The following is a 230,686-nucleotide window of genomic DNA, read 5'->3' as shown; positions in this document are numbered from 1 at the left end:
TTGTGAAGTCCTAGAATACTCTTTTTATCCAAATTTTCGCCGGTAGCAGGATCAAATACAAAAAGGTTGGCGCTGTTATCAGAAAAATACAACAAACCGTCTTTGGTGTTAAAATCCAATCTAGGACCTCCCATACCAAGATTCGCTACCGTTTCCCAACTATTATCCACTATCGAATACTTCATTAATGGGTAAGGTTTAGATTTACCAATCGAATACAGCACCTTATTTTCTTGGTCTATGGCACAGGTGTAACTTCCCATAGGCATAGTTGACAAATCTGTTAAATCACCTGTTAAAGGGTCAACTTGAAACAACTGTCCATTTCCATTGACACAGTATAAATAATCGGTAACATCCCCTTCCGCCAAAGTTCTTTCATTTGGATTTGAATTGTTAAATGAAAAATTTACTTTTTGGTCCACAATCTCCTCTATAGTTGAAGAGTAATTTAAATTCTCATTTCTGCGGATATATACTTTATCATAAAATTTAGGCAAATTAATTGTTTGCTCCAACACACCATCATTAGGGACACCGGTAAAAAGTAGCTTTTCCATAACTTCAGATTTGTAGATGGTTTCTGTGACAGTTTCACCAAACTCATCTTCAAATGTTTCAGTGCCTGCATCATATAAATCTTCTGTATAAGCAAAAATTTCATATTTCGCATAGTTGCCATCGTCTTCTATATTGATGGTCACATCATGATATGTACTGAAATCAAACCCTGATGGAATGCTCAAGGATAACAAATCGCCATCTGTATCTACCTTGTCTTCGGGAGAGAAAAGATTACAACCATTTAATAGCGATAAAACTATAATCGTTAATAAATTTAATTTAATTTTTTCATAATATTAGGGCTGTTATAATTAAATGATATAAAAAAATTATTCTTTATTTTTCTATGTATTAATTTATATAAATTAGGATGTGCAATAAAATAGTTTATTTATAATAATAAAAATCAACTACTAGAGCATTACCTAAATGGGAGAAAGCATTCCTTTCTTTATCTGCAGAAAAAAGCAGCACCGTACTAGTTTAACCACCTAAAAAACCATTTATTTGGATATTTAACCATTCACGTACAAAAAACATCATTCCAAGAAAGCTGATAGATTTCCTAGAATTTCACTCAATTGTATATGCAAAATTAACAATTTTACTATATATAATATATGATCAATGTTAATTTCCCAAACTTTATTTAGAAAAAATATTCAAAGAACAAAAAATAATATCTAAAACACAAAAAAGAAGATACAGTCTATATATTTATTTTTTGAAAAAATTATTCAAATAATAATTTTACTACATATTTCAATAAAATCTTATGAATACTGAAGCAAAACCCATAAAAAACTTCGCTTTAAGGAGTTAAGAAAATGGCTTTTATCAACTTAAAACTCACTGTAAATTCACATTAATTTTCCGTTTTTTCTGATTACGAATAATCGTTAAATCTAAAACACCACGCCATAAATTTTCCTGGTACTTTAGAAGTAAACCCGAAATGTTTTCTATTTCTTCCCCTCCTACTTCCACAATAACATCAGCATCTTCAATGCCTGCCATTTCCAATTTACTTTCTTTAGCCACACTTAAAACAATTACTCCAGCCTTTTTATGTAAACCCGAGGCAGATTGTTCAGCTAGTGTTTCTACATTCTTAAGTTTAGCTCCCAACCAGTTTTTTAAATTTGTATCATCATATTGAGCATACAAAGCATTTAATTCAGGAATATTGGGTTGTTTAGCTATCTCTTTTAAATTAGCTTTTTGAACACCAAAATTATCCATTGGGATATTTTTAAACCCCAACTGAAGTGCCGGAGAATTTTTTGCTACCGTAAAATCACCTGTTTCAGGAGAAAGAAATTTTGGATTTCCATAGGTACTATTAAAATCTGTTCCATTTTTTCTTGCTAATGCTAGTGAAATTGAATCAGGTAACAAATTATAATCTACTTCTTCACCCCATCCTTCAAGGCGAATAGGGAAATGTTTGGTCATGCTTATATTCTTTCTAAACACATCTTTACTGTCTTCAAACCAAACATGAGGGTGGAAACCATTGTTTAGCATAATATTATTTTCCACCTTTCTATTAAAACCTTCGCGTAATTTTATTCCTCCATTTAGACATAAATTATTGAAAATATGATAGTTGGAAGATCCATCATCCAAATCAATGTCCCATCCATGGTCGCAACGAAAACGATTATTTCTGATCACCGTTGTATGTATGGCATCCCAATAAGGCATTTGAGGGTTTACTTTTACAAGACTATCCATTATCTTCCTTTGGGGATGCCAGAATCTATCTCTACCCCAAGAGTTAAAAGCCCCATGATCCCCGGTTTCCAAAACAGTATTGAACACGTCATTATTTTCAATTAAATGACCTCCCCATGTTCCTTCACTCACATTAATTCCTGCCCTAGGTACATCATAAATACTATTATTTTGAACATGAATATTCATTGACATAGATAACTGTATACCGGCTACTTGCTTCTCCACACGGCCAATTCTATAAATTAGATTGTTTACAACTTTAGCATTGGCAGGATAAAGATCATTGGCCGGGCCTGAAATAGTATCCATGGCTTGCAAAGAAACGAACTCCTCGTATTGAAAAGCACCCGAACGAACTGCAGAAGGATCACCAACAAAAGCGATGGCTGTTGCACCGCAATCATGGATATGGTTACCCATAATCGCTGTATTACGGTTATATCCGTTGATGAAAATTACATTTCCTCCCAAATTGGTGAATTCACAATCCAAAATAGAAACTGAATCAGTTCCTTTTAATAAAATGGCTCCTCCCCTGTAAATGGTCCAATCGCTTCTTAGCAATTTATCATACTCTTCCAAAAAGGTTGTCCGGGTATGGGTAAAGCGTATTCCTTCTATTTTGACATTATTAACCGGGTTTTCTCTATTTCCGCTAATTTCTATCAGGTGTTTAAGCCATGAAACTTCGGTGGTTGCATTGCTTAAATCAGTACCTTCTTCTACCCATAGGTAAAGTTTTTTTCCTTGCTTATCAAAATACCACTCTCCTTCACTGTCTAGCTCTTCAAATATATTTTCAACCATTCTGAGTTCCGGGTGCATGCTTGAAGGTCGATTATTCTGATGTCCTCCGCTTAGCATAAGTTCTCCTTTAGCATCAATTCCATTAATTAAATAATGGAAACCTCCCCACCTTCCTCGATGCATGGCATGAACAAAACCACCTTTAGGATTATTCCAAGTACTTACTCTTTCTTTAGAGATTGCATCCGCAGCATGTCCTTGCCAAGCCCCTCCATTTTCATTATAATTTGGATATCTGGCAAGAATTTGTTTTTTGCCATTGATATATACTTGGCTAAAATCAATATCTTCTTTAATCTCAGTATAGTAAATATTTTCATCAAAAGCCTTCCAATTGGTTTGAAGCACTTTTGACCCTTTTACGCTAACTTTTTCTGTCCCTTCACCAATAATCGCTAAATCACTTAATGCATTTGAGATAACTAAAGGATTAGATAAATAATAATCCCCTTCCTCCAATAAGATGCTTATTTGCCCCTTTTCATTCTTTCTTAATTCCATTGCCTTTTCCAAAGCTTTCTCAAGGGTTTGCAGAGGAAATTCTTCGGTGCCTTCCAGACTGTTGTCGCCTTCCGGACTAACATATATCACATGTTCCCCTTCACGACAACTAATAAAGAAAAATAAGACTGTTATTAAAAATAGGATGGATCTAATTAATTTCATATTTGATCAGGTCTCTTTATTACAAAGAAATAAATATAAGCGATAGAATCATTTATTAGTTGAAACAATTTGGAAAAAGTGAAAAGCAGAAAATTCAAGATCTTCTATGTGGTCCAAAAATGAAGCCCCACCTTGAAAGTACTGGGTTAGTAATTATCAGACCAGATTTTTTCAAATCAATTTCCTAATTTTACTGAATGAAATTTTCGATTTGCCGGCTTCGGCTCCACTCATTCCCCCATGGGATGACAGAAAGCAGTAATAACCCGAAATCAATGAAATTTCAAAGCATAATCTTCATTTTTTTATTTTAAGTTAACGAAATCCCTAGCCCAACAGAACTACCACCCACTTCTCACTCCATCATAAAATCCCCCATCACCCGATCACCAAATCAATACATCACTTTTCCCACCTCTGACTAGCCAAAACTTCCGATACCATCAAAGCCCGATCAAAAAACCTTATATAATTTAGTTCTCCTTTTATCCTTGAACCTAGTAGTAAAGTCTTTGAGCCTTCTGGCGATTTGAAGTAGGGACTGAACCTGCCCCAGCCAAATTGCCTGTGCGCTCCCCCATCATTGAAGCGCTCATCTGTTACAAATGAAATAATATTTGGACCTCCGTCTATAATAATACTTACTTGATGCTGGGTATTCGCGTGAATTGTTCCTGGATCAGCACTCCAAGCAACTTGGGTTTGTCCATCGTTCATCTGAAAAATTATGTTGTTTTTATCGGAAATGCTTATCCACCAACCCTTACCTGAAGCATCTCTAGTATCCGCCAAAACCTGACCTTCTTTGATCTCATTAAGCAAAAAACCCAGTTCTATGGTAAAGCCTGCATTGCTGCTTTTCCCTCTGTAATCAGCCGTATTGCTGTCCCTAACCCAAAAGGTTGGCACAGCCGGAGCAGGGAGTTTTTGGGGTAAACTTTCGTTTTGTCCTGACCAATTGAGCAACAAACCATCCCGAACCCGTACAGGTTCCTCAAATTGGCCCCAAAGGCGTTCTAGAAAGGCATTGTCAATTTGATGCACACGGGCAATGTCCTTTTGGGTCTCCGTAATATAATAATTGCCATTTTCCTCAATCAGGTCTGGGTAACTCATTCGAACCAAAGGGTCCTCATCATAAAGTAAGACCTCAGGTTGGCTCCATTGAATCACTTTTCCGTCATCACTATCCACTTCTACGCCTCCCACCATCCAAACCGGATTGCGGTCATTGTAACCTATAGCCGCAGGATTGGGATGTTCTCTGATAAACTTTCCACCGTGATTGTGAAACCAATAGAGGTATTTACCATTGTCACATTTCCAGGCAAAATTGGCTGCCCTTGGGTTTTTCATCAAGCGCCCATCTGCAAATCGCATATATTGTGGTTTATCCCAGGTTCTCCCCTTATCCCGGCTATAACTGTAGACCGGATGCCCATCCAATGAACGGTAAACCGCAAAGAAAGAGCCATCACTTAGTATAGAATAGCTATGTTCAGCAGCTATTGAACCGCCATTCTCCGGGGTTTGCAAGCCTATGTCTCCATCAGGCAATGTAATCCAATTAGCATCAGCCGGATCCGCCACATCCAAGAGATTGTCACTTTTTAGTAAAACACCTTCATTTGAGGTAAAAAAACCATTGCCAAATCCACCCACTTTGGTCAAAGGAACAAAAGCACTCCCGTCGTGAGAAAAGGGTTTGCCTACATTCCAGAAAAATCTAATCTCTCCCTTATACGGGTTGTTTTTATCAATTTCAAATTGCCTGACCGGAATAGTATGCCTTTCCTCTGACCATGATTGGCCATGGTCATCCGAATATTTAAACACATAATAGCCCTGACTATCCACTCTTTTAACAATCCCGTTATTATAAGGTGGATCGTCTCCTTTCACTTCTCGTAAGTTGTCTGTGTTATGATTGTAAAACACAAAAATACGACCTGAAGGAGCTTTCAATAGGACAGCATAGGAAGCTTCAGGCCCATCAGAGGGCTCTATTTCAATCATATCTTGCCAGGAAAGCCCTTCGTCAAAACTTCTTTGGCTGATGATATGTTGTCCACTGGCTCCCTCATGGCCGGATCCTGTGGTCATCACACACAACCAAGCTCCGTCATCCGTTTTTACGATATAAGGCTGATCACTATAGCTTTTGTCAGGAATAACCCGGCCATTTTCAATATTTCTCCAATCTACTTGCTGTGCGTTTACCCAGGTAAAGCAAGCCATAAACAATGCCGATAAATACAGACATTTTCCACTAAAGCCCCAGCATTTAATGCTAAAAACACCATGTAGATGGTAAAAATAAGTATAAAAAACATGCATGATTTTAAGTTATAAATTAGGGTTTATTGGTGTTTGATTTTAATAACCTAAAAACAATAAAAAAATCCATAATTCATCGCCTAACACAAACTTTGTTTCTAAAGATCTTATCAAAAGGTTTATAATACCAGCTATTCCTATAAAATTAAAGGTTTAAATTACCGAGAATCAAACTATAATGACTTCTTTGCCATAAAATTAATTTTTAAATAAAATTCAATGACTTTCATTTACATCAGATTAAATTCCAACCTAAATTACATGAATTTTGCTATTTAGTTAGGTTAGAAGTATATTTTTAACCCAAATTTTTTATAATTATTAGGTATTTGTCATTTTTAGGTTTTAATTTATTAACGACTATCATACCAAAGTTTCAGTATTTAAATAAAATTCACTTCTTTATCCCCTTACATAATTTCGTTTGGCAATACCTGAATGAAAATATACCAATTCGTTAAGGAGTTGAATGGTATTACATGAATAAATCACCCATTATTAGGCTAAAAACTCCTTATTGGGTGGATATAAACCGACTATTGAACCATATTATTCCTTTTATTATGAAAAAAGTATACCATGTTCTTGCGATACTAACGGTAATAATTTTCTTTCCTAAGCAAAGTCATGCCCAATTTGATTTAGATGGTCAAATGCTTGTGAGAAGTGAATACCGCAATGGTTATCAAAAATTAATGAATAAAAATGTCGATCATGCCGGCTTTATAGCTCACAGGGCAAGATTACAAGCTAGTTATAAGGTTGATCGCCTTACTTTCTTTATGAGTATACAAGATGTGCGTACTTGGGGAAGTAGTTCTACCGCCAATATTTCCGATAACTATTTGTCTGTTCATGAGGCTTGGGCAGAAGTTGACTTTGGGGAATATTGGAAACTAAAATTAGGAAGACAAGAGTTAAATTATGACAATGCACGATTTTTAGGAAATCTAGACTGGGCACTTCAAGGTAGGTCCCATGAATTTGCTTTGATGAAGTATGAAAAAGAAAATGCAAAACTTCATTTTGGGTTTGGTTTTAACCAAGACGGTCAAAAAATACAGGACCATGTCTATTCTTCCTTTAATAATTATAAGGCCGCTCAACTAATACGCTTTGAAAACAAAGCCGGTAAATTAAATTACGCCTTTCTTTTTGGAATGATGGCAGGCAATTTCAGGAAATCGACCAAGTTACCAACACCACTAACTCTGGAATTCGTTACTTACAAACTTTAGCCCTTCCAACTTTAAAATATACCATGCCTCAAACCCAGCTTTCAGGCTATTTTTATTACCAACTTGGGAAAGATATATTTGATAGATCTACCTCAGCTTATGATATAAGTGCGCACATAACCCATAAATTAATGGAAAACAAAGAGAAGGGAACCAAGTATACCGCAACAGCAGGCTTTGAACTGATTAGTGGGACACCGACAAATGACCAACAAAAGAACAAGTCATTTTCTCCTTTATACGGAACCAATCATGCATTTAATGGTTTCATGGATTTATTCTATGTTGGAAATCATTTTAATTCAGTGGGCTTAAGAGATATTTACCTAAGAACAAGATATAATTTTAATTCCGGTTTTTGGATCCAAGGTGATTACCATAATTTTGCAGCAAATGCTACCCTTCTTAGGGATGAATACAGTGGTCCAGAATTAGACAAAGGGTTTGGATCAGAAATAGACCTAAGCCTTGGGAAAGTAATTAGTGAATCTGTATCCATTCAAGCAGGCTATAGTCAATTTTTTGCCTATGATACTTTTAAACAAATTCAATCCAATGGTGAACTTAAGGAAAGTCAAAATTGGGCCTATATTATGTTTGTTTTCAGACCAAATAATAAAGCAAAATTTATAGGCGTTCCATTATAGTATAATCGTTAATTGACTTTATAATATTTGCCTATGCTTAAATTTTGTGAATTCTGAGCTATTTTTGATTTTGACCTTTCTTCTGAAAAAATCGATTACATCAAAACCTATGAGCATTGTGATAGTGAAGAACAAATAAACAAAAAAGAAGAAGAAGGATTTTTTTATATGAACCTAAAAATCAACCTTTCCAATAGAAATTTACGAGAAACAAAAATCATCACCCCAAAATACCGACATGAATTATTTTTATAAGTTTTAAGCCGACGCTACTTTTGATGCTAAAATTTAATTACGAAAGAAATAAAAGGCAGTATTAAAAATCAATTAATGATTCTTAAAACTGCCTTCTATTATTTAGGTTCTAAGTTTGTTTTCTATTTAGGACTGTTCACCTAAGACTGCCTTCATAAATGTAACCTCACCGGTATCAACATCATAATACCCGCCTGTCATTCCTATCTCTCCATTTTCATACAATTCTTTCAAAACCGGACTTTCTTGTAAAATCAAATCCATGGTGGTAATAACGTTTCTTTTTTCCACAGCTCGGATAAATTCAGGGTCCGAATGGTCTACATCCGGCATTTCTGAAGCTACATCTCCAATGGCAGGATCAATTTTTTCCAATAAACCTGATAAATTACCAATTTTCACACCAGCACAGGCTCCTTTAATCGCCCCACACTTACTGTGTCCCAAAACTACAATTTGCTTTGAACCGGCAAGTTTACAGGCAAATTCCATACTTCCTAATATGTCCTTATTCAACACATTCCCTGCTATTCTAACACTGAAAATATCTCCCAAACCTTGGTCAAAAATCAATTCTGCTGAAGTTCTACTGTCTATACAGCTCAATACAATTGCAAAAGGAAACTGGCCATCTTTGGTAGCATTTACTTGTTCAAGAAGATTTCTGTTTACTTTTAAATTACTTACAAATCGTTGGTTTCCTTCCTGTAATATTTCCAAGGCCTTGGCAGGTGTCATTGTGGCCTGAGTTTCTGCAGTATGTGCTTTCATTCTTTTTTTAGAGTTTTTTAAATATTGGGTTGAATTATTCAATCAAAGACAATAATTATTCCATAAGCCTCATTCCGGTTCATATTTATCAATAAACAGCCATTTTAATAACCATCAAAGATTTTGTAAATGTAATGACTTAAAAAATGAACCTAAAATTAAACCAAGCAGGATTATTGCCTTTCTTGCGATTACAATTACATTAATTATTGAATAGTTGACTGATTTTTTCTTCAGACAGAAGGTTTTTGTCAATGTATACCTTATTGTTGGTTTCTATGTCATTATCTAATCGATAAGCATCTTTAAAACCTACTAATACTACTTTTATTCCTTTTTCTTTGGCATTAACCATTTTAAATTCATGTATTAAATCCAACACATCTTGTGCGATATATACAGTATCAGAAGCATTGATTATCACTTTAGAATTCTCTGGAAGTTTATTGAGTGTAAGTTTAATTGCCGCTTTATTTAAGAAAGATACCTCCTGGGCCAAATCCACATGAATCACATCACCACTGCTGTATTCTTCTTTCCTGAAGAAATAAGCTTTTTTAATGTTTCCTCTTAATATAAATATAACACTTAAAATCATTCCAAGAGCTACGCCATTTAGTAAACCTAGGAAAACTACTGCCAACATGGTTACAATGAACGGGATAAACTGGTATTTACCACGATCCCAAAAATGCTTTATGGTAGAAGGGTTTGCAAGTTTATAACCAATTGTCAACAGTATGGCTGCAAGAGTAGCCATAGGAATCAAGTTAAGCACCATTGGAATACTCAATACGCAGATTAGTAAAAGAAAACCATGGATTATTGCTGACATTTTAGTCTTAGCACCTGAATTAGCATTTGCCGAGGACCTAACAACTACAGAAGTCATTGGAAGTCCACCTAAAACACCACTTATCATGTTTCCTACTCCTTGTGCCTTCAATTCCACATTGGTATTAACAAACCTTTTTAAAGGATCTAACCTTTCGGTTGCCTCTATACATAACAAAGTTTCTATGGATGCAACGATAGTAATCGTAACAGCAACAATCCAAACACCGGGATTAAACACTGCTTCATAAGAAGGGGTGACAAATATTCCTTTAAATTCTTCTATACTTTTTGGAACCGGTAAATTAACCAAGTAGTCAGCATCTACAGCAAAGGAACTGTTGGTTGCAATAAACAAACCATTTATAAAGATACCCAAAAGTACTGCTACCAAAGCACCCGGAACCAATTTCAATTTCTTTAATGCCGGAGTTTTTTGCCAAGTGATTAATACAGCTAATGAAGCAACTGTGATAATAAGAATTCCCGGCTGGATGTCTTGAAAGGCGGCAAAAATATCTAAAAATATGCCTAATCCAGAGCTAATTTCAACATCAGCACCTAATGCATGTGGAATCTGCTGAATAAAGATAATTATACCAATTCCCGCTAGCATCCCTTCAATTACGTTTGAAGGAAAATAATTGGAAATTGTACCTGCCTTCACGAAGCCAAGTATCAACTGCATGGCTCCTGCCAAAATCACGGCTACCAAAAATGATTCATAGCCAAGATCAGCAATGGCTACAAAAACAATGGCTGTAAGGCCTGCCGCAGGTCCTGAAACACTAATGTGGGATTGACTCAAGAATCCTACGACTATTCCACCTATAATTCCTGCAATAATTCCTGCAAACAAGGGGGCACCGGAAGCCAATGCGATTCCCAAACATAAAGGCAATGCTACCAGAAATACCACCAAACCTGATGCAACATCTGATTTCAGATGCGCAAATAGATTGTTACTTTTCATTTAATTTAATTATGAGTTTAAAATTTCTTTCCCCTAGAAATTTGAAATAGGATAAATCCAAGGGTTAATAAAAAACCAATGACAACTAACAGTCGTCATGGACCAAAAGAAAAATTAATTAAACTCTGGAGGAGGAACGATTATGCCGGGATCAAAAAGGCTATTGAGGATATTATTTATATTGAATTTACAAGAAACAATATCATCAAATGATTTGGCCAATAAGAAATGATTGGTAGGAAAAAATCATCGACGTCCAAGGCACATTTCACTTCATGTTCTTTGGTTTCTTCCTCTGTGAAAGAAAAATACATAGAAATATTAACCTCATCATCAATTGCTGCCACCAATATACTTGGCATAAACAACAACGATAAAAAGAGGGTTAAGAACCCAAAAGCTATACTTCGATATGTCGATTTTTTAAAATTCAACCTAATTCATTTACTTCTGCAATATAACGAATAACTCAAAATTTAACGTCTTACAGTTTAAAATGTTTAGATTAATTGTCAAAATGATACTTATAAGGGGCAATTCTACATCTAAATTGAAAAAATATTAATGGTTACAAAATATTTTTTTCTCTGTATGAATTATAAATTCTAAATCAAATCTAGGCTTTTTCTCTATAAAAAATCAGAATTTTTCCATCCTTCCATCCAATAAATGAATGATTTTCTTTCCATAAGCTGCATTTTTTCTGAATGGGTAACTTGAATAATGGTGACACCTTCACTGTTTAATTGTTTAAAAAGCTCCATAATTTCTTCTCCTTGCTTAGAATTCAGGTTGCCTGTAGGTTCGTCTGCAAGAATTAATTTTGGCTTACCAATTAAAGCGCGAGCAATACCAACCAGTTGTTGTTGACCGCCACTCAATTGAGAGGGAAACAAATCTTTTTTACCTACAATATTAAACCGGTCAAGCATATCTGCAACAAGTGCCTTTCTTTCAGCACGCGGATGTTTTTTATAGAGTAATGGCATTTCAAGATTTTCATAGACAGTCAACTCATCGATCAAATGATAAGCCTGAAAAACAAAACCAATGTATTGTTTGTAGAGCTCAGCACGCTGTTTTTCTTTCAATTGGTGAACAGGTTCATCCATAAAATTGTATTTACCTTCATCAAAGACATCCAACATACCAATTACATTGAGCAAAGTAGACTTTCCTGAACCGGAAGGTCCCATAATGGAAATAAAAGCGCCTTCCTCAACTTCAAGGTTGATGTCTTTAAGCAAAAAAACCCTTCTTCCGCCCTGCTGGACCCATTTAAAAATATTACTTAATTGTATGAGCATGGTATAATATTAGTGTTAAATATTTTAATTTTCAGTGCTATTCTTCCTTTAAAGCATCCACAGGATTGGCCATGGCAGCATTGAGACTATGCCAACTAACAGTCAAAAGGGCAATGCCAATGGCAAGTACTCCCGCCAAACCAAATACCCACCAACTGATCGTTGTTTTATAAGCAAAGCCCTCCAACCAATGGTGCATACCATACCAAGCTATAGGCACGGCAATGATAAAAGACATCAATACCCATTTTAGAAAGTCTTTGTTAAGTAAAATTATAATTTCGGAAACTTTGGCACCATTTACTTTTCTAATCCCAATTTCTTTGGTCATTTTTGCCATAGAATAGGAAGCCAAGGCAAACAAACCCATGCAGGAAAGTAAAACAGCAAGTATAGAAAACCAAGCCACCAAGGTGTTGATTTTTATGTACTCTTTGTACTGTTCGTTAAGTTTTTCATCTGCAAAATAAAACTTGGGTGCTATTCCTGAAAAAGCAGCACTCCATTTTTCTTTCAATTGATCAAGCACCTGAAGGCTTGCTCCTTTCTTCGCTTTGATGGAAAAAAATCCCCAATTGGTAAAATCCTCCTGATCAGCAAAAATATGGACCAATGGTTGGGCTTTGTATTGAACTCCTTGATAGCTAAAATCATCCACAATACCCACCAACTTCCGAATGTCCCCACTTGTTGAGCTTTCATTAAGAATCTGCCCATTTGCCTCCCTATAACCCAACAATTGTGTAGCGGCCTTATTGAGAACAATCGCATTTTCAAAATCTACGCTTCCTTTTTCAAAGCCATGACCTGACAATATTTTTATTCCAAAGGTTTTAAAATAGTTTTCTCCAACATAGGCTTTTCGAAGGTGTATCGATTCTGGCAAGTTTTCTCCCTGAGGGTAAAAAATATTGTAATTTTCACCATAGTAACCAGGGAAACACTGAGAGAAGCTGAGGGCCTCGACCAATGGACTTTCTTCCATCTCCGCAGCTATTCGTTTGTATTGACTGCTTGTCTTTTCCAAGTCAGGAAATTGCCAGGGTTGCAATTCTGTAATGATTACATTTTCCGTGTCAAAAAGAGGGTCTTTCTCCATCATGGCCTTGACTTGTTTTCTGACCAAAACTGTACCTGAAATCAATACAATAGCTATGGCAAACTGAATGACGATAAGGGAGTGTCTTGCACCTGAAGACCTGCTTCCTGAAAAGGCATTTCCTTTTAGACTTTCAGTCAATTTACCCCTTGCCCAGAAAAAGGAAGGTATTAAACCTGATAATGCTCCTACTACCGCCCAAATGAGAAATGGTATCCAAATAAAAACGGGCTTTTCAAGGGGTGAATAATGTAAGTTGGTTTCAAACAGTGAATTGAAGCTTGGAAGAAATACAACCATTAAGCCTAACCCTAAAAACAGGGCAACAAAGCTAACTGCAAAGGATTCTGTCAATATTTGCCCAAAAAGCTCACTCCTACTGGCACCATGTACTTTCTTAATGCCTATTTCCTTAATGCGAGAAAGCACACTGGTAATGGTTAGATTTATAAAATTAACAATAGCGATACTTATAATGCCAAAAGCAATTATGCTGAGGATTACAATTAGCGTTTGGTTGGATTCTTCAGCAGCATGGTATTCACTTAAAGACAATAGGTTAAGGTCTGTTTCATTTTGACCTACCGGTAAGTAATTTTCTTTAACAATTTGCTTAAGTTTTTCATCAAGTGCTTCGGGGTTTATTCCATCTTTTAGTTGAATATAAGTAATTGAAAAGGTGTTGTACCAGTCATGTATACCCTTCATCCAAGGGGAAATCTCCTCCCCTGTATCATAGGAGGAAACAATATCAAATTTTATGGAAGAATTTGAAGGAATGGCTACCACCCCTTTAACTTCTAGGAATACATCCTCAAATTTTATTTGCAGTTTTTTACCTACAGCAGGTTCATCACCAAAATACTTTTTAGCAAGGTTTGTACTTATCACCACACCATATTTGTCCTGAATGGCATTTTTTGCCGATCCTTCGGTAAATGGAAAACTAAAGACAGAGAAAAAACCTTCATCTACGTATATTATATTTTCCTGGAAGGCAACATCTTCATAACTTATGCGAAAACCTTCCCAATCAAAAATTCGCGTACCATTTTCAATTTCAGGTATCTCTTCCAATAACTTTGGCAATAAAGGTCCTTTGGTCTGCACTGATTCACCATCCCTGACCCTGTAGATATTTTCATAATTATCATGAAATTGATTGTAGGTCAGGTCGTTGTGGACATAAAGTGCCAAAAGCAAAAAGAAGCAATCCCAATGCCTAAACCAAAGGTATTGATCAGGAAGGTCCCCTTGTTGTTCTTTATATTTCTAAAGAAAAGTTTTAAGTTATGTCGTAGCATTGTTTTTTACATTATAAATGTCCATTTCCTGCAATCATTTTTACGATCTTTATGCCACAAATATAATCTTCTTATAATCAGTGCATTGTATTGCGTTCAATCTGGATCAGAAGACGAAATGTAAAATATTTTGACAAATTATGTCAAATAAATTTACACTTTGAAGTCGCTTATTCCGTACTTAAACTTTTCACAGGGTTGGTATTGGCTGTTGCAAATATTCGGATACTGATGACAGCCAATGCAATTATTGAAATACCTAAGCCACCAAGTAGGAAAACCCACCAACTCATGGCCGTATGGTTGGCGAATTCCTGCAACCAGCTACTTATTCCCCACCAGGCAATAGGAACAGCAATAACAAAAGCAATGCCCACCAGCGCCATAAACTCTTTACCCAGTAAGAGGTTAAGTTGCATGATAGAGGCCCCCAGGACTTTTCTAATACCGATTTCTTTGGTGCGTCTTTCGGTGGTATGGATTACCAAACCAAGAAGGCCAAGGCAACTGATGAGTATAGCCAATCCGGTTGACCATTTTAAAAGCGTGGCCGTACTTTGCTCCTCGCTGTAAAATTTCTTGACATCCTCATCCACAAAATTAATTTTAAACGTTTCGTCAGGAAAGAACTCCTTCCACTGCGATTCTATTTTATTTATTGCCAAAGGCCAATTTTCTATATCGTTAGCCTCAAAGGAAAAGTGTAGGGTTCTATTTTGACTATCCTGAAGAAATGCCATAGGCTCTATTTCCTCCCTTAAGGAACTTTGGTTAAAGTCTTCCATAACCCCTACAATAGGTATATTTTTATTGTTTACTTTGAATTGCTGGCCAATGACCTCTTCCGGTTTTTGAAATCCAATTTGGCGCATCAATGTTTCATTGATTACATATTCCGAAATAGAATCCTTGAGAGGTAAACGACCCGTCAAAAGGTCTATTCCATATAAATCGAGGTAATTTTCATCTCCATAGAGCAATTGTATTTGAACATGGGTTTCCTCTCCCTCAGAAAAATAGCTCACTCCTCTTCCTGAATAGCTTTGGGATGCGGGAGGATCTCCAGCAATACTTAAATTTTTTACCTCAGGGACTGCTTCAAGTTCCTCCCTAAACGCTTCATATTTTTCAAGCGAAGCATTACCTCTCGGAGCTTTAATATAGGCGATGAACTCCGTCTTAAATCCCATATCCTTATTTATCAGGTAGTTTATCTGTTTGCCTACCAATAGCGTGGCTATAATAAAGACCTGGGCAATAACAAATTGGAAAACAGTTAGGAATTTTCTTAAACTCCCCTTGTCCCCATCCAAAACCGATTGATTTTTGAGTACGGATACTGGTTTAAAATGAGACAACACAAGGCCTGGATAAAATCCCGCCAAAAAGGTAATGAGGATTAGTAACAGCAATAAAAAAAAATAAGTACCGGGTTTTGCATTAAATCCAAGCTAAGCCCTGATGGTATAAAATCGGCAAAAACACGAAGCAGTAAAGAAGCCAAGAATAGGGACAAAATAGCTGCCGCAAGGGTCAAAATGAAAGTTTCGCCTAGGTATTGAATCACCAACTGCTTTTTGGAACTTCCCAAAGTTTTCCGAATGCCAATTTCTTTTGCCCGCTTGGCAGATTGAGCTGTATTAAGATTGATAAAATTAATGCACCCTAAAAGCAATAGAAAAAGGGCAATAAAACCCAAACCAAATAAAATATCAGCGCTTGCCCGGTAACTGCTGTTGTCAAATACACCGTAATTATCGTTAAGGTGTAGGGCTTTCAAAGGTTGCAAATTGAAGGACCTGAAATAGCCCAAAGCAGCCATTTCTTCATTCTTGTACTCTTCAGCCAATGCATTCAGTTGGGCTTGCACGGCTTCTTTATTATTAAATTTATCTGTTTTAATAAACAATTGGGTTGATGAACTGATACTTCCCCAACTAGTATCATAGATATAACCATACTTCTCTGAATTTTGAACCGAGCTTCGGGATAAAAACTCCTTGAATGTAAAGTCACTACGGTCTTCAAATTCAGCCACAATTCCTGTCACTTTTACGATTAAAGAATCCTCATAAACCAAGGTATTGCCAATGACTTCTTCTGGTAATTTGCCAGGAAAGTATTTTTCCGCCCTACTTTTGCTCAATACTACTTCATACGGATTTTCGAGTGCTGCATTGGATGATCCTGCAAGCCATTGGTAATTGAAAATCTTAAAGTATGCCTGGTCAGCAATCACTATATCTCCAGGCCAGTCAAATTCCTCTTGACTAGAAGCTACAGTTACTTTATCAAAACCAAAAAGGAAAAATGGACTGACATGGTCAATTCCTGTACTATTGGCTTTCAAAGCATCTATTAGTGGTACAGGAACACCTCTAGAATGGCCTTCTCGGTCAGGTCCTTGGGTATCTACTACTACACGGTAAATCCTATCCCTATCCTCATGAAATTTATCAAAAGTAAGGTCATAATAAATCATAATTCCAATCACAAAAGCAGCACTCAAACCTATGGATAGACCAATTACATTGATCAATGAAAAGGTTTTGTTTTTCCAGATACTTCGAAAAGCGATTTTTAGATAATTTCTGTACATGGCTTTCTGGTTTATTCAGTTCTTAAACTCTTCACAGGATTTACATTTGCGGCCTTAAGGGCTTGGAAGCTTACCGTCAATAGGGTAATGAGCAATGCACCAGCAGTGGCATAGCCAAAAGTCCATGCAGATATTTCCATACGGTAATCGTAATTCTGTAACCACTGACTCATAAAGTAATAGACAATAGGAATCGCAATCATGCAGGAAATCAGCACAAGAATCACAAAATCTTTGGAAAGCATTTGCCATAAATTTAAAACTGATGCCCCCAACACTTTTCGAACCCCTATTTCCTTGGTTCGTTGCTCCGCGACAAAGGAAGCCAAACCAAAAAGGCCCAAGCAACTAATAAGAATGGCCAAAAGGGTGAAAACTCCTGCCAAATTCCCCAGGCGCTCTTCAGATTCAAACTTTTGACCAAAAGCCTCATCTACAAAACCATAATCAAATTGGGCTGAAGGAACAACTTTGGCAAATACCTCTTCAATCCGGGCAATGGCATCACTGGCAATTGCATCGGGCTTAATTTTAATGTTTATATAGTCTACCCTATCGTAATCTATATAGAAAAAGGCCTGTTTAACAGGTTGATAAGGTGACTGCATTACCATGTCTTTTGTAACACCGATGATCTCTGCCCGGTCGTCATTCCCAAATGTAATGAAGCTCCCTACCGGATTTTCCAACCCCATGTATTTGACAGCCGTTTCATTTAAAATAACCGTCGCGGAGTCCGAAGCATAGTCCCTGGAAAAGTCCCTGCCATCCACAAACTGCCAACCAACGGTATTCCCATAATCATGCGTTACCCGCAAAATACCAAAGTCAGGTGACATCTCAGGATCTTTGCCTTCCCAACTGATACCCCCACCTCCATTGCTATAAACGCCCATTAATGGAGAAGAAGACTGGGTCATGTCTTCCACAACTCCTGTGTTTATCAATTCATTCCTCAATAGGTTGTACTTTCCATTGTACTCGGGATTATTCATTTGTATCGAAATAAGATTGCTTCGGTCATAGCCAATCGGCCGGTCCTTGGTGAACTCTATTTGGTTAAAAACGATCACTGTTCCCACTGCCAACATTATCGATACAGCAAACTGAAAGACTACCAATACCTTTCTGGGAACTGCGGAATAGGGTCCAGCCTTAAATGTTCCTTTCAATACCATGATCGGACTAAAGGAGGAAAGGTACAAGGCCGGATAACTACCAGCCAACATCCCAGTTAGCAAGGTGACCCCCAATATAGATGCCCAGAAGGTCAGGTTGGCCCAGGGTATCTGCATATTTTTGCCCGCCAATTCATTGAACCATGGAATGGTGAGCAATACCATTGCCAATGCGAAAAGTAGGGCAATACCTGAAATCAATATGGATTCACTTAGGAACTGGAAGACCAATTGCTGCTTATTGGAGCCCACGGTTTTTCTAATGCCTACTTCTTTGGAACGCTTTTCAGAGCGAGCTGTACTGAGGTTCATAAAGTTAATACAGGCCAGAATCAATACAAATAAACCTATGGCTATAAATAACCACACAAAAGTGATCCTACCTTCTGTAGGCTCCCCTTGAGCATCAAATTGGGAATACAAATGCCATTTGTCCATGGGATAAGCAAAAGGATGTAGACCACGTTTCTCGAAACCCTCCAATGATTCCGCGGGTCCATATTGAAAATACAAATCCTTCAAAGCAGCATTGGCTGTTTCAAAATCAATTTCCGGCCTTAATTGTACATAAAATTGGAAAGACCAATCGTCCCATACTGTTTTTATTCGTTCGAATCTTTCGGGCTCATTGGCCTCTGTCAATTTCCAATTGGCAAAAAATTTCACATTAGCAAAACTGTTGTTTTTGGGGAGTTCCTTGTAAACGCCATTTACGACGGCATCCATCTCATTATTGATCTTTATAGATTTACCTATAGGGTTTTCTTCTCCAAAAATGGCTGCAGCAGCAGTCTCTGACAAAACCACAGCATTGACCTCTTCTAAACTAGAATAAGCCCCTTGTATCATTTCCAAAGAGAGCATTTCCAGCCCCTCACTTTCAATAAACTGCCCTGTTTGGGTGTGATTTTCTCCCGCATTCGTCAATACATAATTCCCTACCCAGGTAGCACGTATTGCATGAATAAAATAATCTGAATAATTGTCTTTTATCACGCTACCCATGGTGTACAGCGTAGAGGGAAAAGACTCAATTTCACTTGTATCCAGATTTTTAGTTCTATTGTAAATCTGAGCAATTTTATCATGGTTTTTATGGTAGGTATTAAAAGTAAATTCATCCAGAACCCATAAACCAATCATGATAACAACAGCCATTCCCAGTGCCAATCCTCCGATATTTATTGCAGAGTAGCCCCTGTTGCGGGTAAGGTTTCGCCAGGCAATTTTTAGATAATTTTTATACATGATTTTATGATTTATTCGGTTCTTAAACTTTTTACTGGGTTAATATTCGCTGCTTTTATTGCATGAAAACCTACTGTCAACAGTGCGATAATCAAAACCATAGCACCTGCCATGACAAAAACCCACCATTGAATTTCTATTTGATAAGCAAAATCCTCCAGCCAATAATTCATAACAAGCCAGGCCAAAGGAGACGCCACTATAATTGCGAGTCCTACTAGTTTTAAAAATTCTTTGGACAAAAGTTTTACGATGCCCATTACGGATGCGCCGATCACTTTCCGTATGCCTATTTCCCTCCGTCGCTGCACAGTACTATAAGCTACCAGGCCAAATAAGCCCAGACAGGAAATAATAATGGCCAGCATAGAGAAATTAAAAATAAGGTATCCGAATCGCTCGTCAGCTCGGTATTGACGGTCAAAGAATTCATCAAGAAAATAATAATCGAAGGGTTCGTTTGGTAGAACGGCCTTCCATTTTTCCTCAATGGTGGATACTGTATTTGTTAAATCATTTGAGGATAATTTAACCGTCAGAAGCCCTTTTCTACCTCTGTCCACCCGCATGGTAAGGGGATCAATGTTTTCTTTTAAGGACTTAAAATGAAAATCTTGTACTACCCCGACAACCCTGCCTGAACGCCCCCATTGCTCAAATTTTGCCTCCAGAGCATCCTTCGGAGAAGCAAAGCCCAGCAATTTCGCAGCACTTTCGTTAATTACCATGGCTTCTAAAGTGTCTGTTGGAAACTGGCTGGAAAAACCTCTTCCTGCAACTACCTTCATATCAAATTGAGTAATGGCATCAAAATCCACAAAATAGGCATCAACATCTACTATTTGTTGGTCATTGTTTACATTTTGAATCCTTGAATAGGCCAAAGGATTGTCTCCTCCTGGAATGCTTGATACCAAACTCGTTGAGACTACTCCAGGTAAAGCCTCAAGTCCATCTTTTAGCTCAGTATTACTGGAGTTCAATATTACCATCCGATCTTTATCAAACCCCAAATCCTGGTTCCGCATAAAACTCATCTGGTGATAAATGACAATGGTACCAATGATTAATGCTATGGAAATTGAGAATTGGGTAACGACCAGCCCTTTTCGCAATAGAATCCCTTTCGTTCCATTGGAAAAACTGCCTTTCAATACATTTACAGGCTTAAATGAAGACAAAATGAATGCAGGATAGCTACCTGCTAATATTCCTATAAGTATTGCGATTCCTAATATAGACAAGACATGAGAGGGATTAGACAAAATACCCTCAGCTATGGTTTTACCCGCCATATCGTTAAAAGCAGGTAGAATCAGCGAAGTAATGGCAAGGGTTAAGGAAAATGCCAGTAAACAAATGAGGGTAGATTCACCGATAAACTGGAGGCCCAGTTGTCTTTTTCAGCACCAATTACCTTGCGTATTCCCACTTCCCTGGCCCTTTCCGTGGACCTTGCAGTAGTAAGGTTGATGAAATTAATACTGGCAATCAACAAAATAAAGAGGGCAACAATTGATAGGGTATACACATTGTTAATGTTTCCACTTATCGTTCTGTATCGGTCTGATCGCAGATAAACCTCCTTAAAAGGTTCCAGGTACAATGTGACGTAGGCCTGGAGTTTTTTCATCCCTTCCCCATCATTTCTTTCTAAGAATTCTGGGAATTTAGATTCCAATACCTTGGCATTTACCTTTGGCATGAGCAATATATAGGCATCCGGCTCATACCCTTCCCAATTGTCATTCAAATTGGGACTATAATTTTCAGTAAAAAAGTGGTTAAAGAGATCAAAATATCTGCCCTTAAATGGGAATTTACAGGCATATCTTCCATCACAGCTGTTACATTGCCTACAAAACCATAATCCTCAATATCCAAAGACTCGCCAATGGGGTCCAGATCTCCAAAATACTTTTTTGCCATTGATTCAGAGAGTACAATGCTGAAAGGAGCTACAAGTGCATTTTCCTTATTTCCAGATAAAAGTTTAAAGTCAAACATTTTGAAAAATCCGGATCAACTGCCAAACCATTGTTTTCGTTGTATCTTTTACCATCGCGATGAACCAACAGACGGGTTTCCTGAATTCTTACTGCTGATTCAACTTCTTCAAATGCTGTATGCAAGTGAGGTGGCACAGCCCAGGCAGGTTCACTATTTTTTATGGTACTTGTTGGTGTTTCAATATCCGATACCACCCGATAAATCCTGTCTGCCTTGCTGTGAAACTGATCATAGCTGAGTTCAAAGCTCACATAAAGAAGAATCAGGAAACCAGCACTAAGCCCAATTGCCAGCCCTGCAATATTCAAGAACGAAAAGCCCCGATGTCTCCAAAGATTTCGAAAAGCGATTTTTAGATAGTTTTTGTACATGGTTTTTCTTCTTTAATTGATGCGGAATTTTACTCCGTACCTAAACTTTTAACTGGGTTCACTATTGCTGCTTTGATGGCGTGAAAACTCACTGTTAGCAGTGCAATTATTATTGCTGAAGCCCCTGCGAGAGCAAACATCCACCATTGAAGGGTAATGCGGTAAGCGAAATCCTCTAACCAGAAATACATAAAGAACCAGGCTATAGGGGCAGCAATAAAGAAGGAGATAATTACTAATTTTACAAATTCCCTGGACAAGAGATTTAATATTCCTCCTACCGAAGAGCCCAACACTTTTCTAATTCCTATTTCTCGTTTGCGCTGTAAGGTGCTGTAAGCTGCAAGACCTAATAATCCCAGACATGAAATAAATATGGCTAGCGCTGCAAAGTTCAAGAAGAGATTTCCAAAGCGTTCTTCGGTCTGGTATTGTTTATTAAAAGATTGATCTAAGAAATAATAATCAAAAGGGGCGTTTGGAATTATAGCCTCCCATTTGGATGCAATAGCAGCTACAGTTTGTTGAATATCTTTTGGGTTTACTTTCACAACCAGTAAATCAGTACCTTTTGGTTCAAGCCGCATTGTCAAAGGCTCGATAGGTTGTCGAAGAGATTTAAAATGAAAATCTTTAATTACCCCAATAATTTTACCTTCACGTCTCCATTGTTTAAAATTGGCACCAATGGCTTCCTCAGGAGAACTGTATCCTAACAACTTCACTGTCTCTTCATTCACCACCATGGCCTCGGTAGAATCAGTTGCAAATGCTTTTGAAAAGGATCTTCCGGCAACAAGCGGTATATCGAATTGAGGAATAAATTCTTCATCTATAAAATAGAGTGCGAGGTTGGCGATCTGCAAATCACCATTTATATTCTCCACTTCAGAATAAGCAGAACTATTGCTTTTTCCAGGCACACTTGAGGAAAGCGAAGTTGAAAGTACATTGGGTAAATCATCAATGGCATGTCTCAATGCTTTTTGAGAAGGCGAAACACCTGTACCCAGGACAATGGTTTGTTCTTTGTTGAAACCTAGTTCCTGGTTGCGCATATAATTCATCTGATTATAGATGACAATGGTTCCAATAATCAATGCGATTGAGATGGTAAATTGAGCAATTACCAATCCTTTTCTCAGAAGAATCCCTCTGGTACCAGAAGAAAAACTTCCTTTTAAAACACTAATAGGCTTAAAAGAGGACAATACAAAAGCTGGGTAGATACCTGCCAAAACGCCAATACCCAAGGACATTAATAGAAGTATAGGCAATTGATTAGCACTAGAAATAATACCTGGGCTTATTATTTTACCGGCCATGTCATTAAAAAAGGGAATGGCTATAGCGGTAAGAACTAGGGCGATTATAAATGCCATAAATGAAATAACAATGGACTCCCCTAAAAATTGAATGCCCAATTGTCGTTTGCCTGCACCAATAACTTTTCGGATTCCAACTTCTTTGGCTCTTTCGACTGACCTGGCAGTAGTTAAGTTTATAAAATTGATGCAGGCTATTAATAAAATGAAAATAGCCACAATAGAAAAAATGTATACATTACTAATATTACCACCCCCAGCACCTCCCCTGGTGGACCGTAAATAAACATCTGTTAATGGTTCAAGAAAAAGATTGACATACATCTGCGACTTCTTCATTTCCTCTCCATTATTTCGCTCTAAAAATTCTGGAAATTTGGCAACAAGTTGATCAATATTGGCATGTTCCGCTACGAGAATATAGCCAGCCGCACCGTAATTGTTCCAAAAACTATCCACATCCCTATCCATTCCTTTGGTATAGGTGGCCATAGATACCACCATGTTGGTCTTGATGTGTGAGTTTTCGGGAAAGTCTTCCATCAAGCCAGTAACAGTAGCTAAATGGCCTTCCTCCATGATTTTGACTGTTTTGCCAACAGGATTCTCATTTCCGAAGTACTTCTTTGCAGCCTTTTCTGAAAGCACCAGGCTGAAGGGGTCTTTTAAAACATTGTCTGCATCTCCTTGTAGCAGCATAAAATCGAATACATAGAAAAAATCGGCATCAACAATTATGGCCTCTGTTTCCTGGAATTTGATGTCCTCTTTGCGGACCAACATATCCAGCCCTGAAATCCTAACCGCAGCTTCAATTTCAGGGAATTGTTCTTCTAAATGCGGCGGTACAGCCCAGGCAGGGATATCTGCTTCGATATTGTCTGTAGGTGTTTTTATATCTGCAACAACCCGGTAAATACGGTCTGCTTTAGAATGGAAATTGTCATAACTTATCTCAAAACCTACATAAAGTAAAATAAGAAAACCGGCGGTTAGCCCAATGGCCAAGCCGCTTATATTTAAGAACGAAAAGCCCCGATGTCTCCAAAGATTTCGAAAAGCGATTTTTAGATAGTTTTTGTACATAATTTTCATCTTTTGAAGACAGCCCAAGAAGTAAGTACTTGTGAAATCATCGGTATATTATTCTGACCGTAAACTATTTACGGGGTTTGTTAAGGCAGCTTTAAATGCCTGAAAGCTTACTGTTGTCATGGCAATTGCAACTGCAATGGCCCCTGATATCAAAAACATCCACCATTTAATTTCAATGTGATAGGCAAAGTCCTGTAACCATCTATCCATACCAAACCAGGCAATGGGAAAGGCGATTAAAGAGGCAATGGCGACTAGTTTTCCGAAATCTTTGCTCAACATCAGGGTAACAGAGATAATGGAAGCCCCAAGGACTTTTCTTAAACCAATTTCCTTTCTACGCTGAGCAGTTACAAAAATCACCAATCCCAACAGACCAAGACCTGAAATGATAAAAGCCAGGATCGTAAAGACGAGTGATAATTTTCCCTGTTTTTGCTGGGACAGGTATTGCTGGTTAAAGTTTTCATTGAGAAAATGGACATTTGCTTGATTTTCGGAATCGAATTGTTCCATTGTACTTTTTACAAATGCAATCCCTGCAACCGCTTTACCTTTTGAGATTTTTATATAAAGATTGTCTCTTTCCCTATCATTTGGTGGCATCAACAGTACCATAGGTTCGATTTTATGCTGTAAAGAAGTTGAATGAAAATCTTTAATAACCCCGATAACCTGCCGATTTACCAGGCTGTCATTTCCGGATTTATAATTGATTTTCTTTCCAATGGCATCTGTATAGCCAAGGGAATTCATCAATGTTTCGTTAATGATTACGGTGCCTTCTTTATCTGTTGGCATATCAGGTGAGAAATTTCTACCCTGTAATAACGCCATTCCATTGGTTGGCAGAAAATCCTCATCGATGTAGAGAAAATTTGCCATAGTGGCAGTGGTTTGCATTTTTCCATTTACCTCAAAAAAGAAACTAAATTTGCCAAGGTAATTGGTACCTAATGGATTACCGGCTGTTGCCACGCTTTCTACCATAGGGCTTTGCAAGAGTGTAGCTTTCAATGCTGGTATTTTGCTACGTACTTTTACATCATCGATATGGCTTATCAGCACCTGAGTTTTGTCAAATCCAAGGTCTTTTTGAGAGACAAATTGCATCTGTCTGTAAATAATGTAGGAGCCACTAATCAGGCAAACTGTAATGACAAACTGGACTACTACCAGTGATTTCCGTAAGAAAATGCTAGTACCCATATTGCTAATTTGCCCTTTGAGTGAAGGAATCATTTTAAGCCTTGACAAAAACAAGGCAGGATAACTCCCACATAAAACCCCTGTCAAAACCGTAAAAAGAACAATTGCCCCAATGGTTTTAAAAGCTCCGAAATGCAGGAGTGTCAAATCTTTTTCTGCAAATTGATTAAATACAGGAAGCGTTAATTGAACGATAAAACAGGCTAAAAGTGAAGCAATAAAGGTGACCAAAATTGCCTCACTTAAAAACAACCCTACGAGGTGTTTTATTTCAGATCCTACTACTTTCCGGATACCGATTTCCTTCACCCGCATGGTGGCCCGTGCTGTAGATAGGTTCATGTAATTGATTACCGCAATCAACAATACTAGTAGCCCAATTACAATAAATAAGTAGACCAATCCGGCATTTCCATTGGCACTTAATTCATAATCCAGATGAGAATGCAGATGAATAGCTGTCAATGCTTGTAATTCTATCTTAAAATCAGAAAAATTCATTCGGTTGGCCAGGTCCTTTTCAAATGGAAGCAACTTGTTTGCAAATGAATCTGGGTCAGTCCCTTTCTTTAAAAGAAGGTATGTATAGAGAAACGCAGCATTCCAATTTTCACTTCTCAGATCTTCTAATGCAAATGAACGGATTGCACTGAATTTCAAGTGGGAGTTTTGAGGAAGATCCTTTATTACCCCCGTTATTTTGATAGGCTGTTTTTGGTTGCCCAGGGCAATTGTTTCATTGATTGCTTTTGAGGCATCCCCAAAAATTTTAATCGCAAGGCTTTCAGTAATGACGATGGTTCCAGGATTTATCAAGGCAGTTGCGCCATTTCCATAAAGAAACGGGTAATTAAAAAGCGCAAAGAAAGTATTTTCTGCAAACCAAATGCCCTCCTGGTTGATACTTTTATTGCCGTAATTGATTAGGTCACCACCTTCAATATTGATTCTTACTGCCTCTTCCACTTCAGGGAATTCATTTTTAAAGCGACTGCAAATGGTGGGGAGGTAAGAGCAATGTCCATTTTTCCATTGTCCCAATTCGCATGCTGAGCAACCCTAAAGATTTGCTCCGAATTGGTGAAGGATCGATCATAGCTAAGTTCATCGGCTACATACAATGCTATCAACCAAAATGCTGCGAGACCTATGGCAATACCGCTAACATTCAGAAAGCTGTAGCCTTTGTTTCGTTTTATATTTCGCCAGGCGATTTTAAGGTTGTTCTTAAGCATAAATCCTTATTTAAAGCCTTCACCAGCTTTTAGGGCCAGTGATGACTATTCTAATTTATTCTGACCGTAAACTATTTACGGGGTTTGTTATAGCAGCTTTTATGACATGAAAGCTTACCGTGAGTACGGCAACCAATGCCACCATCAGCCCAACCCCAACAAATGTAAATGGGCTAATCACAATGCGGTGCTCATATCCTTCAATCCAGCTTTGCATGGCATACCAGGCCAAAGGGGCTGCTATTAGTAAGCTGATAAATACCAGCTTTAGAAAATGGAATGAAATCATTTTTACGATTCCATTGACTGAGGCACCCATTACTTTTCGAATGCCTATTTCTTTGGTACGAATTTCTATGACCAAAAGGGAAATGGCAAAAAGCCCCAGACAAGACAGGAAAATAGCGATGCCCGATGCGATACCAAATGTTGTGGTTAAAACACTTTCTCCTTCATACCAGGCTTGCAGGTTTTCATCTAAAAAGGATCCTTTGAAAGCTACATTTGGAATTACTTCTTCCCAGGTCGTAGCAAGTTTATCCATTGTGGCACTTGGATTATCTGATCGAACTTTTAAGAGAATATAGTTGAAAGGTTCATGGGCAGAAAGGTGCATCACAATTGGCAAAGACCTGTCCGATGGTGAATACGCGTAAAAATCTGGCACAACCCCTATAATTTGATTGCCCGACTGCTCTCCCTCTCCCCCAAAGTATTTTCCTATAGGATCAGTTTCTCCCATGGCTTTGACAAAACTTTGGGTGACCACCACTGCATTAATGGTGTCTGTCGCGAAGTCAGAATCGAAGTCTCTTCCTTTAATAATTGGGATTTGCAAGGTTTTTAGGTAGTCGAAATCCACCAATATCCAGTCTGTGTCTATCTTGTTTTCATTGTAAACAAAATCTATATTCACCCTTGATGTAACCCGGTCTAGTCCCCTACCCAAATTACCTCCTGCTCCGGATACGGAAACAACCTCAGGATCGCTTGCCAGTTCGTTTTGAAGTCTTGACAGTACTTTTCTACCATCTTCTTGATTTCCTACAGGAATGCTAATCACTTGTTCTTTTTCAAAACCTATGGGTTTTTCCTTTAAGAAATTCAATTGCTGACCTGCGATTACACTTACAAAGATCAACAAGCTGGAAATGGCAAATTGACTCACCAATAAAGAATTACGCAAGACTCCAGGTCTATTTTTGGAGACATTTCCCTTTAAAATGGCCACCAATCCGAAATTGGCCATTTTTAGAGCAGGATACCCTCCGGCAATCAAAGTGACGAGCATGAAAACACCAAACAGGATGGCCAGGAAACCAGGCTGCAATAAGGTGTCTATTTGAATGCCTCCTCCAAATTGGGCATTAAAAACAGGCACCAATTGAAAGGCAATCGCAATCCCCAATATAAATCCTATGCTATAAAGTAAAAATGCCTCACCCCATAATTGTAAAATAAGCTGCCCTTTGAAAGCGCCTAAACTTTTTCGGACACCTAATTCCTTACTCCTTTTAAAGGAATGTGCCATGTTTAAGTTTACAAAGTTGAAACAGGCAATCAGCAGTATAAATGAACCTAAAACTGCGATGGCGTAGATCAATGTTTTGGGGGAACTTCGTTCCCCGGAGAAATGGACCTGGTCGATAGCTGTAAGATTAAGGCTTAACAGTTCTCTGGTACCCATGGCCTCCGGATTTTCGATTTTGAGCGAAGCCAATTCCTCAGGGTAATATTTTTCCACCATTGCCACCAACTTCTCTTCAATAATTGTCTGGTTGCTGTTTTTTGAAATTTTCACGTACAAATTGGGAGCATTAATGTCCCATTTGTTTTTATTGCTACCATAATTAGCAAGTGACTCAATGCGTGCCACAGCATCGAAACGAATACTGGAATTCTTTGGGGCATCTTCTATTACAGCGGATACAATAAACGACTGCTGTTCTCCGATTTTTCCAATTTTTAATTCTTTTCCAATAGGGTTAATGTCTCCAAAAATGGCGAGAGCAGTGCTTTCGCTCAAGGCGATGTTATTGATATTTGAGAGGGCTGTTTGCTTGTCTCCAATAAGGATTGGGAAATTAAAAACGTCAAAAAATTCAGCATCAGTCCTGGAAATAATCTTCTCAATGCCTTTATCGCCATAGGTTATGTTTTCAGGAATGCCTCTTTGAAGGTTTATCGCAGTCTCAATACCTAGTATCTCCTCTTCCAGAACTGGGCCCAGTGGTAATGGCATACTGGAACTAATATTCATTCCCTGTGAAGCATTGGTAAAACGCGAAACCTTGAATAATTGGTCTGAATCCTTATGAAACGAATCAAAGCTAAAATGAAAATAGGCAACTAAAAACAGCATTATGCTTATAGAGAAGGCAACCGCCAAACCTATAATATTAATAAAGGAATGGAGTTTATACCTTCGGATATTTCGCCAGGCAATTTTTAAATAGTTATTGAACATGATATTTTTGGTTTTTAGCGGCCATTATTTCTACTCATTAGAAACTTGAGTTTCATTATTCCGTGCTTAAACTTTGAATAGGATTTTTTATCGCTGCCTTAATACTTTGATAGCTCACAGTTAGAATGGCTATGCCTATCGCCAGAAAGGCAGCATAAGCAAATATGCTCCAACCGATTTCTATTCGGTAGGTAAAATCCTCAAGCCATTTGTTCATGGCATACCATCCTATGGGTATGGCTATCAAAATGGAAATACCTACCATTTTTAGAAAATCCGTCGTTAAACGCAGGGTGATTTGCCCCACACTTGCTCCTAAAACTTTTCGGATACCAATTTCCTTCGTACGCTTTTGGGCGTTGAAAGCAGCCAGACCGAATAGGCCTAGACAAGCAATCATTATGGATAAAACAGTAAATACCATAAAGATCTGTCCTAGTTTTTGTTCGGATTCGTAGACCCTATTGAATGAATCCTCCATAAACCTGTAGTTGAAAGGTTGGCCGGGCGCCATTTTGGTCCAAATTGACGCTATGCCTTCAATGGCATTGGGGAAATCACCAGATTTTATCCTTACAGCCATTGTACTTGAGGAACTGCCTAATGAAAGACTCAATGCGCCAATATCTTCCCTTAAAGATTCAAAATGGAAATTTTTAACTACCCCAATAACTTTATAGAAATCTGGGTTTTCTTCCCCTAAATCCTGAGACAGTCTCAAGCCCAGGGCCTCTTCAGGTTTTAGCCCTAAAATTGCCAAGGCGGATTCATTTATTATCATCCCCGTAGAATCTGAAGGGTAACGTTTGTCAAAATCACGACCGGCTATTAATTCCATATTCAAGGTGGATATATAATCATGATCTACCTGCCAATTTTGCATCTGCAAAGCATTTTCCTGTTCGGTAGATCCTTCCTTAAAGAAACCGTTGTCCTGTCGGAAGGATGGCGTAGGCAAATACCCACTCAAAGAAACATTTGCCACCTGACCCAATTGCTGAACTTCCTCTTTAAAGGCTTCAATTTGATTACCAGTTGCATATACATCATCAATCACCAGGATTTGATCTTTGGTATAGCCCAGGTCTTTACCCTGAATAAAATTAAGTTGCTGAAAAACAACCAAAGTAGCCACGATCAATATAACCGAAATGGCAAACTGGAAAACGACAAGTGAGTTTCGAACCCCTCCTCCCCCAATACTGCTTTGTCCACTCCCTTTAAGGACTTTTGCGGCCACAAATTTCGACATAAAGAAGGCAGGATAGCTACCTGAAAAAAGGCTTAACAGTATGGTAGCCGACAACAAAATGATCCAGAAATAAGGGGCTGCAAAAGGTAGGGTCATTGATTTCCCCGAAAGTTCATTGAAAAAGGGCAGTGCTAAGACTGCAATCCCTACAGCCATCAGCAAAGAAATAAAAGAGATCAAACCTGCTTCTGTCAGGAATTGCCAAACCAGTTGGGACCTGTCAGAACCCAAGGTTTTGCGAATGCCAACTTCTTTGGCTCTTTTTAGTGAATAAGCCGTTGACAAGTTCATGAAATTAACGCTTGCCAATACAATTAAGAACAAACCTATAAATGAAAGAATGTATACATTTTGAATACTACTATTTGCGCTGAGCTCATGGTGGCGATTGGAATGCAGGTGAATATCAGTCAAAGGAATGGTACTGTACCTTAAATAATTACCGGATGCAGCAAAAGATTCCGCTGTTATTCCGGGATAGAACTGCTGAACATATGGAAAGATGTATTTTTCCAACATTGAATGCAGAGGCGCTTTAAAATCTTCAATAGTTGCACCTGGTATCAGTTTGATAAATGTAAAATAATTGTGGCTGGTCCATAACATTTGCTGTGCATCATCGTACCCAGCCAATGCCATAAACAGAGAATGATCCCTCAAAAAACTATTCTTCGGCAGGTCGTCCATCACGCCGGTTACCGTATAAGTATCCTCATTGTTTACCAATAAAGTTTGGCCCAAAGCATTGTTAATTGAGAAGTGTTTTTCTGCGGCTGTTTTGGTCAGCACCATCGTGTTTGGCTCAGTGAGCGCGGTTCTTGAATCCCCTACCAACAAGTTTATTCCAAAAAAATCAAAAAGTGTAGAATCTGCAAAAGCTACCTGGTCTTCCTTTGTGTTTTCTTCAGTACCACTTTTTCTGAGCAGTAAACTCCCCCGATTCCTGATCCGGGTAACATTTTCAACCTGGGAAAAATCATTTAGAATTGTACCAGCCATTGGAGCTCCGGTTTCAGCTATGTTCATGACCGCGCCACCAAATTTAATGTCCGCATTGATGCGGTAAATACGGTCAGAATCAATGAACATTTTGTCAAAACTCAGTTCGTCGTAAACGTACAGAGATATGAGCATGCCCCCCGCAATACCTATGGTAAGACTGAAGGTATTTAGAAAGGTAAAGAAAGGCTGTTTCTTCAAACTTCTCCAAGCAATTTTAAGGTAATTTCTAAACATGATACTGGTTTTTAAATTGCATCAAAATTATTCCGTCCCTAAACTATTTATCGGATTAGCTATCGCCGCTTTTATGCTTTGATAGCTAACCGTAAGAATGGCAATGGCTACAGCCAGAAAAGCTGCAAGTGCCATAACCCACCAACCCACTTCTATTTTATAGGAAAATTCTTCAAGCCACTTGTTCATGGCATACCAGCCCAAAGGCAATGATATTAGCACCGCAACTCCTACTAACTTTAAAAATCAACTGATAACCTAAAGGATATTTGACCTACACTGGCTCCTAATACCTTTCTGATTCCAATTTCCTTGGTCCGTTTTTCCGCATTAAAAGCAGCCAGCCCAAATAGTCCCAGACAAGCCACCAGAATAGAAAGGACCGTGAAAATGACAAACAGCTTACCCAACCGTTGATCTGATTGGTAGGTGTTGTCAAATGAGGCATCCATAAAGTAATAATTAAAAGGAAGTTCAGGGGCCAACTGGGTCCAGATGGTTTCAATCTGGGTGATGGCTTGTGAAAAATCACCTGCATTCAGTTTTATGGCCATAAGGCCTGGGTTTTCGCCTATTACCAAACTTAAGGGATTAATGGTTTCCCTAAGGGATTCATAATGGAAATCATTGATGATTCCGATTACTTTATAGAATTCCTGGTCGGTATCCACCATATTGGAATAAAACCTTTTTCCCAAAGCTTCCTCAGCTGTTATACCCAGCACTTTCAAGGTGCTTTCGTTGATGAGCATGGCGCTGGAATCTGCAGGCCTTTCTCTGTCAAAGTCTCTTCCAGCAAGGATTTTAAGGTCCAAGGTAGCCACATATTCATGATCCACCGCCCATGTTTGCATGCTCAAGGCTTTCTCCTGATCGGAAACGCCTTCCTCAAAATACGAATTACTACTTCTATTTGAAGGGGTTGGTAAATACCCACTTAGAGTTGCTTCTTCAACTAGGGCCAATTCCCGAATTTCTTCCTTTAATGTGCTTGTCTTCGAACCCAGCGCATACACATCATTAATGATTAATACCTGGTTTTTTTCATACCCAAGATCCTTTTGCTGTATGAATTGCAATTGTCCATAAACAACCAAGGTTGCCACTATTAGAAATACAGATATTGCAAATTGAAAGACGACCAATGCATTGCGCAATTTCCCGCCCCCAACAGCACTCCCGCCATTTCCAGAAAGTACCTTAATCGGTGAAAATCGTGAAAGAAAGAAAGCAGGATAACTTCCAGAAAACAAACCCAAAAGGATTGTGGCCGAAAGAAGCATCAACCAAAAACCAGGAGACATAAATGGCAGAGACAATTGCTTGTCAGATAGGTCATTGAAGTACGGCAGGATTAGTAAGGTTAAACCTATTGCCAAAAGCAAGGAGGCAAAACTGATAAGGCCTGATTCGGTCAGAAATTGCTGGATCAAGGTGTATCGATTGGATCCTAAAGTTTTTCGTATGCCCACCTCTTTGGCCCTTTTTAAAGAGCTAGCAGTGCTCAAATTCATAAAATTGACGCTTGCCAAAACAATCAAAAACAGCGCAATAAAGGAGAGAATATAGATATTTTGAATACTATTGTTGGCACTCATTTCTCCTGTTCGCTGAGAATGAAGGTGAATGTCGGTCAATGGAATGGTACTGTAGCGAATATAATTGCCTGATGCAGCGAACTGTTCCTCAGTGATACCAGGGAAGACCGTTTGGGCCCAGGCCATCACATAGGTTTTCACAATAGTAGGTAGGGCAGCATCAAAATCAGCGATCCTGGTATTTGGCTTTAATTTTACAAAAGTATTGTAATTGTGGCTACCCCAATGGGCTATTTTAGCATCAGCATAGCCTTCCATAGCTATAAAAAGGGAATATTCACTCAAAAATGAATTTCTAGGCAAGTCGTCAATTACGGCGGTTACAGTATAGATGTCTCCCCCATCAAAAACAAGTGTTTGCCCCAATGCTTCATCTACTGGAAAAAACTTTTCAGCAGCAGTTTTGGTTAGGACCACTGTGTTTGGTTCCGAAAGAACCGTTTCGCTGTCTCCCACGAGTAAATCAATACCGAACAATTCCAAAAATGAAGGGTCTGCATAGGTAGTTCTTGATAACTTCACCTTTTGTAAGGTGCCACTTTTGGTAACAAATGTACTGCCCAAAGTTCTAAACCTGGTGGCAATTTCCACTTGAGGGAAATCACTTTCCAAAACCCCAGCCATAGGTGCAGGCAAAACAGCCGTGTTGTTTTCCGATCCTCCGAACTTTATGTCTGCATCTAAGCGGTAAATTTGTTCTGCATCAGTGAACATCTGATCATAACTCAACTCATCATAAATGTACAATGCGATAAGAAGTCCCCCTGCCATGCCCACAGTAAGTCCGAAAATGTTGAGAAAAATGAAAAAGGGTTGCTTTTTCAAGCTTCTCCATGCGATGATAAGATGAGTTTTAAACATGACAAATATTTTAATATAATAATAACCTTCTATTGTCCTCACTAACTATCCTATATGGTTTAGTCAGATTTGTAATTCAACTGTATTTCTAAATTTTAATCTTCCTTAATTGCTTTTACTGGATCTAAATTTGCCGCCATAAGGCTCTTGTAGCTTATTGTGGAAAAGGCAATAAATAGCGTAATCAAGGCAGCCAAGCCATATATCCACCAATAAATCTCTATTCGGAAGGCAAATGCCTGTAACCAATTCTCCATCAGGTAGTAGCCGATAGGAAAGGCGAAGAAGAAAGAGATCCCTACCAAAAGAAGAAAATCTTTGGTAAGCATGGACACTATCTGAAAAACGGTAGCACCCAATACTTTTCTAATCCCAATTTCCCTAAAGCGTTGTTCGGCGGTAAAAGTGACCAGCCCAAATAGTCCCAAACACGCAACAGCAATGGTCAATAGCGCAAATCCATTTAAAACTTTTCCCATATTTTGTTCGGTCTGATAAGCCCTTTGGTAGGAATCATCCATAAGGGAAAAGCCAAAAGGTTCTGCAGTACCGAAAGAATTCCACAACGATTGCGTCTCATCAATGAGAGCAGTCATGTTCAATGGTTTGGCTTTCACGATCAAGCCACCATAAGGCCTGAAATACATCAATAAAGGTTCTATAGGTTGATGCAAAGATTTAAAGTGAAAGTCTTTTACCACGCCTATTACCCTACTTGTATGGGTCCCATCAGAGATGGTTTTTCCTATAGGATCATCATCAAAGCCAAAAATTTTAGCTGCCGTTTGGTTAAGGATCACATTTGATGAATCAGCGCCAAAATCTCTTGAAAAATTTCTTCCTGCAACCATTTCCATTTCCATTGTAGGAATATAGTTTTCGTCAATATTGAACACTGGCATCCGCCGATTGAATTGACCATTGATATAAATCTGTGTCACATTATTGTCCGAAGGGCCTGCTGGTACAAAGGAAGACTGAGTGACAGCACTTACTTTAGGATTTTTTATCAACTCATTTTTAAAGGCCTCCTGATTATTTTCCAACAGATAAGCATCCCTAATGACCAGAATTTGGTCCCTATCGTAGCCCAGGTCTTTGTTTTGAATATAGTTCATTTGCTGATTGACCACCAAGGTCGCCAATATTAGCCCTGCCGAAATCACAAATTGAAACACCACCAATGCACTTCGAAAACTTTTATTTGATCCCCCTGAAACACTATTGGTTAAACCCTGAATGGCCCGAAAGGAAGACAAATAAATGGCTGGATAGCTTCCTGCCAAAAGACTTATCAATAAAGTAAATACGGGCAGAGTCAATAGCAGCTGTGGCTGCAAAAAGTAGGATAACTCAAGTGCTTTCCCAGAAAAGTCCACATAAAAAGGATGGATAACAATTACGAAAACAACCGCCAGAAGCATGGCTGCAGTACTTGCTATAAAGGATTCGGAGATAAACTGGTAGAAAAGCATTTTCTTATCGGCACCCAATACTTTGCGAATGCCGACCTCTTTTGCCCTCTTGGCAGCAGTTGCTGTTGCCAGGTTAATAAAATTGGCACAAGCAATCAAAAGCATAAACAAGGCTATTGCACTGAATATGTAAACGTATTTAATGTCCCCACCTTCTTCTAATTCGCTGTAGGAGGCATTGTCGGAGTGCAAATGAATGTCAGTCAAGGGTTGTAAGATAAAACCAAGTTGGTTGTCTTTGGTAAATTCCTCAAAGGACAGGCCCATTTCTTCCTGCATGGAAGGTCCCATGTATTTCCCAATCAAATCCGGCAGTTTCCCTTCCAATCGTTGGTGATCAAATCCCTTTTCCAGCAAGAGATAGGTGAAAAAATCACCTTTGAACCAAGAATTACTGTTGGCTTCAGGAAATCCTTTCATTGAGGCAAAAAGGTCAAAATGAAAATGGGCATTTTCAGGCATCTCCTCAATAACTCCCGTAATGGTATAGGGTTGTTCCTGACTTTCCAGATAAAACAATTTCCCTGTTGCATCTTTGGTTCCAAAATACTTTAATGCCATTGTTGTAGTTATAACGGCAGTGTTTGGCTGGTCCAGCGGATTTACAGCATTTCCCTTTATTATTGGCAGGCTAAAGATGTCGAAGAAATTTGGATCTACGTAAGCAAATCTCCCATCTCTGTGAGACTGGTTGTCAATAGTAATTTTCGGTGTCCCAACCCTTCGAATCCTAGTTGCATCAAGCACTTCGGGGTATTCCTCCTTAAGCGTCTGTGCAACAGGGGCCATCACCACTCCTTCTTTTATTTCCTCACCATTTACCTTGGCTCTAAAAACAATCCTTGAAATTTGATCGGCCTTCACATTGAACTGGTCATAACTCAATTCATCCAGGACAAAATGAGATATGATGACGCAAGAAGCTATGCCCAATGCCAAACCTAGGGTATTGATGGAAAACAGCACCTTGTTTTTAAGTAGGCTTCTCCAAGCTATTTTTAGGTAGGTTTTGATCATTATTGCCAGTATCTAAAATGTTGCGAGTATTTTGGAACGTTTATAATTCGGCTCCTATGGCTCTATTTTGACTTTCTGTTACAATTTGACCATCGAACAAGTTAACTACACGGTGTGCGAAATGAGAGTCATGCTCAGAGTGGGTTACCATCACGATGGTCGTTCCTTCTTGATTTAGTTCGGTCAACAGGTTCATTACTTGCATTCCATTTTTCGAATCCAAGTTACCTGTAGGTTCATCAGCCAGGATCAACTTGGGCTTGGTGACTACTGCCCTAGCTATGGCTACACGCTGCTGTTGTCCTCCGGACAATTGATGCGGAAAATGTTTTTCACGGTGGGCAATTTTCATCCGCTCCAAAACCTGCATTACCTTTTCTCTTCGTTCTGCTTTGCCCATTTTCAAATAAATAAGAGGCAGCTCCACATTTTCAAAAACGGTCAATTCATCTATTAAATTAAAGCTTTGGAAAACAAAGCCCAGGTTTCCTTTTCGGAGCTGTGTTCTCTGATTCTCACGGAGTCCTGCTACCTCATTTGATGCAAAATTGTAACTGCCTTCAGTTGGATTATCCAACATGCCTATAATGTTGAGCAAGGTGGATTTTCCGCAGCCTGATGGGCCCATAATGGCTACAAACTCTCCTGCTTCAACTTTGAGATTTACTTTATTTAGCGCGAGGGTTTCTACCTCTTCTGTACGAAAGCTTTTTACTAAATCTTTGATGGTTATCATATCTTATCTAATTTTTTCTATTGCTTAGTTATGCTATCTTTTTTGATGTATTTGCTTTAGGAGTAGATCAGTTCAAAACTATTCTATCGGCCTCACCAAAATTGTCATAGTTACTTGTGATTACTTTTTCTCCAGGCTGCAAGCCATCCAGAATTTCATAATACCTGGCATTTTGCTTTCCTATTCTAATGTTTCTCTTTATGGCTTCGTCCCCATCCTGGTTAACGACAAAGACCCATTGACCTCCCGTACTCTGGAAAAAACTTCCTTTTGGCAATAACATGGCATCAGAGGACTCTCCTAGTTGCAATTTGATATTATAACTTTGCCCGGTTCTTATGTTTTCAGGTTTGTCCTCTGTGAAAACAAGGTCAACCCTAAATTTTCCACTTCTAACCTCCGGATATACTTTCCTAAGGCGCAAGCTGAAATCCTTGCCATTTCGCTCCAATACAGCCATCAAATCTCTTTGTACCCTGTCGATATAATGCTCGTCAATGTCCGCTTCGATTTTGTAATCAGTCAATACATTGATCTGACCTATGCGTTCTCCCTGAGCGATGCTCTGCCCAATTTCCGCATCCAAAAATCCCAATTGCCCGTCTGCCGGTGCACGCACATTTAAATGATCCAGTCGCTCATATACCATAGACAAGGTCTTTTCCATCCGCTCTAGATCGGTATCTAGGCCAGTCAGTGAAGTTTCACGCAATTCTTTGTCCTGTTCGGTCTGAAGTTTTACGATTTCATATTGCTTTTCAGAAAGTTCATAATTCTCTTTAGCGATCAGGTATTCTTCTCTGGAAATTAATTCTTCTTCATACAGCGCTTTGTTTTGCTCATAATTTCTTTTAAACCTTTGAAGGTTGGTACTTGCTGTTGCCAGAGATTTCCTTCCTTCCACCTGCCTTGAATCAAACGTTAGTTTTGTAGAACGCAAATCATTTTGCTTAAGGGCCAGGTTACTTTCGCTGGCGAGTATTTGTTCATATAGGTTTCTGTTTTCTAACACCAGAATAATGTCCCCTTTTTTAACAATAGCCCCTTCTTCAATTAATTTCTCCGTAACTCTACCTCCCTCATAGGCATCCATATAAATGGTGGCAATGGGGGCGACATTTCCGTTGATGGTGATATAGTCATCGAATTTCCCCTCAACTACCTCGGCTATGGATAATTTGCCCTTTTCCGTACGGAAAGTAGAGACAGAACTGGTAAACCAAAGCTGATAGCCTGCATAGATCAACAGTGCTGCCACAGCAGTGTATCCGTAATGTTTTGGCCTTAGCCCTTTTTTCTTTTCAAGTATAATATCCATAAGTTATTGAATGTTAAAAAGGGATACTCCCCTATAAAAATCGATGGTACTGTTATTCACTTCAAGGCGCAAGCCTACTTCCAAGTTCTCATTTTGGGCAGCAGAAAATAGATTTTTTGCACTTGTAAGCTCTAAAATACTAATAAGCCCTTTTTCATATCGTCTTTGAGCAATAAGAAATGTAAGTTCTTGAGCTTTTACTTTCTGCAGGCTTTGAGCATATTCATTCTGCAGGGCTTTGTTTTCTACTACCAATTGCTGAATATCATTATAGACCGTCTGTTTTTGAATTTCAAAATTATTTTCTACCCTAAGCAGATCAATTTTACTTTGTTTAATTCGGGATCTTGTGGACCATCCCCTGCTAATTGGAATATTTAAACTCAAACCGACCGCTCTGTAGGTATTGTCCCTGATCTGATTCCTGAATTCTATTGTATTCCCTAAAGTATCTCTTGTTGTTTGAAAATACCCCGTTCCAATATTGGCATAAAGTGAAAGTGACGGATACAGGTAAGCCCTGTTTACATCGATCTGTTTTCTGGCAGCATTTACGCGAAATTCCTGCGCTTTAAGCAAGGGAAGAAAGTTTTCTGCCTGTTGGTAGATGGAATCAGTATGAATGGCTTGAAAAACCTGCTGAAAGCCATCCTCTTGCTTTTTCCTTGCGACGTAGAAATTATCTCTATCCTCTAAGTTCATCTCTTGCATCAATTGAAGCTTTGCTAGTTCCAACTTGTTTTCACTTTGGGTAAGGTTAAGCTTGTCTGACAGTAAAAGTGATTCTGATTCATAAAGGTCAGCACCTGCTTTTAAACCTAACTCAATTTGTCTTTTTACCAAATTATAATTTGCCTGAGAAACCTCTGTTTGTCCTTTGGCAACTTCTACCAATTCCTCATAAAAGCGAACGTCATAAAATGCACGCATCACCCTAAAGGCAAGTAAATATTTTTGTTGTAAGGTTTCCTGTAGATTTGCCTCATATATAAATCGAGAGGTTTTAATGGCATTCATTTTAAGAAATCCCTGAAACAAATCAATTGAGGAACTTAGAGAATATCCATTGGAAAAGAATTCATTGGTAACCACATCATTGGTGAATGGATCAGTACTTCTACCATAATTTATGTTGTATCCCGTAGACGCATCTATTCGGGGAAGTAGGTTTCTAATAGATTGCCTATAGTTCTCCTTGCCTGATTGGGAGACATATTCAAAATCCTTTACTTCCAGGTTATGTGCCATTGCATAGGCCACACATTCTTCCAAAGACCAGGATGATTGTGCTTGTACCTTTAAGGTAAAAAAACTTAGTAGAAGTAGAAATGCTTTTAATTTTAGTGCCATACGTTAATAATTCTGTGAAACACTTATACCAGCCTCATGCCAGAATTATTATTGTGCTGATATACAGTTGTATACAACTATTTATCTATTATATTCAAGGGGAGTTGTAAAATAATTGTACGTGATTTGTCAAAAATTTTGACACTTTTTAGCAGGTTATCTAGAGGAATAGTAGTTTTAACCCGGTACTAATTGAATACAAAAATGATCGATGCTAAAATTCTGGTGATTGATGATAACAAAAGCATGTTGAGTGCCTTGGAGATTTTATTACAGTTTGAATACAAACATGTAGCAACACTAAACAATCCCAAGCAGATACCATCTTATCCAGGATTTTCTGATATAGACATTGTTTTATTGGACATGAATTTTTCCGCGGGAGTCAATTCTGGCAATGAAGGGCTTTTTGGCTCAATCAGATCAAAGAAAAAGCTCCTTACATCTCAGTAATAATGATGACTGCCTATGGCTCCATAGACCTTGCCGTCAAAGCAATTAAAAATGGTGCTGTAGATTTTATTTTAAAACCCTGGAGCAATGAACGCATGCTGGCAACTGTCAGATCAGCATACCAACTCAGAAAGTCCCAAAAGCAAGTCATCCAACTTCAAAAAAAAGAACACAACCTCAAACAAGTCATAAACCAACATAACCATGCTATAATAGGGCAATCCGAAGCCATTAAAAACGCTTTAAAACTGACTCGGAAAGTAGCTCAGACAGATGTCAATGTTTTGGTAACCGGAGAAAATGGTACGGGTAAAGAGTTAATAGCAAGAGAAATTCACAGGTGTTCGCAAAGAAGTAATGAAATATTTATAGGAGTAGATATGGGGTCCATTTCAGAGACTCTGTTTGAAAGTGAGCTGTTTGGTCACTCAAAAGGAGCCTTTACAGATGCCAAAGAAGAACGTATAGGTAAATTTGAGGCGGCTGATGGTGGTACCTTATTTCTAGATGAGATTGGAAATCTTTCTTTGAAAATGCAAACCAAATTACTTTCCGCAATTCAAAACAGAACCATAGTAAGAGTAGGCTCAAATAAGCCAGTGCCAGTGGATATAAGGCTTATATGTGCGACCAATTGTGATCTTGAAAAAATGGTTAGTGATGGGCTTTTCAGGGAGGATTTAATGTATAGAATCAATACCATTCATGTAGATGTCCCTCCTTTAAGAAAAAGAGGTGAAGACATTCTGGTATTGTGTCAATATTTCTTGGAAAAATTCATGCACAAATACGGGAAACCGGGTTTGCGCATCAATCAATCTTCGGAGGAAAAATTGCTGAAATACAAATGGCCAGGAAATGTTAGGGAATTGCAACATACCATGGAAAGAGCCGTGATCCTAAGTGAAGGAAATGTGTTAAAACCATCCGACTTTTTCCTAAATTCAGCAGCCATCTCTTCATTTGACTCTTTCCCCGGTTCATTAGAAGAAATGGAAGCCTTGATGATAGAAAACACACTCAAAAAATGTGATGGAAATTATACGCTAGCAGCTGAACGATTGGGTATATCCAGACAAACTTTATACAATAAAATAAAAAAAATCAGAGACTGATGGCCAGCCGGAATTTCTATTTTCAATTGATCATCAGGGTACTTTTGATCACAGTATCAGCTTTAGGTTCGGCCTATTTTATTGTGATTCAATGGTACAGTTTGGGTGCTGCATTGTTATTAAGCATAGGTTTTCAAACTTTCGTCCTAATCACTACTATAAATAAGACCAATAGAAAAATAGCCTATTTTTTCGATGCTATTAGAAATGAAGATTTCACCCTTCGTTTTCCAGAAAAAGTTTCCATTCAATCCTTTAAAGAATTAAACAGCAGTTTAAACCGGGTAAACCAACTGATTCAGGATGTACAATTACAACTTCAGGCAAGGGAAAGGTATTACCAGGAAATTTTAAAGCAGATAGACATAGGCATTATGACCATTGATGAAAAAGGTCATATTCTTTTTCAAATCCCTTTTTGGAAAAACTTCTCAACTTCAGACCACTTTTGCATGTCAAACAACTGCAACAAATTGATCAAAAATTATTTGAGTTAATTGAAAACCTTGGTCCTTTTGAACAAAAGTATTACCAATTGGTAAATGAGCGGGAAAAAAACCAATTGTTTTTCAAGGCTGTTCCCATTAAAATGGAAGGCAAAGCCTTGCTCCTAGTGACCGTACAGGATCTTCACAAAGAATTGGACGAAAAAGAAACCGATTCATGGGTACGCCTGATTAGGGTGCTTACCCATGAAATCATGAATACCATTACTCCTATTACCTCTATTTCAGAATCTTTATCAAATTACTATAAGATTGATGAAACCGGAGAGTTGAGATGGGAAAATTTAAATGAAGATCAAATAAAAAACACCGTTAAAGGTTTAAATGTAATTCGTATTCAGGGAGAAGATTTAATGGACTTTGTTAAGTCTTATAGAAGCTTTCTTGATCTCCCAAGTCCGGACAAATCATTGGTCCCAATAAAATCATTACTAGACCGATTGAAAGTATTGATGCGAATGGAAAATAGTAAGCAAAAGGTCTTAATTAATCTTTTGGTAGAACCTGAGGATTTAGAGTTTTTCTTGGATGAAAAACAAATTGCACAGGTATTGATCAACCTTTTCAAAAATGCCATTCAATCAATGCAGGCCAAAGAAGATGGTATACTGACAATAAAAGCAGCCGTCAATGCCCAAGGCAGAAAATACATAGAAGTTAAAGACAATGGACCAGGTATTCAAGCGGATCAAATTGATGAAATATTTGTCCCCTTTTTACTACCAAGCAAGGTGGAACAGGAATTGGCCTAAGTTTGTCCAAGCAGATAATGCATTTGCATGGAGGGAGCATTAGGGTACATTCCACTCCCGGTAAAGAAACTTCCTTTATACTGACCTTCTAAACCAAAATAGACAAGAATACCTCTATTTTGAACATAAAAATTAGTCCATTAACCACTAAAAACAACCATCTTCGCTCATTTATTTACTTGACCTCTTTCCAAAGTCTTCGAGCATAAGAAGAAGCCATAAGTAAATCGCTTCCATGTATTCTTATTGATTGATATAGATTTACCAGCAATTAATTGCCTTATTCGGTGATATCATGTATAATTGCATCTCAAATTAGGTCGTTAGCTCAGTTGGTTCAGAGCGCTGCCTTGACAGGGCTGAGGTCACCAGTTCGAGCCTGGTACGACCTACTTTTTTGACTTTATTAATGTCTGTCTAGTTTTCTAGATAAGGACCTTACTTCTTCCTTTAGACTTTCGATTTTTTCTTGTAGATGAGCGATAGCATATAAACCTTCCATGTTTATTTCCATATCATAATGTAGCCTAGAAAGTCTTTCTAACAGTGCTAAATCCTCCTGTAAAACATAGGTTTTTTCTTCGATAATAATGATTTCACACAAGTCTTGCTCTGCTAAAGAATAGACAAAGGTCGTTTCTATATTGCAGGATCGGCAAAACTGTTCCAATGAAACATGTTCTTCACTTAAATTATTCATGGTTTCTAAGATTAGCCAATTGTTCAAATAGTTTTTTCTCCTCGGAGGTAAGCGTACTAGGTATTTTGACCAAATAGGTCAAATACAAATCCCCAAAAGCTCCCTCCTTATTATAAACGGGAAAACCTTTACCTTTGAGCTTCACCTTAGTACCATTCTGAGTTCCTGGAACCACTTTCAATTTCACCTTTCCAGTTAATGTGGAAACGATGATATCCCCTCCTAATATGGCTTTGTATAAGTCAACTGGTACTTCTTTGTGTAAATCTGAACCCTCTCTTTTAAATTCTGGGTCTGGGGCTATTTTAAAAGTGATGTACAAATCTCCCCTTGGCCCCCCATTTACACCATCACCCCCATGATTTTTAATTTTTATGGTTTGTTCATCTTCAACACCTGCCTTGATGGTTAACCTGATTTTTTTTCCATTGATCTCTAAAGTACGTTTATGGGATTCAAGCACATCCCTTAGGTGAAGCTCCAAAGTAGCGTGAAGGTCTTGACCTTTAAATTTAATGTTTGAACTGGAAGACCTTCTTGCTCCGGCCCCAAACAAGGAATCAAAAAGTCTGAAAATCCTCCCTCTCTAAAGGCCTGTTCAAAATCAGCATTACTGTATTGATTTTGCCTTCTTCCTCCCCCACCATTACCGGTATTTTGATAAGCCTCTTGGTTTTTCCAATTTTCACCATATAAATCGTATTTTTTACGTTTTTCAGGATCGCTAAGTACTTCATTTGCCTCATTTACGGCTTGAAACTTCTTTTCAGCTTCTTTGTCGTCAGGGTTGAGATCAGGATGGTATTTTCTGGCCATTTTCCTATAGGCTTTTTTAATTTCATCAGGAGTAGCCGATTTATTTATCCCCAATAGTTTATAGTAATCAATAAATTCCATGGTGTATAAATAGCGTTATTTTTGATTAAAGAAGCTTGATACAATAATGCATGAATATACAAAAATTGTGATTTATTAGTATATTTGCTAAGCCTTAACTTCAATTGAAATCGTAATGAAAAAATTAATTGGTCCGGCAGTCATTTTGCTGCTCATAATACTTGTAGGAGTTTTTTGGTGGAGGTATTATTTTGTATTTGCAGAAGGAGTTAAAGCAGGAAATCTGAATTATTTCGAGAAGAAGGGCTTTATTTTTAAAACATGGGAAGGAAGACTCGTACAGGATGGTTTTCAAAGCCCAAACCCAGGAGCACTTCAAAGTAATGAGTTTAGATTTAGCGCGGAAGGGGATTCCGTTGCTTTAATTTTAGAGCGCTCCGGAGGTAAATTTGTGGAACTTCGATATAAAGAATATTTAAATCCAATCCCTTGGAGGGGAGCTAGTGAATATGTGGTAACAGAAATTATCCAAGTTGGGGATTCAAGATCCGATAATTTTCCGATTAAATAAATACATTTTTTTGGCTAGTTTTGCTGCAACTATATTTCACAAAAATAGCTATGAGGCTTTTTAAGGTTCTAATTTAACAAGAAAATCATCAACCACATTAGTATTATCAAGTAAAGATTTTAAGGTAGATCCAAGCTTAAGATCGGCAATGTCACCCAAGACAATGACCCAAATATCCTAATAAGATTCGATTCTTTACAATCGGCTTATCACCCATTTATTGCTTATTAAACTATTTTTACAAATGAGTAAATCGTGTTGTAAATCTGATTTAAAATCATTTATTATTCAGATTAAAATGCCTTATTCTAAATTTCTTTGATGATTATTTAACAATTATAATCGAATTGAACATTAATAGAAAACCTACCTACCTTGTATTAGATTCATATATGGATCAATTATTGCAGTATCCTGTATAAAAACTATGGTGAAAAATTAAAACTTTATTAATACAATTGAGTTTATAATATAGGTTCTTATTGTCTTTTTGAATCTTCATTTTCAATTAAATTCTTTTGATTTTTTTTGAATATTTAATTCAATAAGTAATGAAATAATCATTCAAGACAATCTAGCTAAGTGTTTTCAAGTAAATGATTTATCTAAATATTAAGACGAGAAGTCTTAAAAACATTAACTGTAAAGATGTACAATCTCTTTACAATTATTATTACTTGACAAAATGAAAAATTTAAAATTTCAAAATATTTTATTGATATCAGATGATACAAAACATTATTTGTTATTGAATGAATTATTTAAAGAGATCGAAGGAAGTGAACACCAACTTTTTAGAAGTAAAAATATTCAAGAAATACCTCAAAATAAATTTGACATTATATTTTTTGCTTTAGAAAACGTTAAGGATTTTAATCCTGAAGTTGTAGGTGAATTTCACAATTTACTAGGAGGAATTCCAATTATAGTTTTGACCTCCAACGCAGATTTAACAGGAATTGATGATATATTGGAACAGGGTGTGCAAGATGTATTGACAATAGAGCATTTGGATAAATTCCAATTGTATAAAACTTTGTCAATTGCTTACCGAAACAAAAATTTCAAAAATAAATCTTCAAAAAGAAAGAAACCTCCAATGGCCCAATAAATACTTCACCTCATAAGCTATACAATTTACTTTTCAACGAAAGTACATTACCCAAATTTCTATGCAGAGCTGACGATTTATCTATCATTCAATGTTCTAAAAAGGCAACCGAACTATTGGCACTGTCTGGTAAACAGGTTGAATATATATACGAACTTTTTTCAGATGTAGAGGATAGTTTAATTAAAAATTTCACTGGTACTCGACCTTCCAAAAGCAATGGATCTTTACAAACAATATTTTATCCTAAAGATAAAGATTCAGAACCCCTATCTCTACATCTTACCGTACAATTTATTCAAAATGACGAATACCCCATGCTCCTTTTGACTTGTCTTGATATTACTGAACTTGAAAGAACAAAAGAATCACTAAATAAAGGTGAAAACCGTTATCAAATGGTGTTGCAAGCCACCAATAATGTTACTTGGGAGTATGAAATAAAAGAAGATAGACTAGAATGGAGTAGCAATTTCACATCCTTATTTGGTTATAAATCGGAACAACTTAGTAATATCACTAGCTGGGCAGAAAAAATACATCCTGTAGACCTGCAGTCAACCTTGGATGATTTTAATAAGGCTTTAAGCAGTATGAATAACCAATGGCAAGCCAATTATAGGTTTCAGAAAGCGGATGGAAATTATGCCTATGTGTTCGAACAATGTGTATTTATTAGAAACTCGGAAGGCAAGGCAGTTAAGGCATTTGGAGCCATGCAAGATGTTACCAAGAAAAAGGAAAGGCAGCATCAATTGAGTTTAATGGAAAAAGTGGTCAAAAGTGCCAATGATCCTATTTTAATCACAGAAGTTGATGAAATCAATCCTGCAGGACCTCGAATAATTTTTGCAAATGATGCTTTTTTAAATCAGACTGGGTATACAAAGGAAGAAATAATAGGTAAATCACCACGTATTTTACAAGGCGAAAAAAGTAACAATAAAGAATTAAAAAGATTAAAGAAAGCATTGACCAGTGGATATCCTTGTCGAATTGAGACAATTAATTATAAAAAAGATGGAACAGAATTTTGGGTTGAATTTTCAGTTGTGCCCATTTCGGATGAAAATGGCTTGATAACAAACTGGATAAGTATTCAACGTCAAGTAACAGACTTGGTGAAGAAAAGGCAACTTGAAGGGGTTTTCAAAAAATAAACCATGCTGTTGCTCAACCAAAAAATATCGAGGATAAATTTTCTGCATTACTAAAAGTAATTTTAAACTATACAGATTTAGAAGTAGCTGAAGGCTGGATAATGAACATTGACAACAGTAAGCTCAACAAGGTCAGCACTAGCACCACTAAAGCTAAATATGAAAATTTTTCAAAAATTCGTTCAAATTTTAAGGAGGCAAAATATGGTGCTAGGTTACCAGGCATCGCATGGAAAAAAGGGCAAATTATTCTTTGGGAAGAAATTAAAAAGAATGCTGACATTGTTGGTATCGAAGAAATGAGAATTTTCGGAATAAATTCGGCAGTCGGAATTCCAATTTTAAATAATAAAAATTTGGTGGGAGTAATCACAATTTTTACTAGTAAGAAACAGATCCAATTGGAAGAACATTTCCCATTTTTTGAAAGCCTAAGTAACCGACTTGGAATGGAAATAATGCGCTTAAAAAGTGAAAATGAGCTGCTAACAATATTTGAATTAATACCCAATCTTTTATTTGTAACCGATGCCAAAGGCATAATTGTCAAAGGCATAATTGTCAAAGGTAATATTCAAGCTTCAAAAATCTTTGAATGCGCTGAAAATGAATTAAAAGGCATTTCCTTCCGTGACATGATTCCTTTAGCTGAAAGAATAAAATTTGATGATTTTCTCTTCAAAATTGAACAATCTAGAAAGGTAGATGAAATAGATATTCCAATTTTGATTAACAACCAAATAAAATGGATCAACTTGACAGCAACTTTTCTTCCCTCTGAATCATTTATTTACTGTGTAGGAAAAGACATAAGCCATCAAAAATACCTAGAAGATTTAATAAAAAGGACCAATGAAATAGTTAAGATAGGTACTTGGGAAGTTAATCTCTCTCAAAACAAATTGTATTGGTCTCCAATGACAAAATTCATCCATGATTTAGATGAAGATTATATCCCCAATTTGGGAGGTGCTATTAACTTTTATACAGAAGGTCAATCACGTGATTTGATACAAAAAAGTTAATTTAGCCATCAAAGGTGAGATAAGTCATTTTGAATTGGATGCTCAATTGGATACAGCAAAAGGCAGAACAATATGGGTTAGAGTGCAGGCTGAAACAGAGTGGATTAATGGAAAGCTTCACCGTATTTATGGTAGTATTCAAGATATTGATGAAAGGAAAAAAACTGAACAAGAAATCATGGAAGCCAAAATACGTTATGAATTGGCTTCCAAAGCTTCTACGATTGGAATTTGGGAATGGAATATGGAGAAAAACACCATTGTATGGGATGAGACCATGCAAAAATTATATCAAAGAAATATTTGCCAATCAGTAGATCAATATGCCGAATGGAAATTAAGTTTGCATCCTGATGATCGTGAGTACCAAGATTCTCTGATTCAAGAAACCCTACTAGGAAACAAAGACTATAATACAAAATTCAGAATCACATTACCTAATACAGGCAAGATACGATTTATAAAAGCCATTGCTCAAATTATCCGTAATAAATCAGGAAAACCAGTGAGAATGGTTGGAATCAATTATGACGTCACCGAAGAAGAAATATACAAGAAGGAGTTGGAAAGGGTTAACCATGAAAGAGAAGAAATTTTGGGGAGTATTACTGATGGTTTTTTCTCTGTGGAAAAAGACTGGAAAGTAACCTATTGGAACAAGGCTGCCGAAACAACATTAAAAATGCCAAGAGAAGATATCGAAGGTAAAGTTTTATGGGATATATATCATGATGCCATTGACCTGAAATTCTTTTCTGAATTTTCTATTTCAATGGATAAAGGAGAAGAAAGGCGTTTTGTTGAATATTACCCAACAATAGACATCTGGCTTGAGTGTTCTTCATTTCCAAAGGAAAATGGGATTGTGGTCTATATGAAAGACATTACAGATAGAATAAAACAACAACAGAAACTTGCCGAAATAAGGTTGCTTCAAGAACACGTAATCAACAGTACGGATGACCTTATATGGGCTATAGATCGTCAATATAATTTAATTTTAGCAAACAATGCTTTCTTGGATGAAATGGAAAGAATATCGGGGCATAAATTTAAATTGGGTGAAAGAGTTGCAAATTTTGTTGGAGAAGATGCTTCTTTTTATGATGATGCCAATAATTTTTGGAACGAAAAGTATAAAAATGTATTGAAAGGCGAACAACAAAACTTAACCTTTGAGTCTAAAATTCCACATAAAGAATCAAAAATTTATCAAGTCGGATTTTATCCAATTTTAGAAAAATCAGGAGAAAACCAAATAATAGGTGCTGCCTGTTTTTCTAAAGACATCACTGATAAAATCAATCATATAAAAGCCATTGAAGAGCAAAATAAAAAATTAAGCGATATAGCTTGGAAACAATCCCACGAAGTAAGAGCACCTGTTGCAAGGATTATGGGACTTTTAAACCTTCAAAAAGAAATGAATTACCAAGGAGAAGATTTAGACGAAATATTAACCTATATAATGATTTCTTCTTTAGAATTGGATCAAATTATTAGAGATATCTCAAAAAACATCAATAACAAATAATTTAAAACTTTAGTTAATCATTATATTAAAACTAAAGGTAAACAAGATGAAAAATTCATAAAAAAGGTGGTTTTGCATATTATAAAATTAAATTCAGATTGTAGACTAACATTTAAGAGTGTTAAAAAAACCTCCTTTAAGTTAATAAAGGAGGTTTTTTAAATTACCAGTTTCTATCTTCTAAGTAAGCATCTAACTCTGCTTTGCTCATTGGAAGGTCTTTTTCTTATTTAACCAATCCATGAAATCAGCTTTAATTGCTTCACTCCATCTACTATCAATTTCACCTGCAGTATATTTCTTTTCCTTCAATCGCATGTGACCAAATTGATCTCTAAGAGCGGTAAATTCGGCATTGATTACCAACTCAGGCACCAAATGAGCAGGGATAAAAACCACACCCCATTTATTAGCCAACACAGCATCTCCAGGTAATACGGTGGCCCTACCAATCCTTATCGGATAATTTATAGTAGTAAGCATCATATCTTGAATATAAGAAGGATCATGACCTTTGATCCAAAGATTAAATCCTTCTATTTTAGATAATCCATCCATATCTCTTACAGAACCATTGAAAATAACACCTCTTTTGGAGTTAGAGTAAATGGCAGTACCAAGATTATCACCGATCAAAGTACCATTGGCAATCTTACCGTAACTATCCGCGATATATACATCACCTTCTACCAAACCATCGATTGGCCAGGAATTGGTTCCTCCGGACTGTGCACGACCTTCCTCTTTTCCAATCTTTTTTACTAGATTGTCAACATCTTCTCTAAACGGCATATATTGGGCAGTAACAGCCCTACCCGTCATCACTTCATTATCGTCTAAAATAACCCAGTCATTTTCAAACTGATTGTTATAGCCTTTGTTTCTCAATATACCCCAGGCTTCTTCCACAGAAATGGCCTTTAACCGCTCCAAGTGCTCATCAGAAACTTTAGGTCTACCATCAGGGAACCTTTCCCCTTTCCACTCAGCAGTAAGTGCGATTATTTGTTCCGGACTAGGTGAAATCTGCTGGGAAAAACTTTCCAAATTAAATGCAGACAAGCATACCAAGCATACAAGCAAAATCTTCTTCATCATTTTCTATTTTTTTACTAATTAAACGTGAATTTCCTTAAAAGTATGTAATAAAACAACCTCCCTTTCATCTAAATTAATTACCATCAATTTAGTATAGGATTTTATTAACTCCACCACCTGTCATTTGAACGATCAGTATTCCATTCTTCTGTAGGTGCAAAGTACTCAGTACCATCCTGTAAGTGCTCTTTTATCACATCCTCATTTAAATCAATTCCCAAACCGGGACCTTCCGGCACTTTAGCAAAGCCATTTGTGACGAGTGGTTTGGGTATATCTTTCACCAGATCCTCCCACCATGGAATATCTACAGAATGGTGTTCCAGAGAAATGAAGTTTTCAGTGGCTGCAGCACAATGAATATTGGCCATAAAGGAAACGGGAGTTCCGGCAAAATGCATGGCCATCGGAATACCTTTTTCTTCTGCATAATCTCCAATTTTTTTGGTTTCCAAAATTCCTCCGGAAGAGGCCAAATCAGGTTGGATCATATCTATGGCTCGTGCATCAATCAACTTAATAAACTCTTCTTTAAGAAAAATATCTTCCCCTGTCAAAGTTGGCGTTTTAATGGCATCCGTTATCTGTTTCCATTTTTCAGTATAAAACCAAGGTACCATGTCTTCAAGCCAAGCCAAACGATATGGTTCCAATGCCTCTCCCAACCTGATACATTCCTTATAATCAAAATGACCAAAATGATCTGCTGCTAAGGGGATATCATAGCCAACCTTATTTCTAACTGCCGCAACATATTCGACCATTTCAGCAATCCCTTTATCTGTTATTTGAACTCCTGTAAAAGGGTGTCCGGTTCTACCATAGCTTCCATATTCTGAATCCCAAGATTTGCCTTTTTCAAAGGCCCTGGTATTGACAACAGATCCCTCATTGTCTTTTACCATCTCCACACCAAAATCCATTTTAAGAAAGGTATAGCCTTTGTCTTTGCGGGCTTTCAACCTATCTGCAAATACTTCAGGATCATTGGACTTAGTAGTGTCGGAATATAGCCGAATAGAATCTCGGTATTTTCCACCCAACATTTGATAGATAGGTACATTATAAGCTTTACCTGCCAAATCCCATAAGGCCATTTCTATGCCACAAACACCTCCGGCTTGTCTGGCATGGTTTCCAAAAAGTTTAATTTTTTTAAATAATCGTTCTACTTGGCATGGATTCTCTCCAAGAATTCTACTTTTCAAAACAAGAGCATATCTCGCACTCGCCCCATCTCTAACTTCGCCCAAACCATAAATCCCCTGATTGGTATCGATTCTGATGATAGGACATCTCATTGGTGCATTGGCCACTTCTGCAATCCTTAAATCTGTAATCCTTAAGTCTGATGGATTAGAATTCCTATTGACATGCTGCATTGAATGAGCTAAAGTATCTTCAATAGGCATTGACATAAATGCGCCTAACCCCAGCCCTCCCAGGGCCGCCTTTTGAAGAAATGATCTTCGTTCAGGAATATTTTCCTTCACAAAGTTGTTAGGCTGAGGCTTTTTAACATCCTTTCCTACTTTTTCCGGGAGGTCAAAAAGATGTTTGAATTTTGGGTTGTTTTTAGGTTTCATTGTCATGGTATTTAATATTTAATTATTCAAAAAAAGGAATATCCTTCACTGCGTATTTTTTCATACCTTCTTCATTAATTTCCACCCCTATCCCGGGTTTTTCTGATAGGTTTATAAAACCGTCTACCGTTCTTTCTCCATCATAAGTCACGATGTCTTGCCACATCTGATCTGTGTCCATATAAATTTGCCATTCCATGATTTGAAAATTCGGCACAGAAGCACAAACATGACAGGAAGCCATGGCTCCTAAAAATGAAGCAACCATATGTGGACTAAAAGGAACATAATACAAATTGGAAAGATTGGCTATCCTTTGTGCCTCACCAAGCCCTCCGGCTTTCTGAATGTCTGGCATGATAATGTCAGCCCCACCCTCACTTAAAAGATTGACAAAGCCATAGGCCAAATAAACATTTTCTCCTGTACAAATTGGAGTACTTGTTTGTTGGGTAAGCTTTTGGTAGAGTTTTGGGTTATCAGCAGGAATGGGTTCTTCAAGCCACATTAGGTCTAAGTCTTCATACATGCGAGCCATTTTTACCCCTGTGATATAATCATACCGACCATGCATATCTACACAGATATCTACGTCTTTTCCAACTTCTGCTCTTACAGCAGCTATAGCAGCATACATCCGGTCAATTTCTGCCGGACTAGCTGTCCAATTGAATCGATCATACTTATTGGGATCTCCCCCATCATCTACGTCAAACTTAACCGCTGTATAACCTCTATCCACCGCTCCCCTAGCAGCTTGCGCATAATCTTGAGGGCTCGGGTTTCTGGATGTGTACAATGCTGTATCGCAGTACACCCGGATTTTATCTCGGAACTTACCTCCTAATAATTGGTAAACCGGAACACCAAATACCTTCCCTGTAATGTCCCAATGAGCAGTTTCTATGGCCGTTAGAACTGCAACAAATACTCCCGATTGCGCACCCCCGAAAAATGCCCCCTTTCTTAACTGCTCAGCAAGCCGGTTGGGGTTTAGTGGACTTTCTCCTTTGATTTGCCTACCGAGTCTTTTTACCAAGTGATAGGTGCCATGGATGGCATCAACGGCCTCACCACAGCCAAAAATATCTTGGTTGGTATAAATCTTTACATATAAAGCTCCCCTTACATAGCCACATTTCACATCTGTAATTTTTAAATCTGAAGGATTGGAATAAGAGGGCATTTTTTCTACTGCGGCAGAAAGAGAGGATCCGTAACCGGATAAAAATGCTGCTCCTGTCACTCCTGTCAAGGCAGCTTTAGACAAAAATGATCTTCTTTTTAGATTATTGTTCATGATAGGTTATTTGGGTTAAATCAATCTATTGAAATAAGGTCAATTTCATTAAATTCCGTTCAATTTTTATTACATGAAATAATATATCAAACTATTTTTCAATGAATTAGATATTTAAACTTTTAGAATTACCAGGTTCTTTCCCTCAATATTTCTTCGATTTGTTCTTTGGGTATGGGCAAATCATTTTTATGATTATTGAGCCATTGTGAAAAATCTTTTTCAATTTCAGGAGACCATCGGGTATCAATTTGTCCTGCAGTATAGACTCCTTCCCTAAGCCTACTGTGCCCAAACATATCCCTCAGCCGAACCACTTCTGAAGTAATCACTACCTTTTCTGCCAAATGAGGTGGTATAAAAGTAACTGCCCCATCCCTACCTAAAACTACGTCGCCCGCCATTACAGTTACCTGTCTAATTTGGGTAGGTTGATTAATTCCAATTAACATGGTATTCAAGTCTCCGGCTTGATTGTGATGTGAAGGGTGATAACTGGAAAAGAATGAAACAAAACCATCAATGGCTTTTAAACCATTGATATCTCTTACAGCCCCATCATATACAATTCCATTACCGGATTTGGCATAAATGGCATTGCCAACATTGTCTCCTATTGTTGGGCCACCTATATGAAGCCCAAATTGGTTTGCCACGTAAACATCTCGGGGCATTAATAGATCTACAGGCCAACTATTTTGGCCTCTTTTCCCTTCAGCCTTTCCTCTTTTATCAATGGCATCGTGAATATCAGGTCTCCCGGGCATAAAGGTGGCTGTCAAAGCCCTTCCAACCAAAACCCTATCTGAATGAATGGTTTCCCAGTTTTCTGCATATTGGTATTTATACCCTTCATTCTTTAAGACTGCCCATGCTTCTTCATGTGTTACCTCCTTCATTCTATCTAAAATTTCATCGGCAACTTTTGGGCGACCATCTTCAAATCTTTCTCCAGTCCAATTTGGTGTAAGAAATAACAACTCTTCTTTACTAATTTGCTGCCCAAATCCAGGCAAATTGATTAGAAAAGAAATTAAAAATACTAGGGCTATTGTCCTGCACTTTCTCATGTACACCGGGTTTAAAGTAAAACAATAATATTAACCCATCTCTTTGGTGAGATGGGTTTTTCAATGATAACTTACCAACGGACTTTTTGAAAAGTCCAATCCGGATGAACCTTTTGCATTTCAATTTGATCGTCCCTTTTGGACAGCCCTGATCGAAGGTACTGTTGGTGAAGCTTTTCTAAAGCTTGTCGATCAAGTTCCACCCCAAGTCCGGCTCCTGTAGGCACTTCAACTGAGCCGTTGACAAAGGGAATACTCCCTCCTACAATAACTTCTTCAGATTGCCATGGATAATGGGTATCTAAGGCATAGGGGACTTCCGGAAGTGCTGCACCTAAATGCACCATGGCAGCCAAGGATATCCCCAAGTGACTATTGGAATGCATGGAAAGCTTCCTGCCAAAAGTGGTGCAAAGCTTGGCCAATTCCATAGAAGCTTTTAAGCCTCCCCAAAAATGATGATCACTCAATATGATATCTTCAGCTCCCAAGCGAATACTTGCAGGAATTTCATCAAATGAAGTTGTACACATATTCGTAGCAAGAGGGGTTTCAATGGCATTCCTTAACTTGGCCATTTCTTCTTGGCTACGTACAGGATCTTCTAAATATTCTAGAATAGGTTCCATTTTTTTACCATACTTCAAGGCAGTTTCCGGTTTCCATATGGCATTGGGATCAAACCTCAATGGCATTTTATCGCCGAATGCTTCATGCAAAGCAAACATGGCAGCTACTTCCTGGTCCGGAGGAAAGGCCCCACCTTTTAATTTAATAGATTGGAACCCATAGTGTTTACACATGGCATGGGCTTGGGCAACGATTCCCTCAGGGTTTATGGCTGCTTTCTGCCTGGCAGCATCCCAACCGGTGGCCTTGTTATCGGTACCAAAACCAAGTGAACCTCCGGCACCCTCATATTTATAAAATAGGTAAGCCGCAAATGGAACTGCATCACGCATTTTGCCACCCAAAAGGTCTACAATTGGGCGGTTTACTACCTTTCCAATAATATCTAGACAGGCCACTTCCAAGGCCGAAAAAACATGTACTAGCTTTCTTTGATCCCAAGGTGCATCTCCCCGATCCTTACTCGTATCTGTACCGAAATAAGCATTTATTGAGGCTTGCAATTGGTTAAGTTGGTATACATCTTTTCCGATAATTAATTGAGCTGCTTCTGCTAGGGAATCATTGATGGCATCATTTCCGGGAATTTCACTTATTCCAACAATTCCATCCTCAGTAACCAACTCAACAATTGTTCGCAAAGCATAAGGAGCATGTAATCCTGCAGCGTTGAGTAATGGGGGATCTTTAATAGCAATAGGGGTAATAATCATTTCTTTAATAATCGGCCCCCTACCTGAAAGAATATTGTTCATAATTTGGGCTTTAGGATTTAGTCTACATTGGATAATTTTTCCATTAGCAGAGCCAAAGCGCTGTGGTCTTTTTCATCCATTCCCGCTGCCAAAACAGCATCCATATGGCTAGCAACAAGAGCTGAGCCATACAAAGGCACTTTAAATTCTTTGCCGGCCATTAAAGCGATGTTCATGTCTTTTCGATGCAATTTGATCTTAAAACCAGGCTCAAAATTTCGATCAATTATTCTTTGGCCATGTAAGTCCAGAATTCGACTCTGAGCAAAGCCTCCTAACAATGCTTCTCTCATCTTTTCCAGATCAACCCCAGCTTTTTTGGCCAAAGTAAAAGATTCAGCCACCGCCTGAATAGTCATCCCCACAATCATTTGATTGCAAGCTTTGGTCATTTGTCCTGCTCCGGCATCACCAATCAACACTGCACTTTTTCCCATTACCTCAAATAAAGGCTTGGCAGTATCAAAAGCGGCCTGCTTTCCTCCTACCATTATTGATAGATTCCCTTGTTCTGCACCAACTTGCCCACCTGAAACAGGAGCATCTAAAGCATCCACTCCTTTTTTTAGCATGGCCTCCGCAACTTCTCTAGCCGTGGATGGGGCAATGGTAGACATATCTATAAAAACAGCACCTGATTGGATACCTTCCAATACCCCTCCTTCTCCAAAAACAACTTCATTTACTTCAGGAGAATCAGGAAGCATGGTGATAATAATCTCTGAATTTTCAGCCACTTCTTTGCAACTGGAATAGGCCTTTGCCCCTTTTTGAGTTAAATCATCCGCTGCTTTGTTGCTGTCTAATACAATTAAATCATATCCTGCATCAATTAAGTTGATGGCCATGGGCTTCCCCATAATTCCTAATCCTATAAATCCTACTTTTTTCATAATAGTTGCGTTTTTATTTTTATTGGTCACTTATTAATTTTTATTGATAGTCATCTGTAAATCAACCATTGTCAGCTTCGTCCTTTAAAGCCTGAAGAATACCTATAATATGTCCATAAGCGAAGGCAAAAGCTTGAGCACTCGACCCCTCTGCTTCGTGTTTCGGGACATGATCGGGCATTACCATCCCATCAAATTCCACTTCTCGCAATGCACGCATAACATGGAAAAAATTCATCTCTCCATTGTCCGGAAATACTTCTTGGAAATTGTTATAATTGCCTTTAATATTTCTAAGGTGTACATTAAATATTTGCTTTTGCTTGCCAAAATATTCGATTATGGGGAAAATATCATTTTTAGGATCTCGAGTCCCTCTGCAATAGACCCAATGCAAAAATTAAATCCATGATAGGGACTGTCCGACAATTTAGCAAACCTCTTCATTCCCTCAAAAACTTCAGGACTATTCCATCGCATTATTCCCTTATATTGATCAGGTACCGGGGGATCGGCAATATGGTTACCTAACTGCACCTTGTATTCCTCTGCCACAGGAATTATTCTATCCAGCATGTATTTTATCCGTTCAAAAATTTCATCAGCATCCACATTCCCCGCTACGGTCAATGGTTGCTCCCTTTTTAGAGCTTCTTCATAATTCCAGGTACTGTAAGAAGCATTTCCTCTATTGGGATCAATCGTTCTTCCGGTTCTTAATACAGGCAAAATGGTGGTATTATAATTCAATAATTTCACCCCGGTTTTGGCTGAAACTTGAATCATTTGCTGAATCATCTCAATTTCTTTATCTCTCTCTGGGGCTTTACCTAGCATGATGTTAGGAACAACCACACGGTCAATTCCAGCAGATGTAAGGGGAAGATGATAAGCATCAAGGCTGATACCATATTTCTCACAAGCATCCCTCTTTCTCAAGCTATCCTCTAAGTCCCAGCCTTTTCCCGGAATAAATTTTGGCATGCCTCCGTCCATGTTATAAACACCATGTCTGGCTTTAAAAGCCAGATTTTCTTCTGAGGTTCCGCCGGACTGGCAACCTACTTTCATTAAAACCTTTTTAGCCTTTTGGTTGGTAGGTTTCAATGTAGACCTGTCGGCCCCTAATGCTACACTTGCCGTAGTAAGTGCACCGGCGGTACCTGAAGCAAACAGCTTCATAAACCTCCTCCTCTGTAAAATTTTTAATATATCTTTCATATTACTTTGGGTTAACTATTTTAAACTAAAGGAAATATTTTCGCGGCTATCATAATGGTTATTAATCCAACAATTCCCATAATGGTAAGCAAAGGAGAAAAAGTCCTTAAGGCTTCTTTCTCAGTTAGATTACTCATTTTACATACAATCCAAAATCCGCTATCATTCATCCATGGAACCAATTTGGATCCACATGCTATGGCCAAACCCAAGTATAGATGATGAAAATCCAAACCGGTGGTTGACATGCCTGATAAAATCCCGGATGCAGTGATCATTGCCACAGTAGCTGAGCCTTGGGCAGTTCTCACCAATGCTGTAATAAAGAAAGCCAAGGGTATTAGTGCCATCTGATAGCCGGATGTAAGCTCTGCAATTCTTAAACTTATCCCAGTTTGTTGCAACATGGCGCCAAAAGCACCTCCTGCTGCGGTTATCAATATAATTACTCCACCACTGGTTAGAGCAGACTGAACAGCCCCCTTGATACCATCATTTGTTTTCTTTTTCTGAATAAAGAGCGTCAATAATGCCGCCAAAGCCCCCATGATCAAGGCCATATTTTTTTCTCCGAAAAACTGAAGCAAAAGGAGCAATTTATTGCTATTCATTGTACTGTCTATATCCATAAAAGTATGAACTGTAGCACTTCCTGTAATCAACACTAAAGGCACCAGTATAGGAGATAAAGAGATTCCTAATGATGGCAGTTGGGCAGCATCTTTATTGGCCAGTGCTTCAATTTCACTCAATGGAGCATCAAGGGATTCTCGTAATGGAATTGGGTTTCTTTTATTGACCCACACCGCAAAGAAATAGCCTACAATAATAGTCACAGAGCCTACTAAAAAACCCCCTACCATCATCATGCCTATGGGAATATCCATTTCGGCAATTAGAAATAGAGGTCCGGGTGTCGGAGGAACCAATGAATTGGCCATAGCTGCTCCAGCAGTGATGCACAATACGAGGAGTAAATAACTCTGCTTCAATCGCATGGCCATGGCTTTGGCCAGAGGTATCATAAGGTAAAATACCGTATCAAAGAAAACAGGTATTCCCAAGAAAAAACTACCACTCAAAAATGCCAGTGGAGCATTTTTCTCACCTGTCAACCCTAAAATAGACCTAACGATCCGTTCTGCAGCACCACTCATTAACATGGCCTTACCAATAATGGCCGCCATAGCGATTAAAATACCTATTTTCCCCACGGTACTTCCAAAAGCCGCAGCGATTCGTTCGCCAATAGAGGTATTCGCCAAAGCCTGAGCGGCTGTTTCAGATTGTCCTTTGCTTAAAGCAAAGTCCACAATAGCTACTGATGGAGTCAACCAAGCCACCACCAATGCAGCCACAATTAGCGCAATAAAAGGGTTTAATTTCCCGAATATGATGCCACCAATTACGATAAGCATCCCTATGACTAGAATAATTAAAGGGTCTTGCAACATCTGTTTACCCTTTCCTATTTTTAGCCGAATTCAGCTGGCTAGCCATCGCCCTTGCTCCATTGGCTACAAAGGTAGCATCAGCACCACATGCGATAAGCTGAATCCCTAATTCATTGTATTTTTGAAAATCATTGGGATCGAAAAGCAAAATACCCACGGCTTTACCTGCTTTTCTTGCGGCTGCAACAATTTTTTCCACAGCATCAACAAATAAAGGGTGAGACAAGTCTCCATCTATTCCCAAAGCCATGGTAAGGTCTGAAGGACCAATAAATAACACATCTACTCCCGGAAGTTCAGCAATTTCATCCAATACCTCTAAAGCTTCCAAAGTTTCAATTTGAATAACACCAAGTAGGTTTTCCAATGTCCCTTTCTTATAAGAATCAAAGTTTTTACCAAATCCTGTGGCCCGGACCATTTTGGCTACTCCCCTGACACCGTTAGGAGGATAATGAATACCCGCAATAGCTGACTTGGCTTCTGCTACTTTTTTATTTGAGGAACCATTACGCCATTGGCACCAAGATCCAGTACCCGATGAATTCTTTCTTTTTGGTGACTCTCTACGCGTACCAATGCTGAAGCTGGTGTATGCTCTAATGCCTGGAGTTGGTGTAAAAGATCAGCTTGTTCACCTGAACCATGTTCTAAATCAATAAGTACCCAGTCGTAGCCTGAAGAACCAACAATTTCTGCGGTTACAGAACTACCTAAGTTTAGCCAGCAACCGGCCAATGTTTCCCCGGATTTTAATCTCTTTTTAATATTTTTCATTTTTAGGTTTATTGTCAATAACAATCGATTCAGAACAGCCCTGCCATTCGAAATTCAGCTGAGACTCAACTGATGCAATAAAGCCTTGGCTATGTAATAAATGCTACATTACATAGCCAAGGTAAATTGAACATGGATTAATAGGTTATTTTATGCTATTGCTTTACGTCCCACCAAACCCTTGTATCCAATATATCAGGTCCCATTCTACTTGTGGCAACATCAATATTCTCCTTGTTAACAGTCAACTCAGAATCAGGATAGGTAAGCCTTCTAATAAAGTCCTCATCTTTAAGGTCACTACCCGGATAAGGATTAGGAGTTAAGATAGGGTAACCGGATCTTCTAAAATTAGACCAGGCTTCATGGCCTATCAAGAAGGAAGACACCCAATATTGGGTATTGATAAGTTCAAGTTCTTTTCCAACTTCTAGCGGGTGAGCTGCTATATAGCTATCAATCTCTTCTGATGAAATGGCCATGCTATTTTCCCACAATGCCATTTGCTCCATATGTGCCCTTATACCGGCATGATACAATTCTTCCGGGTCACCGGGAGCCCAACCACGATAAGCCGCCTCTGCCCAAAGAAGCAATGTTTGAGAGTAGGTAACCAAAAAATTGGGAGCTTCTGGATTTCCCATACGGCTTCTATCCAACTGACTATAATCAAATAAACTGGCAAGTCCTTCCTGCTGCACCACAGGGATAATGGTAGTATTGTCATAGCCTTGTGGCATACCTATTTGAGCATCAAAAGTTCTTACGGCATTGGCTTCCACCTGATCGTTTCCACTAAGAGCGCCTACATACCTCACTCCTATGGAGGTCAATCTTGGATCTTCATTGGCTTTAAAGAAATCTACTAACTCCTTATCAAGATAGTAGAATGGCGCCTGCCCCCATTCAGGTTTGTACCTACACCATTTCTATAATCAGCATTGTGCCTTACTACTGCATTGTCATCATTGGATTGCATCAAACCTCCAGCCACTGCTTTGCTTGCATATGCTGCTGCAGAGGAAGGATCTACCTTAGACAAACGCATTCCGGCACGTAACAGTAAAGAATTCCCTAATCTTTTCCATTGTTCAATATTGCCACTATACATGACTTCTTGACCTATATCATCATTTGAATCATTCAACCCTTGAACAGCTGCCTCTAAGTCATTTAAAATGGAGGTGTAAATACTTTCCTGAGAATCATATTTAGGAAAAACCACACCATCAATATACCCTTTGCCTGCTTCAGTATAAGGGATATCACCATAGGTATCTGTTAAAACTATAAAAGCATGCGCCTTCCATATTTTCATGATATGTTCCAAATTGGTTCTTTCAGGCATATCTTCAAGTGCTGATAATCCGTCAACCAGATTTTTAATGATGGTTTCATAATAGGTATACCAATTGCCTTGGGTAGCTGCTCTATTGTCTTGATTTAAATTTCCTCCGGTACCAACACCTTGAAAAGGAGTTATCATTTGCCTTACTATCGTAACTTCATAGGTCAAATTATTGTAACCCGGAGAACTGGTAATAATGGCCTGATTTAATTGAAAGGTAGGATCAATTGAAGTTAACCTAACCGGGTTGGTATTCATTTCATCAAACCCTGAATCACAGGAAAACAAAAGGAATAGTAAAATAAAGGGATATATATATGATTTTTTAGACTTTTTCATCGCTAATAAATTTAGTTATAACACTCATTTTATTGGTTCACGCAAAGTCATTAAAACTTCACATTCAGATTAAAACCAATACTTCTGGTAACCGGCAAACCGGTAGCTTCCAAACCTGCCATATTATCTGAGATAATGCCATTTTGGTCCGGATGGATATGAGGTACCCATTTCTTTATTACCGCAACATTGTTTGAAACAACGTTAAATCTTAACCCTTTGATAAAGTTATTTTGTGGAATCAAGCTGCTTAGGTCATAACCCAAGGTCAATTGACGCAACTGCCAGGAACCTGCATTGAATACAGACTGCTCAGACATTCTTCCGGAACGGATCGTTTCATAATAAGTCTGTACAGGGGCTTGAGCTGTATTGATTTCTCCATTTGGGTTTACTCCATCCCCAACAACATAACCTTGCTCTCTTCCAATAAGTGTGGCTTTGTCTAAACCGTGCCTATATGCATTGGTATGAGTACCTGAAATCATTTTATGGCCCAATTTAAAATCGATTAAGAATGAGAAACTAAGTTTTTTATAGTTAAAACTATTTGTAAAACCTCCAACCCACACCGGAATTGCAGAGCCAAAGTTTAATTGCTCATTTGATCTTAATGGTCTCCCACTATTAGGGTCAAAAACTTGTCTTCCTTGTTCATCTCTAAGGTATCCCCAACCGTAAAGTTGAGCCATTGGTTTACCTACTTCCTGTCTTAATTCACCATGAAATTCTGCAAGACCTACGGTAATAAAAGACCCATCCACATCATCACCAAGACTTAAAACTTTGGATTGATTATAGGAAGCGTTAGCTCCAAAATTCCACTCAAAATCAGCTGTTTTTATGGGTGAAATATTTGCATACATTTCCACTCCTTTGTTCTCGCTTTCTCCCACATTGATGAGCTGATTTACATAGCCAGAACCATTAGAAATTTGCGCCTGCAATATTTGATCAGAAGAGAGTTTATCATAATAAGAAACTTCAAAACGAAGATTATCAAACAAGGTCATTTCCAAACCAATCTCTTTTTCTCTAACCCTCATTGGTCTCAAATTGGAATTGGGCACCACTGAACCACTTACACTACCAACAGGCTGAGCCACTCCATTAGAATTGGGAAATTGCTGCTGATTGATATTGTAAAACAGATTGTTGGCATAAGGTTGCACATCGGTATCACTTCCAACTTCAGCATAAGCCACTCTAATTTTACCAAAAGTCATCCAATTAGGCAGGTTTTCAAATGCTTGAGAGAAGACAAAACTACCTGTGATCGAAGGGTAAACAATACTTCTATTGGCAGGAGAGAGTGTAGAAAACCAATCGTTCCTTACCGTACCATTTAGATACAAATAACCCTTCCAAGATAATTCTGTGCTACCATATAAGGAGTTCACTTGCCTTTCAGAAATGCTGTAATTGGTAGTTATTTTACTTGCATTTCCAATGGTATAAAGATCTCTGGTATAGAAGTTTTCTCCCAATAGGGTGTTTACATCTAATTTACGGTACATTTGATTACCTCCAAGGTTAACCATTAAGCCAAAGTCCCCAAAAGATTTGTTCATCCCCAACAAGAAATCTGTATTGACCTCCCTGAATCTTCTGATGTCCTGGACATATTGACCATTAACAAAACCTGGAGGTGGAGAAGATTGTCTTTGAGAACCTGTTGGTAAATTGTATTCTGAATCTCTGGAATAAAAATCTTGGCCAAACCTACCTTGAACATAGAGCCAATCTGTAATATCGTACCTAGCAGTAATATTTCCGTAAACCCTATCTCTAATATTGTTTTCGAACCTAGAAAGGGCAAAATAGGGATTGGTTCTATTTGTAAACCTTGAGTAAGGAAATTCATCCCCATTTTCATCAAATGCATATTGCTCTAAAAGGTCTAAGGGCATCGTACTTGCCAAGGTATAGATGACAACAGGACTAAAATCCTGTTCTGCTATATTTGGAGGATTGATTCTATCCTCCTTGGAGTAATTAATGTTCCCGGAAACAGTTAGCTTGTTGATGTTTTGGGTAAATCCCAAATTAATTGTTTTTCGATTGTAATTGGAGCCAGGTAAGATGGCCTTACTGTCCATATTTGCTACTGATAAGCTAAAGCCACCATTTTCTCCTCCTGAGGATAAAGTAACTGTATTAGACAGGGTTGAACCATTTCTATAGTAATCTCTAATCTTATTGGGTTGAGCAGTATAAGGAACTTCTATTCCATCAAATAATATCTGAGTCATTCCGGGCTCAATTTTTTCTCCAAAACTCCATACCCCCGAAACCGGTCGGGCTGAAGTAGGTCTTAAACCACCTTCACCTTGCCCATATTCATATTGATAATCAGTAAAATCAAGGGGCGTGTCATTGGTATAATTGGTATTAAGCTCTATTTGAATTCCTGAACCAGAAGCCCTATTTCGAGTGGTAATCATTATCACACCATCCTTAGCCCTTGCCCCATATAATGCAGAAGCCGCAGCACCTTTCAATACAGACATCGATGTGATATCATCAGGGTTGATACTACTCAATCCATCTCCACTATCAGATCTCCTGTTACTTCCCACCTCAGAAACATCCCCACTGACACCAAAATTGGTGTTATCAATTGGAACACCATTAACCACAATAAGAGGGCTATTATTTCCTCCAAAAGAAGATACCCCTCGAATCCTAATTTTACTACTGCCCTGAGGTCCTGATCCCATGGAAGATATATTTACCCCTGCAACTTTCCCTTGAAGTGAATTGATGAAATTTGGGGTTCTGTTGATGGTCATTTCCTCTGATTCTACAGTAGAGGTTGCATAACCTAAACTTTTGGCCTCCCTCTTAATACCTAAAGCAGTTACCACTACTTCTTCCAAGCCGGCGATGTTCTCCTCAAGGGTCACATTAATAATAGACCTCGAATTGATTTGGATTCTTTGGGTGGTGAATCCTATATAGGACACCATCAATTCTCCATCTTCAGGAACAGTTAACGAAAAATTCCCATCAATATCCGTTATGGTGCCCACTGTGGTTCCGATAACTGATATGGCAGCGCCGGGAATAGGTTCACCGGATTTATCCGTTACCTTGCCTTTTACATTAATATCAGCTCGTTCCAGAACAATTTCAACCTTATTCTGATCTTGATTTTCACCTAAATACTTGACACTAATATTGTTGTTAACCTGCTTGAAATGAAGGTTTTTTAGCCGCGCCAGTTCCTTCAGTATGTCTGCAACCGTTCCCTTACTTCTATCTAGGGTAAGTACTTCAGAATCTTTTACTGCCTGATCTGTGTAGAAAAAACGATAATCTGTCTTACTTTCTATATTTCCTAAAAGATCTTTCAAATTTCCTTCAAGAAAATCCATCCTAATCTTTACATCTTCAATACTCTTGGCGGTATTTGCAGCTGATGTAGGCAGCACGGTGATTATGCTTAATAACCCAACGATAAGTATCCTATACTTTAGGCTATTAAACTTGTTAAATAAAACATGTTTCATGGAATTTTGGGTATTGGTTAGAAATAATTTTAGTACTACTTATTCATTCATATTCATGGTATTTATAGTTACTTGGTTCTTGTTTATATCAAAATTGAAGTTTAAGGCATGCCCCAATACTTTTAAGACATTTGTCAGATACGTGTTTTTTTGGAAATCTCCATTGCATTTTTCTTTGGGAATATCCCCCTCAATGGTAATTTCAACTCCGTACCAGTTCTCCAATTTTTTCACTACTCTTTCAAAACTTTCATCATTGAAATGTAGAACACCTTCTTTCCAAGGCGCGATTTTCTTGGGATCTATATTGTATTTTATCATTTCCTCCTTGCCTGTAGGTATATTGCTTGCCTCTCCCGGAGATAATATTAATTCTTCACCAGAACTGCCATTTAAAATTCTTAATGACCCTGTGGCCAATCCGATTTCAACTGATTCCGGAAATAGGGAATTCACATTAAAGGAAGTACCTAATACTTCTGTTTTAATATTGGAGGCTTCTACTGTAAAAGGATGATCTTTGTCACTAAAAACTTCAAAAAATGCTTCTCCTTTTAAAATTACTTGTCGGTTAATTGCAAAGTTTTCGGGGTATTTAATTTCACTTCCTGAATTTAAGTACACCCATGAACTATCGGGTAATAAAATCTTTGATTTAATTCCTTGCGGATTGGATTTACTAAGCCATACAATATCCTTCTCAACTTTACTTTCTTGCATCAAACGGTCGGGCCAGAAATCAATGGTCTTAAAAACCATCAATAATGCCATCAAGCAAGCAGCATATTTGAAAATTGATTTAAATGCAGCAATTTTTGAGGGATAAAAGCGATTAAAAAAATCCTTATCATTAGTGGAAGGTAAATCTATGTGGGACTTAGAACTTGGAGCCTTTGAAAACTGTGTTTTTTTTACTGATTTTATTTCTTCCTCTTCTGCCCAAGTTGCTTTCAAGAGCTTTTGATAGCAACTTTTACCAAGGTCACTTTCTAGAAAATTCAAAAATTCAATCACTTCCTTTTTCGAAAGTTTGCCTTCATGAAAATCTTGCCATTTTTTGGTGAAGTTATCCATCTAAAACCAATTGTTTATATGGTATATATCCTTATCTACCCACTTTTACTTATGTCAAATATTAATTTTACATTATATTTAATTTTACATGACAAAATTTATAAAATCATAAACCTTTTTAAGGTCGAATTAATAAATAAACAATATTAAAAGCATTTCATAAGGTATTAATTCATTGGAAATAAATTGTTTTTTAAGCTTTTTTGTGGCTTTGTACAATTGATTTTCAACAGTTCTTTTGGAGATTTGTAACTTTTCCGCAATTTCATCGGATGTCAAATGTTCAGAAAATCTAAGGGATATAACTTCTTTTTGTCCTTTGGGGAGGGCAGCTATTGCTTTGTTTGAAAATGACTTTATTTCTTCAAATAGAATGTGCTCCTCTGTGCTATTGTCTGCCCTATTTAAAAAATGAATATTGTATTTCTGATAAGCAATTTCCAAGGCCTGCTTTTTAGAACGTTTGAAAATTCTGGTCTTCATAAGGGTTAATAAATAAGCATTGAATGACAAAGTACTGTCAAGTTTTGCTCTTTTTTCCCATACTTTTAGAAACACTTCTTGCACCACCTCTTCTGAATCTTGCTGATTTAAATACATTTTCCGGCAAGTATTAAGAATTTTGGGACCGAATAGTTTGTACAACTTATTATAGGCTTTTTGATCTCCGGTCTGCAATAAGCCTACTAGCTCAGGAACGGATAGGTTATTGTCCATTGGGTTGATATATTGGTAAATAAAACAATACAAGTAATGAATTTTTCCTGAAATACACAATTTATATTCACTCCCATTTATTTTTACAATCAATAATACTGTTGAAATAAATTTTAATAAAAGAATATTTATTTAAGAAATATTTTTATTAAAATTCTACTAAATATTTTAATTTAAACTATCGATCTAGTGGTTTTTATAAAAATCAAGGAAAGGAAAAATGCATTTAAATATATTTTATAGGCTATTAACCAAAAAGATTTCACAAAGGGAGAAAACTGATCATTGATTTTACTTTTCAGGAAAAACGGAAGGTGTAAGGACCAATCCTTTAATCCTTGAACAACATGTGATTAACACAACTAAAAGGTAGGTAAAGCATAATCCAATTAATTTTCTCCTAAGGGTATTACAGACTATATGGCAATTTTAAGAAGATTGTTCCCAATTTTTATGTTTAATCGAATGCTTATGTTTAGCTTTATCATTAGAATAAAGAAAAAACTGCAGGTATGAAAATTCAATTGTTTGGAATTTCTAAGGACATTGTAGGCGAGAGGGAATTGGCATTGCCGAAAGATCCTTCTATACAAACCGTTAGGGATTTGAAAAAATGGATATTGCAAAAGTATCCAAGAATGGGAAATCTCAGCAGTATTGGTATTGCTGTTGACTTGGAATACGCAGAGGACGACCATCCCATTGGGGAGGCAAAAGAAATAGCTTTAATACCGCCTGTAAGTGGAGGATAATATGATACACGTTAAATTGGTGGAAAAAATTATTCTTGAAGAGGTATATACCTACTTACAAGACCCTGAAGCCGGAGGCATAGACCTATTTATTGGTAGCGTAAGAAACCATGCCTTGGGAAAAAATGTTCTAAAACTGAAATTTGAAGCTTATGAACCAATGGCCATCTCAGAAATGAAAAAATTGGCACATAAGGCAATCGAGAAATGGCCCCTAAAAAAAGTATTAATTGTTCATGCTTTGGGCGAAAAACAGATTGGTGAACCAGTGGTTGTAATAGGGACCTCTTCTGCCCACCGACAAGATGCTTTTGAGTCTTGCAGGTACCTCATTGATACACTCAAAATGACTGTTCCAATTTGGAAAAAGGAATATTTCACAGACCAAACAGTATGGGTAAATGCACACCCTTAACCCTTTCAAGGTGTCAAATAATCCCATCAAATTATTATGGAACAAAAGCTAATCGACAAATACGGTAGAAAATTAGATTATTTGAGATTATCAGTGACAGATCGCTGTAATTTCAGATGCTATTATTGTATGCCGGAGGAAGGTATGAATTTTGTTCAACGAGATGACCTACTCAGCTATGAAGAACTAGATTATCTTACTAGAATATTTGTTGATCTTGGAGTAAGGAAAATTAGAATTACCGGTGGAGAACCCTTTGTTAGAAAGGGCATATTAGACTTTATCGAATTGCTTTCCAAAAATCAAAACCTTAAAGAAATAACTCTCACAAGTAATGGTTCCATTAGCAAGGCTCAAATCAACCAATTAGCCAAGTTCGGGGTAAAAAAATAAACATTTCATTAGATTCATTGGATCCTAAACGCTTTTACGAGATTACAAGAAGGGATAAATTTGAGGAAGTAATGGGTTGTATAAAAAACTTACTATCCGAAGACTTTAATGTAAAACTCAATTGTGTAATCGATGGAAAAAGAACATTGAGGACATTGTGCCATTTATCAATTTAACGAAGGATCATGCGCTTTCTGTCAGGTTTTTGGAAGAAATGCCCTTCAATGGCACTGGTAAATTTGATATTCCTGAGTGGAACTACCAAGCACTTTACAATTATATTGACTCACAATTCCCAGGTATTCAAAAAATAAGTGATGAATCCAATAGTACATCAGTCAATTATAAGGTGCCCGGTTTCAGTGGCTCTTTTGGTATTATTCCCGCTTTCAGCCGAACTTTTTGCGGTACGTGTAATAGAATTAGACTTTCTGCCACCGGTGAACTTAGAACTTGTCTTTACGGGCCACCTGTGACCAACCTGAGAGATATTTTAAGGAGTGGATGTGGAGATGACCAGCTCAAAAGTGCCATTTTAGAAGCAGTTGCCAATAAAGCGAAAGATGGTTTCGAGGCGGAAAATCAAACCTCGAACCAAGCTAAAAATTCCATGTCGTTTTTAGGAGGATAGGTTTTTCAAACCCTGACAATTTACCCCCATGATAAGTGTAAGCGAAGCCCAAGAAATACTGTCAAAATTCTCGAATAAAGGCCCCATAGAAAGGGTATCTTTTGAAAATTGTCTGAACCGATTACTGGCAGAAAATATATATGCAGATCGAGATGCTCCACCCTTCGACCGTGTCGCTATGGATGGGATAGCCATTCAAAGTGATCAGTTACAAATTCGACAACAATTTGTAATCGAAGATATACAGGCCGCAGGACAACAACAAAAAAGTCTAAATAAGCCTGAAAATTGCCTGGAAGTCATGACAGGTGCAGTTTTACCGGTTCATACAGATTGTGTCATTCCTTATGAAAAATTAACCATCAAAAATGGTGTGGCGCGATTAAATTCTACAGATCATAAAGCATTCCAGAATACGCATAAAAAAGGAATAGATGCGAAAAAAGGTGACCAATTGCTTGCCTCCGGTACTTGGATTCACCCCGGTGTAAAAGGGGTTTTAGCCACAACAGGGCACACAGAGATAAAAGTAATTCAAGTACCAAAAATAATGATCTGTTCTACAGGGGATGAATTGGTGCCTATCACTCATAATCCTTTACCCCATCAAATTAGGCGGTCAAATGTTTACATGCTTCAAGCGGCACTAAAAGACCTCAATATAGAAGCGCATACTACTCACCTACCCGATGATAAAGACCAGCTTAATGCCTCCATAGGCAAACTTTTGGAAGAATATGACTTGCTTATGTTTTCAGGAGCTGTATCCAAGGGGAAATATGATTTTCTACCCACTGTTTTTAAGGAACTAGGCATTCAAATTCATATCCATGGAGTCAAACAAAAGCCCGGGAAACCTTTTCTGTTCGGCACCATAGGTTCTAAAAGTGTTTTTGGTTTCCCAGGAAACCCTAGTTCTACCCTCGTTTGCTTCCACCTATATTTCAAATGGTGGTACAATCATTACTTGGGAATAGCTCCTAATAATAATTATGCTTACTTAAATAATGAGGTTACCTTTAAAAAGCCCCTAACCAACCATCTACTCATTAAAAGTAGTGTTGAGGATGGGAAAATTCTTGCCAACCCTGTAGCCAATTCAGGTTCAGGAGACTTGGTACACTTGGCTTTAGCAGATGGATTCCTAAGCCTTCCGGCGGAGAAAGACACATTTAAAAAGGGCGAAATATTCCCTATCACTTTTTTTCACCAAACTGGTTTATAGGTAAATGAAAGAAATTAAAGAAATCCTCAAGGCATATGATTTGGCCAAACGACACAATGAAAAAACGGCTTTGGCTACTGTTGTTAAAGTGGAAGGATCTTCTTACCGCCAACCGGGAGCTCGGATGCTTATTACAGAAAACGGTGCACTTACAGGGGCTATTTCCGGAGGATGTTTAGAAGGTGATGCTCTCAAGAAAGCCCAAATGGTAATTTTTAAGCAGCAATCTATGCTAGTCACTTATGACACCACAGATGATGACGATGCTAAATTTGGCGTAGGTTTAGGTTGCAATGGAATTATTCATATTTTGATTGAACCTATAGTGGAAAATAGGGAAAATAATCCCATTCAATTGCTCAATACTTGCACAAAAAACCGAGATCAAAAAGTGCTGGTTACCCTATTTGATATAATAAATAAAAGAGAAAGCCAACCCGGTACTGCACTTCTATTTCAGGAGAAAAGTAAGATTTACAACCAATCATTTACCCGGATAAAACCTGATGCTCAATCTTCAATTTTAAAAGCATGTTCAGCTGTTTTTTCTGACCAAAAAACTCTAATTCATCCCATTGAGCAGTCAAATTTCACTGCATTTGTGGAAAACATGCAACCCTCCATCCGCTTAAATATTATTGGTGCCGGAAATGATGTATTGCCCTTGGTAAAATTAGCCAAAGCAATGGGTTGGGAGATTACCATTGCAGATGGTAGAAGTGATTTGGTCTCTGCTACACGCTTTCCCGAGGCAATTGAGCTATTATCAGGCAAAGGTAATGAGGTAGTAAGCCAATTAAAAGTAGATCAGAAAACAGCTGTGGTTCTTATGAGTCATAATTTCAATTATGACCTGGAAATTTTAAAAGGACTATATCCATATAAATGCCCCTATATCGGAGTACTTGGTCCTAAAAAAAGCTGCTTAAATTAATGAACAAATTATCATGTCATGGTATTGTATTACAGGAAGAGGAAGAAAAATTAATTTTTGGCCCGATGGGTTTAGATCTAGGTGCAGAAAGTCCGGAAGAGATCGCCTTGTCCATCTTGGCTGAAGTGAAGGCAGTAATGAACGGAAATAAAGGTGGACATCTCAGGTCAAAGAATGGCCCGATTCACAACCATCCGACTGGTACAAGCAGGCCTTGAACAAGAATAGCTCCCTAAAGCAGTGAATGGTCCTAGAATCTAACTTAAAACTAATTTTTTATGCAATATATATTTTTTAATTTTAGGCATTAAATGAAAAGGTCCCTGTCCATATTGTTTGTAGTAATGTTTATGCTCCAAAGCACAAGCGAGTTATGGATTATGGCCTCCTTCTATGCACAAAGGGACTTTATTATAGAAAATTTGTGCGAAAATAGGTTTGAACCAATGACCATTTGTGGAGGGGTTTGTTTCCTTGATAAGCAGTTAGTCGAGAACGAAAAAGAGGAACAAAAATTACCAAATTTCAATGAAAAAGAAGTACAATTTTATTGCTCAGAATTAAACTCAATTGCTGTCAAGCAGAATTTTACAATACCAATTATCTACCCTAACATTGGCTATACTTCGGCTGCAAATATTGGATATATCCTTGCTATATTTCATCCTCCCAAAGCTTAATTTTTTCTTAATTATCATCCATCTAATTTTATTACTTAAACACTAAATTCCATGCAGGAAATGGACATTTCCTTTTGTGACATGGGCTTGTTTGGTGACGGTATTGATCATTTCTGGGTAGAAGATTTAAAGGGTTTGTTAGAGGATTATCCGATTTTGGAAAATCCTCACAAACAAGATTTCTATGTACTTCTTTTGATAAAAAAGCAGAGGGAGAAGTCATGGTTGACAACCAGAAAATTCGCCTAGATAGAAACAAAGCCGTTGTCATAAAGCCACGTAGCATCAACTATATCAGCATCAATAGGGAAGCCGAAGGAAAAATAATATGTTTTACTGAAGACTTCTTCTCCCTAAGGTACAATAACAATCAACTTTGTAAGTTTACTTTTCTAAACCAATCAGAAGGATGTTTTGTGAGGATCAAACAAACAGATTGGGAAAAGTGGGAGCTTTTATTATCGTTTATTTATAATGAATTCAGGCAGAAAAAAGGAGAATATACCCATTTATTAAGGTCATACCTCAACATTATTCTTTTCGAACTTGACCGCCAATGCCCTTATACCGGTAATCAGAAAAAGAAAGCTGCCAGCCGAAGTAAAATTCATAAATTTGAACAGTTAATAGACAAGCATTATAAGGAGCAAAAATTACCTTCATTTTACGCAGAAAAACTCAATGTAAGTGCCAACTATTTAAATCGATTGTGCAAGGAACAAACCGGATTGACCGCCGGAGACATGATAAGGAAACGGATAATTACTGAAGCAAAAAGACTATTGATCTATACGGACAATAGGATCAATGAAATTGCTTACGAATTGGGTTTTGAAAGTACTTCCTACTTTGTGACTTTCTTTAAAAAATATGATAACCACAGCCCTGAAAAGTTCAGGAAAAAATATTTGGATTGAGTCAAGACCTAAAAACAAATATTAAATGTATTGAACTACACGCGGTTTATAGGTCGAAACCAATTAGAAAGCTGAAAAGTCAGGGTTTTGCAAAAATTCCTCATCAGTAAGGGTATGTAAAAAGGCTATAATTGCCTTTTTTCTATCTCAGAAAGAGCTAAACCCACTTTACCATTGTTTTGGTACAATTTTCTGCTCGTAGTTGAAACATCTTTTATTTCTTCTGAGTAATGTTGCAAGACTTCTTCAATTCCGGAAAATCGACCATCATGCATGTAAGGGGCGCTTACCATAACATTTCTTAAAGTTGGTGTTTTGAAAGCCCCCATGTCTTTTTGCTCAAATGTAATTCTATACCTACCTTGATAGCTTAGCTCATGGGATTCATCTAAAAATCTTTCATCTATGCCATTGTTATGGAAACCATTATCTGTAAATAATTCTCCACTATGGCAACTTGAGCATTTTTCTTGAACAATAGTCAATCCTTTTAACTCAAGTTCATTGAGCTCTCCTCCACTTTCATTTCGGATGTATTTATCATACCTGGAATTGGATGAAATTAAGGTTCGTTCAAATTGAGCTAAGGCTTTGGCTACATTTTGAAAGGTAACTCCATCTTCAAATGCTTCTAAAAATAATGCTGTGTATTCAGGATCTAAAGTAAGTCTATACTCCAGATTAGCAAGGCTCATCCCCATTTCATCTGCATGTGTTAAAGGTCCAAAAGCTTGGGATTCCAGGTTTTTAGATCCCCCATCCCAAAATAAACCTTGATCCATCCAAGCCATATTGATCAATGTTGGAGAATGCCTAACGAGATTCTTACCGGAAACCCCAAAATTTCCTAGTGAAACCCCATCCGAAAAAGCTAATTGTTGATCATGACAGCTGGCACAAGAAACACTACCATCCAAAGAGAGGCCAGGATCATAAAAAAGAGTTTTGCCCAACAGCACGCCTTCATTGCTTATTGGATTATCAGGCATTAAGACAGGTGCAGGAAAATTACCGGGAACTTGTAAACCTATTAAAGTAGGAGTATTAGGTAAATCAGGAGGGTTTTCGTCGTGAATAATATCACAGGAGGCCAAAAACAGGCCTCCTGCGAATAAAATCACCAACCACTGAAAGGATTGAAATTTGAGCATCTTTAATTCTCAGTAATCAATTGAGATGTATTTAACTTATTTAAGCTCAAATTCAGCCGAAACCAGTGAAATAGCAGCAATATGGTTATTCGTTAATTTTTCCATTAATTCCGGCGTACTCGCTCCAATGAAACTGTTTTCCCATGGAGCATCTATTTCAAGGCTCTTTTCAACATCATATTCAAGATTAATAGTTGAATTGGTTTTCGAACTTATGGTAATAGGAGATTCAAATTGAACTTCTTTTTGTATGTAATAATCATTGGATCCAACTTCCCAGATAAAGCTTTTGGACTCCGGCTCATCTATAAAAACTTCCATTTCTCCGGAAATAGATGTAAAGATATAGCTTGTATGCCAATGCCAGCTAGATTTTGACATGCCATTAAGTGGGTTCAATTCACCGGATTGTAAAGAAAGGTTATCATTGTATTCCGGCGCAACCCCAATGCTAAACTTTACTCCGGAATAGTTTCCTACAGGAATTCCTGAAAGTTCAATCTCTTCACGTTTTTTGGCAGGATACACTTTATTATAACTTCCTTCTTGAATAGGAATTTCATTGGTTTCCTCTACTAGATAATGAGAGTCCGGCACGAGGAATTCCTCTCCATCTTCATTTACTAATATGACATTACTTACCCAATACCTTAAGTTTGAAAATTCATATTTTAGATCAACTTCCTCACCTCCATCAACAAATTTATAATCCATTGCTTTGTTAAGCTCGAAATCTGCATCCCCATATCGAGCATCAAGAACCAACGTAGTCTCACCCGCAGTGGCCATTTCGACTTCCTTTTCTATGTATTCTACTTCAGTTTCTGTACAAGACACAGAAGCCAAAACTAAAGATCCGATAGCTAAATATTTTTTCATTATATCTTCTTAAAATTTTAATTAAATGTTTTGTGATCGTCCTCCTTTATTATAAATGTATAACACATTGGGTTGCCTGTAGAAATAAATATTGCATTGAATAAAACTTGTTGATAAGGAATATCTAAAGCTTTAATTATCAACCAAAACAGTATTTAGGCTACAGCAAATAGGAGCTTTTATTAGGAATTTCACTGGTCATTTTAGGAACCAGCTGTAGAGGCAACTCATAAGCCATGTCCATTAAAACAATGAGCAATCTACTGCTCATGCTAATGTTCAATGACATGAATTACCATTCATTCATGCAATGGGGGGACGAAAAACAGACCGGGAATGGTTATTTCCTAAAAATAATTGTTGATAGGGCGAATAAGCCCAAAATTTAATCCTTAAATCAGGAACAAGTGAGGTTGAAAGTTCTTCAAGTTGAACAAAAAGTTGAATGCCTTTCAATTCAATCTCCGCCTTCCCTTGATCCCTTTCCTGCTCTTTTTGTAAATTCTGCATTAATACGCATTGTCCACCGCAAGAGCTATTCGGCACAAACCTGTTAATGCATTCATTTTTTATGATATACTCCCTATTTGCATAAAATGAAGCCATTATCCAAATGGACATTGATCCTTGGACTAACATTATAATGGACATCAATAGGACAGCTTTATTTTTCATTAATTGTATTTAAACCTCCTCAAGTTATTTGTTCGAGAATTTTTATATTCTCTGGACAACTAAAGGGCATGTAGTAGTTATACTTTATCTTTATCGGGGAGCAAAGTTATTGCTATAAGCTGACTTGATCGTTTATCTATTTGTGCCAATTTTTTTACTAGACCATCATGTTAGTTTCACTATTCAATTCTCTTGTTTAGGTTTACAGTACCGTTTTACCTGAATGCTCAAGTGGTATTAGTCGGAAAAATTGCCAAAACTAACTTAACCTAAGGAGAATGCGAACTTTTGGTAAAGATGTAAAATGAATAGGCTTATTTTAAATAAGTCAAAAAACAGAAATTAAAGAGAATAGTCTTGCCTACCCTCGTATTACTAAAGAAATAATAAGATTAAATACTATTCAATTTTATTTCCTTTCAATCAACCGATCTACTTCTTAAAAATAATTTAATCGAGGTAAATAACTCGATTACTAATATTAAATTATAACTATAGTGGATAAAACATTACGATTTTATTGAAATATACCAATCTTCCTACTTTGAACTATTTTGTTATTTTATCAATAATCTGTAATTTAAGTGTGAATATGTTCCTTATAAATATATTTTCATAATTTTGTTTTCAATTTGAAAACTTTTTCCTACCTTCCAACGTTGTAAATACACTGCATTGAAAAACATCGTTTCAATCAAAAATCTGGTTTTATTTTACAAAAAGTATCCAAATGCTAAAACAAGTATAGAAACATGGGTTTCTATTGCAAAAGATGCCAATTGGAAAAAACCATCGGATGTAAAAAATGATTTTTCAGATGCCAAACCGGTAAAAAATAACCGGATTGTATTTAAAATATCAAATAACCGATACAGATTGGTTGCACAAATTTCTTATCAAAAGCAATGGATTTTTATCAGGTTTATTGGAACACATGCTGAATACAATATCGTTGATGTGAATACAATTGAACAATTTTAGTACTTATCAAATAGTAACCATGAAGTGGGAAAAACAATCACTACGGAACAAGAATATGAAATTGCTTTGGCAAGGCTTTCTACAATTTTCGATGCTGATGCGGATAGTGCAGAAGGAATGGAAGCTGAATTATTAGTGACACTAATAGAAAAATATGAAAAGGAGCATTACCCTATTTCACTTCCTGATCCTATTGATGCAATTAAAGATACAATGGAAAGAAAAGGTCTTAAAGACAAAGACTTAATCCCAGCCATTGGAAGCAAAACCACTGTTAGTCTTGTGCTCAATAGAAAAAGACCTTTGAAAGTAGAAATGGTTAGAAATTTATCAACTTTACTAGGTTTATCGGTAAACCTTCTAATCCAACCTTATGCGCTAGTTGGTAAGAAACAAGAGATCAATCAATAACTCTTAAGGCCCTTAAGTTTTTCAACTATTAACACAGTTCCGATCAAAAAACCTTAAAGTGCTTTCCAGATGTTTCTGCCAATAGGGCCATTCATGAGCTCCTTCAAATTCCTCGTACTGATGAGGAACACTCAATTCCAGCAATTGTGCATGAAGTAAGCGATTGCCTTCAATTAGTTCATCCCCTTTACCGCAATCAAAGCGCAAGACGGGAATAGATTTTGGATTTTTCATTATTGAATCGATCACATCATTGTCCCCATGCTCTAAATCATAGGCATCCAGAGGCTCTTCTACAAAACCCTCCATTTCAGAGAATTTAGTGATGGCACTGTGTGCAGAAATGGCCTTGAAAACTTCCGGAAATTCGCTACCCAACCTTAAAGCCCCATACCCTCCCATAGATAGGCCGGCTATTCCAAGTGGAGATTTCTTGCTTGCAGAGGGAATATTCTCATAGACAGCATTTGGCACATCAGAGACGATCCATTGCTCAAAATCCCTTTTCTTATGCCTCAAATAACCAGAGCCATCTCCCCATAGCCCATCGGAAGGCATGGCAAGAATGGCTGGCCGGATTTCACCGGAATCCATCATCCTTTTGGCTGTATGGTGAGCGCCACCTTTCATTGCCCAAACCCAAGAACTCCCATAAACACCATGAAGCAAAATATAAATGGGCAGGTCAACAAGGGTATCTGTATCATCAGGCACAAATAGACAAATATCTCCCTCCCTTTAAGGTTTGGCGTTTTGACAGTGAGGAAGCGCAAACCGTCATTTTCAAAGGTTTTGTCAGACAATTCGCTGGTTCTAAAGCTACTCATGGTATCTACTCAATTTACTTAAAAACGATGACACCTTTTGCATTCTTTCCTGCAAGCATGTCATCAAATGCTTGTTGTAAATCCTCCAGTGCATATTCCCGGGTGATCATCTGATCCAACATCAATTCACCCTTTTTATAGAGTTTCATAATTTTTGGAAAATCTATTTGTGGCCTACATTTACCATAAAGGGGATTGATATAGACTTTATCCCATTCAAATAGCCTCATGTCTATGCTTATTTCTTCTTCTATTCCACTCACCTGAACCGCTGTTCCAGCATTCCTAACCATGGCCAAAGGTGCAGCACCCAAGGCAGGAATGGCCGTACACTCAAAAGCATAATCAGAGCCTCGACCTCCTAATAGTTCCTTTACATCTTTAGCCGCAGCCAACAAACCTATGTCCGACTTGTCCGCAAGAATCGTATCCGTTGCTCCGAATTTTCTAGCCAATTCCAACTTTGTAGGGTTTACGTCTACTGCGATAATTTTCGCTGCTCCTGAAATTTTACAAGCGTTAATCACGTTCAGGCCAACTCCCCCGCAACCTAATACCACAGCTGAACTTCCTGCTTCCACCTTTGCCGCATTTACAACGGAGCCAAAACCTGTCATCACCCCGCAACTCACTATGCTTGCTGCCGAAAAATTAAGTCCGGGTTCTTCCACTTTCACCACTGCAGCCTCTTTCACAAGAGCATACTCACTTAGGGTTCCAAGATTAAATGAGCGCTCAATGCTCTCTCCGTTCCATTGGCTACTCTCAAGCTTGGCATGACCGGGAGTATGTCCATTTTCCCCGGCTACAACCGGTGAATTGTTCTCACAAATGTGCTGATTCCCCTCCTGACATTGAAAACAATGCATGCAAGGGGTTGCCCAATTAAGAATCACCTGATCCCCTACTTTGAGTTCTTTTATGGCTGATCCAATTTTTTCTACAATTCCCGCACCTTCATGGCCCATCACAAGAGGCTTTCCCCAATTGATTGAATCATAATCTGTATGGCAAAGTCCTGCAGCCTTCATTTTGATTAAGACTTCGTCCTCTAGAGGATCAGAAAGGTTGACCTGAGTAATAATAAAAGTCCCGTCCCCTTTGGCTACAGCACTTTTAGAAGCAATTGACATGGTGAGTTCGTTTTGGGATAATAGTTAGGATAAATCTAGTGGTAAAGATAGTAGTCTTAACAAATAATTTTATTTAACAACTGCTAATTCAAGTATCTCGATTTGCGCTTATTCTCCCTTGGCTTTGTGTGAGGTTCGTCTAGCAGAAGAAAAACGCATGATACTTTGATAATCGGAGTTATTGTAAATATGGGAAAGTCCCCACCGAAGAATTTCAGTAGGTTCCTTTTCTGAATCCGCACTGCGGTTTAAGCCAATGGCATGAGGAGCTCCTTTGATCGAAGACATAATTTCAAAATTGATTCCATCAGGTGCCCATTGAATGGTATTTTTTTCCGGGCCATCTGTGGTGATTAATGAGGCTATTCCACCATCGTACGGCCAAACACATATCTCATGTCCACTGTTACTGATGGGGTTGTAAGGAGATTTGACATAGGGTCCTTTGGGATGGTCTGCAATGGCCACCCCATGCCGGATCTGTCTACCTCCAAAAGTAATCTCCTCGCCCATTTGTTCTCCTTTGTAATAAAGGTAAAATTTGCCTTTATAGGGAAGAATACATGGATCATGGACTTTATGACTGTCAAAGTCCCCTTTTTTCACTACAGCAAACCTATCCTGTTCTTCTCCTTTCCAAATGCCATTGTCTGCCGGACTCAATATTGGTTCAGTACTTTTGGTCCAGGGGCCATCAGGTGAATCAGACCATGCTAGTCCTATTTGATTTTTCACCCGCACATTGTAGGGGGATTTCACTGTTTGATAGGTCAGGTAATACATATCTTCATGCTTCATGATTTCAACGGTGAATACCGAGCGATCATCATAGGCTCCTTTTTCCCCTCTGCCTACCGCCATTCCTTCTTCCTTCCAGGTCCAACCATCTTCTGAAGTCGCGTACCAGATATCGCACCTATCCCAAGGGAATACTTTGTCTTTGTCAATGTTCCCGGCAAATCCATCCGTTGGTCCTGTACTTTTGGAATACCAAACATAATATTTACCATTTTCAAATAGCATGGCACTAGGGTCTCTCCGAACGACTCCTTCTTCATAAGCCAGATCCCCTTTTAAGGGCTGTAAATTTGAAAATTCTATAAACCATTCATTCCCAATATCCGGCCAATTCAGTGCACGCTTGGAGGCGGCGCTTAGGTGCTCCGTATTGGTAATTCCCAATTTATCCATTTGCTCCGGGCTGACTGCAATTTCATTCTCCTCTTTATGGTTTTCAGAATTTGGTGTAGACTGACATGATTGAAATAAAAATACACTTAGTGCACAATAAATTAGTAGTTTAAAATCCATATTTAATTTATTTGGGCTTGTATCAATTGTTAATTTAGAGTAATAGTAAAACTGAAAATGTACGGCATTAATTTACACTTATTTATTTGGTCAATAAAAAGTGAACCCTAAAAATTTCGCTAGTGAAGTTTGCAACTACAGGGTAAAAATTAGATTTATTAAAAATTCACTGCTATAACAAAAAATAAACTATGGCTATTTTATCATTTTATTCTCCATCCAGCTTTCCATTTACGATTTCATCTGCTAAAACAGGTATATTCTTTTGAATTATTCCCCTTAACATCTCAGGTTAAACCGAGTCATAAGCATGTGAAATAATATTTCTTAATCCAATGATATTTTTTGACACTGTAATTTGAATCTCAGGGTTGATCTCAAATATTTTCCGATTGGTTTCTCCAATAATCTCTAAATCCCGCTCAACTGCACGTTGGAAGATTATACTTCAGAAAAAATGTTTAAGTCATTCTGCGTTTTATTTTTAATAGATTCGATTTCCTCAATAACACTTTCTATATCTAAAATGTATTTCAGTGGTTTACGCTGCATATAATTCTACTTTTGTCTGGTAAACCTCCTCTTTTAATACCGGGTTTTTCATTGATTTACTAGACACAAGGTCTACTTTTCTATTTAAAATGTTTTGAAGCGTACATATCCATTAATGAAAAGTAATTGTCGGCGTAATCTAAAATATCAATATCATCAGAAAAGGCTACAAGAAGGTCGATATCGCTATTTTCAAGCATAACATTTTTTGCAGCAGAACCAAAAAGAGAAAGTGTTTCTACATGATGTTGCTTACATGCTCCTTTTATTTCATCAATGTTATTTTAAATCAAATCCGCCCTAGTTTAAAGATACATAAAATAAGAATAACCTAAATGAACTAATAATTAGAAATGCAACCATCAGAAGAATGAGCAGCTGTTTATACATGAATAAGGACTTTTTGAAGTGAATTATTTATGATTACGAGCTTTTTCTATTCCAAGTGCTTAAAGATAGTGGGGTGAAGTTGCTAACCACACCATGATATCCGTAATCATTAGAATAATCATAAAATTACGCCAATTAAAAAATCTGATTTGATCATGGTATCCTGCTAAAATGTAATTGGAATCAAAAATAACCTATAGTTTTAAAGGATTGAGTAAAATCAGATTACTTTTTATTTTCTCTGACCCATTCACTTGGTGTCTTCCCTGTATTATTCTTAAAAAAAGCATTGAAAACAGTTTTTGAATTAAATCCGCATTCATAAGCCAAGCTTAATAGAGTGAGGTGAGTGTAAGTCTTATCAAGAGCCTTATGTTTAAAAGCTTCCAATCTAAATGTATTGATATATTCATTGAAGTTTTTACCTACATGTTCATTGAGCAACCAAGAAAGTTTGTTTGGATGGACGTTTATTTTATCAGAAAGAGATTTTAAGGATAATTGTGGATTGAGATACCCTTCTTCATCATCCATAAAACACACCAAGGCATTTAGAGCAGTCTTGATTTCATCGGTTTCCATTTTTATTAATGATTTCCCCCTCAAAATTTTAGACTTAATATGTTTAATGTCTAATTCGGGATGTTCAAGTTTAATTTGTTGGAAACGCTTATCTTCCCTTAAGGGCGTTAAAAATGGATCATGTCTAAAACAGAAGTACTGTCCAATTTGATTTTCTAATCCAGTTTTTAATAAAGCAAATGCATGATCGAGTTTTCCGGATTGGGTGGCATAATACAACTCCCATGGTAGAAATTCACTCTTATAATCCTCTTTTTGCCAAGATTTTTCCCTATTTCCTTGGATCAAGTTTTTTAGCCTCCAGAAATTATGTGCAAATGAAAATTGCTTGTTTTGGTCGAAACAAACATTAAATTCTTTATCCTTTTTTAGCAATAATAAACATGCCATTTTTACCTGATGGGCAAGGTGCAAATTGGGGTTAAGTTGGATTGCAATATCCATCCACTCAATGGCATTTTCATACTCATTTGCATAGAAAAAAATATTGCCTTTCATGAAACTGTGATTGGCAGAAAGTGGATTAATTTCAAGTGCTTTATCAATAATTGCCACTCCTTCATTAAAAGATCCAATCACAATATAGAGACCTGAAAGGGCCTCAAGAGCATCAATATTTGAAGGGTTAATTGATAAAGTTTTATTCAATTCGGCATGTGCTAATTTTAAATTCCAATGTAACAAAATGGCACAATTAGAAAGGGCAAGGTGATATTCAGGTAGATTTGTACGCGTAAGTTTTAATTTATTAAGATAAATAGTAGTCTGCTTTATTGCTTCAATTTTTGTAATCGCTTGCCACATAAATAAGTAACTATAGCACTGCACAAGTCCAAAATAAGGAGGTATCCATCCGACAAACTACATCTTTTGTAAAAGCTAATCTGTTGCTAAACTTGTGTCATGGAAAAGACAGACAAGCAATATGCGTAAACTTTATCAAGAATGGTTATCCTCAGGGGTTATGAATCCAGCACATTTTGATATGCATGGGATCGTTCGAACAACTTTTTTATTATTGGACCAAAAAATTCAGCACACAGGAAGAAGAAACAAATAATGGGAAAGCTTTCCAATTGCTGGACATTATTGTTATCTGTTGGTCGAGAAGGCCGAGTAATAGCGCATATTCATTATCCTTCGGGAATCAGCACAAAATCTATGATGGGGTCTCGCATACCGAGTTTATTAAAACGCTTCTTGTCTAACGAATGCTTGCGCTATCCTCTTCATGTCGTTACTTTTATATGATAAGTCCACTGATATGCGTTTTGGTATCAATGCCTTTCTGGACTGGTACGTAACAAGCTTGGCTTTGACCCCATGAATGGAGATGTGTTCATTTTTATTGGCAAGCGAGGCAACCAAATCCGACTTTTGCAATGGGACAAAGATGGTTTTGCCTTATATATCAAAAGTTGGAACGAGGCACTTTTGAACGTCCTATTCTCATCGGAACAGCCATTACGAGTACTCAACTCAGCTTCCCTCTTACAGGGGTAAGGCTGGAATCGGTACGCTACAGAACCGATACACACCCTTAAAAAGGGCGTGAAAATAAACACGTGAATTAAGTAAAAAGTGCCTTAAAACTACTTCAAACTATTTTTTTATGCTTATTTTTATGTCATGGAAAATGAGACAATCGACTACAAAAAGCTATATGAGCAAGAGCTCCAAGCCCATCAAGAGTCATTGTTGACCATCTGAAAAGGAAAGTGCAATAGCAGACCTAAAGCATGAACTTGAAAAGTTCAGGGGGTATATTTTAACAAGAGTGAAAAAGAGAACCGCTAATGTGGGACTAAATCAGATAAGGGCTTTTCGAGCTAGGCACTACCCAAGCTGTACAAGAGGAGCTTTCCAAGTTAGTACCTACCACAGAGCAAAAACCACTCAAAGAAAAGAGCCAAGGGCACCTCTCGTATGAGCCTTTGGCTCGGAAAGGGAAAGTGGTGATAGAGCCAAAAGAGATCCGCATGAAGGTTGTGTGCAGAATGGGTCGGGGCTAACCGAAGTATTGGAAGTAGTTCCGGCATCTTTTTATGGCAAAACGCTACGTACGTCCAAAATACGCGAGACCGAACGGTGAAGGCATCCTCATTGGTACATTACCAGACAGAGTAATAGAAAAAGGAATACCTTCAGAATCGATGATTGCCTCGCTCATCGTGAACAAATGTGTCTACGGAATGCCGCTTCACAGGCAGCTGGATAAATACAGCAAGATGGGCGTCAGAATCCCTGCTTCAGGTGCCTCTGACTGGGTAATCAGGGCTGGGAACAGCTCAAGCCACTCTCCGATCTACTCAGTATGGTAGTCCTAAGTCAAAAATACCTTCAGGTAGACGAAACGCCTATAAAAGTGTTAGATAGAGATCACAAAAAAGGTATTCATCAGGGTTCTTGTGGCTTTATCATGCGCCGATGATTAGTCTGAAGTACTCTTTGATTACAGAAAAGGGAGGGATCGATCGGGTCCTAAAGAAATGCTTGCTGACTTTTAAGGGTATCATCCAAACAGATGGCTACAGAGTGTATGATTCCCTTTATGGGAAACATGACGCTATTCATTTAACGTTTGCTGTGGCATGAACATAAGTTTATGCATGGCGCTCAATGACAATGAAGACTTGAGCAAAACCATGTCCTTGATGAAATGCAACTTCTCTATAAGCTGGAAGCCTAGATGAGAGAAAAGGGGTATGACTATCTACAGGAAACGAAGGAGAGAAAAAGAGCATGCCACTCCTGTGCTGGACAGATTAGGGCAATGGCTGGAAAAGCACCAATACAGCCCACAGACCAACAAGTCCAATGGGTAAAGCTATAGAATATACCAGGTCAAGATGGGCAGGACTGAGTGTTTATGCACTTCATGGACGATAAGAATGAAACAATATGGATTTACAAGAAATGCGGTTCGTCCACTAGCTATTAGGTCGTAAAGCGTATCTATTTGCAGGATCGCACAAGGCTGCGGAGATGACAGCAGCCATGTATTCTTTCATGGCCAGCTGCAAAAAGAACAAAATTAATGAGTTTGAATGGCTCAAGGACGTATTCGAAAGAATCCAGAGCCACAAGCAAAAAAGATCTCTATCAACTACTACCTTCCAATTGGGAGAAATATAAATCAAGTAGCTCCTCAAAGCATAAAATCCAACAACTCCAAATTAATCTATATGGGTTCCTCGGATGCTTCAAATAAGGTATAGCGTAACTAGGGTCAATTTTAGTTGCTTCATTATAGTAACTGATTGCTAGATTAAAACTGTCAATATTCCATTTCAATTGATGATAACGTCCTTTTAAATAAAGGTTGTAGGCTTCTATTTTTGGGTTGGGGCTTCAACCAAATGATTCTGAATGTCGAAATGCCCATAATTTTCTCTAATCTGGTCAGCTATAAGCAGGCTGATTTCATCTTGTAAGGCAAAAATATCATCTATTTCTCGGTCAAAATTTTTGGACCAAATGTGTCCACCATCTTTCGTATTGATTAGCTGAGCCGTGATTCGGACTCTTTTTTTGACTTTTCGTACACTTCCTTCTAAAATAGTACCTACTTCCAACTTTTTTCCAATAGAACGAACATCTTCATTTCTATTTTTAAAAGCAAAGGAGGAGGTTCTAGCAATGACTTTCAATCCCCGTACGTTGGTCAATGCATTGATGATTTCTTCAGTAATACCATCGCTAAAATATTCATTGTCAGGATCGGCACTCATATTGACAAATGGAAGTACCACTATGGATTTATTTGAGTTATATCTATTGGCATTTTCCATTTAATCTAAACTTTTGAATTTCATACAAACGCTTATTGTGACCATTAGCATTTTTTAAAATTAAGTATTAAAAACAATTTTTGAATAAAATGTAAAATGCCTATTTGAAGCATCTAAGGCTTTTTGCAGGAAAATTACAAGTCGAAAATTATGGATCTGTAGGCTAAAGAATATACCAATATTTTCATTTAGCAACCAAGAGAGTTTGTTGGGATAAGGCATTAATTTCCCCATTAGCATTAATATCCATAAATTGAAATCTAAATATAGTTTTTCCTTTTCTAATATTTTTTGAGATAGCTAAAATGATTTCATTTGCCACCACTACTGTACTTTACACTTACACCTAGCTATCCAATTACCTCTAAAGACACGGGTAAATCAGTCTTATAGCAATTTTTAATTGGCAAATCGATGACAATCAGTTATTTCAAAAGTGTGGGAGAGGCCTATTAAATAAAAGATCAGGAAATGCCTCATTTCCTCACTTTCTAGGTAGTTGGTAGAGCAATAATTATTACATAAAAAAAGACTTGTGCTCTAAACAAGTCTTTTTTTACTAAAATATCAATTCAAAAGAAATTTTTATTCACTACCTCCCCATCCAGCCACCATCTACCAACATTGTGGTGCCATGCATATAAGATGCAGCCCCAGAGCATAGGAATACGGTAGGCCCGGCAAAGTCTTCGGGTTTGCCCCAACGGCCCGCAGGTATCCTTCCAAGAATACTGGCCGCTCTTTCCGGATCATTGCGAAGTGCTTCTGTATTGTCTGTTTCAATGTAACCGGGAGCGATGGCGTTAACATTTACCCCTTTGCCTGCCCATTCATTGGCAAAAGCCATGGTCATCTGACCTATAGCGCCCTTACTTGCCGCGTAGCCGGGTACGGTAATGCCTCCCTGAAAAGTTAATAAGGAGGCTGTAAAAACAATTTTACCTGCTCCTCGACTCACCATGTCCTTACCGAATTCCCTAGTAAGAATAAACTGGGCATTTTGGTTTACTTCGATGACTTTGTCCCACATTTCATCAGGATGCTCAGCAGCCGGTTTTCTGAGAATGGTTCCTGCATTATTGATAAGGATGTCTATTACCGGAAAATCTTGTTTGACGACATCGATAAAACGATACAAAGCTTTTCTATCACTAAAGTCACAGGCATAACCTTTAAAGGTTTTGCCCAATGCTTTACTTCTTGTTCCACTGCACTGCCTGATGTTTCGAGGGTGGCACTTACGCCTATGATATTCGCACCTGCTTCTGCCAAGCCTATGGCCATGGCCTTGCCTATGCCTCTCTTGCAACCGGTTACCAAAGCTGTTTTACCTTCTAAACTGAAAGAATTCAATACTGACATTTCAAATTGTTTAAATGTTAAAATTTTTATTACCTCAATACAGGTAATTTCGTAATGATTTTGTCAGTATTGTTGCAGAAAAAAGCAACAATACCGCCAAAATCAGGTTCTAATTTTATACTTCTGTCTATTAGGTTAAAACCCATATCATTGCATAAAATAGCAAATACCGCCCTAAAATCTCGTCCAATCTATTTCCCTTGTCCATTAGATATAACGCATGGCTACCAATTATATGCTTTTTCTTGAGCAAGTTAGATGGAACAATGCGATGGGTTTTTATGTCCTTTTATAGCTGGCAATCCATTAATACTTTTAAGCCAGAAGGATTTTTATCTATGGACTCAAAAACCTGCTGAATATTGCTCAAAGGCTGTACATCGGTGATCATTTTTTCAAAAGGTAGCTCATCAGCTGTGATCAGTGCAATGGCTTTTTCATAATCCTCCTTTTCATATACCCTTGCCCCTATAAGTTTCAATTCCTTCCAAAAGAATTTGAACAGATCTACCGGTTTCTTTTCCCCATGGATGGCAACCATGACTATTCTCCCTCGAATACCTGCAAGCTCCGTCATTATGTCCAAGGCAGGTTGCACTCCTGCTACTTCAAAAACAACATCGGCTAGGCGACCTTCTGTTTGCTCTCGCACCAATTCAACAATATCCGTTTTTGTAGGATTAACCGCCTGCAGGCCAAATTCAGCTGCTTTTTTTATTCTAGTCTCATTCACCTCAGAGATGATCACATTGGCGCCGGCATGCTTTGCGACCAAAGCCACCAATAAGCCTATTGGTCCGCCACCTAGCACAACTGCTGTTTCTCCGGAAACCAAACCACTTAATTTTACATCATGCACGGCTACTGACAATGGCTCTATTAGCGCCGCCAATTTCAAGTCTGTTTCAGGCTTTAATTTATGCAAAACAAAAGCCGGAACATTCCAATATTGCTGCATGGATCCCGGACTATCAATACCAATAAATTTAAGGTCCGCACATATATGGTTGTATCCTTTGTCTGAAGCTTTGACCAAGCGATCATCCAAAGGTCTGACTACTACTTTTTCACCAATTGAGTATTCGCTGACATTTTCGCCAATGGCATCTATGGTTCCTGACATTTCGTGCCCGATGGTTTGAGGTATAGCTACCCGCTTATCCATCATGCCATGGTAAATGTGGACGTCTGTGCCACAAACTCCTGTATAAGCCACCTTAATACGGACTTCGTCCGATTTGGGGGCTTCTAATTTTATCGATTACAGAAAAAGTACCATTCCCTTTATATACTGTTGCTTTCAAAATAATATAGGTTAAATTTAAATTTCTTTGTAAATCATTATTAAAACATTCGTATTCAGAATGTTTTAAAATCAGTTTTCATTAATGATCAAATTAGTCCTTAAAAGTACTACGTTCCATTCCATCTTGGGTTTTATTTGATAAAATCCGATCAAAAAAGATTATTAAACCAAGACTGCAATTGGAATAACTATTCAGGCAGTATGCTTGCCTTTAAGTTTCGGGGCACTGATTGTCATTTTTTTCAGCCACCTGAGATTGCAAATAATCAGCTCTCAACTTAGTAGCCAATTGGTAATTGCCTGAATGGTGCCATCCAGGGGTTTGAACATGTACAACAATTTGTTCTTCCATCCGGGAGCGTTAATTACATCCTTGTATAGGACCACAAATTCTCCAAAATAAACGTCCATAAAGTTACCGGAATCCATTTTTCTAGTGATTCCATATTCTATCTTGACATTTTCATCCTCGTTCTGTAAAGTACCAAATACTTTGTCCCAGATTAGTAACAAATTACAAAAATTTGTATCCATGTACAGTGGGTTTTTGGCGTGATGCACCCTGTGGTGGGAAGGTGTAAGGATAAACTTGTTGAGAAATCCCATTCTTCCATCCTTCATTAAGTTTTCCCCCACATGTATAAAGGCTCCATAGGTTCCATCAACAAACATTATTACAAACAACATTTCAGGCGGTACTCCAAGTAAGATGCAAACCGAAGTACGTATGGTATCGGCATAAGGAGCTTCCAAGAAAAAATGTGCATAAGTTACAGATAGGTTCATATTTTCCGGTGCGTGGTGGGTAGAATGTAGGCACCAAAATAAACGGACTTTGTGTCCCCAATAATGATAAAGATAATGCGCAAATTCCCATACAATGTACCCATAGATAAACCAATACCAAGTAAGTTCCGCATGGAAAAGCGCGTAGGGTTCTAACAAGCCTATAAGCAAAACCACCATGGTAATGGCGATAAATCTTCCGACAACCCGATTAAAAACATAAATTAAAAAGTTGACTTTATATACCTTTGTTTGAGGTTTTTTATAAATTAAACTTAAAGCCAATTCCAACAAAACCAATAATGGAATAATTGGGAAGATCAAAGAAGTAATTCCATCATAGGTTTTAAAAGCTGCATAATCACCGGAACTTAATATTTCCAACAATCGGTCAATTCCTAAAAATCCTGTTATTTCACTGAGTAAATTGTATAATAATTCCATTTAAATAATAAAGTAATCTAGGTTAATGGGTGGTTAATGAACAAAAATTCTCACTAATCAAGTTCTACACCAGCAGAATTGGGTCATTAATAATTAAGGTTTCAAAGCAAACCATTTATTGGCGTTTTTATAGTAAATCTTATCTACAACTTCTTTGGGCAATTGAATTCCTTGAAAAGACGAATTAATTAAGTCGCTTTCCATATGATTGTCAGTGACAAAGTATTCCCAGTCTCTTTTCCAAGTATTTTCCATTCGGTTGACCAGCTCTTCTTTGGTCATTGATCCATTGTCTGCTAAGTCTGTTCCGTACATAATTCTGTCCTGATATTTGATAAAGAAATCCCTGACTTTATCTCTATTTTCTACAGTTTGATAAAAAACCTGACCCATTCTAGCCGCAAGGCCTATGGCCATGTTGGGAAATTTTTCAAACCTTGTTGCCAAAGAATCAACGCTGTACTCCAGACTTCCCATATGAGCCCCAACAAACTTAAGGTTAGGGTGTTTTTCGAGCATCCTATCCCTACTGGCAATAATTTCCTCATGGGTGGGCATTTCAGGTTGTTTGTACATATGGTATTCCGGGTGTTCCTTAAAATAACTTCTGTCATTATTGGTAGTCATTTCCTCCAATGGTAGCCAGCAATTTTTTGGTTCACCCAAATGCCCCAACAATGTCTTTCCACTTTGCTGTATGTGTTCTATGATAGGATCAAATTTCTCATTATCGATGGTTATTAGATTCCCTGCTGAATCCCTTGATACCATGCCTATGTTTTTCCAGACTTTCACTCCGACTGCTCCTTCGTTAAAACAACTGTCAAGCCATGAAATCACTCTGTTTTCCCAAGCAGGGTCATCCCAATCTGAGACCGCAAAAGCCGTAACCAAATCAACTGTTTCCGGATTTAGTTCTTGCTGGTTCTTGCCATGCTTGTACTTAAAGTAAACATCACCCCAGCCTTTATTTATCTCAAGGGCTACATTTACCAAGTGAAAGTTATCGGCTTTGGCTTTTTCCACAAAGGTAGCCCGGTCTGCAGTGATATGGATATGTATGTCCGTCTTATTGACCGAATGATAATCCTCCATTGAATAAAAGGTGTTCTTCTCGCCACACGAGACCATACATGCCAATGCAATAACAATAGGTAAGAGTTTTTTCATTTCTAATTAATAAGAATGTTCATTTTTTAATTTAAGTAAGTTGAATGCAGGACGCTCTAAAGTAAATCGATAGATTGCAAGGGTGAATACTGAAGCCTTCAATGACGCTTTTAAACTGTTCTAATCCACTTAATTTGGCATAATTTAAAGGAAAAAATTACCAGTAAGAAAAAAACCAAGAAAAATTATTTTCTAATCATCTATAAATTTAAAAAAATAGTATACTTTGTCCCTCTAAATTTTAATCTGAACCATTGGTACTTTGATTAAATGAGCTTATCATCAAAACCTTTACACTTTTAATTAAGTGTAGCAAAATTAAATTGAATGCACTTTTCCGGAAAATCATTCCAATACCTATTGGTTGCTGCGGTACTTCTAACCAGTTGCAAACAAGAAAGACCTTATACCGAAATCTCACCCTTAGAAAGAATGGATCCTAAACGGATGGAAGCCCCTTTTCCCGAGGTGGCTATACCAGAATCTGCGGACCTCACTTCTCCAAGATGGAATGGTATTGATCTAAGTCCTATTGCTCCATTGAATCCTCTTTCTGCGGCTGATGAACAGAAGACTTTTGTTTTACAGCCGGGTTATTCGATGACACCAATCCTTACAGAACCCCTGATCAAAGAACCTGCAGCCATTCAGTTTGATGGCAATGGAAGAATGTATGTACTTGAATTAAGAAGTTATATGCAGGACATCGATGCGGTGGGTGAATTGTTACCAACCAGTCGAATTTCAAGATGGGAAGACAAAGACAATGATGGCGTTTATGAAGATGGCGTTGTCTTTTTAGACAGCTTGGTTTTTCCAAGGTTTGTTGTCCCCTTTGGGCCGGGCACTATATTATCCATGGAGTCAAACGAAGACAACGTATACAAATACACAGATACAGACAATGATGGCAAGGCAGACAAAAAGGAACTCTTTGCCACCGGCCTAGGTAGGTCAGGAAATGTGGAACACCAAACCAGTTTCCTTACTTGGGCCATGGACAATTGGATGTACAGTACTTATAATTCTAAGAGAATCCGTTGGACACCTGATGGTATCATTCAAGAACCCACAGGAAATCCTTATGGCCAATGGGGTGTGACCCAAGATAACTATGGACAAGTTTGGTTTCAGGATGGTGCCGGTGGGGTTCCTAGAAATTTCAATTTTCCGATCGTCTATGGGAATTATTCAGTTGAAGAACAATTCCAAAAAGATTTTAGGGTACCATTTAGCTTGGTCAGATTAGCTGATTTTGAGCCGGGAATGAGAGAAACAAAACCGGATGGCTCATTAAATAATGTTACCGGTGCTGCCGGAAATGATGTCTTTAGAGGTGACAGGTTGCCTAAAGAATTGGTAAACCAGTATTTTTATGGAGAACCTGTGGGAAGGATTGTGCGACAGGTGTATTCCGACAAAAAAGAAGGGATTACTTCTATTCAAAACCAGTACTTAGACATAAAGTCTGAGTTTATACAATCTACTGACCCTTATTTTAGACCTACAGATATGGCTACTGCCCCTGATGGCACCATGTATATTGTAGATATGTACCGTGGCATTATTCAGGAAGGAAACTGGACTCAGGAAGGGAGTTACCTACGGACAAAGATTCTTCAATACCAAATGGATGATGTAATTGAAAATGGTAGAATCTGGAGGGTATCCTATGAGGGAATGGAAAGAGACAAAACCCAACCAAGGATGTTTGAGGAAAGTGCAGCAGCCCTTGTCAAGCACTTGGAACATCCCAATGGATGGTGGAGAGACAAAGCCCAACAACTCCTTATCCTCAGGCAAGATCAGTCAGTCGAGTCAGACTTGGCGAAAATGGCTCAAAATTCAGACAATGAACTGGCTAGAATTCATGCGCTGTGGACTTTGGAAGGTTTAGGCCTTCTGAAAAAAGATTTGGTTTTGGGTTTCCTCGCAGATAAAAGTTCAAATATCCGAATCCAAGGCTTGAGAGCAGGAGAAACCTTATACAAATATGGAAACAAAAGCCTCGAAAAATCTTATATAGAATTGACAAAAGATACTGATCCATCTGTAGTCATTCAGGCCCTTCAAAGTGCCTTTATTTTGAAAATCACAGACCATGAAGACTTGTTAAAAAAACTAGAGGCAACAAACCCTGCCAAGGGTGTACAATTGGTAACTAAACAACTACTAGAAAAAATAGCCGAAACCAAAAAAATGGCGGAAACTCAATACTCACCTGAGGAACTTGTATTGTTTAATCAAGGTAAAACAATATTTGATAGTTACTGTGCCACTTGTCATGGAGTCAAAGGCTTAGGAACACCTACAGGAGCAGCCGGAGGGCAATTGATTGCACCGGCCTTCTCCGGTTCACCACGTGTCCAAGGCCACCCTGAATACATAGTAAAAACACTTCTTCATGGATTAACCGGTGCCATTGAAGGTAAGGAATATGAGGGAGTGATGATTGACATGAGTTCAAATGATGATCAATACATTGCGGCAGTTGCCTCCTATATAAGGAATGATTTTGGTAATTCAGGTAGTTTTGTTAACCCGGATTATGTGGCTCAAATTAGAGCAAATACTTCCCAAAAAGAGGATAACTACCAATATGATGCCTTGATAGCTGAAATACCTAAAGTACTAGCCCCTCAGGACAATTGGAAAGTAAGTGCCAGCAGTACTTCATTACAAGGTGTAGGTTCCACCCGAGACCCTTCGTATGTTTTTGGTTTTAAAGGATGGAAAACGGATGGTAACCAAAAAATGGCAGTTGGTTTCAGGTAGAACTACCTCAGCCCGCCACACTGACAGAAATATTCTTTGAAACAGGAAATGATCAATACCCTAGAAAATACAAGGTATCCATTTCTAAAGATGGCCGGCAATGGACGGAAGTAGCAGAGCGAACCGGTGAAAATGGCTCCTTAACCACTTCTTGGGCAACCAATATGAAGGTCAAATTCTTGAAAATAGAAAATTTAGAGGATGCTGACAAACCTTGGAGCATGCGAAAATTAAGTTTATTCGCCAGGTAATAAAAAGCTGACAAATCAGGACCTTGGGTCTTGATTTGTCAGCTTTTTATTTATTATCTAACATTGATCATTTTTTAATGCTTAACACCAAAATATGAAAAAGGCGATAGCAAACCTTTTTCGCGCTGAAATCCCATTCTAACCTCCAAAAAAATGATTCTCTTCCCTAGAGCCTTAGAATTTGATTTTATAATTTGAGATTTCTGGTGTGGCCTTACTTCCATACAGGTCTTCTGGCATTCCTAAATCATAGGGTGAAGGTTTCATCCAAGTACTTCTTACCCCTTCCACAACTAATTTTCCAGAAAGATCTACTGTCACCAAGGCATACAGCGGTTGCTCATAGGCCGCAATATGAGGGAGATTGGGATATTTTTTGTACTGCTCCTTGGGAAACCTCTCCAAACTGGTGTATTTTTCTCCTATCCACTGATAAGACATACTGTTAATTTCAATATAATCTATGCCATTGAGATGACGATGAAAATCAATATGGTTATGCCCATTGAAACAACAGATGATCTTGTCAGCTTGAGCTTCCATAATTTCCTGTAGACGCAAACGGTTGTTTATGCCCCATTGATGGTGCCACAGACTTTGATGAGAGAGTACAATGGTTGGCAGTTTTGTGGCTTTTAGCTCGGCTTCAAACCATTCAATCTGTTCATTATCAATGAATGTTCGCATAGAACTGTCAACATAAAAATTGGCATTTTTGTAATCGATGAATTTCCCATCTTGGAATAAGAAATTGGCGTCTAAAACTATAAAGTGAATTCCTTTTACATCATAAGAATAATAGGTCTTAGGCATACCCCAGAAATCCAACATTTCTTCTTTCGAATTTCGATCCATGTCATGATTCCCTAAAACATGATATTTGGGACCTTTAAAGGTTTCCCATATGTTCATAAAATCCTTGTTTTTATGATCAGCCATGCAAAAGTCTCCCAACTGAATAACCATATCAAGGTCACTGTTTATAGATTTATCTATAAATTTTTCTAAGCGCTGGTTCGCATCAGGAATTAAATCTTTGTGAACATCTGCCACCAAACCAAATCGCAATTTTTGATTTTCTGCCTCATTCGTGGCATATGCTTTAAAAGACAGTGAGGTAAATGGAAGACCGGCTAGTAATGTGCTTGTACCGATCTTATTTAAAAATTTCCTTCTTTTCATGAATTATAACAATCTTATTAATAATATCAATTACACCCTAGCATCGACTTATTGTAAATAGCAGGCTTTTAATTAATACAATCTTTTTTTGTAGCTTTCTTCCAACACATTTTGAATTTCCTCTTTAGAAAAATTGGAGCTATTGATATGGTCAGCCAAAACCTTCGCCACCAATGGAAGTTGCTCTTTATCCGGCCAAGCCTCAGGTTCCCACAATTTTGAACGTAAAAATGCTTTGGCACAGTGAATGAAACATTCTTCGACTTCTACAATAATTCCAATTTCCGGGTTTTTGCCATTTACTTGATACTTTTGCAATAGGTCTTTGTCACGGATTAGGATGGCTTTGCCATTGATCCGCAATGTTTCTTTTAAACCGGGAATGATAAATATCAAGCCAACTTGGGGATTGGAAAGAATATTTACCAAAGAATCACAACGCTTGTTGCCGGGCCTTTCAGGAATAACTAGGTATTGCTCATCCAATACATCAACAAAACCGGCAGGATCCCCTCTGGGAGAAACATCACAACTGCCTTCCTTATTGGCTGTACTAATAAATAACATGGGCGATTTGGCAATAAAGCTTTTGCAATGTTCATCAATAAAATTGATGGATTTTTTTGCACCAATTCCCTTGGAAACCCCATCACACCTCTTAATTCTTCTAGGGTTTCTATTTGATTTTTAAATGTAACTTTCATAGAATTTTGATTTACTTAACTGCCAAGGAGCGGTTGCCTTAGGTAAGGTTTCCAATGAATTGGTTCCTTAGGAATTAAAAATTGAATTTAAGAATAAATCCTTATTAATTGTCTAATTTAAGGAGGATAGGTTATAAAGGAATTTTATAATTTAAATGAATAATCCATTCTAATAAAAACGGGTAAAATACAGGGTTACTAAAGGGAACTATTTTTTAAGAGATCAACTTTAATAAATTGGGTATTGCCAGATCGGTGGCCACCAAAAGCTAAAATACTTATGGGACCTGAATTGGAAGTAAAACTTGAAGAAAAAAGCATCAAACCAACTACCATGAGGTTATTGGTATTAAAAAAATTGGTGGATTCCAATGTAGCAATAAGTCTAAATGATCTTGAAAGCAAATTTGATCGGGCAGACAAAGCCACCTTATACCGAACCCTAAAGACTTTTGAAAAGAAAAAACTAATTCACAGCATAGAAGATGGAACAGGAGCAGTAAAATACGCCCTATGTGAAGAAGGTTGCGCATGCGAGCCAAAAGATCAACATACCCATTTCCATTGCATCAAATGCAACGAGACTTATTGCCTCACACAATCCAAAATCCCTGCGGCCAGTATTCCTGCCGGTTTTAATGCATTAAGTGTTAGTATGGTTTATCAAGGCGTTTGTAATAAATGCTCTTGAACAATTTCACCTTAATAATAACTAACCCTTCCAAAATAAATGGAAAGATTCAATAATCTTACCTATTTATCTTTTGGAAAATAACAAAAGATAAGACAATGACCCTCTTTCAAGTAATCTAACTACAGGTCAGAAAAATGCTTTTTAATAATTTACGCAGAGTATTTTAAATTAAAGAAAACGTCATACTGAAACTTAGACCTAATCGCATTTGGTCAAAACCTTAACGGCTATGGACTATAGTTTTAAAACTTATTTCATTGTTTTTTATAACCGGCGATAAATATTGAAAATTAAATCTTTAATATTGAGTTTTATTAGACTATTTTTAACTTAAAACTTTTAATTATGCGTTTTAAAAGTAGCATTATTGGAATGCCATTTTTGGCAATTATTTTAACTTCAAGCCTTAACCTATCTTGTATTTCAGATGATAATGAGCCTGAAGAAGGAGCTTGTGGCGGAAATGAAAATTTCCCTTATATGGAAGAAGGAAATCAATGGACTTACCAACTTGAATCATTTTTCATGGCCGATGCCGAGATGACCGTAACGATAGCAGAAACATTGGAACCGGGGAAGTTCAAGGTATTGATTGATTCAGATCTAATTGATGAACCAATAGAAAATATATGGTTTTCCTGTGGAGAAAATATCTCCCAAATGAATACAGCTACAGATGACCCTTTAAATAATATTTTCAGGAAAAATGACCCTGCCATAGGAGCCACTTGGGAAGGTAATAACAACAATGAGGTTGGGAAGTATGAAGTCATTGATAAAAATGTGACGGTCATTACCGATGCAGGATCTTTTGTTTGCGATAAAATTACTTTTCATATTGAGGATGCATTTAATGTAGATACCATTTATGAATCATCGAACTATGGAACAATCAAGTATGATGGGATATTTTTAAAATATGAATTATCCCAAAAGAACTTTTAAAAAATGCTAATGATTATAAGTATTGCCATTACTACTGATATAGGATTAGCTATTAACCATTCAATTTTAGTTGGTTTACTATAATTAGGTCATACCGGAACAGATGTTACCATCCTGATGGCCTTTTTAGGGAATATTTTGCACCAATTTCCATATTTATTTAATTCGTATTCCCATGGTATTTAACTAAATTGGCCTATATGAACAAATTTCTATCACACCAAAAAATGGAGATCTTTAATACAAAATTCAAATGGGTCATTTTTCTTGGTTTGCTCTTGCTGTTGATGCCGGGTTTTAGTCAGGGACAAACCGATACCCTTCCTACCCCATCAGATAGCATTATGATTACGATCATGATGAAGCACCACCAAGATAAAAACATTGAAGAGCTAAGAAAGATCAGAAACAAAAATGGATTTTTGGAAAAATTTCCTCCAGCTTCAGCAAGAGTTATCAATTGGTATGTTATGATGGGAATCGGACAAGTGGTCACCCTGAAAATTCCTGCCAGTGAACTACAAAATCTCAATATAGCTGTAGAACAAAGTGTGTGGGGTGCCTTCTCAACAGAGTTTTACCCGACATACGATCTTTATCCAGTAATTAAGGAAGCAAAAGAAAATCTAAATAAAGGTCAGTGAATTTAAACTTAATTCAAATAGGTATAAAATACTGGCTATCAACGGTTAGAATCGCCTTATCTTAATGCTTGGTTATAGGAATACGAAAATCACCTGTTTAATAAAATTTAGATGAAAAATAAAATTTGCTTAATCACAGGTGCCAATGCAGGCATAGGATTTGAAACGGCCAAAGCCCTTTCTTCAAAAGGATTTAAAGTGATTCTAGTTTGTAGAACCGAAGAAAAAGCGAAAATGGCAATGGAAAAAATTCTAATAGGGCATGCTGAAGCTGAGCTAGATTATGCCATTGCCGACTTAAGTTCTCAAGCAGAAATTAGGAATCTGTCTAAAAATATAATTACCAAATATCCGGTATTAGATGTGCTGATCAACAATGCCGGTATTTGGTATTCTGATATGCAATTAACAGCTGATGGAATTGAAAGACAATGGGCTATCAATCACCTTGCCCCCTTTCTTTTATCCCATTTACTACTACCCTCCCTGTTAAAAGCCAAAGATCCCCGAATTATCACAGTGAGTTCCGACTCTCATTTTCATGGGAAAATTCATTTTGAGGATGTAAATTTAACAAACAATTACCATGGCTTGCGCGCTTATGCACAGTCTAAATTGGCCAACATACTTTTCACTAAGGCTTTTGAAAAGCTTAAACCAAATAAAAAATTATCCATTTATGCAGTTCAGCCAGGTTTGGTAAAAACTGATATAGGCTTAAAACACACCTTTTCTTTTCATGGTTTAATGTGGAAACTAAGAAGACTTACCGGAAAGACACCTGCCAAGGGTGCAGCAACCTCCGTGTTTTTGGCTTTAGATAAAAGTGTAAAAGGTATTTCAGGCAAGTACTGGGACAAATGCAAACCAAAGCCCTGTTCCAAGAAAGCCAACTCCAGTCCTGATGCTGACCAGCTTTGGGCCTTAAGTTGTGAGCAATGTGGAATTGCTGATTATTTTGGAAATATTGTTCAATGAGTACTGTATACTCTAAAAAGACGCTCAAGCAATCGCATTTTTAGGGATGTTGGGAAAATCCGTGATATTTTCACCAATAACCAATTGACTTTACCTGGAACAATTATGGTTTTTCCACTTATTAAACCTTCTAAAGCAATTTTGGCCACTTCATCAGGCATCAATACTACCAATTTAGCCCTACTACCGTGGGCTTCCATGCGGCGTAAACCTTCAAGGTTGGTTACTACCGGTCCGGGGCAAACCACAGAAACCTTTACCGGCCCACTTTTCAATTCCTCTCTCAGTGCAAGAGAAAAGGCATACACAAAGTTTTTGCTACCTGTATACACTGCTTTATAAGGTAAAGGAAGATTGGCTTCCATGCTACTCATATTTAAGATATAAGCAAAGGTTTGCTTATGTAGCAATGGCAGGAAATAATGGCACATCCGTACCAATACTTTATTATTCAGATCTATAATTTGAAGCTGTTTTTCCAAGTCAATATTTTCAAACTACCCCCGGTACCAATTCCGGCATTATTGATCAACATCTGAATAGCAAATTTACTTTCCTTACAAAAAGAAAACAATTTGGGAATGGCATCATCCTTTGTAAGGTCTATCGGAAAAAGGTGTACTTTAACGTTATATAGGGCTAAAATGTCATTTTTCACCTCTTCCAAAAGCTTATCTGGTAAGGCAACCAAAATGAGGTTCATGCCTTTGCTTGCACAAGCCATTGCAAAGGCCCTACCAATCCCCATACTTGCTCCGGTAATCAAAGTAAAACTTTCCGTTTTCATAGGCTTAAGATAAAAAATCTAGGTCATAAACACCGCTATTCAGCCTCTTTGAAATAAAAAATCTTTTCATAGTGAAAATTTTAACCTTTTCATCCCCATTGTTTATCTTTATGCCCTATGCAGAACAATGATGTGATAAGAAGTTTAAGGTACACCTTCGATTTCGGAGATGACCAGATGATTAAAATTTTTAGCCTTGCTGAACTTGAAGTGACAAGAGCCGAAGTAAGCGATTGGTTAAAAAGAGACGACGACCCGGAAGCCAAGCCTATTAGTGATTTCAAGTTGGCCGTCTTTTTAAATGGCCTGATTAATTACAAAAGGGGTAAAAAAGAAGGTTCTCAGCCTGTTCCTGAAAGCAGACTTACCAACAACCAAATCATTAGAAAAATAAAAATCGCACTTCAGCTCCAAACTGAAGACATTATTGAAATTTTGGCTTTGGCAGGCAGGGACATGAGTAAGCATGAAATAAGCGCATTTTTTAGAAAACCGGACCAACACCAATACCGCCTTTGCAGAGATCAAGTTTTAAGAAATTTTTTACAAGGCTTACAAAAGAAATTTAGGGCTTCTTAATCTCCTCTACAAATTCCTCCAAAGTAATCTTAATTTAAGAATGGTATGTTAAAGATTTTCTTGTCCACAGTTCTACTTTTGGCTAGTTTGCCCGGTATGGGACAGATTTTGAAAAAACCTATTCCGGAAAAAACTGTAGTCTTGACTTTTGATGATGGAGTTGCCAGCCATTATTCCACCGTAGCACCACTATTGTTAGAGTACGGTTTTGGTGGCACTTTCTTCGTTTGTGAATTTCCTCCTAATTTTTACGACAGTACACTTTATATGAATTGGCGACAAATTCAACAGTTAGATAGGATGGGTTTTGATGTGGCCAATCATACCCACCACCATGCAGCCGTAGGGAATTTAACTGAAGAAGAAATATTGAAAGAAATCACCTACATCGAGGAGAAATGCGAAACTTTGGGTATTAAAGCTCCCCTAGGATTTGCCTATCCGGGATATTCGATGAGTGAAACAGTACTCGAGGTATTGGCCAAGAAAAATTACTTATTTGCGAGAGCCGGAGGAAGTAGAGCATACAATCCTTTAGAAGATCATCCTTATTTAATCCCAAGTTGGGCTACTGACAAAAAATGAAAAGGAAATATTGGAAGCCTTAAAGCAGGCAAAGAATGGAAATATTGTGGTCCTTACCATTCACGGTGTACCGGATCTGGAACATCCTTGGGTCAATACCCCTCCTAAAATGTTCAAAAGGTATTTGGAATTTTTAAAGCAACACAAATATAATGTGATCTCGTTGGAGCAATTAACAGCGTATATTGATTTCAAAGAAGCACGAAATCAATTCAAAGCGGACCTAAATAAAGGGTTGAAAAACTAGGCTATCTATAGGGAAAGGTCAAAATCAAAGATTTTTATTGCACATGAATCCAAAATGAATTCAACCCTTGTAAACAGGCCCAATACCTGCAAACATTCCCCTACTTTGATAGTCAAAAATATCCCTAAATATATGTGATTGATAGCTAATTAGATGCTTTGCTGTGAAAGTAAAAGATTTGGTTTTTACAAAATAAAGCAGTAGTCTTGTCTTGAAAAGGGTTTTTATGTAAATTGCCCTTTAAATTTTTCTTTGTAGCTTTGAATTACAAGAATTTCATTTAATCATAAAATTTATACAACAATCATGTCCAAAAAGTAGTTACTCTTGGTGAGGTAATGCTTCGCCTTTCTACCCCAGATTTTAAGCGTTTTGTACAAACTGATACATTTGACATAACCTATGGTGGTGGTGAAGCTAATGTAGCTGGAGCCCTTTGCAATTATGGGCTGGAAGGAACTTTCGTGACTAAGGTGCCTGACAATCCAATTGGCCAATCAGCCATCAATCATTTACGCAGGTATGGTGTGGACACACAATATATTGCCAAAGGTGGGAAACGATTAGGAATCTATTTCCTTGAAACAGGTGCCTCTATGAGAGCCTCTCAGGTAGTATATGACAGAGCTGATGCAGCCATTTCAGAAGCTGAAATTTCAGAATTTGATTTTGATAAAATATTTGATGGTGCTGTTTGGTTCCATACCACAGGTATCACACCTGCTCTAAGTGACAAAGCTGCTGCTTTGACAGAGGCTGCGCTTAAAGCTGCTAAAGCAAAAGGTGTTACTACCAGCATTGACTTGAACTACCGTAAGAAATTATGGAGCAAGGAAAAAGCAAAAGAAGTAATGACCAGACTTTGCCAATATGTGGATGTATGTATTGGAAACGAAGAAGATGCTGAAACAACTTTAGGTTTTCATAGCAAAGAAACTGATGTTACTAAAGGTGAATTAAACCTTGAAGGCTATAAAGATGTCTTCAAACAAATGAAAGAAAAATTTGGATTCAAATACATCGCTTCTACTTTAAGAGAAAGCTACAGTGCATCTGACAATGGTTGGAGTGCTTTGGTATATGATGGAAACGAATTCTACCACTAAAAAAAATATGATGTAAGAATCGTTGACCGTGTAGGTGGTGGAGATTCTTTTGCCAGTGGATTAATCTACGGCTTGATCCAAGAAATGGGTCTGAAAGACGCAACTGAATTTGCTGTTGCTGCTTCTGCCTTGAAGCACACTTTCCCTGGAGACATGAACCATGCAACCCTTGCAGAGGTAAAAGTTTTAATGGGTGGTGATGCCAGTGGTAGGGTTCAACGATAGTAATAGCTAAAGCAAAATTCATGATACTTGATACCTTATCCAATGCAAGCAGGTACTACAGCCTGCACCCATCGTTTGAAAAAGCCTTTGCTTTTATTCTATCCAATAATTTGGATGATATGGAAGATGGTAAATATGAAATTGATGGGGATGGTTTGATTGCTGCTGTATTTGAAAAAGAAGCAAAAACTCAAGCTGAATCCAATCAGAAATTTGAATGCCATGACAAGCACATTGACATTCAAGTGTGTATTAAGGGTAAAGAAAGCATAGGTTGGAAACCCAGAGAAAAATGCACCGAAATAAAAGGCGATTACAATCCTGAAAAGGATGTGTCTTTTTATGTGGATTCTCCGGAAATGTATTTTGGAATGGAGCCTGGCCAATTTGCAATTCTATACCCTGAAGATGTGCATTCACCTATGATTGGAGAAGGGAGTATCAAGAAAATGGTTGTTAAAGTTAAAATCTGACAATCATACATATACCATTACAAATCAACACCTTAACAATGATTACCTCGGGATTTTCCCGAGGTAATTTACTTTAAATTTAATCACGATGAGTAAAAACGAAACCATATTAAAAAAATAACGGATCAGGCTATCCTTCCTCTTTATTTCAATGCAGATGAAACCGTAAGTATTGAAGTTTTGAAAGCCCTCTACACTGCAGGAATTAGAGTGGTAGAATACACCAATAGAGGAGAAGCTGCTTTGAACAACTTTAAGAAAATGGTTGCTTTGAGGGATAGCGAAATGGAGGATCTACTGTTGGGAATTGGTACTATCAAAAATGCTCAGATGGCTGAAACGTATGTGGAAGCAGGAGCTGACTTTATCATTTGCCCTGGATTGGTTGAAGAAGTTGTAGAAGTAGCGGATAAGCATGGGATGATTTGGATCCCAGGATGCATGACTCCTTCTGAGATTATCAGAGCCGAAAATCTTGGAGCTAAAATGATTAAATTGTTCCCCGGTGATATATTAGGGCCTAAATTTATGGCTGGAATCAAATCATTATTCCCAAATTTAATTTTCATGCCTACCGGTGGTGTGTCTCTAGACAAAGACAATGTACAGGCTTGGTTTACAGCAGGCGTAAGTGCAGTTGGAATGGGCAGTAAATTGGTCAGCAAACAGTTATTGCAAGACAAAAATTACACTGAAATTCACGAATTGGCTAAGAAAGCCATCGCATTGGTGAACGAAGTAAAAGGGTAACCTTACCCATTGAAAAAAGAAAAGCGACCAAATTTTGGTCGCTTTTCTTTTTTAAGCTTTATTCAATTAACAGAAACACAATACTTTTTAATGCTTATTCAGCAGGTTTCATATTTCTAATGGCTGCTATTTTCCATTGTTTCCCCTTTTTCACCGTTATAAAGGAACTCCACATTTTCCTTTCTGTTCCATCATCATTTTTGATCGTATAGCGGGCATCAGCTATGGCCACATCCTCTTTGACATAACGTACCCTTTCTACCTTCAAAACCCTATCACCCGGATTACTTCGAGAGCTTTCTGCCATTCCTTTGACAGCAGCTTCCACTCCATGTCTCCATTCCCCATTTGAAACCAATTGATCTATGTCTTCCGTAACTATATACCTAAGCATAACAGTATCTATACTTTCCCTTGCTTTGGCGTAACTGGCTACTAAGCCTAATATGGCTTTACCATCTTCCATGTCTTGCCCATGCACATGGGTAGCAACACCTGGAAAAAGCAATACAGCAATAATAAAAACTTTAGAAAGATACATATGAATTTGGGTTTGTAATAAAAGTAAGAATTTTTGTAAAATTTCCCTACTTTTTTGCCCCATTGTTTGCTACTCTCTTATCCAATGCATCCAAATTAACGGGCCGATAGGCATGAATCAATCAACTATATATAAAAATAAAATACATAATTGGATAAAGGAGAACAAACCAAATCACTGGTTGAATTTTAAATATTAAACGGTAGCTAGTTAATTTTTGGGGAACCTATTTCTTTGAACCATCCAAAGTAATTGCATCTTCCTTAGGCTCCTCTCCTACTATAGGCATGTTTGAGTGAAAATCATTAGAGAATTCTTTCACTTGCATATTGGAGGAGAAATTTTTTGATAAGTCTATAATGACCATATTTGATTCTTCCACTAAGGTTTTACCATTTTCTTCACTAATATTTGATTCAAGTGGTGAAACTATATGGCCAAGTGATGACTCAAAGTCAATGGTGTTATTGGGCAGATTATTAGGTATATCCAGTTTATTTGGAATTGAACGTGGTATAATCAATGCCTGACCAAATGCAAATGATGAAGAAAAAACTAATCCTAAAATGAGTACAATTTTATTCATGGCTATAATTGATAGATGCTATTTTAACTTTATCAAACGTTAAATTAAACATTAAGTTTGGATACCCTTCTATAAAACTCCTTTAACAGAGGTAATTATGCAAAAATTTAACAATAAATAACATCCAAAAGAGCTTTTACGTCTTACATCCACCTTGTTTAAAATTCTCCCACTTTACGCTTCATTGCATACCACAATTTTACTTCATCAAATCTCCTCTCAAAACCTTCTTTTACCCCTTTTTCAATATATGCCTTTACAGTTTTTGCTCCCCCATTTGCTCTTTCTATATTTTCTTTCTCCTTTGGAATCATGACTACTAGGTTAATTTTTGCCAAATTTCTGGGTGGCTTTCGCGTATTTATGGCTAAATTAAACAAACAATCATCAATAGCCTTGTTAAAAGCATGAGATACCTACTAATTGTTTTGTCCTTTTTCTCCCTTTGCCTATTCGGAGAAGTAACTGCACAAACTGAAAATGACTATTCCCACAAAGAGCCATCGAGAGATGGAATTGGTAAAATATATAGAGGAAGGGAAATTGCTCATGTAATGGGTTTTCATGGGGTAGCTTGGCTGGAAAGAGACAGCCGTGAGGAAGAAGAAAACACTAAGCTGACCATTTCTAAGCTACCTATTAATGAGAACAGTAAAGTAGCAGATGTGGGGGCCGGCTCAGGCTTTTATACTTTTCGTATTGCTGATAAGGTACCAAAAGGTAAGGTATATGCTGTAGACATTCAAAAAGAGGCACTTAACTACATCAAAAATAAAGCGGAAAAACAAAAAGTAGACAATGTAATCCCCGTTTTGGGAACAGAGAAAAGTCCAAACCTACCTGAAAACACACTGGATTTAGTAATAATGGTGGATGTTTACCATGAGTTGGCTTTTCCCAAAGAGATGCTTTTAAACATCAAGAAATCCTTAAATCCAACGGGTAAGTTATTGCTTATTGAATACCGTGGGGAGGATCCAAAAGTAGCCATAAAGCCATTGCATAAAATGACCGTTGAGCAGGTAAAGAAAGAATTGGAAGCCAATGGGTTTAAATTGACTACCAATGGGCAATTTTTAAACATCCAACATTTTCTTCTTTTCGAAAAAGAGGATTAGGATTATTTAATATCCAATGAAACTTCACAGCGCTGACCCTGTAGCATTGTGGAGATAGCTTCCTGATCCCAAGTTCGTTTTAATTCTTTAAGAATTGCTCCGTATTCACTTTTGTACTTTTTCCTTTTTATAGCTTCTACAAATCGCCTGACATCGGTACGAGTTTCCAATAATAATGGTGGTACAGGTGTGGGCTTGTCGTCCTCTCCTTTGGCCACCATGGTAAAGTAACAGGTATTGGTATGTTTTACTACCCCTGTTTTTACATTTTCAGAAATCACCTTTATCCCAATAATCATAGAACTATTGCCTACGTGATTTACTGAGGCTTTCAAAGAAACCAGCTCACCTACTTCTACTGGCTGTAGAAAATCGACGGTATCCACTGAAACCGTGACACAATAAGCGCCGCTATGTTTGGTGGCAGCAGTATAGGCCACCTTATCCATCATAGAAAGTAAAATGCCTCCATGAATTTTTCCTCCAAAGTTGGCATAAGAGGGTATCATAAGTTCAGTGATGGTAACGCGTGAAAAACTGGCCGGTCGGGCACTTAGGGATGCACTCATTTATTAAAAGAATTTGTATGAATCAAGGCAAGTCGTAGCGACATGCACCTACAAATATATGTATGATTTTTATAAATCAGCCTGTAGAAGGCAAATGGATTTCCTAATTCCTTATCTTGATTGTACCCATACCATATAAATTAGAGTGACGTAATGATTTTGTCAGCATTGTTGCAAAAAAACAGCAACAATACCGCCAAAATCAGATGGACTCCTCATGCATTATCCAAGGGTTGTCACCCTTGGCTACAAAAATGTCACCCCTAGGGGTTTGGGGAGGTTTAGTAACTTAATGTACGTTTTTGGTAGAAATAATACGTAATGATTTTGTCAGCATTGTTGCAGAAATAGTCGACAATACCGCCGGAAGCAGTATGTGTCTATCAGTGCATACCAACACCTGACTTCCTTGACTATAGTTACACCACACATTCAGCCTTTTTTATTATGAGGGAACATATAATTAAAGTCTCCTTCCACCAAAAACAAGGTTTTAATTGGTACTAAAATTTGTCAGCATTGTTGCAGAAAATGAAACCATGGCTCTAAAATCAAGAAAGGAATATCATTTTCTTTGGAAAGCTTAAGCATTTGGCTATCAATATACCACGATTCCAAAGTCTATCCACCTTCTACAATATCACTAACTCAACCCATCACCAGATCACAACAGCACCAAATCACAACATCACAGATCACCCCATCACAGATCACCCCATCACTACATCACTGATCCCCCCATCACCAAATCAATCCTCCTCTTCAACAGGCCTTAACTCATAAATATAATAACATTGGTATTCTTTTTCTTCTTCATGAATGTCAGCCTGATCAGCATAATGTAAATAACGATTTTTTCCTGAGCCCAGTTTGAGGTTTCCCGGCTTATCCCAGAGGACAGGGAGGCCAATTAGAATGCCATCTTCTATGGGGTAATAATAGATTTTTCTAGTTTCCATTAGAGCCATTCTTTCTTTGTAATCGTCAGTTTCAATATTGTCTTCAGGAGCTAATCCTGCTTTATATTCAACAATAAATGCATCTCCTTGTCCAACAATATGCGTAAAACCACCTCCTAGGGCAAAATCAAGGCCGATCGCGCCAAATTCATTTCGATCGGCCATTTCCATGGGAACCTTGGCAAGTTGATCAGGTTCCTCTCGTTCCAGTTTGATTTTATTGACCAAGTTCAGGTTTTGATCATATTGAAATAAAATAGAATCTGCCGGTAAGATTAATGACATTACTTTGGAATTCAAATCTGAAAAATAAATAGGCTTGTGCTTACCAGGATAAAAATAATTCTGTTTAAAAATACTGCTTTCATCTATTTTCCCACCTTTTATTACAGTCCCATCCTTTGGATTTACTAAATGAAAATAGTTTAACGTATCAAAATAATTCATGGGAAATTTATCCAATCTTCGATCACTCAAATTGGCAATACCATAGGCAACATTGTTTATACTAAATTGGTGAAAATTATCCAATGGAGTATGAATCATCCTTACCATGGTATGTTGCTCGAAGGGAATTTCCTGAGTTGCTGTAAATCTAAATCATATACAAAGATTTCCTGATCACTCACAAACATTATTTCATCCCCCACAAAGCCGGCCCGATGCAAAACCATCCCAAATGCATTGGGGCCTTCACTTAAAAGTTCTTCAGCAAGTACTTCCCCTTGGCTGTTTATGATAAAATACCTGCCCTCAACACCTTTGGTAACCATTAAGTAAACATCCTGCTCCCTGTGATAGTCCAGCACATTTAATATTTGCAATTCGTCAAAAACCAAGGAATCCACCTTTACAAATTCCATTTCTTTAAGGGCTTTGCTTCGATTCTCTGTACTGTTACAAGAAACCAAACCAATGGATAGCAAAACCGACAATTGAAAATATCTAAATAGCATAAGAATACCGTTAACTTTAAACTAATTTAATAAAAATATAATTACAAAATTAATTTACAAGGTTTTTTTTACTATTTAAAATATTGAATTTATGCTTCTAAACCCTTGATTCTAAAAAAAAATCGGTTTCAAAGTTATAGGAAGAACCAGTGGTCAATCAAAATTTCCAATAATAAAATTAAAAAAATATTGTACCTGATATTCTTCGTTACTTTTTATATTTAAAGGTTATATTAACAATAAATATCAGGTACCTAAACATTCCCATGAAAAGAATTTACATCCTATTATTTCAATTAATTTTATTCACTTCCACAGCATATTCTCAACAAAAATTTGCCCCTGAAAACGGGGACAGGCTTGTGCTCTTGGGCAATGCATTGATTGAAAATGAACAACAATTCGGATTCCTTGAATATAGACTTACCAATTACTGGCCTGAAAAGCACCTTACCTTCAGGAACATAGGCTGGTCAGGAGATACTGTATTTGGTGATGCAAGAAGCTACTACACCAATCCCCCCGGCCCTTATGACTTACTTATTTCTCAAATAAAAGCGGCTGAGCCCGATTGGCTTATCATAGGTTATGGGAATGTGGAAGCCCAGCAAGGAGCTGAAGGCTTGGACCTTTTCAAAAATGGTATGAATCAATTGCTCGATAGCGTTGAGGCCATAGGTGCAAAAGCAATTTTGCTATCTACCATTCCACAGATTTCAGCCGGAACGGAGAATTTATTGCAATTAAAAAACAATGAATATCGCAGCTATAACCAGGCAATTAAAGAAATTGCCCTGAAGCGAAAAATAACTTTTTAGATGTTTTTGATGCCTTTAATACAGCTACTAGTGCTGAACTTTATGAAAACAATGGGATTCATCTAAATGAAAAAGGTTATGCTCAGCTTGCCGAAACGGTTATGAATCAACTGGGGCTGAATAGGGAAAAACCTTCAATTGAAATTGATGCCTCTACCGCTAGCGTTGAAAGCAATGTACCGGTACAGAACATTTCCATTGCAGATAAAGCCAGAAATATATCCTTTAATAGCATACAAAATCTAGTTTCTAATCCTAATCCAGGCAATGAAACCATTAAGGTGAATGGCTTAAAAAAAGGGAATTACTCCTTGTCTGTGGATGGAAAACTTTCGGCCATTGGAAGCAGGAAGCAATGGGAAGAAGGAATTATCTTGGAACAAGGCCCAAGCCTAGAACAATCCAAACATTTGCTAGAATTGATAAGAGAAAAGGATAAAATCTATTTCCAGCAATACCGTCCGCAAAATAGAACCTATATTCTAGGCTTCCGGTCTTATGAGCAAGGAAGGCATAAGGAAGGATTGGAAGCTTTGGATGCATTGATCCTTTGGTTGGATGATCAGATCAATCAAACCAAAAAGCTCAAAGCCCTTCATTACCAACTAGAAAAACTGCCTTAAATGTCGGATTTTAATCGATTGAATCATTTTACCAAGAAATCCTTAAATACCATGTTATTGGAATTAAAAATATTTACAAATTTTTTGATAAGTGTGGCTAATAAAGCTTCCCATATATCAAGATTATTAGTAGGAATAGCTTCATTTTTGATTGTACTGAGTGTCAATGGTACCATTGCCAATGCCCAAAATGCTCTTCGGGATATCCCATCTACGGACCCTCAGGTTCAAATGGACAGGTTTCAGGTAGCAGATGGCTTTGAAGTCAATTTATTTGCCAGCGACCCTATGGTGGTCAAGCCCATTCAAATGAACTGGGATGCCCAAGGTAGATTATGGGTAGTAAGCAGTACCATTTACCCTCACCTTAGACCCGGTGAGACGGCCAATGATAAAATATTGGTAATCGAAGACACCGATAGAGATGGAATAGCAGATAAATCCACTGTTTTTGCCGAAGGTCTCTTCACTCCCACCGGCCTCTTGCCTGGTGATGGAGGTGTCTATGTGGCCAATTCAACAGAAATCCTACACTTAAAAGATACAGATGGAGACGGCAAAGCAGATGAGAGGACCAAAATACTATCCGGCTTTGGAACCGGTGATACCCACCACCTCATCCACACTTTTCGTTGGGGACCTGATGGTTTGATGTATTTTAATCAGTCCATTTATATCTACAGCCATGTAGAGACTCCTTGGGGCATCCGCAGACTTGAAGGTGGTGGTGTTTGGCAATACAATACAAAAACCAAAAAATTAGAAGTATATGCCAAAGGATTGATTAACCCATGGGGCCTACAATTTGACAAATGGGGCAAAAGTTTTTTGACAGATGGTGCTGGAAGAGAAGGGATTAATTACGCCTTTCCTGGCGCTACATTTGTAACTGCCCCTGGTGCTGAACGAATTTTAAGCGGTTTGAATCCTGGTCAACCAAAGCACAGTGGTTTGGATATTGTTTCAGGCGCACATATGCCGGAAGATTGGGCAGGAAGCCTTATTACCAATGATTTTAGGGCCAACCGCGTGAATCGTTTTGTTTTGGAAGAACAAGGTAGTGGCTTTGTTTCTAAGCAGGCTGATGATTTATTATGGACAGATCATATTGGCTTCAGACCTGTTGACATCCTAATGGGACCTGATGGCGCAATCTATGTTGCTGATTGGTACAACCCTATCATTCAACACGGGGAAGTTGACTTTTTGATTCCAGAAGAGACCAACAACATGGCCGAATCTGGAGGATAACCAAAAAGGATAGCCCTTTGGTCAAGTATCCTGATTTGCAGAATAAAACTATTCCGGAATTATTGGAAGCCTTAAAATCAGAAGAAAACTGGGAAAGATTACAGGCGAAGTTGATCCTGAAGAATAAGGACGTACAAGAAGTAAGGGAGGCATTAAGTAAATGGCTCGATACGCTTGATCCTTCAAATCAAGAATTTGAGCACCATTTAATGGAAGGGCTTTGGATGCATCAGGCCATTGGCGCAGTGAATGTATCTTTATTGGAAAAACTATTAACAGCTAAAAACCGGAAGCAAGAGCTGCAGCCATAAGGGTATTGGTGCATTGGAAAGAAGACATCCCTGAAACCCAATCTTTATTGGCCAAAGCCACTAAGGATAGCCACGCAACAGTAAGGTTAGAAGCGGTTGTAGGGCTTCAGAATTTCAGCACTGCAAAAGCCACTATTGCTGCTTTGGAGGCATTGGATCAAACCATGGATGATAACTTGGACTTTGCCTTATGGCACACCATCAACACTTTAAGCCCGGTTTGGTTACCAAAATTATTAAATGATCCTGGCTATTTCGGGAATATGGACAAAACCATATTTGCTTTAAATACCGTAGGTGACCCAAAATCCACCTCTTTGCTTGCTCAAATGTATAGCGACAATAAGGTCCCGGAAAAATACTTGGAATTGGTTCGTGAAAAATTGGCCAAATATGGCACCAAAGAAGATTTAACCAAAATCTACCAACAAGCAATCAATCCAAAATCTACCGATAAAGAAAGCCAATTGAAAGACCTGGAACTATTGTACAAAGCAGCTTCAGAAAGAGGCTTGGTGCCACAGCATACTTCTGCTCAATTGAGATCCTTGCTTTCAAGTAATAATGAAGCGGTAGAGATAAAAGCATTGCAATTGGTAGGTATGTGGGAAAAAAGCCGACCTATTGGATCTTATCTTGCTAAAGAACCAAGACAGCAATGAGGAGGTAAGACAAGCCGCCATGGAAGCTATGGGTAAGATTGATGATGCCGATAGTCAGGAACTTTTGCTCAACATGGCCAAAACGCATAAAAATGAAAGCATCCGCATCTTGGCCATTTCTCAGTTGGTGAAAACAGCTCCGGAAAAGGCTACAGATGCTGCAATTACCCTGCTTTCAGAAAAGCCTTCAGAAAATGGCACGCGAGAATTATTTGCTGCATTCCTTTCCTCCAATAATGCCACCACTGTGTTGGCCAATTCATTGTCCAATACACGCATCCCAACAGAAACGGCCAAGACAGGAAGAAAAACCATGCAAGAATTACTCCCCGTGCATAGAAGAACCAGAACCGGAGCCATACAGCTTAAAGATGCTTTGGAAGCCTCTGGTGGAGTATTACCTCCTGAGAAAATGCCTCAGCAATTAAGCGAACGAGAAATCTATCTCCTTGGAATAGAAGTGAAAACTGAGGGAGATCCGGTGAAAGGCGAAGCCATTTACAGGCGAGCCTCTATGATGTGTCAAAACTGCCATGGAATAGGTGGTGCCGGTGGTCAGTTGGGACCGGACTTAAGTTCTTTAGGTACAAGTTTACCTATAGACAATATTATCAAATCCATACTTGAGCCTACAGAATCAATCAAAGAAGGTTTTGAGTTGCAGAAAGTAACCAAAAATGATGGTGGAATTGTGATGGGTTATTTGATCAATGATGGGGCAAGAGAAGTTGTCATTCGAGACATGGCAGGTAATGAAAATGGCATTCCTAAATCACAAATTAAAAATGTGGAAAAGGTCCCCGGTTCCTTGATGCCCGCAGGAATTACTGCTAGTCTGGAAAAACAAGAATTTATAAATTTGGTCAGCTATCTTTCCAAACTGGGAAGCAATGGAGATTTCAGGGTTACCAATGAAAAACTGGTGAGACGCTGGAAGGCAGCACCTGATTTTAAGGCTTTGAGCAAAATTGATGGAGTGAATACTTGGGAAAACCTGCCGGGTAAAAAAATTGCACCTGGCACAAAGGCTTTATACAGCAAAGTAGCCGGTGACTTGCCCTTGGGAGATATTCCTGTGATTACAGACAACAATGGTAAAAAATTCAGTCTTGTTCAATTTGAAGTAAGCATACTTAAGGCAGGAGAATTCAGTTTGAAATTAACCGGGGTAGATCAGGCCAAAGTCTGGGTAAGTGGTAAAGAAATCTCTATCAATAATGGTACAGGAGCTACTAATCTTAGTGTAGGCAAACAATGGGTGAATATAGTTTTTGACCGAGAAAAAGTCGCTTCAGGTTCATTAAAGGTATTGATAGAAGATGGAAAAGCCAATAGTTCACAAAGTCAAATAATTGTAGGGAATTAATAACACGCGAGTTATAGGGATATTATGACCGTTTAATATGATTTGAATATTAAAGGTACTGGTTGTCGATATCTCTTCCTGTTCATTTTTGGCTTGATCCAAAAACGAACCAAAAAGATCAAGGCTGTATGTAAATCTTAACGCAAAATGAATACTCACTGGCTAAACAAAAAAAAACTCCGCCGAAAAGGCATCAAACAGATTTTTTGTTCTTAACGCCATTGAGCAATCATTTTACTAATTTCCATAAGGCCGGAATAAAAAAAATAGCAATGATAAAAATTAACTCCCTAACGTTATTTATTGTCGATTCTTTAAATAAATCATAATAGAATGAGGCGTCGTTCTCCTCATTTCCCAGCCCTGAAGGAGCTTAATATATCAGCCACGGGTGCAGCCCGTGGTTCGGTTTATGCACATTAAACGATTTTGGCGGCATTGTTGCTTTTTTCTGCAACAATGCTGACAAAATCTTAAGACATCCTTAGAAATTTAATGTTTTGGTATGGGTTTCTCCTGCTTTTACTTCCACTTCTATTGTTTGTGCGGCTTTTTCTTTATGGGCTCCCAATGGTCGGATGGTTACCACATAATTGCCCGGGTTTAATAGAAATTTGGCTCCCTTATTATAAGTTCGGGCTCCAGCAACACTTTTGCCGGACTTTTCTTCTTTTATGGAAACTACCGTATCTATATTCTCTCCTCCAACCTGAGTATAAATTTCAAACGCTCCCGTTTTAAAATCATAAACCAAGGGCAAAGTTTTTGCAGCAGCAATGACGACGCTATCCAGCTCGGTATTCGTTTGAAGCCCTTCCATTTTCAAGGCCTGAATGGCTACTTTATATACACCGGGATTGACTTCAACTTCCTTTTTGGCCCCATAGGTTCTGGTGGTGGCCACTACCTTTCCATTGTTATCAATTATCTTGACCATACTGTCCCAGCCCTCCCCATTATTTGAAGTAAATACATCCAATTTACCGCCATCAAAGGAGATCATTTGGTGGCCGATGGTATGCTCATGACTTTCTACATTGTTAACTGTAATCATATCTACATCACTTCCCTCCAACGGAACCACTTCAAAGTTGTATTTACTTGGAGGCAAGTAGAAATACCCGGTATCCTGATAAGTTCTAAGCATAATGGGTTCCCTTTTGGCTACAATATCATAAGCCTTTACAAAGACGTCCAATGGCTTGCCATTTTTTAGCGCATAAACAGAGAAATTATTGGCAGGCTTATCCACAGTAGAAGCAGTGGCTACATTGAGGATTTCTCCTAGATTCTCTGCGTTCGCCGCACTAAAATAGCTCCCTTCCCCTGCTCCTGCTGCACACCTCAATTGCTGGGTATCTTCTTCCTTTAAGCCAAAGCCGATGATATGCAATTTAAAATCAATGCCCTCCTCTTTGGCGGCTTGGACGATCTCACAAATATTTCCATCACAGGATTCTATCCCATCTGTAATAAGGATAATGGTGGCTTTCTGCTTGGCCGCTCTTAATTGGTCAATGACCAATGTTGCTGAATAAGCCAATGGTGTTTTGCCAAGAGGTTTAATCCCTTTGACGGCTGCTATTACTTCCTTTTTTGTCCCTGTCTCGGAATCCACCATAAATTCCACATCCTCGCAATCCCCTTCCTTACGGTGCCCATAGGCAACAAAGCCTAATTTTTGATGCTCAGTAAGATTTCCTATGGTACTACTCAAGGCATTGGCGGCAATTTCCATTTTGGTTTTTCCTTGCATCTGTCCCCACATGGAGCCACTTGCATCGTATATAAAAATAATTGGAGGCTGATTTTCCAGACTTTGTCCTTGGGAGTTGAAAACAATAAATAGGGTCAGGAAAAGGAAGGTTATCTTTTTCATGGGAAGACCATTTGATTTACAAATCGTGTTGGTGAAGAAAAGCCTATAGCACGTACTAAAGAGAGCTTTTCGAGGTATTGGCCTATCTAAAATAGCAATTTTATTTCGTTATAACACTAAATACCATGTACTTATGTATAAAAAATAGTATAACTCATTTTTAATCCTGAAAAGATTTTAGGTTTATAGACTGACTCAGGTGCAGTTTTTATTCGACCCCGTATGGGTCGGGCTCTAAAACTAAAACCATTAACTATAAACATATGGCCCTTTTTGGGTCATAATTTATCTAATCACATAAGCAGCAAAGAATACTTCTTTATTGGTTGCTGGGCTTTATTTCCTGTTCCTGTAGCTTACTTGCCTATTCCTTACCGGTGCTCTTGCATTTTTTCCCATTACTTTTGCATTCCTACCACTTCCCTATGAATTTTCTCATATTACAATTGCATTAATTAGGGTTACTCTTGCATTCCTACCCGTTACTTATGCTTGCTTACCCCTATCTTACCTATTTTCTCCACCTCCTTTTGCATTCCTTCGTGTTACTTTTGGATTCCCGCAGGTTTCTTTCCACTTCCTTCACTTTACTTTCCGGTTTTTTCTGATAACTAATGCCTTCCTTCCGGGGACTCATGCTTTCCTTCAACTTACCTCCTATCTGCTTTACTATTTAGGAATGGTGGCAAAAACATCCTTGATGGACTTGCTTAAATTTTCGGGTGTAGGCGGTGAAAACATCGTAACCATCCTTTTTCCCTCTTTGTCAAATACTTTATGGGTGAGGACATCACCGGCAGCACTCACCAAGCCTGAGCTTGATGGGAAGCCATTTGGGTAATAGCTTTCCCATTTCCCAAGCAGTACTCCCTCGGAAGCTGTTATCAATATCAATTTTTCATCTCCTCTGATGAATGAGGTTTCACCATGGACCAAGCCGTTTTTGTAATGCACCTCATAACTAAATCTATCCTCGTTATTCTTGATATAGTCAGGATAAATCCATAAACCCTCTTTTTTACCTTTGGCATATTTGCCTTGCATTTTAATGGTACCCTCCTCATTATAATGCGTACAATCCCCTTGAAGCACTCCATTGAAATAGTGCATTTCGGATTTTAAAGTACCGGAAGTATAGTAGGTTTGTAGCTTTCCAACAAGCTGTTCTTTGGCATTGCGATAGCCTTTCTCATGAATTTCCCCATTGGCATGGTAAGTGCTAAAGGGGACTGATTTATGTGTGACTGTCTTTGTCTCATTGGTAACCTTAGTCGTTGGCTGTATTTCTTGTTTAGGGATGGACTTATAAAACGTTCTCATGGCTTTTAGAAAAATTTCGGTTTTTTCCTTACTGACCCCAACCTTGTCTACAAACTCCCCTCTTCCGTATACAAGCCCCTCAATGTGAATTTATTGTCACTGGAAATAAAGCCCACAGCCCATAAATTATCGCTATTGTCGTAATACATTTCCCATATTGTATTAGGTGCGGGCTTACCTAAAAAAGCATGTATGGAGCGGATTTTATGCGTTCCTTCAAAAAGGATGGTCTCTCCATGAAGTTGGCCGTTTTTATAGTTCACAGAGAAGTGATAAGGAAGCCCCTCTTTAGAGGTAGCGTAGTTATTATAGACCCAAAGCCCATCTTTTTTGCCTTGCACATATAACCCTTCCCTGCTTATTGAGCCATCCTCATTGTAATGAATGCATAACCCATTCGGTACACCATTGTCGTAAACGGCAGTCATGGATAATTTTTCAGAGGGAAAGAAAATCGTTAGAGTATCAACGAATTGCTTGTTAGCATTCACATAACCCTTTTTGTAAATATTGCCATTGGCATGGTATTCTACATAAGGGCTGGGTTTAAATACCACCCTATTGTATTTTACTTGCGCCTGGACAAGATTAACTATGGAAAAGTAAAAAACAAGAACGATAAGCACACGTAATACCATGATTCTATACCTGTTATAGCGGATAAAGCTAAAGGTATAAAAATGTCAATAAAATACCCCAATCAATGGTACAATCTTATAGACAAATATGAATACAATTGGCCGGTGCTAAATCACATAAGGCCATCAATGTATGGCTCAGAAAAAAAGGCGAATTCAACTTACTTTTGGATTAACAGTTAACCAGTGAATAGGTAACCTGCGCTACTGCCAATTACAATTTAAATCCGCTTAGGTGGACCACCTTAGTGAAGTACTCGGGATTTAAAATCAGTTCATTAAGGATTTTCTCCATATTTTTACCCAATTCATAATCGCTGGTATAGGAGACAAAGACATCTCCTTCAGGGGCAAAATATACCTTTGAAACATCCAATTTGCTATCCTTGGCACCGGTTTTTAAAAGGATTTCCCACAGTTCCCCTTGCAATAAATCATATTTATCCACCAACATATAGACAAAATCATCGTCCGGTTGTTCCGGTAACCAAACGGTATAATTACCGTTTATTTTCGACCTTTCCACTCTACAGAGATATACTTTACTGGTTTCCATTTCATTACCATTTTTAAAGAAGGCTCGCATTTTTCACCTTTTTCGCACCTAGCTGTATGCCATACAATATTTCCTCTAGCTGGTCTAATTTAAACATAGCCAACAGCACACATTGTCTAGGATAAAACTGGTCCCTGAGCTTGTCGAAGGGACATTGAAGTTTCTCCTGAACATTTTTCAGGGTTCAATCAAGTGGATGGCGTTTCTACCAATTCATAATTTGTACTTCTTCCACCACTTGTTTTTTTTTGTAAAACATCCTTTTTAATTAAATCTTGAATATCTCTAAGCGCAGTGTCTTGAGAACATTTACAAATTTTTCCCCACTTTGTAGTTGTGAGCTTGCCTGTAAATCCGTCAAGTAATCTATTAATCATTTTTTGCTGACGTTCATTTAAAATAGTAGATGAATGAGTTTTCCAGAATTCAGCTTTTTGTAATACTCTATGAAGTACATCATAAGTTGAATTTATAGCTTCTTGCAAACATTCTAAAAACCACAAAATCCATTCAGTTATATCAGAATTTTCTTTCTGCGTTCTTTCTAATACTTCATAGTATTGTTTCCGTTGAACTCTTATTTGAGCCGACATACTATAAAATCTTTTAGCACTATTGTCTGAACGAGCCAATATCATTTCAGTAATTGCCCTTGTTATTCTGCCATTTCCATCTTCAAACGGGTGTATGGTTACAAACCATAAATGTGATATTGCAGCTTTTAGAACAGGGTCAACTTCTTTTTCTGTTTCAATCCAATCAAGAAGTTTCGCCATTTCAGAGTCTATCCGTTCTGCTGCTGGAGCTTCAAAATGAACCTTTTCTCTTCCCAGTGGTCCTGACACAACTTGCATTGAACCTTTTATGTCCTTACGCCAATCAGCTACTGTAATTTTAAACATATTACTCCAACCAGTAGGAAACAATGCCGAATGCCATCCAAATAATCGTTCTTTTGTAAGAGTTACGTCATATCGCTGGGTTGCATCTAACATCATTTCTACGATACCATCAATATGCCTTTCAGATTCTACTGCACCAGCAATGTCAATCCCAAGTCTACGTGCAATGGAAGAACGCACTTGTTCTGCCTCTAAGATTTCTCCTTCAATTTCAGATGACTTAACGATTTCTAGTGTTAGTGTATTCAGTATCGCTTCATTTTGTAAGTCAAATCCAAGCGACTCCATCCGTCCTAGTAGTTTTCCTTGTAAGTTCCTAGTTTCACTTAGCTTCAGTAGAACTTTCTTGTCATTCCAAGTGAAATCAGTCCAATCATCTCTATGGTGAATGTAAAACGTCATATCTCCGCAAATTATGCGGTTAATATACAGTCTATTCTCCGCATTTAAAATATTCTCCGCAAAATATGATCTAAATAACAGTTATTTTCTCGGCAGATGTTCGTTTTTTCTTACCGCCAACAGTCTGGCTAAAAGCAGTAGCCCGCATATTGTAGGCTTCCCCATAAATTCACTCTTAATGGATTAAAATTGCAATAAAAAAACCTTAATCGCATCATAGCTGTTTAACTGGGAGTGTAAATTAATGCTGTTTTCAATTCGTATATTTTAATACGGTTATTCCACACTCATAAGCTTTTGCTTCTTCCAACTTCAACTCCTTTTTATAGTCAGTTTTCTCAAATATTGGCATTCCGTCACCTAAAATAGAAGGGTTAATAAAAAAGTAATATTCATCAATCAAATTTTCTTTGATTAGTGATGAAACAAATGCTCCCCCACCATAGGCTATCATGTCATTTCCTGTTAAAGATTTTAATTCTTGTATCTTATCTGTCAAATCTCCCTTTTCCAAAATGGTATTTTCCCAATTCGAGCTTTCAAGTGTTTTGGTAAAAACTATTTTCTTAGAATTATTAATTTTTTCAGCACCTTCCAACTCCTTATTTGATCTCCAGTATGGAATAAATCCTTCTGCCAGTTTGCGACCCAAAACTATAGTGTCAGTTGATTCCGTTAATTGGGTTACGAAATCCTTTAGCTTATCATCCCAATTCCAAATCATCCAGTCCATTTCTCCATTAGGACCAGCAATGAATCCATCAATTGAAAGTTGAATTTGAAGTTTTAATTTTCTCATTTTCAATTGTTAAAACATATGTATATACATAATTCGCATAGAAGTTTTGCTTATTTGGATTATATCCCTTCTACTTTTGCTAATTGTATTTATTAAAATAAACATTTCAAACCAGAAATTAAGCCACGATGCTAAATTTTTAATTCAAACTATAGTATACAAGTTTAGGTTGTTTGTTTGGATGCTTCCAGCTTCTGTAAATCAGCCTAGACTTAATTTCCCAATTTTTTGCTACTTTCCTCAAGCTGACGCGTGTATTGTTACATGAAGCTGTATAAAATTTCACTATAGCCTTATTCTTATTAATTTTTATCTTTTTGATAATTCCTTTTTGTTTAGCATTACTATTGTTTCCATTATATTCTTGAAATTCAACGTTTCCATCATTAAAGACAAAATACCCAGATCCATGAAATAATTTATATTCATTAATATCTTCTTTCCCAATACCTTCCATATATTTATTAATTACTGAATCAGCCAAAACAATCTTCATCAATGAAGTCTTTGAATCCTGTGCAAATGCGCATAATGTTAAAAAGGTAAAACTCATAGTAAATAAATATTTCATAGCAGCTCTTTTTGGTTTATGAGATTAAGAGTTTGAATCTATCTAAAATGTTAAAATAATATTTAGTTTTATATTATCCAATCTTATACCTATATATTACATTGTTAAACTAAAACACCGGAGATGATACCGGGAATTAGCAATGGTTTTCCAGAAGAGTAATAGCTTTTGATTATACACATCTTTCTTAACTTACTTATTAAATTAAGAATTGTGAAAACATTTTACATTGAACCTAAAAGAGATTTAAAAAACCTCATTCAATGAGCGAAAAATGGTATTAATACGCTGAATTTGAATACTTATTGAAAAAAGGGATAAAAATATTTCATTAAACTAAGCCAATACTTAAATAAGGAATTCCGGCTCTTTGGCGCATGATCTTTCAATCCATCTGTTTTTTATTATAAAAACAATGCTTCAGCAGGCTTAGGGTTCGGTTTTTGATCTTAAGTTTTTTGGCAAATGGTAGTTTTTATATTTCTTTGGATACCAGATAAGTCGTGTAAATCAAATAGAAACTTAGTAAGATTAAAGCCTCCCATCGATCAAGCTTTTTTCTTTTGCCGGTAAACATTGCAATGAAAAGAAAAGCTGTACCACCAATTAATATTAACAAATCTTGATTAAAATTCGGATTGTATGCTATCGGATTTACAAAAGAACTGATTGAAAGTATCAGCAGGATGTTAAAAATATTTGAACCTATCACATTACCAATTGCGATATCACTATTCTTTTTGGTGGCTGCAACTATTGATGTAACCAATTCAGGAAGGGAAGTGCCGGCTGCAACTATGGTTAAACCTATAATCTTTTGACTAACCCCCAATTCAATTGCAATATTAATACTGTTGTCAACCACCAATTTTCCTCCAACTATAAGTCCAGCTATTCCAATTATTATTAATGCCCAAATTTTATAATTTGACTTTTCTTCATAGGCAATCACATCAGATTGCTCTTGTTTTAATTGGGTGAAAACATAATAAATAAAACAAAGGAATCCTACCAATAATATGACTCCATCAATCCTTGAAATTTCAGGGTTTTGGTTGATTAAAAAATCATTGACAAGGACAAATAATAATAGGACAACAAATAACGAAATAGGAATTTCTTTCCATGCTGTTGAAGATTGAACCGTAATCGGATATATTAAACCTGCAATACCTAGGATAATGAACAAATTGAAATTATTACTTCCGATAATATTTCCAAAAACGATATCGGAAAATCCATTAAATGAAGCTACACAATTAACGATTAATTCTGGTGCAGAAGTGCCAAAAGCTACAATTGTCAAACCTATAACCAGATCAGGAACATTATTTTTTTCGCTAAAGAAGAAGCTCCTGATACAAGCCAATTCGCCCCAAAAATCAGGCACGTAAACCCTAAAACAATCAACAATGAAGCTACTATCATTTTTTATCAAGATGTTTTTTTACACCATAAAATCTACCAAAATATTTTAGCTTAGGATTACGTATAAATACATTAAGAACCTTTATCCTTCTGCTAATTTTTCCTGTCAAATTAAGCATTCCAAACAAAGTATCCAGTAAATTGACTAATAATTTAATGGAAACTATTGAAAATCGTCTTAGAGCCTATTCAATACTATTTATGTTGTGTATATATATTAGGTGTAAGGCATTCAATTTAAACTAACTCCTCTTTATTCAAATTCTTTGACAGGCTCAGACTGTGATTAGGGGCCTATTTTAGGAGTGAGGATGCCTAACCAACTGACTATTTATTATACAGCTCGCTTTAACTTTCTAAACCAATTCTGGAATATTCAAAAGCTGTCCTGATAGCCAAAATTTTCCGTGTACTATTCCACCTACCTTTGGTTCGGTCGAAAAGAATCCCCAATCTGCTACTACATCTATTTCCCCTCCCAGCGTATCCACAAGCATCCATTGAAATTCTTGACCTGTTAGATCATTGTATTTCTTCTCTGATTGTTTAATTGTTCCGGCTATAATTCCCAAAGCTTCTGGTTTATTGAGCTCAGGGTTTTCATTAGAATTGAATAATCCACTCGGCACAAAGGATTGAGTTGACCATTTTACTCCACCCTCTTGCCCTTGCTCAAATGCTGTTTCATTTTCATAATAATCTATGTCCTGCGCAAATGCAGAGAGCTGTATTGCTATGCTTTGAGGAACCTTTATACTTCCCAATGATTTATGGTTTGGAACATCAAAAACAAAGGGATAAGCCCCACTTTCAGGATTGCCTGGTTCAGTTGGGTCGGCCCATGAATGAAATGCTCCATCTAACTCGCTTTCCATCCTATCAAGGGAGGCTGTTAAGCACACATTCCTTTTACTAATTCCTTTATAATGAGGTTTAACACCTAACAATTCATGATTCAAATTGCTTTGTATCCAAAGCTCTGCACCGGAAGAATCTGAATACTGAAAATAAGTGCCTTTATCAGTTTTAATCGAGCTAGCCTTTGCATATGCTTTTTTGCCAATTTGTAAAATTCCTCTTCACTATCTATGTCAAATCCAATAGCTGATAAATGACTCATTCTTTCTCTTTTTTAATGCCTCGTTAAATTAAGGATTCCGGACTAAGAATCCAGTGAAGCAAAGGATTTTTAAATGGAATTAGAAAAAATGGTCTTTAATCTCTACATGAATGTGCTGTACAACACCTAAAAAAAGAAAGGTCTGGTGGGATACCAGACCTTTCGGGATAGTTGATTATTTTAAAAAGTGGATTATAAATTCATTTTAGCGATTGATAATTAATTTCAATTGTTCAATCACACCTTCATCTCCTAGCAATCTCACCATATATACACCTTGTTCAAGCCTACTCACCGGAATTGTGTATTCATTGGTAACCTCATTACTTACATTGAAATTCATTACTTGTCGTCCATTCAAATCATAAATATTAATCCAAACAGCTGAAGAACTTTCAGGTAACCTAATAAAAGCTTCATTGATTGCCGGATTAGGATAAATTATCGCTTTAGATAACCTGAATTTCAGTAAATCCTCTACGGAATCCTCTTCATTGGCATCACTGTCGGAAGTACCTGCATTCATGATTCTTAGACTGCTTCCTTCACCATCTTTAGGCTCAACACGTTCTAGGATAATTCCTGAAACGCTGGCATTATTTGCAGAAGCAATGAAAGTCAAATTTAATTCCCCATCTGTGACTTGGATATCTTCGAAAATCAATTCAGTTTCTTCGTAGTTACTTTCCAAGTAAAGGTCAAAATCATCTCTAACCAAACTGTCTTCGATCATGATGTCAAATACACGCTGTCCAGGCTGACCGGTGGGCCCTCCTTGACCAAACCAAAGTTCATTATGGAAGGTTCTAACTCTATAAGTACCGTTGTCAACAGGTATAGCATAAGCTAAATTTTTTCCATACCTATCAGTTTGAAATATTTCTACGTTACTAGAGGATGAATTGCTATAAGTTTTAGTACTGTTGTACAGTTCAGGGAAGGCATTGTCGCCTAAGAATAACTTACCTTGATAAGATGTATTAACAGCTGAACCTGCATTCAAAATCATGGACCATACAGGGGCTTCTTCCCAAATATTTATTTCTAAAGTATCTTTATCCATCACAGCCATACTGTCCATCACAGTCAAAACTACATTATAAGTACCTGCTTCCTCAAATAAGTGATCAGGGTTTGCCAATTCACTAGATCCTCCATCACCAAAATTCCAATTGTATATCAGTTCACCGGTACCGGTTGAAGAAGACCCATTGAATGCAATTTCAAATGGTGCTGATCCTTCTACTGCTGAGGAGCCAATGATAGCTACGGGAGGTAAATTAACTGAGGTTACTTCCTCAATCACAAAACCATTGATGGTGGCATTGTTTTTACTGGCTTGAAGCCTAATATTCAATTCCCCATCCCTTACTTCTATATTTTCAAAGACAAGTTCAGTTGGGTTATTACCGGATTCTACATACAAGTCGAAGTTGTTTTTGACCACTTCTCCTTCTATACTGATCGTATATACCCTCTGTCCTACTTCTGAAGCCGGTCCTGATTTTCCAAACCACAACTCGTTGTGGTAAGTTTTAATGGTGTAGATGCCATTTTCCAAAGGTGTAGAAATGGTAAAGTTTTTACCCGACCTCTCCGTCAAGAACAATTCAGGATCACCTGCACCCATATTATTCCAAGTGGCAGCATTGGTAAAGGTAACCCCTGATCCTGACTCGCCTTCAAAATCCGTCCCCATATAGCTGGTAGGCAGATTGGTACCTGCATTTACACTTAATGAGTATGCCGGAACGGTGATATCCTCTCCCACAATTATTTCAAGTTCATCCGTAGCAATGTTGCCATTTTCATCTGTTACCTTAAGGCTTACCTCATAACTTCCATTTTCTGTAAAGGTATATACCGGCTGAAGCTCAGTGGAAATGGAATCATTTCCAAAGTTCCATTCATACGTAAGTTCACCCGTTCCGGTAGAAGTACCTGCATTGAAGGTAACTTCCAAAGGTGCGGCCCCGGCCATGGTATTTGCTTCTGCAATGGCTTCAGGATATGTAATCACGCCTTGCTGGGCCATTATTGAAAACCCGGATAAATTGGCATTGTTGATCACCGCCACCATTTGGATATTTAGTGTATCATCATCAACCACTATATTTTCGTGGGTCAACTCAAGGGGTTGATACTCATTTTCAAGGTACAAGTCAAAGTTTTCTCTAATCAACTCTCCCTCTATATATATATTATACACACGCTGATTTGCTTTGCCCGCCGGGCCATCTTTACCAAACCACAATTCGTTATGGTAGGTTTTGACAGTATATACTCCATTTTGAACAGGGACTGCATAGGTAAAGTTTTTACCCCACCGCTCTGTTAAAAACAAAGGCGGATTTCCTGCTGAGTTGTTGCTAAATGAATTGGAAGCAGAAAAGCTTACACCGGCATTGTTTTCGCCCAGAAATGTTTCTGAATTGTAATCCACTGTAATTTCACTGCCCGCATTGATATGAAGTTCATATTCTGATGGTGCGATCCCATTGACAGCAATAGAATCAATGGCAACATCACCAAAGGCACTTGAAACAGTTAATTTCACATTGTATTCTCCGGGCTCTTCAAAAATATGTGTAGGGTTTTGGGCAGTGGAAGTATTACCATCTCCAAAATCCCAAGCGAAAGTAAAGTCTTGTGGCCTTACAATTTCATTTTCAAAACTTACTTCTAAAGGAACAACCCCTCCAACCGTTGAAGATTCTATATGGGCAATAGGTATTGCTCCGATTTCACCCTGATTGACAATAGATATTCCCGCAATGGAGGCATTGTTTACCTTTGCAACAAGGTTTAAATCCAATACTCCGTCAGTAACCTGAATGTCTTCAAAGACCAAGGCAATTGGTTGGTTTCCATTTTCCACATACAGGTCAAAACTAGGCTTGACTAAATCATCTTCCAAAATAATGTCATAAACACGCCTTCCCGGTTCATTCGGACCACCATTCGGCATACCGAACCATGTTTCAGTATGGAAGGTAGTTACGGTATACACACCATTTGGCACCTCAATTTGGTAGGCAATATTGTGAGCATACCTTTCAGATTTATACAATTCACTACCAGCTACGTTTTCATTTCTGTAAACAGCCCCTCCATTATGAATTGAGAGCAAGTTAACATCTCCCTGATAAGTATTTCCTTCCAATTCTACATTTGCAGTAGACCCTGTATTATAAAACAAAGAGACTTCTTCAAAATTACCATCTGCAACAATCGGCACGATAAGCTCATCATCATTCCTTAAGGTAATCACTAAGTTTGCAGAACCTGTAAGACTTTCTCCAATGAAGTCCAAGGTGAAATTATAAGTGGCATCTGCTTTTAGCAATACTTCATTGAGCAATTCTCCTTCAGTAACTTCAAAGTCTTCTGCATTTTCTCCCGTAATGGTGATAGATTTGATATAAAGGCCAGTTTGACCATTAGCAAGGGCTAAAGTTATTGCTTCGGGTTTGCCTTTTTTAACAAGAATAGATTCAGGAAGAATCAATTCACTTTCTACCAACGGGTTAGTATTTGGATCATCGAAACCAAAGTATTCCATGTTACCAATATTTCCACCTCCTTTTCGAGGAGAACCGGCTACCACATATAACCCTTTGCCTGAGACAATACCTTGTGTACCGTGGCGGCCAAAATTGAGGGTATCAAGTGTTTGCCAAGTTTGCGTCAATGGATCAAACATTTCTGTCGTAGAAAGTGCCAATGGGTCGGTTGCAACTTCCCCTCCTGCCACAATCAGTTTACCAAGGTAATTGTTGACCACTGCAGCAGCACGTGGAGTTGGTAAATCCAAACTGTCCGGTAAAGTGGTCCAGGTTTGAGTATTAAAATCATATACATCAACCTCAGGTAATACTGGTGCAAAAGTACCTTCCGGTCCACCGGACTGTCTACCGGAAACAGCATACAATTTATTGCCTATGGTGGCAGCAAAGAAATGATCTCTGGCCCTTGGTGCATCATCTAAGACAGTCCACTCTCCTGTTTCAGGATCATAGCTATCAAAGTAATTTACATACCCTCCATCATGTCCATCTGTATTCCCTCCTACTACATAGAATTTGCCTCTATATTCTACCAAACCGGCTGATCCTCTTCTTCTATTTTCCGGAATTTCGGGACCTTCAATCCATAGCTCATTCACAGGATCGAACATCCAAATATTTGTTGCAGGAGTTTCATTTGGAAAATCATTGGTATCAAATGCACCAATCACCCAAATAAGTCCTTGATAATATACTGCCTGAAAATGATTGAAACTGTATGGGTTGATATCATTTAATGAACGCCAAGAATCATTTTCAATATCATAGATATCTATGGTAGTAGAACTTTCTCTACCTCCCATTAGGTAGAATTCATGTCCTGCCTGCACGAAGCTACCTTCATGCCTCGGATGGTATGAACGGTTCTCATTTTTTTCATGCCACGACTGGCTCGTCAACTCAGGGCTAATGGTCCAATTAAAGTTAAAAGAAACAGCATCCGAATGAATTTCATCTTCATCATCTATGGTAACTGTAATTCTATAAGGACTATTGGCCAAAGCTCCCTCTTCGATAGTACCATAAATTGTACCATTGGTGGGTTCTAGATAGATTCCAGGAGGTAACCCTGTAGCGGAATAGCTTAAATTGCCATTTCCACCTGAAGCTTGGACAAACATACTTCCATCGGTCTCATGTCCTACGAAATTAATTTGATCTTCCACTTTGGTGAAAGTGATTGGCGTTTGTATAGGTTTCCCAAGAATTTCTATACCATTGAAAAGTGGGTTTTCCTTTTGTTTATCAAATCTAATGTTCAATTCGCCATCTGTGATATTCACTTGGTATTGTTGCATCCCACCTACCTGGTGACCAAATCTATCAATTAAGTCGAGAGAAGTTTCAACTACTTCACCTTCTATACTTATTCCATAGTATCTTTTGCCTAGAGCTGATGTTCCAATGTACCCATTTCCTAAATAAAGGTTTACAGCATATTGACCATTTGGAAGGGGAATAGCATATTCCAAGCTGTCATTTGTGGTATAGCGTTCAGTATTAAATATTTGAACATATTCCTCGTCTGTAATGTAACTAGGTATAGATTCATGTCTGTTTTCCAAAGGAAAAACGTTATTTCCACTCTTTCCACTTGTTGCTTCAAATAGTGATGTATTGGCAGGACCCTGAGCAGAATTTTCCACCCATGACGGACTTCCATCCGTGGTATTGATTAGTTCTCCTCCTCCATTTATTCTTAGCAAGATTGTGAAGTCTTGTTCTACCATGACTTCAAATGTCTGCTCTATATGGTAACCATTTTGATCAGTTGCCCTGACTGTAATTAGAGAAGTAACTTCATCTATAGGAATATCTACTGTAAGAATTTTGTCAATGACACTTGCTCCTACTACAGGGTTGGTATTTCCTGACACGGTAAAAGTCAAGTTATTTTCTCCATCATTATCACCAAAGTACTCTGTGAGATCTATGACCACATCATCATCCCCCAAGAGTCGGTTGATATCTTGTAGTTCACGAATATTATAAGGTTTTTCACCTATCACCCGCATAAAGTTCCATACTCCAATAAAACTTTTGGTCGTATCATTTGAAGTTCCATATATTCCAAAAGCCAAAGGTTGGTTGATGTCCTGAATGGCAGCAAGGATGGCACCAGTAGCTTGAATGGTTCCAAGAGGGACCATTTCTTGATTGCTGTATTTATAGAATGGCTTGACTGTTCCATTTACCGGATCTACATCAAAAGAAAGTTCTATAAGAGTATTAGCACTAGGTCTTTCATTTTCCGGGATTGGTAAAAATAAGGGGTTTGTATCTTCAACATCATTGACTTCTTGGGCAGCAAGCACTCCGTCTTCGTTAAATACAAGTTTGATAAAGTTGCTCTGGGTACCATCTCCAATTTGGATTCCTACTTCACCATCACCATCATAATCGTACAATTGTCCCGGAGAAGATAAGCCAATAAGCCCGGAGGTCAGGACGTAATTCCCTGTTTCGCTGCCCACATTCACTCCTAACTGAAAGCCTTTTTCTTGATTATTAGCTATACCATTGGCAGAGCCTCCTGTCATCGAAACCTGAATGGCTCCTGCAGTACCACCATAAATATCAGGTGGTCCCGGGCTATCATTGCCTTTATCCAGCCAATCCAACCAATTGGGATTAGGATCTCCATTGTTCATTAAACCGGTAAGCCCAAGGCCTAAATAGCCGAATTCGTCACCTGAGGCATCCGATTGATTGGTGAACAATTGATTTTCTAGGGGTAAATCACTTGAGTACCCTATTTGAAAAGCATCTAAATGATCTAATATTCCGTCACCATCGTCATCATCATCGTTAAGGTTGGATATCAAATCTTTGTCATAATCATCAGGAGCAGATCCACCGGAACAAAAGTCCGTACCATTATCTATTTCATCCTGATTGGTATATCCATCATGATCATAATCAGCCAATGGATCAAATTCCGGATCATCTTCAGCAATACAAAATATATCATCGGCCGGAGTCAAAATCATTATCCTATTATCAAAAGTTGCTGCCCATATCGTTCCCGGATAGGATGTACTGTCTCCATTAGTGGTAATCCCCAAGGCATTGCCTCCATTAAGGTTCCATTTATTAAATTCAGCTTCCTTTAATGTTCCATCTTCATTGAGATGAATCAAATGTAAAATCCCTCCATTTTTACCCACAATTAAAGATCCCTTGAGGGCTCCATCAAAATTGCTCGCGGTGTATTCGTCAATCCCATTCGAATTGTTGGGCACCACTGTTAGAATGTCCGGCTGAGGACCGTTTGAGTTGGGAAGAGTTGGGGAAATAAAATCAGCCTCTACTCCATTTGCCAAAGTCGGTGGCACTGGAGGCCAGTTGGCAGGAAGTGTATTGGAGGCGTATTCTTCAAACCCCGGTTGACCGGGGGCAATGGGTTCTAAAATTTGTGTTCTAAATTTATCAGTAGGGGTTACAGTAGGTGTGATATTGGTAAAATCCTTGTCATCACCGACGAATTTGGTGTAAAGTCCTGCTCCTCCCGGTGAAAAAGGAAAAGCACTACCGGGTTGGTAAGCTTGCCCGGGATTTGCCCTAATTGGCGTTGGATGCCCACCATAATAGGTGCCGGAAGTATAATTTTCCAGGTCATTTGTGATCATTAATAAATGATCCTGATTGTCCACAAATTCTCCGGAGGAGGTTGGGTTTAAGGGACTCGCTCCCGGTTCTAAGGGATTATAAGCATTGGAAACCAATGTAGAATCTCCTTCATTTTCAGGCATTCCTCCCCAGTTGATATTGGCACCATTGTCCGTCAGATAAACCCTTTTATTTTCAGTTACTACAAGATCATAAGTGTTTCTGTATCCTGGTGAAAATATTTGTACCGGACCATCCAAGGTTACCATTCCCATATTGAGTCCATCATTTCCTCCAAAGGGATCATTTATATCAATTCCATCATAAGCCGGATCATTGGGATCATAAATACCATTTACATTGGCTCTGGTAGGATCATCCAAGGTAGGCACATCGTATTTATACGGCCTGCCAGAATGACTATCATACATTGTAGGAAGAGCGTCTAAAGCATCTAAATCAATTTTTAAAACAGCTCCTGCCAAAGCGTATTCTGTGATATAAGTGAAATTTTTGGAAGGTGCACCGGCGTTGGTAAAACCACCATTACTGATTAATAAATAGGGTTTACCACCTATGGTCGTATACTCTATCCCATTAATGGCATGATTTTCTTCTGATCGCGCAAGACCACGTACCAAATCAATTACTTCCCATTCCGTACCAGTAAAACTTAATCTCGTAATGATTCCTGAATTGGTATCCAACATGGTGTCTCCACTTGGACCTCCCCATTTAGGATCACTTGAAGTAGCATAAATTACAGGGTAATCTTTTGTACCGGTAACGGTTATTCCGGTTATTTGCCTTCCATATCTATTATCGAATGCTAAGAAGCCATGATCATCATAATTAGGAATTTCTTTCACTCCTAAAAGCACTTCCTCTCCAACAACATCATATTGATTGGGACCTTCCTTAGAAATCGTATAAATTTTGATTTCACCTTTTAATTGAGCCACATATAGTCTTTCATCCGGTCCAAATTCCAACGACGTTCCCAATTGGATTTCTTCAAATTCGTTAAAATTTAATGCTGTTTGATTGAAGCTAATTGATTGACTAAATACTGCTCCTGAACTTCCTAAACCGATCAAAATAATGATAAAAAACATTTTGACCGGAATATTTACCCGCTTTTCCATCTTAATTAAAATTAAATAACATAAAACTGCTTAAATAGAAAAATATAAAAATTTTCAACTGTTTATCTGTTACAATATTAAACATTTAAGTTAAACAAATCAAATTTGAAAAGCATTTTAAACTATTTAAAATACATTTTTGACGCTTTATTTATTTTAATTGTCTTGATTCGTACAAAGAAGGTCAATTAATTATTTTAATGGCTACTTTTGTACTTATCTATGAAGCAACAAAAGAGCTATTTTATATTGGTCTTAATTCTTGGGGCATTGAGCACCATAAGTCCATTTTCTGTGGACATGTACTTACCTGCATTCCCCGCCATAGCCAAAAGTTTATCTACAAGCATATCTAAGGTTCAATTGTCTTTGACGAGTTATTTGATAGGAATTGCTATAGGACAATTGTTTTATGGTCCTCTATTAGATAAATTTGGAAGAAAGAAACCTCTATATATAGGCCTTTGGATATATGTTGCTGCTTCAATTGGCTGTTCATTCACAGGATCTGTAGAATCTCTGATACTTATGCGCTTTTTACAAGCAGTGGGTGGCTGTGTAGGTATGGTGGCGGCTCAGGCCCTTGTAAGAGATATTTTCCCGGTAACTAAAATTGCTCAGGCTTTTGCTTTGCTCACTTTAGTTATTGCAGTTTCTCCGATGATTGCTCCCACCTTAGGTGGTTATATTACAGCCCATTTTCACTGGCATTGGCTATTTATTATTCTAGCAATTATCTGTTCTCTGATAATTTTTGCTTGCAAATGGCAGCTTCCGGATGGAGCTGATCCAGATGATAGTATTTCTTTAAAACCTAAGGCTGTTGCATTTAAATACATTGGAGTATTACAAAATAAAAAGTACCTCACTTATATTTTAGTAGGAGGAATTGCCGGAGCGGCACCTTTTGCCTATATCGCAGGTTCTTCAGACGTATTTATAAATATTTATGGGTTGTCAGTAACTGAATACGGTTGGCTTTTTGCTTTTCTTTCTGTGGCAATGATTGGCGCTACCCAGCTAAACCATATATTATTAAATTACTTTAGTAATAGAAATATAGTCATTACGGCTTTATGTTATCAGCTCATTATTGGCTTTATAATGATTCTAGGGGTTTGGACAAATGCTTTGAATGTATATATCCTTATTGGATTGATGTTTATATTTTTAACAGGGCATGGTTTAAGTGTACCAAATTCTGCGGCGATATCCTTGGCGCCTTTTGATAAAGATGCCGGGAGTGCTGCTGCCATGATGGGCTTTATGCGAATGGCAATAGGTGGCATAGTTTCCGCTTTGGTAAGTTTATTTCACAATGGGACCGCCATACCCATGGTCCTTTTAATGGCTTCCTGTATCCTGATTGCAGGATTGGTATTACTTTTCTACCTCTACTCTACAGGGGAATTGAAATTTATACTTAAAAGAAAAGATCAATAGTGGGCAAATTGGCATATAATAGGTGATACCCGAATATTTTTTTAACTTTGCACTTTCTTAATATAACGCTAGGCAAATAGAATGATTTCAGTAGATAATTTATCCCTAAAATTCGGCAAAAGAACCCTGTTCGAAGAAGTTAATTTAAAATTTACACCAGGAAACTGTTTTGGCGTTATCGGAGCTAATGGTGCTGGTAAGTCCACTTTTTAAAGATTCTTACAGGAGAATTGGATAGTACTACGGGTAGTGTAAATATTACCCCCGGCCAAAGAATGGCTGTATTGTCCCAAGATCACTTTGCCTTTCAGGATGAAGAGGTCCTTAGAACTGTAATAATGGGTCACAAGCAACTTTTTAACATAATGAATGAAAAAGATGCGATCTATATGAAGGAGGACTTTAGTGAAGCTGATGGAATCAGGGCAGCTGAACTGGAGGCTGAATTTGCAGAAATGGACGGATGGAATGCAGAAAGTGATGCTGCAGCCCTCCTTTCAGGACTAGGTGTTACGGAAAACTTGCACGGCAAACTAATGAAAGACCTTTCTGGAGATCAAAAGGTGAGGGTTTTATTGGCCCAAGCTCTATTTGGTAATCCCGACATCCTGATTCTTGATGAACCTACCAATGATTTGGACGCCGAGACAATTGGCTGGTTAGAAGACTTTCTTGTGAATTTTAAGAACCTGGTTATTGTGGTATCTCACGATAGGCACTTCTTAGATGTTGTGGCTACTCATATTGTTGATATTGATTTTGGCAAAATCAATATCTTTTCAGGAAATTATACCTTCTGGTACGAATCCTCTCAGCTTGCAGCCAAGCAAAAAGCAGATCAAAACAAAAAAGCTGAGGACAAAAGGAAAGAGTTACAATCCTTTATAGAGCGATTTTCTGCTAACGTGGCAAAGTCAAAACAAGCAACGGCAAGAAAAAGATGTTGGAAAAATTAAATGTGGATGAAATTAAGCCTTCTACAAGAAAATATCCGGGCATTATTTTTAAACCTGAACGTGAAGCAGGAGATCAAATTCTACTTTCAGAAGAGCTTGAGTTAAAAAATGATGGCACTACGTACTTTACCGACCTAAACCTAATGGTAGATAAAGGTGATAAAATTGCCTTCCTTTCTAGAACCAAGCAGGCGGTAACAAAATTTTTCCAAACAATAATGGGAGAAATCCCTGTTCAATCGGGAAGTTTTAAATGGGGAGTAACCATCAATAAGGCTTATATGCCCAATGACAATTCTCCTTATTTTGATTCTGATCTTAAATTAATTGACTGGCTCAGTCAATATTCCGAAAATCAAGAAGAAGCTTATGTTCGGACCTTCTTGGGAAGGATGCTATTTACAGGTGAAGAATCATTTAAAAAAGCTTCCGTTCTTTCCGGAGGTGAAAAAGTAAGGTGCATGCTGTCAAGAATGATGCTACAAAACCCAAACTTATTGGTATTAGATGAACCTACCAATCACCTTGATTTGGAATCCATCCATGCACTTAACAATGCAATGATAGATTTTAACGGTACAGTATTGTTCAGTTCCTATGATCATGCCTTTGTGCAGTCAGTTGCCAATAGAATAATTGAATTTACTCCTACAGGCACCATCGATCGCAGGATGGATTATGAATCTTATTTAGAAAGTGAGGAAATCAAAGCCTTGAGAGACAAAATGTACAAGACGAATTGATTGTAATATAAAAAAATAAAAAGCTGTGGAAATAATCTCCACAGCTTTTTTTATTTTATTTAAACACTAACGCCGGTGGTACCGCCACCTTTTAAGGTTAGTTCTACCGGTGAATTGGTTTCCCATGATCCGGCTGTAAAGTCAGGTACATCAATAGAATTGGACCTATTGGCTACAGACCATTCGCTCAATGGACCAATTGCACTCCACAATGCCCCATCATAAACATCTTGGTCAAGAGGTAAACCGTTTCTAATGCAATCAATCATTCGCCAATCCATCATAAAGTCCATGCCTCCATGTCCTCCAATTTGTTTGGCCATTTCACCTACTTTTTTTACGATTTCCGGAGTATATTTTTCTTCGAGAACCTTCATTTCATCAGCCTTTAACCACCCCTCATGACCGGTAGAAATTCCCGGTACAGGATATTTACTCGCAGCACCTTTTGTACCACTGAGCAAGTGAATCCTAGAATAAGGACGCGGGGAGCTCACATCATGCTGAATCATAATGGATTTTCCTTTTTTAGTCTTCACCATGGTGGTATTCATGTTACCCCTATAACTTTTTGTTGCAAAAGAGTTATAGAAATTATCTGTCTCAGCTAATTTTTGAGCATGTGCTTTCATAAGAAAATCATTGCTGGAAAGGGAGGTCAAATAATCCATCTGATCACCCCGGTTGATGTTCATGGCTTGACAAACAGGTCCTAGCCCGTGAGTAGGATAAAGGTTACCATTCCTGAAATTTTCTTTTAAACGCCACATGTCTTGGTAGCCTGTTTTACTAAAATTCAACCCCAATAAATCATGAATATAGGCACCTTCTCCATGAAAAACATCCCCAAAGAACCCATCTCTGGCCATATTGAGTGTCATCAATTCAAAGAAGTCATAACAGCAGTTCTCCATCATCATGCAATGTTTCTTTGTGCGTTCAGAAGTCTCCACTAACTGCCAGCATTCTTCCAAAGTAACCGCTATGGGCACCTCACTGCAAGCATGTTTACCTGCCTCCATGGCATAAACCGCCATTGGTGTATGCCATTCCCATGGGGTAGCAATATAGATCAAATCAAGATCATCCCTGTCCACCATTTTCTTCCATGCATAAGCAGAACCACTGTAAGTTTCAGGTTTATGAGATGTTCCTTCTAAGGACTTCACTACCTTGTCAACCATTTCAGGTCTTAAATCACATAGGGCCTTAATTTCTACACCTTCAATTTTGCTCAATCTGTTAACAGCACCCGGTCCTCTACTTCCTAACCCCACAATTCCAACTCTCACCACTTCCAGTTTAGGAGCAGCATAACCTGACATATTAAACCTTTGGGCATGTTTTTTCTTGCTTTGGGCAAGAACTTGCTCCTGTTCTTCCAGCGACAAGCCTTTAAAACCAGTTCCTACTACTCCTAATCCGGCTAGGCCGGAGAGTTTCAAAAACTCTCTCCTATTATTACTCATAAGCACATTTATTTTTAGTTGATTCCTTAAAATTATATTTAAATTCAATTTTTTTATCAGATTCTAAAAAACAATTTCTTTTTAAACAGAAAATAACACAAGTACCACATAATGGCCAATGTGAAAATCCCATTCAATAAGGCCAGCACATTTTCCGGAATGCTTAAAGGCTCTAAGAATCCATAATTGAAAACATGAACCGCATCATACAACCAATTGTGTCCAAGTAAATTGGCAAATAAATAGATGAATATGGAGTTCATACCTACAACAATAAACATAAAAGGCCATTCATTGTATTTCTTCACATCTATCAACCAATAAAAGAATGCAAGTACAAGGATGGACCATCCACCGGATGCTAGCACAAAAGAACTTGTGCAGATTCTTTTAATGATTGGAGTAATTCCCAACCAATCCAAACCATAACCTAGTACCAGGCCTATCAAACCCGCAATTACCAAATATTTAATCTTTAAGGAATAGGCGCTTTTACTAAGTAAAATTTTACCGCACATTGCTCCCCATAAAGTGTGAGCAGCGGTTGGCAGGCAATTGATAGCTACCCATCCCCCACCACTTAATTTCCCCATTAAAATCAAATCAATAAAGGATCCGAAATTTTCTCCTTTTACAAATGGGGCTGAAGGATCATAGAGTCTGTACATCAATTCTGTCAAAATCAATAAACCAATTGATACTGTAAATTGAGTTTTTAAGCTATGATTGATTAAAAAATAGGTCAATAGAATGGTAAACGACAACTGGGTAAGCACATTCCACAATTCAAATACCAAGACCCCGGATCGTATACAATGCAGGCCGGTTCCAAAGAGAAACAACAAAAGACACCTTTTGAGAATATGTAGGGTTACTTTCCTCCTATCCCCTTGCTTTTCCAATCTCTTATTCAAGGAAAATGGCATGGCAACACCTACTATAAACATGAAAAATGGCTGAATCAGATCCCAGAATCTCAAACCATTCCAAGGATGGTGTGTGAATTGGGTGAAAAACATTTGCCAACCGCTAACTTCAGGAAATAACCCCTCAAAAGCACCATACAACCTGGCTGACTCTGCCACTAACAAAAACATCGTAATGCCTCTGTAAGCATCCAAAGAAACTAATCTTTTATTACTGGCACACTGTAAAACGGTCATTTATTGAAAAGGGAACAGGTAAAGCTTGCAAATCCAAATTATCTAATATTTCAAATATAAGTTATCATGATGCAGGTTCAAACAGAACATCATATAAATTATATAATTGGTTGAAGTCAAATGTTAAAATTTTTCACTTTGTCCCCTATACAATCAAAAATTAGTTAACGAACAAAATTATAAAACAGAATAGAACATCTGTCTCAAAGATTCTATTAACACATTATGTGAAATAGGTTTCACCTCATTCGGGAAATCATCACTTTGACTCCTTCGTTTTTAGTCTAGTATTTCTTTTACTATAGAATAATAACCTTTGGCATGCTGGTCCATTCCCAAATCTGATGGATGTGTCCCATCAACTGTCCCATCCATCGTAAGTCCAAGTTCATCTTTTTCAAGGTAATAGAGCTCTTCAATTCCTTCAGCAATTAAAAGCCTATAAGTATTTTTGGACAAATTATTTCTGGATTGATAAGCTGTCTTTCTTTCATCATTGACCCATTCATCTGTATACCCAGCATGTTCCACCATCAAGATTGGTGTCTCCGGCTTCTTTGCTTTCAAGGCATGAACAGCTGCAATAATTCTTTTGGTAACTTCTTCTTCCGTAAAGGTATTTCTAACCAAATTGGGTAAACAATCAAGAACATAAAGGCTACTATTTACTGAGGCCATGTATTCAATAAGCGGAGTTTCCAATAATCCATTCCCTGAGAAACCAAGGTTAATCATGGGTTTATTTATCATTCGTTCTAATATGGCTGTCCATGCCATACCCGGCCTTGAGGCGCATGCTCCTTGAGCTATAGAAGTTCCATAAACCACCACCGGAAGTTCCTCGTTGGAAGGGCTAATAAAATTAAAGCTTGCATTTTTATCCACGCCTATTTCAAGAAAGGTTACCTCATTGTACAAGGGCAAATAAAGGTCAAAGTCTTTGGCCGTAATTTTATCGGCCTTTAAAGGAAAGGTATATTGAATGGTATCACCGAAGGAATAACTCCCACGTACCCAAATCCAATCATATTGATCATGAATATACAGGTCCAATCCGCTTACTCCTGTGGCAGGCATATGCGGCATTGACTGTCTTGAAGAAACCACGTACCTGACTTTAATTTCTTCAGCATCAGAATTGAATTTTAATTTTACCCCAGCTGCATGACGAGACAAATTCCAAACTGCCTTCCGTACTTTCGTTTCAGCTTCATCAGGTAATCTATGGTAATCCAAGCCCGGCCAACCCTGGCCATGGACAAAATTCTCATCAGGATTTTGCAAAGGATTTAACCATCTTAAATCATCCTGAGCTTGCAGCATTGAAAAATGGCAAAATAATAAGGCCAATGCCAAATACATTTTTAGCTTCATAATAATAAAATTTGAGAAATTATTTTTTAGGAAAGATTAAGCAACTAATTTAGAAAAATTAAGAAGATAAAAACCTAAATAATTCAATTAACTGTGAACCGAATTTTATATTCCTGCCTGATTTTAGGGCTACTCTTTAGCCAATCCACACTGGCACAACAAAAAAACACCTCTAAAAAACCAAATGTAATTGTAATCCTTACAGACGATCAAGGGTACAAAGATCTAGGAAGTTATGGAGCCAAAGACTTGGTAACAACAAATATTGACAGATTGGCTGAGGAGGGTGTAAAATTCACCCAGTTTTATGCCGCAGCACCGGTTTGTTCACCCTCTAGGGCAGCACTCATGACCGGAAAGTATAATTTTAATGCAGGTCTATTCGGTAACGTTTCTCCCCCACATTCAGATCCTGAAGGGAAGTCAGGTCTGCCTACTGAGGAAATTACCATGGCCGAGATGTTCAAGTCAAATGGCTATCGAACAGGTTTAATAGGCAAATGGCATTTGGGGCACACCCCGGAAAAATTACCTAATGGGCAGGGGTTTGATTATTTCTTTGGTCATCAAAGAGGTTGTATAGATAATTTCTCACATTTCTTTTATTGGCATGGTCCAAACCTTCATGACTTGTATCGGAATGAAACAGAAATTTACAGACCCGGAGAGTTTTTCGGTGACCTAATGGTACAAGAGATGAAGCAATTTATTAGCGAAAAATCAGAAGAACCATTTTTCACCTACTGGGCCATCAATATGCCACATTACCCCTACCAGGGAGATCCTAAATGGCTTGATTATTATGCTGACTTAGAAAGCCCCGTAAAGAATATGCGGCTTTTGTCTCTACAATTGATGAAATGGTAGGAGAAATCTACCACCACCTTAAAGCAATAGGTGAACTGGAAAACACCATTATTGTATACCAATCAGACCATGGATACAGTGTTGAGGAACGTGCGTTTTTTGGTGGTGGGGATGCAGGCCCTTTAAGCGGTGCAAAATTTAGCATGTTAGAAGGAGGAATAAGGGTTCCGGCCATAATCAGATTCCCTTCTATGTTGCCAAAAGATGAAGCTCGACACCATTGGGCCAACAGCATTGATTGGATGCCTACACTAGCTGAGTTGACAGGTATAAAAATCCCAGCAAGCCAAAATATTGATGGAAAAAGCCTACTACCTTTAATACTAGATGCCAATGTACCAAGCCCTCATGAAACCATGTTTTGGGGTACCGGAGACCCCGAAAATAAAAAGCATGCTTGGGCAGTCCGTAAAGGCCCTTGGAAATTGCTAGGCAATCCAACTGACCCAACCGGCAAGCTGACCTTTACCGAAGCTGACAGACTCTATTTGACCAATATGGAAATGGATTCTACAGAACACAAAAATCTTGGCCAACAATATCCTGAAAAAGTGGAAGAGTTGTCTAAAATGTATGAAAACTGGATAAATATTGTTAAAACCGAAAAAAGTGAGGAAAATATTCAAATAATTTTCATTAAATAGTTTCCTCATGCAGCAAGAATAAGGTTAAATAAAGCTACATTAATACCCTATTTTACAAAAATAACAGACATACAAAAGTAGTTTCATAAATTTTTCACAAATTAAAGAGAGAAAATAAAATTGTAAGGAAAACACTTCCTCAATTTATAATTTTCTCTCCTATTTGATTCAAAATTGAATATTGTTAAACATCATAATTATTCATTAATTTTCGAGATAACATTATTCAATCTTTTTTTCGAAACAATATTCTGATATTTTATTATGTGTGGAATTGTAGCATACATTGGATCCAGAGAAGCCTATCCAATAATTTTAAAAGGCCTTCAAAGACTTGAATACAGAGGATATGATAGCGCCGGCGTTGCTTTATTAGACAAAGAGTTAGCTGTCTATAAAAAAATGGGCAAAGTTGCAGAATTGGAATCCTCATTAATAGGCACCAATTTGCATGCCCAATCAGGAATTGGCCACACCCGTTGGGCGACACATGGGGAACCCTCTGACCGGAATGCACATCCGCACCGATCTACCTCCGGAAAGTTAGCTATGGTACACAATGGTATCATTGAGAACTTTGCTCCGATTAAAAAAGAACTTCAGCAAAAGGGTTATGTTTTTGAAAGCGATACAGATACAGAGGTATTGCTTCATTTCATAGATGATATTTATCAAAACGATGCAAATAACCTTGAAGAAGCTGTCCGAATAGCCCTTAAAAGAATTGTTGGCGCTTATGTAATTATATTGTTGGATCAAGATCAACCTGACACGCTTATTGCTGCACGCAAAGGAAGCCCTCTAGTTATTGGTATTGGAAAAAATGAACATTTTTTAGCTTCTGATGCCTCTCCAATCATCGAATATACCAAAGAAGTGGTATACATCAATGATTATGAAATGGCCATTGTGAAACCTGACGAGTTGATTCTAAAAAACCCGGGAAATGAAAGGATTACTCCATTTATTACCAAGTTAGACATGGAATTGGCAGCCATTGAAAAAGGCGGCTATGAACATTTTATGTTAAAGGAAATATTTGAGCAACCTACAGCTGTTTTTGACTGTCTTCGAGGAAGGTTAGATGCAAAAAAAGGAACCATCACCATGGGAGGTATCGATCAGCACCTTGACTTGTTGCGGGAAGCCAATAGGATAATCATTGTGGGGTGTGGTACCTCATGGCATGCCGGTTTATTGGCAGAATATGTTTTAGAAGAACTTTGCAGGGTTCCTGTTGAAGTTGAATATGCTTCTGAATTCAGGTATAGAAATCCGGTAATTAACCCCGGAGATGTGATCATTGCTGTATCCCAAAGTGGTGAAACAGCGGATACGCTAGTTGCCTTGGAAAATGCCAAAAATAAGGGAGCCTTTATTTTCGGCGTGGTCAATGTAGTAGGATCAAGTATAGCAAGGTTATCCCAAGCAGGTGCCTATACGCATGCCGGCCCGGAAATAGGCGTAGCTTCTACTAAAGCCTTTACGGCTCAACTCACAGTTCTTTATATGATCGCCATTAAGCTTGGTTATTCTAAGGGCACCTTATCCAAAGAAAAATACCAGCATTTGATCAATGAATTGTCTTTGGTTCCGGATAAAATTCGGGACGCATTAAATGAAGCAACTTCCATTGAAAAATTAGCCAAGAAATACCAACATGCACGTGATTTTCTATTTTTAGGAAGAGGATATAATTTCCCCATTGCTTTGGAAGGGGCCCTTAAATTAAAGGAAATAAGCTATATACATGCCGAAGGTTATCCGGCAGCTGAAATGAAACATGGTCCAATAGCACTGGTTGAAGAAACATTACCTGTGGTTTTTGTAGCTACAAGAGACGTTTACCATGAAAAATTAGTTAGTAATGCAAGGGAAATTAAAGCTAGGAAAGGTCAGGTTTTGGCGGTAATTACAGAAAATGACGACCTATTTGAGGAAATTGCAGATGATACCATCTCTGTTCCTGCTGCTGATGAACTTATTGCACCTTTAATTAGTGTTGTCCCTTTACAACTTTTGGCTTATTATACAGGACTAGCCAAGGGACTGGATGTAGATAAACCCAGAAATTTAGCAAAATCCGTTACTGTTGAATAATTTTTTTAATACAGCTAATCGTATAATGAATAAAATAACACGCCACCCTATTTCAGCTTTAGGTTACCAATTCATAGAGCCAAAATACCTTCCTGAAGGGGCTGATGAATATTACCTTCGGAATAAGCAAAATAGAACCAAAACCCTCTTTCGGAATCTCAATGCAAATGAAATCGAACAATTAGTTCGTAATCAAAATCAAGCAGATGATTGGAATAAGATTTTGGTTTCCGACGCATTTAATCCGGAGTTGGTCAAAAACTGCAAATTCTTTGGCTTGATAAGAATTGGGAAATTAGAACCTTTTTCTTGGAATACCATAATCTAAGAATGCCTGTAGGTCTTTACAATAGTCATATCATAAGTTGTGATATTGGAGACAATGTAATCATTGACAATGTTAGCTACCTTTCTCATTATATCATAGGTAATGAAGCCATATTGGTAAATATCAATGAAATGTCGACTACAAGTCACGCAAAATTTGGCAATGGCATTGTGAAAGAAGGGGAAAAGGAAGAAGTGAGAATATGGTTAGAACTCTGTAATGAAAACGGAGGAAGGAAGGTAGCTCCTTTTAGTGGAATGCTTCCGGGAGATGCATGGCTTTGGTCAAGGAACAGAACAGATACACTTTTTCAGTCAAGACTTTTGGAATTTACCCAAAATGAATTTGATGTTAAGCGGGGTTACTATGGCAAAGTAGGTGATCGTTGTATCATTAAAAACACCTTAATTATTAAAGATGTTTGGTTTGGTTCCGATGCCTATATAAAAGGTGCAAATAAACTCAAAAATTTAAGTATACACTCAACACCGGATGCAAGTACCCAAATTGGTGAAGGGTGTGAGCTTGTCAATGGGATTGTAAGTGAAGGTTGCACTGTTTTTTATGGGGTAAAGGCTGTACGATTCTTGATGGCAGCACAAACGCAGCTTAAATATGGTGCCCGATTAATCAATAGTTATTTGGGTTCAAATGCTACCATTTCATGTTGTGAAGTTTTAAATTCATTGATTTTCCCCTCCCATGAACAGCACCATAACAATTCGTTTTTGTGTGCAGCATTAGTGCAAGGTCAAAGCAATATGGCAGCCGGAGCCACTGTAGGCTCCAACCACAATTCCAGAGGTGCAGATGGTGAAATCATAGCTGGAAGGGGCTTCTGGCCGGGCTTGTGTGTAAGCCTGAAACACAATTCCCGCTTAGCTACATTTACCATTGTTGCAAAAGGAGACTACCCTGCAGAATTGGATATACCCATTCCTTTTTCTTTGTTGAGCAATGATGTTACCAATGATGAGTTAGTAGTTATGCCTGCCTATTGGTTTCAATACAACCTATATGCATTGTCTAGGAATGCATGGAAATATGAAGCTAGAGACAAAAGGATAGAAAAGTTTCAAAGATTAGAATTTGATTTTCTAGCTCCAGACAGTATGATGGAAGTACTTAAATCCCTTGCTATCTTGGAAGAAATTTGTGGGAAAGCTTATTATCAAAAGTTTCCTACCGAGGATAAAGTGTCCATTCAATCCATAAAAGAAAAAGGAAAGGAACTGCTAGATTCTGATGACCCTATCCTGCAAGAATTAACATATTTTGCTTCAGGCTGGGAAAACAGCAAGAGAAAAATACGAGTAATCAAATTGACAGATGCTTACTTGCGTTTCAAACAAGTCATTAATTATTACCCGGTTTACTGCTTAACAAAATACTATGCTGAAACAGATTTACGTGATGGTGGCTTGATAAAAAATTTGACATCTGACCTTTCCCAACCGGAAGTATGGGTTAATCTAGGTGGTCAACTGGTACCAAAATCAAGTATGGATCAAATGATTACAGATATAAAGAATAAAAAAATCAACTCTTGGAAGGAATTGCATTTGTGTTATAAAAATCTAGGAAATGAATATGAACAAGAAAAAACCAAACATGCTTTCGCTATATTTTTTGCATCAGAAGTCATTCCCACTTCTGAATTCACCAGTGCACATTTGATCCAAATGTTGACAAAGGCGAAAACTTTTCGACAATGGATGTCCGATAGCATATACATCAGCAGAAAAAAAGATTATGACAATCCATTTAGGAACATGGTATATGCTGATGAAAAAGAAAGAGACCAGGTATTGGGTTCATTGGAAGACAATAGCTTTATTCAATCAGAAAAGATAGAAAGTAAAAAGTTTATGGAACAAATAGATCAATTCCTAATTGCCTTAAAATAGTTCTTAATCTGATTATGTTCCCCATAAAACATGGAAATTTAAACGTAGTAGGCTTAGGGTTTATTAGCTTCTGCTTTAAAAAAATGCTAAGTATTTTTCCTCTTAAATTAAACCCGGATTATACAATAGATTTTGTAAGGAGGGATGCAATCACAAAAATTTAGGCTGTATGGAAATTTTAGCATAGCACCGCTATGGAGAAATTGAAAACAACAACAGAGTGGCTGATTTTGAAGCGATTTCAGCACCTAATAGAAGGTTGATTGCATATTTCAGTTTAAAATCCTTATGCATTGAAAACATAAGGATTTTTTATTTACCCAATAATTTTCTTAAATTATATATCATTAAATATTTGGTCTAAAACCATTGAAATTATGATAGGTAAAGCGCTTTTTAGGGTGAGTTTTATGGCAATTTCATGGTTAATATTTACCTATCCAATTTATGCTGAACCTTGCCCTGATTTAACACTAGGTCCTTCTGCTACCAACCTAAGTTATTTGGAAATCATATCACCAACAGGCACTCAGGAGATAGCGTTACCCGAAATCATGGTCTTCCCAGAAGGAAAAGAACGGATTTATTGCCTTTTGCCTGACTTATTGACCACTCAAAAAATCCCTATCATTCAATGGAATGAATTGGTTTTAAAAAAAGGTTTAAATTCCTCTGACACTTGGCAGGGAGGAATAGATAGGGCAAACTTTCACCCTACCCCATGTCTACCTAATTTGAAAACCAGTCATTTCAGCTCCGCCACTTCATCAGATGATTTTATTTATGATGTTCAAGGAAATAAAGTTACCCTACAAGGTCGGATTTCCTTTACAGCAATCGATGGGGTAAATATCCATTTGTACCTAAACATCAAAGAACAAATCATACCCAGGCCAAAAATAAATAATTTACAAGGAAAAATATTTGGACCTTCGGGAGAGCTAGAAGTTATTTCAGGGGAAGTAAGTTTCAAAAAAATAATGAAATCCTACGTGGTTCCGGCCTTGCTTCATCACCCAATGGAAACCTAGGATTTGAATTTTCTATCCCAAACTATGTAGGACAATCAGGGAAATTCTTAGTCAATGAAGGAAATGAAAAATACCCATTGTATTCTGCCTATCATATTGAAGGTGAACCAAAGGATTCATTAAAAATATTTAAATATGAAATAGCACCTAAAAATTTAGATTTTAAATCATTTTTTGACCCTTTTCCCTACACTATTGATTCTTTAGATGATAATGAATTGCTCTTAAGGGCTGAATTAATCAGCAAGTCCATTGCCTTGGACCCAAAACCCTCACCTGTTCTTGTTCCAGTTACTACCTCTACTGATCATGAGTTTAAGCCCAACATTTTTTATAGGTATATAAAAAACGATAATGACCTTATCACACCAAACAATTGGGAAGAAGAATTAAGTATAAAATTAAATTCTTTTCCAATCTGGAAATATAGAATTAATAAAAATAATACAGACACCAACAACCACAATTACATAGTAATCAATGACATAGATCCTAAATATGGTAGAATAACAAAAACTTCTTCCCTCTCTATAGAACAAGTTAAAGCCATGAATAGTGGTTTTAGTAATATTTTTCAATCCTTTGATATTGACCAGGATACCTTGAAATTGAAGGAGTCCATATTGGCGCTTTTTTCTAAGAACAAATTGGCTACTAAAGCATCTAAGGAGGATAATTTTGAAGATTTTTTAGTAACAACTGTTTCTGAATTTCGAAAAGAAGAAGAAGCGACATTAAATTCACCTACCTCTGCTTTCGATAGTATGGCTACAGACAATAATAAAATTTCATCCTACTTGTTGTGGTTAGATGAGAACAATCATTTTCCAAAAAAGAGAATATATAAACATGGTGAAACAAAAATTCAAATTCATTATGGTGACAGCATAACCTTAATTGCCAAAAATGCGACACAAGGTGAGCAAACTTATTATCTTCCAGGAAACCCGGGATTATTTGATATATTACAGTTTCATGGTGCATTGCGTTCTCTCCCCTCGACTTGGGCCTGAAAGTAAATTTGGGATTTTTTGACCTTTCTGTCCAAAGTCAAATTCTTTCCGTAAATAACAAGTCAGTAAATCGAAAATTGATAATTCCTGAAGTTATCCAAGCGTCAATAAACGTAGAAGAAGAAATAATGGTTGATAATCAACAAGCATTTAAAATATATGTTAAGTTTGAAGGATTGAATAATAATCTTTTTGTAGAGAGCCTGCAAAATGAAAGTTCAGGTTATTATTACCTGAGTAAATCATGGCCTCACCAACTTATAAAAGCCATCTACCAAGAAGGAATAATTCTAGAAAAATAGATAAGAATAATGCACCACCACTTAAAAACCCAAAGCCAGCGAAATCTATGTTTTTTCTCTATTGGTTTAATTTTTCTTATTGGTTCATGTAATGAACCTTTAACTAATGTCGATAATGCCAAGGAAAAGTTAGCCATCGAAAATGGTTATTTGGCGCATGAAGGCTTTCGAAGAAGCTTATTATTTGTCAAGGCATGGTTAGCCCAAGCTGATCAGGAAAGTGGATTGATCCCTAGAAATCTTAAAGAAAGCATTGATATTTGGAATGCCAAAGATGCGGCTGCAGACAATTATCCTTTCATGGTGCTTACTTCTGCAATCTTAGACCCTGCCTTATATAATGGAAAAATGGCAAAAATCCTTCAAACCGAAATAGAGCTAACTTCTAGACTTGATAGGCTTCCGGACACCTATTCCTTTACTAAAAAGGGTTTTGATAAAGAAGAGATTGACAAGGATGAAATTATTTTTGGCTCCTCAGAATACATCAAAGACGGTCTTTTACCTTTAACAGAGTACATAGGACATACTCCGTGGTCAGAAAGAATGATTGCATTAATAGATGACATATGGAAAAATGCCATTTATGAAACAGCCTTTGGCAACATACCTTCTTTAAATGTAGAAGTAAACGGTGAATTACTTCAGGCACTTTCACGTGTATATTGGATGACAGCGGATGATAAATACTTAAATTGGGCAAAACGCTTAGGGGATTACTATTTATTAGGGGATCAGCATCCTACAGATGATATTGAAGTACTACGGTTAAGGGATCATGGATGTGAAATCGTTTCAGGTTTATGCGAACTCTATGTTGCAGTGGCAAATAGTGATGCGGAAAAAGCCGCTGCCTACAAGCCTCATATTTACCGAATGTTGGACAGAATTCTGGAGGTTGGCATAAACGAAGATGGCCTATTTTACAATCAAATTAATCCAGTAACCGGTAAAATTTTAGATGATAAGTTAGCAGATACCTGGGGTTATACCTACAACGCTTACTATAGCGTATTTCTGCAAGACAAGTATGAACCGTATCAAAAAGCGGTAATCAAAGCTTTGAAAAACCTTCACAATTATAGCCAATATGATTGGGAAGATGGAAGTGCAGACGGATATGCTGATGCCATCGAAAGTGCTTTAAATCTTTACAATAGAGAAGCATTACCCGAGACTAAAGAGTGGATTGACAGCCAAATTCAGCAAATGTGGTCATTACAGGATTCCGCCCATAGAAAAGCTACAGAAGCTTATAGAAATACAGGAATAATTGAAGGTTGGCACGGAGATGGGAATTTTGCTAGAACTAGTATCATGTATTCATTGTGGAAAAGCCAAGGGGTGACGGCTTTTCCGTGGAAAAAAGAATTATATCTAGGGGCAATCCCTTTGGAAAATGGTATTTTAGTAAGCTTGGTGAGTGACGAAAATTGGGAAGGAAAAATCAAGTTTGATCATCAGAGGCATCAAAGTATTTTCAATTTACCTTTGGATTACCCAAGGATCAATCAACTTCCTGAGTGGTTTACAGTAAACAAAGATCAAAAATACTTGGTCAATTTCTCAAAAGGAGAATCTAGTCAAACTTACCAAGGAAAGGAATTGATGGATGGCATAGAAATAAAATTAGAAAAAGGACATCAAATATCTTTTGTGGTTAGCTCCAAAGAATAACCTCTTAAATCAAGCTGTTGGTATTTTTTCAGTAATTCAATCAATGGTAAAGTAGTTTGATTTTCTTCCAATTTCTTTAATAGCGAGTTGCAGGCCAAGTCTAAAGGCACTTCAGAAAAGTAAGTATCTCTTAAATAATGCGTCATTTTGAGTACCATAAAACCGTCCATCCATTGCCAAAAGTTTTTGGCAAAGATTTTGGCAGATTTTGATTGGCATTTTAAGTCTGTAAGTCTATTTTCAAAACCTTGCTCACGTAGGAAATTTTGTATGGGTTCAGGCAATTCCTTTAAGCCTTCTGCTGAATGATATAAGTTTGGAACAAGATTAAAGAATTGCTTCAATAAAGCATAGGTTTCGGGATGATAAGTGTTTCTAATTTGAGCTCTAGCATCCAAAAACTCCAATTGAGCTCTTCCTGTACCAAATGGCACCCTATCAGAGGATCTACAAGAAGGATAAACCATGGCCGGGAGGTACGTAAACTGACTAATCGGAAGAAGCTTATGCATGAAATAAAAATCCTCCCCTGCCTTTCTCCTATTCCCCCCCGGACTTTGCATAAGCAGAAGCTCTAACCACCATGCAAGAACCAACCGTGTGCTTGGCATTTGGATATCCGGCCCACTTTAAACCTTGAATATGATATCTCAAGTGAAGTTCATATTGAACAATACCATTCTTAAGATTTTCATCTTTTTCCTTTAAGAATAAGTGTTTGAACTGATAATGGGCAAGTTGGGTCAATGGGTCTGAGAAAGCCTTTTCGGCTACAATCAAATAATCTTTAGAAACAGTACAATCAGCATCTAAACATATAATTGGTCCATCCTTTTTTGCCAAAGTCCACCTTTGTAAAGCTTCATCCATCCCAATCTTTCTTGCCAAACCTGCACCTGCAAACTTTTTAGGAAGCTTTTCCTCTGCTATAATTTTAAGCCTGATTTTATTTTCGGCCAATTGATTTTTCCAAGTGTTCAATTGCTTGAAGGTATTTCTATTAACTTCCACTACCTCCTGCAGCGAATTTTCAGGAGAATTGACCACCACTAGGAGTTCCACTTTTCCTTGGGGGGCAATGCATTGGCACAAAGAAGCTAAAGTGAATGAAATATTCGGTTCCTTGTAGGAGGGAATCACAATTATAAGTGAAAGATCTTCCGAGGGCAAATCTCTAAAGTAAGGTTGATTTACATTGAATCTTTTTATATAATTAGCTGAAATAGTAGCTATATCTTGAGTCATTTTCGTAATTATTTAAATAGAAAAGCCATAGAAAACCTGCTCAAAATTGAAAAAGAAATAGTACATTTACTTCTTTAAGCCTAAAAATTATTGTAAATAATTTCCACATGAAATACGCCATTGACCTTAAAGTTCCATCCTCTCAGGAGTGGCTGAATGCAGTAATGCAAGATTTCGATACTTTCCTTCAAGACCATGCAGATTGTGAAAGAAAAGCCTCGGCAATGGCCACTTCGCTAATTGCGAAATATCCTGATAGGGAAAAAATAATTCCGGAAATGATCGAAACTGCCATTGAAGAATTAGAGCATTTTCAGGAGGTATTTGAACTGATGCAAAGTAGAGGTGTTCCTTTGAATAAAGAAATGAAAGAAGACCTGTATATCAAGCAATTAATGCCGTTAACCCATGGAGGAACCAATGAAAGTCGATTCTTGTCCAGGTTATTAATGGGTTCTATTGTAGAATGCAGGGGCTGTGAAAGGTTTAAAATGGTCTCTGAGGCACATGAAGACCCTGCTTTAAAGAAGTTTTACAAGACCCTGTGGACTTCAGAAGCCAAACATGGTAATATTTTTGTAGAATTGGCTTTGCAATATTTTGAAGAAGAAACAGTTTACAAAAGATTGCATGAAATGATGGAATTTGAAGGAGAGGTTGTCAAAAACCTCCCCATTAAACCAGCCTTACATTAAAAGTTAAGCATAATTTTATTGATCTTCCTCATGTTTTTCCTTCAGCTTTTGCTGTACAATATCTGCAGGATATTTTAAGGTAAGGTCCCTAATTTCAAAAGAAAAGTCGTTGTATAATTTTTGCCAGATCTCTTTTTCTTCTTCAGTGTATTCATAGAACCCTTTCCCATTGAAAATGCCTCTTCCACCACCATCAACAATTTTGTTCATAAGCTTACCTGGAGCATCTGCATTGTTTAGGGTAGGAAAAAGATCTTTCATTACTTTATGATAAGAGGCAATTCCTGTAAAATCCATCCAACGAAAGACCCCCATCATCGGAATAAAATATCCGGCTACATTTCTACATGCCCGATCCACATCTTCTACTGAGGCATAATCTTCATCCACCAGATGCATGGCTTCACGGTACATGGCATACATTAGCCTATTGGCAATAAACCCCGGTATGTCTTTTTTCAACAATACGGTTTCTTTTTGCCACAATTCACCCAAATCATATAGAAACTGAGCTTTTTTTAGATCGCTTTTATCCCCACATATCACTTCTAAAAACCGGGTAGTAAATGCAGGTTCCATCCAGTGTAACCCAAAAATCGTTCCGGATTACTCACAAAAACCTGTAATTCACTTATTGGAATTGCCGATGTATTGCTAGTAATAAAAGCGTCCTTGGCCACAATGGCATCTACTTTTTCGAAAACCTCCTTCTTTATTTGAATATCCTCCTTGATGGACTCTAATACCAAGCGGCAATCCTTCAAGGTAGAAAGGTCCGAAGAAATAGTTAGCTTTTTCAGGTAGTCCTCAGGAGAACCATTTAAAAGTCCTTTTTCCTGAGCCAATTTAAAGTGGTTATCAATTCTTGTTTTAGCTCCTTCAAGCGCTTCTTCTATCAGCTCTACACCTGTGACCGGATGTCCGGCAATTAGCATACAAACAGCAATGCTGCTCCCCATCATTCCTAAACCAATGATTCCAACTGGAAATTCATTAGGGTCAAATTCACTCGACATATAAATATTTTAAGGGATAATTGGCCGGCTATATCGTAGCCGGCCAAAATTCAATGAAACAATTTTATAAATGTACAACTTTTCCTGTTCTGACAGATTCATCACAAGCAAAAGCTATCCTTAAACTATTGACTGCATCCTCCATGTGATCCGTTAAATCAATATCTTCTTTAATCGCTTTCAAAAATACTCTTGTTCTCGTTTACATAAGCCATTGTGATCCGGCTCATCAGTCAAATCAATCCATTCGTCTTCATGGGCAAATTTCTCGTTGGCATCCAACTCAGATCTGTGGTATAAAAGTGATTCGGTTTTTGTATGGGCCTCAATACTATCTGATTTACCAGATCCACCCGCTTCTTTAGCGACAATGGACACAGAACCTTTTGGTCCAAAAACATCTTTAATGAAAAAGGCAGTTTCACTGACCATCGGTCCCCATCCTGCCTCATACCAACCAACAGAACCATCTTCAAACCTGATTTGAAGATTTCCGTAGTTATAATTCCCTTCAGGAATTTCTTCAGTCAATCTGGCCCCGATTGCATACACTTGCACTGGCTTAGAACGGGTCATCTGACACATTACATCAATATAATGAACCCCACAATCTACAATTGGGCTAAGGCTTTTCATTAGATTCCTATGCAAAGTCCACATTTTATCCTCACTTTGCTGGTTAAGGTTCATTCGCATTACCAAAGGCTTCCCTAATTTTTGACTTACTGAGATAAAATTCTCCCATGAGGGATGATGTCTCAAGATATAACCAACTACCAGCTTTTTATTGTGTTTCGTAGCTGCATTCACTACTCTTCTGGCTCCTTCAACGGTGTCAGCCAAAGGCTTTTCAACAAACACATCACAACCACTTTCAATAGCTTTAATGGCAAAAGTCTCATGCGTATCAGGATAGGTAGATATACTTACAGCATCAGGTTTGGTTGCCTCCATTGCTTTATAAAAATCATCATACAAGGCATATCCCCCACCTAGTTTCTCATTCAATACCTCCTTGGTTTTACCTCCGGATACAAGTCCTACAATTTCATATCCATCCAATTGATGGTAAGCAAGGGCATGCGAGGCTCCCATATTTCCACATCCAACTACTAATACTTTAACTGATTCTTGGCTCATGGTTTATATTTTTTTATAATTAAAGATTAAACTTATTGAATACATGCAATTGATAAAAATAATCCTAAAGGTTTATTTGATCAGCGGGTAAAGGGTTATTTCTTTAAAGGCTATGGTTGCCCCTTCTGATTGAACCTGTATCCTTCCAAACTCAGGTTTTACATTGGTGGCAAAGTTGACAAGTTTACCATTTAAAAATACAGCAATATTTCCTTCCCAAGTCTGAATTTCTAAATCATTCCACTTACCCATTTTCTTTTCCACTTCTTTTTTGCCTCTAAAACCTATGGTATCTGACCACTTTGGTGACCTTCCATACCAATTGATTCTACCTTTATTGATTCGTTTTAAATCCCCACCCGGCTCATAAAGGTGTGAACTTCCCTGTAATTCTTTTGCCACCGGTGCACTTAAGCCAAATGTTTCTGTACCATCTCCAACTACTAAAAAATCACCAGTACCGCCTTCAATGATTTGCACTTCTATTCCATGCATCCAAATTCCACTGTATCCCCCATCTTTACCTTTTGAATGAATTAAAAAGCCGCTATCTCTGGCTTTGGTTTTTCGGTCACCATAAGTTTCTCCTTCCCAACGAAAAGATGTTTTTAAGATGTAATTGTCATAAGGATTTATGGTTGTAATACAACCCCATTCTTCACCACTAATGGTCAAGATACCATCTTCCACCTGAAATACTTTCTTAGGATCTTCATCCCTTCCTCTGTCTTTAATAAAAGTATACCAGTGATTCAAATCATCTCCATCAAATAGGGCTATTGCTTCACCCTTTTCCCAGCTATCAGGTAGGTCTATTGGATAACTTTGGGCAAATGCGGAAAAACGCACCAAATTGAAGGCAAAAAACAATACTAAACAAATACTAGGCTTTCTAAGCATAATTGCATTTTTACATTGGTTAATAATAATTTAACTAGTTATTTCTCGTATAGATCCCATCCGGAAGGGATTGAAGATAATGCATTAAATCACTGATTTCTTGATTACTCAAATTGCCTATCAAGCCTGCAGGCATCAAAGATTGGTTGGCCTCCTCCAATGAAATAATATCTTTTTCATCTACAGTTACTAAACTGCCGGGACCAACGGCCAACTCATACCTTCCATTCTCAAAACCCTTTATAATCCCTATATATTTCTGCCCCTCTGTTTGAATGGTTACAGTTTCGTATTCACGAGCAAAACTAACTCCTGGGAAAAGCATGGCCTCCAAAATATCATGCTTAGAACGAATCTCGCCAATGTTGGTAAGGTCCGGACCGAAAGTCTCTCCTTTTCCTGATACAGCATGACAAGTACTACAAGCCCCAACTCCATAAAATATAGCCCTACCCCGGTCTACATCTCCTCTCACCAAGCCTTCAGCCAGTTCTTCCAATTCCGTTATCCTCTCTTCTTGTCTCGCTTCAAGACTATCTATCAAGGTCTTGCCGGCTTTACTTTTTCCGAAAATAAGTTCCAACTGATGAATGGATAAATTAGCCCAAACTTCTTGACGTTCCAATAATTTTTCTTCTAATTTTACTAAAATATTAACATCTTCAACATCATCAAATAATTCAAGTAAATAAGACACATCACCATTGGCAGATTTAGGTAAAATTTCCTGCAAAAGCCAGGATAAATCCTGAATATTTAAATCTAAATTTCTTAAAATATTTATTGCTTCGCCATGCAGTGCTTGCCTTCCTTCCACTAGTAATTGCTCAGCAACCCATTTTAAATCATTTGTAGACAAAGACCTTCTAGACTTACTAGACCGTTATAAACAGCCAATTTTAAAGAGGCGTCTTTTTTGGTTTCAGTCAATATTTTATTAAAGGCGGGAATAAATGTTTTCTCTTTTAATTGTACGGCCAAATTAATCACCGCTTTTTGGGTAACTTTTTGTGAACTATTTAATAATTGGAATAAACTACCTTCGAGGGCGGGCAAAAGTTCTTTCGGCGGGCTTTTCTCCAACGATTGCAAAACCTTTAATTTTTCTTCTTCAGTTATGGTTGTCCTATCCAAAACACTAGCTAAATAATTTTGAACTGCCTGTTCATCAATAAAAGTGGGGAGTATCGCTTCTAATTCACTCATCCGACCACTTCCCTCCTTAAAAAAATTTCAAGTAATTGGTAAAGGCAACTTCCCAGTCGGAATGATTCTCCAACACCCAAAGTGCCGTTCCCCGAACTGTGCTATCTGAATTACTCAAATAGTTTTGAACCAAGTTTTCCTTTAACAATGGACTTTGCTTTTGATCCAGAGCGATCAAGGCTGCTTTATTAAAATTACCATTCTTTAACTCCTCTAAAAGCAAATCTTCGTTCTCCATTTGAATCAAAGCAAAAATTACCGCATGAGAAATAAACCTATCTGCTCCATTTGTCTTCATTAATTTCAATAACGGAGTAGTTGCCTCAGGATCCCCAATTTGACCTAGAGCTACTGCCACTTGTCTTGCCAAAGCAGGATTAGGCTGTTTGTCTAACAATTGAATCAATTCCTTCTTGGCAGAAATCACCTCAGCCATCCCCACTACTCTTGCTGTTGCAATTTTAACTTGATCACTTTTATCTTTCAATCCCAGAACGAGTTGATTCCATGCCCTAGGGTTTTGAGTCCTAAATAATAGAAAAACTGCCTTTGTCCGAATGGCTTCATCAGGATGGGTTGCTAATACATTCACCAAATAAGGTATCGCAGCAAGCGGCTGTTTCAAAAGGTACTCCCCGGCCTTTTCGGAAACCTTCCAGCGTGAATCTTCCAAAAGTCCCACCAATTCAGGTACAGATAAGGATTCCCAAGCAATTTTATTACCCCAAGGGTCTTTTTCAGTATCAATTTTCTTTTTACGTATTCTAAATATTCCGCCAGGTACTTCAGGCTTGGCAGTTCTACTCAATGGACAACCAGAAATAAACCAGCCACCGGTATTGACTACCAAAAGATTACCATCGGGCTCTTGCAATACATCAGTTGGGTGAAAATCAGAAAGACTAGAGGTCATAAAATGTTCACTATCCCCTTCGTAGCTTGCACCTGAAGCAGAAAGCACAGTTTTCACAATTCTGCCGGTGTTGAATTCAGCATGAAACAAATTGCCTTCATAATCATTCCCCCATATGTCTCCTTCATAACGCATTATTCCTGATGGAGAGACCCTGGCCATTTTATGCATAACTGGCATTAAACTGCCGGTACGGACCAAATTATCTTCAGCAATCACGGCATTGTGTTTTGGGTATACTCCATCTTCCACCCAATGCATAAGTGCATCTCTATATCCACCCTGGGGATCGGTAAAATAAGTCATCGTTCCCAAAACATCACCAGATGGAGTAAAGGCCAACTCTATTGAGTTATCAAACCCGCCTCCGGCAAAGCTCTGTAATTGAGTCCCATTAGGCAAACAGCGCCAAATACGTGCCCCTTTACCCTTAAAATTTACAAACTCCTTGCTTTGTATATCAAAACCCCTTCTGGCATCAGCCATGTATAACCAACCATCCGGTCCCATAAACGGCCCACTCAATATTGCTGCATTATGATTTAATGTCCAACCTGTAAGCAATACCTCCTTTTCTTCAGCAATGCCATCCCCATCATTATCCGTAAACTTGATCAAATCAGGAGAAGCCGAGACGATTAAACTTCCATCTACAAAGGCCCCTCCCATAGGAAATGGCAAATTGTCAACGTAAACGGTTTTATGATCAAAAATACCATCCAGATTAGTATCTGTTAATAACAAAATTTGAAAATTCGGTTCTTTTAAAATTTCTTCTGTACCCTCTGTATGTCCACTTGATTCCATCACAAACAACCTACCTCGGTCATCAAATACCCCAAACATGGGATATTGAACTAGTCCGGGCAAAATTGCCTCTTCAATCTCGAAACCTTCAGGTACTTGAATACCGGGAAGTTGCCGGCTAGCCCCCTCCCAAATATCCAAAATTGACAAAAAGACTAAGGTTGCTGCGAAGGCAATCAACCCCATCCAAATTTTATTCTTAAAAGTGATTTTTTGCATGAATCAAGGAGTCAATGTTAATGCTTATTTCTATCGATAAGCATAGGGAAAAATTGACCTTCCAATTTTTCGCCCGGAGAAAACACAGGCACTCCTTTTAATAGCTCTTGATCCGTATTTGACTTGGTTCCATCGGCAAATACATTAAGTACAAAGGCCCTTCTAGATCTTTCTGACTTGTTCTCATAGGAGCCATGTACCATCAAAGGATGATGAAAAGTACCATAGCCTCTTTCCATTTCGATTGGTACAGGTTTAAATTCTTTTTTCTGCTCTTCGGTGAGGTATTCCATTAAACCTTCCATATCTCCAGCCAATTCAGGTTTATCTAATAAACCCCAATTATGACTTTTAGGAACATAGTAAAGACAACCATTGTCTATATCTACGTCATCCAATCCAACCCAACAAGTCAAATGTTGCATAGGAACAGATCTTGTCCAATAGGAGTAATCCTGATGCCAAGCCACCACACCTCCATGCTTGGCCGGCTTACAAAACAATTGATCATGCCAAAATCGTACAGAATTATTTCCCAACAGTTGGCTGGCAGCCATGACAAAGGCAGGATTCCATAAAATATCATGAAACCCTTCTTTAACCCTCCAATGTCCCAATGAATGGAATAAAACAGTATCAGGATTAGCTGATTCATTTGAAACAAATTCGTAAAACAAATCCATTCCCGGTTGATTGGGATCTGTAATACTTTCTAATTCTTCGTTTAGTCGCGCTACTTGCCAATGCGCTAACAATTTAATATTAGGCAGATAGCCATTTTCATGGAAAAAGGCAATTTGTTCTCCTGTTAATCTATACTGATCCCAATCTTTTTCATTTTTTGGCCATTCAAAAAGATCTGATATCAATGCATGAACTTTTGATAAATCACTTATCATTGGTAATAAAATTTAATTATTTGTTTATGGGTTTGGCAATAAAGGAGCGATCTGCTCTGCTGAGGTCACTCCCGGTGGTAATTCAGTTACAGTCAAATTTCTAAAATGAATAGGCGCTCCTTCAGACTCAAGACAGATATACCCCTTTTTTTGACTGGACTTGCTGATACCGTTCACAAATTTACCATTCACTGAAAGTTTGATCACTCCATCTATACAAACCACCACATAGGTATTCCAAAGCCCTTTTCCTAAACACCTGTTTTCAATAGATTTACTACGGGTACCTCTAGGAGTGTCCGGCACGGTTTCTACCCCACCTACCCCAAACAACTCACCATGTACATATGCAATTGGGGGTAATTCACCTTTTTCATTTTTATGTTGATTTACCCAATCTAATTCGAGCATTTGCACTTCCACTCCATTGGGAAGATCATTGGGACCGGGAGTGGCATCGGACCATACAAATGTTCCGGAATTGCCTCCATCAGACATGTGTTTCCATTCCACATACATGATGAAATTTTCGTATTGGTTTTCAGAACGAATTACCCCTATAGGTAAACCCTCACAAATCAATTCATCTCCCTCAAAACGCCAAGTATCCTTCCCTGTATTTACATCAATCCAATTGATAGCTTTGCCCTTGTCTTTTTTACCCTGAACCAAGGCGCTAAGGTCTTGTTGGACACCAAATTTAAATAGCTTTTCTTGCGCCACTGAAGACTCCAAGAAGAAACTCATAAAGAATAGAATAGCAAAAATCTTATAAATAGTCCTCATTAGTTAATTTTTAATAGGGTGAAGTTTTAGACCGCTTTGGTGATTCCGGGAATGGCAACTTGTGGTACATCAACTACCAGATCCCATCTGTAATCAGCTGCTGCAGGTCCAAGCTTCACTTCACTCTTCATTGCCTCTTCCCAAGTAATGGTTTGGCCACTGTACCCTGCCATTCTACCTATGATGGCTAGCATGGTGCTATTGGCCATCAATTCACCTTCATTCATCGCTTCTCCTGACCTTATGGAAGCAAATAACTCTTCATGCTGGGTTTCATAAGGATTGTTAGATGGCCCATCATAATCCCAACGTTCACTGCCCATTGTTGCATGAACCCTTTTCCCCACATCAATTGTAGCAAAGCCTTCTGTTCCTGTGATATTGACTTTATTTGTATTTGAGCATCCTTTTTGCTGTCTGCTGAAATGCACCCCCTTAAGGTTGTTTTCATATTCGTATTCTACTGCAAAATGGTCATAAATATTCCCCCACTTTTCTTCCGTTCTGGCTTGTCTCCCTCCAGTTGCTGTTACTTGAATTGGTAATCGGTCGCCAAATGCCCAAGACATTAAGTCCAAACTATGGACCATCATCTCTACAATATAATCTCCGGATAACCAGTCATAATAATACCAATTTCTGAGTTGATACTCCATTTCAGTCCAACTGTCTTGGCGTTCTTTATACCAAAGTCCACCACCATTTCTTGCAGTAAATACATCCGTTATCTCTCCAATTTCACCTCCTTTAATTCTTTCAAAAATAGCCCTTTTAGGAAAATCATACCTGAAGGTGAAACCTGACACCACTGATAAGCCCTTTTCCTTGGCCATTCTTGCTGACTCTAATACACTTCTTACACCCGGTGCATCAACTGCCACCGGTTTTTCACATAAAAAAACATGTTTCCCCGCTTCTACGGCAGCTTTAAAATGAGATGGCCTAAAAGCAGGAGGTGTGGTTAAAATAACTACATCCACGCCCGAGTCAATAACTTGTTGGATGGCATCAAAACCTATAAATTTATGCGCTTCATCCACTTTTACTTGTTCAGGATTAATCTTTTTAAGAGACTGGTAAGATTCCTCTAAATAATCCGAAAAAATATCTCCCATGGCAGTAAGCTCAGCATCTTTATCCGCTTTTAAAGCCTGTGCAGCTGCTCCAGTTCCTCTTCCTCCACATCCAATAAGACCTACCTTAAGCTTTGCCTTTTGGCCGGCAAATCCCTCTCTGATATTGAATCCAAATGGTAATACTGTTCCGGCAACTATTGCAGTACCTGTAGATTTTAAAAATGATCGTCGATTCTTATTATTTTGCTCCATAGTTTGTAACTGTTTTGAGACCAACCGGTCCTATAGAATAATGAATATTGCGTAAAATACAATATGTCTCATCAACTTCAAACAATTTTTATATCAAAAGGTATGGCATTTGATAAATAAATATTTGTACTTGTTTGGTTTGGGTAAAAAATAATATATTTATACCAATTGATAATAGGCTTGCACTTTACCAATAAACCAAAAGCTTTACAACCTTCCCAAATCATTCCATATCAACATAAAAAATAAGGATAGAATCTGCTAAACACTCCTTTTACCTTAGGTACCTTACCAACGAATGCTAAAATTCACCCATTGTAATAAGAAACTCCTAGCGCTAAAAATACATTTTATTAAGCCCTGAAAAATAATTCCAGTTAGCACTCCAGGGTTGGCAAAAGCGAGGCTTCATTATTTCTATGCAATAGTTTATATTAGATATATTCGTGTGAAATTTACATTTAACGATTTTACATTAATATGACTCTAAAGAATTCCTAGACATCAAAACTCCTCTAACATATAAAAGATCGCTTTTTAATCAACCACTAGGCATCCGGTCTTCATCTCGCCTGTAGGCAGGCAGGTTCACCTAGCGGCGCTGGGTTAACATCTCTGAATAACCAAATTTTATTACAATTTCAATTTTCACAGTGAAAGTTAGAAATATACATTACGAATCCTATTAATTAATAAAAGTTAAAAATAAGACGGAAAAAAATGATCAAGAGAAAAGTTCTCTTGATCATTTTTTTTATCTCTCTCTTTGTGGAATTAAAATTGTACACCAAAAACTTTGGCACCAGCTACCGGCATATTGCAGGTAAAAACACCTCCACTTAACGGATACTTTTCCAACATTTGAGAACTCATATTTTCCTGAGCTGTGGTAATCAATAATTCTTTTCGATTTTTTCCACCAAATGCACAAGAAGTGACATGAGGGGCAGGAACCTCAATTTTATCTAGTTGTTCTCCGGTTTCCGGATCCCATTGATACACACCAAATCCACCATAATGTGCCACCCAAAGCTTTCCATTCTCGTCCATGCACATACCGTCAGGTGTACCAAGTTCTTCAGGAACTTTTACAACTACTCTTTTAAATTCAATTACCCCTGTACTTGGCTCATAAGCAAAGGCCTTTATTTCTCTTGTAGGACTGTCAATGAAATACATGGTTTTGTGATCCAAGGACCAGCAAATTCCATTAGAAATAGTGACACCCTCCACTTTTTTATTTACTGTTAGGTCTTTTTCAACACAATACAAGGCACCGGCCTTCTCTGTAAATTTTGTACTCATGGTGCCAACCCAAAGCCTTCCCTCACTGTCACAAGCTCCATCGTTACAACGATTATCAGGCTGGTCACTTTCAATGATACATAGCCAGTCAAACTTCTCTGTTTTGGGATCAAAAACAGCCAATTTTGCATCCAATGCCAAGATAAAGTTACCTTTGCCATCAGGGACTACTAGGCTAATCCTATGAGGAAAAGACCATTTTTTAACACCAGGCTCTTCAGGTATTAGCTGGTATAAATGGCCTTTTTCTATATCCACCCAAAGGTAACAACCGGGATCATCCAACCAAGTTGGGCTCTCAGCCAAAACACATTGAGCATTTAATAATAATTTCGCTTCCAAATCTAAAATATTTTAATCCGTGCAATCAAATTGCACGGATTATTTAATGAATTATTTAGGCCAGTAAACAGCTATTTTCTTTTGTAAGAAAGCTACGCTTCTTTCCAATTGATCCATGCCGTCTACACCATCTTCAATACTGATCCAACTATCAAACCCGACACTTTTTAATTCAGTAAAAATGGCATCATAATCATTCAATCCTTTCCCGATTTCACCATGACTCAACCTCTTGGCATATCCTACAGCTCCACCTTCTTCCTTTCTTAAATCATCAATGGTTCCAGTTTTTAAATAGCGGTCACTTGCATGCATGGTAACCACTCTTTTAGAAACCCTTTTCAATAATTCGATAGGGTCTTCTCCTGCTAGAAAGGTATTACTAGGATCATAATTTACACCAAAATTCGGACGATCTATGCTATCCACCAATTTACAAAAAACGTCCATTTGCTGAGCAAATTCAGGGTATTCCCAAAAATCATCCTTATAGTGATTTTCAAGAATCAGGGTAATTCCCCTTTCTTGTGCATAGGGAATACAAGCCATAATTGAATCTGCAGCCAATTTTACACCTTCATCTAAAGTCAATTCAGGCCTTTTTTGTCCGGACAATACCCTACAATAAGACCCTCCTAAAATGTGGGTCATGTCTATCCAGTGTTTTTGCTTTGCAATTTCTTTGTCACGGAAAGATTTGTCGGGATGCGTAAAGTCCGGTGAACAACACATCATGGGAATAACTTTACCTGTATCCTCCACCATTTTTCTATAGGTAGGCCACTTGGATTCGTCTTCCATATCCAGAAAACCTGCGTACCACTCCAGCCCCTCTACTTCCAAAGTAGAAGCCAATTGTATCCACTCTTCAAGTTTCATTGTTCCATCTTTGCAGAGTGCCTGCATAAAGGCTTTGGGGAATGCTGCTAATTTAGGCATATTTTAAATTTCAATAGTTATTTTAATTTATTGTACTTGTGTCTTTGGGTGCATTTCTCCCGATTAAAGGATACTGCTCTAATTCCATTACTTGTCCGCTAACAGGACCGGACTCATCTGATAACCAGAAGATAGCTGCTGCAGCGATTTCTTCAGGAGCTATGATCCTTCCGGCGGGCGCATACATTTTTGGTAAGTCTTCAAACCACTTGTCCGAAAGCCCATGTTCCTTTTTCCTTTGTTTTTCAGTTTCAGTCAAAACCCAACCAGGGTTTATTTGGTTTACCCTGACACCATGATCACGAAAGAGACTGTCTCCAAGATTTCTGGTCATGGTCATCAATCCACCTTTTGATATACTGTAGGCAAGCAAATTTGGCTCTCCACTCCAAGCATTTACTGAACCTATGTTCAATACGTTTCCTCTATTAAGTTCCATCTGCTTTAAAGCTGCCTTGATTAGAAGCAAGGGGGCGATGGTGTTGATTGACAATACCTTTTCCAAAAACGGCCTATTCACTGATTGAAAATCAGAAGAAACTACCCATGCGGCATTATTTACCAAAGCATCTAATTTACCAAATGTATTTACTGCCAAATCGACCAATCTTTCAGCACATCCTTCTTTTTGCAAATCTTCAATATGAAGTATTGCTTTGTCCGCTCCAATGGATGCTACAACCTGCTGTCCCCATTCTTCTTCCAAACCATGGATAACCAATTTGGCTCCTTCCTTGGCACATTTTAATGCAATGGCCTTTCCTATACCGGTAGTGCTGCCGGTAACGATAATTACTTTATCTTTTAAGCGCATGATTAAACGGGTTTCAACACACTTTTAACCACCTCACCATGGTGCATTTTCTCAAAAGCTTCTAACCAAGAGGTAACAGGCCATACACCACCGATAATTGGCTTCACATCCAAAGTACCTGAACCCATCATGCCAATAACTTTTTCCCAAATGGGCCAATTATGACTAAAACTTCCTTGTAATCTTACATTTTTCTGTACGATAGGATCCAAAGAAAAATTACAAGGCTGTGGTCCCCAGCCAACTTTGGTAATTTGTCCGTTTGGCCTCACTAAATTCATTGCGATTTTAAGGGTAATACTGGCACCAGCTGCATCTATTATTAAATCTGCACCCAATCCATCCCTTTCTCTGGCCCATTCTGTAGCATCACCTATAATGGCTTCACATCCGTAGCTTTTGGCAATTTCTAACCTACCTCTATCAGCTTCTAAACCTACCACTGCTACTTCTGCACCATTAATTTTAGCCATAACTGCACACAACATCCCAATTGTTCCCGGACCAATTACCAAAACCCTGTCTCCCGGCTTGATATTTGAATTGACAACTACTGCGCTATAGGCCACACAACAAGGTTCAGTCAGGCATGCTTCCTCAAAAGGCACTTGGTCAGGAACATTATGTAAACAACGTGCCGGCACTTTTACATACTTCGTCATGGCACCGTTTACTCCATATCCAAAACCTTTTCGAGTAGGGTCTAAATTGTAAAGCCCAATTCTACTCATGGGATTTAATGGATCTATTACGGCTGCAGTTTCACTTACCACCCTATCTCCAACATTCCAACCTTCTACTCTAGGCCCTACTTCTATAATTTTCCCTCCAAATTCATGGCCTAATACCACCGGATAATTTACCGGCCAACTGTGGTCTGAAGTCCATTGATGCAGATCACTGCCACAGACTCCAACATTGGCCACTTCTAACAATACTTCTCCCTCTCCTATTTCAGGTTGTTCAATTTCTCTTATTTCAACGGAACCTTTGGCTTCCGCATAATTTACTACAGCTGCTGCTTTCATTATTTAATATTTTTAATTCTGATTATATTTTTACATCTCCATAGGCATGGATGGCATCGCATATTTTTCTTAATGAAGCTTCCAGGTCCCCATCAGCAGTCTTAAAAGCATCTGCATCAATAGTTAAAGGAGCTCCGAGCACAACAAGTGGTGCTCCATATTTAGGCGTAGAAATGGCTTGTTCTAAACTTAAACCACCAACCGCCTGAACGGGTACACTAACAGCTGCTACAATTTCTTCCAATTGGTCTAGGGGACTAGGCATTCTTTTGCCTTGTGCAGCAATTCCCCTTCTTTCATCATAACCAATGTGATGGACAATATAATCACATCCATGATCTTCGAGGAATTTTGCTCCGGCCACCATATCCGGACAACCTAAATTATCCCCCATGACTTTTGCACCATGGTCTTTCCCTGCTTGCACCACACATTTGATGGTTTCTTCATGGGCTCTAGCCATAACCACCACATGGGTAGCACCTGCCTTGGCCATCATTTCAGCTTCAAGGTATCCACCATCCATGGTTTTTAAATCTGCTACAATAGGCGTATTAGGAAAGGCTTCCCTAAGTTTTCTGACGCCATGAAGACCTTCCGCCAATATTAACGGGGTTCCTGCTTCCAACCAATCTACTCCCGCACGCATGGCTAGAGCAGCCGTTTCTAAAGCTTCATCAATGTTGGTTAGGTCTAAACTAATTTGAACAATTGGTTTCATTTATTAAAGGTTATTTTATGAGAAATGAATTGTTTGTTACGGTTTATTGAAAGAAAAATCATCTTTAAAAATAAAAATTGAAGTTCGCATCTTTCCCGATCAGTAAAGGATAGCAGGCTATATTTAACCCTAGTAGGCTAACCAAAAAAAATGATAGGCCTTTAAATTTGTACCAATCAAAATTACTAAGCTTTCCTGTCGTGCTTTAAAAGATTTTCACACTGAAATATTAAGATTTTTTGTGAAATGCAATTTAAAGTAGCGCAATTTTCAGTTTGTTATTTAATAGCGATTAAGATTTTTTTATTCAGTTTCAATTTAATTATTTAATTTTGATCAGAACGGATATTTTCAATAGAATTACCTCATTTTATCATGAATGGGCTATTCTTTAATTTAAAGGTTTTACAATTACATTTCTTACAATAAATTCATCTTCATAATGCAAGAAAAGTGGGTCTTCAAAAGTGAAACTATAAAAAATGCAAAGGATATAAATACTGCACTTTCTTATGTTTTCGATGAGAAAAAAATGAACTTGAGATTTTTTTAAGTCTATATACAAAATTAGATGGAGCCTTGGCTGAAAACATTCAATTGGTGGATCCAATAATCCCTTCTGAACAATCCACAGGGTCTTTCCTCGTGAGCTTCAATAAAAGTTTTTATAATGCCTGCTTAAACATAAATGAGGCAGATCTTGATAAAATTGAGCTGACCTACGAATTTAATCCTAGAAAAGGAAATTTGATTTTATTCGGTCCTGATATCCCTGAGAGAGAACCTGATGATTTATAAAATTACTGATGAAAGAGTTTGACATTGCCATTATTGGATCGGGTCCGTCAGGTGCCATGGCCGCCTATCATGCTGCAAAAAAAGGAAAAAAGGTAGTAATCATTGAGAAAGAAAAACTCCCTAGGTATAAAACTTGTGGAGGAGGTTTGGTTTATAGAGGCCGAATTAACCTACCCTTTTCTATTGAGGAGGTGGTTGAAAAGGAATTTTATGAACTGGAAGTGTTTTTTGAAAAAGCCCTCATTTTTTTACCGCAAAAAGAAATGAACCAATCATTTCAATGGTCATGAGAGATTCATTTGACCAATTTCTGGTAAATAAAGCATTAGAGCAAGGAGCACATATCATAGAGCAAACCACTATGGAAGGCTTGGTAAAGAGTGAAAATGGCTTGCTTATAAAAACTTCAGGTGGGGATATCAAATGCAAGTACTTAATTGGCGCTGATGGTGCCCTTAGCCAAACAGCTAAATTTGGCGGATGGAAGGAGAGCCGAAAGCTTATTCCTGCATTAGAGTTTGAAGTAAAAGTGCCTGAAAATGATTTTATTAGATTGTCTAAAAATGTCCGCTTTGACGTAGATGCAGTCCCTGATGGCTATGCTTGGTGTTTTCCTAAAAATGGGCACCTTTCTTTAGGTGTTTGTACTTTAAAAAAACAAAGAATTGATCTTAAAAAATATTATAAGAACTATTTAAAAAAATTAGAAATAAAAGAGATTTTAGAATCTGAGGTGCATGGATTTCAAATACCTGTCGGCCAAAGAAAGGATGTTTTTTCAAAAGATAGAATTTTTCTTTCCGGTGATGCAGCAGGTTTTGCAGACCCTTTAACTGCAGAAGGAATTTCAAACGCTATATTATCTGGAGAACTTGCTTCCAAGGCCATTGTTAACAATTTCGAAAATGAAAAGGCCGCCGCTAATGCCTACAGGCAATTACTTGATCAACGGATATTATCTGAATTAAATAGTTCTACATTTATAGCATTTATCTGCTATGCCCAACCTGCCATTAGGAATATGCTTCTAAGCAAATACGGACAAAAAGGATGTGAGATCTTAACCGATATTTTTATGGGAAAAAAGCTTTCCCTGATGACCTGAAAAATAAAATAAAAAAACGTGTACCTCTGCTAAAATTCATCTGATAGCATAGGTACACGTTATAATATTTAGCTCAATTAGCTATTTTAATGGAATCCTGAGCACATAACTGTCGGCAGTAGCAAATAATAGGTTTTCCTTTTTATTTAATGCAACATTGGACACCCGCTCTGAAAGCTTAAGCCTGCCTAATAATGATCCACTAGGCCCAAAAAACCATATTCCGCCGGGTCCCGTCGCAATGACAGTTCCATCATTTTTGATTTTCAACCCATCCGGTAAACCGGCTTCATTGCTTGCTACCTCACTTGCATCATAGAAAACCCTTCCTGCTGTCAAACCATTAGCTCCATCTAAAGAATAATGGTACCAAATGGGGTTTTCCGGATCTGAATTAGCTATAATAAGTTGTTTTTCATCTGGAAATAAAGCAATTCCGTTAGGTCTGGTAATGCTATCCAATAGCAATTGCAATTCCCCATCCTTATTCAACTTGTAAACGCCTTGAAAGTCAATTGCCTTTTTTGGGTCGTCCATTCTATATTCCAAACCGTAAGGAGGATCTGTAAAATATAAATTGCCTTGGGTATCGTAAACAGCATCGTTGGGACTATTTAAAGGTTTCCCTTCATATTCTCCAACAATCGTTTCATAGACCGGTTCCGGAGCATTCAATTCAGCGGTCATTCTAGCCATTCTCCTGTCTCCATGCTGACACAAAACCAATTTTCCATAGGGGTCCAAGAGTAAACCATTGGACCCGACTTCCCCACCTCTGTTTTCATTGGAAGTCAAACCTGCAGGTTGCAAATAAACTTTAGGAGAGCTTCCTTCTTTCCAAAAGTGCACCTTATTGGCAGGGATTTCCGAAAACAATAACATTTCCTCTTCTTCAATCCATAACGGCCCTTCAGTCCATGCAAAACCACTACCCAATATTTCAGCTTGGGTTCCCTCCTCAATAATCGAATGGAGCCCATCCCCCTCTGCAATTATCGTAATGGGCAAAAATGTTTGCTTTTGCTCTACAGGTTTAGTGGTACCACCACAGGAATATAACATGGCTGTTAAAAGCAACATCAATATAAAAATAGGAGAAGCTTGCATAGGATCATCAATCAATCACAGAAAATTTATATATACATTCATGTGAATAAGTTTCTTCCGGCTTAAGTGTCACTGAAGGAAAGGAAGGCTGATTTGGAGAATCGGGATAATGCTGAGTTTCCAAACAAATGGCTCCTTGCTTTTGATAATTTTTTCCGGCTTTTGATGGGCCTCCCCTGTCATAAAATTGCCGGTATACACCTGTACCCCGGGTTGATCGGTAAATACTTCCATTTTCCGACCATTTTCAGGGACCCATACAGAAGCGATTTTAATCGTTTCTTTGTTACCTTCTTCACGGTTTACTACCCAGTTATGGTCATACCCTCCTCCTTTTTTCAACTGCTCATTGTCTGCATCTATGCGTTCCCCTACAAGGTGAGGTTCTCTAAAATCAAATGGTGTACTTTCAACAGATCTAATTTCACCCAAGGGTATTAAATTATCATCTACAGGAGTAAAATTATCTGCATTTAACTGAAGCATATGGTTTCTCACGCTTCCTTCACCATGTCCATTTAGATTAAAAAAAGAGTGATGAGTTAAATTGACAATGGTAGTCTTATCAGTATTGGCTTTATAGGTAATTCTAAATTCATTATTATCTGTCAAATAATAATTCATAAAAACAGTTAACTCTCCTGGAAACCCTGCTTCTCCATCTGGTGAAACATATTTCATTTCCAACTTTTGACTGGTAGCTTCAAGTACTTCCCAAACCACTTTATGATAACCCTCCGGAGCTCCATGAAGATTATTGGGACCATTATTGGCCTCTAGAGAATAAGTCTTACCATCTAATGAAAATTGTGCATTGGCTATTCGATTGCCATACCTACCAATTGGGGCTCCATAATAGCCTCCGGGATTATTGCTATACTCTTCAAGATTATCATAACCCAAAACCACATCTTCAAAATTCCCGTCCTTATCCGGAGCAAACAATTCTACTACCCTTGCGCCAAAATTGGTTACGGTCATTTCCATTCCATTCTTATTGCTGAGGTGATACAATTTCACTTCCTTACCTTCAATTGTTTTTTCAAATGCTGAATCTTCCATTGCTGTTAAATATTTCGGTTCTGTTTGTTGTTCGTTTACCGCTTTCTCTTTATTGTTAGGTCCACATGAGGTAATTAGACCCACTAAGACGAGGGCTTTTAAGGTTAAGTATTTCATTTCATTGGGATTTTAATGGTATACAATTCTTTGTGCAATTGCTTTAAGAATTGGGGCTCCAATTTGGAAACTTTTCTATCATAGGTCATCAGTCCATTGGTTTCTACTTCCACATCAGTGGTTTGCGTATATATGGCAGCAGAAAGCCCCATTGGGATAAGTGGTTTAAGGTCTTGGATCAGTTTACTGTACCTTTCTCTCAAAGCATCTTTATCTTTAAAGCTTTGGTAACCCCAATTGTCTTTATTTTGCCAAGTATGCCCTTCTATTGGCAAACCTAAACCTCCATATTCTCCCAAAACAATTATTTGGTGGTGTCCCCAAATTTTGGGATCAGGCATTACAGGATCCGGGTAATTGTGCATGTCCATAATTTGCCCTTCCAAGGTATAATTACCACCACTAGCTCCATTTACCAATCTGGAAGGGTCATATTCTACTGTCCATCTCACAATTTCCTCTGTATTGAATTGGCCCCAAGCTTCATTGAAAGGCACCCAAACAATAATAGAAGGAAAATTGTAATTGGCATCCATAATGGCTTTCCATTCTTTTTTAAAAATAGCCATGGATTCAGGGCTTCTTTTTCGCTCAGTGCCTTTTCCTACTACCCCGGGTCTGGCTTCCCACCTATTTCCCATGTCACCACTTGGCATATCTTGCCAAACAAGCATACCTATTTTATCACAGTGATAATACCACCTGGCAGGTTCTACTTTCACATGCTTTCTTATCATATTAAAGCCCATCTCTTTGGTTTTATCAATATCATAGACCAAAGCTTCTTCCGTGGGAGCAGTATACAAGCCATCAGGCCACCACCCTTGATCCAAAGGACCATATTGAAATAAAAACTTATCGTTCAACAACAAGCGCTGATTTCCATAGGCATCAGGCTTCATGCTTATTTTTCTCATGGCTGTATAGCTTTTGACAGCATCCAATTGCTTTCTACCATCCATTAAACGTGCTTCAATATCATATAAAAAAGGGTTATCCGGCCCCCATATATTGGGGTTATCAATAGAAAAAATTGTCGATTCTCCTGCAGGCACCTCTTTTTCATCTAAAAGCTCGCCATTCGCAAATAGGCGAACAGTAATCATTTGTCCGGGTTGAGGATCATTTACTTGAGTCTCAACGGAAATCTGTTTGTTGTCTAAATCAGCAGTGTTTTTAATATGGGAAATATACTGATCAGGAACAGCTTCCAGCCAAACTGTCTGCCAAATCCCAGTAACCGGGGTGTACCATATTCCATGTGGTTTATTGATTTGTTTACCTCGAGGTTGAGGTCCTTCATCAGTTGGATCCCAAACCCTAATGCTTAATTGTTGCTTTCTTCCGGAAACCAAAGCTTCACTTATTTCAAATGAGAAAGGATCATATCCTCCTTGATGCATACCTACACTTTTTCCATTGATAAAAACCTCTGCCTCCCAATCTACAGCGCCAAAATGAAGCAATAAATTTCCCTTCCTCATTCCACGATCGACCTCAAAGCTTCTATGATACCAAAGTTCTTGGTCTTTACCTACAGTTTGGCCCACCCCTGATAATGCAGACTCTATTGCATAGGGAACCAAAATATCTCCCTGAAAATTGTCGGGTTCCGTGCTTCCTTTCTCAATTATGGCATATTTCCAAATACCATTGAGATTGGTCCAATTTTCTCTACTCATCTGTGGCCTTGGATATTCAGGAAGTGGAGCGTTTGGGTCAATCTTAATTGCCCATTCGGACAATATTTTATCTTTTTTTGGTTGCCAATTATGTTGTTGGCTGAATGTGGGAAAAACTAAAAATACTAAAGCAATCCAGCAGGTGATTTTTTTATCATGGGTTATCGTTATTTCTGGAATTGTAAGTTCCAATTGACATAAAATTAAAAGGATAACAGCGAAAATATCAAAAAATAAGATCAAATCGGCCATAAATTAAATGAAAATGAAAAAAACTTTTGGCCTTATTAAATCTTTTCTTAAACCTTTCCTTTTCATTTGATATAGGCAAAAAAGAGATTGAAAATAGGAATAATGAATCTCTTAAATAATCATCCATATTTTTTAAGAATTCTCAAGTCTTAAAGACTAGATTTACATTCATAATAATTTAAAATTCAGTTACTTATTAAATTTGTATTACCTACTTTTACTTATGGATTTAAAAAAATTCCATGCGATTCTTTGTTAAATTTTGGCATTTTTATAAGTGTTTTTTTATAAAGCCCCTCGGTAATACAGTTGAAAATAAATAGTAAATATATTATTCTCAGTATCATTTTATTTTTAATTTTTGGACTTCAAATTTTTAAAATTAAAGGTGAACTAATAAATCCTTTTGCATCCATTACAATTCAGGATCAAATTGAAACAGAGGTTATGTTCGATGGGGATTTGACTTTGTCACTTGACATGCTGTCCATCAATTATTCCGGAGATAGATCTAAACTACAATTGGAGGTACAAGCTGGAAATGGTTATTCTCTCTCAGGTAAAACCATTTCTCCTTCCATTCAATACGCAGAGGATTGGGAAGCAAAAGGCAAGGAAATTATTGTTAACCTTCAAGTAACTGATGGTGTGGACCACAGTCAGGTATTCCCGTTTAAAGTTCTGGTGATCCCCCCAATTTTACCTTTGGCCTATTCAGAAAACAGCTGTAAGGGTATAATCTCACTTACCTTAAGCGCTTATAAACCCAATCAACGACATGAAGAATCTTTCCCCTTTACCTTTAAGCTAATCGATGATCTGGGGGATACCTTAAGGGTGGTGACTGTAAATAATACGGCACCATTTCAAAGCTCAGCTACCGCAACATTTGGTCAAGATTATGAATTGAACAGAGACATAGAATACCAAATATATGCAATTGATAATCTAGGAAGGGAATATTTAAGAGACTCAGGTCCCTTAGGTCAGGCTTATTCTCTGGATTTTGAATTGAATTTTGCCGGTTTGCTTTGCCCGGAAGACCAAACAGGCCTCGTTGAATTCATTATTTTCAATGCTACACTTCCGGTTAACAATTTTATTGTAATTGATAGTGAAGGCAAGCAAAAGCAAACAGATTTTGAAATAGTTTCAGATTCGGATGGTTTTATTGTAATTCAAGCCAAAGACTTGGAACCCGGTACATACACCATCGAAATCGAAGATAGATTTCAATGCAATGGTAGCGAAAGTTTTGAAATTGTCATTCCTGAACCTATGGACGCAGTTGAAACTGTAAAACATGTCACCTGCTTTGGGAACAACGATGGTGAGATAAGTCTTATTATTGATGGGGGTTGGTCATCTCCCTTCCCAAAAAGCCATCGCAATGAATGGGCCAATTATGAAGTAACATGGTTTGACGATAAAGAAAACGAAGTTAAAACAGTAAACAACTCATTTGTAAGTTTGGCAGGTACTATTATTGGAATGGAAAGTAAAATTAACAACTTGCCTCCAGGTGATTATTATGCCAAAATTAAAGACAAAGGAAGGTTATTTGATATTACCGGTGCTGCTCCGCTGGTTTGTGAGAAAACAACCGGTTGGATAACTATTGAGGGACCGGAACCATTAACCCTTTCAGAAACCATTGAAAATATATCTTGCAATGGTATGGCTGATGGAAGTATTAGCATAAACCCGCTGGGAGGTTCTCCAGAATATTCTATTGAATGGTTTAAAGGGAATTTTGCAAACCTAAACTCCCCAGAACCAGGAGAGTTGACCTCTTTCCCTCTCAACTCGGAGGAAAGTGAATTATCAAGGCAGCACTTAGACCCGGGAGAATATGCTGTTTTAATAAGAGATCAAAATGGATGTATTGTAGCAAATAATTACACCATCAACGAGCCTACACCACTGATACTTAAAGAATTGAGTGATCTAAGACAAGATGTAAGATGTTTTGGTGAAGAAGCAGGTACCATAGCCATTCAATTGTATGAAAACACCCCTACACCATTTTCAATAGAGGTTTTTAGAAATGGATCTACTTTCAAATCAATAGGCCCTATCAATAAGGTCGATTCGGACACCCTTTATTTTTCAAATTTAAAAGCAGGAAGTTATGATTTTAGAATTGAGGATGAAAGTGGATGTGATTACTTGTTGGAAGGAATAATAATTGATGAACCGGAAACAGGTTTACTTATTCAGGATACCCTTGTTTCCAATTTTAATGGATATCAAATCTCTTTTCCCGGAGCAAGCGATGGTAGCATTTCTTTGGAAATTGTTGGAGGGAAAGGTGATTATAAATACGAATGGAATGGGCCGAATGGCTTTGAGGCAAACACCAAAGACATCAGTAATCTCTCCCCGGAGATTATACTTTTATTGTAACAGATGACAACAATTGTACCGCACGATTGGCTTCCATAACGCTAGAAGCCCCACAACCATTGACATTGACTCCCTACATACCTGAAGTGAATGGCTTTCAGATCAGTTGCAATGGAGCTGCCACCGGTAGCATTAAACCAAATCCGGCAGGAGGAACAGGTAATTACACCTACAGTTGGTCCGGTCCTAACAACTTCTCTTCGACAAATAGTAATATAGAAAACCTATCTGCAGGCTATTATTCATTGACACTAGCTGATGATAATGGCGCAATCATCCAAGCAACTTATAAGATTTCCGAACCCAATGAATTAATCCTATCTGAGCCAGAAGATTTAAGGGTTCCGGTAGCTTGTTTTGGTGAGCGCAATGGTGCTTTTACGTTAATGATAGCCCAAGGTTCCATGGCTCCTTATAGCCTCACTGTAGGGATTATGGGAGATACAGAAGCAATCCGAACTATTACTAACTTTAACAGTGATGAATATACCTTTGATCAACTCGTCGGTAACCAATATTGGGTAACTGTAGAAGATGCCAATGGCTGTATTAAAAAAATAGATAACATTTTAGTGGATCAACCTGAAACCGGCTTACAACTCAGCAATTTACAATTGTCAGATTTTAATGGATACCAAATCACTTGCGCGGGAGGAACAGATGGAGCTATTTCATTCAACATCACCGGAAACCAAGGCAATCTAACTTATAACTGGACAGGTCCCAATGGATTTAAATCTACAAAAACCCAATTGGAAGGCCTAGAAGCAGGAAATTACCACGTCTTAATAACAGATCAAAACGGCTGTACATTGCAGAGGGACTTTGACCTGAAATCTCCTTTTCCACTGGAAGTTAAAGAGGATGTATCTGACTACAATGGATTTGGGGTGCATTGTAATGGTGGAAATGAAGGATACATTTATTTGGATATTTCCGGTGGATCTGGAAATACTGAAATAAAATGGAAAGGGCCAAATGGCTTCAGTTCAGACACTGACAGCTTAAAAAATATTTTTCCTGGCATTTACCAAGCTACAATAACAGACATAAATGGTTGCGAAATAACCAAAAGCTACACCCTTACAGAACCTCAAGGCCTAGAAATTGAAGAATTAGCAGATCAAAGAATTAATATTTCCTGTTTCGGTCAAGAAACTGGCGTATTGGCTGCAAGCATAACACGAAGTTCAGCAGGGCCATATAGGTATGAATTGTCAAACCTTAATGGAGACATTTTAGAAACTTCACCCCCTACTGTACAACAAGAATGGTTTTTCAGAAACCTTCCTGCCAACACTTACATGATAAAGGTAATCGATGCCAATAACTGTTTTAAAGAGATAGACCAACTCGAAATCACCCAACCACAAGCCGGATTGAGTATTGATAAGGTGGAAGTTTCTTCATTTAACGGATATAATATTAGTTGTTTTGAAGCAGCAGATGCCTGGATTGAGGTAACAACTTCCGGAGGTTCCGGGAATTTGAAATTTGATTGGTCAGGGCCGGGGAATTTCAAAGCCAATGGTCCTACTATTGAAAATTTAATTCCCGGTGATTACCACCTTACCATTATTGATCAAAATGGCTGTGAAGCCCTTACAGAAATAATAAGTATCAAACAACCTGATCCTTTGCTGTTCACTCCCCTAGTAAAAGTCAAGAATGGTTTTGAAATAAGTTGCAATGGGGCCAATGATGGGCAAGTTTCGCTAAATATTACCGGAGGCAGTGGGGTTTATAGAATAGTTTGGTCAGGACCTGATGGTTTTACTTCTAATGCCGGGGATATAAAGGACCTTTCACCGGGAAATTACCAAGTAAATATAATTGATGAAAACGGTTGTGAAATAAGTGAGCATTTCAACATTAGGGAGCCTGAACCTTTAACCATCAGGCTAAATAATAAAACAGATGTCTCCTGCCATGGAGCCCCCACAGGCAGCTTATCTTTTATTGTCTCAGGAGGAATTACCGGCAGCTATCAATACCAATGGGAAAAAGACGGTTTAGCCATTAATTTAAATTCTCCTAAGGCAGATAACCTTTTATCAGGTACTTACAAAGTATCGGTCATTGATGCCAATGGTTGTGTTGCCAGCAGCTCAGCCATTACCATTTCACAACCCACTGCTCCTTTGGAAGTATCGATGGTACAAACAGAGGTTTCCTGTTATGGGGCCAATGATGCCAATTTATCCATTGCTATAAAAGGAGGTATCAAACCTTACCAAATCGAATGGAATACCGGTGATAATCAAAGTTCTTTTGAAGGTATAGGACCCGGCCTATACCAAGTCACGGTAACAGATGCCACTGGCTGTGTAGTCTTCAAAGAAACCACCATTAAAGAAGTTCCAGTATTTAAGGTGGAGCCTGTGGTAAATCCGATTTCTTGCTTTGGTGCTAAAGATGGTAGCATACAATTAAACCTTGAAGGAGGTAAAGCACCTGTGACAGCCACCTGGGAACATGGACCGGAGCAATCAGCCATTTATAATTTAAGCCCGGGAGTTTATAAGGTTTTTTAAAAGATGCCAATAACTGTACCATTGAAAGAACTTTTAATTTGGTTGAGCCTGAACCTTTGGAAGCAGTGGGCCAAGTACAAGATGCATCCTCCTGCCAAAATGGTCAGAGTGGAAAGATATTGCTTGAGGTATCAGGTGGCAGAGCCCCTTATAACTACAAATGGAGCAATGGCGAAACCAGCCCTTCCCTATCCAATCTAACCAATGGTTCTTACACCGTTAATATTACAGATCAATCAGGATGCTATGTAAGCAAAACATTTAAAGTGAACCGGCCTGCCCCTTTAAATATTAGCTTGACCAATACGGTAAGTTCCCAATGTGAGCCCAAAGAAATTTTGGAAATAAATGAACTAAAAATTGAAGGAGGAGTTGCTCCCTACTCCATTCAGTGGAGTAGTGGAGAGGTATATGAGGATGGTTATCGAATGGAGGCGAGCGCACCCGGCAATTATCAAGTGACAGTTACCGACAGCAAGGGCTGTGTGCAAACCCAAAGTTTTTCTGTACAAAACAATGTAATATTAGTAAAAGGAGAATATTTATCTGAATCATTTCCGCAATATGGGGAAAACTTAGTCAATTTTGATGTTAAATTCACCAACAAAAGCAATGGAAATATAGGTTTATATTATTGGGATTTTGGTGATGGAAACAATTCATATGAAGCCTCACCTACCTACCGCTACAAACTTCCCGGAACTTATCAAGTCACTTTAATTGCGACTGATATTTGGGGATGTGAAACCAGCTCTACTTTTTCAATAAAAATCACTGATTTTTTCTTAGAAACGCCTAACGTATTTAGTCCTAATGGTGATGGTCTCAATGATTATTTTTTCCCCAAGTTTTTAAATATCAATAGCCTATCACTTATAATAATGAACACCTGGGGAGAAATATTGTATCAATCTTCGGACATTAAAGACCCAGGTTGGGATGGTACTTTCCGTGGGCAAAAATCCGCTCCCGGCAATTACGTATATAAGTTAAACTACACCACTGCAGATGGAAGAAATTTTAGTAGCACCGGTGCTTTCATGCTTTTGGAATGAGAAATATAAAATTTATAATGCTGTTTGTAAGTTGCTTTTTATCCTACCCCTTGGATTTATTGGCACAGGATTTCCAATTTACACAGTTTTACGCAGCTCCACTCAACCTTAGTCCGGCTTTTGCAGGGGCCATGGAAACTACCCGTATTGGCATCAATTACAGAAAACAATGGCCCGGGTTGGGTTATGATTTTACTGCTTCAGGAATCTATTATGATAACTTTGTAGATGAGACCAATGTCGGTTTTGGCTTTTCTGCCTCTCAATTTTCTGAGTCATTGCTTAAAATTAAGTCCACCGATATTGCAGGATACCTATCTTATAAATTAATACTAAACAATGAAAGTTTCTTAAGATTTGGAGGTCAATTGGGACTGGTCAACAGAAGCCTGACTTTACAGGAAATGGTTTTTGGGGATCAAATTGACCTATTAAACAGGACAGTTAATTCTTCAACAATCGATCTACTGCCGGGTGAAGACAGCAAATGGTACCCTGATTTATCATTTGGAGCACTGTTCCAAGCCCCTGATTTTTGGTTTGGTCTAAGTAGTAGCCACGTATCTCGACCCAATATAGGCTTTCTGGAAGATGGAATAGGAAATGAACTTCCCATAAAATGGGATATTCACGGAGGTTATGTTAAAAATTTGGACCGAAGAATGTTTAAATCCGGAGAGGTACGTAAGGTATTTTCAGTCTCTTTTAATTATAAGAGACAAGGTACCTTTCAGCAAATAGAAGTAATTCCACAAATACAAGTTGAAAATTTTATTGGTGGTTTAGGGTTCAGGAATATAACCCGATTCAATGAATTACCGGATCAAAACTCAATCAATGCAGTATTAGGATTAGTTTAATGAGCGGTATCACCATGGCATATAGTTATGACTATATGTTGAATAAGTTTAGCAATCCGGCCCATGTTTCTCATGAAGTCTCCATCTATTTTACAGACCTAAGGAGGAAAAAGTTTATGCAAACTATTCTTCCCTGTCCAACCAGCAATGGAAGAAGGTATTGAATGGCTCATCAATTGGGTGGGTAATGCCGAAAGAATTACTTTATACCGGTTATTTTGATTATGATGTTATCCGTAAAAGATCATTTTATAAAATGTCATAACCACTATATTTATAGGGCATTAAAAAAATTTTAATAAATTAAAAATAACATAATTTTTTAATAGGTATTTTCTAAATTTAGTTGTTGATATGGGTTCAGCTTTAAGTAAGTATAATTTTTAACAAACATTTTAATATTGAATATTTTTACCAAAATTTTACCTAAGCAGTTTAAAAGTACTTTCATGCGCTTACTTTCTGGACTGGTATTATCTTTAGTACTTACCTATCAAATTTTTGAATCAAAAGGCGAGATATTCACCCTATTCGCACCCATTACTATATCTGACCAAGTGGAAACCCAAGTGCTTTATAATGGAGACCTGGAAATTACTCTTGACATGCTTACTATAGATTATTCAGGTGATAAATCTAATTTGAGCCTAGCAATCCTTTCCGGTACCGGATATTCATTTTCGGGTCAAACCATTGATCCGGAGGTAATATATGATGATAGTTGGGACCCAAAAGGGAAAGAAATAACGGTCAATATTCAGGTTTCTGACGGTGTAGATGTAAGCGAAACTTATCCTTTCAAAGTACTTGTTATCCCTCCTATTTTACCCCTGTCCTATTTTGAAAATAGTTGCCAAGGCACCATAGCTTTATCCGTAAGTGCCTATAAGCCGGACCAAAGACATGAAGAATCTTTCCCTTTTACCTTTAATCTGATTGATGAATCAGATAATATTCTCTCTACTGTTACAGTGGACAATACCGCTCCCTTTCAAAGTTCAGCCTCTGTTACCTTTGGCTTAGACAATGAATTGGACCGAGAAGCCCAATATAAAATTGAGGCCATAGACAATATGGGCAGAGAATATTATAGAAATGCCGGTCCGGTTGGACAGGCTTATTCATTGGATTTTGAACTAAACTTTGCTGGTTTTCTATGCCCTGATGATGATACCGGAGTCGTTGAATTTATTATTTTCAATGCAGCCCTTCCGGTAAACAATTTTGTGATTATAGATGAAGATGGTAATGAAACGCCCACTGCTTTTGATTTGGTTTCAGACGATGATGGCTTCGCCGTTATCCAGGTCCAAAATTTAGAAGTAGGAACTTATACCTTAGAAATCGAAGACAGGTTTCAATGTAATGGGCGTGAAAGTTTTACAATTGTTATTCCGGAACCAATAGAAATGGACGAATCCGTTGAGCATCTTGCCTGCTATGGCGAGGCCAATGGAGAAATAAGTTTACTTATTAGCGGAGGTTGGTCCCAACCTTTTACAGAAAACCCTCGAGAAGAATGGATCAAATACGGTGTCACCTGGTTTAACGAAAACAGTGAAGAAGTTGAAGGCGACATCAGCACTTTTGTAACTGTAGATGGTGAAATCATTGGCATGGAAAGCAAACTACAAAACTTACCTGCCGGTGATTATTATGCTACCATTACAGACAGGGGAAGGTTATTTGATATTGCTGGAGCCGATCCTCTTGTGTGCGAAAAATCTACCCCATGGATAACAGTCGAAGGTCCGGATGCCTTGGTCCTCTCTGAAACCATCCAAAATATTACTTGTAATGGTTCCAATGATGGGGAAATAACCATCAATCCTTCCGGTGGGGTTCCGGGCTATACCATTGCTTGGTATACCGGTAATTTTGACGATTTAAATGCCCCTAATACAGATGATCTGGATATCTTACCACCAAGTACAAATGATGATGTTTTTACGAGACAAGAATTAGCTCCGGGAGCCTATGCCGTATTGTTAACGGATGAAAACGGATGTATTTTAGCAAAAACTTCTCATTAACTGAACCTGATCCTCTGACTTTAACTGAACTTGATGAGCTGAGACAAAATGTTAGGTGTTTTGGAGAAGAAACCGGTATTATTGCCATAGAATTGTTTGAAAACACTCCTACTCCATTTTCCATTGAAGTTTTTCATGATGATGAATTAAGAGAAGTATTTGGCCCTGTAACTACCCCAACTTCGGACACTTTGTTTTTTAGAGACCTGCCAGGCGGTACCTACGATTTCAAAATTGAAAATAGCCAGGGATGTAATTTTCTCTTAGAGGATATTGTGGTAGATGAGCCAGCTACAGGATTGATGATTCAAAATACTACTGTTTCAGATTTCAATGGGTTTCAAATATCTTGTGCAGGTGCTGCTGATGGTAGCATTGGCTTAGACATTACCGGAGGAGTTGGAGAGTTAGATTATTTCTGGACAGGTCCTAATGGTTTTGAAGCGACTAGTAAGGATATAAACAACCTTGAACCGGGGGAATATCAATTTATTGTTACCGATGAAAACGTATGTACAGCGAGGATTGAAAGCATAATTATAGAAGAACCTGCCCCTTTGACACTAAATGAAATCATTCCGGAAAGCAATGGATTCAATATTAGTTGCTTTGGTGCAGCCGATGCCAGTATAAATCCTAACCCATCAGGAGGAACCGGTAATTATACATATGTTTGGTCAGGTCCGGATGGTTTCACTTCTGAAGAAAGTAGCTTAACCAACCTAGAAGCAGGATCCTATACTTTAGCTATATCTGATGAAAACGGCTGTTTGATAGACGCAAATTATGAAATCACCGAGCCAAATGAATTAATTGTAACTGAAGACCTCGATGCCCGTATTCCGGTAACATGTTTTGGAGAGAAAAATGGAGAATTTACCATTTCTTTTGACCAACAATCTCTTCCACCCTATACCATAACCTTAAAGCTGATGAACGAAAGTTCAACTTTACAGCAGGTTACTAATTTTACTGAAGATAACTATTCTTTTAAAGGTCTGGAAGGGGGACTTTATTTTGTGGAAATTGAAGATGCGAATGGCTGCATTCGACTGGTAGAAAACATTCTAGTTGACCAACCTGAGACTGGCTTACAATTAACTGATATTCAAATCACCGATTATAATGGATACGAAATTTCATGTGCAGGAGAAAGTGATGGATCAATTTCATTTGTTGTCACAGGAAACCAGGGACAAATTGACTACAGTTGGGTTGGACCAAATGGTTTTGCCTCTACTGAAGATAATTTGCAGGGATTAGAAGCCGGTACTTATGAGTTGCTTCTTGCGGATGAATCAGGTTGTACCCTAAGTAGATCTTTTGAAATAGAAGAACCAAATCCATTGGTGCTATTAGACGAAGTTTCAGATTACAATGGCTTTGGCGTTCAATGTAATGGAGGAAATGAAGGATATATCTATCTTGATATTTCAGGTGGCACCGGAAGTTCTACAATTAGTTGGACAGGACCGGATGGCTTTGTCTCTTCAGATGAGCGCCTAGAAAATATTTATTCAGGAACTTATAACCTTACCATAACAGACCTTAATGGTTGCGAAATTGTCAAAACCTATACCCTCACCGAACCTCAAGGTTTGGAAATAGCGGAACTACCTGATGAAAAAGTAAATGTTTCCTGCTTTGGTCAATTTACCGGAATGGTGGCAGCCACCATCACAAGAAGCTCAGCGGGACCTTATCAATATACTTTATTTGATGAGAATGATGAAATGGTCAGTGTTTCTCCACCTACCTCTGAATCAATCTGGTATTTTAATAATCTCGCAGCAGGTATTTATTCTTTTACAGTAAGCGACATTAATAATTGCCTGCAAGAAATAGAAAATATAGAAATTACGCAACCAGCAACAGGTTTACAAATCGAAGAAGTAGAAGTTTCAAATTACACAGGTTTTAATATTTCCTGCTTTGGTGCGGACAATGGTTGGATTAATGTGAGTACTACAGGAGGTTCAGGCAATTATGTTTATGAATGGACTGGACCAGATGGATTTACAGGAGACAAACCTAACATTGAAAACCTAAAACCCGGCGCTTATCAACTTACAATTATAGACCAAAACGGATGTGAAGTAGTTACTGATATCATTAATATCAATGAGCCTGACCCTTTACAGAGCAATCCAAATGTGTCTTTCCATAATGGTTATGAAATCACCTGCCATGAAGCTGATAATGGGAGCATTTCTTTGACGCCTTCCGGTGGGGCAGGAAGTTATATGGTGACTTGGACAGGACCGGATGGATTTACTTCCAATAATGAACATATCACAAACCTTTCACCGGGAAATTATGAGGCAGTTATTTCAGATGAAAATGGATGCGAAATAACAGAACAATATTCCATCTCAGAACCTGAGGCTTTATCACTTCAAGTTATTGAAACAATTAATGTATTGTGTTTTGGAGAAGCTACCGGAAGCATTACAATATTGGTAGAAGGAGGAATTGCTGACACATATACCTATGAATGGACCAGAAATGGCCTACCAATCTCTGCTAATAGTCCGAAAATTGATGGATTATTAGCTGGTGAATATTCGGTAAAAGTTATAGATGCAAATGACTGTCAGATAAGCCAATCGAATATTATAATTTCACAACCGGATGAAGCACTGGAAGTAAACATGATGCAAACAGAAGTGTCCTGTTACAATGCAAATGATGCCAATCTTTCTATAGACATTCAAGGAGGTGTGGAACCTTATCAAATAAGTTGGAATATAGGTTCAACTCAGAGCGCTTTTGAAGGCATTGGGCCGGGATTTTACCAAGTAACCGTAACTGATGCCAATGGCTGTACAGTGGTAAAAGAGACTACTATTGCTGAGGTGCCTGTATTTGAAATTGATCCGGTTGTTAACCCAATCTCCTGTTTTGGCGAAATGGATGGTAGCATATTATTGAATTTAAATGGAGGCCTTGCACCTGTAAAAGCAACTTGGGCTCACGGTCCTGAACAGTCTTCATTGTACAACCTAGGTCCAGGCGTATACAGTGTGTATTTGGAGGATGCTAAAGGTTGTACCATTGAAAGAACTTTCAATCTGCTGGAACCCGATTTACTAATGGCTATAGGACAAGTAGAAGATGCCTTGGATTGTGAAAATGGTGAAAGTGGTGCTATTAACCTTACAGTCTCTGGCGGAAGACCACCCTATAATTATTCTTGGAGCAATGGAGAAATTACACCTTCCATTTTTAACCTTACCAATGGAAATTACTCAGTAGAAGTCACTGACCAGTCGGGTTGTTATGTAACACAAACTTTTGAAGTTAAAAGACCTGACCCAATTGAAATAAATTTAGCCAGTACAACCACAACGCAGTGTGAACCCAGAGAAATATTGGAAACAATTGACCTAAATATAGATGGAGGCGTGGCCCCATATAACATCGTCTGGAGCAGTGGTGAAATTTCCAATAATGGATACCGCATGCAAACCACCAGTCCTGGAAATTATGAGGTTACCATCACTGATGGCAATGGTTGTATTCAGACCCGTAGCTTTGAAGTAGAAAACAATGTGGTCTTGGCAAAAGGAGACTATTTGTCTTCTTCCTTTGGTCAATATGGAGAAAATTTAGCCAATTTTGAAGTACAATTTATCAATAATAGTAGTGGGAATATTAGCAGTTATTATTGGGATTATGGTGATGGAAACAATAGCTTGGAGGAAAACCCTATACATAGTTATCAAGTTCCCGGAACCTACACAATCACTTTAATGGTAACTGATTTTTGGGGTTGCGAAACTTACGATACTTTTGAAATAATAATCACTGATTACTTCCTTGAAACCCCCAATGTCTTTACTCCCAACGGAGATGGAGTTAATGACACCTACTTTCCTAAGTTTGTACATGTAGATTATATTGTCTTTACTGTAATGAATAAATGGGGAGAGATATTGTATTATTCTGAAGACCCATATGATACTGGCTGGGATGGCACCTATCGTGGACAAAAAGCAAGTCCGGGAAATTATGTATACAAGTTAAATTACACCACTGCAGATGGAAGAGATTTCAGCGAAACCGGTGCGTTTATGCTTTTAGAATGAGAAAGACAAAGATCATATTGCTCCTTATTGCCTGTATCGTTTTCTGCTCGAAAAACCTAAGAGCGCAAGATTTTCAATTTACCCAATTTTATGCTGCTCCCCTAAACTTGAGTCCTGCTTTTGCAGGAGCCATGGAAGTAACGCGCATAGGAATCAATTATAGAAAACAATGGCCCGGATTGGGGTATGATTTCAATGCCTATGGGCTTTATTTCGATACGTATATCGATGAAACCAATGTGGGCTTTGGCTTTTCAGCTTCTCAATTTTCAGAAAGCTTACTTAATATTCAATCAACAGATTTAGCAGGTTACCTCTCTTATAAACTCCTCTTAAACCACCAAAGCTTCCTACGATTTGGGGGTCAGTTAGGGCTGGTCAATAGAAGTCTTACTTTACAGGAAATGGTTTTTGGAGATCAGATAGATTTATTGAACCGTACTGTCAACCCTTCCACTATAGATCTTTTACCCGGAGAGGATAGCAAATGGTATCCGGACATTTCTTTTGGCGCATTGCTTCAGGCACCGGATTTTTGGTTTGGTATGAGCAGCAGTCACCTCTCTCGTCCCAATATAGGTTTTCTGGAAGATGGCATAGGAAACAACCTCCCAATTAAATGGGGAGTTCATGGAGGATATGTCAAAAATTTAGATAGAAGACTTTTTAAAACCGGTGAAATGCGAAAAGTATTTTCTGTGTCATTCAATTACAAAAGACAAGGAACCTTCCAACAAATTGAAGTCATTCCCCAAATACAGGTTGAAAATTTCATTGGTGGCCTAGGCTTCCGGAACATCACAAGATTTAATGAACTACCGGACCAAAACTCCATCAATGCCGTATTGGGATTTAGCCTTTTAAATGGTATTACAATGGCCTATAGTTATGATTATATGCTGAATAAATTTAGCAACCCTGCACACGTTTCTCATGAAGTTTCGATTTATTTTACAGACCTTTTAAAGAAGCGATTTATGCAAACCATCCTCCCCTGTCCTCCAAGTAATGCAGATTGGAGGTACTAAGGAGAATTCAACACTGCCCAAGAAAAAAAGATCTACTACTTGATAACAAGAAATTACTTGGCATTGATCTTCAATAAAAGGTAGTATTTTCCCATAATTGAAATGATCTTTTTCAATGTTGCCTTACAAATAAGCAAAACGACCTGTTTCGTTTAATCGACAATACTTTAACAATAAACATACCCAAAAATGACTTCGAAAATGAGAAAATTGGTAAACTATTGCTTAGCCTTTGTGCTTTCCTCCATGCTAAGCATTCTACCTGTACTGGCACAACAAACCTCAACTAATAAATCCAAAGGAGAAGATTTAAAAACCCGGGTAGAGGCAGCTATAAAAAAAGGAGTTTCCTTCTTTCACACTGTCAACACAGAGGGCGGTTATGTGTACTTTGTAACTCCCGACTTGACGAAAAAATGGGGAGAAATACCTCTCGACAACCATACGATAGAAGTTCAGCCTCCCGGTACACCCGCTGTAGGACAGGCCTTTTTAAGCGCTTATAAATATACAGGAGATCAAAAAGCCCTTGAATTTGCAACAGAGGCTGCCCATGCATTAATTCGAGGACAAAATAAATATGGAGGCTGGAACCATACCATCAACTTTAAAAATCTGGATATGGAAAAAGTAAGTTTTGATGATGACCAAACCCAGTCAGCCATTAGCTTTTTAATGGCTATAGATCAGGAGGTTAATGATAAACTAATCCAAAAAGCCACTCAAAGGGCATTGAAAATGATGGTTACGACCCAACTGAGTAATGGTGGATGGCCTCACAAATATCCGGAACAAGGAAATTATCATGATTACGCTACTTTTAATGACGGAGGAATCAACGATTGTATACGTGTCATGATAGAAGCTTTTCAATTTTATCCTGAAGATGAAGCCATTGAAAAAAGCTTGAGGAAAGCAGCAAGATTTATGAATATCTCTCAACTCCCTCCTCCTCAACCCGGCTGGGCGCAACAATACAATGAATTTTTACAGCCTGCTTGGGCACGAACCTTTGAACCTCCGGCTGTTTGCCCGGCAGTAACAGTAAACAATATCAATACCTTAATTGATTTATACCTTGCGCTAGGCCAAAAAACTATTTTAGAGCCGATCCCAGATGCCCTAAGGTGGTTGCGCGAAATAAAAATGGAAAATGGAATGTGGGCAAGGTTTGTAGAACTTGGCACAGGCAAGCCACTTTATTACGACAGACCTAGGATTCGAGTAGAAAGATTAGAAGACCTTCACCCTGAGCGACGAACCGGTTATGGATACCAGTCCGATTTGCAAGCAAGACTTGAAGCAAGCACTGCACGCTACGAAAAGGCAATAGGTTTGACAGCGGAAGCATTGATAAAAGAAGGCTTACAAACCAAAGAAGAAGTTGCAAAACGATTGGAAGAAATTAGCCCGCAAGTAATTCAAATCATTAATGAACAAGAAAATACCGGTGCTTGGATTACAAAAAATGACACCTTCAAAAAAAGAATGCCAGATGGGGTGAGATGGAATGGTCAACATTTAACCATGGATAGGATTAGCAGTGAAGTTTTCAATAAAAACATAAGCCTTTTGACCACTTATATTGATCTTAATAATCAACTCAATAAATTTGATTAATATTTAAATATTGGTATAAATTGGGACTGTCTAATGCTAAAAAGAAAATTGATTTAGAGAAAGAAGCTTTAATTGAAGATAAATCACAATAAATGAATAAAAAAACGCTTGGAATAGGAATAGTTGGAGCTCGATATGGAGCCCGAATGCATCATGCAAATTACATGAGCTTAACACCGGGACTGGTTGAAATCAGGGGTATTTGTGCCTTAACTGAGGAGAGTGCGAAAACATTTGCCGAAGATATAGGTGTGTCCTTTGTAACAACTGATTTGGATGAATTACTAGCCAGGGAAGACGTTGATGTGATTGATATTTGTACTCCACCAGCCTCCCACCATGAAATTGCCATAAAAGCAGCTGAGGCAGGTAAGCACATTATCATGGAGAAACCTCTTACAGGATATTTTGGAGAACCTGGAGATGCTGAACCAATTGGGTTTCATGTGCCTCGTGCGAAGATGAGAGCCGGAGCCATTCAAAATGCTGAGGCAGTTAGAGAAGCTGTAAGGGCAAATAAGGTTCTTTTTTGTTATGCTGAAAACTGGGTCTACGCCCCACCAATTGTAAAAATGCGTAACCTAATAGCTGCCTCAAAAGGCTCAGTTCTTGAATTAAGAGCAGAAGAAAATCATTCCGGATCAAATTCCTTCTTTTCAAAAGAATGGAAATACATGGGTGGAGGTGCCTTGCTCAGAATGGGAGCTCATGCGGTTGGGGCATGTCTTTACCTCAAGCAATGGGAAGGGCAGCATCGCAGAGGAAAAAGTATTTTGCCGGTATCAGTAATGGCGGATACTGCCGACCTAATTCATACAGAAGCCTCAGAATATGCTAAAAAGGCCAATGCCCATCAATGGATTAGCTCTGATCCGGTAGATGTTGAAGACTGGGCAAATGTGGTAATCAAGTTTGATGATGGGTCAAGGGCCACAGTGTTGGTTAGCGATGTTGGTTTAGGTGGACTCAACACACGAGTTACTGCCTATATGACGGATGGTGTCGTCAAGGCCAATATGACTGCCAATAATGTAATTGAAACTTATGCAGTAGATCCTGAAACTTTTGCAGGTGAAAATTTTACGGAAAAATTAGAGACCAAAGCAGGGTGGAATCGCCCCAGTTGTGATGAAGACTGGTTTCGTGGATTCTCAAGAGAGATTGAGGATTTTGTTCATTCAATACATGAGTCACGCGAACCCCTATCGGGAATAGATTTGGCAGTGGATGTTGTGCATGTGATTTATGCTGCTTACCAATCTGCCGAAGAAGGCAGGGTAATCCAATTATCCACTAAGTAATTGCAAAACAAAAATACTTTCCGGAAAGAAAGAGACCTTTTTTGCTTTGATTTATTGCCAGCATTGTTACTAATAACCTAACAATGCTGGCAAAATATTTTTATACCAATCAACACCAAGTAGTTATTACGAAAGCCGCAAAACGGTTTCATTTTTAAACCCGAAATATGAAATAGTCAACTTATGAGGTGCTGAAAACGATTCAAAATCCACCACTTCGTTGCTGCTTTCAATTTCACCATAGAGGTGCTATGTTAAAATCTCCAAACAGCTTACTCCAATTAAAATTAATTTAAAAATTGGTTTTTAACCGTTTGATTCTTAACAAAAATTAACCTTTTCTTAACATTCACGACCAAGGGATATATTTTTTTATCCCGTCTACAAATACATATCGTCACCCTTTGGCCGGGTTGGCCAGTTTGTAATATCTAAACCAATAGAATGCTTATGAAAAAGTTATGGATGAACACCACAATCCTGGGATTGTTAATTTTCAGTGCCTGTAATGAGGAAGTAGAGGAGGTAATGAACGAAGAACTAGAAGAGACTACTGATACTGAAACCCTCTTTTTAGTTGCTGATCAACAAAACAATGCTGCCCATATAATTACCTATGATGGGGAAGAGCTCTTTAATTGGGATTTTAATAGCGCATTAGGTAATGACATCAATCTTCTTTCTGATGGAAGTTTATTGGTTTGTCTTAAAGCAGATAATGCTGCCATTACCTATGGAGGTTATGGAGGTGTATTTCGAAAAATCAACGCCGATCAATCAGTGGCTTGGGAAATTTCCTATTCGACAGAGGATTATACTGCTCACCATGATGTAGAATACCTGTCCAATGGAAACATAATATTTCCGGTTTGGCAAGAGTTGAGTCAAGCTGAGGCAGCAGAAGAAGGATTTGGAGGTAATTATAGATTAAATCCGGAATCCATTATAGAAATGAATCCAATTACCCAAGAAATTGTTTGGGAATGGCATGCGATGGATCATATTATTCAAGATGAAGATCCCTCAAAGTCCAACTATGGAAGTGTTGCGGATAATCCCAATAAAATTGATATTAATTATAATTACCGCACCAGAGACAATGGTGACATCATGCATATCAACGGACTTACTTTAGACGAAGAAAATGACTTACTTTATTTAACCGTCAATAATTACAGTGAAGTTTGGGTTTTGGATCACAGTACCACCACTGAAGAGGCAAAAACAAATTCCGGAGGTAATTATGGCTTGGGAGGAGACCTGGTTTACCGCTTTGGCAACCCTGAAACTTATGACAATATAGGAGATGCAACCTTAAGCAATGTGCACTACCCAAACCTTTTGGAAACAGGCAATATGTTGGTTTATGCCAACAGTGTTTATGGCAATCAGTCAGAGGTGGTAGAATATGACTTGAACCCACCCTACAGCCTAGTGGCAGGTCAAAACAATGAACCGGATGTAGTTTGGACATTTACTGATAATGACCTTTATTCATCAGGAATTTCGAGTGCGGTTAGAATGGACAATGGAAATACTCTAATCACAGAAGGTAGAGAAGGAACTTTATGGGAAGTAACTGACGCCGGAGAAATAGAGTGGCTCTACAAAACAAATTATTCTACAATTTGGAGGACTTATGTTTTCTATAAAGATGATCCTGCTATCTCCGCTTTAGGCCTCTAAAGAGTATTATATCATAATTTGAAGGTAAATAAATATTAAATTCGATTATTAAAGTTTCTTTCAGTCTCAATGGGTGACAATTCCCGTTGAGACTGATTCATTTTAACAATGAGGGAGCATACCTTTAAAAATCTGAATAAGCTTTTCGGAGACCATTAATTTCTTCAAAAATAGAAATTTTTCCAATTCATTATTTAAATCATTCCTGTGCTTACTTTGTGAAACCCAAAAAGAAAAACACCAACCTAATCATCAATCTTGATTTACTATTACCACCGATTTGGAGGTATTCAAGCCTAAAAAAGTTATGCAATAGCCCCTCTTAAACATAATTTTTTATTAGAATCGGGAAAAATCACATTTCAATAAAAGCTAAACATTTATTAAATAATCTTTATTAGAGATACTTTTGGTCCAATAAATGAGGAGTATAATTCAAAGCTATTATTTTTGTCAAAATTTGTATTTTATGAAAAGAAAATATTCCATAGCCGTAGTGCAACTTAACCTTAATGACAGCCCTGCAAATAATTTATCCAAGTGCAAAGATTGGGTAGAAAAAGCTGCAAATAAAGGCGCTGAAGTAATTTGTCTTCCAGAATTATACAGTAGCCATTATTTTTGTCAAAGTGAGGATGTAGATAATTTTGAATTTGCGGAACCTTTATATAGCACCTCATTTACAGCCTTTAGTGAGTTAGCAAAAAAATTAGGAGTGGTAATAATCGTTCCCTTCTTCGAAAAAAGAATGGCAGGAATTTATCACAACAGTGCATATATTATTGATGCGGATGGATCTGAAGCAGGACTTTACAGGAAAATGCATATTCCTGATGACCCACATTTTTATGAGAAATTTTACTTTACCCCCGGAGATTTAGGTTTCAAAACAATTCCAACACAAAAAGGTAAAATTGGGACTTTAATATGTTGGGATCAATGGTATCCCGAGGCCGCTCGATTGACAGCCTTACAAGGTGCTGAAATACTGTTTTACCCAACAGCTATTGGCTGGCATCCTTCCGAAAAAGCCGCATATGGGGTCAATCAACATGGCGCTTGGATGAATGTAATGAAAGGCCATGCTGTTGCCAATGGAACTTATGTTGCCGCAGCCAATAGAATAGGCTTGGAAAAATACCTTCCCGGGACCGATGGCATTGAATTCTGGGGTGCATCATTTATAGCGGGACCACAGGGAGAAATATTGGCTCAAGCTTCACATGATCAAGAAGAAATTCTGATCGCAGATGTTGACTTAGACTTGCAGGAAAATGTTCGACAAAATTGGCCCTTCTTCAGAGATAGGAGAATTGATTTTTATGGTGAAATTACCCAAAGAGCAATAGACAAAAAATAGAATGATTGAAAGCCGAAGGTTTCCTGCAGAGTGGGAAAAACAAAAAGGAATTTTATTATGCTTTCCTCATAATGGAAATGATTGGCCCGGAAAATACCAAGCGATACAGTGGGCTTTTGTGGAATACATCAAAAAAATCACACAGTATGAAACAGTATACCTTTTGGTTGCCAATTCAAACTTGAAAAACAAGGTTTTTGAAATGCTGGAAAAAGCCGATGTAGCCACAAACAAAGTCGTCTTTATTCAACAAAAAACCAATAGGAGTTGGATGCGTGACTCAGGTCCAATCATTGTGGAATCTACAGAAGGAAAATGTGAAGCCATTAATTTTAATTTTAATGGCTGGGCAAAATACCCTAACCATCAACTAGACAAACAGGTGCCATCAACTGTGGCCCAAGCATTGGGGATTCCTTTAACCAAGGCAACCTACAAAGGCAAGCCGGTTGTTTTAGAAGGTGGAGCCATCGATGTTAATGGTAAAGGTACGCTTTTGACTACGGAAGAATGCTTGTTACACCCCACCATTCAGGTTAGAAATCCGGGTTTTACCAAAGCAGATTATGAATCTGTATTTGCTGAATACCTTGGGATAACAAATGTAATATGGCTAGGTGAGGGAATTCAGGGTGATGACACGCATGGACATGTTGATGACCTTTGTAGATTTGTAAGTCCGGACACCATTGTCACAGTTGTGGAAAACAATAAATCAGATGCAAATTTCCTACCGCTGCAAGAAAACCTTAAACGGTTAAAAGCTGCGAAATTAGAAAATGGCAAATCACCAAATATCATAGAATTGCCGATGCCAAAAAATTGATATTTGATGGTATAAGAATACCACCCAGTTATGCAAATTTCCTAATTATCAATGGGGCTGTTTTGGTACCCACGTTTAATGACCCTAATGATAGGATTGCCTTAAACACTTTAGCTAATTGCTTTCCTGATAAAGACATTATAGGTATTGGAGCTATTGATCTAATTTGGGGTTTTGGGACCTTACATTGCTTAAGTCAACAAATTTATTAAACCTAAAAAATACAATAGCCAATCAATGGGTGCTGAAGGCGATTCAAAATCAGCCAATGTCTGACAGTTTTCTATTCACCCTAAAATAAATTGTTTTAGCTAAGGGAAAAGGTAGCTTGGAACCATTCTTTAAGTTTCAAATATCTTTTTCCTATGGTTTATACCCCACAGTTGTAACTCCCTAATCACTTTTTTAATGTCTTGGAATATTCAGTTGGCTTGTATTCTGTACGAACAGGAAACCCATTGATTACTGTTCTTGTAATCAATTGATTAACTTCCATATCTTTTAATTCTTTTGATAGTACTTTTGTACTTAAATTTGGAATACTACGCTCTATTTCCCTAAAATGTTCATTACCTTCCCAAACAGAAATAAGGATCAAAATTTTCCATTTCCCCCTATTATATCCAGTGTATCCCTCACAGGCATCAATGCAGACATGCACTCCTTGTGTTCCATTTTTTTCATGATCTCGACCATTATTCATCCTAAATACTGGTTACCTTTAGGTAACTGATAACTATTTGTAATCAAAATTAATTAATTTTACATTCATTAATATCAAAACAATAGAAAAATGAAAAATAAAATCCTTACCGTATTATGTATCCTCTTTGGCCTGATGATGATTAACGCAGGTTTGAATAAATTCCTTAATTACATGCCTATGCCGGAAATGTCTGAAGAAATGGCGGAAATAATGGGAGCCTATGCGACAATTGGGTGGATTTTCCCTTTAGTCGCTATTGTGGAAATTATTGGTGGATTATTAATAGCCATACCTAAAACAAGGGCATTAGGAGCAATAGTAATTCTTCCGGTTATGGTTGGAATTCTTGTACATCATTTGGTCCTTGATCCTTCAACACTAGGTATGGCTTTCGTTCTTTTGGCAATAAATCTTTGGGCAATTATCGCCAATATTAAAAAATACTTGCCACTAATTAAAGAGTCTTAGTATTTTTAATTATACATGGTAATTATCAATCCTTACCATGGAAAATGTTGGTTTTAAAATAACCCAAACTTATCATCAACCTCCAAAGTCTCTGCGAATTAAGCAACTTTGGAGGTTTTTTTATTGAGATTTCACCAACTCAAAAAGAATATAAATTTCGAGATATTGGTGAGTCGGTAGAGTAAAATTGGTCTAATCAATACTTGTTTATAAAGAACTATTGTGCCAATCTAAAACTTAATTTACCAATTTTAGTTTATAGACTATGGCTTTATTGCAATTCACAGAAAAAGGTATTTTTTGCGAAAAGGCAAATGTGTACATAGACCCTTGGAAACCGGTGGACTATGCCATCATTACCCATGCGCATGCCGACCACTCACGTTGGGGGAATAGGTTTTACCTCTGTCAACATCTATCCAAACCAATTATTCAACACCGTTTAGGCTCGGATATTCACATTGAATCCATGGAATACCAAGAGCAAAGAAAAATTAATGGAGTATCTTTTCGTTTTTATCCTGCCGGCCATATTATTGGTTCTGCTCAAGTACGCGTGGAATACAAGGGTGAGGTTTGGGTTGCTTCGGGTGATTATAAATTGGAAGATGACGGTTTTTCAAGTCCATTTGAACCCATAAAGTGTAATACATTCATTACTGAATGCACATTTGGTTTACCAGTATTTCAATGGCAAGATCAAAAAGAGGTATTCAATGAAATTAACCAATGGTGGAAAAAAACCAAGAAGAAGGTAAAGTTACATTTCTTACCGGGTATGCATTAGGAAAAGCACAGCGGTTGATTCAAGGAATAGATCCATCCATCGGGAAAATCTTTACTCATGGTGCCATCGAGAAAACCAATGAAATCATTAGAAACATGGGAATAAAGTTGAATCCAACAACTTATGTAAACCCTGAAATAAATAAGTCTGCTTATCGAGGTGCTTTAGTAATTGCTCCCCCATCTGCCTTAGGTACTTCTTGGCAGAAAAAATTTCAACCTTTTGAAGTTGGTAATGCCTCCGGTTGGATGAAATTGAGGGGAACTAGAAGAAGAAGATCTTTAGACAGAGGTTTCGTTTTATCAGATCATGCAGATTGGGATGGTTTGAATTCCGCAATAAAGGCTACAGGATGTGAAAAGGTAATTGTAACACATGGGTACACCAATATATTTAGTAAATGGTTAAATGATCAGGGAATAGCAACACAAATTGAAGCTACTGAATTTGAGGGAGAAATAATGGCAGAAACAGATAAAACCGAAGCTGAATGAAAAATTTTGTCCGATTGTTTATCCAACTTGACCAAACCACCAAAACACTAAAAAAGGTAGCTGCTTTGGTGGAATATTTTGACAATGCGGAGGAAAGCGATAAACTCTGGACAATTGCCATACTAAGTCATAAAAGACCTAAAAGAATGGTAAGAACTTCCCTACTAAGGTCTTGGGCAGCCTCAGCTGCCAATGTCCCCCTTTGGTTATTTGAAGAATCATATCACATTGTGGGAGATTTAGCAGAGACCATGGCTTTGATGCACCCAAACCTAATAAGTAAACATAATAAGAGCCTCAGTGAATGGATATCCTTTATAATCGACCTTAAAAATCTAGAAGATGACCAAACAATTGAATCAGCTAACCTAGAAACAAAAAGACAAAAAGTACTTTGGGCATGGGATCAGCTTGATGAGACCGAACGCTTTGTTTTTAACAAGTTAATGACCGGAAGTTGGCGGGTAGGTGTCTCCCAAAAATTAATGACCAGAGCATTGGCTCAGCACAGTGGTATTGATGAAAACACCCTTTCCCATCGATTGATGGGTAATTGGAGTGCTGAAACAAGCTCTTATCATCAGTTAATCATTGAAACAGATCCTGCGGACAAAATATCGCAACCTTACCCGTTTTATCTGGCTTATGGATTGGAAAATGAGATTCATGAATTGGGAAAACCAAAGGATTGGCTGGCTGAAAGAAAATGGGATGGTATTAGAGGGCAATTGATAATTCGAGAAAACCAGTTATTTCTTTGGTCAAGGGGAGAAGAATAATTACGGACAAATTCCCTGAATTTGAAATACTTATAGAGAAACTTCCTAACGGAACCGTCATTGATGGAGAAATCATTGCTTATCAACTCGACCAACCACTGGGATTTAATGTATTACAAAGCCGTATAGGCCGAAAAAATGTTAGTAAAAGCATATTAGATAAAGCTCCGGTAGTAATGATTGCCTATGATCTTTTAGAGCTCAACGGTAAAGATATTAGGGAATCTCCTTTACATTATAGGCGACAAGAATTGGAAAAGTTGGTAAAGCAAGGGGCATCAGAAAAATTACTTATATCTGAAGTGGTCCAATTTAATGAATGGGAAGATTTAATAAAAGAAAGAGCCGATTCAAGAATTTACCATGCAGAAGGTTTAATGCTCAAAAGTAAATTCGGCACATATAAAGTAGGAAGAAAAAAGGTGATTGGTGGAAATGGAAAATTGATCCACTAACTATAGATGCTGTTCTTCTATATGCCATGAGAGGCCATGGAAGAAGGGCAAATTTATATACGGATTACACATTTGCAGTTTGGAAAGGCAATGAACTTGTACCTTTTGCCAAAGCCTACTCAGGGTTAACAGACAAAGAAATTAATGAGGTGGATGCATTTGTCAAACGGAATACGATAGAGCGGTTTGGGCCTGTAAGAAGTGTTAAACCGGCCTTGGTGTTTGAAATTGCATTTGAGGGAATAGCCAGGTCTTCCCGCCATAAATCAGGTGTAGCCTTACGTTTTCCAAGGATGCATAGATGGAGAAAAGACAAACCCGTTCATGAGGCCAATACTTTGGAAGATTTGGAACTACTATTGAACTTGTATGGATAAGCAAAACTCCATTATAAGAGCTGGTATTATTCTAAACTAAATATAGACAAATTGTGCGGTCTTTCTGAAATACAAGGTCTTGATTGGAATCAAAAGATACAATTATGGTTCATTGAAATAAAACTTATTATAATTAGATGAATTAGCAAATCCTTGAAAAAAGCAAAATAAGGAAATTGATCCTTTAAAAGGGTTACATATGCTTACGGTAATTTGTCATACCAATTCCCATTTGGCATGATATTTATTCTAACTGGTAGAAAAAATGGTCAATAATTTTAACATACTTGATTCTGTACCTGATTCAATGGCTGTTATTAATCGCAGGGGACAAATTATTTTCACTAATAAAGCATGGAGCAACTTTTCTGTTGAAAATAGTGGAGACCTTTCCCGTACAGGAGTCAATACCAATTATTTATCTACCTGCGAAAGTGTTAAAGGAGAGGAAACTAGAATGGCAATGGAGGCCAAAAAAGGCATTCAGCAGGTTATCAATAGGAAGGTTGAAAAATTTGAATTAGAATACCCTTGCCATTCTCCCACAGAAAAAAGGTGGTTTATTCTACGGGTAACACAAGTACTGGAAAACCCCGACTTAACCTTAATGGCCCATATCAATATTACCAACAGAAAAATGGCAGAGTTGGAAATTGAAAAAAATTACAAGCAGTCTCTAATTCTTAATGAACGGCTTCACACAACTTTACAGAAAATTGTCCATGACATTCAAAACCCATTGGCTTCAATAATGGGGCTAATTAATTTATCAAAATCAGAAAACGATAAGGAAAGTGTCAACGAATATTTGGATCTCATAGGAAAAGGAAGTGCAAACCTAAGGTCCTTTGTCAAAGAAACCCTAAAGCATATTGCTTCAATAGGTGATGTAAAAGCCATCGACATGGAACAAATCGTAACCAAATATTTAGATACCATACCCCATCTTCTTAACCAAAATGGCATTGAGATAAAGTTAGACATACAACAAGACGGAGATTTTTATAGCAACGAAAATGAGCTTCAATCCATCTTTTCCAATTTGGTAAGCAATGCCATCAAATATTCAGACCCCTTAAAAACAAATAAATTTATTGCATTGCATTTTAAATCCGATGAAAATAAAGGGGTTTTACAGGTTGCCGACAATGGGCTAGGAATAAAAAAGAGGACATCCCTAAGCTAATGAAGCGCAATTATCAGGTTAACCGAAAATCAAGTGAAGGTGTAGGGTTAGGTTTATTTTTGGTTCAGAAATCGATTAGAAACCTAGAAGGCTTTATTAAAATAAATTCTGATATAGGAGTTGGTACCACGTTCACCGTTGAAATTCCAAACAAAATCAAACTTCAAAGTTAAAGTAAAAAAGCGTCACTTATCTTATCAAAGTGACGCTTTTTGAAGAATTGCCAGATTAACCGGCTGGGAAATATTTTGGTACCAATCGCTTGATTTTATCCAATGTTTCAGAAACTGATAATTCGCTCATTCCTCCGGAGGCATTCATATGCCCACCACCATTAAAATTTTCTGCTGCCATAATATTTACCGGATTTTCCTGCCCTTTAGAGCGGAAAGAAATCTTCATAATACCATCTCTTTCCGTGAACACAATGGCCGCTTTCATACCCTTGATAGTCAAGGCTTGATTTGCCAGGCTGTCGGTATCTCCCTTTTGAAAATTGTATTTGGCTAATTCTTCTTTTGATAAAGAAATTATGGCCACCTTATTTTCTTCCATAACTTCCAATTTTTCACACATTGCATATCCTTGCAAACGCAAACGACTTTCGGTATTGTTATCGCTTAACATTTCATGGATCAAATGATGCTCAACACCGGATGCTAATAACTTGGCTAAGATTTCATGTGTACGTGGACTTGTTGAAGGAAAACGGAAGCTACCTGTATCCGTGAGAATCCCCAAGTAGAGTGGTGTTCCGATTTTCTTATCAAGCAATGCGCTATTTCCAGATTGTTCAATTAATTCCACGATTAACTCGGCTGTTGAAGAAACTGTAGTTTCTGAAACTAATATATCAGGAAAATCTTCAGGATCAAGGTGATGGTCAATCATTATCCTTTTGCATTTTAGTCCTTCCAACAAGACTTGCATGTCATGACCTACTCTGTTGGTTCCGTTATAATCCAGACAGAAAACCAAGTCAGCCTTAGAAAAAGCCTCAGTTATGGCTTCTGATTCATCCGTCATTGTTAAAAATGCTGAAGTATCTAACCAATCCAAAAACCCAGGAGCAGGATCCGGGTGGCATATTGTCGCATTTTTCCCCAATTTTTCTATAAAATATAGCAAACCCAAAGAACTTCCTACAGAATCACCATCCGGCGATTTATGAGAGGTGATAATTATATTTGAAGCAGCTTTAATTTCTGCCACTATTTGTTCGTATTTATTCATATATATTGTATTCAATTTTTTACGTTGATAAAGTCTAATAGCAAAATTTGATTAATTTACTCCTTCTCGAATCAATTGAATGGCATCGATTCTTATTCTTGCATTTGTAATCAACTCAGCTAGCTCATTTTTCTGCTCCAAAGCTGTTCTTATTTCATCTGGTCTTATGGCATTATTTCTTTTATACAAATAAGCCAATCTCCCAATTTCATGATCTAAGGTATGGTTCATGTATTGAAGTCCTGAATCAATTTCTTTGTCCTTCATTTGGTCGGCTATTTCTTCTGCAGTCTTTATCATTTCAGGAAATATTTCATCAACGAATCTATCATTTCCTATCAACTCGGTGATTTCTCCTGACACCAATTGCTTGTTTAATAAACCAACTGGATAACTATCGGTAACTTCTTCTCCCAAATGATTTACGACTACACGTAAAGGTGTGTTGGGAAGAAACCGATCCACATATACACCTTCTTTTCCTGAAGTTTCGAGAACAAAAATTACTTCCATAAGTATTCCGGTTTTTGTTGTACCCTTAAGCCGCCCAAAACTAGCAGCTCCAGTACCCATTCCCAGCACCATATCAATCGCCCCTGTCACCATGGGATGGTCCCAACTGATAAAATCAATGTCTTCCCTACTCAAGGCCCGTTTTCGATCGAAAGTAATTGAAATCCCCTTTTCGGGTATAGATGGAAATGCTGTGTGATTGGCTTTACTCGGACGCAACCAATAAGTACGAGGAGCCAAATCTTCCATCTCAACTCGAAAATGTTCAAAAACCTCAGACATATAGTTTTCAAGTTTTAAATCCTTGTCTGCCTCATGAATTTTGTCTACCAATTCCATAGCAACCTTAGGTCTAAAAGAGTTCATTTCAAGTAACCTGTCTCGACCATTAGCTAAAGTTTGCTTAAGTGCTCTTTGGTAACTTGCAGTCTCCCTTATTAAGCTTTCTAGATCGGCAAAAACCTCATGTTTCATAGAAGTCATTGCTAGCTCAAATAACCGCTCTCCAAACAATTCTCCAATCTGGTTTCCACCTTCTATATTTTCTTCAAAAGCATTCAAACTTTCATGAAACCATCGTGCTAAAATTTCTTGGGGACTGCCTTTTAAAAAGGGCACATAAATACGAATTTTTTCTGCTTGTCCTATCCGATCTAACCGTCCTATTCGTTGTTCCAGTAGCTCAGGATGCAATGGTAAATCAAACAATACCAAATGATGCGCAAATTGAAAGTTTCTCCCTTCACTACCTATTTCGGAACACAATAAAACCCTTGCACCACTTTCTTCAGCAAACCAAGCAGCATTGCGATCCCTTTGTACAATATTAAGGTCCTCATGAAAAACCCCTACTTTTGCACTGCTAAGGTTTCGCAAGGCTTTTTCTAATGCCAAAACTTTCATTTTAGATCGGCAAATCAAAACCAATTTATTAGGATTTAGCTCTTCCAATAAATGTACCAGCCATATCACCCGAGGATCCTTTAAAAAATGAAAAGGATCTTTTGATTCCCTTCCAGAGCCTTTGTCTATTATAAATTCAGCTGACATGCGCTTAACCCATTCTTGCTGACTTGTTTCGGTTTTCAAAGGAATTAATTGAACTTCTCTGGTTGGAAAACCACTCATTGCAGCCCGGGTATTTCTAAACACTACCCTACCGGGGCCATGTTGATCCAATAAATCTTCAATTAGTTGATTTTCGCCTATTCGCCCTTGTTCCTCTAGTTTCGCAATTCTTTTATCGCCAAATAAACTCTTTAATAAGGCTTTGTCCTTTATATCTGCCTTTTCTCCTGATGCCAATTTTTCCACAATGTTGGCAATGGCAGTATGGTCTTGTGATTCATTGACGAAAACATCATAATCATTATACCTTTCTGGGTCTAACAATCTTAATCGAGCAAAATGGCTTTCGGCACCAAGCTGTTCAGGGGTAGCGGTTAATAGTAAAAGCGCTTTTGCAACTTTACTTAAAGCTTCTACAATAGCGTACTCAGGGCTGATATTTTCCAAAGACCATGACAAATGATGCGCCTCGTCTACTACCAGCATGTCCCAGCTTGCAGTGATAGCTTGCCTCGCTCTCTTTTGTGATCCTGATAGAAAGGTAGTGCTACAGAGTACCAGTTGATCATCCAAAAAAGGATTTCCCTCCGGAGCACTTTCATCCAATGCCTCACATCTTTCTTCATCAAAAATATGAAACCATAAATTGAAGCGTCTTAACATCTCCACAAACCACTGGTGGATCAATGAATCCGGAACCAATATGATTATTCGCGAAGCTTGACCACTTAACAATAACCGGTGCATAATAAGACAGGCCTCAATGGTTTTGCCAAGACCTACCTGATCGGACAGTAATACTCTGGGCGAATACCTTGAACTTACTTCATGGGCAATATAAAGTTGATGGGGAATAAGATCTATTCGACCTCCTACAAAACCATTTATCGGTGCAATCCTACGTTTATGGTCATACGCCAATGTTTTCCTGCGTAAGGCAAAAACCGCAGGTTTATCTACTTCCCCTAGTAAAAGTCTATCATCAACCCCATGAGTTATGGAAACATCTCCTAAATCTGCTTCTGATAAAGTGCCTTGATTACCTATATACACAACAAGTTCACCAATTTCTTGCACCCGTTCAATGACAAACGACCGTTTGTTGACATCCTTTACAGTATCTCCGGGTTTAAATATCACCCTGCGCAAAGGTGCATTATCTATTGCATACTGTCTCGTTTCCCCTGTGCTAGGGAAACTGACTTTCACTCGATTTTTTTGCTTCAATAATTACACCTACACCTAAGTCCGGCTCACCTTCACTTGCCCATCTTTGATTAGGATAGAAATCCATCATAAACACTATTGATTTAACTTACACCATAATAATCCAACAAAAGGATTCCTAAAAAAATGCAAGTTCTTTAATTTTTATCCGCTTCACTAAGAACTTTAGCTTTTTATTTTTGTATGGATTTCAGAATTCCCAATTTTTTTCCAATGATTAATTTATTCCTTTCGAATTAGCAAAAGTAAACCAGGTTATGCTGAGTCTTCGCTTTATCCTTAAAACACCATATATTTTACCTATGTTCGGTTCAGGTATAATTATTGCGACATAAAAAACTAAAAAAATCCTTAATGTTCTTTTGATAGTTAATTGTTTCTGAATTAGGAAATTAATAATTATTTAACCAAATACTTATTACACCTGAACGTTAAGATTAAATAAAATTTATCCTTAACCTATACCATGGCCCTTTTATTATTTTATCTTTTTATTGCCCTATTTATTTCATTTTTGTGTTCAATTATGGAATCGGTGTTATTATCTGTACCGGTATCATTTTTAAAGTCCCAGTCTAAAAGAGGGAACAGAAACGCAGATGCCATGCTTCATTTAAAAGAAGATATCGACAAACCTCTTTCTGCCATATTGTCTTTGAACACTGTAGCACATACAGTGGGGGCTGCTGGTGTGGGAGCACAGGCTACAGTACTATTTGGAGAAGCCTATTTTGGACTTATATCTGCCATCTTAACCATCCTAATTTTGATATTTACAGAAATAATTCCCAAAACCCTTGGGGCCAATTACAACAGAGATTTGATTGGCATTACCTCTAAAATCATTAGAGGTATGATTTTTATTACCTACCCATTGGTTTGGTTAGCTTCTATACTAACAAAATTACTTTCCAGAGAAAAAACTGTGCTTACTACCAGTAGAGAAGAGATTTCTGCCTTGGCCAGTATCGGTACTCAAGAGGGTATTTTTGCGGACAAAGAGAATAAAATTATTCAGAATTTAATCAAACTTAAAAATTTAAAGTTAAAGACGGTCATGACTCCTCGGATTGTTGTCGTAGCAGCAAATGAAGAAATGACTTTAAAAGAGTTTTTAAAGAACAAAGAGTTCTTGCATTTTTCAAGGATCCCTATATTTAAAGGAAATAAAGATAATATAACAGGCTACGTTTTAAGAGAGTATGTTTTCGAAAAGTTAGCGGAGGATCACTTTGACTTAAGGCTTATAGACATCAAACGTGAAATTTTGATATTCTCAAGTAATATCAGCCTATTTGATGCATGGGAAGAAATGCTTCAAAAAAAGAACATATTTCTTTGGTCGTAGATGAATATGGAGGGATGGATGGAATTGCAACCCTTGAGGATATCATAGAGACATTGCTAGGGTTTGAGATTGTGGACGAAAAGGATAAAATCGAAGACATGCAGCAATATGCCATGAAACGATGGAATGATAAACAAAAAAAATACAAAATGCTGGATAATGATGATTAACCATCCTGCCAATTTTAAAATGTTTATAATAATTGAGCATTCAATTTATACCATAAGCTGTTCAGCTTAAAAAAGCTGGTAAATTGTAGAAACTTAACAGATAAGATTTTGCCAACGAAATTACTCAACTTAGAACTTCCGCTGACAAAATCTAATCTATAAAAGAAGGGTAACACCCTCAGATTTTTAGAGTAGCCTAAATAGCATTTCCTTCTCCCAAGAATAAATACGGATTAAATAATGGGATTCTTATTGATGTTGTAGTCGAAAAAAACAGGCTGTTTATAAATTTAAGTAGCTCGTTGCCAAAATGAAAGTTGGTCCAGTAAAGAAGCGCTGACTTTATCTTGATTTCAACTCGAATTTGAAGGGCTGATACCTATTTCGGAATAAAGCTCCTTAGGAAACACCTACTGCTGAATGCCTTTAATTTAGGTTTGTTAAATTTCTATACCATTTTACAATTAATCCCCTACCTAAAATAAATAGTAAAAAATAAAGCCTCCAAAAATCGCAATGGATATAATAGAAATTACAAAAGCTACAACTGCCTTCGGTTTTAACATAGATGATACAATCGCAATCTCAGGAAGACTGGCTCCTGTCCCTCCGATAAGTAATGCCATCGCTGCCCCCATACTCATTCCCTTGCCAATCAAAACATTAAGTAAAGGTATCGCCATCTCGATACGTAAATAAAGTGGCACACCTACTACAGCAGCTAAAAATATAGCCATTGGGTTGTCATTGCCTAAATAATTTTCCACAAATGTATCAGGAACAAAGACAACAGAAATAGCACTAATGATTGCCCCTATAATAACATAAGGCATAATTCTTTTAAACAATGACCAAGCGAAATCCAATGCTTCTCTAACCTTTTCATTTTTTATGCCATTGAATTGACTTTGAGAGGTCGCAGAACAAGAGTTCACCTGATTAAACTCCTCACAACTTGTTTTGGTTTCCACCACTGCAGCGCAAGCGGTTTCTGATTTTACTACCACCTGACTAACTTCACTACAAGAAGTGGTTCCGCAACTTTGGATTTCGGGGTATTTTCGCCGCATCCTTTATTATTGGGTTTGGTATCAAAAGTTTTAATGTGATTTACAAGAAATGAATTACCGGCGATGGTACCAAAAATTATAGCTCCGATAAAGACTATTAAAAAATAAACTATGGCAACTTGTAGGCCAAAAACTGCAAAAATAAATGCCACAACTACGAAATTGGCCAAAGGTGCTGACAGTAAAAAGGAGAAAACCATGGAAAGCGGAGCTCCCATTTCAAGCATTCCCATTGATACAGGCACCATTGATGCACTGCAAAATGGAGTAGGAATTCCTAAAATAGCCCCCATCACACCACTGTATTTTCCTGTTTTACTAAGTCTTTTCTGTAACTTTTCTTGAGGAATATAAGCCCGAACAAAACCTGTAAGGAGGGATACCAAAGCTATAATAAAGAGTAAGGCTACACCCACATGGATAAACTCGTCTACAGCTAATTTTAAATTTTCATTCATTGATAATCGTGTTTATTTGGTTATGAAATATATTAATTAACATATGCGCATTTGCGCATATAAAAGGTCAAAAGAAATTATATTATTTTTTGAGCTAAATGAAATAATAATTTAGGATTTCCGTGCCAAAAGTTTTTGCTGACACCGTTCAATTTCAATGGCCATTTCCTTTTCAGGTAAAATGCTTATGGCTTTTTTAGGTAAGATAAAAACTCACTGTCTGTCTCTTTTATATAATAGTAAACCCATTTTCCTTCTTTACTTTCTTCAAGTAAACCGGCTTTACTAAGAATCCTCAAATGACGAGAAACATTATATTGAGGAACATTTAACACATCAACTATTTCCGAAACACATGTTTTTGAATCCATGTTAATCAATAGCCAAATTATTTTTAGGCGGGTGATCTCAGACAAGGCTTTAAAAAGAATTATGCTGCTTTGAATACTTGGCATGCTTTCGACAGTTACTAAATAAGATTTTAAATAAATTGAGTTTTCAATATTCCCAATTGAACCCAAAACCACATATGCACTATTCCACATATGTTTTACAAACATAATTCAATCCTCTTAAAAAGCCAAATTGATATTAAAAACCTTTCAATTCCTTTCTGTCTTGCACTAACAATCAGTCAAAAAACATATTTTTTTTAGTGAAAAAAGCAGGTAGATTAGTAAGTTAATTAGTCAATTTTATCAAAGAATCTTATCGCTTGTAAGACTCAAAACCAGATTCCCATGCACCAATTGCTATTTGATTATATTTCTAAATACATGCCCTTGACATCCGAGGAAAAAAATGTTATTCTAGAATTAAACTTATTCAGGGAAATAAAGAAAGGCACCCTTTTACTTGAAGAAGGACAGCAATCAGATTTGGGGTATTTTGTATTAAAGGGTTGTATAAGAAAATATTATATTATTGATGGAGAGGAAAAAACCACCAATTTTTATACTGAACTGCAAGGTGAAGTTCCGGAGTGCGCCATAAATAAAAAGCCTTCTAGTTATTATCTCTCTTGCATTGAAGACTCAATAATCTCTGCTTCTACCAGTGAACTTGATGATGAAATGTTTGCTAGATTCCCTCGATTTGAAACCCTATGCCGAATTATTTCGGAAGAATTATTGCAAAAAAGTCAAAGCTCTCTTGATAATTTTAAGTACTCCCCTCCTGCCAAACGTTATGAAAACTTAGTAGCAACGAGGCCTGATTTGATTCAAAGGGTACCACAACATCAATTGGCAAGTTTTCTGGGAATTACCCCACAATCCCTTAGTCGTTTAAAAGCAAGGCTTCAGAAAACAAAAAGGAATTAAACTCATTTCTTACCTTAAGTGAACGTTTTTTAGGCAGCTTACCCCCCAACTTTGCATTATCTTTTAACTTAAAACATTAAAAATAATGCAAAAATTGACAATAATAATTTGCTTCATTTTATTAAGCGTCTTTCCTTTCCAGGTAAAAGCGCAATATGCAAAACAGGATACTACCCATAGCAAGTTCTTCGTTGGGAGCACCTTCTTTGTGTTTAGCAATTTAATACCTGATGACAACTCCCCAGACTTTGCCCAGTTGAACTTAGGGTACCGCTTAGGCCCTAAAGATGCCTTGTCTTTAGAGCTAAAAACCTGGAAATATGCCTGGTCACTAGGGATTCCTTATGGGGATTCTTTTGAAGCACCCGAAGAAAAGTTTCCAGGCTATATTAGGGAATTTGGATTTGCCTTGGCCTACCAACGCTTTTGGTGGAAGGGCTTATATACTGGCCTTCACGTAATGAATGGCTGGCAAACTTTTAAGGATGAAGAAAACAAAAAAATAAAAAATGGCTTCCAAATTTTCAATACCTACCGGATTGGTTACCACTTTAAGTTATTCAAGGACAAATTCTTCATAGAACCGTCCATTGCAGTCACTCATCGCCCCTATCATACCGAAATGCCTGAATCGTTTAAGCAATTGGACGATAAATGGTCGAAATTTCAAATAGGTGAACCGGGACTTCATTTTGGTTATAATTTTTAATTTTAGTTTTGGCTGAGCAGCCGGTCTTATTCCATTTGTCAGCATTGTTCTTCAAAAAATTTACAATGCTGACAAATTCACTTTTCCCAACTTTTTTTAAAAAGCAACTAGGTTTAACTTTTTCGTTCCCTTGAACTCCACTGAAATACAGTTTCAATATTTTCATCTATTCATTGGTTGGCAGCCGATCCCTTGTGCAACTAAAGGGACTTGTACGTTTAGATAACTCTCTGTATATTAGACCAACAAACCTAAAGATAACGAACAGATTTTATAATTTTAGTCAGGAGAGTAGTATCTGTAGGATTTTTGCCTTTATAGAGTATTTTTATGAAGCTTCAAAATGGCAATTACTAGACTACCTTTTTTATACCAACTTTTGCCATCGAATGTCTCTCCAAAAGCCACCTTTTTAACAAAATGAATAACCATGTCTACAGTAAACCCAAATTCTCAACATGTACCATATGGTCCTAAACAAATTCCGTGGATTGATCAGGTACCCCAAGGCGCCGTTGTATCCAGGCCAAGTAATGACCCAAAAGAAGTGTATACTCCAGTACCTCCTAAGGATGTATGTGGAAATTTTCCAAAAATAGAATACAGTCAATTTGAAATCCCTCCAACAGGTTTGACCGAAGAAGAACGAGCAATAGCCTTGTCTTCTTTTAAAGCGTTTATTGAAACCCAACATTCCAATTTCGCAGGGTTTCAAGGAAATCAGGATCAGAACTATGCAAATCGATTTCCATACCTTATGGACATGCATGCCAACAATATTGGGGACCCTTTTAGCAGTGGCCGTTATACCCTTAATTCAAAATTTTGCGAGCGGGCAGTATTGGACTATTTTGCAGCGTTATGGAACAACAATTGGCCTCACACTGCAGCTATAGATCAACAGGATGCAGATTCAAGGTATTGGGGGTATGTGCTTACAATGGGATTTACCGAAGGAAATATTTACGGGTTGTTCAATGCCAGAGATTACCTTAAAGGCAAGACCATTCTTGAAGACCAAAAAACAAATGCGCAAATTGATGCTTACACCAGAAGGGGAAGAGAAACAAGAGGCCAACATTTTTCTTATAAGGCTCCTATAAAAAATGAGGAAAGTTCTGAAAACGCCTACACCCCTGTGCTCTTCTATTCGGAAGATGTTCATTACTCCATACAAAAGGCATCGCATTTGCTTGAACTGTCTACATTTCAGCAAATAGGTGAAGAAAAATTTCCCGGTCAATGCCCCATAACTGGTAATGGAAGTTGGCCTGAAATGGTTCCTTCCCATGATTTTGACAAAGACAATCCGCAATCCGGTTCGGTAAAAATTGACGAATTAAAAAAACTGGTTCATTTTTTTATAGATAAAGGCTACCCTGTAGTTGTTGTGGCCAATATTGGTACTACTTGGAAAGGAGCTTATGATGATGTTCCTGCAATTAATGCCATGTTTGAAGAGCTAGGCAAAGAATATCCATGGCTTTGGGAACGAAAGGTGGTGTATGGAAAAGACGAAGAAGGAAATCCATTATTTGATATAAGAAGAGGCTTTTGGCTCCATGTGGATGGGGCGCTCGGTGCAGCTTACCTTCCCTTTGTGGAAATGGCCCACAACCGCAATCTATTGAATGAAAAAGGCCCCATATTTGATTTTCGTAATCCGGCGGTGATGAGCGTAGGTTGTTCCATGCATAAATGGCTTGGTGGGCCTTGGCCTTCGGGTATCTTTATGACGCGAACCGGCTATCAACTTTTGCCTCCGGATGCTGCAAGTTCTTTTTAGGAACGCCTGACACTACACTTGGAGGTTCTCGGTCTGCTTTTTCGCCCATGATCCTATGGGATTATTTTTCTAGAATGAGTTATGAAGACAATATGAATAAGGCCGTTGAAACAGAAAATATTTCGGCCTATCTGGAGGCAGAATTGTTTAAATTTGAATCAGAATTAAAAGCTAAATTTGGTAACGAAGTGGATCTATGGATTGCCCGGTCCCGCTTAAGTCTGACCGTGCGTTTTCGTTTGGTCAATGAAACTTTAAATTACAAATGGTCCTTAGATACGGATAGACTTTGGGTTCCTGTCAATGAAAGTGAACGGCAGTTGCGTTCTTATTCCCATATTTTCGTTATGCACTCAGTTGGCAAAGAACGGATTGATGCTTTTTTGGCTGATTTAAGAGAAAACTGTAAAACAGATTGGCATATTGCCTTTCCGAAGATAGATTTAAGTGCTGTACCACCAGCCCCAAACCCGGAATTCCAAAAAAATAATTTCATTCTAAAATAGAAGAAATTATGCCTTTCTAATTTTTAAATATGCCCTTTCAAACTAACTTTAACCCGGAATAAGTAATGGGATTCTCCTCCCTGGCATATTCCGGGGTAAAGCCTCGCCCGCCTATGTTAACGGGTAGCTGTTTGGAGATTATAGCAAAGCACCGATAAGGTGAAAGTGAAAGCAGCAACGAAGTGGTTGATTTTGAAGCGATTTCACCACGTTATTAATTCTCTATTGCAAGATTAGGGTTTAATTCACCCGGATTTTTAAATTAAAATAAAGGAAATAGTTTAAAAAATTAAAAACTTTGCGCGGAGAAATAACATGCTTTTCCTATTAAATGAAAACTACTTATTTTATTCAACTAAAGTAGGTTGAATATTAATTTTTTAAAAAAGATAAAATGTGCTGTGAAAGTGTTTTAAAACATGTATTACTTTTTTCTGCCATCCTATTCATTTCAATTTCTTGTGAGGAAGACAGCTCGGTACCAATTGTAGGGTTGGATCAAACTAACCCGATTATTGAAATAATAGAACCTTTAAATGAGGAAATAACTTCTGAAACTTTTGAGGTGTTGGTAGAAGCCTCGGACAACATAGGTATTGAGAAGGTGGAATTATTTCTCGATAATCAGCTTGTAGGTAATTTATGGAGTCCACCCTATAATTTCATTGTAAATGCCAATGATTTTTCATCAGCAGAATATACACTTAAAGCTGTAGCTACTGACAGTTCAGATAATTCAGCTAGTATGGAAACCACCATTTTACTAATATTACCAACTATGAATACTCCTTTCCACCTTCAAGCATCAAAGGGTGAATTTGGTGGTAAAATAGTATTGAACTGGTTTAAAGACAATCAGGCAAAAAATAATCAAGTATTCAGATTAAATGAAACCTCTGATCAATATGAACTGATTGGTGAAACCGAGAACAATTACTTTGAAGATGTAAATATTCCTTCGAACTTGACAAATCATTATTACAAAGTAAGAGTCTATAATTCTAAAACAGAATTCAGTGAATACAGTAGCAAGGTGTATGGCTATACCAACGAAGATCTTTATGATGTCAAGACAACATTTGGTTCACAAGGCAGTGATAATGGACAATTTTATTTCAATGAACATGTAAGTGTAGATGCCACAGATAATATTTATGTGGCTGATGTAAATGCTAATAAAATTGAAATGTTCAATATGACAGGGGATTATATCAGGAAGTTTAAAACTATCCAATCACCGAGAGACATTCACTTTTTGAAAAGTGGAAATGTGATCATCACAAGGTCAGATGAAAATAAAATCTCCATTGAAAATAAAGAAGGAGCTAAGATTGTGGAATGGGGTGGAACAGGGAATGGAGATGGCCAATTTAAATATTTCAGGCAAATAACTGTAGATAAAGATGAATATATATATGCAGTAGATCATGCGAATCACCGAATCCAAAAATTTGATAAACAAGGAAATTTTATTTTAAAATGGGGGCATAATGGCACCTCCAACGGAACATTTCAATACCCTTGGGGAATTGCAGTTATGGGAGATAGGGTATTGGTTTCTGATAATAATGCACTTCAGGTTTTTGATCTAGAAGGTAATTTTATCCAAAGAGTTATTATTCCAGACATTCCAAGAATTTACGATATTGCCGTAAAGGACGAAAAAATATACTTGGCATGTTCCAAGGTAATTATTAGAACTGATATCCACTTTAATATAATTGAAAGGATCAAAGAAGATTATTTCTCAATTGCTTCGGGTATTGATCTCAATTCAAAAAACCAAATCATTGTGAGTGATGTTGGCGATAGAAGGATTATTATTTTAGATGAAAACTAGCTATATTTTTACCGGAAAATTGAATGCCGAAAGAAAAACTACCAATCACAATTTAATTTAGAAGCCCCTACCTATGCAAAATAGCTTCCTTTTAAGAGATTAAATAGCCCATTTATGAAACGAATTGATGTAGTTGCAGGTATAATCCTATTTAAAAATCGCATATTATGCGTCCAAAGACCCGAAAGCAAACAACAATATATTTCGAAAAATTTGAATTTCCGGGAGGAAAAATTGAAACAGGGGAAACTCATATTGAAGCTCTGCGTCGTGAATTACTGGAAGAATTGAATTTATCTTTCAGCAATCAATCTTATTTTCTCACTGTAATTCATCAATACCCCAACATAGAAGTTACCCTGCATGCCTACCTTTGTCGGGTTGATTCGGACGAACTTAAACTTCATGAGCACATCAGCCTTGAATGGCTAAAAACTGAAGAGTTGGACACACTGGATTGGGCAGCAGCAGATATACCCATCGTGCAAAAATTACAAAATAATCAATGAAACACATTTTACTATAACCAAAAAATGAATCCTATTTCCACCTTTGTAACCAAATTTGATCAATTGAACTTGTGGGATAAAAAAGTAGAATTAGAGCGAAAGGAACACTTAAAGATCAAAGGGAGTATTGATACAAATCTTTACTTTGTGAAAAGTGGAAGTTTGAGAATTTATGTGTTGGAAGAATTCGAAGAAAACTGCATTCGGTTTGGTTATAAAAATAACTTTATCGCAGCTCTAGATTCCTTCATTACTGAAAAGCCGTCAGATTTATACATTCAGGCAATTAAAAAAACAGAGTTAAAAGTTATCAGAAAAACTACCTTTATGCGCTTCGTTCAAAGCAGCATAGAATATTCCAATACCTGGCAACAGATGCTCGGAGAGTTGATCTACCAACAGATGGAAAGAGAGCGAGATATTTTAACAAGCTCACCTCTAAAAAGGTACAAAAGAGTATTGGCCAGAAGTCCTCAATTGTTTCAGGAAATCCCTAACAAACACATCGCTTCTTACTTAAGAATGACACCGGAGACATTGTCTAGGCTAAAAAAATCTTGATCTAAATCAATGTTTTACAATTGATTTACGTCGAATTTTGTTAAAAAAACGATGAAAATAGCCTCAGAAAAATTAATACAAGATTTGGTGGAACGAACACGGATTAACATCAATCAGGTTAAAAAATTCAATAGCTTATCCGTAGAAATACTGAATCAAAAACCCGGATCGGAAAAATGGAGTATTTTGGAATGTATAGAACATCTGAACCTTTATGGAGATTTTTATATCCCGGAAATTAGCAGAAGCATAGGCAAATCAAAAACCGAATCAAATGCAACCTTCAAATCCGGTTTTCTTGGTAACTATTTTGCCAAAACCATGCTTCCTAAAGAGAAATTGAACAAAATGAAAACCTTCAAGGACAAAAACCCTATAGGTAGCTCACTGGACAAAACAACTCTCCAGCGGTTTCTAACCCAACAAGTACAGCTATTAGATCTTCTCGAAAAGGCAAAAATGGTAGACCTTAACAAAACCAAAACGGCCATCAGTATCTCAAAATGGATTAAATTGAAATTAGGTGATACTTTTAGGGTTGTCATTTACCACAATGACCGTCATATGGTACAAGCCAACAAAATTCTACAATAACAAATAGGTAAATACCTGCGAGAAATTATTTATTCAGAAACTTCAATGCCATTGTGAACAACATTGTGTCCCCAATCTGCTATGGATTGAACCACCGGAATCAATGTTTTTCCAAAATCGGTCAGGGAATAAACTACCTTAAGAGGGGTTTACTGGTATATACCTTTCTTTTAATAATACCATCTTCTTCTAAGGTTTTCAATTGCAAGCTTAAAGTACGCTCTGTAACTGTGGGCATTTCTTTCCTCAGTTCATTGTACCTCATGGCTTCATTTCTTAGGTGAAACAGTATTACTGTTTTCCACTTACCACCGATTAGTCCCATCGTTAGACTGGCACAACAAGGGTATTCTTTGCCTTTAAATTTATACATTCTTTCAAAAATTTTATACTATCCAATTTGACCGTTATTGCAAAGTTATAACACTATCTTTACTTTTGCAACTATAAATCTTATAGTATAAAATTATGGACATAAAGAATGTATTAAACTGGCGATATTCCACTAAAGAATTTGATCCAAACAAGAAAATTTCAAAAGAAGATTTTGACCAAGTAAAGGCACTTTTAAGGATGAGTCCTTCTAGTACAAATTTACAACCTTGGCATTTTATTATTGCATCAACTGAAGAAGGCAAAAAACGAATTGCCAAAGGAACACAAGGGTTTTATTCCTTCAATGAATCCAAGGTATTAAATGCTTCCCATGTCGTATTATTTTGTTCAAGAATCACTGCAGATGAAGACTATATGCAACATGTTTTGGCCGTGGAAGACCTGGATGGTAGATTTCCAAATGAACAGGTAAAACAAGGTATGCATGGCGGTAGAAATGCCTTTGCCAACATCCACAAATACGATTTGAAAGACCTACCACATTGGTTAGAAAAACAGGTTTATTTAAACATAGGCAATTTCTTACTCGGAGTGGCTGCTCTTAACATCGATGCAGTACCTATGGAAGGTATTGACGTAAAAGCATTAGATGAGGAGTTTGGTTTAAGAGAAAAAGGATTTACTTCAGTAACCGCCGTTTCCATAGGTTACCGGACAACCACAGATTTTAACACTACAGACAAGACACCAAAATCAAGACTACCAGAGCAAGAAATTTTTACCCTTGTCTAAACAGTAATGATGCTAACAGGCTTACCCTAATTATCATTTGGTTACCCAATTCAGAATTACATTGGGTATGAAAGTAATTACCTACCGATGTGCTAATAAAAATGACCCTGATTGGGTCATTTTTATTTTTACGTCAAAATAAAATCATTTTATAAAACACTCAAAAGGCATATCCTTATAAATAAAAGATTATCACACCGATTTTAACCATTTTGAATAAACAATGCATTATCCCGGATTATGTAATTGGATTCGTAATAAGTGTTGCAATTGCAAGAAAATCAGACTGTTTTCAATTTTAGCATAGCACCGCTATGCTAAAATTGAAAACAGCAACTAAGTAGCTGATTTTAAAGCGATTTCAGCACGTAATAGAATGTCTATTGCATATTTCGGGATTATCTACTACTTGTTGTAAATATAACTTTTATTAGGACTAAAATCCCATTAAATTAGGGACATAAAAATTAGCCAGCTACCTATAAGCCAATACTTAACTATCAAATGGAAGTTGAAGCCTAAGCCCACAATCTTTACCGAAGTAGGGCAGCCATTGCAATGAACTCAGATAATAAAACCATGCAATTCCTTGTAGCGTTCCTCCTCATTATTTTTCAAGTTCATTTAAATTATGGACAAACTTCCTTGGCTAAAATAGACCTAGACAAAGGCCCCTATAGCGTTGGATTTCTGCATTACACCAGCGCAGACAGTTCCAGAACCTACAGTAGAATTTACGATTATAGCAATGAAAAAATCGCAAGGCCCATTCCTACAAGCATATGGTATCCTTCTTCCCAAAATGTTGACAGTATAGCAGCCCTACGGGTTCTTGATTACCTTCAGATTTTAAAAGAGGAAGAGGAATGGGAAAACCTTCCCAATGAACAAATATTGAATTGGTTTTATTATGCCAACAGTCCCGCCAACCAAGCCCATCTTAAGGAGAAAACCAATGCTTATACTGATCTGAAAAAGGCCAAGGGAAAATATCCATTGGTTGTGTATGCACCAAGTTTTCAAGCTTCCTCCATTGAAAATTTCGCCCTGTGCGAATACCTGGCAAGCGAGGGTTTTATAGTCATTTCCAGTCCCAGTAGAGGAACGGATACGAGGTGGTTTGGAAATAACCTGGCAAAGGAAATAGAAACCCAGGCCAGAGATGTTGAGTTCCTGATTAGAAAGGCCATGCAACTCCCAAATGTTGATCCCAATAAAATCGCTGTCATGGGCTTTAGTTTTGGCGGCTTATCCAATGTTACTGCCCAGATGCGCAATGAAAACATTAAGGCCATTGTCAGTCTGGATGGTACCGAAAGGTACCAGTATGCTTTATTGAAAAAATCCCCTTCTTCGATTTGAACAAATTGGATGTGCCCTACTTACATATGGCCCAAAAAGACATTCCTGAAATGGTGCTCAAGGAAGACAAGATTGACTCGACTCTTAATACTAGGTTTGATTTATATGACAGCCTATCCCTCAACCGAACTTATCGACTAAAATTTCTTAATTTAACCCATGCGTATTTCAGCACCCTTGGGGTTCTTTTTGAAGTTCGAGACACCAGACAAGACAAAAGTGATCTTGAAATAATGAATGCTTATAAATGGGTATCAATACTTAGTTTGAGTTTTTTGAAAGCCTATTATTGGATGATAATATGGCAAAAAAACCTTCAAAGGCCAGTTAGAGCAGATTTCAACAAATAATAAAATCATAAGCTACCAAAAGAAGGGGCAAAAAAGCACTGCCTTTACTTTTATTGATTTCAATGATTTGGCTGCTGCAAAGGATTACAATGGACTATGGGAACTATATGAGCAAAGTAAAATTAAACACCCCAACCTTAACCTTCCGGAAGGAAGCTTAAATACCCTAGGACTTCAATTGATTTTTAATTCCAAAACCTCAAATCAAGGGGTGAATGTATTTAATTTGGCAATCAGATTATACCCCAAATCAGCCAATTTATATGATAGTTTGGCTGAGGGCTTTCTTTATTTAGGCAACCATAAAAAAGCCATTGTAAATTTTAAAAAATCACTTGATTTAAACCCTCATAATCAGAATGCCATAGACAGACTCAAGTCCCTTACAGCTACCCCTTAAATATTCACAAAAGCCTTAATCCTACTTTCCATGAACATTACACGTACTTATCATTCTTACATCATCAGTCTTACTTTGGCCTTTAGTGTGTGTTTTTCTTGTACTTCCAATAAAAAGGAAATAAAAGAGGAAAGGTCTCCGAATATCATATTTATTTTAAGTGATGACTTGAGTTGGGGAGACTTAGGCTGCTATGGGCAGGAAAAAATCAAAACCCCAAACATTGACAGAATAGCCTATGAAGGAATCAAGTTTACCAATGCCTATGCAGGTAGTTCTGTTTGTGCTCCTTCCAGATCTTCTCTGATGCAGGGATTGCATCAGGGACATGCCAGAGTAAGGGGAATTCGTACCAATCGTACCGTGAATCTTTACAAGAAGGAGATTATACCGTTGCCATGTTGCTCAAAGAAGCAGGTTACAAAACCGGCCTGTTTGGGAAATGGGGTTTGGCCTTGGAAAACCAACCTGGAATCCCCAATAAGATGGGTTTCGATGAATTTTTCGGTTATCTCAACCAACGCCAAGCCCATACCTATTACCCTCAATTCTTGTATCACAATCAAGAAAAAGTATTTTTCCCAGGGAACCAAAACCACTATGAAATTGAAAATTATTCCAAGGCCAGTGCTTATGATGAGGAAGGGAAAGTTATTCCAAACGGCATCAAAGACCCCTCTTCCGCTGTTTATTCCTTTGATATCATCAACGAAAAGGCCTTGGATTTTGTTAAGGAAAACAAAGACCAACCTTTCTTCTTGTACCTCGCCAATACAGTGCCCCATGGACCACTTATCGTACCTGAACTTGGAGAATATAAGGACAAAGACTGGCCAATCCAACACAAAGAGTGGGCGGCTATGGTTTCCCGTATGGATACAGAAGTGGGCAAATTAATGAACTTATTGGAGTCCTTGGGCTTGGATGATGACACCATCATATTCTTTGCTTCAGACAATGGGGATTCAAGTCATGGCTATGAAAAAAGGTACCTCGATGTCAAAGAAGGCCCTACATTGAGTGAGTTCTTCAATCACCAATCCCCTACAAGAGGACATAAAAGCAATGAGTACGATGGGGGTTTTCATGTACCTGCCATGGCACGTTGGCCAGGTCATATTGCTCCTGGTTCTGAAAGTGATCATATCTGGGCTTTTTGGGATTTCCTTCCCACGGCAGCTGAATTGGCTAGAGTTAGCCCTCCTGCAGGTTTGGACGGCCTCAGTATTTTACCAACCCTTACAAGCAGTGGAGTACAAAAGCAACATGAATACCTTTACTGGGAGCACAATCAAAATCAAGCCATCAGGTTGGGGGAATATTATGCCCACAAAGCCAATGGTAGTCCTTTGGAATTGTACAATTTGGTAGCTGACCCACAACAGCAAAATGACATCAGTGATGACAATACGGAGATGGTGGAAAAAATCAATAAAATGATGGCTGATGCCCATCGGCCCAGCGATGTATGGCCAAGCCCAGGTGAAAGTAAGGAAGCTTTTCAGAAAAGGATGGAAGAGCAAAACATTCCTAAAAAACCCAATAATATTGGCCATTTTTAGGGAGGAAATAAAATGGAAATACAAAAGGGAAATGGCTTTAAATCTTAAAATTCGAAAACAACCAACCGGAACATTTGTAATTTTTTAATTATTTAAAAAAAACCATTTTCAGTTTAATTATCTTATCCTTAATCCATAAAGACTGCCTGAGTATCCGGGTTTTATCTATTTTTCCTTTAACTATTAAAAACTTTGAATAAATTCGAGGGATTTTTTCCTTTAGCCCGTCTAACTTATTAAATGATTCTATTCAATAGCAATTTTTAATTTTAGGAATAATGAAAGTCCCAAGTTTATTAACACTCGTTTTTGTAGTATCAAGCCTTTTGTTTTCTTCATGCGCCAGTGATGAAGAAACTTGTACTGAAACTACATGGTATCAGGATTCAGATGGTGACGGTTTGGGAAATCCAAGTGTAAGTACCACATCTTGTACCCAACCCAGTGGATATGTGGCAGACAGCAATGATGATGATGACTCCATTGCAACCTCCACGGGTAGTACACCTGTTGCAGCCTTCGATGAATTCAATGAAGACGCGGTGACTGTTTCTTTTGATGGCGATGAGATAACCATTGAATCCAACGGATTGCCAAATCATACCTCACCCTACTGGAGCGAAAGCAACAGCTTGTATATAGCACCAAGTGTGGCCAATGAAAGTCAAATGTCTCCAGGTACTATATCAAGCACGAGTTACACACTTACTGTGCAAGCTACTCCGGAGAAGGCTTCTTCTACGTCAGCTACAGGATTGGGGGCTATAGGCATCGCTGTGACCGGAGCTCCAATTTTTAATGATGAAGAAGGTCCAAATATCGCATTATCTGCCAATGTAGCCTCTGGTTTCGACTATGCAGGTGCGCATATGGGACCTACCGGTTACCATTACCATTTGGAGGCTTCAAATGTGACGGAAAACACCACTTTGTCCTATGACGATGAAAAACTAGTAGGAATACTACAGGATGGTTTTTTACTCTACGGAAGAAAATGTGATGCTACAAGTGATCACCCTTCAGATTTAGACGCTTCAGGTGGACATATTGCTGCTACCCAACATAGTGATGGAGAAGAATTTTATCATTATCACATCATCAACGAGACCTATATAGGTTCATACATTCTGTTATTTGGTGTAGACCTTCAAGGCACTCCTAACACCATTATGTAAACTTGTTCTTTTTTGATTTATTGATTAGAACTTATCCAGTATTTCACTTAATGGAAGGGAACCAAGAAAATAACTAATAATCCATGAGAAACTTAATGTGTATCCTTCTAATTCAATTGATCTTCAGCTGTGGACAAGCCTCAAAAAGGATGATAAAAGCCTTAAACAGGAAACATTCACCCGCTTGGAGGTTCCCTCAAGTACGATCGATAAATCTAAGCTTGTTTATGACAACAAGATTTCGATTTGGACCTTAGATGGGGAAAAATTTTCAGGTTATGCTTTAACTTATTTTCCTGACGGCACTATAAAACAAAAGATGGGTATCCTGGAAGGTCGAAAGCAAAATGAAACCAAGGATTGGTATGCCAATGGACAAATCAAACACATAGCCCATTATCACAAGGGGAAATTACATGGTGAGAAAAAACCTGGTCTGCCGATTCAAGGCACCTTTTAATCTCCCACCTAAATTATAATTCAGGAAAGTTACATGGGGTGCAAAAAAAATGGTACTCCACAGGTGAGCTATTTAAGGTACTCAATATGAATATGGGCAAAGAGGAAGGCATCCAAAAAGCTTTTAGGGAAAATGGAGACCTCTTCGCCAATTATGAAGCAAAAGATGGCAGAAATTACGGGCTAAAAAGAGCTTTTCTTTGTGTAGGGCTGGAAGATGAAGTAGTACAGTATGAAAATTAAAAGATTTTTGCTCCAACCCGGATAATGTAATAGGAATCGTGATAAGTGTTGAAATCGCAAGAAAATCAGGCTGTTTGGATATTTTAGCATAGCACCGCTATGGTGAAATTGAAAACAGCAACGATTGGGTATTTTGAAGCGATTTCAGCACGTAATAGATTGGCTATTGAATATTTCGGGTTTAATCCGTCTTCATCCCTAATTTTTGGCTGGTCAAAATTTTAGAAAGAAACCTTTCTTAAAATTTTAAAAATTCGAAATTTCCCATTCCGCTTAGAAGGATTTGATGATAATTGATTTTCAAATAGATTTTGGGATAGTGAATATTTTTGGATTGTTATCTCATTTTGATTAGATATTCTTGCCATTCCCTAAAGAAACAGAGAAGCCTGAAGGGCTGAAACTATAATAGCCACGGGTGAAGCCCGTGGTAAAGGAAATCTGAACGAACTTGATTTTGGCGGTATTGTTGCACCTTTTCTGCAACAATGCTGACAAAATCATACTAACCGAAACGCTTTAAGAGACTAAATAATAAAATTACCCAGCTTTGTGGCTTTGGCTTAACAGGATCCAGTTCCTAAGTCTGCCCAAGCCATTGATTCCAATTCCATACTGAAGAAGAGACTTTTAACGAAAGTTGAAAACTTTTTTATGGTAGGTCTAAGTGACGCAACGCTAAAATTTGACCAGGTGCAAATCAGATGTAGGTCAACACTAAACTTACAAATCCCCTGAAGAGTCTGTGCTTTGGCTTTGATTTTCTAGAAACTGCAACAGCTGACGCTCCACAAAACTGTTATCATGGGGTACCATCTGCTTTAGTGCCTGATTAAACTCAAGATTTTTTACTTTATGATGCGAAAAAAGCTTTAACAACTTACCAAGCTGTGGCCCGCTCAATTCTTCAAGGATAGGAATTGAAGCATGCACAACAGATGGATGTAAATGAGGGGCATCAACCAATTTATCAAAAATCATGTTTTCAATGCTATAATCCACCTTGCCTATAAGACTGAAAAGATCAAGCTGCAAATGCTCTGATTCGAGTTGCTTTGATGAAAGTGATTTCAAAAGCAGGTAGGATTGAAAATGCTCCCCCTCAAGAAGTATCCTCCCCATGGATTCAATCACAGAATCATCCAAATCAGAAAGCTGAGCGATCCTTTCCAAAGCCCAGGTTTGGTCACTTTGATCTTTGCTCTGCAGGATTTTATTAAACAATGAGGAATTGAGCTGCTGCTCTGTCAGGCGAATCACTTCTTGTTGAATGGGACCATGGATCAGATTCCACAGCTTATGAGTAGTATAAGCAGCTCCGGGCACAATGTATTCAAACACGTCTTTCATTGTGGCGCCCGAAACGCCATCCATGGATTGGCTGACTGTATCCGGCTTTTTGACCAACTCCTCAAAAGTATAATTGCCCAAAGGTAGGAATGGATCAGCCAACAACTGATCCAGTTCCTCGTACTCTTCTTGAGAAAAGGGTTCATGGTCAAATTTACTCAAGAATTCTCCATCCACCAGTTCAAAGCCCAGGTACCTACCGGTAATGTTCCAGTAGATCAGTATATTCAGCGGTCGGCACTCATTTTCAAAACATACCCCTTCCTGAAATACTATATAATAATGTACAGGAGTACCCGTTGATGTTTTCACCTGGTAAATATCCTGACTTGATAAAGAATCATAAATAGAGGATACAATCACCTCAGAGGAATCAGTTAGCGGTATGGTGGATTGTTGAAAATATCGAATGTCCTCTCCATTTTCAAAAGAAAATGGGAGCAATAATGCACCAACCAAAAAGCCTTTGATCCAATTGATCATCTATTTATTTTTTGAATGAACAACTTACGCATTGGGTACTATTCCTCCATGTTCCTTTAGCATATTTTTCAATTCTGGAAGAGGAACATTTGCTGGTGTTACCTTATGTTTGATGGCCAATACTGCTGCGGCCGCTGCGGCCTGCGCCATTCCCATACAAGAAGCTTGAACACGTAGTGCGGAATTGGCCAGCCTGTCACTGCTTAGACAACGTCCGGCCACCAAGAAATTCTGGCTGTTTTTGGGTATCAATGCCCTCAGTGGAATTGTGGCAACCACGTCTTCCTTTAGAAATTCCTGGTAAATGGACTTCCCGTTTCTATGCAAATCAATTGGATAAAATGAATAGGACAAGGGGTCCTCAAATACTTTCCCTGTAACATAGTCATTATGAGTGATTTTATAGAGTCCGTCAATTCTGTAGGTTTCCCGAATGGCCGTCTCAGGTCGTGCATCCAATAATTTAATCTTTTCACAACCTGGGAATGTTCTTAATTTCCTAATCAATTGCAACAATGAAGCCCTTCCCTCCAGGTTGGCCTTTGTATGTAGCTCCGAAGTAGAGGAGTCAGCACCATGTACGTAGACATAATTATAAGGAGAAGTTGGAGGGAAATTATTAACCGATGATTCCACTTTCACATCACTATTGATAAGCATGTTTTGCTTGAGCCTGGAATGGTATTCTTTAGGAATCTTCGACAGGTCCAGCTTTTCCAAATCATAGCCACCTATTCTGAATACAAATGACCCTGGTTGGGTATCTTCTTCTCTCAAAAGCTTAAAACCTGCTATAGAGGCTGCGGTAGCATTACCGGTACAATCTATGATCTGATCACATATAATCTCATTGCTAAGCCCTTTACCCACTGTTTTCACAAACCATTTTCCATCTTTAAATTCGATACTTGTAGGCGTTTCGTAATAGTGAATATTAACACCTGCTTCCACACACTTTTCCTCCGCAATCAAGGCGTAAAGTGCTGGATTAACGGTTACCTGATGCCTCCAATGGCGAATGGTTGTATTATTGGGTATAATGGAGAAATTGGGTAGGATATCATCATTAAGATTTACGGCTTCCATCACCAGTTCCCATCCTATGCCTCCGATGACCTGTTTTCCCCAGGCATGGAAAATCCCGGGAAAGGAAACCCCTCCGGTAGTGGTTGTTCCTCCCAATTGGCTACCACTTTCTACTAGGGTTGTTTTAGCTCCTGCTCTTCCTGCCTGAATGGCTGCTACCACTCCAGCAGTACCACCACCAACAATCAAAATATCGGTTTCAATAGTTTTCTCCGTGATTTTATACGGCTTTTTTACTACCTCTGCTTTTGAAAGTGGTGAGGAGGCTAATCCAAGGGAAATGGCTCCCATGGTGGAAATCATCTTTCTTCGCTTCATATGTTTTGTTTTTAACCCTTTTAACATGCTTCTGTCATGTTGGTAAATGATTTCACACTATTTTTTATGCAAGAAATGCTACATTGAAATATCAATAACTGTTTTACGGTATCCCTCAAACTTTGATTCAACCTGGGTTTCAAACCAAGCCTAGTTATTAAGTAGACTAAGGTAAGGATTAGCATTGAAATTATATAGCCCTATGTCCTTGTAAAGGCATATATAATAAAAATCTAAATTTTGGCTAAAGTCATATTTTTTGATGGCACCCTATAAATGAGCTAACCAATTGAAAAGTCAATAACGCACTCGGAAATTCAAAAAACCGAAATCCCCCTTTAAAGAGGGAACAGGGGGATTTATTACGTAATTATCAATTACTTCGACCGGCGCCTGAGCCTATAGAAGGCATAGTTTTCGGAAACCCAGCCGGCGCCTAAGCTTGTCGAAGGCAGAGGTTTCGGATAACGAGATCATTACTACAACACGTGGTTTCGACAGGCTCAACCACCGGGGACGTACCGGCGCCTGAGCTTGTTGAAGGCAGAGGGTTCGAAAACCAAACCGGCGCCTAAGCTTGTCGAAGGCATAGGTTTTGAAAACCCAACCTGCGCCTGAGCTTGTCGAAGGTATAGGTTTTGAAAAACGGGATCATTACTACGACACGTGGTTTCGACAGGCTCAACCACCAGGGGCGTACCGGAGCCTGAGCTTGTTGAAGGCATAGTTTTCGGAAACCCAACCGGCGCCTGAGCTTGTCGAAGGTATAGGTTTCGAAAAACGAGAACATAACTACGACACATCGTTTCGACAGGCTCAACCACCGGGGACGTACCGGTGACTGAGCTTGTCGAAGCCAGACTTCCGAAGCCAAAGGATTTTACTTATATTGGTTATTTTACAGTGGAATACAAAAATCAAGTACAAATAACTAACATAAAATTGGTCAAAGAACTGTTCCTACGGAACAGCAATCCTTTTTAATTAAAAATATAACCATCCTATAATGAAAACAATGACCTGTAAACAACTGGGGGAGCCTGTGGGCTGGCCTTTCATGCCAATACCTTCGATGAAATGGCTGAGCTAAGCAAAAACCATGGCATGGAAATGTTTCAAAAAAGATCCCGAACATTTAAAAGCCATGAAAGAAATGCAGCAACTGATGCAATCTCCTGAAGCAATGAAAAAATGGTTCGATGACAAACGAAGGGAATTTGATGCATTGCCGGACAATAAATAATTACGCTTAAAAAACAAACAATGCCTAATCAAAGAAAAACCCCAGGCGTTTATGTCTCGGAAATAAATTCCTTTGGGAATTCAACAGTACCAGTAGCCACCGCAGTTCCGGCTTTTATAGGCTATACGCACAAAACAAGCTACAATGGAGAAGATTTGCGCAATAAGCCGCGCAGGGTAACCTCGCTGTCTGATTATTATACGATTTTCGGCAATGAACCGCCAGTGACTCAATTTGACCTTGAAAAGACCACAACCGATGCAGCGGATTTTACCTATGGGGAAGACGGGGAAAGCTATATGGTAAAAGCAAATGGGCCGCAATACCGAATGCACAGTGCCCTTCAATTTTTTTATAACAATGGCGGAGAGGAATGCTATGTAGTTTGTGTTGGCGATTACAAAGACCCTATCAAGGCAGCGGACTTAAAAGCGGCAGTAGACCTACTGGAAAAAGAGGTGCGCCCTACCCTACTCCTTATTCCGGAGGCAGTGGAATTATACGATGACAGCCAATCGGCTTTGAAAGACAGGTATAAAGACGCTTATTCATTACAATCCCATATGATCAACCATTGTGGGTCCATAGGCAACCGTATGGCCATTTTGGACATTCCCAGGGGCTATTGGGAACCTGAAAAAAATCCATCTCAGAGCATTGATGCCTTTAGGGAAAATGTGAACCCTTCGCAATCCGCTTACTATTCTTTTGCCGCAGCCTATTACCCCTGGTTACACACAAATTTGTATTCCGAAGCTGATTTCTCCTATGAAATCCTTACCCGTCAGTCCATGAAAACACTGGACACTTTGCTCAAAATAGATGCTTCGCAAGTTCCTGAACAATCAAAAGGAGCAGTTTTACTTATGATATCCCAACTGACAAGCCTGGCTGCTGCTGAAGGAGCCGATGCTCCTCCAACGGAAGACCCCAAATCAAGCAATGAAGAACAGCTAAAAATCAAAGCCGACCGTCAAAAAACGCGCATAACAACCTTCAATCCATTAGTAAGGCGTATAAACTGGTGCTTAGAACAATCCAGAAGAAAGTAAATACAATGCCTCCATCTGCTGCCATGGCGGGGATTTTTACTTCTATGGACATGAACCAAGGAGTGTGGATAGCACCGGCAAATGTAGCCATCAATAGTGTAACAGGTCCCGCGGTCCATATTACCTCTGAAATGCAGGAAGACCTTAATGTGCCTTTGTCTGGAAAAGCTATAAATGCTATTCGTACCTTCCCGGGACAAGGAGTTCTGGTCTGGGGTGCCCGTACCATGGATGGCAACTCCCAAGACTGGAGGTATGTCAACGTAAGGCGAACAACCATCTTCTTGGAGCAATCAATTAAATCCGCTATTCGAGTCTATGTATATGAACCCAATACTGCTAAAATCTGGGCAACGATTAAAAGTGAGATTGCAAACTTTTTAACGAATGAATGGAAACAAGGAGGACTTATGGGCTCAATTCCTGCGGAGGCTTTCGTCGTATACATAGGTTTGGGCAGCACCATGACGGCAGAAGACATTTTAAACGGTATCTTACGTGTATCCGTAAAAGTAGCCCTCACCCACCCCGCAGAGTTTATCGAAATCAGCTTTGAGGAGAAGATGATAAAGGGATAGTGGTTCAGAAAAAATTGTTTTATGAATTGAGATAGATGAAAATAGATGCAGCCTTGAGGTAATTCTCTCCTTTGAAAAGTCATTTTTGGGTAAAGAGTGTCATTGAAAACTATTGAAACCAGATAACTTTTATACTTATGACGATTGAAGAAAGAAAAATAGCACTTATCAACTGGATTACAAACTTGGAGGATGAGCAGAAAATCAATCAAATTGAAGCTTTTCGCCAAGTTTCAACAGAAGATTTACCTAGAAAGATCGTTGAATTACTAAAGATTCCGGATGCTGAGCCTACTGAGGATTGCATATTGCACAGCAGTATGAGAGATCTTCTAAAGAACCAATAAAGAAATTAATCAGGCCCCCGACTGCAATTAGATCACTTCAATTGATCTTAGATTTTTTAGTAACCTGAATGCACCGAAAATCTACAGACGGTCGCTACCTCTATCGAAACAAAGACTAACTGTAAGCAATTGACATTTAGGTGTATTCAGCTTATTTGGTTATATTGAAGAGAAAAGTCAATACCATGGGCTATTAAATCAATCCCCTGCCAGCCTTAATTTCTTCTGAACTTTGAAACCGATTGTTGTCAAATATATTCAAAGTCTGAACTTGTTGAAAAAGGACTATAAAAAGAAGTAGACGCTACCAAATAAATTTAGGTTATGAAAAAGATAAAAATAGGAATGATGCTTGTTTTATGTGCTTTGGTGACTTTTGCCTGTGAAGATGATGAGGATACACCTGCAAAAGTAGAGCTACAGTCTTTTGATATCATGCTAGACAATGCCTATTCCATTCCTATGGTAACAGGAAGAAGCGAGACGGGTAATATTCAAATGCGCCTTTATGATGACAACTCCCTGACTTTTACCATAACTATTGACAATCTTATGGCATCAGATGACCTAACAGTTGCTCATGTACATACAGGGGATGTGGTAACGGCAGGAAGTGTGGCTATCACACTTGTAGACGGGACAGACATCGCATTTTCAGGAAACATGGCCACAGGAACGATCAACTTGACAGCCGATCAAATTAACACACTCCAAGGAGATGATGTTTATGTTAATGTGCATTCCTCAGACCAAGCATCAGGCTTGGTAAGGGGACAAATTGACCAAACCATTGATAATGCCTACAATTTAACCATGTCTTCATCCAATGAAATCCCGGCTATTATTGATAGAAATGAAACGGGGGAAGCTTATATTAGAATTCTGGGTAATACTATGTATTATAAGGTCATTGTCAATGATCTGGAGGCTTCAGATGCCATCACAGCTGGCCATATTCATGAAGGATCTGCCACTGTAAACGGAGGAGTTTTGGTAAATCTTGGCATTACAGCCAATGCTGAACTTGAACAAACGAAGAGTCTAACTCTAAGTACAGATGAGCTCAGCAAAATTAATAATGATGAATTGTATGTAAATATCCATTCAACCCAATACCCCGGAGGTTTATTGCGAGGTCAAATTAGGTAAAGAAAGGATTCTCGGTGCCTAAGCTTGTAGAAGGCACCGAGCTTTCGGAAACCCAACCGGCGCCTGAGCTTGTCGAAGGCATAGGTATCGGAAAACGAAAACATAACTACGACACGTGGTTTCGACAGGCTCAACCACCGGGGGCGTACCGGAACCCGACCTTGTCGAAGGCTAAGGTTTCGAAAACCAAACCGGCGCCTGAGCTTGTCGAAGGCAGAGGTTTCGGAAAACGAGAACATTACTACGACACGTGGTTTCGACAGGCTCAACCACCGGGGGCGTACCGGAACCCGACCTTGTCGAATGCATAGGTTTCGGAAACCCAACCGGCGCCTGAGCTTGTCGAAGGCAGAGGTATCGGTAAACAAGAACATTACTACGACACGTGGTTTCGACAGGCTCAACCACCGGGAGCGTTAGCATGTCGAAGGTAACGGTGTATTGGTCTATTAAATCTAAATTAATTATGAATGGATGGCTCTATATTTTGGAATGTGCCGATGGGACCTACTACACAGGTAGCACCATTAACCTCGACCTTAGGCTTCTACAACATCAAAATGGAGAGGGTGCCAATTACACTAAAAAAAGGTTACCTGTTCAATTACTTTATTCTGAAGAATATCAACGAATAGATGAAGCATTTTTCAGAGAGAAACAAGTGCAAGGCTGGGGCAGAAAAAAGAAAGAAGCTTTGATCAATGGAGAACACAATTTATTGCCAGCTCTTGCTCTAAATTACACACAATATCCGAGATAGGTATTAAGGGGAAATTGTGGGTAGATCCATCATTTAGTTTCGGGTAAACATTTCAGTGGTCCACCTTGTCGAAGGCAAAGGTTTCGAAAACCAAACCGGCGCCTGAGCTTGTCGAAGGCATAGGTATCGGAAAACGAAAACATAACTACGACACGTGGTTTCGACAGGCTCAACCACCGGGGGCGTACCGGAGCCAGAGCTTGTCGTAGGCATAGTTTTCGGAAACCCAACCGGCACCTGAGCTTGTCGAAGGCATAGGTTTTGAAAAACGAGATCATTACTACAACACGTGGTTTCGACAGGCTCAACCACCGGAAAGTACCGGAACCCGGCCTTGTCCAAGGCATAGGTTTTGAAAACCCAACCGGGGCCTGAACTTGTCGAAGGCAGAGGTATCGGAAAACGAAAACATAACTACGACACGTGGTTTCGACAGGCTCAACCACCGGGAGCGTACCGGAGCCAGAGCTTGTCGTAGGCATAGGTTTTGAAAAACGAGATCATTACTACAACACGTGGTTTCGACAGGCTAAACCACCGGGAGCGTACCGGAATCCGGCCTTGTCCAAGGCATAGGTTTCGAAAACCCAACCGGCGCCTGAGCTTGTCGAAGGTATAGGTTTCGAAAAACGAGAACAGTACTACGACACGTGGTTTCGACAGGCTCAACCACCGGGGGCGTACCGGAGCCAGACCTTGTCGAAGACGATGGAATCATTAATTTTTTTTTGCTCAATATTTTATTGATTATTTTTACCTTCAATCAAACACACCTCAGCTATGACTGTCCTATTTGTGCTCTTTTTTGCCATGGTTTTTGGCTTTATTGGATTTTATTGGCAACGGAAAAAACAAAATAAATGGAAAGTCCCCTCCTCCCCATTTCCAACTGAATGGCGCAGCATTTTAATGGAAAACATTCCGTATTACAGGTCTTTGTCATCGGATGATAAACAGCGTTTTGAATACAAAATCCAAGAATTCTTATTGAACTGCAAGGTAACCGGAGTGAAAACGGAGATCAACTTAAAAGACAAGATACTTGTGGCCTCCAGTGCCATTATCCCAATTTTCGGTTTTGAAGATTGGAAATACATCAACCTTTATGAGGTCTTAATTTACCCTACCTTTTTCAATGAAAAATTCAGCCTAGACGCTGCCGACAGGAGGGTTTCCGGGATGGTTGGCAATGGACCTATGGAGGGTGTGATGATCTTGTCAAAAAAAGCCTTGGAATTGGGCTTTAAAAATGAAACTGATAAAAAGAATACAGCCATACACGAATTTATACATCTAATAGACAAAACCGATGGGTCAGTGGATGGCATTCCCTCTTTGCTAATGGAAAAGCAATATGCCATACCTTGGCTAGATTATATCAATAAAAAAATAGAGGAAATTCACGAAGGAAAGTCAGACATTAATCCATATGGTGGAACTAATCAAGCGGAATTTTTTTCTGTGGCCAGTGAATACTTTTTTGAGCGGCCAAAACTACTGAAAAGAAAACATCCAAAGTTATACGCCTTATTGGAAAGGGTATTTAATCAGGACATGGCTTCAAAAAACCTAAGAAAATAGACTTCAAAAACCTGCGATTTATTAAAATATTAGTACCTATTAATGATAAAATTTTTTATATATTTGCCAATAACGAAAAACGACTATCGATATTTAATTTTATTAATCCTAAATATATAAAAGGATAATTTATTAAATAACTTTTTAGAGTACAAAACCACCTTGTAAGGTCTTTTGTTAAACAAACAGTCTTTAAAGATTTAATTTTTAATTTCGAATTGCATGAAAGCTCATTTTTTAGTTGTATTCATTTTAGTACTTAATGCATTTCCAATAAGCGTTGCGTTGGCAGCCAATTATTATATATCTAGTGAAACTGGCGACGACAGTAGATCACTAGAAGAGGCCCAAAACCCCGCCACTCCTTGGAAATCTATAGCAAAAGTCAATTTTATATTTAATTCACTTAAACCTGGAGATGCCCTACTTTTTAAAAGAGGAGAAACCTTTTATGGCAGCCTTCACCTCAGTGCTTCAGGAACAGCTTCTTCTCCAATAAAGATCGGTGAATATGGATCAGGAGCAAAACCTATCCTAACTTCCTTTCAAACCATTGAAAAGTGGAAACCCCTAGGAAATGGGCTTTATGAAAGTTTAGAAGTAGTCGATTCGGACGAGGTACAAGTCCTACTTATCAATGGTCAACGGCATGAAATGGGACGATACCCTAATATTGACGCTGCAAATTCCGGGTATCTTAACATTGAGAAGGTGGAAACCAATGTAATCAAAAGCGCCCTTTTAGGCAGTTCCCCAAACTGGGAAGGTGGCAATGTAGTGATACGTACAAAAGATTGGGTTATAAATAATTATACCGTGTTAAGTCATTCCGGTGGACAGGTAAGGTACAATGCCAATATTAGTCAATACAAAGCAGAAGAGGGTTACGGCTTTTTATTTCCAATCACCTAGGCACGCTGGATTCATTTGGAGAATGGTATTTCAATCCTTCTACAAAGAAAATTTCTGTCTACCTAGCTGATCAGTCCCCAAAAAATCTAAAAATTGAAGTCAGTACACTAGACAATTTACTTACGAAAGACTACCGAGACCAATACATTAACATTGAAAGCATCCATTTTAAAGGTGCAAATAAAAATATTATTCAATTGGAGGGTGGGAATGACATTAAAATAAACAATGTTGAAATTGATTATGCGGGTGAGGATGGAATACATGCTTTAAGTGTAATCCGCCTACTTATTGAAAACAATAATATTAGCAATGTCTATAATAATGGCCTAAACTTAAGGTATGGAAATGATGAGGCGATTGTTCAAAACAATACCATCAGCCATACGGCTACAATGGCAGGAAGGACTCAAAATGATGATGCAGCAGGGATTGGAATTTTCGTCGGAGGTGAAAATATTTTGGTTCATAACAATTCAGTTATAAACACAGGCTTTAATGGCATTCAATTTAGTGGAAACTATATTGAGATCAGGAATAATTATGTAGATAATTTTTGCTTGATTAAAAGCGACGGTGGTGGGATTTACACGTTTGGGGGTACAAGTTATCAAAAGTATTTTGGTAGGAAAATAGAAGGCAATATTGTAATTAACGGAATAGGCAATCCTGCAGGCTCACCGAAAAGAGAGGTGGGTTCTAATCTATTGGTAGAGGGAATATTTTTAGATGACAATTCAAACAATATTGAAATAATCGGCAAT

General features: G+C 37.9%; 202 protein-coding genes, 1 tRNA gene and 18 pseudogenes (2 of these 221 only partly in view). 110 read left to right on the top strand and 111 right to left on the bottom strand.

Annotation, left to right across the window (positions count from 1 at the left end):
- From WG932_RS04395 to WG932_RS04385, 3 genes are all read right to left on the bottom strand, one after another.
- Positions 1-746 carry the 5' end (the start) of an LruC domain-containing protein gene (locus tag WG932_RS04395; RefSeq protein ID WP_483087095.1) on the bottom strand. It extends 1,135 nt beyond the left edge of the window, so only the first 746 of its 1,881 coding nucleotides appear in the window; the start codon lies at positions 744-746; its stop codon lies beyond the left edge, outside the window.
- Positions 747-1,413: 667 nt separating this feature from the next.
- Entirely contained in the window at positions 1,414-3,777 is a 2,364-nt protein-coding gene (locus WG932_RS04390) for a right-handed parallel beta-helix repeat-containing protein (protein ID WP_483087094.1), read from the bottom strand.
- A gap of 402 nt (positions 3,778-4,179) precedes the next feature.
- Positions 4,180-6,114, bottom strand: coding sequence for an exo-alpha-sialidase (locus WG932_RS04385; RefSeq protein WP_483087093.1), 1,935 nt, complete (start codon positions 6,112-6,114; stop codon positions 4,180-4,182).
- 479 nt (positions 6,115-6,593) lie between these two features.
- Between WG932_RS04385 and WG932_RS04380 the strand changes: the two genes are divergently transcribed.
- Complete coding sequence (locus tag WG932_RS04380; protein WP_483087092.1) at positions 6,594-7,352, top strand: alginate export family protein; 759 nt, start codon at positions 6,594-6,596, stop codon at positions 7,350-7,352.
- Positions 7,353-7,375: 23 nt separating this feature from the next.
- Positions 7,376-7,999 carry a hypothetical protein gene (locus tag WG932_RS04375; protein ID WP_483087091.1) on the top strand — a complete coding sequence of 208 codons (624 nt, stop codon included), beginning with the start codon at positions 7,376-7,378 and terminating at the stop codon, positions 7,997-7,999.
- Positions 8,000-8,380: 381 nt separating this feature from the next.
- On the opposite strand, the gene WG932_RS04370 is transcribed toward WG932_RS04375, so the two are convergent.
- The 22 genes and pseudogenes from WG932_RS04370 to WG932_RS04265 all read right to left on the bottom strand — a co-directional run bounded on the left by WG932_RS04370 (position 8,381) and on the right by WG932_RS04265 (position 40,122).
- Entirely contained in the window at positions 8,381-9,025 is a 645-nt protein-coding gene (locus WG932_RS04370; RefSeq protein ID WP_014022144.1) for a carbonic anhydrase family protein, read from the bottom strand.
- A 202-nt stretch (positions 9,026-9,227) separates the two neighbouring features.
- On the bottom strand, positions 9,228-10,832 hold the full coding sequence (locus WG932_RS04365; RefSeq protein ID WP_339681008.1) for a SulP family inorganic anion transporter: 1,605 nt from the start codon (positions 10,830-10,832) through the stop codon (positions 9,228-9,230).
- Positions 10,833-11,008: 176 nt separating this feature from the next.
- Entirely contained in the window at positions 11,009-11,194 is a 186-nt protein-coding gene (locus WG932_RS04360; RefSeq protein ID WP_483087090.1) for a hypothetical protein, read from the bottom strand.
- Positions 11,195-11,471: 277 nt separating this feature from the next.
- A pseudogene (locus tag WG932_RS04355) lies at positions 11,472-12,139 on the bottom strand (ABC transporter ATP-binding protein).
- Positions 12,140-12,176: 37 nt separating this feature from the next.
- Positions 12,177-14,441 carry an ABC transporter permease gene (locus tag WG932_RS04350; RefSeq protein ID WP_483087089.1) on the bottom strand — a complete coding sequence of 755 codons (2,265 nt, stop codon included), beginning with the start codon at positions 14,439-14,441 and terminating at the stop codon, positions 12,177-12,179.
- Positions 14,442-14,712: 271 nt separating this feature from the next.
- Positions 14,713-15,855 (bottom strand): ABC transporter permease, encoded by a 1,143-nt coding sequence (locus WG932_RS04345; protein WP_483087088.1) that lies wholly within the window; start codon positions 15,853-15,855, stop codon positions 14,713-14,715.
- 86 nt (positions 15,856-15,941) lie between these two features.
- Positions 15,942-17,141, bottom strand: coding sequence for an ABC transporter permease (locus tag WG932_RS04340; RefSeq protein ID WP_483087087.1), 1,200 nt, complete (start codon positions 17,139-17,141; stop codon positions 15,942-15,944).
- 11 nt (positions 17,142-17,152) lie between these two features.
- On the bottom strand, positions 17,153-19,567 hold the full coding sequence (locus WG932_RS04335) for an ABC transporter permease (RefSeq protein WP_483087086.1): 2,415 nt from the start codon (positions 19,565-19,567) through the stop codon (positions 17,153-17,155).
- A gap of 11 nt (positions 19,568-19,578) precedes the next feature.
- Entirely contained in the window at positions 19,579-20,862 is a 1,284-nt protein-coding gene (locus tag WG932_RS04330; RefSeq protein WP_483087085.1) for an ABC transporter permease, read from the bottom strand.
- Positions 20,863-20,903: 41 nt separating this feature from the next.
- Positions 20,904-21,320: an ABC transporter permease gene (locus tag WG932_RS04325; protein WP_483087084.1), complete on the bottom strand. Its 417-nt coding sequence runs from the start codon at positions 21,318-21,320 to the stop codon at positions 20,904-20,906.
- Positions 21,317-21,948, bottom strand: a pseudogene (locus tag WG932_RS04320) (ABC transporter permease). The gene WG932_RS04325 and the pseudogene WG932_RS04320 overlap by 4 nt, the downstream one beginning before the upstream one ends.
- A 29-nt stretch (positions 21,949-21,977) precedes the next feature.
- Positions 21,978-24,359, bottom strand: coding sequence for an ABC transporter permease (locus tag WG932_RS04315; protein ID WP_483087083.1), 2,382 nt, complete (start codon positions 24,357-24,359; stop codon positions 21,978-21,980).
- Positions 24,360-24,416: 57 nt separating this feature from the next.
- Positions 24,417-26,543, bottom strand: a complete 2,127-nt coding sequence (locus tag WG932_RS04310) for an ABC transporter permease (protein WP_483087082.1) — start codon at positions 26,541-26,543, stop codon at positions 24,417-24,419.
- Entirely contained in the window at positions 26,528-26,812 is a 285-nt protein-coding gene (locus tag WG932_RS04305) for an ABC transporter permease (protein WP_483087081.1), read from the bottom strand. Before WG932_RS04305 ends, WG932_RS04310 begins: the two co-directional genes overlap by 16 nt.
- Positions 26,813-26,867: 55 nt before the next feature.
- Entirely contained in the window at positions 26,868-29,279 is a 2,412-nt protein-coding gene (locus WG932_RS04300; protein ID WP_483087080.1) for an ABC transporter permease, read from the bottom strand.
- A 55-nt stretch (positions 29,280-29,334) separates the two neighbouring features.
- A complete protein-coding gene (locus WG932_RS04295) occupies positions 29,335-31,767 on the bottom strand; it encodes an ABC transporter permease (RefSeq protein ID WP_483087079.1) in 2,433 nt (810 codons plus the stop codon).
- Positions 31,768-31,794: 27 nt separating this feature from the next.
- Positions 31,795-31,956, bottom strand: coding sequence for a hypothetical protein (locus tag WG932_RS04290; RefSeq protein WP_483087078.1), 162 nt, complete (start codon positions 31,954-31,956; stop codon positions 31,795-31,797).
- Between the two features lie 50 nt (positions 31,957-32,006).
- Positions 32,007-34,226, bottom strand: a complete 2,220-nt coding sequence (locus WG932_RS04285; protein WP_483087077.1) for an ABC transporter permease — start codon at positions 34,224-34,226, stop codon at positions 32,007-32,009.
- A gap of 95 nt (positions 34,227-34,321) precedes the next feature.
- On the bottom strand, positions 34,322-36,718 hold the full coding sequence (locus WG932_RS04280; RefSeq protein WP_483087076.1) for an ABC transporter permease: 2,397 nt from the start codon (positions 36,716-36,718) through the stop codon (positions 34,322-34,324).
- 40 nt (positions 36,719-36,758) lie between these two features.
- Complete coding sequence (locus WG932_RS04275; protein WP_014022135.1) at positions 36,759-37,454, bottom strand: ABC transporter ATP-binding protein; 696 nt, start codon at positions 37,452-37,454, stop codon at positions 36,759-36,761.
- Positions 37,455-37,521: 67 nt separating this feature from the next.
- Positions 37,522-38,772, bottom strand: coding sequence for an efflux RND transporter periplasmic adaptor subunit (locus WG932_RS04270; protein ID WP_339681000.1), 1,251 nt, complete (start codon positions 38,770-38,772; stop codon positions 37,522-37,524).
- 3 nt (positions 38,773-38,775) lie between these two features.
- A complete protein-coding gene (locus WG932_RS04265; RefSeq protein ID WP_149393196.1) occupies positions 38,776-40,122 on the bottom strand; it encodes a TolC family protein in 1,347 nt (448 codons plus the stop codon).
- A 204-nt stretch (positions 40,123-40,326) separates the two neighbouring features.
- On the opposite strand from WG932_RS04265, the gene WG932_RS04260 reads away from it, so the two are divergent.
- The 5 genes and pseudogenes from WG932_RS04260 (at position 40,327) to WG932_RS04240 (ending at position 43,340) form a co-directional block, all read left to right on the top strand.
- Positions 40,327-40,575 carry a response regulator gene (locus WG932_RS04260; protein ID WP_483087075.1) on the top strand — a complete coding sequence of 83 codons (249 nt, stop codon included), beginning with the start codon at positions 40,327-40,329 and terminating at the stop codon, positions 40,573-40,575.
- Positions 40,576-40,577: 2 nt separating this feature from the next.
- A complete protein-coding gene (locus WG932_RS04255) occupies positions 40,578-41,690 on the top strand; it encodes a sigma-54-dependent transcriptional regulator (protein ID WP_483087074.1) in 1,113 nt (370 codons plus the stop codon).
- Positions 41,690-42,187, top strand: coding sequence for a hypothetical protein (locus WG932_RS04250; protein ID WP_483087073.1), 498 nt, complete (start codon positions 41,690-41,692; stop codon positions 42,185-42,187). Before WG932_RS04255 ends, WG932_RS04250 begins: the two co-directional genes overlap by 1 nt.
- Positions 42,188-42,279: 92 nt before the next feature.
- Positions 42,280-43,040 (top strand): annotated as a pseudogene (locus tag WG932_RS04245) (sensor histidine kinase).
- A gap of 225 nt (positions 43,041-43,265) precedes the next feature.
- Positions 43,266-43,340: transfer RNA gene (locus WG932_RS04240), tRNA-Val, on the top strand.
- 14 nt (positions 43,341-43,354) lie between these two features.
- Here the strand turns inward: WG932_RS04240 and WG932_RS04235 are convergent.
- Both WG932_RS04235 and WG932_RS04230 read right to left on the bottom strand, forming a co-directional pair.
- Positions 43,355-43,648 carry a chaperone modulator CbpM gene (locus WG932_RS04235; RefSeq protein ID WP_483087072.1) on the bottom strand — a complete coding sequence of 98 codons (294 nt, stop codon included), beginning with the start codon at positions 43,646-43,648 and terminating at the stop codon, positions 43,355-43,357.
- Positions 43,641-44,545: pseudogene (locus tag WG932_RS04230) on the bottom strand (DnaJ C-terminal domain-containing protein). Before WG932_RS04230 ends, WG932_RS04235 begins: the two are co-directional and overlap by 8 nt.
- A 115-nt stretch (positions 44,546-44,660) precedes the next feature.
- On the opposite strand from WG932_RS04230, the gene WG932_RS04225 reads away from it, so the two are divergent.
- The 5 genes from WG932_RS04225 to WG932_RS04205 all read left to right on the top strand — a co-directional run bounded on the left by WG932_RS04225 (position 44,661) and on the right by WG932_RS04205 (position 49,886).
- Positions 44,661-45,056 (top strand): hypothetical protein, encoded by a 396-nt coding sequence (locus WG932_RS04225; protein WP_339680992.1) that lies wholly within the window; start codon positions 44,661-44,663, stop codon positions 45,054-45,056.
- A gap of 685 nt (positions 45,057-45,741) precedes the next feature.
- On the top strand, positions 45,742-46,167 hold the full coding sequence (locus tag WG932_RS04220; RefSeq protein ID WP_483087071.1) for a response regulator: 426 nt from the start codon (positions 45,742-45,744) through the stop codon (positions 46,165-46,167).
- Positions 46,131-47,327 (top strand): PAS domain-containing protein, encoded by a 1,197-nt coding sequence (locus tag WG932_RS04215; RefSeq protein WP_483088576.1) that lies wholly within the window; start codon positions 46,131-46,133, stop codon positions 47,325-47,327. Before WG932_RS04220 ends, WG932_RS04215 begins: the two co-directional genes overlap by 37 nt.
- A gap of 101 nt (positions 47,328-47,428) precedes the next feature.
- A complete protein-coding gene (locus tag WG932_RS04210) occupies positions 47,429-48,352 on the top strand; it encodes a hypothetical protein (RefSeq protein ID WP_483087070.1) in 924 nt (307 codons plus the stop codon).
- 178 nt (positions 48,353-48,530) lie between these two features.
- Positions 48,531-49,886 (top strand): PAS domain-containing protein, encoded by a 1,356-nt coding sequence (locus WG932_RS04205; protein WP_483088575.1) that lies wholly within the window; start codon positions 48,531-48,533, stop codon positions 49,884-49,886.
- 163 nt (positions 49,887-50,049) lie between these two features.
- Here WG932_RS04205 and WG932_RS04200 read toward each other — a convergent pair.
- From WG932_RS04200 to WG932_RS04130, 15 genes and pseudogenes are all read right to left on the bottom strand, one after another.
- Positions 50,050-50,984 (bottom strand): annotated as a pseudogene (locus tag WG932_RS04200) (RraA family protein).
- Between the two features lie 104 nt (positions 50,985-51,088).
- Positions 51,089-52,576, bottom strand: coding sequence for a mandelate racemase/muconate lactonizing enzyme family protein (locus WG932_RS04195; protein ID WP_483087069.1), 1,488 nt, complete (start codon positions 52,574-52,576; stop codon positions 51,089-51,091).
- Positions 52,577-52,592: 16 nt separating this feature from the next.
- Positions 52,593-53,870, bottom strand: coding sequence for a mandelate racemase/muconate lactonizing enzyme family protein (locus WG932_RS04190; RefSeq protein WP_483087068.1), 1,278 nt, complete (start codon positions 53,868-53,870; stop codon positions 52,593-52,595).
- Positions 53,871-53,998: 128 nt separating this feature from the next.
- The gene (locus tag WG932_RS04185; RefSeq protein ID WP_014022122.1) at positions 53,999-54,940 is read right to left on the bottom strand and encodes an RraA family protein; all 942 of its coding nucleotides are present in this window, start codon (positions 54,938-54,940) and stop codon (positions 53,999-54,001) included.
- Between the two features lie 71 nt (positions 54,941-55,011).
- Entirely contained in the window at positions 55,012-56,325 is a 1,314-nt protein-coding gene (locus WG932_RS04180; protein WP_483087067.1) for an enolase C-terminal domain-like protein, read from the bottom strand.
- A gap of 17 nt (positions 56,326-56,342) precedes the next feature.
- Entirely contained in the window at positions 56,343-57,218 is an 876-nt protein-coding gene (locus WG932_RS04175; protein ID WP_483087066.1) for a 2-hydroxy-3-oxopropionate reductase, read from the bottom strand.
- Between the two features lie 61 nt (positions 57,219-57,279).
- Positions 57,280-58,439: pseudogene (locus WG932_RS04170) on the bottom strand (mannonate dehydratase).
- A gap of 20 nt (positions 58,440-58,459) precedes the next feature.
- Positions 58,460-59,893: a GntP family permease gene (locus tag WG932_RS04165; RefSeq protein WP_014022118.1), complete on the bottom strand. Its 1,434-nt coding sequence runs from the start codon at positions 59,891-59,893 to the stop codon at positions 58,460-58,462.
- Positions 59,894-59,897: 4 nt separating this feature from the next.
- Positions 59,898-60,353 (bottom strand): HpcH/HpaI aldolase family protein, encoded by a 456-nt coding sequence (locus WG932_RS04160; protein WP_483088574.1) that lies wholly within the window; start codon positions 60,351-60,353, stop codon positions 59,898-59,900.
- Positions 60,354-60,379: 26 nt separating this feature from the next.
- A complete protein-coding gene (locus tag WG932_RS04155; protein WP_483087065.1) occupies positions 60,380-60,670 on the bottom strand; it encodes an aldolase/citrate lyase family protein in 291 nt (96 codons plus the stop codon).
- A 155-nt stretch (positions 60,671-60,825) separates the two neighbouring features.
- On the bottom strand, positions 60,826-61,503 hold the full coding sequence (locus WG932_RS04150) for a SusD/RagB family nutrient-binding outer membrane lipoprotein (RefSeq protein ID WP_483087064.1): 678 nt from the start codon (positions 61,501-61,503) through the stop codon (positions 60,826-60,828).
- 32 nt (positions 61,504-61,535) lie between these two features.
- A complete protein-coding gene (locus WG932_RS04145; protein ID WP_483087063.1) occupies positions 61,536-62,357 on the bottom strand; it encodes a SusD/RagB family nutrient-binding outer membrane lipoprotein in 822 nt (273 codons plus the stop codon).
- Between the two features lie 50 nt (positions 62,358-62,407).
- Positions 62,408-65,869, bottom strand: a complete 3,462-nt coding sequence (locus WG932_RS04140) for a SusC/RagA family TonB-linked outer membrane protein (protein ID WP_483087062.1) — start codon at positions 65,867-65,869, stop codon at positions 62,408-62,410.
- Positions 65,870-65,908: 39 nt separating this feature from the next.
- A complete protein-coding gene (locus WG932_RS04135) occupies positions 65,909-66,943 on the bottom strand; it encodes a FecR family protein (protein WP_483087061.1) in 1,035 nt (344 codons plus the stop codon).
- Positions 66,944-67,072: 129 nt separating this feature from the next.
- Positions 67,073-67,660, bottom strand: a complete 588-nt coding sequence (locus tag WG932_RS04130) for an RNA polymerase sigma factor (protein ID WP_483087060.1) — start codon at positions 67,658-67,660, stop codon at positions 67,073-67,075.
- A gap of 512 nt (positions 67,661-68,172) precedes the next feature.
- On the opposite strand from WG932_RS04130, the gene WG932_RS04125 reads away from it, so the two are divergent.
- The 10 genes from WG932_RS04125 to WG932_RS04080 all read left to right on the top strand — a co-directional run bounded on the left by WG932_RS04125 (position 68,173) and on the right by WG932_RS04080 (position 73,607).
- Positions 68,173-68,412 (top strand): MoaD/ThiS family protein, encoded by a 240-nt coding sequence (locus tag WG932_RS04125; protein ID WP_242067692.1) that lies wholly within the window; start codon positions 68,173-68,175, stop codon positions 68,410-68,412.
- A gap of 19 nt (positions 68,413-68,431) precedes the next feature.
- Entirely contained in the window at positions 68,432-68,827 is a 396-nt protein-coding gene (locus tag WG932_RS04120) for a molybdenum cofactor biosynthesis protein MoaE (RefSeq protein WP_483087059.1), read from the top strand.
- Between the two features lie 36 nt (positions 68,828-68,863).
- Positions 68,864-69,220: a radical SAM protein gene (locus WG932_RS04115; protein ID WP_483087058.1), complete on the top strand. Its 357-nt coding sequence runs from the start codon at positions 68,864-68,866 to the stop codon at positions 69,218-69,220.
- A gap of 121 nt (positions 69,221-69,341) precedes the next feature.
- Positions 69,342-69,851, top strand: coding sequence for a GTP 3',8-cyclase MoaA family protein (locus WG932_RS04110; protein WP_483087057.1), 510 nt, complete (start codon positions 69,342-69,344; stop codon positions 69,849-69,851).
- Positions 69,852-69,879: 28 nt separating this feature from the next.
- Entirely contained in the window at positions 69,880-71,076 is a 1,197-nt protein-coding gene (locus WG932_RS04105) for a molybdopterin molybdotransferase MoeA (protein WP_483087056.1), read from the top strand.
- Positions 71,077-71,080: 4 nt separating this feature from the next.
- Entirely contained in the window at positions 71,081-72,010 is a 930-nt protein-coding gene (locus tag WG932_RS04100; RefSeq protein WP_483087055.1) for an XdhC family protein, read from the top strand.
- Positions 72,010-72,228, top strand: a complete 219-nt coding sequence (locus WG932_RS04095) for an XdhC family protein (RefSeq protein WP_483087054.1) — start codon at positions 72,010-72,012, stop codon at positions 72,226-72,228. Before WG932_RS04100 ends, WG932_RS04095 begins: the two co-directional genes overlap by 1 nt.
- Before the next feature lie 93 nt (positions 72,229-72,321).
- On the top strand, positions 72,322-72,690 hold the full coding sequence (locus tag WG932_RS04090) for a hypothetical protein (protein ID WP_483087053.1): 369 nt from the start codon (positions 72,322-72,324) through the stop codon (positions 72,688-72,690).
- Between the two features lie 51 nt (positions 72,691-72,741).
- A complete protein-coding gene (locus WG932_RS04085; protein WP_483087052.1) occupies positions 72,742-72,939 on the top strand; it encodes a hypothetical protein in 198 nt (65 codons plus the stop codon).
- Positions 72,912-73,607 (top strand): helix-turn-helix domain-containing protein, encoded by a 696-nt coding sequence (locus tag WG932_RS04080; protein WP_483087051.1) that lies wholly within the window; start codon positions 72,912-72,914, stop codon positions 73,605-73,607. The genes WG932_RS04085 and WG932_RS04080 overlap by 28 nt, the downstream gene beginning before the upstream one ends.
- Positions 73,608-73,732: 125 nt before the next feature.
- On the opposite strand, the gene WG932_RS04075 is transcribed toward WG932_RS04080, so the two are convergent.
- The 3 genes from WG932_RS04075 to WG932_RS04065 form a co-directional block, all read right to left on the bottom strand.
- Entirely contained in the window at positions 73,733-74,758 is a 1,026-nt protein-coding gene (locus tag WG932_RS04075; RefSeq protein ID WP_483087050.1) for a cytochrome-c peroxidase, read from the bottom strand.
- Between the two features lie 36 nt (positions 74,759-74,794).
- The gene (locus WG932_RS04070; protein ID WP_014022104.1) at positions 74,795-75,637 is read right to left on the bottom strand and encodes an MbnP family protein; all 843 of its coding nucleotides are present in this window, start codon (positions 75,635-75,637) and stop codon (positions 74,795-74,797) included.
- Positions 75,638-75,940: 303 nt separating this feature from the next.
- Positions 75,941-76,312: a hypothetical protein gene (locus tag WG932_RS04065; protein WP_149393174.1), complete on the bottom strand. Its 372-nt coding sequence runs from the start codon at positions 76,310-76,312 to the stop codon at positions 75,941-75,943.
- Positions 76,313-76,987: 675 nt separating this feature from the next.
- Between WG932_RS04065 and WG932_RS04060 the strand changes: the two genes are divergently transcribed.
- Together WG932_RS04060 and WG932_RS04055 are read left to right on the top strand one after the other, a co-directional pair.
- A complete protein-coding gene (locus WG932_RS04060) occupies positions 76,988-77,293 on the top strand; it encodes a type II toxin-antitoxin system HigB family toxin (RefSeq protein ID WP_014022102.1) in 306 nt (101 codons plus the stop codon).
- A 24-nt stretch (positions 77,294-77,317) separates the two neighbouring features.
- Entirely contained in the window at positions 77,318-77,704 is a 387-nt protein-coding gene (locus WG932_RS04055) for a helix-turn-helix domain-containing protein (RefSeq protein WP_483087049.1), read from the top strand.
- A gap of 21 nt (positions 77,705-77,725) precedes the next feature.
- Here the strand turns inward: WG932_RS04055 and WG932_RS04050 are convergent, their stop codons facing one another.
- From WG932_RS04050 to WG932_RS04025, 6 genes are all read right to left on the bottom strand, one after another.
- Positions 77,726-78,418 carry an alpha/beta hydrolase gene (locus WG932_RS04050; protein WP_483087048.1) on the bottom strand — a complete coding sequence of 231 codons (693 nt, stop codon included), beginning with the start codon at positions 78,416-78,418 and terminating at the stop codon, positions 77,726-77,728.
- A 127-nt stretch (positions 78,419-78,545) separates the two neighbouring features.
- Positions 78,546-79,664: a Zn-dependent alcohol dehydrogenase gene (locus WG932_RS04045; RefSeq protein ID WP_483087047.1), complete on the bottom strand. Its 1,119-nt coding sequence runs from the start codon at positions 79,662-79,664 to the stop codon at positions 78,546-78,548.
- 108 nt (positions 79,665-79,772) lie between these two features.
- Positions 79,773-80,975, bottom strand: a complete 1,203-nt coding sequence (locus WG932_RS04040; protein WP_483087046.1) for a glycoside hydrolase family 117 protein — start codon at positions 80,973-80,975, stop codon at positions 79,773-79,775.
- Between the two features lie 292 nt (positions 80,976-81,267).
- On the bottom strand, positions 81,268-81,360 hold the full coding sequence (locus WG932_RS04035) for a hypothetical protein (RefSeq protein ID WP_394369253.1): 93 nt from the start codon (positions 81,358-81,360) through the stop codon (positions 81,268-81,270).
- A gap of 247 nt (positions 81,361-81,607) precedes the next feature.
- Positions 81,608-81,796: a nucleotidyltransferase family protein gene (locus tag WG932_RS04030; RefSeq protein WP_483088573.1), complete on the bottom strand. Its 189-nt coding sequence runs from the start codon at positions 81,794-81,796 to the stop codon at positions 81,608-81,610.
- A gap of 346 nt (positions 81,797-82,142) precedes the next feature.
- Positions 82,143-83,303, bottom strand: a complete 1,161-nt coding sequence (locus WG932_RS04025; RefSeq protein ID WP_483087045.1) for a helix-turn-helix domain-containing protein — start codon at positions 83,301-83,303, stop codon at positions 82,143-82,145.
- Between the two features lie 486 nt (positions 83,304-83,789).
- Between WG932_RS04025 and tnpB the strand changes: the two are divergent.
- The 4 genes and pseudogenes from tnpB to WG932_RS04005 all read left to right on the top strand — a co-directional run.
- Positions 83,790-84,002, top strand: a pseudogene (gene tnpB, locus WG932_RS04020) (IS66 family insertion sequence element accessory protein TnpB); the annotation flags it as partial.
- A 542-nt stretch (positions 84,003-84,544) separates the two neighbouring features.
- Positions 84,545-84,930 (top strand): annotated as a pseudogene (locus WG932_RS04015) (transposase).
- Positions 84,927-85,094, top strand: coding sequence for a hypothetical protein (locus tag WG932_RS04010; RefSeq protein WP_483087044.1), 168 nt, complete (start codon positions 84,927-84,929; stop codon positions 85,092-85,094). Before WG932_RS04015 ends, WG932_RS04010 begins: the two are co-directional and overlap by 4 nt.
- Positions 85,095-85,484: 390 nt before the next feature.
- Positions 85,485-85,634: a transposase domain-containing protein gene (locus WG932_RS04005; protein WP_483087043.1), complete on the top strand. Its 150-nt coding sequence runs from the start codon at positions 85,485-85,487 to the stop codon at positions 85,632-85,634.
- Between the two features lie 197 nt (positions 85,635-85,831).
- Here the strand turns inward: WG932_RS04005 and WG932_RS04000 are convergent, their stop codons facing one another.
- From WG932_RS04000 to WG932_RS03980, 5 genes and pseudogenes are all read right to left on the bottom strand, one after another.
- On the bottom strand, positions 85,832-86,290 hold the full coding sequence (locus WG932_RS04000; RefSeq protein WP_483087042.1) for a hypothetical protein: 459 nt from the start codon (positions 86,288-86,290) through the stop codon (positions 85,832-85,834).
- Between the two features lie 592 nt (positions 86,291-86,882).
- Positions 86,883-87,652: pseudogene (locus WG932_RS03995) on the bottom strand (SDR family NAD(P)-dependent oxidoreductase).
- 289 nt (positions 87,653-87,941) lie between these two features.
- Positions 87,942-88,868, bottom strand: a complete 927-nt coding sequence (locus WG932_RS03990; protein ID WP_483087041.1) for a zinc-dependent alcohol dehydrogenase — start codon at positions 88,866-88,868, stop codon at positions 87,942-87,944.
- Positions 88,869-89,231: 363 nt separating this feature from the next.
- Entirely contained in the window at positions 89,232-90,188 is a 957-nt protein-coding gene (locus tag WG932_RS03985; protein ID WP_483087040.1) for a sterol desaturase family protein, read from the bottom strand.
- Positions 90,189-90,281: 93 nt separating this feature from the next.
- Positions 90,282-91,358, bottom strand: coding sequence for an amidohydrolase family protein (locus WG932_RS03980; RefSeq protein WP_483087039.1), 1,077 nt, complete (start codon positions 91,356-91,358; stop codon positions 90,282-90,284).
- Positions 91,359-91,685: 327 nt separating this feature from the next.
- On the opposite strand from WG932_RS03980, the gene WG932_RS03975 reads away from it, so the two are divergent.
- On the top strand, positions 91,686-94,133 hold the full coding sequence (locus tag WG932_RS03975) for a DUF7133 domain-containing protein (RefSeq protein ID WP_483087038.1): 2,448 nt from the start codon (positions 91,686-91,688) through the stop codon (positions 94,131-94,133).
- Between the two features lie 20 nt (positions 94,134-94,153).
- Positions 94,154-94,384: a discoidin domain-containing protein gene (locus tag WG932_RS03970; protein WP_483088572.1), complete on the top strand. Its 231-nt coding sequence runs from the start codon at positions 94,154-94,156 to the stop codon at positions 94,382-94,384.
- Between the two features lie 174 nt (positions 94,385-94,558).
- Here the strand turns inward: WG932_RS03970 and WG932_RS03965 are convergent, their stop codons facing one another.
- Positions 94,559-95,566, bottom strand: a complete 1,008-nt coding sequence (locus tag WG932_RS03965) for a metallophosphoesterase family protein (protein WP_483087037.1) — start codon at positions 95,564-95,566, stop codon at positions 94,559-94,561.
- A 72-nt stretch (positions 95,567-95,638) separates the two neighbouring features.
- A complete protein-coding gene (locus tag WG932_RS03960) occupies positions 95,639-96,133 on the bottom strand; it encodes an MSMEG_1061 family FMN-dependent PPOX-type flavoprotein (protein WP_483087036.1) in 495 nt (164 codons plus the stop codon).
- A gap of 417 nt (positions 96,134-96,550) precedes the next feature.
- Here WG932_RS03960 and WG932_RS03955 point away from each other — a divergent pair, with 417 nt between their 5' ends.
- The 4 genes from WG932_RS03955 to WG932_RS03940 all read left to right on the top strand — a co-directional run bounded on the left by WG932_RS03955 (position 96,551) and on the right by WG932_RS03940 (position 99,531).
- Positions 96,551-96,961: a Fur family transcriptional regulator gene (locus tag WG932_RS03955; protein ID WP_014022085.1), complete on the top strand. Its 411-nt coding sequence runs from the start codon at positions 96,551-96,553 to the stop codon at positions 96,959-96,961.
- A 348-nt stretch (positions 96,962-97,309) separates the two neighbouring features.
- The gene (locus WG932_RS03950; protein WP_149393160.1) at positions 97,310-97,909 is read left to right on the top strand and encodes a hypothetical protein; all 600 of its coding nucleotides are present in this window, start codon (positions 97,310-97,312) and stop codon (positions 97,907-97,909) included.
- A 227-nt stretch (positions 97,910-98,136) separates the two neighbouring features.
- Positions 98,137-98,553 carry a hypothetical protein gene (locus tag WG932_RS03945; RefSeq protein WP_483087035.1) on the top strand — a complete coding sequence of 139 codons (417 nt, stop codon included), beginning with the start codon at positions 98,137-98,139 and terminating at the stop codon, positions 98,551-98,553.
- A gap of 111 nt (positions 98,554-98,664) precedes the next feature.
- On the top strand, positions 98,665-99,531 hold the full coding sequence (locus tag WG932_RS03940; protein ID WP_483087034.1) for an SDR family NAD(P)-dependent oxidoreductase: 867 nt from the start codon (positions 98,665-98,667) through the stop codon (positions 99,529-99,531).
- On the opposite strand, the pseudogene WG932_RS03935 reads toward WG932_RS03940, so the two are convergent.
- Positions 99,525-100,318: pseudogene (locus WG932_RS03935) on the bottom strand (SDR family NAD(P)-dependent oxidoreductase). The gene WG932_RS03940 and the pseudogene WG932_RS03935 overlap by 7 nt on opposite strands.
- A gap of 117 nt (positions 100,319-100,435) precedes the next feature.
- Here WG932_RS03935 and WG932_RS03930 point away from each other — a divergent pair.
- From WG932_RS03930 to WG932_RS03900, 7 genes and pseudogenes are all read left to right on the top strand, one after another.
- Positions 100,436-100,897, top strand: coding sequence for a YehS family protein (locus tag WG932_RS03930; RefSeq protein ID WP_014022081.1), 462 nt, complete (start codon positions 100,436-100,438; stop codon positions 100,895-100,897).
- A gap of 45 nt (positions 100,898-100,942) precedes the next feature.
- Complete coding sequence (locus WG932_RS03925) at positions 100,943-101,482, top strand: polysaccharide deacetylase family protein (RefSeq protein WP_483087033.1); 540 nt, start codon at positions 100,943-100,945, stop codon at positions 101,480-101,482.
- A gap of 10 nt (positions 101,483-101,492) precedes the next feature.
- Complete coding sequence (locus tag WG932_RS03920) at positions 101,493-101,729, top strand: hypothetical protein (RefSeq protein WP_483087032.1); 237 nt, start codon at positions 101,493-101,495, stop codon at positions 101,727-101,729.
- Positions 101,730-102,052: 323 nt separating this feature from the next.
- A pseudogene (locus WG932_RS03915) lies at positions 102,053-102,835 on the top strand (PfkB family carbohydrate kinase); the annotation flags it as partial.
- 18 nt (positions 102,836-102,853) lie between these two features.
- A complete protein-coding gene (locus WG932_RS03910; RefSeq protein WP_483088571.1) occupies positions 102,854-103,060 on the top strand; it encodes a PfkB family carbohydrate kinase in 207 nt (68 codons plus the stop codon).
- Between the two features lie 20 nt (positions 103,061-103,080).
- Positions 103,081-103,533 (top strand): NanQ anomerase/TabA/YiaL family protein, encoded by a 453-nt coding sequence (locus WG932_RS03905; RefSeq protein ID WP_339680683.1) that lies wholly within the window; start codon positions 103,081-103,083, stop codon positions 103,531-103,533.
- A 108-nt stretch (positions 103,534-103,641) separates the two neighbouring features.
- Positions 103,642-104,283 (top strand): bifunctional 4-hydroxy-2-oxoglutarate aldolase/2-dehydro-3-deoxy-phosphogluconate aldolase, encoded by a 642-nt coding sequence (locus WG932_RS03900; protein ID WP_483088570.1) that lies wholly within the window; start codon positions 103,642-103,644, stop codon positions 104,281-104,283.
- Positions 104,284-104,377: 94 nt separating this feature from the next.
- On the opposite strand, the gene WG932_RS03895 is transcribed toward WG932_RS03900, so the two are convergent.
- The 3 genes from WG932_RS03895 to WG932_RS03885 form a co-directional block, all read right to left on the bottom strand.
- Complete coding sequence (locus WG932_RS03895; protein ID WP_149393155.1) at positions 104,378-104,824, bottom strand: DUF4440 domain-containing protein; 447 nt, start codon at positions 104,822-104,824, stop codon at positions 104,378-104,380.
- A gap of 226 nt (positions 104,825-105,050) precedes the next feature.
- A complete protein-coding gene (locus WG932_RS03890) occupies positions 105,051-105,410 on the bottom strand; it encodes a hypothetical protein (RefSeq protein ID WP_483087031.1) in 360 nt (119 codons plus the stop codon).
- Positions 105,411-105,568: 158 nt separating this feature from the next.
- Positions 105,569-105,748: a hypothetical protein gene (locus WG932_RS03885; protein WP_483087030.1), complete on the bottom strand. Its 180-nt coding sequence runs from the start codon at positions 105,746-105,748 to the stop codon at positions 105,569-105,571.
- A 69-nt stretch (positions 105,749-105,817) separates the two neighbouring features.
- On the opposite strand from WG932_RS03885, the gene WG932_RS03880 reads away from it, so the two are divergent.
- Positions 105,818-106,528: a class I SAM-dependent methyltransferase gene (locus WG932_RS03880; protein ID WP_014022073.1), complete on the top strand. Its 711-nt coding sequence runs from the start codon at positions 105,818-105,820 to the stop codon at positions 106,526-106,528.
- 2 nt (positions 106,529-106,530) lie between these two features.
- Here WG932_RS03880 and WG932_RS03875 read toward each other — a convergent pair whose 3' ends face one another.
- From WG932_RS03875 to WG932_RS03865, 3 genes are all read right to left on the bottom strand, one after another.
- Positions 106,531-107,097, bottom strand: coding sequence for an acyl-CoA thioesterase (locus WG932_RS03875; RefSeq protein WP_149393151.1), 567 nt, complete (start codon positions 107,095-107,097; stop codon positions 106,531-106,533).
- Positions 107,098-107,846: 749 nt separating this feature from the next.
- On the bottom strand, positions 107,847-108,611 hold the full coding sequence (locus WG932_RS03870) for a hypothetical protein (RefSeq protein WP_483087029.1): 765 nt from the start codon (positions 108,609-108,611) through the stop codon (positions 107,847-107,849).
- Positions 108,605-109,012 (bottom strand): hypothetical protein, encoded by a 408-nt coding sequence (locus tag WG932_RS03865; protein WP_483087028.1) that lies wholly within the window; start codon positions 109,010-109,012, stop codon positions 108,605-108,607. Before WG932_RS03865 ends, WG932_RS03870 begins: the two co-directional genes overlap by 7 nt.
- A gap of 266 nt (positions 109,013-109,278) precedes the next feature.
- On the opposite strand from WG932_RS03865, the gene WG932_RS03860 reads away from it, so the two are divergent.
- From WG932_RS03860 to WG932_RS03835, 6 genes are all read left to right on the top strand, one after another.
- Positions 109,279-109,830 (top strand): SGNH/GDSL hydrolase family protein, encoded by a 552-nt coding sequence (locus WG932_RS03860; protein ID WP_483087027.1) that lies wholly within the window; start codon positions 109,279-109,281, stop codon positions 109,828-109,830.
- Between the two features lie 101 nt (positions 109,831-109,931).
- The gene (locus tag WG932_RS03855; RefSeq protein WP_483087026.1) at positions 109,932-110,453 is read left to right on the top strand and encodes a hypothetical protein; all 522 of its coding nucleotides are present in this window, start codon (positions 109,932-109,934) and stop codon (positions 110,451-110,453) included.
- Positions 110,454-111,704: a PVC-type heme-binding CxxCH protein gene (locus WG932_RS03850; RefSeq protein ID WP_483087025.1), complete on the top strand. Its 1,251-nt coding sequence runs from the start codon at positions 110,454-110,456 to the stop codon at positions 111,702-111,704. It begins immediately after the preceding gene.
- 17 nt (positions 111,705-111,721) lie between these two features.
- Positions 111,722-112,015, top strand: coding sequence for a hypothetical protein (locus tag WG932_RS03845; protein ID WP_483087024.1), 294 nt, complete (start codon positions 111,722-111,724; stop codon positions 112,013-112,015).
- A gap of 5 nt (positions 112,016-112,020) precedes the next feature.
- Positions 112,021-112,677 carry a hypothetical protein gene (locus WG932_RS03840; protein ID WP_483087023.1) on the top strand — a complete coding sequence of 219 codons (657 nt, stop codon included), beginning with the start codon at positions 112,021-112,023 and terminating at the stop codon, positions 112,675-112,677.
- Positions 112,640-114,043 (top strand): HEAT repeat domain-containing protein, encoded by a 1,404-nt coding sequence (locus tag WG932_RS03835; protein WP_483087022.1) that lies wholly within the window; start codon positions 112,640-112,642, stop codon positions 114,041-114,043. Before WG932_RS03840 ends, WG932_RS03835 begins: the two co-directional genes overlap by 38 nt.
- 484 nt (positions 114,044-114,527) lie before the next feature.
- Here WG932_RS03835 and WG932_RS03830 read toward each other — a convergent pair whose 3' ends face one another.
- The 11 genes from WG932_RS03830 to WG932_RS03780 form a co-directional block, all read right to left on the bottom strand.
- On the bottom strand, positions 114,528-115,922 hold the full coding sequence (locus WG932_RS03830; protein WP_483087021.1) for a vWA domain-containing protein: 1,395 nt from the start codon (positions 115,920-115,922) through the stop codon (positions 114,528-114,530).
- Positions 115,923-116,591: 669 nt separating this feature from the next.
- The gene (locus WG932_RS03825; RefSeq protein ID WP_483087020.1) at positions 116,592-117,242 is read right to left on the bottom strand and encodes a toxin-antitoxin system YwqK family antitoxin; all 651 of its coding nucleotides are present in this window, start codon (positions 117,240-117,242) and stop codon (positions 116,592-116,594) included.
- 47 nt (positions 117,243-117,289) lie between these two features.
- A complete protein-coding gene (locus tag WG932_RS03820) occupies positions 117,290-117,880 on the bottom strand; it encodes a toxin-antitoxin system YwqK family antitoxin (protein ID WP_483087019.1) in 591 nt (196 codons plus the stop codon).
- Between the two features lie 214 nt (positions 117,881-118,094).
- Positions 118,095-118,436, bottom strand: a complete 342-nt coding sequence (locus tag WG932_RS03815; RefSeq protein WP_483087018.1) for a hypothetical protein — start codon at positions 118,434-118,436, stop codon at positions 118,095-118,097.
- Between the two features lie 188 nt (positions 118,437-118,624).
- A complete protein-coding gene (locus tag WG932_RS03810; protein WP_483087017.1) occupies positions 118,625-119,740 on the bottom strand; it encodes a Fic family protein in 1,116 nt (371 codons plus the stop codon).
- A 253-nt stretch (positions 119,741-119,993) separates the two neighbouring features.
- Positions 119,994-120,539, bottom strand: coding sequence for a dihydrofolate reductase family protein (locus tag WG932_RS03805; RefSeq protein WP_483087016.1), 546 nt, complete (start codon positions 120,537-120,539; stop codon positions 119,994-119,996).
- 139 nt (positions 120,540-120,678) lie between these two features.
- Positions 120,679-121,110, bottom strand: a complete 432-nt coding sequence (locus tag WG932_RS03800) for a hypothetical protein (protein ID WP_483087015.1) — start codon at positions 121,108-121,110, stop codon at positions 120,679-120,681.
- Positions 121,111-121,585: 475 nt separating this feature from the next.
- Entirely contained in the window at positions 121,586-122,548 is a 963-nt protein-coding gene (locus WG932_RS03795) for a calcium/sodium antiporter (RefSeq protein WP_483087014.1), read from the bottom strand.
- A gap of 346 nt (positions 122,549-122,894) precedes the next feature.
- Entirely contained in the window at positions 122,895-123,497 is a 603-nt protein-coding gene (locus WG932_RS03790) for a hypothetical protein (RefSeq protein WP_483087013.1), read from the bottom strand.
- Positions 123,494-123,658 carry a hypothetical protein gene (locus WG932_RS03785; protein WP_483087012.1) on the bottom strand — a complete coding sequence of 55 codons (165 nt, stop codon included), beginning with the start codon at positions 123,656-123,658 and terminating at the stop codon, positions 123,494-123,496. The genes WG932_RS03790 and WG932_RS03785 overlap by 4 nt, the downstream gene beginning before the upstream one ends.
- 205 nt (positions 123,659-123,863) lie before the next feature.
- A complete protein-coding gene (locus WG932_RS03780; RefSeq protein WP_483087011.1) occupies positions 123,864-131,978 on the bottom strand; it encodes a malectin domain-containing carbohydrate-binding protein in 8,115 nt (2,704 codons plus the stop codon).
- Between the two features lie 222 nt (positions 131,979-132,200).
- Here WG932_RS03780 and WG932_RS03775 point away from each other — a divergent pair, with 222 nt between their 5' ends.
- Together WG932_RS03775 and WG932_RS03770 are read left to right on the top strand one after the other, a co-directional pair.
- Entirely contained in the window at positions 132,201-133,421 is a 1,221-nt protein-coding gene (locus WG932_RS03775) for a multidrug effflux MFS transporter (RefSeq protein ID WP_483087010.1), read from the top strand.
- Positions 133,422-133,502: 81 nt separating this feature from the next.
- Positions 133,503-135,120 (top strand): annotated as a pseudogene (locus WG932_RS03770) (ABC-F family ATP-binding cassette domain-containing protein).
- Positions 135,121-135,179: 59 nt separating this feature from the next.
- Here WG932_RS03770 and WG932_RS03765 read toward each other — a convergent pair.
- The 3 genes from WG932_RS03765 to WG932_RS03755 all read right to left on the bottom strand — a co-directional run bounded on the left by WG932_RS03765 (position 135,180) and on the right by WG932_RS03755 (position 139,126).
- On the bottom strand, positions 135,180-136,589 hold the full coding sequence (locus tag WG932_RS03765; RefSeq protein ID WP_339679353.1) for a Gfo/Idh/MocA family protein: 1,410 nt from the start codon (positions 136,587-136,589) through the stop codon (positions 135,180-135,182).
- A 56-nt stretch (positions 136,590-136,645) separates the two neighbouring features.
- Entirely contained in the window at positions 136,646-137,752 is a 1,107-nt protein-coding gene (locus WG932_RS03760; RefSeq protein WP_483087009.1) for an acyltransferase family protein, read from the bottom strand.
- A gap of 279 nt (positions 137,753-138,031) precedes the next feature.
- Positions 138,032-139,126 (bottom strand): SGNH/GDSL hydrolase family protein, encoded by a 1,095-nt coding sequence (locus WG932_RS03755; protein WP_483087008.1) that lies wholly within the window; start codon positions 139,124-139,126, stop codon positions 138,032-138,034.
- Positions 139,127-139,219: 93 nt separating this feature from the next.
- Between WG932_RS03755 and WG932_RS03750 the strand changes: the two genes are divergently transcribed.
- The 9 genes from WG932_RS03750 (at position 139,220) to WG932_RS03710 (ending at position 148,995) form a co-directional block, all read left to right on the top strand.
- Positions 139,220-139,993 carry a sulfatase-like hydrolase/transferase gene (locus tag WG932_RS03750; RefSeq protein ID WP_483087007.1) on the top strand — a complete coding sequence of 258 codons (774 nt, stop codon included), beginning with the start codon at positions 139,220-139,222 and terminating at the stop codon, positions 139,991-139,993.
- Positions 139,987-140,637 (top strand): sulfatase family protein, encoded by a 651-nt coding sequence (locus WG932_RS03745; protein WP_483087006.1) that lies wholly within the window; start codon positions 139,987-139,989, stop codon positions 140,635-140,637. The genes WG932_RS03750 and WG932_RS03745 overlap by 7 nt, the downstream gene beginning before the upstream one ends.
- Before the next feature lie 264 nt (positions 140,638-140,901).
- Entirely contained in the window at positions 140,902-142,737 is a 1,836-nt protein-coding gene (gene glmS, locus WG932_RS03740) for a glutamine--fructose-6-phosphate transaminase (isomerizing) (RefSeq protein ID WP_483087005.1), read from the top strand.
- Positions 142,738-142,762: 25 nt separating this feature from the next.
- Positions 142,763-143,065, top strand: coding sequence for a DUF4954 family protein (locus tag WG932_RS03735; protein WP_483087004.1), 303 nt, complete (start codon positions 142,763-142,765; stop codon positions 143,063-143,065).
- The gene (locus WG932_RS03730; protein ID WP_483087003.1) at positions 143,047-144,972 is read left to right on the top strand and encodes a DUF4954 family protein; all 1,926 of its coding nucleotides are present in this window, start codon (positions 143,047-143,049) and stop codon (positions 144,970-144,972) included. The genes WG932_RS03735 and WG932_RS03730 overlap by 19 nt, the downstream gene beginning before the upstream one ends.
- A 377-nt stretch (positions 144,973-145,349) precedes the next feature.
- Positions 145,350-146,003 carry a hypothetical protein gene (locus WG932_RS03725; protein ID WP_483087002.1) on the top strand — a complete coding sequence of 218 codons (654 nt, stop codon included), beginning with the start codon at positions 145,350-145,352 and terminating at the stop codon, positions 146,001-146,003.
- A 77-nt stretch (positions 146,004-146,080) separates the two neighbouring features.
- Positions 146,081-147,016 (top strand): hypothetical protein, encoded by a 936-nt coding sequence (locus WG932_RS03720; RefSeq protein ID WP_483087001.1) that lies wholly within the window; start codon positions 146,081-146,083, stop codon positions 147,014-147,016.
- An 8-nt stretch (positions 147,017-147,024) separates the two neighbouring features.
- Entirely contained in the window at positions 147,025-147,318 is a 294-nt protein-coding gene (locus WG932_RS03715; protein ID WP_483087000.1) for a hypothetical protein, read from the top strand.
- A 9-nt stretch (positions 147,319-147,327) separates the two neighbouring features.
- On the top strand, positions 147,328-148,995 hold the full coding sequence (locus tag WG932_RS03710; RefSeq protein WP_483086999.1) for a hypothetical protein: 1,668 nt from the start codon (positions 147,328-147,330) through the stop codon (positions 148,993-148,995).
- Here the strand turns inward: WG932_RS03710 and WG932_RS03705 are convergent.
- Both WG932_RS03705 and WG932_RS03700 read right to left on the bottom strand, forming a co-directional pair.
- Complete coding sequence (locus tag WG932_RS03705) at positions 148,962-149,558, bottom strand: hypothetical protein (protein ID WP_483086998.1); 597 nt, start codon at positions 149,556-149,558, stop codon at positions 148,962-148,964. The genes WG932_RS03710 and WG932_RS03705 overlap by 34 nt on opposite strands.
- A complete protein-coding gene (locus WG932_RS03700) occupies positions 149,536-150,240 on the bottom strand; it encodes a glycosyltransferase family 2 protein (protein WP_483086997.1) in 705 nt (234 codons plus the stop codon). Before WG932_RS03700 ends, WG932_RS03705 begins: the two co-directional genes overlap by 23 nt.
- A gap of 107 nt (positions 150,241-150,347) precedes the next feature.
- Here WG932_RS03700 and WG932_RS03695 point away from each other — a divergent pair, with 107 nt between their 5' ends.
- Positions 150,348-150,935 carry a MiaE family protein gene (locus WG932_RS03695; RefSeq protein ID WP_014022045.1) on the top strand — a complete coding sequence of 196 codons (588 nt, stop codon included), beginning with the start codon at positions 150,348-150,350 and terminating at the stop codon, positions 150,933-150,935.
- Positions 150,936-150,950: 15 nt separating this feature from the next.
- On the opposite strand, the gene WG932_RS03690 is transcribed toward WG932_RS03695, so the two are convergent.
- The 15 genes and pseudogenes from WG932_RS03690 to WG932_RS03620 form a co-directional block, all read right to left on the bottom strand.
- Positions 150,951-151,514 carry a 3-hydroxyacyl-CoA dehydrogenase family protein gene (locus tag WG932_RS03690; RefSeq protein WP_483086996.1) on the bottom strand — a complete coding sequence of 188 codons (564 nt, stop codon included), beginning with the start codon at positions 151,512-151,514 and terminating at the stop codon, positions 150,951-150,953.
- Positions 151,484-151,951 carry a 3-hydroxyacyl-CoA dehydrogenase family protein gene (locus WG932_RS03685; protein ID WP_483086995.1) on the bottom strand — a complete coding sequence of 156 codons (468 nt, stop codon included), beginning with the start codon at positions 151,949-151,951 and terminating at the stop codon, positions 151,484-151,486. Before WG932_RS03685 ends, WG932_RS03690 begins: the two co-directional genes overlap by 31 nt.
- Positions 151,952-152,015: 64 nt before the next feature.
- A pseudogene (locus tag WG932_RS03680) lies at positions 152,016-153,046 on the bottom strand (Gfo/Idh/MocA family protein).
- Positions 153,047-153,163: 117 nt separating this feature from the next.
- Positions 153,164-153,991: a 3-keto-disaccharide hydrolase gene (locus tag WG932_RS03675; RefSeq protein WP_149392247.1), complete on the bottom strand. Its 828-nt coding sequence runs from the start codon at positions 153,989-153,991 to the stop codon at positions 153,164-153,166.
- Between the two features lie 34 nt (positions 153,992-154,025).
- Positions 154,026-154,850, bottom strand: coding sequence for a c-type cytochrome (locus WG932_RS03670; RefSeq protein WP_483086994.1), 825 nt, complete (start codon positions 154,848-154,850; stop codon positions 154,026-154,028).
- The gene (locus WG932_RS03665; protein WP_483086993.1) at positions 154,832-155,197 is read right to left on the bottom strand and encodes a hypothetical protein; all 366 of its coding nucleotides are present in this window, start codon (positions 155,195-155,197) and stop codon (positions 154,832-154,834) included. Before WG932_RS03665 ends, WG932_RS03670 begins: the two co-directional genes overlap by 19 nt.
- Positions 155,198-155,213: 16 nt before the next feature.
- Positions 155,214-157,103: a PVC-type heme-binding CxxCH protein gene (locus WG932_RS03660; RefSeq protein ID WP_483086992.1), complete on the bottom strand. Its 1,890-nt coding sequence runs from the start codon at positions 157,101-157,103 to the stop codon at positions 155,214-155,216.
- Positions 157,104-157,153: 50 nt separating this feature from the next.
- The gene (locus tag WG932_RS03655; RefSeq protein ID WP_014022040.1) at positions 157,154-158,035 is read right to left on the bottom strand and encodes a phytanoyl-CoA dioxygenase family protein; all 882 of its coding nucleotides are present in this window, start codon (positions 158,033-158,035) and stop codon (positions 157,154-157,156) included.
- Positions 158,036-158,059: 24 nt separating this feature from the next.
- Complete coding sequence (locus WG932_RS03650; RefSeq protein ID WP_483086991.1) at positions 158,060-158,821, bottom strand: 3-keto-disaccharide hydrolase; 762 nt, start codon at positions 158,819-158,821, stop codon at positions 158,060-158,062.
- Between the two features lie 26 nt (positions 158,822-158,847).
- Positions 158,848-160,149 carry a Gfo/Idh/MocA family protein gene (locus tag WG932_RS03645; RefSeq protein WP_483086990.1) on the bottom strand — a complete coding sequence of 434 codons (1,302 nt, stop codon included), beginning with the start codon at positions 160,147-160,149 and terminating at the stop codon, positions 158,848-158,850.
- Positions 160,150-160,923: 774 nt separating this feature from the next.
- A complete protein-coding gene (locus tag WG932_RS03640; protein WP_483086989.1) occupies positions 160,924-161,796 on the bottom strand; it encodes an SMP-30/gluconolactonase/LRE family protein in 873 nt (290 codons plus the stop codon).
- Between the two features lie 51 nt (positions 161,797-161,847).
- A complete protein-coding gene (locus tag WG932_RS03635) occupies positions 161,848-162,735 on the bottom strand; it encodes a sugar phosphate isomerase/epimerase family protein (RefSeq protein ID WP_483086988.1) in 888 nt (295 codons plus the stop codon).
- 22 nt (positions 162,736-162,757) lie between these two features.
- On the bottom strand, positions 162,758-163,549 hold the full coding sequence (locus WG932_RS03630) for an SDR family NAD(P)-dependent oxidoreductase (RefSeq protein ID WP_149392252.1): 792 nt from the start codon (positions 163,547-163,549) through the stop codon (positions 162,758-162,760).
- 2 nt (positions 163,550-163,551) lie between these two features.
- Positions 163,552-164,577 (bottom strand): zinc-binding dehydrogenase, encoded by a 1,026-nt coding sequence (locus tag WG932_RS03625; RefSeq protein WP_014022034.1) that lies wholly within the window; start codon positions 164,575-164,577, stop codon positions 163,552-163,554.
- 22 nt (positions 164,578-164,599) lie between these two features.
- Positions 164,600-165,298, bottom strand: coding sequence for an orotidine 5'-phosphate decarboxylase / HUMPS family protein (locus tag WG932_RS03620; RefSeq protein ID WP_014022033.1), 699 nt, complete (start codon positions 165,296-165,298; stop codon positions 164,600-164,602).
- A 579-nt stretch (positions 165,299-165,877) separates the two neighbouring features.
- Here WG932_RS03620 and WG932_RS03615 point away from each other — a divergent pair.
- From WG932_RS03615 to WG932_RS03605, 3 genes are read left to right on the top strand one after another with little or no spacing between them, the layout of a single operon-like run.
- Positions 165,878-166,096 (top strand): hypothetical protein, encoded by a 219-nt coding sequence (locus WG932_RS03615; RefSeq protein ID WP_483086987.1) that lies wholly within the window; start codon positions 165,878-165,880, stop codon positions 166,094-166,096.
- An 8-nt stretch (positions 166,097-166,104) separates the two neighbouring features.
- Positions 166,105-166,386 (top strand): FAD-dependent oxidoreductase, encoded by a 282-nt coding sequence (locus WG932_RS03610; protein WP_483086986.1) that lies wholly within the window; start codon positions 166,105-166,107, stop codon positions 166,384-166,386.
- A complete protein-coding gene (locus WG932_RS03605) occupies positions 166,383-167,201 on the top strand; it encodes an NAD(P)/FAD-dependent oxidoreductase (RefSeq protein ID WP_483086985.1) in 819 nt (272 codons plus the stop codon). Before WG932_RS03610 ends, WG932_RS03605 begins: the two co-directional genes overlap by 4 nt.
- 81 nt (positions 167,202-167,282) lie before the next feature.
- Here WG932_RS03605 and WG932_RS03600 read toward each other — a convergent pair whose 3' ends face one another.
- From WG932_RS03600 to WG932_RS03585, 4 genes and pseudogenes are all read right to left on the bottom strand, one after another.
- Complete coding sequence (locus WG932_RS03600) at positions 167,283-168,323, bottom strand: SMP-30/gluconolactonase/LRE family protein (protein WP_244874462.1); 1,041 nt, start codon at positions 168,321-168,323, stop codon at positions 167,283-167,285.
- Entirely contained in the window at positions 168,316-168,438 is a 123-nt protein-coding gene (locus WG932_RS03595; RefSeq protein WP_483088569.1) for an aldose epimerase family protein, read from the bottom strand. Before WG932_RS03595 ends, WG932_RS03600 begins: the two co-directional genes overlap by 8 nt.
- An 83-nt stretch (positions 168,439-168,521) precedes the next feature.
- Positions 168,522-169,370: pseudogene (locus WG932_RS03590) on the bottom strand (aldose epimerase family protein); the annotation flags it as partial.
- 113 nt (positions 169,371-169,483) lie between these two features.
- Positions 169,484-171,334, bottom strand: a complete 1,851-nt coding sequence (locus WG932_RS03585; protein WP_483088568.1) for a glycoside hydrolase family 2 protein — start codon at positions 171,332-171,334, stop codon at positions 169,484-169,486.
- A 534-nt stretch (positions 171,335-171,868) separates the two neighbouring features.
- Between WG932_RS03585 and WG932_RS03580 the strand changes: the two genes are divergently transcribed.
- The 12 genes and pseudogenes from WG932_RS03580 (at position 171,869) to WG932_RS03525 (ending at position 192,430) form a co-directional block, all read left to right on the top strand.
- Positions 171,869-173,827 (top strand): SprB repeat-containing protein, encoded by a 1,959-nt coding sequence (locus WG932_RS03580; protein WP_483086984.1) that lies wholly within the window; start codon positions 171,869-171,871, stop codon positions 173,825-173,827.
- 26 nt (positions 173,828-173,853) lie between these two features.
- Positions 173,854-176,361, top strand: a complete 2,508-nt coding sequence (locus tag WG932_RS03575; RefSeq protein WP_483086983.1) for a SprB repeat-containing protein — start codon at positions 173,854-173,856, stop codon at positions 176,359-176,361.
- A gap of 38 nt (positions 176,362-176,399) precedes the next feature.
- A complete protein-coding gene (locus WG932_RS03570) occupies positions 176,400-177,416 on the top strand; it encodes a PKD domain-containing protein (protein WP_483086982.1) in 1,017 nt (338 codons plus the stop codon).
- Positions 177,413-178,276 carry a PorP/SprF family type IX secretion system membrane protein gene (locus WG932_RS03565; RefSeq protein WP_483086981.1) on the top strand — a complete coding sequence of 288 codons (864 nt, stop codon included), beginning with the start codon at positions 177,413-177,415 and terminating at the stop codon, positions 178,274-178,276. Before WG932_RS03570 ends, WG932_RS03565 begins: the two co-directional genes overlap by 4 nt.
- Before the next feature lie 449 nt (positions 178,277-178,725).
- Complete coding sequence (locus tag WG932_RS03560) at positions 178,726-180,309, top strand: SprB repeat-containing protein (protein WP_483086980.1); 1,584 nt, start codon at positions 178,726-178,728, stop codon at positions 180,307-180,309.
- On the top strand, positions 180,282-184,397 hold the full coding sequence (locus WG932_RS03555) for a PKD domain-containing protein (RefSeq protein WP_483086979.1): 4,116 nt from the start codon (positions 180,282-180,284) through the stop codon (positions 184,395-184,397). Before WG932_RS03560 ends, WG932_RS03555 begins: the two co-directional genes overlap by 28 nt.
- The gene (locus WG932_RS03550) at positions 184,394-185,425 is read left to right on the top strand and encodes a PorP/SprF family type IX secretion system membrane protein (RefSeq protein WP_014022023.1); all 1,032 of its coding nucleotides are present in this window, start codon (positions 184,394-184,396) and stop codon (positions 185,423-185,425) included. The genes WG932_RS03555 and WG932_RS03550 overlap by 4 nt, the downstream gene beginning before the upstream one ends.
- A 201-nt stretch (positions 185,426-185,626) precedes the next feature.
- On the top strand, positions 185,627-187,045 hold the full coding sequence (locus WG932_RS03545) for a pectate lyase (RefSeq protein WP_483086978.1): 1,419 nt from the start codon (positions 185,627-185,629) through the stop codon (positions 187,043-187,045).
- Between the two features lie 92 nt (positions 187,046-187,137).
- Positions 187,138-188,346 (top strand): Gfo/Idh/MocA family protein, encoded by a 1,209-nt coding sequence (locus WG932_RS03540; protein WP_149392263.1) that lies wholly within the window; start codon positions 187,138-187,140, stop codon positions 188,344-188,346.
- Between the two features lie 465 nt (positions 188,347-188,811).
- A complete protein-coding gene (locus tag WG932_RS03535; RefSeq protein ID WP_483086977.1) occupies positions 188,812-190,032 on the top strand; it encodes an aryl-sulfate sulfotransferase in 1,221 nt (406 codons plus the stop codon).
- 469 nt (positions 190,033-190,501) lie between these two features.
- Positions 190,502-191,392: a carbon-nitrogen hydrolase gene (locus WG932_RS03530; RefSeq protein ID WP_149392265.1), complete on the top strand. Its 891-nt coding sequence runs from the start codon at positions 190,502-190,504 to the stop codon at positions 191,390-191,392.
- Position 191,393: 1 nt separating this feature from the next.
- Positions 191,394-192,430 (top strand): annotated as a pseudogene (locus tag WG932_RS03525) (agmatine deiminase family protein).
- Between the two features lie 185 nt (positions 192,431-192,615).
- Here the strand turns inward: WG932_RS03525 and WG932_RS03520 are convergent.
- Positions 192,616-192,921: a winged helix-turn-helix transcriptional regulator gene (locus WG932_RS03520; protein ID WP_483086976.1), complete on the bottom strand. Its 306-nt coding sequence runs from the start codon at positions 192,919-192,921 to the stop codon at positions 192,616-192,618.
- A gap of 90 nt (positions 192,922-193,011) precedes the next feature.
- Between WG932_RS03520 and WG932_RS03515 the strand changes: the two genes are divergently transcribed.
- From WG932_RS03515 to WG932_RS03485, 7 genes and pseudogenes are all read left to right on the top strand, one after another.
- Positions 193,012-193,392 (top strand): DoxX family protein, encoded by a 381-nt coding sequence (locus WG932_RS03515; RefSeq protein WP_014022016.1) that lies wholly within the window; start codon positions 193,012-193,014, stop codon positions 193,390-193,392.
- A 265-nt stretch (positions 193,393-193,657) separates the two neighbouring features.
- Positions 193,658-194,179: an MBL fold metallo-hydrolase gene (locus WG932_RS03510; RefSeq protein ID WP_483086975.1), complete on the top strand. Its 522-nt coding sequence runs from the start codon at positions 193,658-193,660 to the stop codon at positions 194,177-194,179.
- A complete protein-coding gene (locus tag WG932_RS03505) occupies positions 194,122-194,673 on the top strand; it encodes a hypothetical protein (protein ID WP_483086974.1) in 552 nt (183 codons plus the stop codon). Before WG932_RS03510 ends, WG932_RS03505 begins: the two co-directional genes overlap by 58 nt.
- Positions 194,670-195,452 (top strand): DNA ligase-like domain-containing protein, encoded by a 783-nt coding sequence (locus tag WG932_RS03500; RefSeq protein WP_483086973.1) that lies wholly within the window; start codon positions 194,670-194,672, stop codon positions 195,450-195,452. The genes WG932_RS03505 and WG932_RS03500 overlap by 4 nt, the downstream gene beginning before the upstream one ends.
- Complete coding sequence (locus tag WG932_RS03495) at positions 195,431-195,907, top strand: ATP-dependent DNA ligase (protein ID WP_483086972.1); 477 nt, start codon at positions 195,431-195,433, stop codon at positions 195,905-195,907. Before WG932_RS03500 ends, WG932_RS03495 begins: the two co-directional genes overlap by 22 nt.
- 26 nt (positions 195,908-195,933) lie before the next feature.
- The gene (locus WG932_RS03490; RefSeq protein ID WP_483086971.1) at positions 195,934-196,284 is read left to right on the top strand and encodes an ATP dependent DNA ligase; all 351 of its coding nucleotides are present in this window, start codon (positions 195,934-195,936) and stop codon (positions 196,282-196,284) included.
- A 265-nt stretch (positions 196,285-196,549) separates the two neighbouring features.
- Positions 196,550-197,643, top strand: a pseudogene (locus WG932_RS03485) (PAS domain-containing sensor histidine kinase).
- Positions 197,644-197,698: 55 nt separating this feature from the next.
- Here the strand turns inward: WG932_RS03485 and WG932_RS03480 are convergent.
- From WG932_RS03480 to WG932_RS03470, 3 genes and pseudogenes are all read right to left on the bottom strand, one after another.
- A complete protein-coding gene (locus WG932_RS03480; RefSeq protein ID WP_483086970.1) occupies positions 197,699-198,703 on the bottom strand; it encodes a DHH family phosphoesterase in 1,005 nt (334 codons plus the stop codon).
- Between the two features lie 51 nt (positions 198,704-198,754).
- The gene (gene rapA / locus WG932_RS03475) at positions 198,755-201,493 is read right to left on the bottom strand and encodes an RNA polymerase-associated protein RapA (RefSeq protein ID WP_483088567.1); all 2,739 of its coding nucleotides are present in this window, start codon (positions 201,491-201,493) and stop codon (positions 198,755-198,757) included.
- Positions 201,482-201,578, bottom strand: a pseudogene (locus WG932_RS03470) (hypothetical protein); the annotation flags it as partial. The pseudogene WG932_RS03470 and the gene rapA, both read right to left, overlap by 12 nt.
- A 459-nt stretch (positions 201,579-202,037) precedes the next feature.
- On the opposite strand from WG932_RS03470, the gene WG932_RS03465 reads away from it, so the two are divergent.
- Together WG932_RS03465 and WG932_RS03460 are read left to right on the top strand one after the other, a co-directional pair.
- The gene (locus WG932_RS03465) at positions 202,038-202,859 is read left to right on the top strand and encodes a CNNM domain-containing protein (RefSeq protein WP_483086969.1); all 822 of its coding nucleotides are present in this window, start codon (positions 202,038-202,040) and stop codon (positions 202,857-202,859) included.
- Positions 202,850-203,029: a hypothetical protein gene (locus WG932_RS03460; protein WP_483086968.1), complete on the top strand. Its 180-nt coding sequence runs from the start codon at positions 202,850-202,852 to the stop codon at positions 203,027-203,029. Before WG932_RS03465 ends, WG932_RS03460 begins: the two co-directional genes overlap by 10 nt.
- A 476-nt stretch (positions 203,030-203,505) precedes the next feature.
- Here the strand turns inward: WG932_RS03460 and WG932_RS03455 are convergent, their stop codons facing one another.
- From WG932_RS03455 to WG932_RS03445, 3 genes are all read right to left on the bottom strand, one after another.
- Positions 203,506-204,036 carry a permease gene (locus WG932_RS03455; RefSeq protein ID WP_483086967.1) on the bottom strand — a complete coding sequence of 177 codons (531 nt, stop codon included), beginning with the start codon at positions 204,034-204,036 and terminating at the stop codon, positions 203,506-203,508.
- On the bottom strand, positions 204,030-204,557 hold the full coding sequence (locus WG932_RS03450; RefSeq protein WP_483086966.1) for a permease: 528 nt from the start codon (positions 204,555-204,557) through the stop codon (positions 204,030-204,032). Before WG932_RS03450 ends, WG932_RS03455 begins: the two co-directional genes overlap by 7 nt.
- A 185-nt stretch (positions 204,558-204,742) precedes the next feature.
- The gene (locus tag WG932_RS03445) at positions 204,743-205,117 is read right to left on the bottom strand and encodes an ArsR/SmtB family transcription factor (RefSeq protein WP_483086965.1); all 375 of its coding nucleotides are present in this window, start codon (positions 205,115-205,117) and stop codon (positions 204,743-204,745) included.
- A 180-nt stretch (positions 205,118-205,297) separates the two neighbouring features.
- On the opposite strand from WG932_RS03445, the gene WG932_RS03440 reads away from it, so the two are divergent.
- The 8 genes from WG932_RS03440 (at position 205,298) to WG932_RS03405 (ending at position 212,384) form a co-directional block, all read left to right on the top strand.
- Positions 205,298-205,879: a Crp/Fnr family transcriptional regulator gene (locus tag WG932_RS03440; protein WP_014022007.1), complete on the top strand. Its 582-nt coding sequence runs from the start codon at positions 205,298-205,300 to the stop codon at positions 205,877-205,879.
- Positions 205,880-205,964: 85 nt separating this feature from the next.
- A complete protein-coding gene (locus WG932_RS03435) occupies positions 205,965-206,588 on the top strand; it encodes a hypothetical protein (protein ID WP_149392271.1) in 624 nt (207 codons plus the stop codon).
- A gap of 430 nt (positions 206,589-207,018) precedes the next feature.
- Entirely contained in the window at positions 207,019-208,374 is a 1,356-nt protein-coding gene (locus WG932_RS03430) for a pyridoxal-dependent decarboxylase (protein WP_483086964.1), read from the top strand.
- Complete coding sequence (locus WG932_RS03425) at positions 208,302-208,880, top strand: hypothetical protein (protein WP_483088769.1); 579 nt, start codon at positions 208,302-208,304, stop codon at positions 208,878-208,880. Before WG932_RS03430 ends, WG932_RS03425 begins: the two co-directional genes overlap by 73 nt.
- Positions 208,881-209,274: 394 nt before the next feature.
- Complete coding sequence (locus WG932_RS03420) at positions 209,275-210,720, top strand: Ig-like domain-containing protein (RefSeq protein WP_149392273.1); 1,446 nt, start codon at positions 209,275-209,277, stop codon at positions 210,718-210,720.
- A gap of 167 nt (positions 210,721-210,887) precedes the next feature.
- The gene (locus tag WG932_RS03415) at positions 210,888-211,229 is read left to right on the top strand and encodes a (deoxy)nucleoside triphosphate pyrophosphohydrolase (protein ID WP_483086963.1); all 342 of its coding nucleotides are present in this window, start codon (positions 210,888-210,890) and stop codon (positions 211,227-211,229) included.
- Between the two features lie 24 nt (positions 211,230-211,253).
- Entirely contained in the window at positions 211,254-211,790 is a 537-nt protein-coding gene (locus WG932_RS03410) for a Crp/Fnr family transcriptional regulator (RefSeq protein ID WP_014022001.1), read from the top strand.
- A gap of 51 nt (positions 211,791-211,841) precedes the next feature.
- Positions 211,842-212,384 carry a DinB family protein gene (locus WG932_RS03405; protein ID WP_014022000.1) on the top strand — a complete coding sequence of 181 codons (543 nt, stop codon included), beginning with the start codon at positions 211,842-211,844 and terminating at the stop codon, positions 212,382-212,384.
- 29 nt (positions 212,385-212,413) lie between these two features.
- Here WG932_RS03405 and WG932_RS03400 read toward each other — a convergent pair whose 3' ends face one another.
- Positions 212,414-212,509: a hypothetical protein gene (locus WG932_RS03400; protein WP_483088566.1), complete on the bottom strand. Its 96-nt coding sequence runs from the start codon at positions 212,507-212,509 to the stop codon at positions 212,414-212,416.
- 8 nt (positions 212,510-212,517) lie between these two features.
- Positions 212,518-212,757: a winged helix-turn-helix transcriptional regulator gene (locus WG932_RS03395; protein WP_483086962.1), complete on the bottom strand. Its 240-nt coding sequence runs from the start codon at positions 212,755-212,757 to the stop codon at positions 212,518-212,520.
- A 95-nt stretch (positions 212,758-212,852) separates the two neighbouring features.
- Here WG932_RS03395 and nfsB point away from each other — a divergent pair, with 95 nt between their 5' ends.
- The 9 genes and pseudogenes from nfsB to WG932_RS03350 all read left to right on the top strand — a co-directional run bounded on the left by nfsB (position 212,853) and on the right by WG932_RS03350 (position 219,063).
- A complete protein-coding gene (gene nfsB, locus WG932_RS03390) occupies positions 212,853-213,512 on the top strand; it encodes an oxygen-insensitive NAD(P)H nitroreductase (protein WP_014021998.1) in 660 nt (219 codons plus the stop codon).
- Positions 213,513-214,070: 558 nt separating this feature from the next.
- Complete coding sequence (locus WG932_RS03385; RefSeq protein ID WP_483086961.1) at positions 214,071-214,874, top strand: alpha/beta hydrolase family protein; 804 nt, start codon at positions 214,071-214,073, stop codon at positions 214,872-214,874.
- Positions 214,871-215,224 (top strand): hypothetical protein, encoded by a 354-nt coding sequence (locus WG932_RS03380; RefSeq protein WP_483086960.1) that lies wholly within the window; start codon positions 214,871-214,873, stop codon positions 215,222-215,224. Before WG932_RS03385 ends, WG932_RS03380 begins: the two co-directional genes overlap by 4 nt.
- Before the next feature lie 67 nt (positions 215,225-215,291).
- Positions 215,292-215,624: a hypothetical protein gene (locus WG932_RS03375; protein ID WP_483086959.1), complete on the top strand. Its 333-nt coding sequence runs from the start codon at positions 215,292-215,294 to the stop codon at positions 215,622-215,624.
- A gap of 30 nt (positions 215,625-215,654) precedes the next feature.
- Positions 215,655-215,900: pseudogene (locus tag WG932_RS03370) on the top strand (sulfatase-like hydrolase/transferase); the annotation flags it as partial.
- A 5-nt stretch (positions 215,901-215,905) separates the two neighbouring features.
- On the top strand, positions 215,906-217,186 hold the full coding sequence (locus WG932_RS03365) for a sulfatase-like hydrolase/transferase (RefSeq protein WP_483086958.1): 1,281 nt from the start codon (positions 215,906-215,908) through the stop codon (positions 217,184-217,186).
- A 278-nt stretch (positions 217,187-217,464) separates the two neighbouring features.
- The gene (locus tag WG932_RS03360; protein WP_483086957.1) at positions 217,465-218,361 is read left to right on the top strand and encodes a YHYH protein; all 897 of its coding nucleotides are present in this window, start codon (positions 217,465-217,467) and stop codon (positions 218,359-218,361) included.
- A 97-nt stretch (positions 218,362-218,458) separates the two neighbouring features.
- Entirely contained in the window at positions 218,459-218,821 is a 363-nt protein-coding gene (locus WG932_RS03355; RefSeq protein ID WP_483086956.1) for a toxin-antitoxin system YwqK family antitoxin, read from the top strand.
- A 38-nt stretch (positions 218,822-218,859) separates the two neighbouring features.
- On the top strand, positions 218,860-219,063 hold the full coding sequence (locus tag WG932_RS03350; protein ID WP_483086955.1) for a hypothetical protein: 204 nt from the start codon (positions 218,860-218,862) through the stop codon (positions 219,061-219,063).
- Positions 219,064-219,786: 723 nt separating this feature from the next.
- Here the strand turns inward: WG932_RS03350 and WG932_RS03345 are convergent.
- Both WG932_RS03345 and WG932_RS03340 read right to left on the bottom strand, forming a co-directional pair.
- Complete coding sequence (locus WG932_RS03345; protein ID WP_483086954.1) at positions 219,787-220,896, bottom strand: hypothetical protein; 1,110 nt, start codon at positions 220,894-220,896, stop codon at positions 219,787-219,789.
- A 24-nt stretch (positions 220,897-220,920) separates the two neighbouring features.
- Positions 220,921-222,300 carry an FAD-dependent oxidoreductase gene (locus WG932_RS03340; protein WP_483086953.1) on the bottom strand — a complete coding sequence of 460 codons (1,380 nt, stop codon included), beginning with the start codon at positions 222,298-222,300 and terminating at the stop codon, positions 220,921-220,923.
- A gap of 1,099 nt (positions 222,301-223,399) precedes the next feature.
- On the opposite strand from WG932_RS03340, the gene WG932_RS03335 reads away from it, so the two are divergent.
- From WG932_RS03335 to WG932_RS03295, 9 genes are all read left to right on the top strand, one after another.
- On the top strand, positions 223,400-223,543 hold the full coding sequence (locus WG932_RS03335) for a hypothetical protein (RefSeq protein ID WP_483086952.1): 144 nt from the start codon (positions 223,400-223,402) through the stop codon (positions 223,541-223,543).
- A gap of 20 nt (positions 223,544-223,563) precedes the next feature.
- Entirely contained in the window at positions 223,564-224,595 is a 1,032-nt protein-coding gene (locus tag WG932_RS03330; RefSeq protein ID WP_483086951.1) for a hypothetical protein, read from the top strand.
- Positions 224,568-225,173, top strand: a complete 606-nt coding sequence (locus WG932_RS03325; RefSeq protein ID WP_483086950.1) for a phage tail sheath family protein — start codon at positions 224,568-224,570, stop codon at positions 225,171-225,173. The genes WG932_RS03330 and WG932_RS03325 overlap by 28 nt, the downstream gene beginning before the upstream one ends.
- 137 nt (positions 225,174-225,310) lie before the next feature.
- Positions 225,311-225,520: a hypothetical protein gene (locus WG932_RS03320; RefSeq protein ID WP_483086949.1), complete on the top strand. Its 210-nt coding sequence runs from the start codon at positions 225,311-225,313 to the stop codon at positions 225,518-225,520.
- Between the two features lie 324 nt (positions 225,521-225,844).
- Positions 225,845-226,669: a CHRD domain-containing protein gene (locus tag WG932_RS03315; protein WP_483086948.1), complete on the top strand. Its 825-nt coding sequence runs from the start codon at positions 225,845-225,847 to the stop codon at positions 226,667-226,669.
- 466 nt (positions 226,670-227,135) lie between these two features.
- Complete coding sequence (locus WG932_RS03310) at positions 227,136-227,429, top strand: GIY-YIG nuclease family protein (RefSeq protein WP_483086947.1); 294 nt, start codon at positions 227,136-227,138, stop codon at positions 227,427-227,429.
- A gap of 780 nt (positions 227,430-228,209) precedes the next feature.
- Positions 228,210-229,010 carry a M90 family metallopeptidase gene (locus WG932_RS03305; RefSeq protein WP_483086946.1) on the top strand — a complete coding sequence of 267 codons (801 nt, stop codon included), beginning with the start codon at positions 228,210-228,212 and terminating at the stop codon, positions 229,008-229,010.
- Positions 229,011-229,232: 222 nt separating this feature from the next.
- A complete protein-coding gene (locus WG932_RS03300) occupies positions 229,233-229,922 on the top strand; it encodes a hypothetical protein (protein ID WP_483086945.1) in 690 nt (229 codons plus the stop codon).
- Positions 229,923-230,119: 197 nt separating this feature from the next.
- Positions 230,120-230,686: the 5' portion of a right-handed parallel beta-helix repeat-containing protein gene (locus WG932_RS03295; RefSeq protein WP_483086944.1), read on the top strand. The gene runs 102 nt beyond the window's last position; the window shows 567 of its 669 coding nt (coding positions 1-567); its start codon is at positions 230,120-230,122; its stop codon lies off the right edge, out of view.

This window comes from Cyclobacterium sp. SOCE241 (genome assembly GCF_056867545.1).
The sequence above is the reverse complement of the archived record's forward strand: the minus strand, read 5'-3'. Positions and strand labels throughout refer to the sequence as shown.

What these genes read in the sequence shown, in the direction of transcription:
- WG932_RS04390 (WP_483087094.1), bottom strand. Translation starts at nt 3,777, where the DNA reads ATGAAATTAATTAGATCCATCCTATTTTTAATAACAGTCTTATTTTTC.
- WG932_RS04385 (WP_483087093.1), bottom strand. Translation starts at nt 6,114, where the DNA reads ATGCATGTTTTTTATACTTATTTTTACCATCTACATGGTGTTTTTAGC.
- WG932_RS04380 (WP_483087092.1), top strand. Translation starts at nt 6,594, where the DNA reads ATGAATAAATCACCCATTATTAGGCTAAAAACTCCTTATTGGGTGGAT.
- WG932_RS04375 (WP_483087091.1), top strand. Translation starts at nt 7,376, where the DNA reads ATGCCTCAAACCCAGCTTTCAGGCTATTTTTATTACCAACTTGGGAAA.
- WG932_RS04370 (WP_014022144.1), bottom strand. Translation starts at nt 9,025, where the DNA reads ATGAAAGCACATACTGCAGAAACTCAGGCCACAATGACACCTGCCAAG.
- WG932_RS04365 (WP_339681008.1), bottom strand. Translation starts at nt 10,832, where the DNA reads ATGAAAAGTAACAATCTATTTGCGCATCTGAAATCAGATGTTGCATCA.
- WG932_RS04360 (WP_483087090.1), bottom strand. Translation starts at nt 11,194, where the DNA reads ATGCCAAGTATATTGGTGGCAGCAATTGATGATGAGGTTAATATTTCT.
- WG932_RS04340 (WP_483087087.1), bottom strand. Translation starts at nt 17,141, where the DNA reads ATGTACAGAAATTATCTAAAAATCGCTTTTCGAAGTATCTGGAAAAAC.
- WG932_RS04335 (WP_483087086.1), bottom strand. Translation starts at nt 19,567, where the DNA reads ATGTATAAAAATTATCTAAAAATTGCCTGGCGAAACCTTACCCGCAAC.
- WG932_RS04330 (WP_483087085.1), bottom strand. Translation starts at nt 20,862, where the DNA reads ATGGCGGGTAAAACCATAGCTGAGGGTATTTTGTCTAATCCCTCTCAT.
- WG932_RS04315 (WP_483087083.1), bottom strand. Translation starts at nt 24,359, where the DNA reads ATGTACAAAAACTATCTAAAAATCGCTTTTCGAAATCTTTGGAGACAT.
- WG932_RS04305 (WP_483087081.1), bottom strand. Translation starts at nt 26,812, where the DNA reads ATGCTTAAGAACAACCTTAAAATCGCCTGGCGAAATATAAAACGAAAC.
- WG932_RS04300 (WP_483087080.1), bottom strand. Translation starts at nt 29,279, where the DNA reads ATGTTCAATAACTATTTAAAAATTGCCTGGCGAAATATCCGAAGGTAT.
- WG932_RS04295 (WP_483087079.1), bottom strand. Translation starts at nt 31,767, where the DNA reads ATGTTTAGAAATTACCTTAAAATTGCTTGGAGAAGTTTGAAGAAACAG.
- WG932_RS04290 (WP_483087078.1), bottom strand. Translation starts at nt 31,956, where the DNA reads ATGAACAAGTGGCTTGAAGAATTTTCCTATAAAATAGAAGTGGGTTGG.
- WG932_RS04285 (WP_483087077.1), bottom strand. Translation starts at nt 34,226, where the DNA reads ATGTTTAAAACTCATCTTATCATCGCATGGAGAAGCTTGAAAAAGCAA.
- WG932_RS04280 (WP_483087076.1), bottom strand. Translation starts at nt 36,718, where the DNA reads ATGATCAAAACCTACCTAAAAATAGCTTGGAGAAGCCTACTTAAAAAC.
- WG932_RS04275 (WP_014022135.1), bottom strand. Translation starts at nt 37,454, where the DNA reads ATGATAACCATCAAAGATTTAGTAAAAAGCTTTCGTACAGAAGAGGTA.
- WG932_RS04270 (WP_339681000.1), bottom strand. Translation starts at nt 38,772, where the DNA reads ATGGATATTATACTTGAAAAGAAAAAAGGGCTAAGGCCAAAACATTAC.
- WG932_RS04265 (WP_149393196.1), bottom strand. Translation starts at nt 40,122, where the DNA reads ATGGCACTAAAATTAAAAGCATTTCTACTTCTACTAAGTTTTTTTACC.
- WG932_RS04260 (WP_483087075.1), top strand. Translation starts at nt 40,327, where the DNA reads ATGATCGATGCTAAAATTCTGGTGATTGATGATAACAAAAGCATGTTG.
- WG932_RS04255 (WP_483087074.1), top strand. Translation starts at nt 40,578, where the DNA reads ATGATGACTGCCTATGGCTCCATAGACCTTGCCGTCAAAGCAATTAAA.
- WG932_RS04250 (WP_483087073.1), top strand. Translation starts at nt 41,690, where the DNA reads ATGGCCAGCCGGAATTTCTATTTTCAATTGATCATCAGGGTACTTTTG.
- WG932_RS04235 (WP_483087072.1), bottom strand. Translation starts at nt 43,648, where the DNA reads ATGAATAATTTAAGTGAAGAACATGTTTCATTGGAACAGTTTTGCCGA.
- WG932_RS04225 (WP_339680992.1), top strand. Translation starts at nt 44,661, where the DNA reads ATGAAAAAATTAATTGGTCCGGCAGTCATTTTGCTGCTCATAATACTT.
- WG932_RS04220 (WP_483087071.1), top strand. Translation starts at nt 45,742, where the DNA reads ATGAAAAATTTAAAATTTCAAAATATTTTATTGATATCAGATGATACA.
- WG932_RS04210 (WP_483087070.1), top strand. Translation starts at nt 47,429, where the DNA reads ATGAACATTGACAACAGTAAGCTCAACAAGGTCAGCACTAGCACCACT.
- WG932_RS04205 (WP_483088575.1), top strand. Translation starts at nt 48,531, where the DNA reads ATGGAAGCCAAAATACGTTATGAATTGGCTTCCAAAGCTTCTACGATT.
- WG932_RS04195 (WP_483087069.1), bottom strand. Translation starts at nt 52,576, where the DNA reads ATGACAATGAAACCTAAAAACAACCCAAAATTCAAACATCTTTTTGAC.
- WG932_RS04190 (WP_483087068.1), bottom strand. Translation starts at nt 53,870, where the DNA reads ATGAACAATAATCTAAAAAGAAGATCATTTTTGTCTAAAGCTGCCTTG.
- WG932_RS04185 (WP_014022122.1), bottom strand. Translation starts at nt 54,940, where the DNA reads ATGAGAAAGTGCAGGACAATAGCCCTAGTATTTTTAATTTCTTTTCTA.
- WG932_RS04180 (WP_483087067.1), bottom strand. Translation starts at nt 56,325, where the DNA reads ATGAACAATATTCTTTCAGGTAGGGGGCCGATTATTAAAGAAATGATT.
- WG932_RS04175 (WP_483087066.1), bottom strand. Translation starts at nt 57,218, where the DNA reads ATGAAAAAAGTAGGATTTATAGGATTAGGAATTATGGGGAAGCCCATG.
- WG932_RS04165 (WP_014022118.1), bottom strand. Translation starts at nt 59,893, where the DNA reads ATGTTGCAAGACCCTTTAATTATTCTAGTCATAGGGATGCTTATCGTA.
- WG932_RS04155 (WP_483087065.1), bottom strand. Translation starts at nt 60,670, where the DNA reads ATGAAAAATATTAAAAAGAGATTAAAATCCGGGGAAACATTGGCCGGT.
- WG932_RS04145 (WP_483087063.1), bottom strand. Translation starts at nt 62,357, where the DNA reads ATGAAAAAGTCTAAAAAATCATATATATATCCCTTTATTTTACTATTC.
- WG932_RS04140 (WP_483087062.1), bottom strand. Translation starts at nt 65,869, where the DNA reads ATGAAACATGTTTTATTTAACAAGTTTAATAGCCTAAAGTATAGGATA.
- WG932_RS04135 (WP_483087061.1), bottom strand. Translation starts at nt 66,943, where the DNA reads ATGGATAACTTCACCAAAAAATGGCAAGATTTTCATGAAGGCAAACTT.
- WG932_RS04130 (WP_483087060.1), bottom strand. Translation starts at nt 67,660, where the DNA reads ATGGACAATAACCTATCCGTTCCTGAGCTAGTAGGCTTATTGCAGACC.
- WG932_RS04125 (WP_242067692.1), top strand. Translation starts at nt 68,173, where the DNA reads ATGAAAATTCAATTGTTTGGAATTTCTAAGGACATTGTAGGCGAGAGG.
- WG932_RS04115 (WP_483087058.1), top strand. Translation starts at nt 68,864, where the DNA reads ATGGAACAAAAGCTAATCGACAAATACGGTAGAAAATTAGATTATTTG.
- WG932_RS04105 (WP_483087056.1), top strand. Translation starts at nt 69,880, where the DNA reads ATGATAAGTGTAAGCGAAGCCCAAGAAATACTGTCAAAATTCTCGAAT.
- WG932_RS04100 (WP_483087055.1), top strand. Translation starts at nt 71,081, where the DNA reads ATGAAAGAAATTAAAGAAATCCTCAAGGCATATGATTTGGCCAAACGA.
- WG932_RS04095 (WP_483087054.1), top strand. Translation starts at nt 72,010, where the DNA reads ATGAACAAATTATCATGTCATGGTATTGTATTACAGGAAGAGGAAGAA.
- WG932_RS04090 (WP_483087053.1), top strand. Translation starts at nt 72,322, where the DNA reads ATGAAAAGGTCCCTGTCCATATTGTTTGTAGTAATGTTTATGCTCCAA.
- WG932_RS04085 (WP_483087052.1), top strand. Translation starts at nt 72,742, where the DNA reads ATGCAGGAAATGGACATTTCCTTTTGTGACATGGGCTTGTTTGGTGAC.
- WG932_RS04080 (WP_483087051.1), top strand. Translation starts at nt 72,912, where the DNA reads ATGGTTGACAACCAGAAAATTCGCCTAGATAGAAACAAAGCCGTTGTC.
- WG932_RS04075 (WP_483087050.1), bottom strand. Translation starts at nt 74,758, where the DNA reads ATGCTCAAATTTCAATCCTTTCAGTGGTTGGTGATTTTATTCGCAGGA.
- WG932_RS04070 (WP_014022104.1), bottom strand. Translation starts at nt 75,637, where the DNA reads ATGAAAAAATATTTAGCTATCGGATCTTTAGTTTTGGCTTCTGTGTCT.
- WG932_RS04065 (WP_149393174.1), bottom strand. Translation starts at nt 76,312, where the DNA reads ATGAAAAATAAAGCTGTCCTATTGATGTCCATTATAATGTTAGTCCAA.
- WG932_RS04045 (WP_483087047.1), bottom strand. Translation starts at nt 79,664, where the DNA reads ATGTCAATTGCTTCTAAAAGTGCTGTAGCCAAAGGGGACGGGACTTTT.
- WG932_RS04040 (WP_483087046.1), bottom strand. Translation starts at nt 80,975, where the DNA reads ATGGATTTTAAACTACTAATTTATTGTGCACTAAGTGTATTTTTATTT.
- WG932_RS04025 (WP_483087045.1), bottom strand. Translation starts at nt 83,303, where the DNA reads ATGTGGCAAGCGATTACAAAAATTGAAGCAATAAAGCAGACTACTATT.
- WG932_RS04010 (WP_483087044.1), top strand. Translation starts at nt 84,927, where the DNA reads ATGATTAGTCTGAAGTACTCTTTGATTACAGAAAAGGGAGGGATCGAT.
- WG932_RS04005 (WP_483087043.1), top strand. Translation starts at nt 85,485, where the DNA reads ATGACAGCAGCCATGTATTCTTTCATGGCCAGCTGCAAAAAGAACAAA.
- WG932_RS04000 (WP_483087042.1), bottom strand. Translation starts at nt 86,290, where the DNA reads ATGGAAAATGCCAATAGATATAACTCAAATAAATCCATAGTGGTACTT.
- WG932_RS03985 (WP_483087040.1), bottom strand. Translation starts at nt 90,188, where the DNA reads ATGGAATTATTATACAATTTACTCAGTGAAATAACAGGATTTTTAGGA.
- WG932_RS03980 (WP_483087039.1), bottom strand. Translation starts at nt 91,358, where the DNA reads ATGAAAAAACTCTTACCTATTGTTATTGCATTGGCATGTATGGTCTCG.
- WG932_RS03975 (WP_483087038.1), top strand. Translation starts at nt 91,686, where the DNA reads ATGCACTTTTCCGGAAAATCATTCCAATACCTATTGGTTGCTGCGGTA.
- WG932_RS03965 (WP_483087037.1), bottom strand. Translation starts at nt 95,566, where the DNA reads ATGAAAAGAAGGAAATTTTTAAATAAGATCGGTACAAGCACATTACTA.
- WG932_RS03960 (WP_483087036.1), bottom strand. Translation starts at nt 96,133, where the DNA reads ATGTTATTTATTAGTACAGCCAATAAGGAAGGCAGTTGTGATGTTTCT.
- WG932_RS03955 (WP_014022085.1), top strand. Translation starts at nt 96,551, where the DNA reads ATGGGACCTGAATTGGAAGTAAAACTTGAAGAAAAAAGCATCAAACCA.
- WG932_RS03950 (WP_149393160.1), top strand. Translation starts at nt 97,310, where the DNA reads ATGCGTTTTAAAAGTAGCATTATTGGAATGCCATTTTTGGCAATTATT.
- WG932_RS03945 (WP_483087035.1), top strand. Translation starts at nt 98,137, where the DNA reads ATGGAGATCTTTAATACAAAATTCAAATGGGTCATTTTTCTTGGTTTG.
- WG932_RS03940 (WP_483087034.1), top strand. Translation starts at nt 98,665, where the DNA reads ATGAAAAATAAAATTTGCTTAATCACAGGTGCCAATGCAGGCATAGGA.
- WG932_RS03930 (WP_014022081.1), top strand. Translation starts at nt 100,436, where the DNA reads ATGCAGAACAATGATGTGATAAGAAGTTTAAGGTACACCTTCGATTTC.
- WG932_RS03925 (WP_483087033.1), top strand. Translation starts at nt 100,943, where the DNA reads ATGTTAAAGATTTTCTTGTCCACAGTTCTACTTTTGGCTAGTTTGCCC.
- WG932_RS03905 (WP_339680683.1), top strand. Translation starts at nt 103,081, where the DNA reads ATGATACTTGATACCTTATCCAATGCAAGCAGGTACTACAGCCTGCAC.
- WG932_RS03895 (WP_149393155.1), bottom strand. Translation starts at nt 104,824, where the DNA reads ATGTATCTTTCTAAAGTTTTTATTATTGCTGTATTGCTTTTTCCAGGT.
- WG932_RS03890 (WP_483087031.1), bottom strand. Translation starts at nt 105,410, where the DNA reads ATGAATAAAATTGTACTCATTTTAGGATTAGTTTTTTCTTCATCATTT.
- WG932_RS03880 (WP_014022073.1), top strand. Translation starts at nt 105,818, where the DNA reads ATGAGATACCTACTAATTGTTTTGTCCTTTTTCTCCCTTTGCCTATTC.
- WG932_RS03875 (WP_149393151.1), bottom strand. Translation starts at nt 107,097, where the DNA reads ATGAGTGCATCCCTAAGTGCCCGACCGGCCAGTTTTTCACGCGTTACC.
- WG932_RS03870 (WP_483087029.1), bottom strand. Translation starts at nt 108,611, where the DNA reads ATGGTAAGGATGATTCATACTCCATTGGATAATTTTCACCAATTTAGT.
- WG932_RS03865 (WP_483087028.1), bottom strand. Translation starts at nt 109,012, where the DNA reads ATGCTATTTAGATATTTTCAATTGTCGGTTTTGCTATCCATTGGTTTG.
- WG932_RS03860 (WP_483087027.1), top strand. Translation starts at nt 109,279, where the DNA reads ATGAAAAGAATTTACATCCTATTATTTCAATTAATTTTATTCACTTCC.
- WG932_RS03855 (WP_483087026.1), top strand. Translation starts at nt 109,932, where the DNA reads ATGAATCAACTGGGGCTGAATAGGGAAAAACCTTCAATTGAAATTGAT.
- WG932_RS03850 (WP_483087025.1), top strand. Translation starts at nt 110,454, where the DNA reads ATGTCGGATTTTAATCGATTGAATCATTTTACCAAGAAATCCTTAAAT.
- WG932_RS03830 (WP_483087021.1), bottom strand. Translation starts at nt 115,922, where the DNA reads ATGAAAAAGATAACCTTCCTTTTCCTGACCCTATTTATTGTTTTCAAC.
- WG932_RS03825 (WP_483087020.1), bottom strand. Translation starts at nt 117,242, where the DNA reads ATGAGAACGTTTTATAAGTCCATCCCTAAACAAGAAATACAGCCAACG.
- WG932_RS03820 (WP_483087019.1), bottom strand. Translation starts at nt 117,880, where the DNA reads ATGGTATTACGTGTGCTTATCGTTCTTGTTTTTTACTTTTCCATAGTT.
- WG932_RS03815 (WP_483087018.1), bottom strand. Translation starts at nt 118,436, where the DNA reads ATGGAAACCAGTAAAGTATATCTCTGTAGAGTGGAAAGGTCGAAAATA.
- WG932_RS03810 (WP_483087017.1), bottom strand. Translation starts at nt 119,740, where the DNA reads ATGACGTTTTACATTCACCATAGAGATGATTGGACTGATTTCACTTGG.
- WG932_RS03805 (WP_483087016.1), bottom strand. Translation starts at nt 120,539, where the DNA reads ATGAGAAAATTAAAACTTCAAATTCAACTTTCAATTGATGGATTCATT.
- WG932_RS03800 (WP_483087015.1), bottom strand. Translation starts at nt 121,110, where the DNA reads ATGAAATATTTATTTACTATGAGTTTTACCTTTTTAACATTATGCGCA.
- WG932_RS03785 (WP_483087012.1), bottom strand. Translation starts at nt 123,658, where the DNA reads ATGAGTCATTTATCAGCTATTGGATTTGACATAGATAGTGAAGAGGAA.
- WG932_RS03780 (WP_483087011.1), bottom strand. Translation starts at nt 131,978, where the DNA reads ATGGAAAAGCGGGTAAATATTCCGGTCAAAATGTTTTTTATCATTATT.
- WG932_RS03775 (WP_483087010.1), top strand. Translation starts at nt 132,201, where the DNA reads ATGAAGCAACAAAAGAGCTATTTTATATTGGTCTTAATTCTTGGGGCA.
- WG932_RS03765 (WP_339679353.1), bottom strand. Translation starts at nt 136,589, where the DNA reads ATGAGTAATAATAGGAGAGAGTTTTTGAAACTCTCCGGCCTAGCCGGA.
- WG932_RS03760 (WP_483087009.1), bottom strand. Translation starts at nt 137,752, where the DNA reads ATGACCGTTTTACAGTGTGCCAGTAATAAAAGATTAGTTTCTTTGGAT.
- WG932_RS03755 (WP_483087008.1), bottom strand. Translation starts at nt 139,126, where the DNA reads ATGAAGCTAAAAATGTATTTGGCATTGGCCTTATTATTTTGCCATTTT.
- WG932_RS03745 (WP_483087006.1), top strand. Translation starts at nt 139,987, where the DNA reads ATGGTAGGAGAAATCTACCACCACCTTAAAGCAATAGGTGAACTGGAA.
- glmS (WP_483087005.1), top strand. Translation starts at nt 140,902, where the DNA reads ATGTGTGGAATTGTAGCATACATTGGATCCAGAGAAGCCTATCCAATA.
- WG932_RS03735 (WP_483087004.1), top strand. Translation starts at nt 142,763, where the DNA reads ATGAATAAAATAACACGCCACCCTATTTCAGCTTTAGGTTACCAATTC.
- WG932_RS03725 (WP_483087002.1), top strand. Translation starts at nt 145,350, where the DNA reads ATGATAGGTAAAGCGCTTTTTAGGGTGAGTTTTATGGCAATTTCATGG.
- WG932_RS03710 (WP_483086999.1), top strand. Translation starts at nt 147,328, where the DNA reads ATGCACCACCACTTAAAAACCCAAAGCCAGCGAAATCTATGTTTTTTC.
- WG932_RS03705 (WP_483086998.1), bottom strand. Translation starts at nt 149,558, where the DNA reads ATGCAAAGTCCGGGGGGGAATAGGAGAAAGGCAGGGGAGGATTTTTAT.
- WG932_RS03700 (WP_483086997.1), bottom strand. Translation starts at nt 150,240, where the DNA reads ATGACTCAAGATATAGCTACTATTTCAGCTAATTATATAAAAAGATTC.
- WG932_RS03695 (WP_014022045.1), top strand. Translation starts at nt 150,348, where the DNA reads ATGAAATACGCCATTGACCTTAAAGTTCCATCCTCTCAGGAGTGGCTG.
- WG932_RS03690 (WP_483086996.1), bottom strand. Translation starts at nt 151,514, where the DNA reads ATGGAACCTGCATTTACTACCCGGTTTTTAGAAGTGATATGTGGGGAT.
- WG932_RS03685 (WP_483086995.1), bottom strand. Translation starts at nt 151,951, where the DNA reads ATGTCGAGTGAATTTGACCCTAATGAATTTCCAGTTGGAATCATTGGT.
- WG932_RS03675 (WP_149392247.1), bottom strand. Translation starts at nt 153,991, where the DNA reads ATGCTTAGAAAGCCTAGTATTTGTTTAGTATTGTTTTTTGCCTTCAAT.
- WG932_RS03665 (WP_483086993.1), bottom strand. Translation starts at nt 155,197, where the DNA reads ATGAGTGAATTAGAAGCGATACTCCCCACTTTTATTGATGAACAGGCA.
- WG932_RS03660 (WP_483086992.1), bottom strand. Translation starts at nt 157,103, where the DNA reads ATGGGGTTGATTGCCTTCGCAGCAACCTTAGTCTTTTTGTCAATTTTG.
- WG932_RS03655 (WP_014022040.1), bottom strand. Translation starts at nt 158,035, where the DNA reads ATGATAAGTGATTTATCAAAAGTTCATGCATTGATATCAGATCTTTTT.
- WG932_RS03650 (WP_483086991.1), bottom strand. Translation starts at nt 158,821, where the DNA reads ATGAGGACTATTTATAAGATTTTTGCTATTCTATTCTTTATGAGTTTC.
- WG932_RS03645 (WP_483086990.1), bottom strand. Translation starts at nt 160,149, where the DNA reads ATGGAGCAAAATAATAAGAATCGACGATCATTTTTAAAATCTACAGGT.
- WG932_RS03635 (WP_483086988.1), bottom strand. Translation starts at nt 162,735, where the DNA reads ATGCCTAAATTAGCAGCATTCCCCAAAGCCTTTATGCAGGCACTCTGC.
- WG932_RS03630 (WP_149392252.1), bottom strand. Translation starts at nt 163,549, where the DNA reads ATGCGCTTAAAAGATAAAGTAATTATCGTTACCGGCAGCACTACCGGT.
- WG932_RS03625 (WP_014022034.1), bottom strand. Translation starts at nt 164,577, where the DNA reads ATGAAAGCAGCAGCTGTAGTAAATTATGCGGAAGCCAAAGGTTCCGTT.
- WG932_RS03620 (WP_014022033.1), bottom strand. Translation starts at nt 165,298, where the DNA reads ATGAAACCAATTGTTCAAATTAGTTTAGACCTAACCAACATTGATGAA.
- WG932_RS03610 (WP_483086986.1), top strand. Translation starts at nt 166,105, where the DNA reads ATGAAAGAGTTTGACATTGCCATTATTGGATCGGGTCCGTCAGGTGCC.
- WG932_RS03605 (WP_483086985.1), top strand. Translation starts at nt 166,383, where the DNA reads ATGAGAGATTCATTTGACCAATTTCTGGTAAATAAAGCATTAGAGCAA.
- WG932_RS03580 (WP_483086984.1), top strand. Translation starts at nt 171,869, where the DNA reads ATGTTCGATGGGGATTTGACTTTGTCACTTGACATGCTGTCCATCAAT.
- WG932_RS03565 (WP_483086981.1), top strand. Translation starts at nt 177,413, where the DNA reads ATGAGAAATATAAAATTTATAATGCTGTTTGTAAGTTGCTTTTTATCC.
- WG932_RS03560 (WP_483086980.1), top strand. Translation starts at nt 178,726, where the DNA reads ATGCGCTTACTTTCTGGACTGGTATTATCTTTAGTACTTACCTATCAA.
- WG932_RS03555 (WP_483086979.1), top strand. Translation starts at nt 180,282, where the DNA reads ATGTATTTTAGCAAAAACTTCTCATTAACTGAACCTGATCCTCTGACT.
- WG932_RS03550 (WP_014022023.1), top strand. Translation starts at nt 184,394, where the DNA reads ATGAGAAAGACAAAGATCATATTGCTCCTTATTGCCTGTATCGTTTTC.
- WG932_RS03545 (WP_483086978.1), top strand. Translation starts at nt 185,627, where the DNA reads ATGAGAAAATTGGTAAACTATTGCTTAGCCTTTGTGCTTTCCTCCATG.
- WG932_RS03540 (WP_149392263.1), top strand. Translation starts at nt 187,138, where the DNA reads ATGAATAAAAAAACGCTTGGAATAGGAATAGTTGGAGCTCGATATGGA.
- WG932_RS03535 (WP_483086977.1), top strand. Translation starts at nt 188,812, where the DNA reads ATGAACACCACAATCCTGGGATTGTTAATTTTCAGTGCCTGTAATGAG.
- WG932_RS03530 (WP_149392265.1), top strand. Translation starts at nt 190,502, where the DNA reads ATGAAAAGAAAATATTCCATAGCCGTAGTGCAACTTAACCTTAATGAC.
- WG932_RS03520 (WP_483086976.1), bottom strand. Translation starts at nt 192,921, where the DNA reads ATGAATAATGGTCGAGATCATGAAAAAAATGGAACACAAGGAGTGCAT.
- WG932_RS03515 (WP_014022016.1), top strand. Translation starts at nt 193,012, where the DNA reads ATGAAAAATAAAATCCTTACCGTATTATGTATCCTCTTTGGCCTGATG.
- WG932_RS03510 (WP_483086975.1), top strand. Translation starts at nt 193,658, where the DNA reads ATGGCTTTATTGCAATTCACAGAAAAAGGTATTTTTTGCGAAAAGGCA.
- WG932_RS03505 (WP_483086974.1), top strand. Translation starts at nt 194,122, where the DNA reads ATGGTGGAAAAAAACCAAGAAGAAGGTAAAGTTACATTTCTTACCGGG.
- WG932_RS03500 (WP_483086973.1), top strand. Translation starts at nt 194,670, where the DNA reads ATGAAAAATTTTGTCCGATTGTTTATCCAACTTGACCAAACCACCAAA.
- WG932_RS03490 (WP_483086971.1), top strand. Translation starts at nt 195,934, where the DNA reads ATGAGAGGCCATGGAAGAAGGGCAAATTTATATACGGATTACACATTT.
- WG932_RS03480 (WP_483086970.1), bottom strand. Translation starts at nt 198,703, where the DNA reads ATGAATAAATACGAACAAATAGTGGCAGAAATTAAAGCTGCTTCAAAT.
- WG932_RS03465 (WP_483086969.1), top strand. Translation starts at nt 202,038, where the DNA reads ATGGAATCGGTGTTATTATCTGTACCGGTATCATTTTTAAAGTCCCAG.
- WG932_RS03450 (WP_483086966.1), bottom strand. Translation starts at nt 204,557, where the DNA reads ATGAATGAAAATTTAAAATTAGCTGTAGACGAGTTTATCCATGTGGGT.
- WG932_RS03445 (WP_483086965.1), bottom strand. Translation starts at nt 205,117, where the DNA reads ATGTTTGTAAAACATATGTGGAATAGTGCATATGTGGTTTTGGGTTCA.
- WG932_RS03440 (WP_014022007.1), top strand. Translation starts at nt 205,298, where the DNA reads ATGCACCAATTGCTATTTGATTATATTTCTAAATACATGCCCTTGACA.
- WG932_RS03435 (WP_149392271.1), top strand. Translation starts at nt 205,965, where the DNA reads ATGCAAAAATTGACAATAATAATTTGCTTCATTTTATTAAGCGTCTTT.
- WG932_RS03430 (WP_483086964.1), top strand. Translation starts at nt 207,019, where the DNA reads ATGTCTACAGTAAACCCAAATTCTCAACATGTACCATATGGTCCTAAA.
- WG932_RS03420 (WP_149392273.1), top strand. Translation starts at nt 209,275, where the DNA reads ATGTGCTGTGAAAGTGTTTTAAAACATGTATTACTTTTTTCTGCCATC.
- WG932_RS03415 (WP_483086963.1), top strand. Translation starts at nt 210,888, where the DNA reads ATGCGTCCAAAGACCCGAAAGCAAACAACAATATATTTCGAAAAATTT.
- WG932_RS03410 (WP_014022001.1), top strand. Translation starts at nt 211,254, where the DNA reads ATGAATCCTATTTCCACCTTTGTAACCAAATTTGATCAATTGAACTTG.
- WG932_RS03405 (WP_014022000.1), top strand. Translation starts at nt 211,842, where the DNA reads ATGAAAATAGCCTCAGAAAAATTAATACAAGATTTGGTGGAACGAACA.
- WG932_RS03395 (WP_483086962.1), bottom strand. Translation starts at nt 212,757, where the DNA reads ATGTATAAATTTAAAGGCAAAGAATACCCTTGTTGTGCCAGTCTAACG.
- nfsB (WP_014021998.1), top strand. Translation starts at nt 212,853, where the DNA reads ATGGACATAAAGAATGTATTAAACTGGCGATATTCCACTAAAGAATTT.
- WG932_RS03385 (WP_483086961.1), top strand. Translation starts at nt 214,071, where the DNA reads ATGAACTCAGATAATAAAACCATGCAATTCCTTGTAGCGTTCCTCCTC.
- WG932_RS03360 (WP_483086957.1), top strand. Translation starts at nt 217,465, where the DNA reads ATGAAAGTCCCAAGTTTATTAACACTCGTTTTTGTAGTATCAAGCCTT.
- WG932_RS03345 (WP_483086954.1), bottom strand. Translation starts at nt 220,896, where the DNA reads ATGATCAATTGGATCAAAGGCTTTTTGGTTGGTGCATTATTGCTCCCA.
- WG932_RS03340 (WP_483086953.1), bottom strand. Translation starts at nt 222,300, where the DNA reads ATGAAGCGAAGAAAGATGATTTCCACCATGGGAGCCATTTCCCTTGGA.
- WG932_RS03335 (WP_483086952.1), top strand. Translation starts at nt 223,400, where the DNA reads ATGGCATGGAAATGTTTCAAAAAAGATCCCGAACATTTAAAAGCCATG.
- WG932_RS03330 (WP_483086951.1), top strand. Translation starts at nt 223,564, where the DNA reads ATGCCTAATCAAAGAAAAACCCCAGGCGTTTATGTCTCGGAAATAAAT.
- WG932_RS03320 (WP_483086949.1), top strand. Translation starts at nt 225,311, where the DNA reads ATGACGATTGAAGAAAGAAAAATAGCACTTATCAACTGGATTACAAAC.
- WG932_RS03315 (WP_483086948.1), top strand. Translation starts at nt 225,845, where the DNA reads ATGAAAAAGATAAAAATAGGAATGATGCTTGTTTTATGTGCTTTGGTG.
- WG932_RS03310 (WP_483086947.1), top strand. Translation starts at nt 227,136, where the DNA reads ATGAATGGATGGCTCTATATTTTGGAATGTGCCGATGGGACCTACTAC.
- WG932_RS03305 (WP_483086946.1), top strand. Translation starts at nt 228,210, where the DNA reads ATGACTGTCCTATTTGTGCTCTTTTTTGCCATGGTTTTTGGCTTTATT.
- WG932_RS03300 (WP_483086945.1), top strand. Translation starts at nt 229,233, where the DNA reads ATGAAAGCTCATTTTTTAGTTGTATTCATTTTAGTACTTAATGCATTT.